The organism is Bradyrhizobium sp. SZCCHNRI1029, assembly GCF_032487555.1.
In the GTDB taxonomy this organism is placed as follows: domain Bacteria; phylum Pseudomonadota; class Alphaproteobacteria; order Rhizobiales; family Xanthobacteraceae; genus Bradyrhizobium.
In genome coordinates this window covers 564459-765182 of sequence record NZ_JAUEUK010000002.1, presented here as the reverse complement: position 1 = coordinate 765182, position 200724 = coordinate 564459, and the positions used below count along the sequence as shown (strand labels likewise).

At 65.8% G+C, this 200724-nt stretch carries 167 protein-coding genes and 2 pseudogenes (1 of these 169 cut by a window edge); 79 read left to right on the top strand and 90 right to left on the bottom strand.

The features are described from left to right. From QW861_RS09225 to QW861_RS09180, 10 genes and pseudogenes are all read right to left on the bottom strand, one after another. Nucleotides 1-203: pseudogene (locus tag QW861_RS09225) on the bottom strand (flagellar protein); the annotation flags it as partial. Between the two features lie 345 nt (nucleotides 204-548). Continuing rightward, entirely contained in the window at nucleotides 549-1985 is a 1437-nt protein-coding gene (locus QW861_RS09220) for an aspartate aminotransferase family protein (protein ID WP_315713620.1), read from the bottom strand. Nucleotides 1986-2053: 68 nt separating this feature from the next. After that, complete coding sequence (locus QW861_RS09215; RefSeq protein ID WP_315753289.1) at nucleotides 2054-3244, bottom strand: hypothetical protein; 1191 nt, start codon at nucleotides 3242-3244, stop codon at nucleotides 2054-2056. Between the two features lie 52 nt (nucleotides 3245-3296). Next, the gene (locus tag QW861_RS09210; protein WP_316192942.1) at nucleotides 3297-4925 is read right to left on the bottom strand and encodes a hypothetical protein; all 1629 of its coding nucleotides are present in this window, start codon (nucleotides 4923-4925) and stop codon (nucleotides 3297-3299) included. A gap of 11 nt (nucleotides 4926-4936) precedes the next feature. Beyond that, the gene (locus QW861_RS09205) at nucleotides 4937-5743 is read right to left on the bottom strand and encodes a hypothetical protein (RefSeq protein WP_315712667.1); all 807 of its coding nucleotides are present in this window, start codon (nucleotides 5741-5743) and stop codon (nucleotides 4937-4939) included. A 92-nt stretch (nucleotides 5744-5835) separates the two neighbouring features. Then, a complete protein-coding gene (locus QW861_RS09200) occupies nucleotides 5836-7707 on the bottom strand; it encodes a flagellar protein (RefSeq protein WP_315753153.1) in 1872 nt (623 codons plus the stop codon). A 15-nt stretch (nucleotides 7708-7722) separates the two neighbouring features. Beyond that, nucleotides 7723-9585: a flagellar hook-associated protein FlgK gene (gene flgK / locus QW861_RS09195; RefSeq protein ID WP_315753154.1), complete on the bottom strand. Its 1863-nt coding sequence runs from the start codon at nucleotides 9583-9585 to the stop codon at nucleotides 7723-7725. 44 nt (nucleotides 9586-9629) lie between these two features. Next, nucleotides 9630-11432, bottom strand: a complete 1803-nt coding sequence (locus QW861_RS09190) for a flagellar hook-basal body complex protein (RefSeq protein ID WP_315712671.1) — start codon at nucleotides 11430-11432, stop codon at nucleotides 9630-9632. A gap of 295 nt (nucleotides 11433-11727) precedes the next feature. Continuing rightward, a complete protein-coding gene (msrB, locus tag QW861_RS09185) occupies nucleotides 11728-12231 on the bottom strand; it encodes a peptide-methionine (R)-S-oxide reductase MsrB (protein WP_315753155.1) in 504 nt (167 codons plus the stop codon). A gap of 97 nt (nucleotides 12232-12328) precedes the next feature. Continuing rightward, nucleotides 12329-13756, bottom strand: coding sequence for an FAD-binding oxidoreductase (locus tag QW861_RS09180; RefSeq protein WP_315753156.1), 1428 nt, complete (start codon nucleotides 13754-13756; stop codon nucleotides 12329-12331). A 105-nt stretch (nucleotides 13757-13861) separates the two neighbouring features. Between QW861_RS09180 and QW861_RS09175 the strand changes: the two genes are divergently transcribed. The 3 genes from QW861_RS09175 to QW861_RS09165 all read left to right on the top strand — a co-directional run bounded on the left by QW861_RS09175 (nucleotide 13862) and on the right by QW861_RS09165 (nucleotide 15359). Next, a complete protein-coding gene (locus QW861_RS09175; protein WP_315753157.1) occupies nucleotides 13862-14404 on the top strand; it encodes a histidine phosphatase family protein in 543 nt (180 codons plus the stop codon). A gap of 53 nt (nucleotides 14405-14457) precedes the next feature. Further along, nucleotides 14458-14883 carry a universal stress protein gene (locus tag QW861_RS09170; protein WP_315712676.1) on the top strand — a complete coding sequence of 142 codons (426 nt, stop codon included), beginning with the start codon at nucleotides 14458-14460 and terminating at the stop codon, nucleotides 14881-14883. A 116-nt stretch (nucleotides 14884-14999) separates the two neighbouring features. Beyond that, nucleotides 15000-15359, top strand: a complete 360-nt coding sequence (locus tag QW861_RS09165; RefSeq protein WP_316167237.1) for a DUF6404 family protein — start codon at nucleotides 15000-15002, stop codon at nucleotides 15357-15359. Nucleotides 15360-15533: 174 nt separating this feature from the next. On the opposite strand, the gene QW861_RS09160 is transcribed toward QW861_RS09165, so the two are convergent. Both QW861_RS09160 and QW861_RS09155 read right to left on the bottom strand, forming a co-directional pair. Next, the gene (locus tag QW861_RS09160) at nucleotides 15534-16121 is read right to left on the bottom strand and encodes a YdcF family protein (protein ID WP_315753158.1); all 588 of its coding nucleotides are present in this window, start codon (nucleotides 16119-16121) and stop codon (nucleotides 15534-15536) included. Nucleotides 16122-16210: 89 nt separating this feature from the next. Further along, nucleotides 16211-16801, bottom strand: coding sequence for a hypothetical protein (locus QW861_RS09155; RefSeq protein ID WP_409999284.1), 591 nt, complete (start codon nucleotides 16799-16801; stop codon nucleotides 16211-16213). A 48-nt stretch (nucleotides 16802-16849) separates the two neighbouring features. Between QW861_RS09155 and QW861_RS09150 the strand changes: the two genes are divergently transcribed. Then, nucleotides 16850-17284: a hypothetical protein gene (locus QW861_RS09150; RefSeq protein WP_315738812.1), complete on the top strand. Its 435-nt coding sequence runs from the start codon at nucleotides 16850-16852 to the stop codon at nucleotides 17282-17284. A gap of 76 nt (nucleotides 17285-17360) precedes the next feature. Here QW861_RS09150 and QW861_RS09145 read toward each other — a convergent pair whose 3' ends face one another. Further along, the gene (locus tag QW861_RS09145; RefSeq protein WP_315753160.1) at nucleotides 17361-17867 is read right to left on the bottom strand and encodes a ferritin-like domain-containing protein; all 507 of its coding nucleotides are present in this window, start codon (nucleotides 17865-17867) and stop codon (nucleotides 17361-17363) included. Between the two features lie 371 nt (nucleotides 17868-18238). On the opposite strand from QW861_RS09145, the gene QW861_RS09140 reads away from it, so the two are divergent. Together QW861_RS09140 and QW861_RS09135 are read left to right on the top strand one after the other, a co-directional pair. Continuing rightward, on the top strand, nucleotides 18239-19330 hold the full coding sequence (locus QW861_RS09140) for a YbhN family protein (protein ID WP_315712684.1): 1092 nt from the start codon (nucleotides 18239-18241) through the stop codon (nucleotides 19328-19330). Between the two features lie 103 nt (nucleotides 19331-19433). Next, a complete protein-coding gene (locus tag QW861_RS09135; protein WP_316192941.1) occupies nucleotides 19434-21380 on the top strand; it encodes a hypothetical protein in 1947 nt (648 codons plus the stop codon). Nucleotides 21381-21583: 203 nt separating this feature from the next. Here the strand turns inward: QW861_RS09135 and QW861_RS09130 are convergent, their stop codons facing one another. The 3 genes from QW861_RS09130 to QW861_RS09120 form a co-directional block, all read right to left on the bottom strand. Beyond that, nucleotides 21584-21964, bottom strand: coding sequence for a DUF3551 domain-containing protein (locus QW861_RS09130; protein ID WP_316167123.1), 381 nt, complete (start codon nucleotides 21962-21964; stop codon nucleotides 21584-21586). Between the two features lie 77 nt (nucleotides 21965-22041). Then, on the bottom strand, nucleotides 22042-22650 hold the full coding sequence (locus QW861_RS09125) for a DUF2147 domain-containing protein (protein ID WP_316167239.1): 609 nt from the start codon (nucleotides 22648-22650) through the stop codon (nucleotides 22042-22044). A gap of 172 nt (nucleotides 22651-22822) precedes the next feature. Continuing rightward, entirely contained in the window at nucleotides 22823-23851 is a 1029-nt protein-coding gene (locus QW861_RS09120; protein ID WP_315712687.1) for an NAD(P)/FAD-dependent oxidoreductase, read from the bottom strand. A gap of 174 nt (nucleotides 23852-24025) precedes the next feature. On the opposite strand from QW861_RS09120, the gene QW861_RS09115 reads away from it, so the two are divergent. Beyond that, entirely contained in the window at nucleotides 24026-24490 is a 465-nt protein-coding gene (locus QW861_RS09115) for an acyl-CoA thioesterase (RefSeq protein WP_316186962.1), read from the top strand. 50 nt (nucleotides 24491-24540) lie between these two features. On the opposite strand, the gene QW861_RS09110 is transcribed toward QW861_RS09115, so the two are convergent. Both QW861_RS09110 and QW861_RS09105 read right to left on the bottom strand, forming a co-directional pair. Next, complete coding sequence (locus tag QW861_RS09110; protein WP_172115065.1) at nucleotides 24541-24861, bottom strand: 2Fe-2S iron-sulfur cluster-binding protein; 321 nt, start codon at nucleotides 24859-24861, stop codon at nucleotides 24541-24543. Nucleotides 24862-24944: 83 nt separating this feature from the next. Continuing rightward, nucleotides 24945-25319 carry an Hpt domain-containing protein gene (locus QW861_RS09105; protein WP_315753165.1) on the bottom strand — a complete coding sequence of 125 codons (375 nt, stop codon included), beginning with the start codon at nucleotides 25317-25319 and terminating at the stop codon, nucleotides 24945-24947. A 381-nt stretch (nucleotides 25320-25700) separates the two neighbouring features. Between QW861_RS09105 and QW861_RS09100 the strand changes: the two genes are divergently transcribed. Further along, the gene (locus tag QW861_RS09100) at nucleotides 25701-31313 is read left to right on the top strand and encodes a methyl-accepting chemotaxis protein (protein ID WP_315753166.1); all 5613 of its coding nucleotides are present in this window, start codon (nucleotides 25701-25703) and stop codon (nucleotides 31311-31313) included. A gap of 283 nt (nucleotides 31314-31596) precedes the next feature. On the opposite strand, the gene QW861_RS09095 is transcribed toward QW861_RS09100, so the two are convergent. The 3 genes from QW861_RS09095 to QW861_RS09085 form a co-directional block, all read right to left on the bottom strand. Next, complete coding sequence (locus QW861_RS09095; RefSeq protein WP_315753167.1) at nucleotides 31597-32469, bottom strand: MlaD family protein; 873 nt, start codon at nucleotides 32467-32469, stop codon at nucleotides 31597-31599. A 151-nt stretch (nucleotides 32470-32620) separates the two neighbouring features. Next, nucleotides 32621-33391, bottom strand: a complete 771-nt coding sequence (locus QW861_RS09090) for an ABC transporter ATP-binding protein (RefSeq protein ID WP_315753168.1) — start codon at nucleotides 33389-33391, stop codon at nucleotides 32621-32623. A gap of 6 nt (nucleotides 33392-33397) precedes the next feature. Next, nucleotides 33398-34531, bottom strand: a complete 1134-nt coding sequence (locus QW861_RS09085) for an ABC transporter permease (RefSeq protein ID WP_315713623.1) — start codon at nucleotides 34529-34531, stop codon at nucleotides 33398-33400. Between the two features lie 158 nt (nucleotides 34532-34689). On the opposite strand from QW861_RS09085, the gene dgcA reads away from it, so the two are divergent. After that, on the top strand, nucleotides 34690-35685 hold the full coding sequence (gene dgcA, locus QW861_RS09080; protein WP_315712693.1) for an N-acetyl-D-Glu racemase DgcA: 996 nt from the start codon (nucleotides 34690-34692) through the stop codon (nucleotides 35683-35685). Here dgcA and QW861_RS09075 read toward each other — a convergent pair. Continuing rightward, nucleotides 35667-36854 (bottom strand): MFS transporter, encoded by a 1188-nt coding sequence (locus tag QW861_RS09075; protein ID WP_315753169.1) that lies wholly within the window; start codon nucleotides 36852-36854, stop codon nucleotides 35667-35669. The genes dgcA and QW861_RS09075 overlap by 19 nt on opposite strands. A 75-nt stretch (nucleotides 36855-36929) precedes the next feature. Here QW861_RS09075 and QW861_RS09070 point away from each other — a divergent pair, with 75 nt between their 5' ends. Both QW861_RS09070 and QW861_RS09065 read left to right on the top strand, forming a co-directional pair. Then, entirely contained in the window at nucleotides 36930-38525 is a 1596-nt protein-coding gene (locus QW861_RS09070) for a hypothetical protein (protein WP_315753170.1), read from the top strand. A 205-nt stretch (nucleotides 38526-38730) separates the two neighbouring features. After that, nucleotides 38731-40410 carry a caspase family protein gene (locus tag QW861_RS09065; protein ID WP_315753171.1) on the top strand — a complete coding sequence of 560 codons (1680 nt, stop codon included), beginning with the start codon at nucleotides 38731-38733 and terminating at the stop codon, nucleotides 40408-40410. Nucleotides 40411-40420: 10 nt separating this feature from the next. Here the strand turns inward: QW861_RS09065 and QW861_RS09060 are convergent, their stop codons facing one another. The 5 genes from QW861_RS09060 to QW861_RS09040 form a co-directional block, all read right to left on the bottom strand. Next, a complete protein-coding gene (locus QW861_RS09060) occupies nucleotides 40421-41410 on the bottom strand; it encodes a threonine/serine dehydratase (RefSeq protein ID WP_315828167.1) in 990 nt (329 codons plus the stop codon). 47 nt (nucleotides 41411-41457) lie between these two features. Continuing rightward, nucleotides 41458-42270 (bottom strand): UDP-2,3-diacylglucosamine diphosphatase, encoded by an 813-nt coding sequence (locus tag QW861_RS09055; RefSeq protein WP_316192940.1) that lies wholly within the window; start codon nucleotides 42268-42270, stop codon nucleotides 41458-41460. Between the two features lie 192 nt (nucleotides 42271-42462). Next, the gene (gene pyk / locus QW861_RS09050) at nucleotides 42463-43881 is read right to left on the bottom strand and encodes a pyruvate kinase (RefSeq protein ID WP_315753174.1); all 1419 of its coding nucleotides are present in this window, start codon (nucleotides 43879-43881) and stop codon (nucleotides 42463-42465) included. 155 nt (nucleotides 43882-44036) lie between these two features. Then, entirely contained in the window at nucleotides 44037-45110 is a 1074-nt protein-coding gene (locus tag QW861_RS09045; protein WP_315753175.1) for a tartrate dehydrogenase, read from the bottom strand. Nucleotides 45111-45131: 21 nt separating this feature from the next. Continuing rightward, the gene (locus QW861_RS09040; protein WP_316192939.1) at nucleotides 45132-46427 is read right to left on the bottom strand and encodes a D-galactonate transporter; all 1296 of its coding nucleotides are present in this window, start codon (nucleotides 46425-46427) and stop codon (nucleotides 45132-45134) included. Between the two features lie 129 nt (nucleotides 46428-46556). On the opposite strand from QW861_RS09040, the gene QW861_RS09035 reads away from it, so the two are divergent. Continuing rightward, nucleotides 46557-47474: a LysR family transcriptional regulator gene (locus QW861_RS09035; protein ID WP_316192938.1), complete on the top strand. Its 918-nt coding sequence runs from the start codon at nucleotides 46557-46559 to the stop codon at nucleotides 47472-47474. 21 nt (nucleotides 47475-47495) lie between these two features. Here QW861_RS09035 and glgX read toward each other — a convergent pair whose 3' ends face one another. From glgX to QW861_RS08995, 8 genes are all read right to left on the bottom strand, one after another. Beyond that, a complete protein-coding gene (glgX, locus tag QW861_RS09030) occupies nucleotides 47496-49730 on the bottom strand; it encodes a glycogen debranching protein GlgX (protein ID WP_316167136.1) in 2235 nt (744 codons plus the stop codon). Between the two features lie 65 nt (nucleotides 49731-49795). After that, nucleotides 49796-50068, bottom strand: a complete 273-nt coding sequence (locus QW861_RS09025) for a DUF3606 domain-containing protein (RefSeq protein WP_315712707.1) — start codon at nucleotides 50066-50068, stop codon at nucleotides 49796-49798. 654 nt (nucleotides 50069-50722) lie between these two features. Continuing rightward, nucleotides 50723-50971 carry a DUF3551 domain-containing protein gene (locus QW861_RS09020; RefSeq protein WP_410052185.1) on the bottom strand — a complete coding sequence of 83 codons (249 nt, stop codon included), beginning with the start codon at nucleotides 50969-50971 and terminating at the stop codon, nucleotides 50723-50725. A gap of 970 nt (nucleotides 50972-51941) precedes the next feature. Continuing rightward, nucleotides 51942-52637 (bottom strand): VIT1/CCC1 transporter family protein, encoded by a 696-nt coding sequence (locus QW861_RS09015; RefSeq protein WP_316192937.1) that lies wholly within the window; start codon nucleotides 52635-52637, stop codon nucleotides 51942-51944. A gap of 60 nt (nucleotides 52638-52697) precedes the next feature. Further along, nucleotides 52698-53246, bottom strand: coding sequence for a cytochrome b (locus tag QW861_RS09010; RefSeq protein WP_316192936.1), 549 nt, complete (start codon nucleotides 53244-53246; stop codon nucleotides 52698-52700). Between the two features lie 108 nt (nucleotides 53247-53354). Next, nucleotides 53355-54773 (bottom strand): HAMP domain-containing sensor histidine kinase, encoded by a 1419-nt coding sequence (locus QW861_RS09005; RefSeq protein WP_316192935.1) that lies wholly within the window; start codon nucleotides 54771-54773, stop codon nucleotides 53355-53357. Then, nucleotides 54770-55435 carry a response regulator transcription factor gene (locus tag QW861_RS09000; RefSeq protein ID WP_315712715.1) on the bottom strand — a complete coding sequence of 222 codons (666 nt, stop codon included), beginning with the start codon at nucleotides 55433-55435 and terminating at the stop codon, nucleotides 54770-54772. The genes QW861_RS09005 and QW861_RS09000 overlap by 4 nt, the downstream gene beginning before the upstream one ends. Continuing rightward, nucleotides 55436-55741: a PepSY domain-containing protein gene (locus QW861_RS08995; protein WP_315712717.1), complete on the bottom strand. Its 306-nt coding sequence runs from the start codon at nucleotides 55739-55741 to the stop codon at nucleotides 55436-55438. It lies immediately after the preceding gene. A gap of 360 nt (nucleotides 55742-56101) precedes the next feature. Here QW861_RS08995 and QW861_RS08990 point away from each other — a divergent pair, with 360 nt between their 5' ends. Further along, nucleotides 56102-56383 carry a hypothetical protein gene (locus QW861_RS08990; protein ID WP_316167143.1) on the top strand — a complete coding sequence of 94 codons (282 nt, stop codon included), beginning with the start codon at nucleotides 56102-56104 and terminating at the stop codon, nucleotides 56381-56383. Between the two features lie 33 nt (nucleotides 56384-56416). Here the strand turns inward: QW861_RS08990 and arsB are convergent, their stop codons facing one another. The 4 genes from arsB to QW861_RS08970 all read right to left on the bottom strand — a co-directional run bounded on the left by arsB (nucleotide 56417) and on the right by QW861_RS08970 (nucleotide 59075). Then, entirely contained in the window at nucleotides 56417-57445 is a 1029-nt protein-coding gene (gene arsB, locus QW861_RS08985) for an ACR3 family arsenite efflux transporter (protein ID WP_315712719.1), read from the bottom strand. Between the two features lie 4 nt (nucleotides 57446-57449). After that, on the bottom strand, nucleotides 57450-57977 hold the full coding sequence (locus QW861_RS08980) for an arsenate reductase ArsC (protein WP_316192934.1): 528 nt from the start codon (nucleotides 57975-57977) through the stop codon (nucleotides 57450-57452). Further along, on the bottom strand, nucleotides 57970-58332 hold the full coding sequence (locus tag QW861_RS08975) for a metalloregulator ArsR/SmtB family transcription factor (RefSeq protein WP_315712722.1): 363 nt from the start codon (nucleotides 58330-58332) through the stop codon (nucleotides 57970-57972). Before QW861_RS08975 ends, QW861_RS08980 begins: the two co-directional genes overlap by 8 nt. Before the next feature lie 92 nt (nucleotides 58333-58424). Then, nucleotides 58425-59075, bottom strand: coding sequence for a Crp/Fnr family transcriptional regulator (locus QW861_RS08970; RefSeq protein ID WP_315828178.1), 651 nt, complete (start codon nucleotides 59073-59075; stop codon nucleotides 58425-58427). A 78-nt stretch (nucleotides 59076-59153) separates the two neighbouring features. On the opposite strand from QW861_RS08970, the gene QW861_RS08965 reads away from it, so the two are divergent. The 5 genes from QW861_RS08965 to QW861_RS08945 all read left to right on the top strand — a co-directional run bounded on the left by QW861_RS08965 (nucleotide 59154) and on the right by QW861_RS08945 (nucleotide 64417). Continuing rightward, the gene (locus QW861_RS08965; protein WP_316192933.1) at nucleotides 59154-59633 is read left to right on the top strand and encodes a hypothetical protein; all 480 of its coding nucleotides are present in this window, start codon (nucleotides 59154-59156) and stop codon (nucleotides 59631-59633) included. 101 nt (nucleotides 59634-59734) lie between these two features. Continuing rightward, the gene (locus QW861_RS08960; RefSeq protein WP_315712726.1) at nucleotides 59735-60052 is read left to right on the top strand and encodes a metalloregulator ArsR/SmtB family transcription factor; all 318 of its coding nucleotides are present in this window, start codon (nucleotides 59735-59737) and stop codon (nucleotides 60050-60052) included. A 48-nt stretch (nucleotides 60053-60100) separates the two neighbouring features. Continuing rightward, on the top strand, nucleotides 60101-61465 hold the full coding sequence (locus tag QW861_RS08955; protein WP_316192932.1) for an NAD(P)-binding domain-containing protein: 1365 nt from the start codon (nucleotides 60101-60103) through the stop codon (nucleotides 61463-61465). A gap of 27 nt (nucleotides 61466-61492) precedes the next feature. Beyond that, complete coding sequence (locus QW861_RS08950; protein WP_316167148.1) at nucleotides 61493-62680, top strand: MFS transporter; 1188 nt, start codon at nucleotides 61493-61495, stop codon at nucleotides 62678-62680. Between the two features lie 162 nt (nucleotides 62681-62842). Beyond that, nucleotides 62843-64417: an EAL domain-containing protein gene (locus QW861_RS08945; protein WP_316192931.1), complete on the top strand. Its 1575-nt coding sequence runs from the start codon at nucleotides 62843-62845 to the stop codon at nucleotides 64415-64417. A gap of 30 nt (nucleotides 64418-64447) precedes the next feature. On the opposite strand, the gene QW861_RS08940 is transcribed toward QW861_RS08945, so the two are convergent. Next, nucleotides 64448-64876, bottom strand: a complete 429-nt coding sequence (locus QW861_RS08940; protein WP_316192930.1) for a CHRD domain-containing protein — start codon at nucleotides 64874-64876, stop codon at nucleotides 64448-64450. Nucleotides 64877-65065: 189 nt separating this feature from the next. On the opposite strand from QW861_RS08940, the gene QW861_RS08935 reads away from it, so the two are divergent. Continuing rightward, nucleotides 65066-65722 carry a TetR/AcrR family transcriptional regulator gene (locus tag QW861_RS08935; protein ID WP_315753189.1) on the top strand — a complete coding sequence of 219 codons (657 nt, stop codon included), beginning with the start codon at nucleotides 65066-65068 and terminating at the stop codon, nucleotides 65720-65722. 2 nt (nucleotides 65723-65724) lie between these two features. Here QW861_RS08935 and QW861_RS08930 read toward each other — a convergent pair whose 3' ends face one another. Further along, nucleotides 65725-66441: a GntR family transcriptional regulator gene (locus tag QW861_RS08930; RefSeq protein WP_315828184.1), complete on the bottom strand. Its 717-nt coding sequence runs from the start codon at nucleotides 66439-66441 to the stop codon at nucleotides 65725-65727. Nucleotides 66442-66615: 174 nt separating this feature from the next. On the opposite strand from QW861_RS08930, the gene QW861_RS08925 reads away from it, so the two are divergent. From QW861_RS08925 to QW861_RS08910, 4 genes are read left to right on the top strand one after another with little or no spacing between them, the layout of a single operon-like run. Continuing rightward, a complete protein-coding gene (locus QW861_RS08925; RefSeq protein WP_316187552.1) occupies nucleotides 66616-67509 on the top strand; it encodes a VOC family protein in 894 nt (297 codons plus the stop codon). Nucleotides 67510-67540: 31 nt separating this feature from the next. Continuing rightward, the gene (locus QW861_RS08920; protein WP_316192929.1) at nucleotides 67541-69097 is read left to right on the top strand and encodes a bifunctional 3-(3-hydroxy-phenyl)propionate/3-hydroxycinnamic acid hydroxylase; all 1557 of its coding nucleotides are present in this window, start codon (nucleotides 67541-67543) and stop codon (nucleotides 69095-69097) included. Between the two features lie 27 nt (nucleotides 69098-69124). Then, nucleotides 69125-70447: an MFS transporter gene (locus QW861_RS08915; protein WP_316192928.1), complete on the top strand. Its 1323-nt coding sequence runs from the start codon at nucleotides 69125-69127 to the stop codon at nucleotides 70445-70447. Nucleotides 70448-70456: 9 nt separating this feature from the next. Next, on the top strand, nucleotides 70457-71308 hold the full coding sequence (locus QW861_RS08910; protein ID WP_316192927.1) for a fumarylacetoacetate hydrolase family protein: 852 nt from the start codon (nucleotides 70457-70459) through the stop codon (nucleotides 71306-71308). Between the two features lie 123 nt (nucleotides 71309-71431). Here the strand turns inward: QW861_RS08910 and QW861_RS08905 are convergent, their stop codons facing one another. From QW861_RS08905 to QW861_RS08855, 11 genes are all read right to left on the bottom strand, one after another. Further along, nucleotides 71432-73015 carry a DHA2 family efflux MFS transporter permease subunit gene (locus QW861_RS08905; protein WP_316192926.1) on the bottom strand — a complete coding sequence of 528 codons (1584 nt, stop codon included), beginning with the start codon at nucleotides 73013-73015 and terminating at the stop codon, nucleotides 71432-71434. Nucleotides 73016-73027: 12 nt separating this feature from the next. Beyond that, nucleotides 73028-74293, bottom strand: coding sequence for an HlyD family secretion protein (locus QW861_RS08900; RefSeq protein ID WP_316192925.1), 1266 nt, complete (start codon nucleotides 74291-74293; stop codon nucleotides 73028-73030). Between the two features lie 312 nt (nucleotides 74294-74605). Further along, complete coding sequence (locus tag QW861_RS08895; RefSeq protein WP_315753197.1) at nucleotides 74606-75298, bottom strand: YoaK family protein; 693 nt, start codon at nucleotides 75296-75298, stop codon at nucleotides 74606-74608. Between the two features lie 19 nt (nucleotides 75299-75317). Beyond that, nucleotides 75318-76721 (bottom strand): alginate export family protein, encoded by a 1404-nt coding sequence (locus tag QW861_RS08890; protein ID WP_316192924.1) that lies wholly within the window; start codon nucleotides 76719-76721, stop codon nucleotides 75318-75320. A gap of 30 nt (nucleotides 76722-76751) precedes the next feature. Continuing rightward, nucleotides 76752-77642, bottom strand: coding sequence for a glyoxalase (locus QW861_RS08885; protein WP_316192923.1), 891 nt, complete (start codon nucleotides 77640-77642; stop codon nucleotides 76752-76754). Nucleotides 77643-77668: 26 nt separating this feature from the next. Next, nucleotides 77669-78094, bottom strand: a complete 426-nt coding sequence (locus QW861_RS08880; RefSeq protein WP_315753200.1) for a DoxX family protein — start codon at nucleotides 78092-78094, stop codon at nucleotides 77669-77671. Between the two features lies 1 nt (nucleotide 78095). Next, on the bottom strand, nucleotides 78096-79973 hold the full coding sequence (locus tag QW861_RS08875; RefSeq protein ID WP_315753201.1) for an amidohydrolase: 1878 nt from the start codon (nucleotides 79971-79973) through the stop codon (nucleotides 78096-78098). Then, the gene (locus QW861_RS08870; RefSeq protein ID WP_315738868.1) at nucleotides 79970-80257 is read right to left on the bottom strand and encodes a XapX domain-containing protein; all 288 of its coding nucleotides are present in this window, start codon (nucleotides 80255-80257) and stop codon (nucleotides 79970-79972) included. The genes QW861_RS08875 and QW861_RS08870 overlap by 4 nt, the downstream gene beginning before the upstream one ends. 14 nt (nucleotides 80258-80271) lie before the next feature. Continuing rightward, nucleotides 80272-80916 carry a hydrolase gene (locus QW861_RS08865; protein WP_315712755.1) on the bottom strand — a complete coding sequence of 215 codons (645 nt, stop codon included), beginning with the start codon at nucleotides 80914-80916 and terminating at the stop codon, nucleotides 80272-80274. Between the two features lie 27 nt (nucleotides 80917-80943). Continuing rightward, nucleotides 80944-81456 carry a hypothetical protein gene (locus QW861_RS08860; RefSeq protein ID WP_315753202.1) on the bottom strand — a complete coding sequence of 171 codons (513 nt, stop codon included), beginning with the start codon at nucleotides 81454-81456 and terminating at the stop codon, nucleotides 80944-80946. 15 nt (nucleotides 81457-81471) lie between these two features. Then, nucleotides 81472-82296 (bottom strand): alpha/beta hydrolase, encoded by an 825-nt coding sequence (locus tag QW861_RS08855; RefSeq protein ID WP_315753203.1) that lies wholly within the window; start codon nucleotides 82294-82296, stop codon nucleotides 81472-81474. A gap of 140 nt (nucleotides 82297-82436) precedes the next feature. Between QW861_RS08855 and QW861_RS08850 the strand changes: the two genes are divergently transcribed. Then, complete coding sequence (locus QW861_RS08850) at nucleotides 82437-83486, top strand: AraC family transcriptional regulator (protein ID WP_315753204.1); 1050 nt, start codon at nucleotides 82437-82439, stop codon at nucleotides 83484-83486. Between the two features lie 33 nt (nucleotides 83487-83519). Here the strand turns inward: QW861_RS08850 and QW861_RS08845 are convergent, their stop codons facing one another. Together QW861_RS08845 and thiD are read right to left on the bottom strand one after the other, a co-directional pair. Further along, complete coding sequence (locus tag QW861_RS08845) at nucleotides 83520-83975, bottom strand: ester cyclase (protein WP_409977945.1); 456 nt, start codon at nucleotides 83973-83975, stop codon at nucleotides 83520-83522. Between the two features lie 114 nt (nucleotides 83976-84089). After that, nucleotides 84090-84890 (bottom strand): bifunctional hydroxymethylpyrimidine kinase/phosphomethylpyrimidine kinase, encoded by an 801-nt coding sequence (thiD, locus tag QW861_RS08840; protein ID WP_315753205.1) that lies wholly within the window; start codon nucleotides 84888-84890, stop codon nucleotides 84090-84092. A gap of 122 nt (nucleotides 84891-85012) precedes the next feature. Between thiD and QW861_RS08835 the strand changes: the two genes are divergently transcribed. Next, complete coding sequence (locus tag QW861_RS08835; RefSeq protein ID WP_315712762.1) at nucleotides 85013-85258, top strand: Lrp/AsnC ligand binding domain-containing protein; 246 nt, start codon at nucleotides 85013-85015, stop codon at nucleotides 85256-85258. A gap of 381 nt (nucleotides 85259-85639) precedes the next feature. Beyond that, entirely contained in the window at nucleotides 85640-86704 is a 1065-nt protein-coding gene (locus QW861_RS08830; RefSeq protein WP_315753295.1) for a helix-turn-helix domain-containing protein, read from the top strand. Here QW861_RS08830 and QW861_RS08825 read toward each other — a convergent pair. Next, complete coding sequence (locus QW861_RS08825) at nucleotides 86658-89180, bottom strand: EAL domain-containing protein (protein ID WP_315753206.1); 2523 nt, start codon at nucleotides 89178-89180, stop codon at nucleotides 86658-86660. The genes QW861_RS08830 and QW861_RS08825 overlap by 47 nt on opposite strands. Nucleotides 89181-89416: 236 nt before the next feature. On the opposite strand from QW861_RS08825, the gene QW861_RS08820 reads away from it, so the two are divergent. Continuing rightward, complete coding sequence (locus tag QW861_RS08820) at nucleotides 89417-90577, top strand: ABC transporter substrate-binding protein (protein WP_315753207.1); 1161 nt, start codon at nucleotides 89417-89419, stop codon at nucleotides 90575-90577. A 27-nt stretch (nucleotides 90578-90604) separates the two neighbouring features. Here the strand turns inward: QW861_RS08820 and QW861_RS08815 are convergent, their stop codons facing one another. From QW861_RS08815 to murJ, 4 genes are all read right to left on the bottom strand, one after another. Further along, complete coding sequence (locus QW861_RS08815) at nucleotides 90605-91525, bottom strand: cytochrome c (protein ID WP_315712767.1); 921 nt, start codon at nucleotides 91523-91525, stop codon at nucleotides 90605-90607. Between the two features lie 148 nt (nucleotides 91526-91673). Next, entirely contained in the window at nucleotides 91674-92123 is a 450-nt protein-coding gene (locus QW861_RS08810; protein ID WP_315753208.1) for a cytochrome c, read from the bottom strand. 129 nt (nucleotides 92124-92252) lie between these two features. Continuing rightward, nucleotides 92253-94562 (bottom strand): xanthine dehydrogenase family protein molybdopterin-binding subunit, encoded by a 2310-nt coding sequence (locus tag QW861_RS08805; RefSeq protein ID WP_315828194.1) that lies wholly within the window; start codon nucleotides 94560-94562, stop codon nucleotides 92253-92255. 152 nt (nucleotides 94563-94714) lie between these two features. Then, nucleotides 94715-96244 carry a murein biosynthesis integral membrane protein MurJ gene (gene murJ / locus QW861_RS08800; protein WP_315753210.1) on the bottom strand — a complete coding sequence of 510 codons (1530 nt, stop codon included), beginning with the start codon at nucleotides 96242-96244 and terminating at the stop codon, nucleotides 94715-94717. A gap of 276 nt (nucleotides 96245-96520) precedes the next feature. Between murJ and QW861_RS08795 the strand changes: the two genes are divergently transcribed. Next, nucleotides 96521-97009, top strand: coding sequence for an HXXEE domain-containing protein (locus QW861_RS08795; RefSeq protein WP_315753211.1), 489 nt, complete (start codon nucleotides 96521-96523; stop codon nucleotides 97007-97009). 524 nt (nucleotides 97010-97533) lie between these two features. Here QW861_RS08795 and QW861_RS08790 read toward each other — a convergent pair. Both QW861_RS08790 and QW861_RS08785 read right to left on the bottom strand, forming a co-directional pair. Next, nucleotides 97534-98685 carry a DegT/DnrJ/EryC1/StrS family aminotransferase gene (locus tag QW861_RS08790; protein ID WP_315768244.1) on the bottom strand — a complete coding sequence of 384 codons (1152 nt, stop codon included), beginning with the start codon at nucleotides 98683-98685 and terminating at the stop codon, nucleotides 97534-97536. Nucleotides 98686-98740: 55 nt separating this feature from the next. Then, entirely contained in the window at nucleotides 98741-99748 is a 1008-nt protein-coding gene (locus tag QW861_RS08785; RefSeq protein ID WP_315712777.1) for a Gfo/Idh/MocA family oxidoreductase, read from the bottom strand. Between the two features lie 360 nt (nucleotides 99749-100108). Between QW861_RS08785 and QW861_RS08780 the strand changes: the two genes are divergently transcribed. Continuing rightward, complete coding sequence (locus QW861_RS08780; protein ID WP_316192922.1) at nucleotides 100109-100819, top strand: DUF1223 domain-containing protein; 711 nt, start codon at nucleotides 100109-100111, stop codon at nucleotides 100817-100819. Between the two features lie 7 nt (nucleotides 100820-100826). On the opposite strand, the gene QW861_RS08775 is transcribed toward QW861_RS08780, so the two are convergent. The 6 genes from QW861_RS08775 to QW861_RS08750 form a co-directional block, all read right to left on the bottom strand. Next, the gene (locus QW861_RS08775) at nucleotides 100827-103046 is read right to left on the bottom strand and encodes a tetratricopeptide repeat protein (RefSeq protein WP_316192921.1); all 2220 of its coding nucleotides are present in this window, start codon (nucleotides 103044-103046) and stop codon (nucleotides 100827-100829) included. A gap of 84 nt (nucleotides 103047-103130) precedes the next feature. After that, nucleotides 103131-105350, bottom strand: a complete 2220-nt coding sequence (locus QW861_RS08770; RefSeq protein ID WP_316192920.1) for a tetratricopeptide repeat protein — start codon at nucleotides 105348-105350, stop codon at nucleotides 103131-103133. A gap of 81 nt (nucleotides 105351-105431) precedes the next feature. Continuing rightward, nucleotides 105432-107654: a tetratricopeptide repeat protein gene (locus QW861_RS08765; protein ID WP_315712781.1), complete on the bottom strand. Its 2223-nt coding sequence runs from the start codon at nucleotides 107652-107654 to the stop codon at nucleotides 105432-105434. Between the two features lie 70 nt (nucleotides 107655-107724). Continuing rightward, complete coding sequence (locus QW861_RS08760; protein WP_315753217.1) at nucleotides 107725-109137, bottom strand: mannose-1-phosphate guanylyltransferase/mannose-6-phosphate isomerase; 1413 nt, start codon at nucleotides 109135-109137, stop codon at nucleotides 107725-107727. An 11-nt stretch (nucleotides 109138-109148) separates the two neighbouring features. Next, nucleotides 109149-110165: an NAD-dependent epimerase gene (locus QW861_RS08755; protein WP_315753218.1), complete on the bottom strand. Its 1017-nt coding sequence runs from the start codon at nucleotides 110163-110165 to the stop codon at nucleotides 109149-109151. Between the two features lie 10 nt (nucleotides 110166-110175). Next, nucleotides 110176-111459, bottom strand: a complete 1284-nt coding sequence (locus QW861_RS08750; protein ID WP_315753219.1) for a nucleotide sugar dehydrogenase — start codon at nucleotides 111457-111459, stop codon at nucleotides 110176-110178. A 187-nt stretch (nucleotides 111460-111646) separates the two neighbouring features. Here QW861_RS08750 and QW861_RS08745 point away from each other — a divergent pair, with 187 nt between their 5' ends. After that, entirely contained in the window at nucleotides 111647-112609 is a 963-nt protein-coding gene (locus QW861_RS08745) for a lysylphosphatidylglycerol synthase transmembrane domain-containing protein (protein WP_315712786.1), read from the top strand. A gap of 105 nt (nucleotides 112610-112714) precedes the next feature. On the opposite strand, the gene asnB is transcribed toward QW861_RS08745, so the two are convergent. The 3 genes from asnB to QW861_RS08730 form a co-directional block, all read right to left on the bottom strand. Continuing rightward, nucleotides 112715-114685 (bottom strand): asparagine synthase (glutamine-hydrolyzing), encoded by a 1971-nt coding sequence (gene asnB, locus QW861_RS08740; RefSeq protein WP_316192919.1) that lies wholly within the window; start codon nucleotides 114683-114685, stop codon nucleotides 112715-112717. A 38-nt stretch (nucleotides 114686-114723) separates the two neighbouring features. Next, entirely contained in the window at nucleotides 114724-116679 is a 1956-nt protein-coding gene (locus tag QW861_RS08735) for a TIGR04372 family glycosyltransferase (RefSeq protein ID WP_316172937.1), read from the bottom strand. Nucleotides 116680-117096: 417 nt separating this feature from the next. After that, nucleotides 117097-118158 (bottom strand): hypothetical protein, encoded by a 1062-nt coding sequence (locus tag QW861_RS08730; protein WP_316172938.1) that lies wholly within the window; start codon nucleotides 118156-118158, stop codon nucleotides 117097-117099. A gap of 453 nt (nucleotides 118159-118611) precedes the next feature. On the opposite strand from QW861_RS08730, the gene QW861_RS08725 reads away from it, so the two are divergent. The 18 genes and pseudogenes from QW861_RS08725 (at nucleotide 118612) to QW861_RS08640 (ending at nucleotide 137845) form a co-directional block, all read left to right on the top strand. Beyond that, complete coding sequence (locus tag QW861_RS08725) at nucleotides 118612-120114, top strand: MBOAT family protein (RefSeq protein WP_315753223.1); 1503 nt, start codon at nucleotides 118612-118614, stop codon at nucleotides 120112-120114. A gap of 67 nt (nucleotides 120115-120181) precedes the next feature. Continuing rightward, nucleotides 120182-121318 (top strand): hydrolase, encoded by a 1137-nt coding sequence (locus tag QW861_RS08720; RefSeq protein WP_315753224.1) that lies wholly within the window; start codon nucleotides 120182-120184, stop codon nucleotides 121316-121318. A gap of 133 nt (nucleotides 121319-121451) precedes the next feature. Continuing rightward, a complete protein-coding gene (locus QW861_RS08715) occupies nucleotides 121452-122585 on the top strand; it encodes a hypothetical protein (protein ID WP_315753225.1) in 1134 nt (377 codons plus the stop codon). 481 nt (nucleotides 122586-123066) lie between these two features. Further along, on the top strand, nucleotides 123067-124554 hold the full coding sequence (locus tag QW861_RS08710; protein WP_409977946.1) for a PfkB family carbohydrate kinase: 1488 nt from the start codon (nucleotides 123067-123069) through the stop codon (nucleotides 124552-124554). 9 nt (nucleotides 124555-124563) lie between these two features. Then, on the top strand, nucleotides 124564-125286 hold the full coding sequence (locus QW861_RS08705) for a nucleotidyltransferase family protein (protein ID WP_315753226.1): 723 nt from the start codon (nucleotides 124564-124566) through the stop codon (nucleotides 125284-125286). Between the two features lie 108 nt (nucleotides 125287-125394). Continuing rightward, nucleotides 125395-126333: an SDR family oxidoreductase gene (locus tag QW861_RS08700; protein ID WP_315712796.1), complete on the top strand. Its 939-nt coding sequence runs from the start codon at nucleotides 125395-125397 to the stop codon at nucleotides 126331-126333. Next, nucleotides 126330-126938 carry an SIS domain-containing protein gene (locus QW861_RS08695; RefSeq protein WP_315712798.1) on the top strand — a complete coding sequence of 203 codons (609 nt, stop codon included), beginning with the start codon at nucleotides 126330-126332 and terminating at the stop codon, nucleotides 126936-126938. Before QW861_RS08700 ends, QW861_RS08695 begins: the two co-directional genes overlap by 4 nt. A 12-nt stretch (nucleotides 126939-126950) precedes the next feature. Continuing rightward, complete coding sequence (locus tag QW861_RS08690) at nucleotides 126951-127949, top strand: NAD-dependent epimerase/dehydratase family protein (protein WP_315753227.1); 999 nt, start codon at nucleotides 126951-126953, stop codon at nucleotides 127947-127949. A 45-nt stretch (nucleotides 127950-127994) separates the two neighbouring features. Beyond that, nucleotides 127995-128843: a transketolase gene (locus tag QW861_RS08685; protein ID WP_315753228.1), complete on the top strand. Its 849-nt coding sequence runs from the start codon at nucleotides 127995-127997 to the stop codon at nucleotides 128841-128843. Continuing rightward, nucleotides 128840-129763: a transketolase family protein gene (locus QW861_RS08680; protein ID WP_315753229.1), complete on the top strand. Its 924-nt coding sequence runs from the start codon at nucleotides 128840-128842 to the stop codon at nucleotides 129761-129763. Before QW861_RS08685 ends, QW861_RS08680 begins: the two co-directional genes overlap by 4 nt. A gap of 8 nt (nucleotides 129764-129771) precedes the next feature. Next, nucleotides 129772-130809 carry a zinc-binding dehydrogenase gene (locus tag QW861_RS08675; protein WP_315753230.1) on the top strand — a complete coding sequence of 346 codons (1038 nt, stop codon included), beginning with the start codon at nucleotides 129772-129774 and terminating at the stop codon, nucleotides 130807-130809. Between the two features lie 9 nt (nucleotides 130810-130818). Beyond that, the gene (locus tag QW861_RS08670; RefSeq protein ID WP_315753231.1) at nucleotides 130819-131436 is read left to right on the top strand and encodes a hypothetical protein; all 618 of its coding nucleotides are present in this window, start codon (nucleotides 130819-130821) and stop codon (nucleotides 131434-131436) included. Next, a complete protein-coding gene (locus QW861_RS08665) occupies nucleotides 131423-132460 on the top strand; it encodes an aminoglycoside phosphotransferase family protein (RefSeq protein ID WP_316192918.1) in 1038 nt (345 codons plus the stop codon). Before QW861_RS08670 ends, QW861_RS08665 begins: the two co-directional genes overlap by 14 nt. A gap of 27 nt (nucleotides 132461-132487) precedes the next feature. Next, on the top strand, nucleotides 132488-133150 hold the full coding sequence (locus QW861_RS08660) for a class I SAM-dependent methyltransferase (RefSeq protein ID WP_315712807.1): 663 nt from the start codon (nucleotides 132488-132490) through the stop codon (nucleotides 133148-133150). A 679-nt stretch (nucleotides 133151-133829) separates the two neighbouring features. After that, nucleotides 133830-134773, top strand: a pseudogene (locus QW861_RS08655) (TylF/MycF/NovP-related O-methyltransferase). Between the two features lie 57 nt (nucleotides 134774-134830). Continuing rightward, complete coding sequence (locus tag QW861_RS08650; RefSeq protein ID WP_315753233.1) at nucleotides 134831-135919, top strand: GSCFA domain-containing protein; 1089 nt, start codon at nucleotides 134831-134833, stop codon at nucleotides 135917-135919. 50 nt (nucleotides 135920-135969) lie between these two features. Beyond that, a complete protein-coding gene (locus tag QW861_RS08645; protein WP_315753234.1) occupies nucleotides 135970-136863 on the top strand; it encodes a hypothetical protein in 894 nt (297 codons plus the stop codon). Between the two features lie 7 nt (nucleotides 136864-136870). Further along, nucleotides 136871-137845 (top strand): hypothetical protein, encoded by a 975-nt coding sequence (locus QW861_RS08640; protein ID WP_315753236.1) that lies wholly within the window; start codon nucleotides 136871-136873, stop codon nucleotides 137843-137845. Nucleotides 137846-137904: 59 nt separating this feature from the next. Here QW861_RS08640 and QW861_RS08635 read toward each other — a convergent pair whose 3' ends face one another. After that, the gene (locus QW861_RS08635; RefSeq protein WP_315753238.1) at nucleotides 137905-138810 is read right to left on the bottom strand and encodes a TylF/MycF/NovP-related O-methyltransferase; all 906 of its coding nucleotides are present in this window, start codon (nucleotides 138808-138810) and stop codon (nucleotides 137905-137907) included. Between the two features lie 538 nt (nucleotides 138811-139348). Here QW861_RS08635 and QW861_RS08630 point away from each other — a divergent pair. Then, a complete protein-coding gene (locus tag QW861_RS08630) occupies nucleotides 139349-140317 on the top strand; it encodes a TylF/MycF/NovP-related O-methyltransferase (protein ID WP_315753240.1) in 969 nt (322 codons plus the stop codon). Between the two features lie 5 nt (nucleotides 140318-140322). Here the strand turns inward: QW861_RS08630 and QW861_RS08625 are convergent, their stop codons facing one another. The 3 genes from QW861_RS08625 to QW861_RS08615 form a co-directional block, all read right to left on the bottom strand. Then, on the bottom strand, nucleotides 140323-142302 hold the full coding sequence (locus QW861_RS08625) for an acyltransferase family protein (protein WP_315753242.1): 1980 nt from the start codon (nucleotides 142300-142302) through the stop codon (nucleotides 140323-140325). Continuing rightward, complete coding sequence (locus tag QW861_RS08620; protein WP_315753244.1) at nucleotides 142280-143323, bottom strand: hypothetical protein; 1044 nt, start codon at nucleotides 143321-143323, stop codon at nucleotides 142280-142282. The genes QW861_RS08625 and QW861_RS08620 overlap by 23 nt, the downstream gene beginning before the upstream one ends. A gap of 71 nt (nucleotides 143324-143394) precedes the next feature. After that, nucleotides 143395-145356, bottom strand: a complete 1962-nt coding sequence (locus QW861_RS08615) for an acyltransferase family protein (RefSeq protein WP_315753246.1) — start codon at nucleotides 145354-145356, stop codon at nucleotides 143395-143397. 540 nt (nucleotides 145357-145896) lie between these two features. On the opposite strand from QW861_RS08615, the gene QW861_RS08610 reads away from it, so the two are divergent. Beyond that, nucleotides 145897-148035 carry a TIGR04372 family glycosyltransferase gene (locus QW861_RS08610; protein WP_316172939.1) on the top strand — a complete coding sequence of 713 codons (2139 nt, stop codon included), beginning with the start codon at nucleotides 145897-145899 and terminating at the stop codon, nucleotides 148033-148035. 150 nt (nucleotides 148036-148185) lie between these two features. On the opposite strand, the gene QW861_RS08605 is transcribed toward QW861_RS08610, so the two are convergent. Together QW861_RS08605 and QW861_RS08600 are read right to left on the bottom strand one after the other, a co-directional pair. After that, nucleotides 148186-150234 carry a TIGR04372 family glycosyltransferase gene (locus QW861_RS08605; protein ID WP_316172940.1) on the bottom strand — a complete coding sequence of 683 codons (2049 nt, stop codon included), beginning with the start codon at nucleotides 150232-150234 and terminating at the stop codon, nucleotides 148186-148188. Between the two features lie 153 nt (nucleotides 150235-150387). Next, nucleotides 150388-150657, bottom strand: coding sequence for a hypothetical protein (locus QW861_RS08600; RefSeq protein WP_316192917.1), 270 nt, complete (start codon nucleotides 150655-150657; stop codon nucleotides 150388-150390). A gap of 380 nt (nucleotides 150658-151037) precedes the next feature. Between QW861_RS08600 and QW861_RS08595 the strand changes: the two genes are divergently transcribed. From QW861_RS08595 to QW861_RS08545, 11 genes are all read left to right on the top strand, one after another. After that, nucleotides 151038-152249 (top strand): methyltransferase domain-containing protein, encoded by a 1212-nt coding sequence (locus tag QW861_RS08595; RefSeq protein WP_315753253.1) that lies wholly within the window; start codon nucleotides 151038-151040, stop codon nucleotides 152247-152249. Further along, nucleotides 152246-152782, top strand: a complete 537-nt coding sequence (locus QW861_RS08590) for a WbuC family cupin fold metalloprotein (protein ID WP_315753255.1) — start codon at nucleotides 152246-152248, stop codon at nucleotides 152780-152782. Before QW861_RS08595 ends, QW861_RS08590 begins: the two co-directional genes overlap by 4 nt. After that, nucleotides 152779-153519 (top strand): SDR family oxidoreductase, encoded by a 741-nt coding sequence (locus tag QW861_RS08585; RefSeq protein ID WP_315712830.1) that lies wholly within the window; start codon nucleotides 152779-152781, stop codon nucleotides 153517-153519. The genes QW861_RS08590 and QW861_RS08585 overlap by 4 nt, the downstream gene beginning before the upstream one ends. 69 nt (nucleotides 153520-153588) lie before the next feature. Next, nucleotides 153589-154854: a class I SAM-dependent methyltransferase gene (locus tag QW861_RS08580; RefSeq protein WP_315753257.1), complete on the top strand. Its 1266-nt coding sequence runs from the start codon at nucleotides 153589-153591 to the stop codon at nucleotides 154852-154854. A gap of 145 nt (nucleotides 154855-154999) precedes the next feature. Then, nucleotides 155000-155842, top strand: a complete 843-nt coding sequence (locus tag QW861_RS08575; protein WP_315712833.1) for an ABC transporter permease — start codon at nucleotides 155000-155002, stop codon at nucleotides 155840-155842. A gap of 32 nt (nucleotides 155843-155874) precedes the next feature. After that, nucleotides 155875-156624, top strand: coding sequence for an ABC transporter ATP-binding protein (locus tag QW861_RS08570; RefSeq protein ID WP_315712834.1), 750 nt, complete (start codon nucleotides 155875-155877; stop codon nucleotides 156622-156624). A gap of 42 nt (nucleotides 156625-156666) precedes the next feature. Further along, nucleotides 156667-157734 (top strand): glycosyltransferase family A protein, encoded by a 1068-nt coding sequence (locus tag QW861_RS08565; protein ID WP_315753259.1) that lies wholly within the window; start codon nucleotides 156667-156669, stop codon nucleotides 157732-157734. Next, the gene (locus QW861_RS08560) at nucleotides 157731-159839 is read left to right on the top strand and encodes a TIGR04372 family glycosyltransferase (RefSeq protein ID WP_315753261.1); all 2109 of its coding nucleotides are present in this window, start codon (nucleotides 157731-157733) and stop codon (nucleotides 159837-159839) included. The genes QW861_RS08565 and QW861_RS08560 overlap by 4 nt, the downstream gene beginning before the upstream one ends. A gap of 192 nt (nucleotides 159840-160031) precedes the next feature. Beyond that, nucleotides 160032-162905: an NF038122 family metalloprotease gene (locus QW861_RS08555; protein ID WP_409998675.1), complete on the top strand. Its 2874-nt coding sequence runs from the start codon at nucleotides 160032-160034 to the stop codon at nucleotides 162903-162905. 150 nt (nucleotides 162906-163055) lie between these two features. Then, nucleotides 163056-164213 carry a glycosyltransferase family 4 protein gene (locus QW861_RS08550; RefSeq protein WP_315753265.1) on the top strand — a complete coding sequence of 386 codons (1158 nt, stop codon included), beginning with the start codon at nucleotides 163056-163058 and terminating at the stop codon, nucleotides 164211-164213. Further along, nucleotides 164210-165211 carry a glycosyl transferase gene (locus tag QW861_RS08545; protein ID WP_315753267.1) on the top strand — a complete coding sequence of 334 codons (1002 nt, stop codon included), beginning with the start codon at nucleotides 164210-164212 and terminating at the stop codon, nucleotides 165209-165211. Before QW861_RS08550 ends, QW861_RS08545 begins: the two co-directional genes overlap by 4 nt. Nucleotides 165212-165215: 4 nt before the next feature. On the opposite strand, the gene QW861_RS08540 is transcribed toward QW861_RS08545, so the two are convergent. Genes QW861_RS08540 through rfaD form a run of 4 tightly spaced genes read right to left on the bottom strand, consistent with a single transcriptional unit; the run spans nucleotide 165216 to nucleotide 170897 of the window. Further along, the gene (locus QW861_RS08540) at nucleotides 165216-167129 is read right to left on the bottom strand and encodes a nucleoside-diphosphate sugar epimerase/dehydratase (protein ID WP_315753268.1); all 1914 of its coding nucleotides are present in this window, start codon (nucleotides 167127-167129) and stop codon (nucleotides 165216-165218) included. After that, complete coding sequence (locus tag QW861_RS08535) at nucleotides 167126-168409, bottom strand: O-antigen ligase family protein (protein WP_315753270.1); 1284 nt, start codon at nucleotides 168407-168409, stop codon at nucleotides 167126-167128. Before QW861_RS08535 ends, QW861_RS08540 begins: the two co-directional genes overlap by 4 nt. Continuing rightward, nucleotides 168406-169878, bottom strand: a complete 1473-nt coding sequence (rfaE1, locus tag QW861_RS08530; RefSeq protein ID WP_315753272.1) for a D-glycero-beta-D-manno-heptose-7-phosphate kinase — start codon at nucleotides 169876-169878, stop codon at nucleotides 168406-168408. Before rfaE1 ends, QW861_RS08535 begins: the two co-directional genes overlap by 4 nt. Before the next feature lie 38 nt (nucleotides 169879-169916). Further along, nucleotides 169917-170897 carry an ADP-glyceromanno-heptose 6-epimerase gene (rfaD, locus tag QW861_RS08525; RefSeq protein WP_315753274.1) on the bottom strand — a complete coding sequence of 327 codons (981 nt, stop codon included), beginning with the start codon at nucleotides 170895-170897 and terminating at the stop codon, nucleotides 169917-169919. Nucleotides 170898-171045: 148 nt separating this feature from the next. Between rfaD and waaF the strand changes: the two genes are divergently transcribed. From waaF to QW861_RS08510, 3 genes are all read left to right on the top strand, one after another. After that, nucleotides 171046-172158: a lipopolysaccharide heptosyltransferase II gene (gene waaF, locus QW861_RS08520; protein WP_315753276.1), complete on the top strand. Its 1113-nt coding sequence runs from the start codon at nucleotides 171046-171048 to the stop codon at nucleotides 172156-172158. A gap of 63 nt (nucleotides 172159-172221) precedes the next feature. Continuing rightward, on the top strand, nucleotides 172222-172761 hold the full coding sequence (locus QW861_RS08515; RefSeq protein WP_409998677.1) for a D-sedoheptulose 7-phosphate isomerase: 540 nt from the start codon (nucleotides 172222-172224) through the stop codon (nucleotides 172759-172761). Further along, on the top strand, nucleotides 172762-173289 hold the full coding sequence (locus tag QW861_RS08510) for an HAD family hydrolase (protein ID WP_315753279.1): 528 nt from the start codon (nucleotides 172762-172764) through the stop codon (nucleotides 173287-173289). It begins immediately after the preceding gene. Here QW861_RS08510 and QW861_RS08505 read toward each other — a convergent pair. Further along, nucleotides 173271-174317 (bottom strand): glycosyltransferase family 4 protein, encoded by a 1047-nt coding sequence (locus QW861_RS08505; RefSeq protein WP_316192916.1) that lies wholly within the window; start codon nucleotides 174315-174317, stop codon nucleotides 173271-173273. The two genes, QW861_RS08510 and QW861_RS08505, sit on opposite strands and share 19 nt — an antisense overlap. 130 nt (nucleotides 174318-174447) lie before the next feature. Between QW861_RS08505 and galE the strand changes: the two genes are divergently transcribed. From galE to QW861_RS08485, 4 genes are all read left to right on the top strand, one after another. Continuing rightward, nucleotides 174448-175461: a UDP-glucose 4-epimerase GalE gene (galE, locus tag QW861_RS08500; protein ID WP_315712853.1), complete on the top strand. Its 1014-nt coding sequence runs from the start codon at nucleotides 174448-174450 to the stop codon at nucleotides 175459-175461. 102 nt (nucleotides 175462-175563) lie between these two features. Then, entirely contained in the window at nucleotides 175564-177369 is a 1806-nt protein-coding gene (locus QW861_RS08495; protein WP_316192915.1) for an ABC transporter ATP-binding protein, read from the top strand. Between the two features lie 33 nt (nucleotides 177370-177402). Beyond that, entirely contained in the window at nucleotides 177403-178104 is a 702-nt protein-coding gene (locus QW861_RS08490) for a fumarylacetoacetate hydrolase family protein (RefSeq protein ID WP_316192914.1), read from the top strand. A 1301-nt stretch (nucleotides 178105-179405) separates the two neighbouring features. Then, nucleotides 179406-180653, top strand: a complete 1248-nt coding sequence (locus tag QW861_RS08485) for an AAA family ATPase (protein ID WP_316192913.1) — start codon at nucleotides 179406-179408, stop codon at nucleotides 180651-180653. A gap of 67 nt (nucleotides 180654-180720) precedes the next feature. On the opposite strand, the gene QW861_RS08480 is transcribed toward QW861_RS08485, so the two are convergent. The 3 genes from QW861_RS08480 to QW861_RS08470 all read right to left on the bottom strand — a co-directional run bounded on the left by QW861_RS08480 (nucleotide 180721) and on the right by QW861_RS08470 (nucleotide 182895). Next, a complete protein-coding gene (locus QW861_RS08480) occupies nucleotides 180721-181650 on the bottom strand; it encodes an aspartyl/asparaginyl beta-hydroxylase domain-containing protein (RefSeq protein WP_316192912.1) in 930 nt (309 codons plus the stop codon). Nucleotides 181651-181870: 220 nt separating this feature from the next. Beyond that, complete coding sequence (locus QW861_RS08475) at nucleotides 181871-182026, bottom strand: hypothetical protein (protein WP_315712861.1); 156 nt, start codon at nucleotides 182024-182026, stop codon at nucleotides 181871-181873. Nucleotides 182027-182202: 176 nt separating this feature from the next. Further along, on the bottom strand, nucleotides 182203-182895 hold the full coding sequence (locus QW861_RS08470; RefSeq protein ID WP_316192911.1) for a PilZ domain-containing protein: 693 nt from the start codon (nucleotides 182893-182895) through the stop codon (nucleotides 182203-182205). 674 nt (nucleotides 182896-183569) lie between these two features. Between QW861_RS08470 and cpaB the strand changes: the two genes are divergently transcribed. The 4 genes from cpaB to QW861_RS08450 are packed head-to-tail and all read left to right on the top strand — an operon-like array spanning nucleotide 183570 to nucleotide 187908. Then, complete coding sequence (gene cpaB, locus QW861_RS08465) at nucleotides 183570-184385, top strand: Flp pilus assembly protein CpaB (protein ID WP_315712864.1); 816 nt, start codon at nucleotides 183570-183572, stop codon at nucleotides 184383-184385. 17 nt (nucleotides 184386-184402) lie between these two features. Then, the gene (locus QW861_RS08460; protein ID WP_410052254.1) at nucleotides 184403-185872 is read left to right on the top strand and encodes a type II and III secretion system protein family protein; all 1470 of its coding nucleotides are present in this window, start codon (nucleotides 184403-184405) and stop codon (nucleotides 185870-185872) included. Nucleotides 185873-185905: 33 nt separating this feature from the next. Further along, entirely contained in the window at nucleotides 185906-186643 is a 738-nt protein-coding gene (locus QW861_RS08455; RefSeq protein ID WP_315753616.1) for a CpaD family pilus assembly protein, read from the top strand. Further along, complete coding sequence (locus QW861_RS08450) at nucleotides 186640-187908, top strand: CpaE family protein (RefSeq protein WP_316192910.1); 1269 nt, start codon at nucleotides 186640-186642, stop codon at nucleotides 187906-187908. Before QW861_RS08455 ends, QW861_RS08450 begins: the two co-directional genes overlap by 4 nt. Nucleotides 187909-188040: 132 nt before the next feature. Here QW861_RS08450 and QW861_RS08445 read toward each other — a convergent pair whose 3' ends face one another. From QW861_RS08445 to QW861_RS08435, 3 genes are all read right to left on the bottom strand, one after another. Further along, nucleotides 188041-188910 carry a tetratricopeptide repeat protein gene (locus QW861_RS08445; protein ID WP_315712870.1) on the bottom strand — a complete coding sequence of 290 codons (870 nt, stop codon included), beginning with the start codon at nucleotides 188908-188910 and terminating at the stop codon, nucleotides 188041-188043. 84 nt (nucleotides 188911-188994) lie between these two features. Next, nucleotides 188995-189240: a PilZ domain-containing protein gene (locus QW861_RS08440; protein ID WP_315712872.1), complete on the bottom strand. Its 246-nt coding sequence runs from the start codon at nucleotides 189238-189240 to the stop codon at nucleotides 188995-188997. A 136-nt stretch (nucleotides 189241-189376) separates the two neighbouring features. After that, complete coding sequence (locus tag QW861_RS08435) at nucleotides 189377-191299, bottom strand: FAD-binding monooxygenase (protein ID WP_316192909.1); 1923 nt, start codon at nucleotides 191297-191299, stop codon at nucleotides 189377-189379. Between the two features lie 100 nt (nucleotides 191300-191399). On the opposite strand from QW861_RS08435, the gene QW861_RS08430 reads away from it, so the two are divergent. Beyond that, nucleotides 191400-191852, top strand: coding sequence for a MarR family winged helix-turn-helix transcriptional regulator (locus QW861_RS08430; protein ID WP_315825457.1), 453 nt, complete (start codon nucleotides 191400-191402; stop codon nucleotides 191850-191852). A 173-nt stretch (nucleotides 191853-192025) separates the two neighbouring features. Here the strand turns inward: QW861_RS08430 and QW861_RS08425 are convergent, their stop codons facing one another. Then, nucleotides 192026-193576 (bottom strand): flavin-containing monooxygenase, encoded by a 1551-nt coding sequence (locus tag QW861_RS08425; protein ID WP_410052253.1) that lies wholly within the window; start codon nucleotides 193574-193576, stop codon nucleotides 192026-192028. Between the two features lie 60 nt (nucleotides 193577-193636). Here QW861_RS08425 and QW861_RS08420 point away from each other — a divergent pair, with 60 nt between their 5' ends. Together QW861_RS08420 and QW861_RS08415 are read left to right on the top strand one after the other, a co-directional pair. Continuing rightward, nucleotides 193637-194362, top strand: a complete 726-nt coding sequence (locus QW861_RS08420; RefSeq protein ID WP_316192908.1) for a hypothetical protein — start codon at nucleotides 193637-193639, stop codon at nucleotides 194360-194362. A 175-nt stretch (nucleotides 194363-194537) separates the two neighbouring features. Beyond that, a complete protein-coding gene (locus QW861_RS08415) occupies nucleotides 194538-195269 on the top strand; it encodes an alanyl-tRNA editing protein (RefSeq protein WP_315712875.1) in 732 nt (243 codons plus the stop codon). Between the two features lie 118 nt (nucleotides 195270-195387). Here QW861_RS08415 and QW861_RS08410 read toward each other — a convergent pair whose 3' ends face one another. Further along, nucleotides 195388-196356 carry an AraC family transcriptional regulator gene (locus QW861_RS08410; RefSeq protein WP_315729313.1) on the bottom strand — a complete coding sequence of 323 codons (969 nt, stop codon included), beginning with the start codon at nucleotides 196354-196356 and terminating at the stop codon, nucleotides 195388-195390. Between the two features lie 494 nt (nucleotides 196357-196850). Between QW861_RS08410 and QW861_RS08405 the strand changes: the two genes are divergently transcribed. Both QW861_RS08405 and QW861_RS08400 read left to right on the top strand, forming a co-directional pair. Next, a complete protein-coding gene (locus QW861_RS08405; RefSeq protein ID WP_315712876.1) occupies nucleotides 196851-198536 on the top strand; it encodes a PAS domain-containing methyl-accepting chemotaxis protein in 1686 nt (561 codons plus the stop codon). 92 nt (nucleotides 198537-198628) lie between these two features. Continuing rightward, nucleotides 198629-198883 carry a hypothetical protein gene (locus QW861_RS08400; RefSeq protein WP_315825097.1) on the top strand — a complete coding sequence of 85 codons (255 nt, stop codon included), beginning with the start codon at nucleotides 198629-198631 and terminating at the stop codon, nucleotides 198881-198883. 111 nt (nucleotides 198884-198994) lie between these two features. On the opposite strand, the gene QW861_RS08395 is transcribed toward QW861_RS08400, so the two are convergent. Beyond that, a complete protein-coding gene (locus QW861_RS08395; RefSeq protein ID WP_316192907.1) occupies nucleotides 198995-199486 on the bottom strand; it encodes an ATP-binding protein in 492 nt (163 codons plus the stop codon). A gap of 466 nt (nucleotides 199487-199952) precedes the next feature. Here QW861_RS08395 and QW861_RS08390 point away from each other — a divergent pair, with 466 nt between their 5' ends. Then, nucleotides 199953-200333, top strand: a complete 381-nt coding sequence (locus QW861_RS08390; RefSeq protein ID WP_315768748.1) for a hypothetical protein — start codon at nucleotides 199953-199955, stop codon at nucleotides 200331-200333. 178 nt (nucleotides 200334-200511) lie between these two features. Next, nucleotides 200512-200724: the 5' portion of a TonB-dependent receptor gene (locus QW861_RS08385; protein ID WP_316192906.1), read on the top strand. It continues 2289 nt past the right edge of the window; the window shows 213 of its 2502 coding nt (coding positions 1-213); it begins with the start codon at nucleotides 200512-200514; its stop codon lies off the right edge, out of view.

The window sequence follows — 200724 nt, the reverse complement described above, 5'->3', positions numbered from 1 at the left end:
CCGATGCCGTCGAGCAGATTGGAGATGTCGGAAGCGCGGTTGTCGAGACCCTGGGCGGTGAAGAAGTTGGTCGGATTATCGAGCGCCGAGTTGACCTTCTTGCCCGTGGAGAGATTGTTCTGGGTGGTGGCGAGGAGCTGAGCTGTCGACTGAAGCGACAGCAGATTCTGGCGCACCGACGCCGAGAGGACGATACCTGACATTTTCATACCCTTCTGGTGTGAAATAAACCCCGATCCCTTCGAGATCAGGGTGCAGCCCAGGTCGATTTGAACGACCCCGGACGACGGGCGTCACGGTGAATGGCAGTGGCTAACAAACGCTGAAGGGTTGTGGTGCGCAGCCGCCTCAATCAGCGGAACAGGCGCATCGGCGCTGCTGATTGCCGCGTCATCGCGCAAGAACGCCCTTTGAAAAGGCTCGTTGATTCAACAAACGCGCCCGTCGTTCACAACGCGTCAACCACCTTTGGAAAGGTTTCGACGCGCGGCGACATTCTGCCGGCGGTCGTCATCGACCAGCGGACGACGCCGAGATGCGGTTTGCGCTCAGAGCGCCAGCGGCGGCGCATCGACCTCGATCAACGGCGTGAGACCGGCCGCGCGCTGGCGGCCGAACATGAGGACCGCCGCAATCAGCCGGCCGATGTCGCTCGTCCCGGTACGATGATTGACGATCGCGGCACGGATCGCCAGCCGTCCGTCGAGCATCGTGGTCGACGGCGCGGCGAGGCCGGATTCGTGGATGTCGGCGACGATCTCGCCGTTGAGCGCATCGGCATCGTCGGCACGATAGCGGAAGCAGACGATGTTGAGATTGACCGGCGCCAGCAGCTCGAGCTCGGGCTCGGCGCGCACCCGCGCCTCGAGATGGCGCGCGAGCTCGCAGCTTCGCGCGATCACGGCGCCGAGCGCATCCGTGCCGAACGTCCTCAGCGTGAACCATGTCTTCAGCGCCCGGAAGCCGCGCGACAGATCAGGACCGAGATCGCAGGGCCACTCGGCGCCCGCCGCGAGACCACGGGTTTCCCGGCGCAGATAGGCGGCCGGCGAGGCGAAGGCGTCGCGATGCTTGGTGCCATCGCGCACCAGCAGGAAGCCCGCATCGTAGGGCACCTGCCCCCATTTGTGAAAATCCAGCGCAATCGAATCCGCCTGCTCGATGCCGGCGAGCTTCGGTGCGAGCTCCGCTGACAGCATCGCGAGCGCACCGAAGGCGCCGTCGACGTGAAACCAGAGCCCCTCGGCACGGCAGAGCTCGGCAATATCAGCGAGGTCGTCGATGGCGCCGATATCGACGGTACCCGCCGAGGCGACGACGAGAAACGGATGCAGTCCCGCGGCGCGATCGCGCGCGATCGCGGTCCGCAGCTCGCCGACGTCGATGCGATGTGCGGCATCCACCGCGATGCAGCCGAGCGCGTCGCTGCCCAGTCCGCAGATGTCCATCGCCTTGGCGATGCAGCCATGCGCCGCCTTCGACGTGTAGGCGCGCAAGCGCCGCCCCTCCTCACCGAGACCCGCCGAGCGAACCGCCGCGCCGAGCGCGTTGCGGCGAGCGACCAGCACCGCCATCAGGTTGGCCATCGAGGTGCCGGTGACGAAGATGCCGCTGGCGCTTGCCGGAAAGCCGAACAACTGACGCGTCCAGTCGACGACCTGCCGCTCGACCTCGATCGGCGCGTGGTCGCGGCCGCCGAGATTGGCGTTCAATCCGGCAGCCAGCATCTCGGCGAGCATGCCGACCACGGTGCCGCCGCCATGCACCCAGCCCATGAATCCAGGATGCACGTTGCCGGTCGCGTAGGGAACGACGAGCTCGCTGAAATCGCGATAGACCTCGGCGAGATCGGTCGGCGCATGCGGCAGCGCGCTGCGGAAGCTCTGACGTGTCGCCGGCGACATCGGCTGCCACACCGGCCGGTCGCGGATATCGGCGACATAGTCGATCATGTCATCGAGCATGCGATGACCGAGCGCGCGCATCTCGTCCCAATGTCGCGGATCGAGCGTCTCCGCCGTCCGCGACGCAGGATCGATGCGCAGCCCGGCGGTCACGCCGCCTGCTCCGCCCGCGACGCGGCGCGCTTCTCGATCATGGCCGCGAAGGCCGCGAAGATCTTCTGCATCTGCGGCGGCTTGTAGGGGAAGACCTCCGGCGAATCCATGTTGTGGACGACGGCCGTATTGTCGGCCTCGAACACCAGCAGCGTGCCGTCCCTGGTCTCGGCGCAGTCGATGATGAAATAGTCGAGACCGACGCGCGCGGCGATCGCATCGAGCACGCTGCGATGACGGCGGCCGAAGCCGATGTCGAAGGTCTGCATGAAGGTCGCCTCTTCGAGGCGCTTGCTCTCGCTGCCGGCCATGTTGGCGTTGAGGTACCAGATGTCCCAGCGTCGCGCGATCGCCATGTGGCAGGCGTAGGCCGTGCCGTCGACGAACACGATGCGGTACTTGCGGAACTGACCGTCCTCGCTGGCATAGTCGACGAAGCGCGAGACGAAGAACTCCTGCTCGCTGCGCTCGTCGAGATAGAGCGACAGCTCGAGCGGCTCGTCGACCTTCTCCAGGCCGACGCCGGCATGCGAACCGCGCGGCCGCACGATGACCGGGAAGACGAGCGAGTGGTCGACGTCCGTGATCCATTCGCGCTCGTCGGCGATCCCGATCAGGCGCTCGCGGTCGACGGGAATGGTCGCCGGAATGGTGAGCCCGTCGATGCCGGCGAGCCGCGCATGCAGCTTGTCGCGGTCGAGATGCCAGATCCGCTCCGGCGGATTCAGCAGCGGACGCGGCCAGCGCGCCGCGACGGCATCGATCTCGCGCAGCGCGTGCTGACAATCCTCGGAATCGGACGCGATGACGATGGCGACGTCATGAGCGGGCAAAGGCGCCAGCAGGTCCGCGCCCGGAACGACATAGAGCAGCAGCAGCTCGAAGTCGGTGTCCTCGAGCAGGAATTCGATCGGCGTGTTGCTGCCCATGTCGGTGGCCGCCGCGAGCGCGAGCACGCGCAGCCGCGGCGTCGCGCTGTTGCAGGCAACGCGGTAGAGCTGCTGCGACTGCAGAACGTCGTGCTGGATCGCGAGCCCGGACGATTTCTCGCCGATGAGCTGCGCGATCAGCGCGAGATCGAGCCCCTCGCCCGGCTCCGCGCGGCCGTCGAGCAGCTTGGCGAGCAAGGCGGCCCACATCGGTTTCAGGTCCTGGCCGTCGAAGGCGGCCTTGGCGAGCTTGGCCATGCCGATCCGGTCGGCACATCCTGCGTCGGTGGCGTCGGCCAGCGCGAGCAAATCAGTCGGCATTGCAGAGGTCCCTGAGATCCTGGCTGCTCAGATCCGATACGAGCAGCTCTGTTTTGGCAACGATGTCGGCGACGCGGTCGATGTCGGATTCGAGATTGACCCGGGCCGCGGTGACGTCGTCGCACCATGCGTCCGTCACCTGGCGCGCGCCGATGCACAGCCGCAGCGCGGCCGACGGCGCCTCGCCCGCGCGTTCAATCCGCACCGGCTGGCCGATCAGGCACTGGCGCGCGGCAATCTCGACTGCGCGTCCGCTGAAGCGGCTGCCGAGATCGCGCTGCAGCGCGCGATACACCGCCTGCGTCTCACCGAGGCCGAGCGGGCCGCCGTCACGCTGGAGCGCGAACGGGAAGATGGTGGGAAAGCCGAACTCGCCATCGCTCCCATCCGGCGCAGGCGCGCGGGCGGCGATCGGACGCAGCACCGGCGACAGCATCAGCAGGCTTTCGATGGACTCGCCGAGCTGCCGGATCGCCATCCGGCGGAACGTCTCGGGCACGGCGTGATACGCGGCGATCTCCTCCAGCGCGGCCTCCCAGCGCAGCCACTGGCCGATATTGGCGCGCGGCGCCGTGCGCGCGCGCAGATCCGTCCAGGCGAGCGGCCAATCGCTGCGATTGACATAGTCGAACAGGCCGGGCGCGATCGGATGTCCGCAGCGCAGCGCAGCCGATGCGGCCGCGGGCACCAGCAGCGCGCCGCTGAAGGCGGGCCCGCCGAAGAACTTCGAGCCCGTGACGAGCACCAGATGGCCGCGTTGGAGATGATCGCGCAGCCGCGCCGCGCCGAGCCGCATCTGGCAGGCATCGACGACGACCTGCACGCGCCCCGGCCAGCGCTGCGCCACCTCGTCCAGGCAGGCCATGTCCGGCGCGCGCCAGCCGAGCTTGGAGGAATCCATGACCTGCAGCAGGACGCCACGGCCCCTTCGCACCAGCGCCTCGACGCTGTCGAGCATCTCGGCATCGATATCAGCGCGCGGCTGCATCGATGCGCCGTCGAGCAGCGGCAGCGACACGGCGTCGCCCGAGAGCCCCTCGATCGGCGTGTTCGTCCGCACCGCCAGACCGTTCGCCGTCCGCGCGCTGAAATGGTGTCCCCGGGCGCTCGCGGCGGTGCCGCTTCCGGTCTGGTCGCTGCCGACGACGATGCTCGTGACGGCCTCGCCCAGCACCGCCCGCACCAGCGCCAGCGCATGCAGTTGCGAGTCGGTGCCGGACGGCGAGAACACGATGTCGATCTCGTCGGCAAGGCCGAGATATCCGCGCAGTTCGCGACGCATCTCCTCGGTGCGCCGGTCGAGCGCGGCGTCGAGGCCGAGCGAGATCGCCGCATGCATCAGCTGCTCGCGCGCCAGCTCGACGCGCGCATAGGCGCGTTCTGAAATCGGCGAAGCCGTGCTCGATGCGAAGCACAGCACATCGGGTTCGGGCGACGGCCCGCAGCCATAGACGTTGCGGCCCCAGGGGCGATCGAGCGCCAGGCGGGTATCGCCGCCATCGATCAGGAGATCGCCGAGCAAGGCAAAGAGATCGCGCAGTCCGGTCGCGGCGCCCTGCTCGCGCCGGTCGATCCGGGATGACTGGGATATCTGCGACCGGGTTACCGCCGGGGTCATCGCGCGGATCGTCAGGCTGCGTCGGCCGCAGCGGCGGTGGGAACCGCCACCGCCGACGCGAATTGCGAGGCGACATTGCCGTGAAACACGGACGGACCGACGTGATCGAGCCGGCTGTCGAGATCGGCCCAGATCTCGCCGCCGAGATCGGTCCATCGCCTGCAGAACGCGAAATCCTCGCTGAGATAGGTCCCGGTCGCCGGGTCGATCATGCATTCGAACAGCGCGAAGCGGTTCGGACTGCCGGCCAGCGCATCCTGCGAATGCTCGCGGAAGAACTGCAGCGGGGCGTAGGCCGGATGCGCGATCATCGTCTCGATGACGCGGCGGCGGACCATCAGGAAGCCGGTGCCGGCATAGCGCACGCGGGTGAAGCCGTTGACCACCGCAACGTGATCCGGATTGTCGATCTCCAGCACGTAGTCGAGCGATGCCGCCGGCACGTCCATGCGGTTGGAATTGATGGCACGGCGCGCCTTGTTCCAGTTGACCTTCTTGACCGGATAGACGCCGGCGACCATGTCGCCGCCGGACGCGATCAGCCGGAACACCTGCTTCGGCGTGAAGCCGATGTCGGCATCGACGAAGAGCAGATGCGTGGCCGAGGGATCGTTGAGGAACAGGGTGACGAGATTGGCCCTGGCACGGGTGATCAGCGCATCGCCGTCGCGCATGTGGACGGTGAGGTCGACGTTGGACGCGGCGCGCAACTCGCGCTGCAGGGCGAAGATCGAGCTCGCATAGATGCTCGACACCTGGCCGCCGAAGCATGGTGTCGCGACCACCAGATGAATGCGCTCGTCGGTTCCGTCACTCACGTCCGCCTCCAGACAAAGAGGCTCTCGCCCCAGATCTGAACAAAAGCTAAAGAGACGTGGTTAACGAAAACCTAACCGCCGCCCCCGGGGCGCTACAGATATTTCACCAGCGTCAACTGGGCCAGCATCGCCGTCGTCTGGTAGGACGCCTGGAGGTTGGTCTGGAGCTGCAGGATCTGGCTCGCAACCTCCTGCTGCGAGATGCCCTCGGTCTGGTCGACCATGGCCTGCATCGCCGCCTTGGCCTGGGTCTGGCGCGCCGTGGCGTCCTTCATCGTGGTCTGGGCGTTGGCGAACTCGGTCTGGATGTCCGAGATCGCCTGCTGGCCGAGCTGCGGCGTCAGGTTGGCGGCGATGCGCTGGCTGAGCGCGCCGATCTGCTGCGGAGCATTCGCTCCCGCTGGCGGCGTGTTGACGGCGGCATAGACCGCGGTCTGCTGCACGAGGTTGCGGATCGCGAACTCGTTGCCCTGGGCGCCGAACTGAATGCTCTGCGCCGTGTCGACCCGGATGGTCGCGCTCGACCGCGCCGAGCCGGGACCGCTGTTGCCGGTGTACCAGGCGACGGTGTTGGCCGAACCGTTGACGAGGCTGGTCGCCGACCCCAGCGGCGAGCCGGAGACGCGCAACGGCGGCGTCGGCGCCGTCACGGTGCCGGAGAAGCCGAGCGCCCCGAACGCACCCGCGTTCGAGCTCGACACCGAGAAGCCGGCGGCGTCGTTGGTGCGCAAGGTGATCACGCCGCCGCTGACCGTCGACGGCGTCGACGTGCCGCTGAGCGTATCGATCTTCGACAGCAGCGTCTGCACGCTGTCGCCGACATTGATCTGGTTGTTGCCGTTGGCGCCGGAGGCGACGAAGGTCAGCGTCTGCCCGTTGACGGTGATGGTGTCGCCGGTCGCAAAGCTGGTCGCGATCGAGTCGGAGCCCGCCCCGCCCGACAGCAGCGTCGCTCCCGTGATCGGCGCCGGCGTTGCGAGCTTGTTGTTGACCACCGTGCCCGACACGGAGCTCGCCGTGTTGAAGAAGTTGTCACCGGCGACGACCGCCGAGGCAGCGGTCAGCGAGGTGTTGGCCAGTGTCGACAGCGCCGTGTTGAGCGCCGCGTTGAGATTGGCGGAGGTGGCCGCCGGCGTGGCGCCGATGGCGAACGTATTGGTCGGCGCCGGCGTCGTGGTGGACGCCGTCAGCTTGATCGATTCCGCGGTGCCGTCGGGCAGCTTGAAGGTGAAGCTGATCTGGTCGCCCGCATTCGGATTGCCGGCGGTGAGATCGACCGAGATGCCCGGGGGCGAGCCGGACGGTCCGGTCACCGTGGCATTGGTCAGCGACGAGGTGACGCCGCTCAGCTTGAAGCCGAACGGCGAGCCGGCGACGTCCTCCGCCAGCGTGATCGGCATCGTGGCCGACGCCGACAGGTTCAGACGCCCGAGACCGTTGAGCCCGAGATCGGCCTGCTGCCGCTCGGCGATGACCTGCTTCAGGCCGGCCTGCGTCGTGGTGCCGTTCAGGATGTCGTCGGCCGATGCGATCGCCGGCCGGTCGGTGGCGCTGCCGGAGAAGATGTAGCGATCGCCGACCTGGGTGTTGAGGATGCCGGTGATGGCCGACAGGTTGGACAGCGCCGTCAATTGTCCCGTGGTCTGGCCGGTGCTGGTCAGGTTCTGCGGCGTCGCCGAGGCGCCACTCTGGACCTGGTCATGAATCTTGGACAGCGACTGCAGCGAGGTATTGACCGCGCCGATCACGGTATTGACGTGGGTCATCGTCAGCGTGAAGGCCGAGATGTTCGAGAGCTGCGCCCGCGCCGCGATCGCGAAGCCTTCGTCGGGGCCCATGCCGGCGTAGTTGTTCGCCTTGACGCCGCTCGAGAGCTGCGTGGAAAGGTCCGCGAGCTGGTTCGAGATGTTCCGCACGGACAGGCCGAGCAGAGAATTTCCGTAGTTGACACTGCTGATCGACATCTTACACGCGCCTCACTAAAATGCCTGGAGCAGGCTCTGCATCATGCTTTGCACGACCGACATGATATGGGCGTTGGCCGCATAGGTGTTCTGGACCTGGATCAGGTTGGACATCTCGCTGTCCATGTTGACCCCCGCCGTGCCCTGGAACTTCTCCTTCAGCGTGCTGACCACGACGGCCTGGCCCTGGCTGAGCTGGGTCGCCAGCGTCGAGGCACTGCCCTGCTGGCTGACGAACTGCTGCAGATAGCCGGACACCGTGCCCTGGAATGGCTGCGCCGCCGAGCCGAGGCCGGTGGTTGGCGAGTAGCTGAAGGTCGCCGAGGTGAGCTGCGCGAACAGGAAGTCCGGTCGCGTCGCGTCGCCGGCCGCGGTCTGCGGCGAGGTCGAATAGGTCGACAGCTTGGTCGGATCGTTCAGCAATGCCGGGTTGACGTTGAGCCGCCCCGCGAGCCCCGTCATCTGCGAGCCGGTCGAGGTGATCGCACCGGTGTAGAGCGCACCGCCGTCAGTGAAAACCGGCAGTTGCGCGTTGCCGCTGGCGAGCGTCTGCACGGTGGTGGTGGCCGAGGCCGCCTTGACCGCCGCCTGGCTGGTGCCGTCATCGGTGATCCGCAGCGTGGTGCCGGAGGGATTGGAAAACTGCAGATGCGCGCCACCGAGCGCGCTGTTGAGCTGCGACACCACCGAGGCCATGCCGAGCGAGAAGTCGACGCCGACATAGGACGGGTTGGCGCCGGAGGCGTTCTTCAGCGGCAGCGCCGCGGGATCGTTGACGTTGACGATCTTGACCTGGCGCTGGACGTTGCTCGAATCCGTGTAGGTCAGGTTGATGGTGTTGCCCGCCAGCAGCCCGCTGGTCGAGACGTCGAAGCCGGCCGGAGGTCCCGCCACCGCGGTACCCGCCGTGGTCTTGTCGGACAGCGCCGAGGCCATCGTCGCCGCGAGCTGGTCGACCTGGGTCTGCGCCTGCACCAGGGTCTGGTCGCGCAGCTTGAGGTCGGCCGCGATCTGACCCGAGTTCAGGAGATTGTTCGACACGACGTCGAGCGACACGCCGTTCGACAGCTTGATGTTGAGCTGCCCGACGCCGGTCTTGGTCGGATCGCTGTTGTAGAGCGAGGTGGCGTCGAGCGTCCCCGGCGACGAGAAGGTGAACTCGGAGCTGAGGCCTGCGCCGACCAGCTGGATGCCCGAATTGGTGAACACGCTCGTGCCGTTGGTCGGATCCGACACGACGCGGATGTCGACATATTTGGCAAGCGTGTTGATCGCGTTGTCGCGCTGGTCCTGCAGGGTCGCCGCCAGCGGGTCGGAGCTGTCGAGGCCCTGCAGCTGCGTGTTGAGCGTCGCGATCTGCTTGATCGCCGCGTTGGCCTGCGTGACCGAATTGCCGATGTCCTGCTCGACATTGGTGCGCAGGGTCTGGATGCCCTTGGTGGTCGCGTTGAGCTGCAGCGCCACGCCCTGCGCCGCCGACAGCGCCACCGACTGCGCCGACTGGTTGCTCGGATTGTTCGACAGCGACTGCAGCGCCGTGGTGAAATTGTTCAGCGCCGTCTCGAGCGTGCCGCTGCCGCCGGGCGTACCGTACACGGTCTGCAGCTGGCTCAGGATGTTGGCCATCTGATTGGCATAGGTCCCACCCGAGGTCTCGGTGCGGAGCTGGTTCTGGACGAACAAGTCGAGCTGACGGTTGACGCCCGTCGTCGTCACCGTCGAGCCGAAGCCGCCGCTGGCGACCTCGATCTGGTTCGGGTTCTGCGCGACGTAGCCGGGCGTGTTCGCGTTGGCGACGTTCGATGAGATGATCGAGAGCGCGGCCTGCGTCGAGCGCAGGCCGGACATCGCGGTGGCGAGGGCAGAACTCAAACCCATGTTCGGTAGCCTTATGTCAATTCAACTGCCACGTCTCAGCGCGATCAGCGCAGCACGTTCAGAAGATCCTGCACCATCGAATTGGCCGTCGTGATCACCTTGGTGTTGGCCGAATAGGCCTGCTGGGTCACGATCAGCTTGGTAAACTCGTCAGCGATGTCGGTGTTGGAGCCTTCCAGCGAGCCGCCCGAGATCTTGCCGGTCGCGCCGATGATGGCCTGGCCGGACTGGTCGGTCGCCTCGTAGGCGCCGCCGTCGAGCGCCTTCAGGTAGTTGGTGCCGTTGAAGTGCGACAGCGTGACCTGCGCCAGGTTGATGGTCTGGCCGTTGGAGAAGGTGCCGGTGACGACGCCGCTGTTGTTGACGGCGACCGACTGCAGCTGGCCGGCGGCGAAGCCGTTCTGATTGATCTGGTTGATCGTCGCCGAGCCGATCGTGCTCGCATATTGCGTCAGCGCGCCCGAGGAGATGTTGAGGCTGACGGTGCCGAGCGTGGTGCCGTCGACCACGACGTTGGGAATGGAGATGTTGGAGGTCGTCGGCGACACGAGCGAGCCGTCGGAGGCGAACGTGAAATTGGTGCCGACGTTCTGCCAGGCCACGGTCGAGCCAGTGGCGCTGGAGTTGGTCTGGTAGAACAGGTTCCAGGTGTCCTTGTGGCCCGTGCCGAGCGTCGAGCTGTCGACCTTGCCCCAGCGCAGCTGCACGTTCACCGGCGTGCCCGACGAGTTGTAGGCCGTGACCGCGCCGCCCGAGATCGTCTCGTTGTTGAAGTTGGTGAGATCGTTGCCGATCACGATGCCGGTGCCGGGACTCGCCGTGCGCGTCAGCGCCACGGGTGACGTGAGGCCGAGCGCGGTGAAACCCGGGGAGGCACTGCTCAAGTTCCAGTCCTCGCCGCTGCCGGAATGCAGCGTGATCTTGCCGGCGGTGATGGTCGGCTGCACGCCGGTGACGGCCGCGATCTTCGCCAGCAGCGTGCCGACGGAGTCGCCGACATTGATCTGGGTACCCGAGGCGCCGGAGGCGACGAAGGTGAAGGTGACGACGTCGCCGGCGCTGCCGGTCATGGTGATGGTGTCGCCGGTGGTGAAATTGCTCGAGATCGAGTCGCCGCTGGCGCCGCTCAACAATGTCGAGGTCGTGATCTGCGCCGGCACCTTGTTCACGGCGGTGGCGCCGGTGACGGTGGAGTCGGCGTAGAAATTGGTGCCGACCGGCAGCGGCACGTTGGAGAGGTCGGCCGAGTTGAGGCCGCCGGCCGCGACCAGCGTGCCGGTCGCAGCGTTGCCGCTGGCGGCGGTCTTCGGCTGCGTCGGCAGGTTGGCGGCGTACTGGATTGCGGTGGTCGCCTGCGCCGGCACGAAATTGTTCGCGAATTGCAGCACGGTCGGCACGTTGCCGGTGGCGTTGCCGGTCTTCGGATCGACCGCGACACCCATCAGGTAATAGCCGGCGCCGTTGATCAGGTTGCCGTTGGCGTTGAGCTGGAAGTCGCCGCGGCGGGTGTAGTTGGTGACGCCAGTGAAGACCGGCACGTTGTCGACGACCGAGGAGGCCTTCTGCACGTTGAAGAAGCCGTCGCCGTTGATCGCCATGTTGGTGGCGACCGAGGACGTCGAGACGGTGCCCTGGGTGGTGATGGTGGCCTTGGCGAAGGCGGTGACGCCGCCGGCATTCTGGCGCGTCGGGTTGGTCGCGTTGGGGATGAGGTCTTCGAAGCTGGTGCCGATTCCCTTGTAGCCGACGGTCGACGCGTTCGCGATGTTACCGGAAATATTCTGCAGCGCGAATGATTGAGCGGACAGACCGCTCACCGAAGTGTTCATCGCGTCGAAGATACCCATACCAATCTCTCCACTGTGATGCCGGTGGCGGGTCGGCCCGCACCGCGTTTCGTGGAGAGCTGTCGCAATCGCTGTGCCAGATGCGAAAATGCTGTGAAATCAGCGGGTTGTAAAACCACAACGTAAAAAAACCGGCGTCAAGACTGGTGAACAATTGCCGAGCCGGCAGTTCTTGCCGGGCCGGGCGCGCCAAATCGCGCTCCGGCACGGCCGCTCGTCACGGCTGCCGGCGCGTCCTGAAGACCCCCATCGAGCCTTGAACGGACGAGCCGGAATATCCGGGCGCAAATTCCTGTCAGGTCGACGACGGATTTGCCGGGTGGAACGTGAGCGAGAGCCCGTCCATGCAGTAGCGCAGGCCGGTCGGCTTGGGGCCGTCGTCGAACACGTGGCCGAGATGGCCGCCGCAGCGGCGGCAATGCACCTCGGTGCGGACCATGCCGTAGGTCTTGTCCTGGCGGGTCGCCACGGCATTGTCGAGCGGCTTGAAGAAGCTCGGCCAGCCGGTGCCGCTGTCGAACTTGGTGTCGGAGGAGAACAGCGGCAGGTCGCAGCCGGCGCAGGCGAAGGTGCCCTTGCGATGCTCCTTCAGCAGCGGGCTGGTCCAGGGCCGCTCGGTGCCCTCCTCGCGCAGGATCTCGTATTGCTGCGGCGTCAATTGCGCGCGCCACTCGGCCTCGGTCTTCTCGATCTCGAACTTCTCGGCGGCGCGGGCCGGCGCGGAACCGCCGAGCCAGCGCAGGGCGGCGAAGCCGAACAGTCCGGCGGCGGTGGTGAACATCATGCGGCGGTCGATCATGGAGGTCTCCGTGCGGCGATGGGTTACCGGATCTACGGACGGGATCCCGCGAAGTTACGTCGGGCGCGGGCGCGACGGCTCACTTTCTTGCGAGGTGTCAGCCCTCCCCGGCGTCGGGACGGCGGTTCAGATCGGACGGCTGTGGCCGCAGCGGCAGCCGCGAGCCGGGCCGTTCGGCCGCCCGGCGCCGCGCTTCGGCCGCCCTGATCTCGCGCACACGCTCCTGCGCGCGGACGCGCTCGCGGTGCCGCGCCAGCGTCCCGGCCGCGGCGGCGCGGCCGCGGATCCAGAGATTGACGACATGGCCGGCGACCCGGCCGCTGACGCCGCCGGCCCAGACCAATTCGAACGGCGAGAACAGCTTCCAGCGATCGTCGCCGGCGAGGATCGCCTGCGCGATCAACTGCCCGGCCATCGCCGAGGTGTTGAGTCCCTGCCGGCCGAAGCCGCTCGCAACCCACAGGCCTTTGCGGAGCTGGCCGATCTGCGGCATGCCGTGCACGGTCTGGCCGGTGACGCCGCCGAAGGTCTCGGCGATCTCGACGCGGCCGAGTTGCGGGAACACCGTGCGGATCCGGCGCTGCAGCGCCGCGGCAAATCCGCTGGGCCGGGCGTCCCAGGTCGTCTCCGGGCTCGCCCACATCAGCCGGTCGCCGTCGACGACGCGGAAATGATCGATGCCGTCGGTGTCGCTGACCGAGCCCCGGAAGGCGATCGCATCAGCCAGCCGCTCGCCGAGCGGCGCGGTGACGCCGCCATAGCGCCACACCGGCAACAGCGTATCGGACAGCTTCTGCAGCGGCGCGCCGAGATGGATGTTGCCGGCGAGCACGATGTGCGAGGCGCGCATCCGCGCCGACGGCGTCACGATGCGCTTGCGCACGCCCGACGCGTCGATGCTGACCACCGGCGTGTCCTCGAAGATCCTTGCCCCGGCCCGGTGCGCGAGCCGCGCCAGCGCGTGAACGTACCTGCGGCCGTCGAGTTGGAACGCCTTGGGGTAATGGACGCCATGGAAGTAGCGGTCGGTCTTGAGCTCGGTCCTGACGCGCTCGACCTGCCAGCCCTCGACCTCGGTGTCGAAATCCTCGTGCAGCATCTGGAGGCGGCGGATCAAGGCGTCGCCGGCGTCGACATTGGAGACTTCGAGCGCGCCTTCGCTGAGCCCGATGCCCGGCATCGCCGCGGTGGCCTGGGCGCGGATGAACTCGGCACCGGACCAGGACAACGCCCATAGCGCCCGGGCATGCGCGAGCCCGACGCGCTCGATCAGATCCGGCAGCGGCAGGTCGAACCCGGGCATGACCGTGCCGATCATGTGACCGGATGCGTTCCATCCGACCTGGCGGCCTTCCAGCACCGCGACGCTCGCCCCCTGCCGGGCCGCGCACAACGCCACCGTCAAGCCGGCCAATCCCGCCCCGACGACGCAGACGTCGACATCGAGGTCGAAATTCAGCCTGGTGCGGCCGTGTGCACCTGCGGCATCCGCGTCATCGTTCACGCTTGTGGAAGTCTCGTTCATGGCGTTTTCTTAGCGAACCCTGCGCCGGACGTCATGACGCTTTTAATGGCGATAAAGAGACGTGGTACAGGCTGACCCAGCCTGAACGATTCGAGACGGAATTCCATGCGCCGATTGATGCTGCTGCGCCACGCCAAGACCGAGACTGACGCGCCGACCGGCCGCGACCAGGACCGCCGTCTCGACGAGCGCGGGCACCAGGATGCCGCCATGATCGGCGATTTCATCGCCAGCCACCCGCCGGTGCCGGAGCTGGTGCTGGTCTCGACCGCGGTTCGGGCGCAGCAGACCTGGGACCTCGCGCTTGCGGCGATGAAGGACCGCGTCCCGCCCCCGCAGGTCGAGACCGTTCCCGAGCTCTACGGCGCCGAGCCGATGCAGATGCTGCATCACATCCGCCTCGCGGCAGCGCGTGATCCGAAGCAGCTCCTGCTCGTCGGGCACAATCCCGGCATGCACGAGCTGGCGCTGGCGCTGACCGGCGAGGGCGATTCCGAGGCCCGCCACGAGCTGATGCGCAACATGCCGACCGCGGGACTCGCGGTGCTCGATTTCGACACCGACGATTGGGGCGACATCAGCTTCACCCGCGGCCATCTCCTGAGGTTCGTCACGCCCAAGCTGCTCAAACACGGCTCGGTCGATTGACAGGCAGGTCGGGGCCGGCGCGTAATGCCGGCGGACAGAGAGGAGGACCTTCGATGTTCAACTCGATTCTGGTGCCGATCGATCTGGCTGACACCGACCTCGCCAAGCCGGCCATCGCCACCGCGGCCACGCTGGCGCAGACCTGGAGCGGCACGGTGCATCTGCTCAACGTGATGCCGATGACGCCGGTGATGCTCGCCGAATACGTCCCGGCCGATTTCGATGCGCAGCAGCGCGAGACCGCCGAGGAAGCGCTGTCGATCGTGGCGCGCGAATCCGGCATCCCGGCCGAGCGCATCAGCTACACGGTACGCCAGGGCGGCATCTATCACGAGATCCTCGAGGAGGCGGCCAAGGTCAACGCCGACCTGATCGTGATGACCTCGCACCGCCCGGCGATGCGCACCTACTTCCTCGGCTCCAACGCCGGCCACGTCGTGCGCTACGCCAAGTGCTCGGTGCTGGTGGTGAGGCCTTGAGCGTCAGCTCCCCTCGATATCAAGACTTGGCTGATATCAAGACTTGGCTGACGCAAACGGGTTCCTTAAGCTCGGCAGATGAAACGGTCGGTTGCGAATTCGAGTGCAGATACCCCATGAGCTCCCCGTCAAGACTGGATTCCGCATTGGCCATCCTGGCTGCAACCGGCATGTGGCGAAGCAGTTACGAGCCTCCGCTTTATCGCTTGCTCTGGCGCCTCGGATTGCCCTTGCCACCACCGCATTTCGCCAGCTTCGGCTTCAACTTCGCCTTTACGGCGGCGTGGTTTGGCACCGCCTGGGGAGCCATCATGTGGATATTCGTTTGGTCCAAGGTGAGCGGGTCCGGTGTCGTGGCGATCACCGGAGCCGTCGTTGCCGGGGTTCTGTTCGGCTTGATCATAGCGGCCTACTATCGTTACGGCGCTCGCAAATATAAGCTCCCTCTTTGGTCTGAAGTGAATGCTGGCCCGTAACGGTGCAGGCGTCCAAACGTTCTGCATGTCGGGTTTAATGGATTCAATTTGGTGCTAACCGTCATTGCGAGCGAAGCGAAGCAATCCAGGGCTCCGCGAAGATTCTGGATTGCTTCGTCGCTTCGCTCCTCGCAATGACGGAGCTTGTTGCTGCCATTCCGGCTTCGTCTGAGATCACGGCCACTCCGCGATGAAGCCCTTCGCCTTATAAGGTTCGATCTTGTCCCATTCGCTGAGCACGCGACGGCGGAATTCGGGATGGGTGTGCCAGAGATGGCGCGGGATGCCGAAGCCGTCGACCGTGAGCAGCATCTTCTCCACCTCGGGCCAGTATCGCTGCAGGGTCATCGCGTAGCGCCGCGCGGTCCAGCTGTTGCCGAGGCAGATCACGCTGCCGACATTGGCGAGGCCGAGCGCGGCGTCGATCACCGGCAGCGCGAGCGCGACGTTCTCGCCGGTATTCGTGGCGTGGTGCTCTTCGAGGATGCGCTCGGCCGGAATGCCGCGCCTCACCATGGCGGCCTTGATCAGCGTACACTCCGAAAGATCAGCGCCCGGCGTGATCCCGCCGCTGACGATGGCGTGGCGGAAGTAGCCCTGCTGCCACAGCTTCACCGCCGTCTCGGCACGCAGCTCCTCGTCGACGCGGGTCCCGAACACGAACAGGAGATCGGCCGGCCGCAGCGGCGTATCGGCGAAATGCCGCGCGTTGACCGCGGCGATCTCGGCGTCATCCGGTCTGCGCAGCGCGCGATCCTGCATCGTCCCACTCCGAAGGCGACTCGCTCACTCTGGCATGGTGCGCGAAATCTGCATGATCACATTCGGTGACCGGCGATGAGGTTGCGTGATCACGGCAGCAGCGCGGCCGGAATCTCCGTGAACGTGTAGCTGCGCGGCCTGTTGCGGGTGATGAAGCCGCCGACATACCAGGCGAACAGCGCGGCGAAGCCGATCAGGAACAACGCGCCCGACCATTCGGCGATGACGAGCGCGCGCACCAGAAGCCCGGCCATCGCCACGGCTAGCAGCGCAATCGCGGCGAGCGCCGCGCCGTAGGTGAAGCGGCCGAGGCCCGCAGTCAGCCGCGCGTTGCTGCCGCTGAAGGCGAGCCGCGCATGCAGGCCGACGATGAAGGCGCGGTAGGCCTCGCTCTGCGGCGCCATCAGGGCCGCCGTCTGCCACGAGACGGAGATGATGCTGAGGCGGCGGCCATCGCGATGGGTGATGTCGGCCCGAAAACGCTTCGCCTGCATCGACACCGGTCGGTAGGACAGCCGGATCGCGGCGATGTCGGCGTACGGCCACAGGCCGGTCCGGCCGGCGAACCGCCACGACAGCCCCTGCCCGGTCAGCTCGAACTGGTGCGCGGCCCCGATCAGCGACGCCTTGTAGGCGTAGCGGATCGCATCATCGCCGGCCGTGGTGGTGCGCTCGGAAATGGATCGGTCCTGTTGCGTGTGGCGCGCGCCTTATCCTACAAGCGGAGCATGAGCGAAACGATCTATTTTCCGCGCCACCTGATCCTGGCCGGGGCGATGGCCGCCGGCGTGCTGCTGGCGCTGGCCGTGCACATGCTCGGCGCCCGCTACGGGCTCGATCTCGGCGGCCTGTGGCAGACCGAGAGCGGCGCCTTCATGCCGGCGGGATCGGCGATCGCCTGGTGGCTGATCGCCACCGTCGGCTTCTCCTCGGGCTATTTCATCGCCAACATCATGCACAGCGCGGTATCGGGCGAGATCCCGCAGCGGATGCGCAACTTCCTGGTCGTGGTCGGCGTGCTGATGCTGGCCGGCATCGGCCAGGCGATCTCCGGCCCGAGCCCGGTGCCGTCGGCCTCGGGTGTGCTGGCCGGCCTCGCCGCGCTCTGCCTCGGCGCCCTGATGGCGTTCTGCGGCGCCAATTTCGCGCTGAGGAAGAGCTGACGCGTGGCATCCGGATGCGACGACGCCGCGCGGGATGTCCGCGCGGCGTTTTGTCTCATCGGCTCTGGTGACGCGATCAGCTCGCAGCACGCAGGTTGACGCCGCTCTCGGCGAGCTTGGTCAGCTTCATGTCGGTCGCCTTCTCCTCGTCGAGCGTCTTCTGCAGCACGGCGGCGCAGTCGCTGCGGCCGAGCTGCTTGGCCCAGGCGATCAGGCTGCCATAGCGCGTGATCTCGTAGTGCTCGGCCGCCTGGGCGGCGTTGATCAGCGCTGCGTCCAGCACCGCCTTGTCGTCGACCTCGCCGGCGACCTCGTCGGCCTCCTCGATGATGCCGTCGATCGCCGGACAGTCGACCGCCTTGGCCGCGATGCCGTGCATCTTGAACACCTGTTCGAGACGCGTCACATGCGTCTTCGTCTCATCGAGATGGGTCAGAAAGCCCTGCTTGAGCTTCTGATCCGTCGCCTTGTCCGCCATCTTCGGCAGCGCTTTGACGAGCTGGTTCTCGGCGTAATAGATGTCCTGCAGCTGATGAACGAACAGATCGTTCATCGTCTTGATGTCCTTGGTGAACAGTCCCATTTGTTTCACGTCCTCTCGGTTCGGAACATGGCAGGTCCCTCCCCTGACCGATCGTCGCCATGTTCGCTGTGCGCTAACCGGCGGCTACGGCGGTTGTTCCGGCGTACCGCCCCTGCCGAACCGGTCGCAGGGACGAGGGTTCTCGTGAACCGCGCGGGCGACCAGTTGGACCGAATTGAGGCGGACGGGCCGCCAGCTATGTGACCGGAGTGTGACAGACCCGCGCCGCATGGGTCGGAGCTGAGCTGTGTCAAGGACTGCACAAGGCGCGCATTTTAGCATAAGGAACAGGCTGTCACGAATTGCCCGCCCCATCGATCAATGGTTTCGCCTCTTTTCCAAGATCTAGTACCGCCCCGCCGGGAGGATGAATGCAGCGCCTGCTGACCACGCTTGGGCGTGGCTTCAAGAAATGGATCGGCTGGAAGCGGCTGGGGATTGCAGCGAGCCTTGCGATCATCGCCTTCGCGATCACGACACTCGTGCGCACGCTGAAGGGCGTCGATGCCGGCGTCATCCTGACCGCGCTCACCGAAATCCCGCCCGGTCACATCGCCCTCGCGGCCTTGTGTGTGGTCGGCGCGTTCTGCACGCTGACCTTCTATGACTATTTTGCACTGCGAACGATTGGCAAGAAACACGTGCCCTATCGCATCGCGGCGATGAGCGCCTTCACCAGCTATTCGATCGGCCACAACATCGGCGCCACCGTGTTCACCGGCGGCGCCATCCGGTTTCGGATCTACTCCGACTACGGCCTGTCCGCGATCGACGTCGCCAAGATCTGCTTCCTGTCAGGCCTGACCTTCTGGCTCGGCAATCTGTTCGTACTCGGCATCGGTATGACCTTGCATCCGGCCGCCGCCACCGCGATGGACCAGTTGCCCCCGGCGGTGAACCAGTTGATCGCGATCGGCATCCTGGGGGCGATCTTCGCCTATCTCGGCTGGCTGACCGCCGGCAAGAACCGGCGCCAGCTCGGCCAGAACGGCTGGAAGGTGGTGCTGCCCTCGGCGCAGCTCACGCTCGTGCAGATCCTGATCGGAGTGGTCGACCTCGGCTTCTGCGCGCTGGCGATGTACCTCCTCGTCCCCGCCGCTCCGCCGATCGATTTCCTGTCGCTGTCGGTGGTGTTCATCCTCGCCACCCTGCTCGGCTTCGCCAGCCACGCGCCCGGCAGCATCGGCGTGTTCGATGCCGCGATGCTCGTGGCGCTGCCGCAGTTCGGGCGCGAGCAGTTGCTGGCCACCCTGCTCGTTTTCCGCGTGCTGTATTTCGTGATCCCGTTCGCGACGGCGATCTCCATCATGGGCATCAGGGAACTCTGGCTGAACGTCGTGAAGCCGTGGCAGGAGCGGCGCCGGCTGAACTCAGCCTGCGAGGACGAGGTCGCCGCCAAGCGCGCCGCGGCCACGGCGCCCGCCGCGGTTCCCCAGCGCATCAAGCGCCACTCCCAGCGCTGAGCAGCAATCGTCTCGCGGATGACGCGACGGTTCGACCCTCGACCGGTTGAACTCGCGTGCGATCCTCTTATTTCCGCCCCATCCCTGACGTGAATCCTTGCGCATGACCCGAATGCCCCTTCGTCCGCTGCTCGCCGCCTGCGTCCTGGCCGGCCTGCTCGCCCCTCTCGCCGCCACCGAGGCGGCCGCGCAGTTCGGCGCAGCGCCGCTGCAGATCAGCTGGGAGGTGCGCAACCGCTTCCGTCTCTTCCGGGAGGAGCGCGACTTCCTGCTGCATACCGAGAGCACGCGCGACCGCTCCATTCTCGCCGCCGAGCAGGCGTTGGCGGTGCAGAGCGACGGCCGCGGCTGGGCCCGGAACGTCGTCAACCGGCTCTGCATCGACCTCGCCGGCCGCATCAACGAGCCGTGCACGCGCGACAACGTCAAGGAAAGCTATCTCACGCCGATCGACCATCCGATCACCGTGCGCCTGACCGGCCCGGTCCCGGTCGGCGCCACCTGCGCGTGGTCGTTCGACGACGGCGACGGGCCGCAGACCTCGACATTCGACTGCGCCGAACCGGTCAACCTGCGCGTCCGCTACGGCCGCCAGACCGTCGCATCCGTCGATGTCGCCAGCCCGGAAGGCACGCAGCAGGTGTCGACCGGAATCCAGGTCCGCGACGTCCTGATCGCCGGCCTCGGCGACAGCATCGCCTCCGGCGAGGGCAACCCGGACCGCCCGATCGCGCTCGCCGACGACGGCTTCTGCTTCCGCTCCTATCTCGGCGGTCCGACGGCGCAATATTATCGGCCGAGCCGGGCCGGCTTCAAAGGCGGCCGCGCCTGCGAGGCGCCGGACACGCTGCAGAACTGGCAGAAGCACAGCGCGGTCTGGCTCAACGCCGCCTGCCACCGCTCGCTCTACAGCTACCAGACCCGCACGGCGCTGGCGCTCGCGGTGCGCTATCCTCATGTCGCGGTCACCTACCTGCCGCTCGCCTGCACGGGCGCCACCATCGCCGATGGCCTGTTCGGCAGCCAGCGCGCACGCGAATGCACGCCGGGCCGCGCCGCGACCACCTGCGCCGGCAGCGTCAACGGCCAGCTCGGCGAGCTGCGCGAGGCGCTGACCGCGGCCAAGCGTCGCCAGCCGGACCGCAAGCTCGATCTGATTCTGCTGTCGATCGGCGCCAACGACATCAACTTCTCCGGTCTCGTCGCCGACGTCATCGTCGATACGCCGACCGAACGCACGCTGTTCAAGCGCTCAGGCGTGATCGGCTCGGTGGAGGAATCGCGCAGCGAGCTGGCACGCGACCTGCCGCAGGGTTTTGCCAAGCTGCGCGAGGCGCTGAAGCCGCTGGTCGGCGACCTCTCGCACGTCATCTACACCTCCTACGGCAACCCGGCACTGAGCGGCCCCGGCACGCCCTGCCCGGGTGGTCCGGCCGGTTTCGAGGTCCACCCATCGTTCAATGCCAATCCGCAGCGGCTCGCCAAGGTCGCGGGCTTCGTCGAGAACGAGTTCCTGCCGTCACTGCGCGGACTGGCGCAATGTACCGCGGGAGTCCTGTGCCGCGATCCGCAGGCCGACCGCATGACCTTCGTCGATGCGCATCAGGCCGCGTTTGCCGATCACGGCTTCTGCGCCCGCTCGACGCAGGATCCGCCGTTCGACCGCGAATGCTTTTCGGCCGACGGCGCCAGCTTCGATCCGAACATCGTCAGCGCCGCCAACGAGCCGCTGCTGTGCGGCCGCGGCGCCAGCGAGTATCGTCCCTATCTGCCGCGCGCGCGCTGGATCCGCGATGCCAACGACAGCTACTTCTCGGCGATGACCTATCCGCAAGGGCTGCCGGCGGCGATGCAGCCGTCCGACATCCACGATGCGAGCTGGGGCGTGCTATCCGCGGTCTATGGCGGCGCCGTGCATCCGACGGCGGAGGGCCATGCCGTGATGGCCGACGCCGCCTTTCCGGCCGCGGCGCAAGTGCTCAACCTCGATGCGGCCGAGCCCAACGTCACCAGCCAGCCGCTGCCGCCGGCGGGCGTGGTGAGGCAGTAGTCGGCCATTCGGGTAGGGATCGCAGAGGAAGAACGGCCTGAAGCGCTCCGCTCCGCTCACCGTCTTTCGGGACGCCCCTCCGTGAGCGGGCGCTCAGGAACAAGGGCTGCGGGGCGGCGAGATCGCGGACCTCATGGTGAGTTGGGAGCGGATGGAGAGCCGGGCCGCCTTGGAAGAACGTGTCGGCCTCGCCGTCCCAACGCTCAGCGCGCAAATCGACGGCGACCACCGCCAAGCGATCCTGATTGTCGTTGTGCCCAATATGGGTTGTTCCCGCACATTGCCGCGAGGCCCCGGCCTGCCCTTCGACACTGATCCCAGGACGTATAGGTGCATTCGACATAGGTGCTACCACCCCATTCCCACCTTTGTAGGCAGACAGGATAATTGGAATCATAGGTTTGAGCAGCGGCGATCGGGATCATGGAGATGGCCGCGCTCCCCGCGATGATCCAACGCAGCATCAGTATCGCTCCCTCGTCGAATTCCAACCGCTGCGGCCAATGGCCTGCACGATCACCGGCAAGCAACGCTCGAATGATCATGGAGACCTTGTCCTCGACCACGCGGTTGATCTGGATCAAGCTTTTCGCCGACGCGGTGTCCGAGATCGCGATCCCTTGTCGGCCAGGAGCGAGGACGGTCGCAGTTCGGAAGCAGTCTACTTGACTGCAGCCGGCTTCTTCATCATCGGAGGCGCCTGCTTGGTGGCGGAGCCGGTTGCCGTCGTCGCCTGCGAGGGCAGATATTTGGCGAGGATCGCAGGATCGATCTGCGCCATGTTGCTGTCCGGCAGGCGGGTCCAGGTCTCGTCCTTGCCAAACAGCGAGATGCCGAGATAGCCGTGCAGGATCAGCGTCTGCCCGTCCGGACTGACCCGCATATTGGCCTTCCAGATGTTGCCGTCGCGCGGATTGAGCACGTTGCCGCCTTCGTATTTCAGGCCCTCGCGCTTCATGTCGCGCACGAAGGAGATGCCGAGCACTGGCGCATTCTTGCGGTCATCGCTGCACTTCGAACAGACCTCGTTCGGATTGTCGCCGGGACGCGGAAACGTCTTGGCGATCACGCCCTCGAACACGCCGTCGTGGTCGATGAAGAGAAACCAGCCGACGGGCCTGCCATCCTCGACCTTCTGCCACAGACCGGCCGCGGTCGGCTCAGCCGCGAGCGCAGGCCGCGTCAGCAGAGCACCGGCAACGACGAGCGCGCCGATCGCGAGCTTCGTCACACCAGGCACCAGCCGAAGTCGGGGAAACGCATTGCGCATCATCATCTCACCTTGACCAAGTCACAAAATGAATGGCCGCACAGTACGGCCGTTTCATGCATCGTTCCAGCCCCATAACAGGTCTGGCGCGCCGGTGAAACCGGCACGCGCAGGAAACATTTCTTCACATTTGAGTTGGTCCGGCGGCGGAAGGTTCCATACCGCCGACAAATTAGTTGACGCCGAGCTTCTTCTGCAGGCTCGACGACGACGTCGTGTACTGGAACACCAGCCGCTTCTCCGGATACACGTAGCGGTGCGCCTTCTGCGCCATCAGCGCGCCCTCGTGGAAGCCGCACAGGATCAGCTTGATCTTGCCGGGATAGGTGTTGATGTCGCCGATCGCGAAGATGCCGGGCACGGAGGTCTCGAAGGCAGAGGTCTCGACCGGAATGAGATTGTGCTCGAGCGCGAGGCCCCACTCGGCAACCGGACCGAGTTTCATCGTCAGTCCGAAGAATGGCAGCATCATCTCGCAGGGGACGGTCTCGACCGCGTTGTCGTTGCCCTTGATCGTCGCAGCCGACAGCTGGCCATTGGCGCCTTCGAGCGCCGTCACCTGGCCGATGCGCAGATCCATCTTGCCGCCGGCGACGAGCGCGCGCATCTGCTCGACGCTGTGGGGCGCGGCACGGAAGTCGTCGCGGCGATGAACGAGCGTGATGCGCTTCGCGATGGGGTGCAGGTTGAGCGTCCAGTCGAGCGCGGAGTCACCGCCGCCAACGATGACGACATTCTTGTCGCGGAACTGCTCCATCTTGCGCACGGCATAGAATACCGAGGTGCCTTCATAGGCCTCGATGCCCGGCACCGGCGGGCGCTTGGGCTGGAACGAGCCGCCCCCGGCCGCGATCACCACGACCTTGCACTCGAACACCTTGCCGGCATCGGTGGTGACGCGAAAACCGGGATCGCCGATCTTTTCGACCTTCTCGACCATCTCGCCGAGATGGAAGGTCGGACTGAACGGCTTGATCTGCTCCATCAATTGATCGGTGAGGCCCTGCCCCGTCACCATCGGCACGCCGGGAATGTCGTAGATCGGCTTCTCCGGATACAGCTCGGCGCATTGGCCGCCGACCTTGTCGAGGATGTCGATCAGATGCGCCTTGATGTCGAGCAGCCCCAGTTCAAAAACGGCAAACAGTCCGCAAGGGCCCGCGCCAATGATCAGCACATCGGTCTTGATCGCTTCGCTCATGTCGCTCTTCTCGTTGGAGGCGCCGCTCGACGGATGGCGGCAGATGGCGGTTCCGAATTTGTAGCCATTGGTGTGGTCGCAGGGAAGGCACAAAAGCCGCCCCTGGCTCGCGCGCGGCTTGCAGCGGTGGCCTTAGCCGGGTTTGAAGGGGACATGAATGATGGAGATCAATCGGTGACAGAGACGGCCCGCCGCGACCACGCGCCACGCCTGGAGGACTTTCCCTACCGCCTCGCGGACAATGTCCGCTTCGGCGACCTCGATCCCAACCAGCACGTCAACAATGCGGTCTACGCGACCTACTTCGAGACCGGCCGGGTGACCTTGATGAAAGACCCGCGCCATGGCCTGACCCAGGACGGGCTGGCCTGGATCATGGTGCGGCTGGACATGCATTTCCGGGCCGAGCTGCGCTGGCCGGGCACGATCGAACTGGGACTGGGGGTCGTGAGGCTGGGGCGCACGTCGGTGACCTGCGAGCAGGTCGTGTTCTCGGACGGGCGCTGCGTGGCGTCGGCCACCGCGGTCATGGTCCTGATCGACGAGGTGACGCGCAAACCGGCGCCGCTGACGCCGAATCTCGTTGCTGCGCTACAGCCCTGGGTCCGCCGCGGCATGGCGATCGCGCCGCCGGCATAGGCCTGGCGGCGATCAGCCGAAGCGCGGCGATGAGGGCGCGAGGCGAACGGTCAGGCCTGACGCTCGGGGGTGGCGACGACGAGGCCGTCGAGTTCGTCGGAGACCTTGATCTGGCAGGAAAGACGGGAATTCGGCCGGACATCGTAGCCGAAATCGAGCATGTCCTCTTCCATCGGGGTCGGCGGGCCGACCTTCTCGCGCCAGGCTTCGTCGACATAGACATGGCAAGTCGCGCAGGCGCACGCGCCGCCACATTCGGCCTCGATGCCGGGAATGGCGTTGCGGATCGCCGCTTCCATCACGGTCGCGCCGTTTTCGATGTCAACGGTTCGGGATTCGCCGGTATGGTCGACAAAGGTGATCTTGGCCATGTGTGCTCGTGCTGCGCAGGAAATGAGGTCGGGCTGTCCTATAACGGACCGCTCCGCTCCGCGCTAGTGCTGCCGCCGGCCGCTCAGGCCGCGCCGAGCATCTCCGAAATCGCCGCGCGGGCCTGCGCGATCGCCGTGCCGAGCCAGGCCAGCGCATCGGCCGGATCGCCCGCCCGCAGCGCCGCTTCGAGCCCTTCCGCCGCGTCGGCGACGTCGAGCGCGCCGACGGCGCGGGCCGAGCCCTTCAGCGTGTGGGCGACGGTGGCGGCATCCTCGGGCATCACCTGCAACCGCTCCAGCAGGCGGACGGCCTGGCTGGAGAACATGGCGAGCACCTCGCGCTCGAGCGCGCTGTCGCCGAGCGTCATCCGGCGCAGCAGGTCCAGGCTGATCGGCCCGTCATCGGGAACCAGCGGGGGCGAGGGCATCCATTCGATCCGTGAAAGGTCGGGAATCATGGCGGCAATCCGGTCCGGGCGCGCCTCGCGCGCCTATGGTAAGCCAAGCACGACAATGGTTAATGCATTGTTACCGGCCCAATTGCCGCGGGTTTGCCGCGATTTGGGCCCGGCTCTGCCCCAATCACGGCAGAAACGGGAATTCGCAGAACTTCTAGAGTGTTAACGGCGGCTGCTGTTAACGATGATTAAGAATCTCTTAACCACGGCCATTTCTTTCAACAGGCACAGCCAATAGGATGATGCCCGGATGGAGTGGGTCACCTGGCGGAATTTGCCACCCCTGGTGCCTGCGAGGGATGACGTCCGGTTCGAGCGTTACGAGAGGGCACTCGTACGCGGCTCGCCGGATCGAAATTAAGACGAGGGCTCGGACTCAACATGGCGAACACTCCGAAAAAGGTCAAAGACCCGACTGAAGTTGCGCTGTCCGCCATTCAGGAGGCTTTGAACATCAGCGATTCGTCCGCGCCCACGGACTCGCAGGGCTCGGTCCACGCTGACGGGGCTCCGCCCGTCATGCCGAACGGCGTGTCCAGTCTGGATTCGTTCGACTCCCGTCCGGGCATCGACCGCAGCAGCCTTGACGAGATCGAGCCGCCGCCGCTCGCCGCGCGCCGCCCGGCCAATGACGACCGCGAGACTATCGGCCAATTGCTGCAGGCGATCCAAAAGGGCCGCCCGTCACGCGGCGTCTACACGCTGGCAACCGCCTTTGCAGGCATCTGGATCGTCGGCTGCGTCCTGCTGACCATCGGCTTCCTGCCCGCTTTGCAGACCTTGATCGGCCAGAGCGGCGGCGTGCTGGTCATGGCAGGCCTCGCCGCAGTGTTCTTTGCCCCGGTTCTGCTGTTCTATTTCCTCGCGAGCCTCGCTTGGCGCGGCCAGGAGCTGCGCATGATCGCGCAGTCGATGGCGCAGGTCGCGATCCGCTTCTCCGAGCCGGAAGGCGCCGTCAGCGATTCGATCGTGACCGTCGGCCAGGCCATCCGCCGCGAGGTCGCGGCGATGGGCGACGGCGTCGAGCGCGCGATCGCTCGCGCAGGCGAGCTCGAGATGCTGGTCGCCAACGAGGTTGCGGCGCTCGAGCGCGCCTACAGCGACAACGAGGTCCGCATCCGCGCCCTGCTCCAGGACATCGCCCATCAGCGCGACAACCTCGTGGGCCAGGCCGAGCAGGTCCGCAGCGCCATCTCGGGCGTCCAGATCGACCTTCGCCACGACATCGCGCTGATCTCGGACGCGATCGCCTCGCGGGTCGACGAGGTCGCCAAGAGCATCACCGGCGCGCTGGAAGAGCGCGGCGCCCACATCACGGCCGCGCTCGGCAACGCCGGCGACAACATGATCCTCGCGCTCGGCGAGCGCGGCGGCGATCTGCTCGACCGGCTCGAAGAGGCCAGCGCCGAGACCACCCGCGCCGTGCTCGACGCCTCGGAGCGGCTCACCACCAGCCTCAATTTCAAGACCGGCCACGTCCACGACGAGTTCGCCGACCTGTCGGACCGAGTCCACGAGATGCTCAACGAGCGCATCGACCGCATCACCAGCGAGTTCGAGCAGCGCACGGCGGCCATCGTCGACGGCATCTCGGTGCGAACCGAGCAGGTTCACGACCAGCTCAAGGCGTCCGGCGAGTCCCTCCTGCTGGAGCTCGAGCTGCGCAGCGGCGATCTCGTCACCAAGATCGACGAGGCGAGCCAGCGCATGTCCGGCCACATCGTCACGTCAGGCGAGAAGGCGAGCGAGTCGCTCGATGCGACCGTCAATTCACTGGTCGCCAAGGTCGTGAGCCAGACCGAGAGCACCCACGACACGCTGTCGATCCAGATCAGCGCCTTCGACGAGCTGGTGAAGAACCAGGGCACCGAGCTCGCCGAGCGCTTCGCACGCGACAGCTCGACGCTGGGCGCGCTGATCACCCGGCACATCACCGAATTCGACCGCACGGTGAAGACCTATGGCGGCGAGATCGTCGAGCGCATGGGCCAGCGGACCCAGGAAATCTCCGACAATCTCAAGTCCTATGTCGATACGTTCGATACGCGGCTGTCGTCCAACAGCGGTGAGATCACGGCGACGCTGGATCAGCGGCTGAACCAGTTCGAGACCAATCTGCAGGCCCGCATCACCACCCTCGACACCTCGCTCGATGCGAAGATCAAGACCTTCGACGACAGCGTCGAGGGCCGCCTCAAGTCGCTCGAGGAGAACTTCGACAACCGCGCGACCTCGGTCACCTCGACGATCGAAGGCCGCCTCGGCACTCTGTCCAACTCGCTGACCGACGGCGCTGCCCAGGTGCTGCACGCGATCGACTCGCGGCTGACCGTGCTGACCTCCTCGCTGACCGATGGCTCGGCGCAGGCGATCCAGTCGATCGATTCCCGCCTCAACATACTGACCTCCTCGCTGACTGACGGCACCGACAAGGCGCTCGAAGCGATCGATCAGCGCATCCACAGCCTGTCGAACATCATCGACGGCCGCAGCTACGAGCTGACCGAAGCCGTCACCGCGCGCTTCCAGGACATCCATCAGGGCATCGAGACCCGCGTCGGCTCGATCGCCAAGGACATCGACCATCGCGTGTCGCAGTTCGAGGACCTGCTCGGCTCGCGCGTCGAGGCCGTGGCCGGCCGCATCGAGAGCAGCGGCCGCCAGGCGAGCGACGAACTGATGACGCGCGCCGAGCTGCTGTCCGCCAGCATCAAGTCGCATGTGGAAGATGCGGAGCGGGCGCTGACCAACCTCGTGGTCAACACCAGCGAGACCATCCAGACCGGGGCCCGCTCGGCACAGCAGGCGCTGCTCAACGTCTCGACCGACGTCGGATCGCAGTTGAAGAACACCTCCGCCGAGGTCGAGCGTGCCCTGTCGAACGCAGGCAGCAGCGCGGCCGAGGCCGTCCTGACCAGTGCACGGGAGGCCCAGGCCACGCTGGTCGCGGCCTCCGGCGAGACCGCCGACCAGATCAAGTCGCTGTCGGCCGACGTCGAGCGCACGCTCACGGCGGCAGGCTCGACCACCGCAGCCTCGATCCTCGCCGGTGCGCGCGAGGCCCAGAACACGCTGGTGTCCGCCTCCTCCGATGCCGCCACCCACGTCAAGTCGCTCGCCGTCGACGTCGAGCAGGCGCTGACGGCCGCCGGCTCGGCCACGGCAGCCTCGATCCTCGCCGGTGCACGCGAGGTCCAGAACACGCTGGTGTCCGCCTCCTCCAACGCGGCCGAGCACGTGAAGTCGCTCGCAGCCGACGTGCAGCGCTCGCTGACCAGTGCCGGGACGGAAACCGCCGAAGCCATCACGGCGGGCGCCCGTGATGCCCAGCATGCCCTGCTCGCGGCATCGAGCGAAGCGGCCGAACAGGTCAAGGCGCTGACCGTCGACGTCCAGCGCTCGCTGTCGATCGCGGGGACGACCACCGCGGAAACGATCACCGGCGGCGCCCGGGAAGCGCAGAGCACGCTGATCAGCGCTTCGTCCGAAGCGGCCAATCACGTCAAGTCGCTGGCGGCCGACGTCGAGCGCACGCTCGCCGCGGTCGGAACCAGCACGGCCGCAGCGATCGTCGACAGCGCCCGCGACGTCCAGTCGAAGCTCGTCACCGCCTCGACGGAAGCAACCGAGCACGTCAAGTCGCTGGCCGTCGACGTCGAGCGGACGCTGTCGTCCGTCGGCGCCGATACCGCGACCTCGATCCTCAACAGCGCGCGCCAGGCGCAGATGTCGCTGACCGCCACGTCGGCCGACACCGCGGCCACCCTGGTCGGCAGCGCACGCGAAGCCCAGGCGGTGCTGACGACGACCACGACCGAGACGGTCGCGGTGATCGTCGGCGGCGCGCGCGAGGCACAGAACCTGCTGACCGCCACCTCCACCGACACCGCGGGCCAGCTCAAGGCGATGTCGTCGGAGATCGAGCGCGTCATCAATTCCGTCGCGGCGAACACCACCGATGCGATCCAGAGCAGCGCGCTCAATGCGCAGAGCGCGCTCGTCGCCGCCTCCAACGAGGTCTCCACGCGGGTCAAGTCGACCTCGACCGAGATCGAGCGCTCGGTGCTCGCCGCCGGCAACTCGTTCGGCTCGGCCATGACCGGCAAGACCGACGAGATCGTCACCTATGTGCAGCAGCAGAGCGAGCGGCTGTCGCAGATGCTCGACGGCAAGCGCGGCACCCTTGTGGAGGCACTCAACTCGAAGACCAACCAGCTCACGATCGAGATCGATCGCGTCACCACCGACGCGCTGAAGGCGATCGAGGTCCGCGGCCAGAACTTCGCCCAGAGCGTCAATGGCAACGGCTCCGAGGTCGCCCGCACCATCACCTCGGCGGGAGAGCTCGCGACCACCGCGATCACCAAGTCGCTCAAGGAGCTGGAGCAGGCCTCGCGCGCGGCGATCGAGCAGTCGCGCCAGGTCTCGGTGGCTGCGGTCACGGAGATGCAGGAGACGAGCAAGATCCTGCGCACCGACACGGTCGCCCTGTTCGAACGTCTGCGCGAGGGCAACATCCTGCTGCAGGAGGTCCTGACCGGCGCCCACGACAACCTCAACTCGCTGGAGCGGGCGCTGGTCACCCGGGTGGCCGACTTCGTCACCGCGATGAACGACGTCACCGCGCGCAACGGCACCGCGACGCAGACGCTCGAGGACCAGCTCAACGTGTTCAACTCCAAGACGTCGCGGGCGCTGGAGGATCTAAACTCGCTGTCCGGCCAGTTCGACGCGCATGGCAAGGCGCTGATCGAGGCGGCGGCCATCGTCGAGCAGAGCAACCGCGATGCGACCGTCTCGATCTCGGATCGCAAGACGACGCTGGAATCGCTGGTCACCACCATCGATCTGCGCACCGCCGATCTCGACCAGCGTCTGACGCGCTTCACCACCCTGCTCGACGAGTCCTTGGCGGCCGCCGAGGAGCGCGCCCGCGACATCGCCCGGGTCGTGGCGGAAACGGCGGGGGCCGGCTCGACCGCGCTCAGCCGCCAGTTCGAGGCCATCCGCGCCAACGCCGAGGAGGAACGCCGCCTCACCACGTCGCAGATGCAGGAGATCTACCAGCAGAGCACGCAGGAAGCCGATGCGATGTTCAAGCAGTCGGCGGAGAAGTTCGCCACGCTGGTGTCGAGCATGAAGCAGATGACCGCCGAGATGCATCGCGAGCTCGAGGCGACGCGCAACGAGCTGCGCCGCGGCGTGCTGGAGATGCCGCAGGAGGCCGCCGAGAGCACGGCGCAGATGCGCAAGGTCATCGTCGACCAGATCGAGGCGCTGGCCGAACTCAACCGGATCGTCGCGCATCACGGCCGCGGTCTCGACGTGGTCAGCGCGTCGCGTCCCGCCGCGGTCGCGGCGCCAGCGGCCGTGATCCGTCAGGAAGAGCCGATCGTCGCCGCAGCCGTCGGCGGCCGGCCGGACATGCGCCTGCGCGAGCCGGCTGCGACCAGCGTCGCCAACCTGCCGCCGCCGGATCTCGGCATGCAGCCGCCGGCCCCGCCGCCGCAGCCACGCCGGGTCGAGGCGCCGCCGATGGGTCCGGTCGCCGATCAGCGCAGCGACAACTGGCTGTCCGACCTGCTCAACCGGGCCGACAACAGCACCGCCGGCCAGCCCCAGCCGCCGCGTGGCCGCGGTCCGGCGCAGCAGTCGGGCAATCCGCTGGAGTCGCTGTCGCTCGACATCGCACGGCTGATGGACCGCAATCTCGCGGCCGAGATGTGGGACCGCTACCAGCGGGGCGAGACCAAGGCGTTCTCCAAGCGTCTCTACACCCCGGCCGGCCAGAAGGCGTTCGACGAGGTCGCCCGCAAGTACCGCGCCGACCGTACCTTCAAGCAGACGGTGGACCGCTACATCACCGAGTTCGAGCGGCTGCTCGACGAGGTCGCACGCGACGACCGCAATCCGCAGGCGCTGCGTGCCCAGCTCACCTCGGAGACCGGGCTGGTCTACACCTTGCTCGCCCACGCCGCCGGAAGGCTGGCGTGACGGGAGCAGCGAACAGCGACTAGCGGATGGCGAGGAGCCGACCGCGATGAGAATAGAGAACGGAGGCCGCGAGGCCTCCGTTTCGCTTATCGGGGTCCAGTGAAGCGTTTTCGGATTTGCCCGTCGCCGGCCCGACCGGCACGGCAGCCGTCGTTGCAGGCGCCCGGGATGCCAGTCAGCATGAGACGGGACAATGCCAAGCCGAGCGTGGAGCAATCGGTGCATCGCCGCGGAGGGCACCGAGGCGCTGCCTCTCGCTACGCCCTGCGCCCGCCCGCCTCCCTCACCGCCGCCCGCTGGTGGGCGCCGCGGGCGCGGGCTGCGAGGCCTGGGCGTTGCTCGGGCTGGCGTTGCTGGCCCCGAACAGGACCCGGGTCGGATTGCGGTCGAAATTGTTCACGGCGCGGCTGATGTCGGACAGCGTGCGCCGTCCATCGGCCATCAGCGCGCCGGAGCGCTTGTCCAGATCCTCGGCGAGCTCCCGGATCGATTTCACCGTCAGGAACAGCTCGCCGCCATCCTTGCCGCCGGCCAGCGTGTTGAGACCGAGCATCAGGGTATCGGCCTTGCCCATGATGCCGTCGACACGGCTCATGACGCCATCGATGCGCTCGGAATTGCGGGCCAGCGACTGGGTGAACACCTCGAGATTCTTGATCGAGTTCTTCACGGCGTCCTGGTTGTCCGCGACCACCTTGTTGATGTTCTGTAAGGTGGCTCGGATCGCTTCGGTCACGTCCTGCAGCCGGGTCGGATCGGCACGCAGCACCGGCACGCCATCCTCGTCGAGCGGCGGCGGCGGCGCAGCCTCCTCGCCGCCCTTCAGCGAGATCGCGGCGACGCCGGTCAGGCCCTGGAACTCGAGCCCGACCAGGGTGTCCTTGCGGATCGGTGCGTTGTTCTCGACCATCGCCAGCGCGACGACGCGGCGCGGATTGTCGAGCTTGACCGAGATGACCTCACCGACCCGGATACCATTGAAGTTGACGCTGCCGCCGTTGCGCAGACCCGCGGCCGGACCCTCGAACACGACCCGCAGCGGGCTGCGCTGCTTGGTCGTGTGCAGGCTCTGAAACCAGAGGACAAATCCGATCGCCGCGGCAATCACAGCCAGCGTGAACGACCCGATCAGGACGTAATTCGCCCGCGTTTCCATTACCAACTCCGGTACCGGCACGTCGCGGTGGTCATCCGGCCCCCGCTTCCGTGCACTGTCGGTTGGCGCCGGACAGCGGCACCCACCCCATCAACTTTGTCGCGGCAGTCCCCACTCCCGCTCACAAAAATCGTCCCTGGGGCGCGTCGCGCTACCCCATCACGGCTCGGGCACGCTTGCCGTGGAAATACTGTCGGAGCCACGGATGTTCCGAGGCCTGCATGTCGGCCATCGATCCCGCGGCGATAATCTTGCCGTCGCCCAGCACGGCGATGCGGTCGCACGCCGTATACAGGCTGTCGAGATCATGGGTTACCATGAAAACCGTCAGTCCCAAAGTGCGCTGCAGGGTCCGGACGAGCTCGTCGAAATCGCCGGCGCCGATCGGGTCGAGCCCCGAGGTCGGCTCATCGAGGAACACCAGCTCCGGATCGAGCGCGAGCGCGCGTGCCAGCGCCACGCGCTTGATCATGCCCCCCGACAGCTCGCTCGGGAAACGATCAGCAACATCGGGCCGCAATCCGACCATCACCAGCTTTGCGATCATGATCTCGTCGAGCAGACGCTGCGAGACCTTGAGATACTCCCGGACCGGGAACTGGATGTTCTGCCGCACGGTGAGCGAGGAGAACAACGCGCCCTGCTGGAACAGCACGCCCCAGCGCCGCTCGACGGCGCGGCGGCCGGCACGATCGGCGGCGTCGAGATCGACGCCGAACACCTCGATGTTGCCCGACAGCTTCGGCACGAGGCCGATGATGGTGCGCGTCAGCACCGACTTGCCGGCGCCGGATGGACCGACGAAGCCCAGGATCTCGCCGCGCTTGACGTCGAGGTCGAGCCCGTCGAGCACGCGCGTCTTGCCGAACTGCACGGTAACGTCACGCACGCGGATGATCGGATCGGAGACCTCCTGCGTCATCTCAGCTCACATCCCGACCGCGGCGAAGAAGATCGCGAACACGCCGTCCATCACGATGACGAAGAAGATGCCCTTCACCACCGACGAAGTGGTGTGGCGCCCCAGCGACTCGGCACTGCCCTGCACTGCCAGTCCTTCGACGCAGGCGACGATCCCGATCACCGCCGCCATCACCGGCGCCTTGAGCAGCCCGACCTTGAAATGATCGATCGAGATCGCATCGCGCAGGCGCAGCAGGAAGGCCTCGGGATCGACGCCGCCATAGAACCAAGCCACCAGCCCACCGCCATAGAGCGCGGCGATGTCGCCGAGGAAGGCCAGGATCGGCAGTGCGATCACCAGCGCGAGCATGCGCGGCAGGATCAGGACCTCGATCGGATCGAAGCCCATTGTGCGCAGCGCGTCGATCTCCTCGCGCATCTTCATCGAGCCGAGCTCGGCCGTGTAGGCGCTACCCGACCGGCCCGCGATCATGATCGCCACCAGCAGCACGCCGATCTCGCGCAGCACCAGCACGCCGAGCATGTCGACGACGAAGATGTCGGCGCCGAACCTTCGGAAATGGAAGATGCCCTGCTGAGCGATGATGCAGCCGATCAGGAAGGTGATCAGCACGATGATCGGCACCGCGCGCCAGCACACCTGCTCGAGATGATGGATGGTCGAGGTCAATCGGAAGCTGCGGGGATGAATGAGGACCCGGCCGCTGGCGACGATCACGGCGCCGAGCATGTCGATCAGCGCGGCGATCGTGCCGAAGATGCCGGCGACACTGAGACCGATCTGGCCGAGCATGCCGGTGATGGTCACCATCGTCGCGTCGCCATTGGGCGCGGTGCTGACGCGTCGAACCTCGTCGACCAGGCTGGCGTAGTTCGCAGAGAGCCCATCGATCCGGACCTCGACGGTTCCGGTCGTGAAGCTGCGGCGCAGCCGCTCGATCAGCCAGGCACCGAACGTGTCGAGCTTGGAGACTTGGGAGACGTCGATGGAGACATCGATCTTCTTGCCGGCGAGCTTTTCGGCATCGGCGACGAGCCGTTCGAGCGACGGCGCAAAGGGCGCAGTCCAGGCGCCGGTCGCGCGCAGCGACAGCGCGTTGCCATCGCCACTGCGCTGCAAATCAGGGCCGCCCTTCACGACGGCCATCCTCGGAGCCTTGGACGTCCGCTCCTTGACGAGAAAAATCCCACCGCGTCGCTACCACCTTGCCGGAGACCACTATCAACAGCCATAGTCGGTCAGATCGCGCAAGTCCCAAGCGCCTCATTCCGGTTCACAAAGCGCCAGACTTTCAAATGACTTCCAACGGTTTTCCAATACTGGACGCCCGGATCGGCCACTGGCCGATCGCCGGCAGCTTCACGATCAGCCGCGGCGCCAAGACCGAAGCCGTGACAGTGATCGCGGAGCTGCGACACGGGACGATGGTTGGCCGCGGCGAATGCGTGCCCTATCCGCGTTATGGCGAAACGCCCGATGCGGCGCTGAGCGCCCTGCTCGGGATGCGCGATGCGGTCGCCTCTGGTCTCGACCGCGCCGCCCTGCAGACGGCGATGCCGCCGGGCGCGGCGCGCAATGCGCTCGACTGCGCGCTGCTCGACCTCGAAGCCAAGCGGAGCGGCCGGCGCATCTGGGACCTGCTCGGACGTCGCGCACCGGCACCGTGCGTCACGGCCTACACGATTTCGCTCGGGAGCCCCGATGTGATGGCCAAAGCTGCAGCCAAGGCCGCGCATCGCCCGCTGCTCAAGATCAAGCTCGGCGGCGACGGCGATCCTGCGCGGATTGCAGCCGTGCGAGCGGCGGCGCCGCAGTCACAACTGATCGTCGACGCCAACGAGGCCTGGACCGAAGCGAATTTGGAATCCAATCTCGCAGCCTGCGCCACCGCCGGCGTCACGCTGGTCGAGCAGCCGCTGCCCGCAGGGAAAGACGAAGCGCTCGGAAAGATCGCGCGCCCGCTCACCGTCTGCGCCGACGAGAGCGTGCATGACCGCGACTCGCTCGAAGCGCTGCGCGGACGCTATGACGCCGTCAACATCAAGCTCGACAAGACCGGAGGACTCACCGAGGCGCTTGCCATGGCCGAAGCCGCGCGCGCTCTCGGCTTCGACATCATGGTCGGCTGCATGGTGGCGACATCGCTGTCGATGGCACCGGCCATGCTGCTGACGCCTTTCGCCCGTTTCGTCGATCTGGACGGTCCGCTGCTGCTCGCCGAGGATTGCGAGCATGGCCTGCACTACGAGGACAGCCTGGTCTATCCGCCCGATCAGGCGTTGTGGGGCTGAAACGACAGGCTTCGGTGCGCGATCCACATCAGGACGCCGCCCGCTCCGGCCATCGCGGCCATCACGTAGTAGACACCGGGTCCATAGGCCGCATAGACCGGCCCAGAGAGGGCCGATGCCGCCGAGCCGACCACTCCGCTCGCAGCCGCATAATAGCCCTGCCCGCGCGCCGTCAGCTGCGCCGGCACTTGGCGGACCAACAGCCCCATGGTTCCAACCAGGGTCAGCCCGAAGGTGAAGCCGTGACTGATCTGGACCGCGGCGAGCCCACCCGCATGGGGCTCCTGGGCCGTGAGGCTCCAGCGCAGCACGGCCGCCATCGCGCCGATCATGACCAGGCTCGCGGGCGCCAGCGTGAACCGGGGCGACAGGGCGAACACGACGATCTCGGCCAGCACGCCCATGGTCCAGAGCCAAGCGATGGTCAGCCCGCTGAAGCCCTGCGCCTTCCACTCGATGGCGGAGAACGTGTAGTAGGCCGCATGGCTTGCCTGGATCAGCGCCGAAGCGGCGATGATGCAGAGGAAGCTCGGATTGCCCAGCAGACTGCGCCCGTCCCGGGCCAGGCCGGCGCCATGCGGCAGCGGCGGCAGCGCCTGCAGCAGCAGGCTGCTTGCCGCACCGCACAGCGCGACCGAGACGATGATCCAGATCAGCTCGGACGACGGCGCGAAGTCGACCAGCCCGCCGCACAGCAGCGTTCCGGCGATGAATGCGGCCGATCCCCACAGCCGCAGGCGACCGTAGTTCAGGCCATAGCTCATCACGCCACGGAGCGCATAAGCGTCCGTCAGCGGGACAACGGGTGTCCAGAGACAGCAGGTTGCCACGTAGACCAGGAATACCAGCCAGGGTTCGCGCTGGAAGGCAAGAGCCACAAAGCCCGATGCCGTTGCGAAGGTGGTCAGCCGCATCGCGGCGCGCAGGGCCTGCCGGCGCTCGGCAACCGCGGTGATCAGCGGCAGGACGGTGAAGCGGGTTACGGCGGGAACCGCAACGATGACCCCAATCCATGCGGCATCCAGGCCGATCGCCCGTAGCCATACGGGAAAGAACGGCAGATGCGTGCCCGAGAGCACGAACACAGCGCCATAGAACAGCCCCAACCTGTCCGCGAATCGGCGCGACAATACCGGCGATGTGGTGGAGATTTGTCGGGACAGTGGCATCAATTCAATTGCGATTCGATCAATATCATGGTGATCGTTATGCCAACGCGCAGCAATGTGCGCGATAGGTTTGCCATGGTCGATGAAGTCTTCGCCCTCTCGCCGATATCCGCCCGTGCGGCTCAGCCGAACGAGGCCGATTACGAGGCGATCCGCGACGCCTTCATGGAGACGTCCCGAGGCCGCTGGTTCCTTGGCGAATACGCCAAGCGCAACCGCAATGCCGACACCAGCATGGTGCTCGACGCGGTGGCCCGCATCGAGCATGCGCTGGCCTCACAGCGTCAGCAGCAGCAGGAGTTCGAGCAGGCCGACAGCAAGGCACTGCCCGAAGCGCTGGCCGCGATCCGCGCCACGGTCGAAGACGCCGCACTCGCCGCCGCCACTGCGGTCGACAGCATGGCCCTCGAGCAGAACCTGGCGCCGGTGCGCAAGGGCATCCGAATCATCAAGGAAATTTCCTGGCGCTGGCGCGAGATCGGTGCGGACTCGCGGATCTGCGACCTGATCGATTCACAGGTCACGTCGATCGAGGCCGCCTGCGACCAGCTTGCGTGCGCCGACCCCAAGGTCGCGCTGCTTGCGGCCTTCGAGATCATCAAGACGCGGCTGAAGGAGTTCGACGCGGAGAAAGCAAGCATTCCGCCCGCGGCTGACGAGATCGAACCGGCGACCGAAGCTGCGGCCCCGCCGACACCCGATGTCGCATCGGGTCCGACTGCGGCGGCGACGGTCTCGGCTGAGCCACAGGTGGCTCCGGAGCCGCAGCCCGTGCCGGAACAGATGGAGGCGGCCCAAGCCGGGCTTGAGATGACCATTCCGCTCGTTGCCGCAGTGGCCGCGATCGAATCGGTCGAGACATCCTCCGGCGCTGATGCTGTGATCATGGCGGCTGCAGCGGTTGAGGCCAGGATGGTCGACACCGCCGCTTCGGCGGTGGTGCAGCCCCCGGAAGCTGCGACCGAGCCGTCGGTGGACGAAGCCCTGCTCGAGATCGAGCAGCACGCCGCGGCGGCCCTGGATGACGCCGTCGCCGCAGAAGCCCACGACGAAGCCATCCTGGAATTGGTCGCGGCGGAGATGGGTGCCCCCGATCCGATCGACGATGAGGAGTTCAGCCGGGCCAGGACGCTCGGCTTCGACATTGAGGAGCCGACCTCGGTCGACGACGACATCGTCGCGAGCTTCAGCGAGACAGCGCCGTCGGAGCCGGATCTCGTGCTGACCACGGCAGAAGCCCCGGTTGCCAGCGCGGCGCCGGCTCCCGCTGCGCCCACGATGTCGGCTCCGCCGATGCCGGCCCCGCCCGCGGCGGCCCCGCGCATGGCCTCGCCTGCAGCCCCGGCGCCGGTCCCCAGCGTGCCCGTATCGCCACCGCTTCCGGAGGCGATCACCATCGAGACCCTGGCCGCCGTGGCGGCTGCGGTCGCAGCTCAATCTCCCGCAGCGGCCCCGAAGGCTGACGTTGCGCCGATCCAGCAGGTCCGCCCGACCGCCGCCGCGGCTCACAGCACCAGCGCGTCCGCGATGCCCAAGCCTGCCTACGAGCCGTCGCTGGGATCGACGCTGCTGTCGAACGGCCTTCTGCAGCGGCCGCAGGCACCCGCCAACGACTCGTTGGCGCCGATCCGTCGCATGACCCAGCCTGAGAAGATCGCATTCTTCTCGTAGGGCGAGTGCATCTCGGCCGCCTCCTGTTGAACCTCGATCGCTGAGCACCGAAAGGTGCCGCGTTGATGGGTGACGCGGATCACGTACGCTGCTGCGTGATCTGCGTAGCCTGATCCTCAAGCCATTCGCTTTGCGCATGCTCGAGGAGAACGCCGTGTCCGTTCCGAAATTTCGCGCTGTAACATCCGCCTGGAAATCCCTGCTCATGTCCGCGCTGCTGGGCCTGATGGCCTGGGTCGGCCCGGACTCGGCGTTCGCCGCCGGCAGTGAGCTCGACAACCTTCACACACCACCGCGCGCGCTGGCAGCTCCCTCACCGGCCAAGGAGAGCAACACGCCCGCCGCGATCCCTCAAGGAGCCGAGCCACGCGTCGCGCTCGTGATCGGCAATGCGAGCTATCAGAACGCGCCGCCGCTGGAGAACCCGGACAACGACGCCCATGCTGTTGCCAAGCTGTTGAACTCGGCCGGCTTCGAGGTGATCACGGCGACCGACCTGACGCAGAACGAGATGCTCAAGGTCGTCGAGGATTTCTCGAGCCGGGTGGCAGCACACGGCCCGAACACCGTGGCAATGGTCTACTACGCCGGCCACGGGGTTCAGCTCGCGGGCGAGAACTATCTGATCCCGATCGATGCCCGTATCTCAGCGCCCTCCGACCTGACGACGGGGACCATCCGTCTGGTGGACCTGATGGCAACGCTCGACGCCATCCCGAGCCGCATGCGGATCGTCGTGCTGGACGCCTGCCGCAACAATCCATTCCCTGCCATCAACGATGCCGGACGCGGACTTGCCATCGTCGACGCGCCGAACGGCTCCATCCTCGGATACTCGACCTCGCCCGGCGCCGAGGCGCTCGACGGGCGTGGCGAGCACAGCCCGTACGCGCAGGCGTTCCTGAACCTGGCGCGGCAGCCGAACCTGCCGATCGAGCAATTGTTCAAGCGCATTCGCCTACAGGTGAACCAGAGCACCGACGGACGACAGACGCCATGGGAAAGCTCCTCGTTGACCAGTGATTTCACCTTCTTCGGGGATACGCTGGTCGCGGCGGCGCGCCCTGCCGAGAATACGCCGGTGATCCAGATGGCGGCCAACCTGCCGAGCCGTTCCGTGCGGCAGGCCTATGACTACGTGCTGTCGGAGAACCGTCCGCAATATTATCGCGAGTTCATCGAGCTGTATCCGCGCGATCCGCTCGCCGACCGCATCCGCGCACTGCTCGCCGGCCTCGTGCAGGCCACGGCCTGGCACCAGGCCGTGCTGGCGAATTCGCCGGCCGCCTATCAGAGCTTCCGTGAATCCTATGCCGACAGCCCATATGCGCCGGTCGCACTGCGGCTGCAGGGACAGCCTCGGCCCATCCCCGTGCTGCAACCGAGCCGTCTCATGATGCCACCGCAACTGGCACCGATCGCGCGACCGTTCAATCCCGGTCCGCAGATCCAGAGCCATCCAGCCCCGCAACCGACGCTGCCGGCCGCCACCGTGCCGCACGGACCGCTGCCGCCAACGGTGGTCACGAAAGGCAATGCCATCAACAACGCGGGTCCCAACAAGGTCGTCGATCCCGGGCCTATCGCTCAGACCAAGTTGCGCGACAGGATCGTGCCGCCGACAAATCCGCCCGTGGCTACGAAAATCCAGCGCGATCCACTGAAGCGCAGTCCTGGGCGGCCATTCGACGCCCGCGAAGTGCGGCGTCCCTTCCCCGGCAATTCCGGACCGTTCAAGCCGAACATCAACGCGTCGCATCCGTCGATGGCGCGTGGCCAAGGCGGGATGCAGGGCGGCCCGGCGCGGAGCACGCCGCACGTCGCGCAGTCCGGACTGCGGATGGGCGGCGGGGGATTTGCAAAAGGCGGCCTCAGCTTTCACTGAGGCTTGATCGTCAGGCGATCAGCCTGGCGTAGAGCTCAGCATCGACATTGCCGCCGGACAAAACGATCACCACCGTCTTGCCCGCCACATCCAGCCGGCCGGCCAGCAATGCTGCAAGCCCGACCGAACCGCCGGGCTCGACCACGAGCTTCAGCTCCCGGAAGGCAAAGCCGACCGCGCGCCCCACCTCCTCATCCGAAGCCTCGACCGCGGCCGACAGCAGTTGGCTGTTGATGGCGAAGGTGATCTCGCCTGGAATCGCCGCCATCAGCGCGTCACAGATGGTCCGGCCCTTTGCGTCGTGCGCCTCGCGGTGGCCGGCCCGTAGCGAGCGCGCATGGTCGTCAAAACCCTTTGGCTCGGCCACGACCATCCGGGTGTTGGGAAAGCGCGCCTTGACCGCGGTCGAGACGCCGGCAAGCAGTCCACCGCCCGAAGCCGGGACGATCACCAGATCCGGCGACAGGCCGAGCGCCGCGAGATCTTCGGCGATTTCACGACCGACGGTGCCCTGCCCTGCGATGACGTAGGGATCGTCATAGGGCGGCACCACCGTCGAGCCGCGCTTTGCTGCGATGTCGCGCGCGATCGCTTCGCGGTCCTCGCGATCGCGATCATAGAGCACGACGTCGGCACCGAACGCCTTGGTGCGCTCGCGCTTGGCCGCCGGCGCATCCGAGGGCATCACAATCGTGGCGTCCATGCCCAGCAATGTGGCGGCATGGGCGACGCCCTGCGCATGATTGCCGGAGGAGAATGCGACGACGCCGTTGCCGCGCGCTGCTTCCGGGATCGACGCCAGCTTGTTGTAGGCGCCGCGGAACTTGAACGAGCCGGTCCGCTGCAGCACCTCCGGCTTCACGAAGACGTTCGCTTTGAACCGCTCGTTGAGCACGGGAGCCGGCAGCAGCGGAGTCCGCACGGCCACGGGCGCGAGGACGCGTGCCGCCGCCTCGATGTCGGCGGCGGTCACGGGCAGGATCGGGGAATGAGCTGTCATACCCCTATTTTACCGCGCCCGATTGCCGAGAGGCAAGGGAACCGGTGTCAGGCGGCGCGGGCGGCCAGCTGCGGAACCGGCGCGGGTTGCCGCTGCGGATCGGTCCAAGTCAGGATCTCGAAACGGCCGTCCTCGTGCTCGACCAGCGCCGTGCAGCTCTCGACCCAGTCGCCGCAATTCATGTAGCGAATGCCGTCCTGGTCGCGGATGACGGCGCAATGGATGTGGCCGCAGATCACGCCATCAGCGCCATGCCGCCGCGCCTCCGAGGCCAGCGCCGTCTCGAACGCGCCGATGTAGTTGACGGCGTTCTTGACCTTCTGCTTGGCCCATTGCGACAGCGACCAATAGGGAACGCCGAACATGCGACGGAAGAAGTTGACCAGACGGTTCATCTGGATGGCGAAGTCATAGGCCTTGTCGCCGAGATGGGCGAGCCAGCGCGCATTCTGCACGACCAGATCGAAGATGTCGCCGTGGATCACCAGATAGCGTTTGCCGTCGGTGCCGGTGTGCACGATGTTCTCGACGACGTCGATGCCGCCGAAATGCGTGCCGTAATAGCCGCGCAGGAACTCGTCGTGATTGCCGGGGACATAGACGATCTTGGCGCCCTTGCGCGCCTTGCGCAGCATCTTCTGCACCAGGTCGTTATGCGACTGCGGCCAATGCCAGCTCGATTTCAGCGCCCAGCCGTCGATGATGTCGCCGACCAGATAGATCGTGTCGGCATCATGGTGACGCAGGAAATCGACGAGGAGATTGGCCTGCGAGCCGCGGGCTCCGAGATGAACGTCCGAGATGAACAACGTCCGAAAGCGCCGAGCCGGGCTTTCTTCACCAGCAGTCTCAAGTCCCATGCGCGCCCACCTAACAGTCCCTGATGACACCGCGATGACGAAACGCCGCACCGGCAGAACCCATCCTGCCGGACCGCGACCGGACACCGCTCGTTTGACGACTCGCGATGTCCCTCGTCACTGCCCCGCGATACCAGCGGGGTGCGACAATCAGGCGACAGGCGGGCAGCGCGAACAGGGAAAATCAGCCTCCTATCTCGGCACGGTGACGACGCGCAGATTGTTGGTGGTGCCGGTCTGCGCGAACGGAATGCCGGCGACGACGACGAGCAGGTCGCCGGCTTCAGCGAACTCCTCCTGCACGGCGAAGAAGGTCGCGCGCTCGACCATCTCCTCGTAGCTCTGCACGTCCTGCGACAGCACGCTGTGCGCGCCCCACAGCAGGCACATCCGCCGCGAGGTGTCCTCATTCGGCGTGATCGCCAGAATCGGCAGGCTCGGCCGCTTGCGCGCAACGCGCGAGGCCGAGGTGCCGCTCGAAGTATAGGCCACGATCGCCTTGGCGTGGATCGCCGAGGCGAGATCGGCCGCCGCGGTCGCCACCGCATGCGGCGGCGTCTGCTCCTCGCCCGGCTGCGTCGCCTCGACGATCGAGCGGTACATCTTGTGGCCTTCGGTGGCCTTGATGATGCTGTCCATCATCGCCACCGCCTCGCGCGGATATTGCCCGCTGGCCGATTCCGCCGACAGCATCACCGCGTCGGCGCCGTCATAGATCGCGGTCGCGACGTCGGAGACCTCGGCGCGCGTCGGCGTCGGCGTCGCGACCATCGAATCCAGCATCTGCGTCGCGACGATCACCGGCTTCACCGCGAGCCGGCAGGCGCGCACCAGCTCCTTCTGCTTGCCCGGCACGTCCTCGTTGGGAATCTCGACGCCGAGATCGCCGCGCGCAACCATGATCGCGTCAGAGAGCTGGATGATGTCGTCGATCCGCTCCAGCGCCGCCGGTTTCTCGATCTTGGACATGATGCCGGCGCGGCCATTGATCAGGCCCCTCGCCTCCAGCACGTCGGACGGCTTCTGCACGAACGACAGCGCCACCCAGTCGACGCCGAGGTCGAGCCCAAAGGCAAGATCAGAACGGTCCTTGGCCGTCAGCGGCGATAGCTCCAGAATGGTGCCGGGCAGATTGACGCCCTTGTGATTGGAGATCGCGCCGCTGACGATCACCTTGGCCTCGATCCAGTCGTCGCCGAGGCCGGTGACGCGGACGCGCACGCGGCCGTCATCGATCAGAAGATCGTGACCGGGCGAGACTGCCGCAAAGATTTCCGGATGCGGCAACGGAATCGATGTCTTGTCGCCCTCGGTGCCGTTGAGAACAAATCGAATCGTCTCGCCGGCTTCGACCTGGATCTTCTTGTCGCGCAGCGTGCCGACGCGAATCTTAGGACCCTGCAGATCCATCAAGATGCCGATCGGCCGCTGCACTTCCTTCTCGAGGGCGCGGACCGCGGCATGGACCTTGGCGTGATCGGCCTGGGTGCCGTGGCTGAAGTTGAGACGAAAGGTGTCCACACCGGCGAGGAACAGCGCTTTCAGCATCTCCGGAGAATTGCTCGCGGGACCGACAGTCGCGACGATCTTGGCTCGACGGTGACGACGCATGATGTGTCCTTTCTCCTTAAGCCGTGTCTCGCGTCTCTATGACACGCATGTGATTGGCATGCGCGGACGCAGCGGAAGCGCTGATATACGCCCCGCAGCGTCCATTGCAAGCGCGACACGGAACACGCCAGAATTGTGCAAGAGAACAGCACGCCTCAGGCGTTGGAGCCGTGGATCGCGTCGATGACGGCGTCGGTCACCTGCTTGGTCGTCGCCGTGCCGCCAACATCGGGGGTCAGGATGCCGGCTGCACAGACTTTCTCGACCGCAGCCATCAGCCGCGCGGCCGCGTCCGTCTCGCCGAGATGCTCGAGCATCTGCGCGCCGGTCCAGAACGTCGCGACCGGGTTGGCGATGCCCTTTCCGGTGATATCGAACGCCGAACCATGGATCGGCTCGAACATCGACGGGAAGCGCCGCTCCGGATCGATGTTGCCGGTCGGCGCCACGCCGAGGCTGCCGGCCAGCGCGCCGGCGAGATCGGACAGGATGTCGGCATGCAGATTGGTCGCGACGATGGTGTCGAGGCTCTTCGGCTGCAGCGTCATGCGCACGGTCATCGCATCGACCAGCATCTTGTCCCAGGTCACGTCGGGGAATTCCCGCGCCACCTCGGCGGCGATCTCGTCCCACATCACCATGCCATGGCGCTGCGCATTCGACTTGGTGACGACGGTGAGGAACTTGCGCGGGCGCGACTGCGCCAGCTTGAACGCGTAGCGCATGATGCGGGTGACGCCGACGCGGGTGAAGACCGCGACCTCGGTGCCGACCTCCTCCGGCAGGCCGCGATGCGCGCGGCCGCCCATGCCGGCATATTCGCCCTCGGAATTCTCGCGGACGATCACCCAGTCGAGATCGCCGACGCCGACATTGCGCAAGGGCGAGGCCACACCGGGCAGGATCTTGGTCGGACGGACGTTGGCGTACTGATCAAATCCCTGGCAGATCGGCAGCCGCAGGCCCCACAGCGTGATGTGGTCGGGCACGTCGGGAGCGCCGACCGCGCCGAAATAGATCGCGTCGAACTTTTTCAGCTCCGCGAGTCCGTCGGCCGGCATCATCACGCCGTGCTTCTTGTAGTAGTCCGAGCCCCAGTCGAAGGTCTTGACGTTGAAGCTGATGTCGCCCGCGCGCTTGGCGAGCGCCTCGAGCACGCGGACGCCTTCGGAGATGACCTCGGGGCCGATGCCGTCGGCGGGAATGGCGGCGATGGAATGGGTGCGCATGAAAGAGCTCCGTTGATGAGGTCAGGACGGCGTGGCTGCTTGGGCCTTCGCACTTTGTGAACGTGACAGCAACAGGGTCAGCACCGCCGATACCACCAGCAGGCCGGCGACAAAATAGAGCCCGCCATTGAAGCTGCCGGTCTGGTCCTTGATCCAGCCGATCATCGCGGGACCGACGAATCCGCCGAGATTGCCGATCGAGTTGATGGTTGCGATGCCCGCCGCGGCGGCCGAGCCGGACAGGAACATGGTCGGCATGCTCCACAGCGGCGGCTTCGAGGAGGAGATGCCGACATTGACGAGCGTGAGCGCAGCGAGGACGGCGGCGACACTGCTCGACAGCCCGGCCAACCAGAGCCCGACGGCTGCGGCCACGCAGGCCAGCACGACGTGCCAGGTGCGCTCGGCGGTACGGTCGGAATGGCGCGCCCACAGGATCATGACGACCACGGCCACGGTCGGTGGCACCGCGTTGAGGAAGCCGACGGTGAAGGACGACAGGCCGAACTGCTTGATGATCTGCGGCGCCCAGACGCCGAGCGTGTAGAGGCCGGCCGAGGTGCCGAAATAGACCAGCGCGAGCGCCAGCACGCGGATGTCGGCCAGCCCGCGCCAGATGCTGTGGCTCGCGGTCGCGGCCTTGCTCGCCAGTTCGGCATTCATCGTGCGCACCAGCCAGTCGCGCTCGTCGTCGGCGAGCCAGCGCGCCTGCTCCGGACGATCGGTCATGTAGGCGAGCACGACGAAGCCGAGCAGCACCGCCGGCAGCGCCTCGATCAGGAACAGCCACTGCCAGCCCTTGAAGCCGAGAATGCCGTCCATCTCCAGCAGCGCGCCGGAAACCGGAGAGCCGAGAACCGTGGAGAGCGGCGCGGCGGCCATGAACAGCGCGGTGACGGCCGCGCGCTGGCGCGCCGGGAACCAGTAGGAGAGATAGAGGATGATGCCGGGGAAGAAGCCTGCTTCCGCAGCACCAAGCAGGAAGCGCAGCACATAGAAGCTCGTCGGTCCCTGCACGAACGCCATCGCGCCGGAGACGAGGCCCCAGGTGATCATGACCCGCGCGATCCAGATGCGCGCGCCGAACTTGTCCAGCGCGAGGTTGGAGGGGATTTCGAACAGGAAATAGCCCCAGAAGAAGATGCCGGCGCCGAACCCATAGGCCGAGGCTGACAGCCCGATGTCCTTGTTCATGGTCAGCGCTGCGAAGCCGACGTTGACGCGGTCGATGAAGGCTACGAAGTAGAGCAGCATGATGAAGGGCACGATGCGCAACGTGATCCTGCGCAGCACGCGCGTTTCCAGCTCTCCGGCCATCGTCACCTCCCTGTCCCGTCTTGTCGTTGATCTGACAAGCGTAGGCGGCGAACCAGGCCGGCTTCAATGCTCGCATCATTATACAAAAAAATGATATAATCCGGCCCATCACCTCTTCAGGACCCCACCATGGAATTGCACCAGCTCCGCTGCTTCGTGGCCGCCGCCGAGGAACTGCATTTCGGCAAGGCGGCGCAGCGGCTGCAGATGCTGCCCTCGGCGCTCGGACGCCAGATCAAGCTGCTGGAAGAAGACCTCGCGACGCCGCTGTTCGCCCGCACGACGCGCGCGGTATCACTCACCGACCAAGGCACGATCTTGCTGCGCGATGCCCGGGCGATCCTGGCCCGTGTCGAGGCGGTCGAAACCGGCTTCCGCCGCCGTACCCGAAGCACGAAGGCGCAGCGGCTGCGCGTCGGCGCCATCGACAGCGCGGCCGCCGGGCTGCTGCCGCAATTGCTGCACGATTTTCGCGCGCGGCATCCCGACATCGCGGTGCAGCTCACGGAAGAGAAGACGATCCGGCTGCTGCCCAGGATCCTGTCGGGCGCGCTCGACCTCGCCTTTGTCAGGCCGCCCGAGCGCCCCGATATCAGGCTCGAATTCCGCGCGCTGCTCAGCGAGAGCGCCGTGGTGGCGCTGCCGCAGCGGCACCGGCTGGCCTCGCGTGCTGTGGTCTCGCTCGCCGACATCGCCGACCAGCCGCTGATCGTCCCGGACCGCCGGTCGCGGCCGCACAGCCACGACCTCACCATGAAGCTGTTCGCACAGGCCGGGCTGTCGCCGGCTATCGCGCAGTTCGCCGATGAGAAGCAGACCATCGTGCATCTCGTCGCCGCGCGGCTCGGCATCGCCATCGTGCCGCGCTGGACCTCGCGGCTCGCGGTCTCCGGCGTCCGCTTCGTGCCGCTGCGGATGACACGCGGCAGCACCGCCGGACGGCTTCCGCTCGCGGCCGTCTGGCTGCGCGGCTCGCGCGATCCGGCGCGCGAGGCCATGCTCGGCGTGCTCGACGCGCGGCTTGCGAAATACGCCCGCGGTGCCTGACCGCAAGATCCGCCGAACATCCTACCCCAGCGGCGCCTCCGCGACGTCGAGCAGCGCGCCGAGGCCATGGCGCAGGCCGCGCATCGGCTGCTGCTCCGACGACAGGCCGAAGGCCAGCAGCGATCGCCCGGTCACCGCGTAGACGTGGCCGAACGGGAACGACTGCGGCTGAGCATCCGGCTGGTTGGTGTCGAGCAGCGCCAGCCAATTGTGGCCTTCGGGCACGGACGGAAGCGTGAAGTTCACGACGTCGAAATGCGCGTTGTAGACCAGCAGGAGCGTCGCATCCGAGCCACGCCGCTTGACGCCGGTCTCCTGGGCGCGGCCGTCGAGCAGCATGCCGAAGCAACGCGCGTGATCGTCGGTCCACTGCTCCGTCGTCATCTCCTCGCCCGACGGGTCGAGCCAGGTCACGTCGTTGACGCCGAGGTCCTCATTGTGCGAGCCGATCAGGAAGCGGCTGCGATAGAGGATCGGAAACGCCTTGCGCATGGCGATCAGCTTGCGCGTGAATTCGCGCAACGCCCGCCCCTGCGGCGTGATGCCCATCCAGTCGAGCCAGGTGGTCTCATTGTCCTGCGCATAGGCGTTGTTGGTGCCGTTCTGGGTATGGCCGAACTCGTCGCCGGCAAGCAGCATCGGCGTGCCGTGCGACAGCAGCATCGTGGCGAGGAGATTGCGCTTCTGCCGCTCCCGCAACGCGGTGATCTCGGGGTCGTCGGTCGGTCCTTCGACGCCGCAATTCCAGGAGTGGTTGTTGCTGTGGCCGTCGCGATTATCCTCGCCGTTGGCCTCGTTGTGCTTGTCGTTGTAGGAGACGAGGTCGTTGAGGTTGAAGCCGTCATGCGCGGTGATGAAGTTCACGCTCGCCCAGGGCCTTCGGCCGCGCTTGTTGAACAGGTCGCCCGAGCCCGAGATGCGCTTGGCGAAATCGGCGAGCGTGCCGCCGTCGCCCTTCCAGAACGCCCGCGCGGTGTCGCGGAACTTGTCGTTCCACTCCGCCCAGCCCGGCGGAAACTGGCCGACCTGATAGCCGCCCGGACCGATGTCCCAGGGCTCTGCGATCAGCTTGACGCTGGACAGCACCGGGTCCTGACGACAGGCATCCAGGAAGCTGCCGCCCTCGTCGAAGCCATAGGGCTCGCGCGCCAGGATGGTGGCGAGGTCGAAGCGGAAGCCGTCCACCCGCATCTCGGTCGCCCAATAGCGCAGCGAGTCCGCGACGAGCTGCAGCACGCGCTGGTGCGACAGGTTCACCGTATTGCCGGTGCCGGTGTCGTTGATGTAGTAGCGTTTCTGGTCCGGCATCAGCCGGTAGTAGCTGGCATTGTCGATGCCTTTGAACGACAAGGTCGGCCCGAGCTCGTTGCCTTCGGCGGTGTGGTTGTAGACCACGTCGAGGATCACCTCGATGCCGTTGGCGTGGAACTGGTTGACCATGGTCTTGAATTCGGTCGCGAACGGCGTCTTCAGATAGCGCGGCTCCGGCGCAAAGAATCCGATCGAATTGTAGCCCCAGTAGTTGCGCAGGCCCTTTTCGACCAGATAGCTGTCATCGATGAAGGCGTGGATCGGCAATAGCTCGGCCGAGGTGATGCCCAGGGAGCGCAGATAGGCCGGAATGTCCTGGTGCGCGAGACCGGCGAAGGTGCCGCGGTCGGCTTCGGGCACCATTGGATGCAGCTTGGTGAACCCCTTGACGTGCATCTCGTAGAAGATCGTCCGCTCCCACGGAATTTCCGGCTTGCGCGAGCCTCCCCAGGTGAAGGCGGGATCGATGACCCGGCACTTCAGCATCAAGGGCGCACTGTCTCGGTCGTCGAACGACAGATCCTTGTCGGCATGATCGAGCCGATAGCCGAACAGCTCCGGCCCCCAGCGCAGGTTGCCGACGAGCTGCTTGGCATAGGGGTCGATCACGAGCTTGTTGGGATTGAACCTGTGACCGGCGTCCGGCTCGTAGGGTCCGTGCACGCGATAGCCATACACCGTGCCGGGCCGCGCGGCCGGCAGGTAGCCGTGCCAGACCTCGTCGGTGTATTCGGGCAGCTCGATGCGCTCGAGCTCGGTCTCGCCGGTGTCGTCGAACAGACACAGCTCGACCTTGGTCGCATGCGCGGAAAAGATCGCAAAGTTGACGCCGAGCCCGTCCCAGGTCGCGCCGAGAGGAAACGGACGGCCTTCGCTGATCCTGGTCTTGCGCAGATTGAACGCCGCCTGCGTCAAAGCGTCACCGAGGTCGGTGCGTTGGTCCATCCTTTGCCCCCTTCGTCCGATTCCCCAGATCGATTGCCGGGGGTCTCGATGATCAGCGTCGATTGCTAGGTTGCCGCTGGCGTCTCGTCCGGCACGATGACTTCCGCCTTGGTCTCGGTCACCGTCACCGAGGCGATCACAGCTCCTTCCGGCGCAGCCTTCGCGGCCCGCTGCTGCGCGACTTCCTTGGTGATGGCTGCGATGGAGTTGCCAATGCGTTCGACCATCTCGGTCAATTCCCCGGGCGACATCTTCAGCCGCTTGGTCACCACGCGGACCTGGGCCTGATCGGTCATGTCGAGCTTGTTGCGGGACGGCTGAATCTTCGGACGGCGCATCGGGAGTCCTCCTGCATGCCAGCTAACCTTGGCTGCGGAATTTGGTTCCCGCGACGGGCTCCCCCCCCCCCTGGGCATCGCCATGAAGACGTGCGTCACTGCTCTCGCGGCGCCATGCGCCCGAGTGATGTCATCGGTGTTGCCCCCCGATCAGGCAGAGGGCGCAGGGAAGGCCGGGAGCTGGCCGCCCCCATGGCCCGCCTGCAGAAAAAAAGCAGGCGGCAGTCACCACAGGTTCAGCCGAGACATCCCGGCATTCCCCGCGCGATGGTTTTCACGCTTACTTCGCGATCTCCCCGGTGTCCGGCTTGGTAGCCACCGTCGCCCTCGGGATCATCGCCCGACGACTTGGCGCCAGCATCGGGGCGCCAGGACCACGCGACTTCGCGTCCGCAAGCTGCCGTTCGTCCGCGCGGGTCGCCCCACGCTGCGGCATCCTGCAGCCATCGCATCCCGCGCCCAACGTTCCGTGACGATCGCGAAGCGCCCCTCTCGAGGAGCACGGGACGGCGACAATCAAGCATGTATTCTGAAAAATAGCAATCGATTTATTTTTCTCAGAACGAAGACCGGATCCAATCAGCCCGAGCAAACATCGGATGGCACGTGCCAGCTCCGTTGAAGCTTGGGGTGTTGTCAGATCGCAATGGGCGCCTACCGGGGAGGCCGACGGCGGCTTGGCTCAGACGGGCGTTGTGCATAGGGGTTCGGCAAGCACATGGCCGAAAGGCCCGCAGCCCCCGCTCTACACGCCTCCCACGACCGATACTGGCACGAGATTGTGCTGGACCCGCCCCATTCCCATGTCTGGAGGCACACCGGATCATTGCCATCGAACCGTTGAGCTGCGGCTGGAGCGGTTGCAAGCACGATGATCGAAGTCATGAGGAGAAGCGCGCGCATCATCACACATCATGGCATGAGGCTGACCAATCCGAAAGGGTGTGCCGCGGCCACGTCCACGCGGGCTTGATCGGCAGGCGCGGCGGGTTTCGGTATTCGCGTCGTCGGGTGACCATCTCTTGCTCCGGTGCACAAGCCCGCCGATGGCCCGAAGCTGATCGGGGGCCTCCGCCGATGTCTGCCACCTGGGTGAAACCGACCGGCCTTCCTCGACCGCTAGAGGGCAGATTTTGGCCCAAAGCAGAAGAAGTCAGGGCTATCGAGATTTCGCCGCTCGTTCGTACCAATATGTCTCCAGCGCTTCGGCAATGCCGCGATTCATGATGGGTCGTGATCTCGTAGTTCTCGATGACTCGCCATTCGAGATCATGAGCGATCGCGAGAGCTTGCTCGTCCCAAAGGCGGCGCGTGCCCACCATCGGTGGCGCTGGGTGCGGGCGGTGGGCACGGCGCGCGCGAAAGCTCGCCCGACAAGGCCGTACGCCGGCGCGCCTTTGCCCACCCTACGGTCCCTCGTTGATCCAGCGCGCCATCAATCGTGACTGTGCGTCGAGCTGGTAAAGCCCACCATCGCCACCGCCCGAATCGCGGTGGGCGCGATGCGACGCGTACGCTTCCTCACCCCCTTTCGACCGACGATCTACGTGGAATGGTGCTTCACGCACGGATGCAAGTGCGCTTCGCAACTCCCTCCTCGTCGTCATTCCGGGGCGCGCGTCTGCGCGAGCCCGGAATCCATACTCAGGATGGCCGTAGGGCCCGAGAAGCTCGTCGCCGCCGTCGCGCACTCCTCAGCAGTTCGTGGTTATGGATTCCGGGCTCATCGCTTCGCGATGCCCCGGATTGACATCGGGAGATATCTCCGCTGCCGTGGGCAAAGCAACGTGCGGAGGCGTTGCGCCGCATGGCAGGCGGAACCACTAAGGCCCGTGACGGGCTCTCGAATGTCGCAGCCGCAATCCTGCCCGCCCTAGCCGAACAGATGCGCCAGCCAGAACGCCGCGCCGGCGGCAAGGCCACCGACGAGCGCCGTCTGCAGTGCGGACTTGATCTTGTTGACACCGGTGAAGTGGCCCTTGATGGCGCCGAAGATCAGGAGCGCGATGCCGGTCGCGATCACGGAGATCCGGAGCGCGGACGAGATGTCAGGCGCCAACATGTAGGGGATCAGCGGGATCAGGCCGCCGATCACGTAGGAGCCGCCGATGGTCACGGCGCTGACCGGCGCGCGCTTGGGATCCGGGCGTTCGAGGCCGAGCTCGAAGCGCATCATGAAATCGACCCACCGCTTGCGATCGGACGCGATCGCGTCGACCACGGTGGTCAAGGCCTGGCCTTCGAGACCATAGCCGCGAAAGATCGCCGCGACCTCCTCGACCTCGCGACCGCGAAGCTTCTCGATCTCGTCGTGCTCCCGCGTCTCCTCGGCGGCATAATGCTCGGCGTCGGAGCGGGCGGCGAGATAGCCGCCGAGCCCCATCGCGATCGCGCCGGCGACGACCTCGGCGAGGCCGGCCGTGACGATCACGTCGGTCTTGGCGACCGCCGCCGAAAGACCAGCGGCGAGCGCGAATGGCACGGTGAGCCCGTCGGCCATGCCGATGACCACGTCGCGGACGACCTCCGACGCGGTGAAGTGCTTTTCAATATGCGGCGTTGCCGGCATGGCGGCCTCCGATGGCGCGATCGACGGAGGCCTTTTAGCAGGCCCGGATGACAGGAGCGATCACCGCAGTCCCGGCACCATCCGCCGCAGGGTGCGATCGTGCAGCCAGTAATGGTGCAGCAAGGCAGCGCCCGCGTGCAGGCCGATCAGGATCATCAGGCCATTGGCCAGCGCCTCGTGCATCTCCTTCATGTCGTGGGCGAAGCCGCGGTCGCCGACCCAGGGTGAGGCGATCTCGAACAGGCCGAACACCGGCAAGCCGTAGCCGCGGGCGAACTGGGTGACGATGCCGAGGACCGGAATGGCGAACATGATGCCGTAGATCAGCAGATGCGTGATCTCGCCGACATGAACCGTCCACGGGCCGAATTTGGTCGCTTCAGGCGCCGGCGGCGGATCGGCCAGACGCCAGGCCAGGCGCGCGAGCGCGAAGCCCAGCATCGCCAGCCCGAGCGAGACGTGCATGAACAGGCCCGTATCATGAGAGGGACGCGGCAGCATGTCGCCGAGATGGCCTGAGATCCAGGCCGCCGGCACCAGCACGGCGACGATCCAGTGCAGTGCGATCGCGACGGAGCCATACGTCTTGGCGGAGTTTCGAATACGCATGATCAGCTTCCTTCGGCCATTTGGCCCCGCTGCCGGCAAGCCGGAGCGCGGGGTGGTAGGACCGGAGGAGATAGCTGACCGGGGGCGTCGCGCCGCTGACGCGGGATGTCAGCCTGCTGTCAGAATGGACGGCGCCGGGGTGGCCTGGGACGTCGCAGGCTGCGGCCAGCGGAGTGCCGAGACGATGGCCGGCGCGATCGTGATCCTGGCGCCGCCGAGCTGGGAACGGCCGATCTGCAGCCGCCAGCCATAGGCTTCGAGCACGTCCTGCACGATCGCGAGCCCCAGCCCGCTGCCCGGCCCCTGCTCGTCGAGGCGGCCGCCGCGCTCGAGCACGCGGCCGATCTTCGCGTCCGGAATGCCCGGACCGTCGTCCTCGACAGTGACGATCAGAGGGGTCGCACTGGCGACGATGCGAACCGTGCTCGCCGCATGACGCGCGGCGTTCTCCAAGAGATTGCCGAGCACCTCGGCGAGATCCGTCCGATCCATGCCGACGCGCAGGCTTGGGGGCACCTGGCCATCGAAGCTGACATGGGCGGCCGCCGGCGTGCGGCCGAGGGTCCCGAGCAGCGCATTCACCAGGGGCGCCAGCTCGGTCGCGGCCTCCGGCCCGCCGCGGGCCTTGCCGCGCAGCCGCGCCAGCGCCAGTTCGCGATCGACCTGCCGGCTCATCGCCTCGGCGACATCCTCGACGTTGCGCGCCAGCTCGAGCTGGCCGAGCTCCTTCAAGCGCGCGGCGTCGGCCGTGAGTGCGGCGAGCGGCGTCTTGAAGCCGTGGGCGAGATCGGCCGCACGGCTGCGCGAGCGCATGATCTCGCGGCTCTGCGCATCGAGCAACGCGTTGACCTCCTCGACCAGCGGCGCCACCTCGGTCGGCACGTCGACCGGAAGATGCTGGCGCCGACCGCTGCGGATCTCGGCGACGCCACGGCGCAGCACGCCGAGCGGACGCAGGCCGAGCGTGACCTGAACCGAGGTGCCGACGGCGAGGATGACGGCCAGCACGGCGAGCGCGATCGACAGATCCTTGGCGAAGGTCCGCACCGCGCTGGTGGCGCCGTCGAGGTCGTAGGCCACGGCCGCGCGCACGCGGATCTGGCTTTCCGGATTCATCAGGATGCCGCGCTCGGCGACCAGCACGTGTTCGCCATCCGGCCCGGCGAGCTCATGCTGATGCACGTCGCTCGGTCCGGGCTCGTCGATCGGCAGCGGCAGGATGGTGTCCCACAGCGAGCGCGAGCGCAGCAACTGGCCGTGATCGTCCGAGATCTGCCAGTACAGCCCCGACAGCGGGACCACGAAGCGCGGATCGGCTGGCGGCCGCGCGACCACGATGCGCCCTTCCGCATCGACCTCGAGGCCGTTCAGCAATTGGCGCAGGTGAATGTCGAGATCGGAGGCGAGCGTCCGCGCGACGTGGCGCTTGAACAGCACGACCATGCCGAAGCCGGCGACGCCGAGCGCGACCAGCAGCGCGATGGTGCCCGCCGCCACCAGCCGCAGCCGCAGCGAGCCGAGTCTCATTCCGCCGTCTCCGGGATCATGTAGCCGAAGCCGCGGCGGGTCTCGATGATCTCGGCGCCGAGCTTCTTGCGGACGCGCCGGATCAGCACCTCGAGCGCGTTGGAGTCGTGCTCGTGGCCGAGGCCGTAGACGTTCTCCTCCAGCTCATGCTGCGGCACGACGCGGCCGCTCTGCCGCAGCAGATAGGCGATCAGCCGGTATTCGAGCTGCGACAGCGTCACCGGCACGCCGGACAGGCTGACCTTCATCTGGCGCTCGTCGAGCGCCAGATCGCCGGACGAGAGCACCGGCGCCGCATGGCCGGCGGAGCGCCTCACGATCGCGCGCAGCCGCGCCAACAGCTCTTCATTGCGAAACGGCTTCGGCAGGTAGTCATCGGCGCCGGCATCGATGCCATCGACCCGCTCCGCCCAGCTCGCGCGCGCGGTCAGGATCAGCACCGGCACGTGCCGCCCGGCGCCGCGCCAGCGCTTCAGCACCGACAACCCGTCCATGCCGGGGAGGCCGAGATCGAGGATCACGGCGCCATAGTCCTCGGTGTCGCCGAGAAACCAGGCCTGCTCGCCGTTGTCGGACGTTTCGACCAGATAGCCCGCCGCCTGAAGCGTCCGGGCCAGGTCGGACGCCAGCCGCGGATCATCCTCGACCAGCAGCACTCGCATCTATTTTTCCTCGATCCGTTCGATCTCGCCGCTGCGCGCATCGACATAGACCTCGCGCACGCGGCCATCGCGGCCGATCACCCGAAACTCATAGCGCCAGCGGCCCCGCTGGCGGTCGACATCGATTCCCATCACGTCGCCGGCGACCCGGCCGCGCAATCGCGGCAGGATCTCCGATAGCGGCAGGACGTCGCCCGCCTCGACGGCGCGGCGCACGGCGTCACGGCGCTCGCGATCGTCCTCGCGCGCCACCGTCGCCGCGGATGCCGCCGTCGAGATCAGCATCGCAAATACCGTGATGCGCATGAACCGTCCGATTTGAGGCAAATGCATGATCTTCCCGGGGCCTGACGCTCTGATCTTCAAAGCTCGTCGTGATTTGTTGCGCTCTCGCCACTGGGTTCGAATTGCGGAGGTCGACTTGCGGGGGTCGACTTGCGGAGCGTTCGCAAATGCTAAGGAGCTGGTGCGGATTTTAGTTTGAACTTCCGATGTCGGAATTGCGCTCAGGCCGATGCGGGGGTGGGAAATTCCAAGGGATCGGCATCCTGCCCGAGACAAGCTGACGTCTCGCTGACTCAACCTGACAGGATGCTGTCACGCTCGTTGCGACATCATCGCGTCCGGACGGAGCGAGCCGGGGGCGCGGTGAGTTCGGAGACGAGAATGCGTAAGACGATGACATTGGCAGCCGTGCTGGCGGGGCTGGGCGGCCTCTTGGCCATGTCACAAGCCAGCCGGAACGCAGCGCCCACGCTGGTGCCGGTGGCCCGTGCCGTTGACGGCGGTCTTGGAGCTGATCTTGGAGTTGGTCTTGGAGCTGGTCTTGGAGCCTACCCGCATCTTGCGGCGCTGCATGCGCGGGCCGAAGGCGAGCCGCTGAGCTACGAGCCGGCCCGCCGGGAGCGCGAAGGCGACGACGACGATCAGGACGAGTCGCGGCGGTGAGGCAAACCGGCTCTGCCGAAGCACTGACCGGAGCTAAGCCGGCAGTCCCGCTTCGTACCAGCGACGCGTCGCCCTGACGATGCGCACGACCGAGAGCATCACGGGGACTTCGACGAGAACCCCGACGACGGTCGCGAGCGCAGCCCCCGAGTCGAGCCCGAACAGGCTGATCGCGGCGGCAACCGCCAGTTCGAAGAAATTGCTGGCGCCGATCAAGGCGGCCGGAGCCGCGACGCACCAGGCCACGCCGAGCCGGCGGCTCAGCCAATAGGCGATCCCCGCGTTCAGATAGACCTGGATCAGGATCGGCACGGCCAGGATCGCGATGACGACCGGCTGCTTCAGGATCTGCTCGCCCTGGAAGCCGAACAGCAGCACGAGCGTACCGAGCAGCGCCACGAGCGAGACCGGTTGCAGTACCCGCAAGGTGCGCTCCAATGCCCCGTCCGTGCTACGCAGCAACGCCCGGCGCCAGAGTTGCGAGACGATGACCGGCACGACGATATAGAGCAGCACCGACAGCAGCAGGGTGGTCCAGGGCACCGAGATCGAGGCGACGCCGAGCAGCAGGCCCACCAGCGGCGCAAACAGGAACACCATGATGACGTCGTTGAGCGCGACCTGGCTCAGCGTGTAGTGCGGTTCGCCGTCGCACAGATTCGACCAGACGAACACCATCGCCGTGCACGGCGCCGCCGCCAGCAGGATCAGACCGGCCACGTAGGACGACAACTGGCCTGCGGGAAGCATCGGCGCGAACACGTGGCCGATGAAAACGCTGCCGAGCAGAGCCATCGAAAACGGCTTTATCGCCCAGTTCACGACCAGGGTGACGCCGATGCCCCGCCAATGCTCCTTCACGTTGCCGAGCGCCGCGAAATCGATCTTCAGCAGCATCGGAATGATCATCAGCCAGATCAGAGCCGCGACCGGCAGATTGACCCGCGCCACCTCCGCCGACGCGACAGCCGCGAACAGCCCCGGCATCAGATGGCCGAGACCGATGCCGACGATGATGCAGAGCAGGACCCAGACCGTCAGATAGCGTTCGAAGATCGTCATCGGATCAGGCCACGTCGGAGCGGAACGACGTTGCGCCCTCGCCCGTCCCGATCTCGCGCAGCCGCGTGCCCAGCGACATCGAATCGATGCGACCGAGCGGCAGATTGATGAAGGCGTCGATCCGGTTCTTCAGATAGCGGAAGGCGGTCGTGAACGCCGCAAGCTTCGCCAGCTCCGTGCCTGCGGCCGCCGCCGGATCCTCGATGCCCCAATGCGCAGTCATCGGCTGCCCCGGCCAGATCGGACACGCCTCGCCGGCGGCGTTGTCGCAGACCGTGAAGACGAAATCCATCGCCGGCGCGCCGGCGGCGGCGAACTCGCTCCAGCTCTTCGAGCGCAGATCGTCGGTCGGATAGTCCATGCGCGCGAGCGTCTCGAGCGCCAACGGATGCACCGCGCCCTTCGGCGTACTGCCGGCGGAAAAAGCGTGGAAGCGGCCCGCGCCGTCCTTGCGCAGGATCGACTCGGCCAGCACCGAGCGTGCCGAATTTCCGGTGCAGAGGAACAATACATTGTAGATGCGGTCAGACACGGCTCTTCTCCTTGCGCTTCGGCGGACAGCACGGGGTGAGACTTGCGATGACGGGCGCGCAGACCTCCGGCCGGCCGCCGCAGCAGTCCTGCAGCAGGAACAGCGCGACCTTCTGAAACTGCGTGAGATCGGCCCGGTAGACGATCGAGCGGCTGTGCCTGATCGAACTGACGAGGCCGGCGCGCGCCAGCACGGACAGATGCGCCGACAGCGTGTTCTGCGGCACCTCCAGCAGACGTGCGAGCTCGCCGGCCGGCAGACCGTCGGGCTCGTGCTGCACCAGGGTGCGAAAGGCCTGCAGGCGCGTCGGCTGCGCCAGCGCCGCCAAGGCCAGAACGGCTTGCTCGTTTTCCATATATCCAGAACTATCGATATGATGATCCGGCGTCAAGGCTGACGAGTTCGAATGGTCCGTGTCGACGATCGGGAGACGCGGCGCCCGAAGGCTCACCGCAAGCGCAGGCGGGTGCCATCGACGGTGAGCTCGCCGTCCCGTTCCATGCGTGCCAGCGCACGATAGAGCGCCTCATGGGTGACGCCGAGCTCGGCGGCCCAGTCCTTCTTCGACCGGCCGAGCTCGACCTCGCCGCCCTCCCCCTCGGTCTCGATGAAATGCACGATCCGCTCGCGCGCCGTCTTCAGGCTGAGCCGCTCCGACTGCGCCCGGACCTTGCGCAACTCGCGGGCGAGATGATCGCACCATCGGTCCCCGATCTCGGGACGACGCAGCGCTTCGGCGAAGGCCTCGCGGTCGATCGCGAGCAGCGCTGAGTCCTGTGTCGCGACGGCGTCGCAATGATACGTTGACTGATCGAGGCTGGCCTCGGCGAGAAAGCCCCGGCGGGCCCGCTGCAGGACGATGTCGTCGCCGGCGCGCGAGCGGCGCACCAGCCTCACCTCGCCGGTCAGCACGAAGAACATCGCCCGCGGCCGATCCCCCCGGCAGAACACCGTGCCCTGGCGCGGCACCTGGATGCGCCGGGTCTGCAACCGCGCGGCCGCGGGCAGCGCGGCGAGCAACGGCGACAGCCGTGCAAGAGCGCGCCAGTCGAGCGACGGGCGCGTGCCCTCGGGCGAGAGATGGCAGGTCCTCGGCATATGATCAGGATCATATGCGCCGCCCGGCCGCGCGGTCTAGGGAAGACGCCACCGCGTTCGCCCGAATGGGAGGTCCTCATGCGCCTGCGTCTCGCCGCCATCACGCTGGCCCTTGTTGCGTCCGCCGGCATCGCCACGGCGCAGCACCACGGCCATCACGACCACGGCAGCCATGGGGCGCTTCCGCCAGACCCGCGCGAGCGGGTGGCGTTTCCGCCCGATCTCGCCGAGCACACCCTCGCCAACATGCGCGACCATCTGCTGGCGCTGCAGCAGATCAACGACGCGCTTGCGGCGGGCGAGCCGGACAAAGCCGGCCAGATCGCCGAGCAACGCCTGGGCATGAGCTCACTGCGCCTGCACGGCGCCGCTGAGGTCGCCGGGTTCATGCCCCAGGGCATGCAGGAGGCCGGCACCGCCATGCACAAAGCGGCGAGCCGCTTCGCCATCGAAGCGCAGAATGCGGGTGTGACCGGCGACCTCAAGCCGGCGCTGAAGGCGCTCGGCGAGACGATGGCGGCCTGCGTCGGCTGCCATGCCGGCTACCGGCTGCGATAGCGCGCCGGACAACCGACCGCGCCGAGCGCGCTCTTGGATATTTCCAATATTCTAGAAATATCGTTTGACTCCGGCGGGCCGCATGCCGCATCCTCCACACCATGAAGCTCGATGACGCCGCTGCCCGCCTGGAAGCCCTCGGCAACACCACGCGCCTGAAGATCTACCGCGCGCTGGTGCGCGCCGGGCATGCCGGGATGCCGGTCGGCCGGCTGCAGGAGCGGCTGAAGGTCCCGGCCTCCACGCTGTCGCACCACGTCAAGACGCTGGTCGCGGTCGGGCTGATCTCGCAAATGCGCGAGGGCACGACGCTGGTCTGCCATGCCGAATACGACGTGATGCGCTCCCTGCTCGGCTTTCTCGTCTCAGAATGCTGCGTCGAGGAGCGCGACTGCGGCACCGCGAGGCCGGCGGCCTGATGATTTCGCCCTTTAATTCGATTATTCTAGAAGTATAGGAGGACGCACATGACGGACGCCAAGACGGTCGCTATCATCGGCGCCGGCCCGGTCGGGCTGGCGGCAGCGGCCCATGCGCTGGCGCGCGGCCTGACCCCGGTCGTGCTGGAAGCGGGTCCGGAAGCCGCGCACGCGGTGCGGCAATGGCAGCACGTCCAGTTGTTCTCGCCGTGGAAGTACAACATCGATAGCGCGGCGGCGCGGCTGCTCGCTGCGACGGGATGGAATTCGCCCGAGCCCGAGGTCTATCCGACCGGGCGCGAGCTGATCGAATCCTATCTCGCGCCGCTGGCGACGCGCACTGCGCTGCGCGACGTCGTCAGGACCTCGCATCGCGTCACCGCGATCAGCCGGGCCGGCTTCGACAAGGCCACGTCGAAGGGACGCGCCGATGCGCCGTTCGAGATCCGCATCCACAACGGCAAGGGCGAGGCGGCGCTGCAGGCCGACGCCGTTATCGATGTCTCCGGTGCCTGGTTCTCGCCCAACCCTGCCGGCCATAGCGGACTGCCCGCGCTCGGCGAAGCCGCGCATGCGGCGCGCATCGCCTACGCGATGCCGGACGTCCGAGGCGCGCAGCGCAGCCGTTATGCTGGCAGGACGGTCGCGGTGCTCGGCGCCGGCCACTCGGCGATCGGCACCCTGATCGACCTGGCCGCATTGGCCGAGGTCGCGCCGGGCACGCAGGCGATCTGGCTGTTGCGCGGCGACGATCCCGCGAAGGCGTTCGGCGGCGGCAGCGCCGACCAGCTCGCCGCGCGCGGCGAACTCGGCCTGGCCTTCGCCGCGCTGGTACGTTCGGGCCGCATCCGGCTCGAGCCCGGCTTCGGCGTCACGGGGATCACCGATGAGGACGGCCGGTTGCGGATCGCCGCGGACGGCGACCGCCGCATCACCGCCGACGAGCTGATCGTCGCCACCGGCTTCCGCCCCGATCTGTCGCTGCTCGCGGAGCTGCGCCTGCGGCTCGATCCCGCGATCGAGGCTCCTGTTGCGCTCGCGCCATTGATCGATCCGAACGAGCATTCCTGCGGCACGGTGCGGCCGCATGGCGCGCGCGAGCTGGCGCAGGCCGACGAGCCCGGGCTCTATCTCGCCGGCATGAAGAGCTACGGCCGCGCGCCGAACTTCCTGATGATGACGGGCTATGAGCAGGTCCGTTCGATCACCGCCGACATCGCCGGGGACAAGGCCGCCGCGCATCGTGTCGAGTTGAAACTGCCGGAGACCGGCGTCTGCACCCGCGGCGGAGTGGAGAGCATTGCAGCCCTGCCCGGCTGCTGTGGCGGACCGGCGCCATCGGGCGTAGACAGTTGCTGTGCCGATGACGCCAAAGCCAAGCTGGCTGGCCGCAGCGGCCGCGGCTGCTCATGACGCCGAGCCAAGGAGAGGTCGACGGGAATGCAGGCAAGACGGCTGGGCGTGGTCATCGCTCTCGGCACCGCCCAGACGCTGGCCTGGGGATCGAGCTACTATCTTCCCGCCATCCTCGCCGACCCGATCGCCAGGGATCTCGGCCTGTCCAACAACTGGTTCTTCGCCGCCTTTTCCGCCTCGCTGATCATCTCCGGCCTGTTGGGTCCGCGCATCGGCCGCCAGATCGACCGCGTCGGCGGCCGCCAGGTGCTGTGCGCCTCCAACATCGTGCTGGCGATCGGGCTCGCACTGCTCGGCCTGTCGCATTCGCTGTGGGTGATGGCGCTGGCGTGGCTGTGGCTCGGCGTCGGCATGGGGCTCGGCCTCTATGACGCCGCGTTCGGCGCGCTCGGGCGCATCTACGGCAAGGACGCGCGCGGCGCGATCACCGGCATCACCCTGATCGCGGGCTTCGCCTCGACCGTCGGCTGGCCGCTGAGCACATGGGGGCTCGCGACGATCGGCTGGCGCGAGACCTGCTTCGCCTGGGCGATCGCGCATCTCGTCATCGGCCTGCCGCTCAATTTGTCGCTGCCGCGGGCGACCGTGATGGCGCCCGGCGATATCCCGACGGGCAAGCCCAACATCCCGCTCGACCGCCCGATGGTGCTGATCGCGTTCGCGATGGCGGCGGCCTGGACCGTGACCGCGGCGATGGCGGTGCATCTGCCGCGGCTGATGCAGGCGTTCGGCGCGACGCCCGCGCAAGCCTTGTTCGCCGGCATGATGATCGGGCCGGCGCAGGTCGCGGCGCGCGTGTTCGAGGCCGGCTTCCTCAGCCGCTTCCATCCGCTCGCCTCGGCGCGGCTCGCCTGCATCACCCATCCGATCGGCGCCGTGACGATCGGGCTGTTCGGCGGGGGCGCCGCGGCGGCGTTCGCGCTGCTGCACGGCTCCGGCAACGGCATCCTGACGATCGCTCGCGGCACCCTGCCGCTCGCCATCTTCGGCCCCGTCAACTACGCCTACCGGCTCGGCCTGATCGGGGCCCCGTCGCGGATCTGCCAGGCCTTCGCGCCGCTGCTGTTCGGCCTGCTGATCGATGGGCTCGGCCGCGGCGTGCTGATCGTGTCAGCGAGCCTCAGCCTGTCGGCGCTCGCCGCCCTGATGCTGCTGCCGGCCGAGCGCGCCGAGACGGCGGTGCCGCTCGACACCACCGACAAGGCGGCTTGAGCCGGTAGCCCTTTCTTAACCAGCTTTCTGCGCCCACCGCTCACCGTGCCGCTGCGGACGGGCATCCATGAGCGCATATACGGAAAGTTGAAGGTTGGATTGAAGGATACCCGTGGTCATACGGGGGTCATTCACGACACGATGGCATTGCAGCGCAAACACATGCTTCGCGTCGGGGCGGTGGCCGCCTGCGTCGGGATCTTCCTGGCCGGCGCCGATTTCGCCGTGACCGCGCTGATCGGCAACCAGACCGCGCGGCAGCTCAGCGAGCTCAGCAAGGTGGCGCTGCGCCGCTCCGAGGCGGCCATCGACTCGGCCGGATCGATCCTGAACCGCCTGATCGCGAAAGGTCCGATGGACTGCAGCGCCGCCGCGCTGCAGGCGCTGCGCCTTCACGTCTATCAAGGCACCATCATCAAGGACATCCGCACCGTCGACCGCGACGGCGCGGTCGAGTGTGCGGCCTATTCCGAAACGCTCGAATTCGACAATGGCTGGGCGCGGCGCGACGAGATGTTCAAGTCCGCCGACGGCGAGCTGCGGCTGTTCCGCGTCGAGCAGTTCACCGGCGCCGCGTTCGGCGTGATGCGCGACATCGACGCGCAACGGTCTCTGGCTGCGATCCTGCGCATCGATGGCAACCTGCTGGACGTGATGCCGGTCGGCCTGCGCGCCGAGAGCAACGTCACCCTGACCCTGCCCGATGGCGAGCAGGTGGCCGGCTATCATCCCGATGCATCCGCCAAGTCTCCGGCGCAGACCGTCGCGTTCACCACCGTGTCCGACCGCTATCCGCTGCAGGCCACGATCCATGTGCGGCCGCAGAGCCTGAGCACCCGCGGCGACCTCGCTTATCTCCTGACCATGCTCGCCGCCGGCACGCTGGGCGGCATGTTCGGCCTGCTGCTGACGAGCTATCTCAGCCGGCCGATGGACCCGGTCGCCGAGCTCGACCGCGCGCTCGCGGCCAACGAGTTCAAGCCCTATGTGCAGCCGACCTTCCGACTGAAGACCGGCGACATCGTCGGCTGCGAGATCCTGGCACGCTGGGAGAAGCCGGACGGCCGGCTGATCCCGCCGATGAGCTTCATCCCGCTCGCCGAGACCACCGGCCGCATCGAGAAGCTGACCTGGCAGCTTCTCAAGACCGCCTTGCGCGAGCTGCAGCCGGAGATGAAGCAGGACAAGCTGTTCAAGCTGTCCGTCAACATCACCCCGCGCCATCTGCTCGGCGACCGCTTCATCGACGATCTGCGCAAGACGGTCGCGTCGTCATCGGTCTCCACCCGCCAGGTCGTGCTCGAGGTCACCGAGCGCGAGGAGCTCGCCGATCTCGCCAAGGCGACTGATGTCGTGAAGGAGCTCAGCGAACTCGGCTTCCGCGTCGCGCTCGACGACGTCGGCATCGGCCATAGTGGCCTGTCCTATATCCAGCGGCTCGGCGCGCGCATCCTGAAGATCGACAAGTTCTTCGTTGACGCGATCACCCGCGACCAGTCCGCCATCGTGGTGGTGCAGATGCTGGTGGCGCTGGCGCGCGAGCTCGACATGTCCGTGGTCGCCGAGGGCATCGAGCATCAGGAGCAGGTCGATGCGCTGATCGCCTGCGGCGTCGAGGAAGGCCAGGGCTACCTGGTCGCGCCGCCGCTGTCGCTCGGCCGGTTCAAGCAGTTCCTCGACGTGCGCCGGGCCTCGGCCGTTCCCGGCCAGGCCGGCGAGCCGGAACTGGCCGCGTGACGGCGAGCCCGCGCGCGTCGGGCACGCGCCTCACTGCCGGGTCATCTGTCCGCGAATCTCGCCGCCCGGGTTCGCCTGGGTGTGGACGTTGGCATACCATTTGCCGGCCAGCAGATCGGCCGCCTGCGCATCGGTGATCACGGCGGAGCCCGTGATCGGCGGCTCCGGGCTCTTGAACGGCAGCACGATGCCGGCATTCTTGCCGGGCTCGCTGGGACCGTGGAAATGCGCGCCGATCGGCGGCCCGCTGAGGCCGGAGAAGGTGACCTTCCAGCTCAGCGTCTTGGTTGCGGTGTCGAAGCTCGCTTCGGCCGCGCCCGACGCGGCGGACGCGTTCGGCGGCACCTCGTTGGCGGCCTTGAGCTCGGACTTCAAGACAACGGTTTCGGCGCGAGCCATCGGCGCGGCCGCGACCCAGGCGACGGCGAGCGACGCCAAATGAACGAATGTCCGTCCCATGGTTTTCCTCCCAAATCGTTTTGTGCAGTCTCGGTGTTCGAGACCCCACGGGCAAGCTGATATTCCGTGGAACGCGTTAACAGCCCAGGCATGAGCGGCGGCCCAGGCCGCGTTGATTGAACAATCCCGACCCCTGTGCCAAACAGGACGGGAACACAAAGGCCTCGAAAGAAAGCCATGGCGGATCGAATGGTTGCTTCCAGGACGGCGCGCGGCAAGGTGGGGCGGCCTCCGCTCGAACGTGCCGGCGAGGTTGAGGAGCGCATTCTCGACGCGGCAAAGACGGTGTTCCTCGCAAACGGCTTCGAAGGCGCGAGCGTCGACGAAATCGCGCAGACCGCGCGCGCCGGCAAGCCGACCATCTACGCGCGATTTCCCAGCAAGGCCGCGCTGTTCGCGGCCGTCATCGGCCGCCAGGCCGCGCGCAACACGCAGTATGAGAACCTGGTGCCGCAGGGCCGCACCTTCCGCGCCCGGCTGATCAGCCTCGGGCTCACCTTGATCGAGCGCGCCTTCGTCGAGGACACGATCGGCCTGATGCGCACCGCGATTGCGGAAAGTCCGCGCTTTCCCGAGCTGACGCTCGAGATCCAGGACACGGCGCGCAAGCGCGCCACCTGCAATGTGAGCCACGCGATCGGCGAGCTCGCGCGCGCCGAAGGTCTCGCCGGCAAGGGCGCGTTCTCGGCCGACCGCATCGAGGACAGCGCACGGATCTTCCTCGATCTCGTCGTGTTCGCCGTGCTGATCCGCAGCCTGCTCGGCGAGGACATGCGCGCCCTGAAGAAGGAAGCCCAGGCGCATGTCGAGAAGCGCGTCGACTTCTTCCTCGCCGCGACGACGTGATCCTAAATCTTTCTGTCCTTGCGCAGCTCCGGAAAGATCGTCTCGTCCTGCAGGATCACGTCCGCGGTGCGCTGATAGTGCGCCGTGAGCAGCGCAACCGCGCGTTCGGTGTCGGCGTCGAGCACGGCGTTCACGATGTCGGCGTGCTCGTCGCCGACGGGGCGTGACGGAAACGCCTTGCGGATCGACAGCCGGCGGTAGCGATAGAGCTGGTCGGCAAGCTGGCCGCAGAACGCGATCAGCGACTGCGAGCCGCAGTTCGAGATCAGGACCCGATGATAGATCCGGTGCAGCCTCTCCCACTCCGGATTGTCCTCGAACGTTGTCGCGCTGAGCGAGCGCGGCGCGCGGCTGAGCCGATGCTGCGCCAGCACCAGTTGCTCTTCCCAATCGGGCGTCGCCGCCGCCATCGACTCGCGCAGCGCCAGCGCCTCGACCCAGCAGCGCGTCTTGGTCAGCTCGGCGAGCTCGGCGCGGCTGATGTCCTTGACGTAGAAGCCGCGCTGCTCGCGCACCTCGACCAGTCCGTCGGCAGTCAGGCGGTTGAGCGCCTCGCGCAGCGGTGTCTGCCCGGTCTGATAGGTCTCGGTCAAAAACCGCATCTGCAGCTTGCGCGACGGCGCCAGCCGGCCGGACAGCAGGTCCTCGCGCAGCCGGTCATAAACATGACTCGCCTGCGTCGACGGGCCCTGCCCCTCGGCCTCCAAAACCGCATCCACGCCCGATCTCCTCTGAATCAGACGACATGTATAGAGCGAGGCCGTAGAACATGAAATTTATAAATTCTGATTGATTTCGATTTTTTATGTAATAAAAGGGGCGAGCCGGTTTCGCCGGCCAGGGACAGAAACGTCGCGCGTCCTCACCCGGGCATCGCGCAGGAGGACACGCTCATGACCCGGTTTCCGGTCGCGGCTCTGCGCAGCGTCGATCTGGGCACGCCAGATCTCGCGCGTTCGGAAGCGTTCTATCGACAGACCTGGGGGCTGGAGCGCGTCGCGGAGGCCCACGGCATCGTCTACCTCAGTGCGACCGGCAGCGATCATCACGTCGTGGCCCTGCACCAGAGCGAGCGCACCGAGCTGCAGGCGGTGACTTTCCGCCTCGCCGAGTCCAGTGATTTCGATGCCATCAGCCGCAACGCCATCCGTGAAGGCGCGACGCTGATCGCAGCGCCGGCGCCGAACCCCGGCCCCGACGGCGGCGTGATCATGAGCCTGCGCGGCCCCGAGGGCGGCGTGCTGCGCTTCGTGCATGGCGACATCAGGCACGACGCCAGGCCGCCGCGGCCCGAGCTCCCGGAGCGGCTCGCCCACGTCAATCTCAACAGCACCGATGTCGATCGTTCGGCGGCCTTCTACGAGAAGGCGCTCGGCTTCCGCCTGACCGACCGCTCCGCGGCGATGGCCTTCGTTCGCTGCAATTCGGACCACCATGCCGTCGTGATCGCTGCGGCGAAGGTCAACGGGCTCAACCATGTCGCCTTCCTGATGCCGACCTGGGAAGGCGTGATGCGCGGTGCGGGCCGCATGATCGATGCCGGCCATCCGATCGCGTGGGGCGTCGGACGCCACGGCCCCGGCGACAATGTCTTCGCCTACTTCATCGATCCCGTCGGGACCGTGATCGAATACACCGCCGAGGTGCTGCAGGTCGACGACGACTACGTCGTGCGCGGGCCGGAGCATTGGGTCTGGCCGCCCGGCCGCACCGATCAATGGGGCATCGCTCCGCCCAAGGCCGAGCACGTCAAGTCCGCGCAGCTCGCGGTCGGCTACGCCGCCTGACTCGTTTTCCAACTCCAGAGTTTCCAGATCCATGTCCGCCACGTCAGATCACAAGCATTTCGAGGCCGTGATCGTCGGCTTCGGTCCGACCGGCGCCATCGCCGCGAGCCTGCTCGGCATGCAGGGCATCAAAACGCTGGCGATCGACCGCGCTGTCGAGATCTACGACAAGCCGCGCGCGATCGCGCTCGATCACGAGATCATGCGGCTGTTCGACAATCTCGGTATCGCCGAACAAGTCAGCCGGTACGTCGCGCCGTTCCCGGCGTCCGAGCATTTCGGCGCCCAAGGGCAGTTGATCCGCCGCATCGACATGGTCGGCGAGCCCTATCCCCTCGGCTACACGCCGAGCATGGTGTTCACCCAGCCGCCGGTCGAGCAGGTGATGCGCGATCGTGCTCGCCGCTGTCCTTCCGTCACGGTCGAGCTCGGCACGACCCTCGTCACGATCCGGCAGGATGCGACGGCGGCGACCGTTGTGCTGCAGCGGGCGGACGGTACAGTTCGCGAGGTCACCGCCGACTACGTGATCGGCTGTGACGGCGCCTCCAGCACCGTGCGCCAGCAGCTCGACATCAGCTTCGACGATCTCGACTTCGACGAGCCGTGGCTGGTGGTCGATCTTCTCGTAAATGACGGCGGTGTCGGCAAGCTTCCGGCCACCGCGGCCCAATTCTGCGATCCCGCGCGTCCGACCACCTACATCATCGGCCCCGGCAACCATCGCCGCTTCGAGATCATGCTGCGAGCGGGGGAAGACCGCCACGCGATGGAGCAGCCGGAGCAGGTCTGGCGTTTGCTCTCACCCTGGCTCAGGCCCGAGGACGCAACGCTGTGGCGCGCGGCCAGCTATCGCTTCCATGCGCTGGTCGCACGCCGCTGGCGCCAGGGGCGCGTCCTGCTCGCCGGCGACGCCGCGCATCAGCAGCCGCCCTTCATCGGCCAGGGCATGTGCCAGGGCCTGCGCGATGCAGCCAATCTGTGCTGGAAGCTCGCGCGCGTGTTGCGCGGCCAATCGACCGCGGCGCTGCTCGACAGCTACGAGATCGAGCGCAGCACGCATGTGCGCGAGCTGACCACGCGCATCAAGGCGATCGGCCGCGTCATCTGCGAGCAGGATCCGGAGGCCGCAGCGGCGCGCGACGCGCGTATCCTTGCCGAAGGCGGCGGCGCGCCGCGCACCATCACCCGGCAGGAGATCGTGCCGCCGCTGACGCAGGGACTGCTCGCGACCAAGGCAAATGCGGCCAACGGCACGCTGTTTCCGCAGCCCTGGATCGTCGGCGACGGTGGGCGGGCCCTGCTCGATACCGTGGCCGGCACCGGATGGCGGCTCGTCCTCGACGGGCGGGGTGCGCTGAACTCGAGCGCGATCGACGCTGCCACCCGCGACGCCGGGATCAGTCTGATCGCCATCGGCGGTCACGGCCTGCACGAGGAGAGCGCCGTCGTTGCACGCTGGTTCGAACGCCACGGCTGCGGCGCCGCGCTGGTGCGACCCGACCATTATGTCTACGGCGTCGCGACGGACGCGCCAGGGCTTGCCGCGCTGCTGAGCGAGCTGAACCAACGACTGCACTCATCATAACAAGAGACTATCAAACGGGGAAACGCCATGACGACAACATCGGACACCGCCAGACCCAATGCGGGAGGACGCGCGATCGCCGTCCTCATCATGCTGTTCCTGTTCCAGACGCTGAACTTCTTCGACAAGCTGGTATTCGGCCTCTCGGCCGTGCCGATGATGAAGGAGCTGGGCTTGAGCCCCAAGGAGTTCGGGCTGATCGGCAGCAGCTTCTTCCTGCTGTTCTCGCTGTCGGGGATGGCGGTCGGCATGTTCGTCGTCGGCCGCTTCCCGGTGAAATGGCTGCTCCTGATCATGGCCGGCGTCTGGTCGGCGACGCAGATCCCGATCTTCTTCTCCGGCTCGATCGCCGTGCTGGTGATCTGCCGCATCATCCTCGGCGCCGGCGAAGGGCCTGGGCTGCCGACCGCGCTGCACGCCTGCTACAACTGGTTTCCCGCCGACCGGCGCAGCGTGCCGAGCGCCGTGGTGCTGCAGGGCATCAGCGTCGGCCTCTTGGCCGGCGGTCCGATCCTGACCTATGTCATCGTGAGCTATGGCTGGCGCACCGGCTTCCTGTTCTGCGGCCTGCTCGGGCTGGCCTGGATGCTCGGCTGGTTCTTCATCGGCGGCGAAGGACCCTACTCCGCCCATGCGCCGGAGGCTGCGGCGGCCAAGGACAAGGCGTTGCCGGCGCGCGTGCTGTGGGCCGATCCGACCGTGATCGGCGTCATCATCATGTCGACCGCGTCGTACTGGATCGTCGGCATGTCCGCGACCTGGCTGCCGCCCTATCTGCAGCTCGGGCTCGGCTACAAGCAGGTCGATGTCGGCTGGATCATCTCAGGGATCTATCTGTTCCAGTCGCCGCTGCTGCTCGGCGGCTCCTGGCTGACGCAAGTTCTGCAGCGCAAAGGCTTCAGCCTGCGTGCCTGCCTCGGCCACGCCTCCGGTCTCGCGCTGCTCGCCGCCGGCTGCGCACTGCTGCTGAGCATCGTCACCTCGGGCCCGCTGCAGCTCGCCTGTATCGCGATCGCCTTCGCCGCACCGAGCCTCACCACGATCTTCGGCCCCGTCGCGCTCGGCGCCGTGGCGCCGGCGATCCAGCGCGGCCGGCTCATCGTCGTGATCTATTCCGGCAACGCGGCATCCGCGCTGGTGTCGAATGCGCTCACCGGCTGGATCGTCGGCGAGGCCGGCGGCAACGCGCCGCTTGGTTACGCCCACGCCATGACCTTCACCGCCGGCGTGCTGATCGTTGGCGCCATCTCGGCCTTCGCGCTGATCTTCCCGGAGCGCACCATCGCGCGCTTCGCGAAATCGGCGCAAGAACCGGCTTCTCCCTCCGCCGTAGCGGCGGTTTCGACCTGAGGACATCGGATGAGATTTGCAAGCTTCACCATCGACAATGCGCCGACCTGGGGACTGGTCGAGGGCACTGACATCGCCGATCTCGGTGCTATCCTGCGCGACCGCTTCCCGGACCTGAAATCGGCGATCGCAGCGGACGCGCTGAAGGAAGCGGCTGCAGCGGCCTCGGGCGCAAGGCGGTATCCGCTCTCGGCCATCAGCTTCCTGCCGGTGATTCCGAACCCGGACAAGATCCTCTGCATCGGCCTGAACTACGAGACGCACCGCAAGGAGACCGGCCGCTCCGAGGTCGAGAACCCCACGGTGTTCGGCCGCTTCGCCAACAGCCAGACCGGGCATCTCACCGACATCATCCGCCCGCGCGTCTCGACCGATCTCGATTTCGAGGGCGAGCTCGCCATCGTCATCGGCAAGCCCGGCCGCTACATCCCGCGCAGCGAGGCTTGGCAGCACATCGCCGGCTATGCCTGTTACAACGAGGGCAGCGTGCGCGACTTTCAGCGCCACACCCACCAATTCACGCCGGGCAAGAATTTTCCCGCAACCGGCGCGTTCGGCCCGTGGCTGGTCACGCCGGACGAGATCGACGATCTCAGTCCGCTGCGGCTGCAGACCCGACTGAACGGCGAGGTGGTGCAGGACGCCACGATCAGCCAGATGATCTTCGATATCCCACGTCAGATCGAATACTGCTCGTCGTTCACCCGGCTCGAGCCGGGCGACGTGATCGCCACGGGGACGCCGGGCGGCGTGGGGTCGCGCCGAACACCGCCATTGTGGATGAAGCCCGGCGACATCGTCGAGGTCGAGATCGACAAGATCGGACTGTTGCGGAACGGCATCGCCGACGAGGCGGTGTGAGCGCCCCTGATGTTCTTGACCGTCATTCCGAGGCAGCCCGCCAGGGCTGAACCCGGAATCTCGAGATTCCGGGTTCGATGCTTGCGCATCGCCCCGGAATGACAGCCGAACAACAGTGCCTACTCAATGCGCCATCGCCGGCCCGCCGCCGAGCTTGACCTTGCGCAAGGTCAGCGCCAGCGGAATCGCCGACAGCGAGATCAGCATCAGCGCCCAGTAGACGTCGACATAAGCGAGCAGCGACGACTGCATCTGCACGGTCTGGCCGATCCAGGCGAGCGCCTGCTGCTGCGCCTGGACCAGCGAGCTGCCATGCGCGGTGAAGTAATTGGTCACCTGGTGCAGCGTGTCCTGATAGGCCGGATTGGATGGAATCGCATTCTCCACCAGCCGGTTCTGGTGGAACTGCCCTCGATGCGCCAGGATGTTGGCGGCCAGCGACACGCCGATCGAGCCGCCGGTGTTGCGCGCGGCGTTGATCAGCGCCGAGGCCTGGTCGGTCTTCTCAGGCGGAATGCCGTTGTAGGACGCGGTCGTGATCGACAGGAAGATCAGCGGCAGGCCAATTCCGATCAGCATGCGGGATTCGGCGAAGAACCAGAAATCCACATTGGCGTAGACCCGGGTGAGGTCGTACATCGCGAACGCCACGACGGCCGCGCCCGTCATGATCATGTATTTCGGCTGCACCTTGCCCGAGAGGCGTCCGACGACGAACATCATCGCCATCGTGACGAGGCCGCCCGGCGACAGCACGAGGCCGGCCCAGGTGGCGGTGTAGCCGAAATCCTGCTGCACCATCTGCGGCAGCATCTGCGTGGTGCCGAGCAGGATCGCGCCGGTCGCCAGCATCACCAGGAAGCTGGCGCCGAACTGGCGCGACGCCAGCATGCGGACATCGACCGTCGGATTTTTCTGGTTCATCTCCCACGGGATCATGGCGATGAAGGCCGCGACGCAGACCGCGGCGGTCACCATGATGAATCGCGAGTCGAACCAGTCGTCCTCAAGGCCCCGGTCCAGCATCAGTTCGAGCGCGCCGAGAAATGTCGCGACCAGCACGAAGCCGACCACGTCAAAGCCATGCGCCTGCTTGCGCCGCTCGGCCGTGACCTCTTCTGGCTCCTTGAGGATGAGCCCGATCAGGATCATCGCGGCGACGCCGACGGGGCCGTTGATCAGGAAGCACCAGTGCCAGGAGACGTTGTCGGAGAGATAGCCGCCGAGCGTCGGACCGACGACGGGCGCGACCACGACGGCGACGCCGAACAGCGCGAACGCCTGGCCGCGCTTTTCCGGCGGGAAGGAGTCGGCGAGGATCGATTGCGCCACCGGCACCATGCCGCCGCCGCCGAGGCCCTGCATGATCCGGAACAGCAGCAGCACCTGCAGATTCCAGGCGAAGCCGCACAGCACCGAGCTCAAGGTGAACAGGCCGAGGCACAGCAGGAAGAAGGTCTTGCGGCCGAAGCGCTTGGCGAGATAGCTCGAGGCGGTCAGGATGATCGCGTTGGACACGAGATAGGTCGTCACCACCCAGGAGGATTCGTCCTGGCTGACGCCCATGCCGCCGGCGATATAGGGCAGTGCGACGTTGGCGATGGTGGTGTCCAGCACCTCCATGAAGGTCGCGAGCGCCACCAGCACCGCGATGATCCACGGACTGCCTGCGGATCGCGACGCGGCGAGAGGAGCAGCCTCACTCATGGCCGACCTCTCTCACAGCACGGCCTTCAGCCGCTCATAGAGCGACGGCTTGGGATCGACGCGAACGGTCGGCACCACCGACATGCCCGGGCCGAGCGCGACGTCCGTCGGCGGATCGTCCATGTCGATCTTGACCGGCACGCGCTGCACGATCTTGACGTAGTTGCCGGTCGCATTCTGCGGCGGCAGCAGCGAGAACGCCGGGCCCGAGCCGGACTGCACGCTCGCGACATGGCCGCGGATCTCGCGCTCCGGATAGGCATCGATCTCGAGGGTCACGGGCTGGCCGGGCCGCATCTCGTCGAGCTGGGTTTCCTTGAAATTGGCGGTCACCCAGACGTCATCGGGCACGAACATCGAAAGCGCCGTCCCTTGTGCCGCGAACTGACCATCGGCGGCGCTGAGATTGACAATGCGGCCGGACTGCGCCGCGGTCACGGTCGTGTACGACAGATTGAGCTGAGCCTGGTCGCGCTGGGCCTGCGCCTGAGCGAGATTGGCGTCGGCGCTCTCGTGCTGCGCCTTCAGCGACTCCAACTGGCGTTGCGCGACCGAGAGGTTGGCCTGCGCCGAGGTCAGCGCCGCCTTCTGCTGCTGGAGCTGCGATGTGTATTGCTGCTCGCTCTGCACCGTGCCGGAGCCGGTGCGGGCGAGGTCCTGATAGCGCTTGGCCTGCTGCTCTGCGAAGGTCAGCCCGGCCTGGGCCTGCTCGACCTGGGCCTGGCCCGCGGTGATCTGCGCCTGCTGCACGTCGATCTGCGCATCGATGTTGCGGATCGCCGCCTGCGCCGACTTCACCTGAGCATCGGCCTGCGCCAGCGCGGTCTTGTAGTCGCGATCGTCGATGCGCGCGATCACGTCGCCGGCCTTGACGTGCTGGTTGTCGGTGACCGGAACGGCGGTGATGTAGCCGGAGACTTTCGGCGCAATAGAGAACTGGCGGGCCGCGATGAAGGCGTCGTCGGTGGTCTCATAGTGACCGGCCGCATCGTAGTAGACGTAGCCGCCGGCGCCGACCGCGAGCAGCAGCACGAGACCCAGCGCTGCCCCGAGCGGATGCCGCCGGATCAGGCTCCTCCGGGACCTCTCCTGGCGCTGCCCGTGCTCCGTCGGCGGCGGGCCGGGCTCCGCAGCCGGCGCCTTGGCCTCGATCTGCTGCCGAGGCTCGCCGGAGGCATCCCCGCGCCATTGCCGCACGGCCCGATCGCGGGCCGAGACCGCCGGATCGTCGTTGGCCGCCGATGGGACCTCGGCCGATGACAGAGCTTGCTGTGTCATCACGTCTCCTTTAATAGAACGGAACCGTTTCGTTTCTAGAATTGGGGGTGAGGCAGGTGGGACGCAATGGCGAGCCGCGATGCGGACGGCTAAACTTTTCGTCATTGAAGGCCGCCGGCGCGCGTTCCGCTGCGCCTTCACCGCAGTCCGCCGTCAGCAACGTCAACTGCGTTCCGCCGCCGCGGTTGCAGTCTCACGTCATCGCGATGGCTCGATGAACTCGGGCAAATACAACACGCGCACACGGCTGCCGCCGGCGGCGCCGGCACCGCACGTCCGGCCGGCGCGCGGCACCGGCCCCTGACGGCGTTCTCAGCGCGCCGGCTCCGGCCCGGCGAGACGCACGGCGAGAGCCAGCGCGCCGATGACCGGCGGCACGACGAAGCACCAGCTGCCCAGCCGCACGAACAGCAGCGCGGCGGCGCCGCAGCCGAGCGCAAAGGCGAGCACGTTGATGGCCATCTGCATGAGCCGCGCCGGCGGCGACGCCTGGCCCTTGTCGCCGACATAGATCCTGTCGGCGAGGTCGATCATCACCTGCGTGGTGGTGCCGGTCATCAGGGTCGAGGGCGGCGAACTCGGCAGATGGATCCGGTGCACGGCATTCTGGATTGCCATCGCCGCGACCAGCACCATGCCGGTGATGATTGCCTCGCGGCTGTCGCCATTGTGGAACGGGCCGAAATGGATGGCGAGCACGGCGCCGAGGACGAGCAGCACCAGCTTGACGCCGATCAGGATCTCGAAGGCGCGTGACCACCGCCGCGACAGCAACGTGCCGGTCAGCCGCGTCGCGATCACGACCACGCAGAACACCGGCAGCGCCAGCAGCTTGGCTATCGCGCCCGAGGTCCCGAGCGCCAGCGCCGCGCCGAACGTCACGAAGTTGCCGGTAACATGCGCCGTGAACAGGCCCTGCAGCGCCAGGAACCCGGCGGTGTCGACATAGCCGGCATTGACGCTGAGCAGCAGCGGCACCACGTTGCGGGACTCGAATTGCGACATGTCGTCCTACTTTCGTTGCTCAGAGCGCGTATTTCAATTCGATGCCGATGTAGTCGGAGTCATGGCCGCCGGCGCGGCGCAGCGTCTGGCCGATCTCATAGTGCACGGCTTCCAACGCTCCGGTGAGGTTGGCGTTGAAGCGATAGTCGGCGCGCAACTGCGCATAGACGCCGGACCACGAGCTGCCCTGCCCCGCGGTGCCGGCGACCGCGACATTGGGCTGGACGTAGATCGCGTCCGCATCGGTCACGCGCCATTGCAGGCCGATCGCGGCCATGAATGACAGCGCGGCGGTCGGCTTCACCGTCAGCGACGGCTTGAGATGGATCAGGTTGGTGTAGCCGGTGAAGCCGGCCAGCGTGAAGTAATAGCCGTTCGGGAACAGCGGATTGAACGTCTCGACCCTGTTGTCGCCGGGATGGCGGTCGCCGGAGGCGCCGTCGAGCTGAAGGCCGATGCGCGGCTGCCAGGCGAGGTCGGCGAAGGTGTAGCCGGCGCGGGCGCCGGCGCCCCAGGCGCGGATCTGCTTCGCCCCGACCGAGCCCGCCTGCCCCATCGCCTCGAGATCCCAGTCGAAGCCCGCGAGCTTGCCGGCGAAGCGGATGTCCAGCACGTGGCGCTGCTCGAGGCCGGCTGCGTCGAGGAAACGCGCATTGTCGCGCTGATAGTAGGAATAATACGACGACAACTCGTTGGTGCCGAGCACCTGGCGCTCGACGCGGAAGGTGTGGAACAGGAACGATCCGTTCGACGTGTCGTCGAACGGACGCACCAGATTATATTGCACCGGCTGGCTGACGAAGCCGATGAAGCGCCATGGGCCGCTTTCCCAGTCGGCCCACAGCGCATCGAAGGACTGGCGCACGTTCGGTCCGTCGCGCGACGACACGAAGCGCTGCAGGTCGAAGTCGAAATCCTGCCGCCCGACCCGGGCCTTGAACGTGCCGCTGTCCGTCGTATTGACATAGGCGAGGAAGGCGAGCCGGAGGTCGAGCGGGTCCTGGTCGACGGACGTGATCTTGGCCTTGCCGAAGGCACGGTCGTCCTCCAGCTGGACGAACAACTGCCAGTTCTCGTTGAGATGTGCGTCGGCATGGATCTGCAGCCGTTGCAGGACATGCTGATCGGGTCGCGTTCCACCGATGCCGAAGCTCGCGGCATCCAGGCTCTCGAACCGCTCGCGCAGGTTCATGCCGAACGAGACGTAGCTCTGCGGATGGTCCTGCTGCAGCGGGATGTACTTGATCGGATCTGATGGCGCCGTGCGCAGCGCCGGATCGGCCAGCACCGACCAGTCCTCCTGCCAGCGGTTGGTGCGGATCGCCGGACGCGAGGCGTTGTCCTCGGCGAAAGCTGGCGTGGCTGCACACAGCGCGCCGAGCAGCGTACTCGCGACCAGGGTCTTTCTCAGGAGCCACGCCATCCATGACCTCTCAGGAATCGCCGCAGCATCCTACTTCAATGGCGCATGAATCTCCGCGACATAGCCGCCGGGAAACCGCACCACCGCCTGCTCGCGCCTGTCCGAGTTGAACGGCTCGACCAGCACGGTGGCGCCCGCTGCTTTTGCCTTGTCCAGGGTCGCCTTGAGATCAGTCACCTCGTAGCCGGTCGTCTCGCGTCCGAACGGATACGGCAGATGGCCGTCGGTGACGAACACGGTCATGCGGCCGAACACCGATGCGATGCGGATGCGCCGATAGTGATCATTCGGGCGGCCGATCTCGACGCCGGGCGCCTTGGCATCGTCGGAGACAACCTTGCCCTTCGAGAAACGCAGGAAGGCGCGGGTGAAGGCCTCGGCGCGATCGGGCGAGACATAGACGCGGTTGTCCGGAACGGTCTGGAACGCAGTGTAGGACGGCTTGGTCGTGTGCCAGTACAGCTGCATGTTGACGCCGCCCGGCCATTGGATCACGGCATCACGTCCGATCGGATCGGGGAATGGCGCGACCAGCACGTCGGCGCCGGCGGCCTTGGCCGCCTTGATCGCCGCGTCCAGATCGGTGACCAGATAGCCGGTGCGTTCGGCCCCGAACGGATACGGAATTCCGGTCTTGAAGCCGAACAGCGAGACCGTGCCGACTGGCGTCTGCAACAGCTGCGAGGTCGTGCTGCTCGGAGCAGGCGTCACCGTCGCAACCACCTGCTTGGTGCTCTGGCCGCCGAAGGTGGCGAGGAAGCTGGTGGCGAACTTCTCGACGTCGTCCGGCGCGACATAGACATGCGTGGTGTCGTATTGCGCGCCCACGCCGATCAGCGGCGCCGCGTCCTTGGCGAACGCGGGCGCGGCGAGCAGCGTGGTGGCGATGACGGCGCCGAGCAGATGACAGGAACGGACCATGACGACCTCGAATGAGCAGATGTGGATCAAGCGCGGTGCGTGCGCCAGGAGATGATCGAGACGAGCACGAGGCCGGCGATCAGGCCGAGATGCTCGAAGAAGGCGTTCAGCGCCATGAACCGGTCATGGCCGGACATGTGCCAGAAATCATTGGCGGCGAGCATCGCAACGAGCGTGAGCACGCCGAGCGCGCCGGCGCCGAGCCAGACGAACCGGTTCGCGATGACGAGCACCGAGCCGATCAGCTCGACGGCGATCGCGGCCGCCGCCCACAGCGCCGCCGGCTCCAGGCCGAAATGCGCCTGCTCGGCAATCGCGCTCGGGAAGTCCATGAACTTCTGGACGCCGCCGATCAGATAGGCTGAAACCAGCGCGACCCGCGCCGCGTGCCACAGCCAGCGCCAGTCGAGCACCGCGGCGATCGGCCGTGGCGTGTCGGACATCCCCGCCATCTCAGACCGCCCAGCAGGCGCAGCCGAGCGCACCCCAGAAGCTCTTGAGATCGGAGACCGGCAGGCTGGAGGACCATGCCCGCGCGTGGTCATGGCCATGCACGCCGCATGCGCTGGCGCAGCCGCACATCTGCATCGCCTGGGCGCGGACGCCGCCGTGATCGTCCTTCTCCAGCCAGGCGCCGTAGCCGCCGAAGCGGCGCACCGGCGACCACTCCGGCATGGCCGGCGGCGGAGCCGCGTCGTCCAGCGGCTTGAACGCGGCGGCGGCGTAGACGATGCGGCCGCCGACCATGGTGAGGTCGCTGGTGATGTCGGCGATCTCGGCCTCCGCACAGGAGAAGAAGTCGCGATCCGGCACGATCAAATCGGCGAACTGCCCGACCGCAATGCGGCCCTTCCTGCCTTCTTCGTTGGAGAACCAGGTGACGTTCTCGGTCCACATCCTGAGCGCGGTCTCGCGATCGAGGCAGTTGCGCTGCGGATACAGCCGCAGGCCACCGACGGTGCGGCCGGTCACCAGCCACGACAGCGACACCCAGGGGTTATAGGAAGCGACGCGGGTCGCGTCGGTGCCGGCGGAGACCTTGACGCCCTTGTCGAGGATCTTCTTCACCGGCGGCGTCGCCTCGGCCGCGCCGAAGCCGTAGCGCTCGACGAAGTACTCGCCCTGATAGGCCATGCGGTGCTGCACGGCGATGCCGCCGCCGAGCGCCGCGATGCGGTCGATCGATTGGTCCGAGATCGTTTCGGCATGGTCGAAGAACCAGTGCAGACCCTCGAGCGGCGTATCCTGGTTGACTTTCTCGAACACGTCGAGCGCGCGCGAGATGGTCTCGTCATAGGTCGCGTGCAGCCGCCACGGCCACTTGTTCTGGACCAGGATGCGCACGACCTCCTCGAGCTCGCCTTCCATCTCGGCCGGCATGTCCGGCCGCGGTACGCGAAAATCCTCGAAATCGGCGGCAGAGAACACCAGCATCTCGCCGGCGCCGTTGTGGCGGAAATAGTCGTTGCCCTGCTTGTAGGTCGAGCTCTGCGTCCAGCGCAGGAAGTCGTCTCTCTCGCCCTTTGGCTTCTGGGTAAACAGATTGTAGGCGAGCCGGATCGTGAGCTGGCCGTCATCGGCCAGCTTCTGGATCACGGCGTAGTCGTCCGGATAGTTCTGGAAGCCGCCGCCGGCATCGATCGCACCGGTGACGCCGAGCCGGTTCAGCTCGCGCATGAAGTGCCGCGTCGAGTTGAGCTGATAGTCGAACGGCAGCTTTGGACCCTTGGCCAGCGTCGCGTAGAGGATCGCGGCGTTCGGCTGGGCGAGCAGCAGGCCGGTCGGATTGCCCTGTGCGTCACGCGCGATCTCGCCGCCTGGCGGCTGCGGCGTATCCTTGTCGTAGCCGACGGCACGCAGCGCGGCGCCGTTCAGGATGGCGCGGTCGTACAGATGCAGCAGGAACACGGGCGTGTCGGGCGCGACGGCGTTGAGCTCGTCAATCGTCGGCAGCCGCTTCTCGGCGAACTGGTGCTCGGTGAAGCCGCCGACCACGCGCACCCATTGCGGCGGCGGCGTGATCGCGACCTGGGCCTTGAGCATCGCCATCGCGTCCGCGAGCGAGCGCACGCCGTCCCAGCGCAGCTCCATGTTGAAGTTGAGCCCGCCGCGGATGATGTGCAGGTGATTGTCGATCAGCCCCGGCAGCACGCGACGGCCCTTGAGATCGATGATCTTCGTTCGGGGACCGGCGAGCTTCATCACGTCCTGCTCGTGGCCGACCGCGGTGAAGGCGCCGTCCTTGATCGCCACCGCGCTCGCCGTGGGATTGGACCGATCGAGCGTCGTGAACAGGCCGTGATGGAGGATGAGATCGGGGTAATCGCTCATGAGGCCTTCTCATTCTGGGCGGTAGAATTGGTCGTCTCTGCCCGGCCGTGGTGGCCGGGCAGCAGGCCGAAGATGTGCGTGGCGCAGGCCGCCTTCTGCCACGCGGCAGCAAGCGTGGTCCCGTTCAGGAGCTGCTTGCCCACGGGGATCACCTGCTCTCCGACGAGGATGCCGAGCAGGCCGACCAGCGCCACCAATGGCGGCGCCGGCGAGCGGACCTGAAGCAGGCTGTAGATCACGCCGACCAGCAGCCCTGCCCCGAGCGAAAACAGATAGATCTTCATCGTTCGTCCCGGGACTACTTGGCCCCGCCCTCCGAGGCGTGCTCTCCAAGCGCCCATTTGGAGAAGCGGATCTGGATGCCGTAGGGCGAATGCGCCTTCAGGATCTCCATCATGCCGTCATAGGTCTCGGCACGCGCCCAGTCCTGCTGCAGCTCGAAGGCGAACTGGCATGAGGTGATCGGCACCGCGCCGGCCTGCACCGCGCGGTCCATCGCCCTGTTGTGCGCTTCGAGCGACAGGTCGCCGCAGGCATCGGCCGGGATGTAGATCTCATAGCCTTCGCGCAGCATGTCGAGCGTCGGGAACAGCACACAGGCCTCGGTCCAGAGTCCCGCGATGATGAACTTCTTGCGACCGGTGGCAGCGACCTGCTTGCGGAAGCCGGCATCGAGCCAGGAGTTCATCGCCGTGCGGTCGACGATGTCGTGCTCTGGAAACAGCTCGGTCACCTCCGGCATGAAGGGACCGGAGAACGAGTCCTTGGCGACTGTGGTGAGCACGGTCGGAATCTTGAACAGCTTGGCCGCCTTGGCGACGATCTGGATGTTGTTGAACACGCCGAGGCGGTCATGAGACTGCACGCCCTGATACATCGCGGGCTGATAGTCGATCAGCGCCACGGCGCAGTTCTGCGGGGTCAGCATTTCGAGCTTGGACACGAGGTTCTCCTTGAAGGGTCGAATCGATCAGGTGAGAGACGCTCGCGGCGCCAGCGTGGTTGGCGCGAAACGCCGCCACGAGAAGACACCGAAAGCAATGAACAGAGCGAGCGTGACGAGCTGAGCTGCGGCGAACGGCGGCTCGCTCTGCGTCGGCGCCAGGACATTGAGCACGCCGATCTTCTGGAACGACTGCACGATCGCGACGAAGACGTTGAGATAGAGCGAGAGCAGCGCGGTGACGACGTAGACCCGTCGCCACCATCCCGACAGCGCGAACGCATAGAGTGCGGCGCTGGCCGCAATCAACAGCGCGAGCAGGATGATGCCGATGATGCGCGGCGGGTCGAGACCGAACGGCGGCAGCGGAAAGCCGGTCACGCCGGTGAGGAAGGTCGTGACCAGGAACAGCGCCGCCCAGGCCGCCAGATGGCGGCCTGCCAGCATGCCGGCGAGCATGACGAGCCCGGTCGCGATTCCGATCAGGCTCAGCACCACGTGGATCTGAAGAAACAGGGCCGTCGGAATTCCCCAGGTCATGCAAGCCTCCTCTGATCAGCCCTTGATGAAGGTCAGTAGGTCGGCGTTGATGGTCTCGGCTTCCGTGGTCGGCATGCCGTGCGGAAAGCCCTTGTAGGTCTTCAGCACGCCGTTCTTCAGCAGCCTGGCCGACAGCGGCGCGGAATCCGCGTAAGGCACGATCTGGTCGTCCTCGCTGTGCATGACCAGCACCGGCAAGGTGATCTTCTTGAGATCCTCGGTGAAATCGGTCTGCGAGAAGGCGACGACGCCGTCGTAGTGCGCCTTGGCGCTGCCCATCATGCCCTGCCGCCACCAGTTCTGGATCACGGCCTCGGACGGCTTGGCGCCAGGCTTGTTGTAGCCGTAGAACGGCCCAGCGGCGACGTCGCGATAGAATTCCGCGCGGCGCGTGGCGACCTGGGTCTGAAAGTCGTCGAACACCGACTTCGGCAGCCCGCCCGGATTGGCCGCGGTCTGCAGCATCAGCGGCGGCACCGCGGCGATGATGGCAGCCTTGGCCGCGCGGCTCTCGCCATGGCGCGCGAGGTAATGCACCACCTCGCCGCCGCCCGTGGAATGGCCGACATGGATCGCGCGCTTGAGATCGAGATGCGCGGTCAAGGCCGCGAGATCGTCGGCATAGTGGTCCATGTCGTGACCGTCGGCGACCTGGGCCGAACGACCATGGCCGCGGCGATCATGGGCGATGACGCGAAAGCCGTGATTGAGGAAAAACAGCATCTGCGCATCCCAATCATCCGCTGACAGCGGCCAGCCATGGCTGAACACGATCGGCTGGCCGGAGCCCCAATCCTTGTAGTAAATCTCTGTGCCGTCATTGGTTTTCAGAACGGGCATGATTTTCTCCTGCGCGCCAGCCATGCGGTCGCACCAACGAATTTCGTGTCGCGATCGCCAATACCCGGTGCTATGCAATCTCATGTGCATCTGCACAATGACCCGAGGAGGCCAAAGCACTGGCCCCAGAAGGCCAAGGGATGGCTCAGCAGATTCGAACCACATCGTCGTCCTGGATGCGCGGCGTCGCGACGACGCTGAACGAGCAAGGTCTGGATGCGGCCGCGCTGTTCGCCGACGTAGGCCTCTCGATCGACGATCTCGACGATTGCGATCGCCGCTGGCCGACCGAGGCGCTGAGCCGGTTGTGGATGCTGGCGGCCGAGCGTTCGGGCAATCCGGACATCGGGCTGGCAAAGCTCGATGCGCCGCGACCTGACAACTATGGCGTCGCCGGCTATGCCATGATGTCGAGCCCCACGCTGCTCGCCGGGCTGACGCGACTGATCCGCTACATGTGCCTGGTGAGCGACGCGGTGACCATCACGCTCGAGCAGGGCAATGGCGGCCGTTGGGTGCGGACCGACGTGTTCGGCGGTGAATGCCCGATTCCGCGGCAGCGCTATGACTACGGCGTCGTCAATCTGCTCAATCTATGCCGGTGGATGCTGGATCGTCCGCTGACGCCGCTCGCCACGCGTTTCTCGCATGCGGTGCCGCTGTCGATCGCGTGCTACAACAGGGCGTTCCAATCCCCACTCGAATTCGATGCGCCATTCAACGGCTTCCTGGTGTCGGATCAGGATCTCGCCTGCAAGCTGACGACCTCTGCGCCCGAGCTTTCGGCAATCCACGATCGGATCGCCGACGAGGCGCTGGAGCGTCTGGTCAAGGCCGACACTGCGTATCGCGCCCGCGCAGCGATCGTCAGGCTGCTGCCCGACGGCAGCCCGCTGCGCTCGGCCATCGCAGCCGAGCTGGGCTTGAGCGACCGAACCTTCCAGCGCCGGCTGGCGGACGAAGGCCTCTCCTTCAGCGATCTCGTCGACGATGTCAGGCGCGAGCTCGCCCAGCGCCATCTCGCCGATTTCCGCATGACGCTCACCGACATCGGCTATCTGCTCGGCTATGCCGACCAGAGCACCTTCTTCCGCGCATCCAATCGCTGGTTCGGCGAATCACCGGGCGAATACCGCTCGCGGCTGATGGAGGGCGTGCGGCGGGAAGTCGCTGTCGCGCGCGGACCATGATCCGCCGGCGGGAGACGGCTTCAGACGCGTTCTTCAGAACATCCCGTTGGGATTGGCCGACTGCTCGGGAACGGGCTGAACCGAATCCCAATGCTCCTCGATCTTGCCGTCCTTGAGACGGAAGATGTCGACGATGGCGTTGCCGCGTGTGCCGGGCTCGCGGACGGCGTGAACGCGCAGCACGACGAAGTCGCCGTCGACATGCACCTGCGTGATCCTGCTGTGCGACTGTGGGAATTTGGCCTTCAGAAATTCGATGAACTTGCGAAATCCCTCCGGGCCGTCCTCGGCGTTCGGATTGTGCTGGATGTAGGTGCCGAGATATTTCGACGCCGCCTCGAAATCCTTGCGATTGAGGCCCTGCTCATAGAAGTCGAGCACGATCGCCTTGTTGCGCTCCTCCTGGGCCGAATAGGCCCGCTGAGCCAGCACCGGTGTTGCGACCGTGGCGAACAGCACCGCGGCCACCGCGGCGAAACGCGTCATCATTCCGTCATCTCCCCCGGGGCGCAGATATGATGCAGCCGTTGCCCACCCCAGCTATTTCGGCTGTCGCCAGCTAAGCGGACTTCCCACGGGAAGTGACCTCAAAGATGAGTGACCTCAATAATAGCGGTGGAGATGATGCACCGGGCCGTGGCCGTGTCCGACCGTGAAGCGATCGGCAGCCGCGATCGCGCCGGAGATGAAGGCCTTGGCGTTGCCTACGGCCGCCTCGAGGCTCTCCCCCTTCGCCAGCCCTGCGGCCACGGCCGACGACAGCGAACACCCCGTGCCGTGGGTGTTCTTCGTGTCGATGCGCGGCGACGGCAATGGGATGCTGGTTGCTGATGTGATCAGGTAATCGGTGCTGTCAGCGCCCTGCCCGTGGCCGCCCTTGATCAGCACCGCCGGACAGCCGAGCGCGAGCAGCCGGCGGCCTTGCGCCGCGATCGCCTCGTCCGAGGTCGCGACCGGCTCGTCGAGCAGCGCGGCCGCCTCGGGCAGGTTCGGCGTGATCAGCGACGCCCGCGGGATCAGCCCGCGGCGCAGCGCGTCGATCGCATCCTCCGGCAACAGCCGCGCGCCCGAGGTTGCGACCATCACCGGATCGAGCACCACGTGCCGCGGCCGCCAGCGCGCGAGGCTTGCCGCAATGGCGTCGGCAATCGGCGCCTGCGCCACCATGCCGATCTTGACCGCGCCGACCGCGAGGTCATCGAACACCGCATCGATCTGCGCGGCGACGAAATCGGGCGGCACCAGATGCACGCCGGTCACGCCCCTGGTGTTCTGGGCGGTCAGCGCCGTCAGCACCGAGGCGCCATAGACGCCGAGCGCCGCGAAGGTCTTGAGGTCGGCCTGGATACCGGCTCCCCCGGAGGAATCCGAACCGGCGATGGTGAGTGCGACGGGGGTGCTCATGCCCCCTTCCTAGCGCGGGCCGGCCGCGCCCGGCAAGCAGGCCGGCCCACCGGAGAAAGCGTATCGACTTCGTCGGAAAACGCTATATTGAGGCGAAAGATGCCTTCCGGAGACAGCCCGCAATGGTTCCCTTCTTCGTCCAGATCAAGTGCAAGCTTGGCCAGTCCTACACGGTCGCCAATGCGCTGGCGGAAGCCGAGATCGCCTCCGAGATCTACTCGACGGCGGGAAATTACGACCTGCTGGTGAAGTTCTACGTCGACAATGCCACCGACATCGGCCACTTCGTGAATGAGAAGGTCCAGATCCTGCCCGGCATTCAGGACACCCACACCATCATCACGTTCAAGGCCTTCGGCGCCACCTGACGAGGCGCTTTCTCACCCGGCGCGGCCTGCCCGTCGGGCGCCTGCCTCAACACCTGCCTCACGACAAAGGCGCCCGTCGTGACCGACGGGCGCCGAGGTCCTGAAAATGGGTCAAGCATGGTTTCGTCATGAAAGACGGTGGCGGCCGGAGACCGTTGTCCGCCAATTCGCACCAGTGGGCCGGAAAGCCGGACCTTTCGATCGTGAGGGGCAATGGGGGGACCGTCGAACGGCCCGGCTTTCCCTTCGGCAACTTGGCGACAGGCGTTCTATAGCGGGTACGCGGAGCACCGGGTCAAGGCGGGCGGCCGATCCGATACGGTCGATCAAGAAGTTGAGACGAAAACTCAAGAATGACTGCGGCGCCGCGTGAAGAGTGAGATCAAAGCCGTTTCGTCCCTGCTGCCGAGCTACGGCTTTTGCGCCGAGCAGATGGACACCGAGGCGAACATTGCGGCGTGGCGCGAGGCCACGTCGACGTTCTTCGAGGTCGACCAGCTCGCGGCCGGCGAGGCCGCTCCGTTCAGAGCGGACGTGCTGTCCTATGCGCTTGGCTCCGTGCTGCTGGGATCGGCCCGTGCGAGCGGCCAGCGGTTCCGGCGATCGGCCGAAACCGTCGCCCGCAGCGGCGTGGATCACATCATCCTGCAGCTCTACGTGAACGGCAGCTATGAGGGCGTCGCGGGCGCCTCGCCGATCCGGGTCGAGGCCGGCGACCTCTGCGTGCTCGATCTCGCCCAGACACTCGAAACGCGCGCGACACCGTTCGAGAACGTCACGTTGGTGGTGCCGCGTCCGATGTTCGATGCGCGCCTGCTGCAGGTCGACGACCTGCACGGCCTGGTGCTGCCGCGCAGCGGCGCGCTGGCGCCGCTGTTGGCGCGGCATTTCGGCGCGCTGCTCGACTGTGCGCCGCGCATGAGTTTCGACGAGTGCCAGGCCGCGGTCGAGGGCACGATCGCGCTGATCTCGGCGTGCCTGCGCGGCGAGCTCGAACGCCGCGATGCCGACCGCAGCGTGACGCCGGACGCCTCGCTGCTCCGCGTCCGCCAATATATCGAAGCGCGGCTGTCGAGCCCTGAACTCAGCGCCGACGCGGTGGCGCTGCATTTCGGGATGTCTCGCGCGTCGCTCTATCGCCTGTTCGCGCCGATCGGCGGCATCGCCGACTACATCCGCAGCCGCCGCCTGCACCGCGCATTCTTCGATCTCGCCGGGACGGGATCGCGGACGCAGCGCATCAGCGAGGTCGCGCGGCGCTGGCAGCTCGGGACCGATGCGCATTTCACGCGGCTGTTCAAGGCCGCCTACGGCATCACGCCGAGCGCCGCGCGCGAGGCCGCCATGCTGGGCTCGCCACGCCTGCCGGTCGACGCGGACGCCGAAACCGCCTCGCCGCTCAGCCGTTGGATGCGAGGGATAGCAGCGCCCCGGACCGGGGAATGAGCGCGACGACGGCCGCCGAGTGCGGGTCGTCGTCCCCGGATGCGTCGTCCTCAGATGCGTCTTCGGCCGGCTGCGGCTCGTCGGCATCGGACGCAGCGCGCGCGATCTCCAGATGCTGCTCGAGCTGCTCGACCGGCATCGGCCGGCCCAGCAGATAGCCCTGCGCAAAGTTGACGCCGAGCGCGCGAAGTTGCACCAGCTGCTCTTCGGTCTCGACGCCTTCGGCGGTGATCTGGATGCCAAGCCCCCGCGCCAGCGTCACGACCGAGGAGATGACGGCGGCACTTTCGTCGCGCACGCTCAGATTGGCGACGAAGGACTTGTCGATCTTGATCTTGTTGAACGGGAACGCCGTCAGCGAACGCAGCGACGAATAGCCGGTGCCGAAATCGTCGAGCGCCAGCGAGATGCCGAGGCCCTTCAGCCGGTCGATGAAGCTCTCGTTCTCGGCCGCGCGCTCCAGCAGCACCGACTCCGTGATCTCGATCTCGAGACGCTTCGGATCGAGGCCGGACCTCGCGAGCGCCGACTGGATGACGTCGAACAGTTCGGCCTGCTTGAACTGGACGGGCGACAGGTTCACGGCGATCTTGACGTCGTCCGGCCATGCGGTGGCGTCGTCGCAGGCGCGCCCGATGATCCATTCGCCGAGCGGCACGATCAGGCCGGTCGACTCCGCAAGCGGGATGAACTTGTCCGGCGGCACCAGCCCCTTGACCGGATGACGCCAGCGCACCAGCGCCTCGACGCCGCGGCGCTCGCGCGTCTCGGCGTCGTAGAACGGCTGATAGTGCACCTCGAACTGGCACTGCGCGATGGCGTCGCGCAGATCACCCTCGAGCGTGTTGCGCGCCTCGAGCTCGGCCGACATCGCATCGTCATAGAGCGTGTAGCAGCTGCGGCCGGCGGATTTCGAGCGATAGAGCGCGAGGTCGGCCTTCTTGAGCAGGTGCTCCTGGTCGCGGCCGTGCTGGGGCGCGAGCGAGATGCCGATGCTGGTGCCGATCTCGACCCGTTGCCCGCCGAGCTGGAACGGCTCGGCGATCAGCTTGGTGATGCGCTGCGCAAGCTCGATCGCGGCGGCGCGCTGGTCGGCGGATCCGGCCTGGATCAGGGCGAACTCGTCGCCGCCGAGCCGGGCCAGCACGTCCTCGTCGCGCAGCTGCGATCTCAGCCGCTGAGCGACCTGCACCAGCAGTTCGTCGCCGGCGCCATGGCCGAGCGAGTCGTTGACGTTCTTGAAGCGGTCGAGGTCGAGCAGGAAGACGGTGAAGCGGCCGCTCTTCTCGTCGTTGATGCGCTCCATTTCCTCGAGGAAGAAGGCGCGGTTCGCAAGGCCCGTCAGCGCGTCGGTCTGCGCCAGCTCGAGCACGCGGCGATTGGCGAGCGCGAGCTGCAGGGCGTTGCGGCTCGACAGCGCGAGATACACGGCGAGGAAGATCGTCGTCGCCATGCCGGCCGCATACAGCGCCAGCGCGCGGTTGTGGCTCGCCATCAGGCTGCCACCGGCGGGCGCCGCCTGGAACACCCAGTCGGCATCGCCGATGCGCAAGGTCGTCGACCAGATGCTGGGGTCCGCGGGCCAGCGCTGCGGGTCCACGCCGGAGGCGTTGATCACGCGCTCGGGCGGCAGAAGGTTGATCGCGAGCGCCGGGCTGTTGGGATTGTTCGCGCGCACCGACTGCAACAGCGTCGGCAGGTCGAACACGCCGATGATGAAGCCGCTGAGATTGCGGCGGCGGTCGGCGACCGTCGTGCGCGACGTCCCCTTGGCGTAGACGGGGATGCCGATCATCACGGCGTTGTTGCGCTCGTTCTGATTGATCAGGTTCTGACGCGTGCGCAATGCGCCGATCACGTCGTAGTCGCGCGACTGCTCCAGCACGGCGCGATGGTCGGGAATGCTCCAATAATCGAGACCGTAGACCGGCGAGGTCTTCGCCTCGGTGGAGAAGTAGACCGGATAATATTCGTCGCTCTCCGGCGCGACCGTGCCGTCGGGATAGGACTTGATGCGAAAGGCGGGAACACCATCGGTGATCGCCGCCGCCTCGTATTCGCCGCGCTCCTTGCGCTTGATCCGCGGCAGCCACGCCAAGCGCAGCATGCCGCGATGCGCCTCGAACAGGCGCGCGCTGAAGGTCTGGTACTCGCTGCGGGTGATGTCGTCGTTGGCGGATTCGAAGCGGGTGCGCAGCGCGGTCAGCCGGCTGACATATTCGTTGACACCGTTCTGGACCAGGATCGCCTGAGCTTCGGCCACGCCTTCGAAATCTGTCCGCGCCAGCCGGTTTTCCCAGCGTCCCACGGCAACCGTCCCGACGACCGACAGCACGACGCCGACGCATGCCGCGATGATCGCAGGACGATAAAGCCGGTATCGCGATAGCGACGCGCGCAGCCTCTCGCGCCCGCTACCGCTGCGAGCATCATCCTTTTCCTGCAGCGTCGGTGCGCTGTACTCTTCAACCTGCAATATGGCCCCCGCCAAACGGCTGCCCCTCACCACGATGCGGCCGATGCTGGCCGCGGTAAGTTAAGGACGGTCAAAGATGATCCGTCGTGGCGTACCAGAAACCGGGCTTGGTTAACGGCTGACTGTTGAGGGCCGCCCAAAACGCGATCAAGCGCGGGCCACGTCTTTAGCGAGGTCTTCATTCAACACGCCTAGACTGAGTTGTCATCAAGCGTACTCGTGCATCGAAGATCGCAATGAACTGGTTTTCAAGCCTTCGGATCTCCATCGTTCTCGCCCTGATCGCCGGCGTGCTCCCGCCCGGGTCTGCGCGCGCCGACGAGCTCGGCGTCACCAACGACTCCATCATGTTCGGCCAGGTGGCGGCGCTGGAGGGCCCGTCGGCCGCACTGGGCCAGGCGGCGCGCCAGGGATTGCTGGCGGCCTTCAACGAGCTCAACGCCAAGGGCGGCGTCTACGGCCGCAGGCTGAAGCTGGCGAGCCGCAATGACGGCTACGACCCCGATCGCTCGGTGGTCGAGACCATCAAGCTGATCTACGAGGACAAGGTGTTCGCGCTGATCGGCGCCGTCGGCACCCCGACCGCGATGGCCACCGCGCCGATCGCGGCGTCGAACGACGTCCCCTTCATCGGGCCGATCTCGGGCGCCGAATTCCTGCGGGCGCCCGAATTCCAGAACGTCGTGAACATCCGCGCAAGCTACGCGGCCGAGGCCGAAGCCACGATCAAGCATCTCACCGAAGAGCTTCACCTCACCCGCATCGCCATCTTCTATCAGGATGACTCGTTCGGCCGCGACGTGCTGGCCGGCGTGAAGACGCATCTCGATCGCCGCGGCCTCGAGCTCGCGGCCGAAGGCACGTTCGAGCGCAACACGCGCGCGGTCGGCGCGGCGCTCAAGGTCATCCGGCGCGCGGAGCCGGAAGCGGTGATCCTGGTCGGCACCTACGGCCCGTGCGCCGAGTTCATCAAGATGGCGCATCGCAGCGGCTTCAACCCGACGTTCTCGGCGGTGTCCTTTGTCGGCGGCAATGCCCTTGCAAAGGAGCTCGGTCCGGAGGGACGCGGCGTCATCGTCTCCGAGGTGGTCCCGTTTCCGTGGGACACCGACCTCCGCGTCGTCGCCGACTACCAGGCCGCGATGAAGACGCTCGATCCGAGCCAGACGCCGGATTTCATCGGGCTCGAGGGCTACATCACCGGCCGCCTGGTGGCCCGCGCCCTGGCGATGACCGGGCCGAACCCGACCCGCGCCGAGCTGCTCCGCATCATCAACGAGGTCGGCCAGTTCGACATCGGCGGACTGGTGGTCAGCTTCGGCAACGCGCGCAAGGAGAATCCACCGCCGGTATCGCTGACGGTGATCCAGAGCGACGGCAGCTTCAAGCCGATCTGACCTGCGTGCGCGGGCTCGCCGAACTGATCAGCTTGCCGGCTTCTTCGGCTTCGGCGGGCCTTCAACCGGCGGCAGCGATTTCAGATAGACCGCCATCGCCTTGCGATCCTCGGGCGTGAGCTGCGAGGTGTTGCGGATCACCCGCGCCATCGAGCCGCCGGCGCTGTCGCCGTCGGGCAGCTGTCCGGTCTCGAGGAAATAGCTGATGTCGCTCTCGCTCCAGTCCGCCAGGCCCTTCTGGGTGATGTTCGGCACGAAGCCCTGACCTTCGGGATCCGGCCCACCCGCCAGACGCTGCGCCGAAACGATGCCGCCGAGCGCGTTGCGCGGGCTGTGGCACTCGGCGCAATGGCCGAGCGTATTGACCAGATAGGCGCCGCGATTCCACTCCGCCGGGCGCGCGGCGTTGGCGGCAAACGGCCTGTCGTCGAAGAACAGTAGCTTCCAGACCCCAACGGTGCGACGGATGTTGAACGGGAATGGCATGTCGTGCGCGCGCGAGGCGCCGGCGACCGGCGGCAGCGTCTTCATGTAGGCGAAGAGATCGCGGACGTCGTCGATCTTCGCCGCCGCGTAGGAGGGATAGGGAAACGCCGGGTAGTAGTGGCTGCCGTCCGGCGACACGCCCCTCACCACCGCATTGACGAACTCGGCCTCGCTCCAGCGCCCGATACCGTCAGTGGGGTCGGGCGAGATGTTGGGCGCATAGAAGGTGCCGAACGGCGAGCTCAGCGGCAGACCGCCGCCGAGCTTCAGTCGATCCGGCTGGTTCGGCACCGCGTGACAGGACGCGCAGCCACCGATGTTGAACATTTCCTGCCCGTTGGCGAGATCCGGCGCGCGCGTCGCCGCTGCGAGCGTGATCGTCGACGGTTGGGTCAGCCACCAGAACACCGCCAGGCCGGCGGCGCCGAGCACGCAGAGAGCAAGCAGGAGGCGGCGTAGCATGGTGGCTCCGTCACAGCAGGAGGATATCGTCGGCCCGGCGATCATCACCGGAGCTCGGCGGCGCCGTGATACGTCAGGACGCCCGCGCGGCGCAAACAAACGGGGGCGGACGCCATGTCGCGTCCGCCCCCGTTGATGGCTGGTCAGATCAACTGTTCTTGAGACGGAAGGTCTCGTGACAACCGCCACATTCCTTGCCGATGCCCGGCGCGGTCGCCTTCAGGCTGTCGAGATCCTTGATCTTGGCCTTGGCCTCGGTGACGACCTTGCCGAAGGTCTCGATCTTGGCCTTGAAGCCGGCCTGGTCTTCCCAGATCTTCGGCGACGGACCGTAGTCGCCTTCGAACTTGGCGCCCTTCAGGCTCGCCGGATACATCGTCGGCAGCTTCTTGGCGGTCTCCTCGAGCTGCGCCAGAGCGGCATTGACGGCGGCCTGATCATACGGCTTCTCGCCCTTGACCATCGCGATCAGGACACCGCCGAGGTTCTTGGCGTTGGCCTTCATCGTGTCCTGGCTATGCTTGACCAGATCCTGCTGTGCCATCACGGCGCCGGCCCCTAGCAGCAAAGCTGCGACAGCCACGACAGTCCGCTTCATCAATTCGCTCCTTTGTTGTCACAATCCCGTCCAGCCCACCTGGACGGGTCGCTTGGTTGGTCAACCCCTCAGCCGGCGGGTTATTCCGGAATTGAGGCGGATATCGGAGGAGATCCGGAGGGAGAGTACTCAGAGACTATGACGGCGATGCTGCTCCCGGATCGCGATCCAGACGCGCTCCGGGGTCGCCGGCATGTCGATGTGATCGATCTTGTACTCGCGCCAGAGGGCTTCGACGATCGCATTGACGACGGCCGGACAGGAGCCAATCGCGCCCGCTTCGCCGGCGCCCTTGACGCCCATCGGATTGGTCTTGCAGGGCACGTTGTGGGTCTCGAAGGTGAAGGACGGCGCGTCGGCGGCGCGCGGCAGCGCGTAGTCCATGAAGCTGCCGGTGACGAGCTGAGCGTCGGAGTTGCTGTAGACCACCTGCTCCATCAGCGCCTGACCGATGCCCTGCACCGCACCGCCATGCACCTGGCCGGCCAGCAGCAGCGGATTCAGCGTCACGCCGAAATCGTCGACGATGACGTAGTTGACGATCTTGATGATGCCGGTCGCCGGATCGATCTCGACCTCGGCCACATGCGTGCCGTTCGGATAGGTGCCATCGGCGCTGGCGAAGGTGGCGCTGCCGTTGAGCTTGGCGGGATCTGTGCCCGGACGCTTGGCGAGATCGGCGAACGAGATCGCGCGGTCGGTGCCGGCGACGCGGATCACGCCGTCGGCGATCTCGAGATCGCCGAGGCCGGCCTCGAGCGCTTCGGCGGCGATCTGCTTGAGCTTGTCGCCGAGCTCATGGGTGGCGCGCTGCACGCTGACGCCGCCGGAGGGAATCGAGGCCGAGCCGCCGGTGCCGAGGCCGGTCGCGATCTCCTGGGTGTCGCCCTGGTGGATGTGGACCCGCTCCGGCGGCAGGCCGAACTGCTCGGCGACGATCTGGGCATAGGCGGTCTGATGGCCCTGCCCGCTCGACTGCGTGCCGATCAGGATGGTGACGTCGCCATTGGGGTCGAGCCGCACATTGGCGGTCTCCTCGCCCATCACGCCGCAGACCTCGACGTAGCTCGCGAGCCCGATGCCGCGGATCAGCCCGTGCTTCTTGGCGGCCTTGGCGCGCTTCGGAAACTCCTTCCACTGCGCGATCTCCATCGCGCGCTTGAGATGCGCATTGAAGTCGCCGGAATCATAGACCTTGCCGGTCGCGGTCTTGTAGGGCAGCGCGCGCGGCGGAATGAAGTTCTTGCGCCTGATCGCATCGACGCTCATGTCGAGCTTGCGCGCGCAGGCATCGACCAGGCGCTCGATGACGTACGCTGCCTCGGGGCGGCCCGCGCCGCGATAGGCGTCGACCGGAACGGTGTGGGTGAAGATCGTGCGCACCCGGCAGTGGAACGCCTGGATGTCGTAGAGGCCCGGCAGCATGCCGGCGCCGCCATGCGGGATGTACGGCGCGAAGGTCGAGAGATAGGCGCCCATGTCGCCCATCAGGTCGACGTCCATGGCGAGGAACTTGCCGTCCTCGGCCAGCGCCATCTTCGCCGTGGTGACGTTGTCGCGGCCCTGCGCGTCGCCCATGAAATGCTCGGAGCGGTCGGCGGCCCAGCGCACCGACTTGCGCAGCCGCTGCGCGGCGACCGCGAGCAGCGCATACTCCCGGTAGGGAAACAATTTTGTGCCGAAGCCGCCGCCGACGTCGGGGCAGATCACCCGCATCTTCTCGGTCGGGATCTTCAGCACGTTCTGGCAGAGGATGTCGCGCAGCCGGTGGCTGCCCTGGCTGCCCGCCGTCAGGGTCAGATGATCGCGCTTGGTGTCGTATTCGCAGACCGCGGCGCGCGTCTCCATGAAGCTCGCCACCACGCGCGGATTGACGATGCGGATCTCGGCCACCGCATGCGCTTTCGCGAAGGCCGCCTCGGTCGCGGACTTGTCACCGATCGAAACGTCGAACAGCACATTGCCCTTGTGTTCGGCCCACACCTGCGGCGCATCCGGCTTGATCGCGTTCACGACGCCGGTCACGGCCGGCAAGGTCGTCCACTCGACCTTGATCGCCTCCAGCGCGTCGCGCGCGTGATCCAGCGTATCGGCGACGACGAAGGCGATGGCGTCACCGACGTGGCGCACCTCGTTCTTGGCGAGGATCGGATAAGGCGGCGCGGTGAAGGGATCGGTCTCGAGATTGAACAGGCAGGGCAGCCCACCGAGCTCCGCGGTGTCGGCGGCGGTCAGGATCAGCGCCACGCCCGGCAAGAGCCGCGCCTGGGTGACATCGATGGTGAACTTGGCATGGGCATGCGGCGAGCGCAGCACCAGCGCATGCAAGGCGGCAGCCGGCGCCAGATCATCGGTATAGCGGCCCTTGCCGCGAATCAGCGCGTCGTCCTCTTTCCGGAGAACGCTTTGTCCGACGCCGAACTTGATAGGAGCTGCCATCTGGTTTCACTTCCCGCTTGCATTGTCGCAAATATTGGACGGCATATTGCAGCGGAACGAAGACTCGCGCAAACGCCATATGGCCGCCCCTGGACCCACGTGCGGTCAACTCTCCGCAGGCATGCCACCAGCTCGATGCTGCAGCGCAAACATCAGCGCCGCACGAGGGCCTTGAGCCAGCGCGGGCCGAACAGCACCAGAATGGCGCCGGCATAAATGACGGCCCCCACCACGATCAACAGGCCGAGAACGGCTTCGTCCTGCAAGCGGCCGAGCGAAGCGAGATGGGCCGATGCCACCAACGCCGTCGCCCACAGCGCCGCCGCGAGCACCACGCCGGTTCCGGCAAATTTCAGCAGCGACATGGTGAGCCGCCGATCGAAGCGCAGATAGCCCTTGTGCACGGCGAAGCCGAGCACGAGCAGCAGGTTGATCCAGGCGCCGACGGCCGTCGCCAGCGCGAGGCCGACCTGGGCCAGCGAGCCCATCAGCAGCACCTTCAGCACGACGTTGGCGGTCAGCCCGGTGAGCGAGGCCTTCACCGGCGTGGCCGTGTCCTTCCGAGCGTAGAAGGTCGAGACCGCGCTGCGGATCATCACGAACGGAATGAGGCCGACGGCATAGGCGGCAAGCGTCGCACCCGCCGCCGCCGCATCGCCCTTGGTGAAGGCGCCGCGCGCGAACATCGCCCGCGTGATGACGTCGGGCACCGCGAGGAAGGCGGCGACGAACGGCACCGAGAACAGCAGCGTGAACTCGAAGGCGCGGCGCTGCTGCTCCATGGCCCCTTCATGATCGTTCGCCGTCAGCCGCCGCGACATTTCCGGCAGCAGCACGGTGCCGATGGCGATGCCGATCACGCCGATCGGCAATTGGTTGAGACGGTCGGCATAATACAGCGCCGAGATCGCGCCCGCGGGGAGGAACGTCGCGATGATGGTGTCGGCGAACATCGCCACCTGCGTGCCCATCGAGCCGAGCGTGGCCGGCCCCAGCGCCTTGAAGAAGGCGCGGATGTCGTCGTCGAGCTTGAGCGGCGCGAAGCGCGGCAGCCCGCCGTGACGGGCGAGATCGCCGGCGAGCAGGAAATATTGCAGGAAGCCCGAGATCAGCACGCCCCAGGCCGCGGCATGACCGACGCCGGGGAAGAACGCCGCCAGCGCCAAGGTCCCCATCATCGCGAGATTGAGGAAGATCGACGCCGCCGCAGCGCTGGCGAAACGCTGCATCACGTTGAGCATGCCGCCATACAGCGTCACCAGCGTGATCAACAGCAGGTACGGAAAGGTGATCCGGGTCAGCGTGATCGCCAGGTCCCGCTGCGCCGGATCGTCGGTGAAGCCGGGCGCCAGGATCGTCATCGCCTGCGGCATGAACACCCAGGCGAGGACCAGCAGCACGATTTGCGAGGCCAGCAGCAGGGTGAAGATGCGGTCGGCAAACAGGCTCGCCGAGGCCGGCCCCTTTTCGCCATGGACATGCGCATAGGCCGGCACGAAGGCCGCGTTGAACGCCCCCTCGGCGAAGATCGCCCGGAAATGATTAGGCAGCCGGAACGCAATGAAGAACGCATCCGCCACCGGCCCAGCGCCGAGAATCGCCGCCAGCATGATGTCGCGGGCAAAGCCGGTGAGGCGCGACAGCAGCGTATAGCCGCCGACGGTGAAGATACGTCCGAGCATGGGGGGCTTCTAGAGCATTGGGGGGCGGGTTTGAAGCGGAGAACGCGGGCGATGCCTGCTTGGGGGTAAATTGTGGCGACCCGGTCGCGGCCCCCTCTCCCGACTTGCGGCCAGCGCCAGCACATATCGTCTCGGATCTTGCGCTCCGCCGGCTGGCAAGCATGCTCGGGCCGATGTCCGACCTCCGGTTCGCGGACACTTGAGACATGTCAAATGGGTCATGTCCCGACCAAGGTAGGCATGCAATGTGGCGTTGTTAGAAGCTTGGTTCCCAGAGTGAGCTACTCAACTCTCGCATGGTTCTTTGTGGCGGCAATTGCCGTTCACAACGTCGAAGAGGCCGTTTGGTTGCCGGGATGGTCGGCAACGGCTGGGAGATGGCACCATACCGTAGGAAGCAGTGAGTTTCGGTTTGCGTTGGCGGTGTTGACGCTGGTGGCAGCGGTCGCGGCCGTTCTCGCGAATTTGCAGGGCAAGCAAAGTCTCGGATCCTACTTGTTGTGTGGCTACGCACTGGCCATGCTGCTGAACGTCGCCGTCCCGCATGTTCTGTCGACACTGGCGATGCGCCGCTATGCGCCGGGGACTGCAACTGCAGTGCTCATCAATTTGCCGGTCACCGCCACGCTGCTGCGAACGGCGTTGGCGGAGGGCTACATTGACAGCGGCACGTTCGTTTGGGCCGGACCGCTGGTCGTGATTGCCATCGTTGCCCTCATCCCTGTTCTCTTCAGAGCTGGCCGAGTGATCAACGGTTCGCAGTAGCCAACGATCTTTCGCTCAGCCCGTAGGGCCGATTAGTACTCCGGATGTCGATGCGCTCATCGGGGCGAGGCTTGCTGCGAGCACGCAACTCACCACCGTCATTGCGAGGAGCGTCAGCGACGAAGCAATCCAGGGCCGCACGCGCAGCGCTGGATTGCTTCCGCCGTCGCCCTTCGGGCTATGGCGGACAAGTCGCTTCGCTCGCAATGACGATGAGTGTGCCGATGCGGCGTCAGCACGAACAACACCGGAGAAGGCGCCAGATGCGTGCCAAGCACTCCGCTGTCATCCCGGACAAGCCGGCCGACGCGAAGCGGCGGCGGGCGCTGATCCGGGATCCATACGCCGTGCGGCCGATGGGGCGCGTGGATCGGGCCGCCTGCCCGTTTCAGAGATCACGCGGTATGGGTCCCGGCGTTCGCCGGGACGACAGTGTGATTTGGGGCTGCCAACGGGGCAGATCGCCCGCCGGCGCTGTGAGCCGCGCCGCAGCAAGCGGCGTGACGTCAAGGATGCGTAAGGCCTCAGGCCCGGACTGCGCCGCGAACGACGTCGATGATGCGCCCTTGCGTCGGCTCGTCGAGATAGGCGTGCATCGGCAGGCTGATGACATCGCTGGACAGCTGCTCGCTGACCGGCAGGCCGCCATCGGCGCTCGGGAAGATGCGGTAGGCGGTCTGCTGATGCATCGATTTCGGATAGTAGATCGCGGTCGGAATGCCCTGCGCCTTCAGCGCGGCAGCGAAGGTGTCGCGGTCGACGCCCTTGGGCAGGCGGATGGTGTATTGCGCCCAGACCGAGGTGCAGCCCTCGGCGAGGCGCGGCACCTTCACGACGTCGGCCAGCGCCGCGGTGTAGCGCTCGGCCACCGCGTTGCGCGCGGCGATCTCGTCCTCGAAGATCTTGAGCTTCTCGATCAGCACCGCAGCCTGGATGGTGTCGAGCCGCGCGGTGAGGCCGAGGCGGACATTGTCGTATTTGTCGCTGCCGCCACCATGGGCGCGCACGCTGCGCAGCCGCTCCAAGAGGCCAGCATCGTCGGTGAGGATGGCGCCGCCGTCGCCGAAGCAGCCGAGCGGCTTGGCCGGATAGAAGCTGGTGGCGGTCGCGAGCCCGAAGGTGCCGATGCGGCGGCCCTTGTAGCTGGCACCAAAACCTTGGGCGGCGTCGTCGAGCACGAACAGGCCTTCGGCTTGCGCGATCGCGGCGACCGAATCGTGGTCGGCGCTCTGCCCGAACAGATCGACCGGGATCACAGCCTTCGGCTTCAGGCCGAGCCGCTTCGCGGTGGCGATGCCGCGGCGGAGCGAGGCCGGATCGATGTTGAAGGTGTCCTCCAGCACGTCGACGAACACCGGCGTGGCGCCGGTCAGTGCCACCGCCTCGCCGGTGGCGCAGAAGGTGAAGGACGGGCACAGCACCGCGTCGCCGGGGCCGATACCCTGGGCCATCAGCACCATCAGCAGCGCGTCGGTGCCGCTGGAGCAGCTCACGGCGTATTTGGCGCCGCAGAATTCAGCCAGCTCCTTCTCGAGCTGGATGATTTCGGGGCCGCCGAGAAACTGGCAATGCGCGAGCACGCGGGCGACGGCGTCATCGAGCGACTTGCCGAGCCGCTGGCGCTGCGCGGCGGTGTCGATGAACGGAATGGGCTGATGACGCAGGTGCTGGTTCATGAGCTCTGACACATGTTCGCAAACGGAAATGAGGATGAAGCGAAGGCCGGGCCGGCTAGCCGGCCGCGCGCAGCTTGGTGGCGGCGGCCTCGGCCGGGCGATGGCTCGAGGTTTCCAGGCACTGCGTGGCGATCGCCAGACTCGCGACGCCCTCGTCGCCGGTGACGGCGGGCGACGTGCCCGAGCGCACCGCATGCAGGAACGCGATCAGCTCGGCGCGGAGAGGCTCGTCATGGCCGACCGGGAGATGCCGCATCGAGTAGCTGCCGTCCGGCTTGAAGCCGAAGCATTCGGTGACCTGGCGGGTGAGCAGGTCGCCCATGATGTACTTGCCGCGCGTCGCCACGGTGACGTTGCGCGCCTTGAACGGCGTCAGCCAGTTGGTGTTGATGTGGGCCAACACGCCCGATGCGGTGCGGAACTGCAGAAGCGCGATGTCCTCGCGCTCGGCGACCGCGCTGGAGAGCTGCGGCTGCACCTCGATGATGTCGGACTCGGTGAACCAGCGGATCAGGTCGATGTCGTGCACGGCGAGGTCGATGACGACGCCGACATTGGACATGCGCGGCGGGAACGGGCCGACGCGGGTGATCGCGATCGACAGGATATCCTCGCCGGCGATCGCCTTCTTGATCGCGGCAACCGCCGGATTGAAGCGCTCGACATGGCCGATCATCAGGGTGACGCCGGCGCGGTGCGCGGCCGAGACGATCTCCTTGCCTTCCTCGACCGTGGAGGCGATCGGCTTCTCGACGAGCAGATGCACCTTGCGGGCGATGCAGGCGAGCGCGAGCTCGTGATGCAGATGGGTCGGCGCGGCGATCGTCACGGCGTCGACGCCCTCGGCGACGAGCTCATCGAGCGTCTCGAAGGTCGGGCAGTTCGCAAGCTCGGTGACGCGGCTGCGATGCGCCGGCAGCGGATCGACGACGCCGACGAGGTGCACGTCGGGCAGACCGGCGAGCACGCGGGCATGATTGCTGCCCATCACGCCGGCTCCGATCACGCCGACTCGCAGCGCCTGCCTCAGCTCGGCCTTGTGGCCCGCCCCCTTGGAACTCATGTCATCGACCCCATCAATGTCCCCGGATTGCGACGTCACGGATTGGCCGCAACGGTTAACGAACGGCAAATCACCGGTCGAAGCTCTCCTAGCATGCCGCTTGAAGCGAGGCGAATGCGGAAACCCTTTTCAGGACACGATTTGATTCAGAAAGTTACATCGGGTGCGGACGAAAAGCGCTGTCTCTTGAACGGCGTGCACGATGCCCTTCACGTGTGGCGAGCGCCCTGCTCACGCGTCACGACAGGCCGCGAAGGTAACCGTCGATGCGTCTTCACGCCTGCGTGTTGGCTACGGCAGGAGGTAACACGGTGGAGCCCGCCGGCGAAGGAGATCACGTCACATCGCGGGAGAACACCCATGACCCTCAGCCTCGCCTCGCTCCGCTACGCCTCATCCTTCGCCGTGCTGCTCGCCTCGCTTGCCCCGTGGTCGCCGTCGGCGGCCGCGGTGGATCGGCCCGTCGTCATCGAGCTCTTCACCTCGCAGGGCTGCTCCTCCTGCCCGCCTGCAAATGCCTATCTGAACGAGCTGGTGCGGCAGCGCCGCGACGTGCTGCCGCTCGCCTTTCACGTCACCTATTGGGACCGGCTGGGCTGGAAGGATCCGTTCTCGTTGCCGGCCGCCACCGATCGTCAGGCCCGCTACGGCAGCCGCTTCGGCGACGGCTCCTACACGCCGGAGATCGTCGTCGACGGGGTGACGGGTCATGTCGGCTCCAACAGGGCCGAGGTGGGAGCCGCGATCGATCGCGCCAGGGGCGCGAGCGCGACGGCGGCGCGGCTCAAGCTCGCGCGCGATGGCGACAGGCTCACGGTCGAGGTCGGCGGCGGTGAAGGACGCGGACGCCTCCTCCTGGTCGGCTTCGATCATCGGCATGAAACGGCGATCCGCCGCGGCGAGAATGGCGGCCGCACGCTGGAGGAGCTCAACGTGGTGCGCTCGGTGCGTCCGCTGGCAGATTGGAGCGGCACCGCGCTGCGCCTCACCGAACCCATGCCGGAGGGCGAGGATGCCGCCGTGATTCTCGAAGCGGCGGACGGGCGCATCGTCGGCGCGGCGCGATTGTAGTATGCGGTCAGGAGGAGGCGCAGTACCGGTGCCAGAACTGGCGGTAGCCCTCCTCCACCTTGCGCGTGTAGGTCTCGACATTGCCGGCGGCCGAGTTGGCAACCATGGCCGGCAGTTCAGCACGCAGCTTCGCCAGCGTCGCGGGTGCGGCAGCATATTTCAGCGCGATGGCGATGTAGCCGTCATCGTCGGAGGCCACGAAGTCGCCGAGCCCGACCGCCGTGTTGATCGCCGCCGCCGCGCGCGCCGCCGCGCCGTGGCCGAGCTTGGCGATGACGGGGACGCCGGCCTGCAGCGACTCCCAGGTGCTGACGCCGCCATTCTGCGGGAACGGGTCGAGCGACATGTCGATGCCTGCGAACTGCGCGATGTGCTGGTCGCGCGTCGACAGGCCGAGGCAGGTGATGCGCTCCTGCGCGATGCCATGCGCCACGAACCGCGCGACGAGGCCGTCGCGCAGCAAGGGCTCATCGAGCGCGCCGTTCTTGATGACGATCCGCGAGCCCGGCAGCGCGCCCATCAGGCGGGACCAGAGCGCGAGCGCAGGCTCGGAGATCTTGTCGATCCGGTTGAAGACGCCGAACGTGACGGTGCCGTTGCGCAGCATCGGCAGTGGCGTCGGCTGCCATCCCGGCAACGGATCGGTGGTGATCACGGCCGGCAGATCATAGACCTGCTCGGCAAACAGCGGACGCACAGCCTCCGGCACCGTCACCGGATCGGCGAAGAAGTAGTCGATGGTCGGAAGCCCCGTGCCGGTGCCGCTGCCCCACGCCGTGACCTGCACCGGCGCCGGCTTGCGCGCGAACACCGGCAGCCGGTTGCCGGCGGAATGGCCGGAGAGGTCGACGAGGATATCGACCTGATCGGCCTCGATGCGATCGCTCAGTTCCTCATCGGACATCTGCCAGGCGTCGACCCAGAGGTCGGCGGCGGAACGGCATCGCTCGGTCATGCCATCCTGCAGCGGCGAGCAGGAATAGCAGACGACCCTGAACGCCTGATGGTCGTGGTGGCGCAGGACCGGCAGGAACACCAGGGCAGCCGAGTGATTCCTGAAATCGGACGAGACGTAGCCGATGGTGAGCCGCCGCTCCGGATCGCGGTCGCGGACCGGCGGCGGCCGGCGCGTGATCTTGCTGCCGATCCTGGTCCACCATTCCCGGCGTACCGCCTGATGCTGAGCGAAATCGGTATCCGGCATGAAGTCGAGCAGGAAGATCTTCGCGGTAATCGCATCACCGAAATCCGGCTTGATCTCGAGCGCACGCTCGAAGTGCTGCAAGGCCGTCGCGAGATCGCCCTGCTTGCAGAAGCATTCTCCGAGCCAGGTCCAGGCAACCTCCGACTGCGGGTTCTGCTCCAGCACCTTGCGGCAGGCATCAATCGCCGGCGCGATATTGTCCTTGATGGCGCTGAGCTGCGCGAAGCCCAGGAGCGCGACGTCCAGCCGCGGATCGAGCGCCAGCGCGGCCTCGAAATCGGGCATCGCCTTGTCGAAACGTCCGGCCTGCTGATGCAGCCGGCCGCGCTGCGCCAGCACCTGCGCGGCGTTGGGTTTGATCGCAAGCGCGGCGTCGAATGCCGCGAGCGCCTCGTCGGAATGGCGCAGATTGATGCTGGCGAGTCCCTTGCCGAACATCGCCTCCATGTGACGCGGGTTGAGCGACAACGCGCGATCGAAGCTCTGATTGGCCTCCGCATTGCGGGCGAGCGGAAGCAGCGCCATGCCGCGATTGCAATAGGCGTCGGCATAGTCGGGCTTGAGCGCGATCGCCCGGTCATGCGCGGCGATCGCCTCCTCGGGCCGGCCCAGGCGCATCAGCGTGTTGCCGAGGCCCGTGAGCGCCACGAGCAGATTCGGTTTCAGCGCGATCGCGCGCTCCTGGCATTTGCGCGCCTCGTCGAAGCGCTTGCGGTTGAACAGCGCGAGACCGAGATTGGAGAGCGCCTCGGCATGCCGCGGCTCGATCTCCACGGCCCTGGTCAGGGCCTGCTCGGCGAGGTCGAGCTGGCCGCCATCGAGCGCCGTGACGCCGAGCAGGTGCAGCGCATCGAAATGGTCGGGAAGCAGCGCCAGAATCTGGCCGCAGATCGCCTGCGTCTCGGCGTGACGGCCGGCACGATACGCCGCCACGGCGCGCGGCATGAGCTCATCGGCCTGCTTGCGATGCTTCTTCTGCAATCTCGCATTCTGGAAGGCGCGAGAGCCGACATTGCTTGCCAAGAGACTTACCTCCACGAGGAGCGTGCAGATCGCGGGAACGCGGTGAACTCACATGCGGCACGAGCGGATGCCGCGACACCAGGACTAGCCGGCGCCGGCGCAATGGCGGCGCCAGAACAGGCGGTAGCCCTCCTCGACCTTGCGCGCGTAGGTCTCGACGTTGCCCGCGGCCGAGCCTGCGACCATCGCCGGCAGCGCGGCCCGCAGCTTGGCGAGCTCCGCCGGCTGAGAGGCCCACTTCGCGGCGAGCGCAACATAGCCCTCGTCGTCCTCGGCCACGAATTCGCCGAGCCCGACCGCCGTGACGATCGCGGCGGCGGCACGCGACGCCGCGCTGCAGCCGAGCTTGGCGATGACCGGCACGCCGGCCTGCAGCGATTCCCAGGTGCTGACCCCGCCGTTCTGCGGGAACGGATCGAGCGAGACGTCGACCTCGGCAAACTGCGCGATCTGCTGCTCGCGCGTCGACCAGCCGAGGCAGACGACCCGCTCCGGCGCGACACCATGGGCGGCGAAGCGCGCCAGGAGACGATCGCGCAACAAGGGATCATCGAGCGAGCTGCTCTTGATCACGATGCGCGAGTCCGGCAGCTGTTGCATGATGCGGGTCCAGACGATCAGCGCAGCGTCGGAGATCTTGTCGAGCCGATTGAACACGCCGAAGCTGACAAAGCCGTTGTTGAGCATCGGCAGCGGTGTCGGCGCGATGTCCGGCAACGCTTCGGTGGTGATCACCGCCGGCAGGTCGTAGACCTGCTCGGCGAACAGATGACGCACGGCGTCGGGCACCGTCACCGGATCGGCCAGGAAGTAGTCGATGGTCGGCAGGCCGGTGCCAGTGCCGCTGCCCCAGGCCGTGACCTGGATAGGTGCGGGCTTGCGGGCAAACAGCGGCAGCCGGTTGCCGGCGGAGTGGCCGGAGAGATCGACCAGGATATCGACGCCATCGGCCGTGATGCGGTCGGCGAGTTCGTCGTCCGACATCTGCACGGCGTCGACCCAGAGATCGGCGCAGGCACGGAACTGCGCGGTCACACTGTCCTGCACCGGCGAGCAGGCGTAGCAGACGATCGCGAAATTCTGCGGGTCGCGATGCCTGAGTACCGGCAGAAATGTCAGCGCGGCCGAATGATTGCGGAAGTCGGACGAGACGTACCCGATCGTCAGGTGTCGTTCCGGGTCGAGATCGCGCTTGGCCGCCGGCCGGCGCGGGATGTGGGCGCCGATCCGCTGCCACCATTCGCGCCGCGCCGCCTGCTGGAGCGCGAAATCGGCCTCCGGCATGAACTCGAGCGTGAAGATCTTGGCGGTCATCGCCTCGGCGAAATCGGGCCTGATCTCGAGGGCGCGATCGAAATGTGCGACGGCCGAGGCGACCTCGCCCTGCTTGCCATAGCAGACGCCGAGCCACAGCCAGGCCTCCTCGGAGCGCGGATTCTGCTCCAGCACCTTGCGGCAGGCGTCGACGGATTGGGCGACGTCCTTGAAATGGCCGAGCTGGGCCTTGCCGAGCAACGCCATCTCCAGCATCGGATCACGCGCCAGCGCCGCCTCGTAGTCCGCCTTCGCCTGGTCGAAACGCCCGGCCATCTGATGCAGCCGGCCGCGCTGGGCGAGCACTTGCGGTGCACCGGGCTTGATGGCGAGCGCCGCATCGAAGGCCGCGAGCGCATCGGTCACGTGACGCAGATTGATGCTGGCCAGCCCCTTGCCGAACATCGCCTCCATGTGACGCGGGTTGAGCGACAACGCGCGATCGAAGCTCGCATTGGCCTCTGCATTGCGGGCGAGCGGAAGCAGCGCCATGCCGCGATTGCAATAGGCGTCGGCATAGTCGGGCTTGAGCGCGATCGCCCGGTCATGCGCGGTGATCGCCTCCTCCGGCCGGCCCAGGCGCATCAGCGTGTTGCCGAGGCCCGTGAGCGCCACGAGCAGATTCGGTTTCAGCGCGACGGCGCGCTCCTGGCACTTGCGCGCCTCCTCGAAGCGCTTGCGGTTGAACAGCGCGAGACCGAGATTGGAGAGCGCCTCGGCATTCCGCGGCTCGATCTCGACGGCCTTGGTCAGCGCCTGCTCGGCGAGATCGATCTGGCCACCGTCGAGCGCCGTCACACCGAGCAGATGCAGGGCATCGAAATGGTCCGGCAGCAACGCCAGGATCTGGCCGCAGATCGCCTGGGCCTCGGCCCGCCGACCACCGCGATAGGCGGCGACGGCCGCGGGCATCAGCGCATCGGCCTGCTTGCGGTGTTTCTTCTGCAGCCTCGCATTCTGAAACGCACGGGAACCGACATCGCTTGCCAAAGACGGCCTCCGAATAACGCGTGGATCTACATATCGGGCTTGTTCACGCGCGACCTTGCTTCAGGCCGCGACGGATGGGCCTCAGCCGCCAGTAGCGCAATAGCGGCGCCAGAACTGGCGATACCCCTCCTCGACCTTGCGCGTGTAGGTCTCGACGTTGCCGGCGGCCGAGTTGGCCACCCGCATCGGCAGCTCCGCACGGAGCTGAGCGAGCTCGGCCGGCCGCGCCGCGTGCTTCAGGGCGATCGCAATGTACCCCTCGTCGTCCTCGGCCACCCAGTCGTCGAGCCCGATCGCCTTGACGATCGCGCCGCCGGCCCGCGACGCTGCACTGTTGCCGAGCTTGGCAACCACGGGAACGCCGGCCTGCAGCGATTCCCAGGTGCTGACGCCGCCATTCTGCGGGAACGGATCGAGCGAGATGTCGATGTTGGCGAACGCCGCGATGTGCTCATGGCGCATCGAAGCGCCGAGACAGGTGAGGCGGCTCTCGCCGACGCCGTGCGCGGCGAAGCGGGCGATCAGCGTGTCGCGCAGGTATGCGTCCTCGAGCGCGCCGTTCTTGATGACGATGCGGGCGTCCGGCAACGCTTGGAGCAGCGCCGACCACACCCTCAGCACCTCGTCGGAGATCTTGTCGACGCGGTTGAAGACACCGAAGTTGACGTAGCCGTTGCGCAGCATCGGCAGCGGCGTCGGCTGCGCGTCCGGCAGCGGATCCGTGGTGATCAGCGCCGGAAGATCGTAGACCTGCTCGGCAAACAGCGGCCGCACCGCCGCCGGCACCGTCACCGGATCGGCAAAGAAGTAGTCCATCGTGGGCAATCCCGTGCCGGTCGCATTGCCCCATGCGGTGACCTGGATCGGCGCGGGCTTGCGGGCGAACACGGTGAGCCGGTTGCCGGCCGAATGACCGGAGAGGTCGACGAGAATGTCGACCTGATCGGCCTGGATGCGATCGGCCAACTCATCGTCGGACAATTGAGATCCGTCGACCCAGCCGTCGGCCGCCGCCTTGCACTGCTCGGTGACCGAATCGACCAGCGGCGAGCACGAGTAGCAGATGACCTTGAACGCCGCGTGGTCGTGATGGCGCAGCACCGGAAGGAAGGTCAGCGCGGCCGAATGGCTGCGGAAGTCGGACGACACGTAACCGACCGTGATGCGGCGATCCGGATCACGGTCGATGGCGGCGAGCTGGCGCTGCGAGATATGCGCGCCGATCCGCTCCCACCATTCGCGGCGGACGGCCTGATGCACGGCGACGTCGGCGCCGGGATAGAAATCGAGCGCGAAGATCTTCTTCATCATTGCATCCTCGAAATCCGGCTTGATCTCGAGGGCGCGGTCGAAGTGCTGGATGGCGCCGGCCGTGTCGCCCTGCTTCGCCAGGCACGTGCCGAGCCAGATCAGCGCGACCTCCGACGCCGGATTCTGCTCCAGCACCCGCTTGCAGGCGAGCATCGCCGGAGCGATCCGCTCGGTGAGCACGCAGACATGCGCCTTGCCGAGCAGCGCCGCCTCGAGCCCGGGGTCGGTCGCCAGCGCGGCATCGAAATCGGCCTCGGCCTCGGCGAACCGTCCCATCTGCACATAGAGACGGCCACGCTGCGCGATGACGGCCGCCGTGCCCGGCTTCATGGCAAGGGCGGCGTTGAAGGCGGCGAGCGCCTGCTCGAGGTGCCGCAGATTGATGCTGACCAACCCCTTGCCGAAGGTCGCCTGCATGTGCCGCGGCGCCAGTGCCAAGGCGCGGTCGAAGCTCTGTCTGGCCTCCTCGTTGCGCAGCAGGAGCAGTTGCGCCATGCCGCGATTGCAGTAGGCGTCGGCGAAGTCGGGCTTCAGCGCGATGGCGCGGTCATGCACCTCGATCGCCTGCGCGAACAGCTGCATGTTCATCAGGGTGTTGCCGAGGCTCGTCAGCGCGGTGGCGAAATTGGGCTTGAGCGCGACGGCGCGCTCCTGCACCGCGCGCGCCTCCTCGTAGCGCTTCATGCTGAACAGCACGAGGCCGAGATTGGCCAGGGCCTCGGCATTGCGCGGCTCCACCGCGACGGCGCGGGTCAGGGCCTGCTCGGCGAGGTCGAGCCGACCGCTGTCGAGCGCGGAGGCGCCGAGAAGGTGAAGGGCGTCGAAATGATCGGGCACGAGGGCCAGCGCCTGACCGCAGATGGCCTGGGCGTCGGCATGCCGGCCCGACCGGTAGGCCTCGACGGCCTTCGGCAGCAGGCCGTCGGCCTGCTTGCGGTTCTTCTTCTGCAGGCGCGCGTTCTGGAACGCGCGCGATCCGATCGTGCTTTGCAAGGAAGCTCTCCGGCGGACGACGTCCGGGGCTATCTAGCACGGCTCGCGTGATTCGCGGCGAGACCCCGCCCTACTCGCGGCGGTAATCGTCCTCGATGCGGATGATGTCGTCCTCGCCGAGATAGGACCCGGTCTGGACCTCGATCAGTTCCAGCAGGATCTTGCCCGGGTTCTCCAGCCGGTGCACCGCGCCCATCGGAATGTAGATCGATTCGTTCTCGTGCACGGTCTTGACCGTCTCGTTGATGGTGACCCGCGCCGCGCCGCGCACTACGATCCAGTGCTCGGAGCGGTGATAGTGCTTCTGCAGCGACAGCCGCTGGCCGGGCTTGACGATGATGCGCTTGACCTGATGACGCTCGCCATTGTCGACCGACTGATAGCTGCCCCAGGGCCGATGCACCTTGATGTGCGCCTCGGTCACTTCGGGCGCGACGGTCTTGAGCTTGGCGACCAGCCGCTTCAACCCGTTGGCATCGCGCTGGCGCGACACCAGCACGGCATCCTGCGCCGCCACCACGACGAGATCGTCGACGCCCTCGAGCGCGACCAGCGCCTTGTCGGTGACCACGTTGCAGTTGCGGGAATCCTCGAACACGGCGGTGCCGCGCGCGGCATTGCCCTGCTCGTCCTTGTCGGACAGTTCCCAGACCGCATGCCAGGAGCCGACATCAGACCAACCGCACGACACCGCCACCACGGCGGCACGTTCGGTCTTTTCCATCACGGCATAGTCGATCGAGATCGGCTTGGCCGCCGCGAAGGCATCGGAGTCCAGGATGATGAAGCCGAGGTCGCGGCCGGCCTTGGAGACAGCGTCGATCACCGTCTGCACGCTGCCCGCATCGAACTTGCGGTATTCATCGAGCAGGACCGACGCGCGGAACATGAAGTTGCCGCTGTTCCAGAGATAGCCTTCGCGAATGTAGCGCTCGGCGGTCGGCTGATCCGGCTTCTCGACGAACTTCGCGACGGCCCGCACTTCCCCGGATACCGATGCACCCGGGCTGATATAGCCATATTCGGTGGCCGCGCGCTCCGGATTGACGCCGAAGGTGACGATGCGGCCGGCCTCGGCGGCCGCGAGCCCCTGCCGGCACGCCGCGAGAAAAGCGGGGGTGTCACGGACGACGTGATCGGCCGCGAGTGCCAGCACGACAGCGTCCTGATGGCGCGACTGGGCGAACGCCGCTCCGGCGGCGATGGCCGGGCCCGAATCGCGCCGCATCGGCTCCAGCAGCACGTCCGCCTCGATGCCGATCTCGGCCAGTTGCTCCAGCACCATGAAGCGATAGGCCAGATTGGTGATGATGATCGGCCGTTCGAACAAGTCGGCATCGGATACGCGCAGCAGCGTGTCCTGGAACGTGGAACGGGCGCCGAACAGCGGCAGGAACTGCTTCGGGCGAACCTCCCGCGAGGCCGGCCAGAGCCGGGTCCCGGCGCCGCCGCACATGATGAGAGGAATGATGCGTCCGGTCATGAATCAACCCGTTAAATTCGGTGATAGTCGCGGTACCATTTCGCAAAACGTCCGATGCCGTCGGCGATCGACGTCGCCGGCCGGAAGCCGATGTCGCGTTCGAGGTCGCTGACATCAGCATAGGTCGCCTCGACGTCGCCGGGCTGCATCGGCAGCATTTCCCTGATGGCCGGCCGCCCAAATTCCTTCTCCAACAACGTTATCACGTCCATCAGCTGTTCGGGATGATTGTTGCCGATATTGTAAATCCGCCATGGCGCCCGGCTGCTCGACGGATCGGGCCTGTTTCCATCCCAATCCGGGTTTCCCTGGGGCGGGCGGCCGATCAGGCGGACGATGGCCTGCACGATGTCGTCGACATAGGTAAAATCACGCCGCATCCGGCCCTGATTGAACAGCTTGACCGGCTGCCCGGCGAGGATGGCCTTCGCAAAGATGAACATCGCCATGTCGGGACGGCCCCAGGGGCCGTAGACGGTGAAGAAGCGCAGCCCGGTGGCCGGCAGGCGGTAGAGATGGCTGTAGGAATGCGCCATCAGTTCGTTGGCCTTCTTGCTCGCCGCATAGAGGCTGATCGGATGATCGACATTGTCCTTGACCGAGAACGGCAGCTTGGTGTTGGCGCCATAGACCGATGAGGACGAGGCGAACAGCAGATGCTCGCAGCCATGATGGCGGCAGCCTTCGAGGACGTTGATGAAGCCTTCGAGATTGGCGTCGACATAGGCGTGCGGATTTTCCAGCGAGTAGCGCACGCCGGCCTGAGCGGCGAGATGCACCACGACCGGAAAGCGATGCTGGGCGAACAGCGCCTTGATGCCGGCGCGGTCGACGAGATCGAGCTTATGAAAAACGAAACCCGGCTGCGCCTTCAGGATCTCGAGGCGCGCCTCCTTCAGCTTCGGATCGTAATAGGCGTTGACGTTATCGATGCCGATGACCCGGCGCCCCTCCGCAAGCAGCCGCTGCGACAGGTGGAATCCGATGAAGCCGGCGGCGCCGGTCACGAGGATGGGATGATCTGCCATGGTCGCTCCGTCAGGGTCGCCACAGTTCGATGGCGGCGGGTTTGCTCGCGCGGTCGAGCTTCATCTTCACGTCGAGCACGAGGCCGCTCTCCTCGCGCAGCAGGCCCTGCACGAGAGCCCAGCCTCCGGCGAGATACTGATCGTGCGACACGGCCAACACCACCGCGTCGGCTGGGCGCAGCGCCTCGATCGCCGTCAGGCCGATGCCATACTCCTCGTGCACCGCCGCTGCATCGGCGAGGGGATCGGCGATCTGCACCTCGACGCCGAACGACTGCAATTCGCTGATGATGTCGATCACCCGCGAATTGCGGATGTCCGGCACGTTCTCCTTGAACGTCATGCCGAGAATGGTGACGACGCCCCCCCGGCCCTTCCGCCGCAGCAATCCGCGGATGCATTCGCGCGCGATGCGCCGGCCCATCTCGTCATTGATGCGGCGGCCCGCCAGGATCACCTCGGGATGGTAGCCCGCCTTCTCGGCGCGGTAGGTGAGGTAATAGGGATCGACGCCGATGCAGTGGCCGCCGACCAGGCCGGGGGTGAACGGCAGGAAGTTCCACTTGGTCGCGGCAGCCGCGAGCACGTCGCCGGTATCGATCTCCAGTGCCTGGAAGATCAGCGACAACTCGTTCATGAAGGCGATGTTGAGATCGCGCTGGGTGTTCTCGATCACCTTGGCCGCCTCGGCGACCTTGATCGATGGCGCGCGATGGATGCCAGCGGTGACGACCGAGCCGTAGACGGCGGCGACGATCGCGAGCGTCTGCGGATTCTGTGCCGAGACCACCTTGGTGATGGTCTCGAAGCGATGCGTCTTGTCGCCGGGATTGATGCGCTCCGGCGAATAGCCGACGTTGAAATCCGTCCCCGCCTTCAGTCCCGAGCAGCTCTCCAGCAACGGGACGCAGTCTTCTTCGACGGCGCCCGGGTACACGGTCGACTCATAGACGACGATGTCGCCGCGTTTCAGAACGGCCCCCACCGTGCGCGTCGCGGCCAGCATGGCGCCGAGATCGGGCCGCCGCGCGCTATCGATCGGGGTCGGAACGGTGACGATGAAAAAATCGGCAGTCGCGATATCATCCGGCTCGCTGGTGAAGCGCAGGCCTGGCCGGCGCAGGTCGGCCGCATCGACCTCGCAGGTCCGGTCCCTTGCATCCTTCAGCTCCGCGACCCGGACCGCATCGATATCGAACCCGATCGTCGGGCAGCCTGTCCGCGCGAACGCAGCCGCGACCGGCAGGCCGACATAGCCAAGGCCTATCACCGCAATCTTCCGGCCATGAGACATAAATTGATATTCCGGTCGTTTCGGAGGCCATTGACGCCACCCCTGCGACTGTTTAGCCACCGGGGCATCAGGACCGCAAGGGGCGGCTAAGGCTCCCCCTCGACCGGGGTCCGGCCTTGCCAGGACGGGAGTTGCGCGTATCGCACTCGGCTTGGACCGTTTCAACCAAGAGCGAAGCCAGCCTGGCATGCGTGCGTTTTTGATTCTTCTCCTCCGGATCGTGGTGTCGCTGGCCCTGCTGTATCTCGCTCTGCGCGGGATCAACTTTGCGGCGATCCGCGAGCGGCTCAGCCAGATCAACATCGGCTGGATCGGGCTGGCGGTAGCCATCACGCTGGTGCAGATCTTCATCGGCGCCCTGCGGTGGCGCGAGATCTCCGCGCTGTGCGGCGCGCCGCTGACGGACCTGCAGGCGTTCCGCTACAACATGATCGGCGCCTTCTTCAACCAGACCCTGCCGTCCTCGATCGGCGGCGATGCCGTGCGTCTCTGGCTGATCGGGCGCACCGGCGCCGGCTGGCGCGCGGCCAGCTACTCGATCCTGACCGACCGCGCCGTCGGCTTCATTGCGCTGGCGCTGATCATCGTCTCGAGCCTGCCGTGGAGCTATGGCATGATCGCCGACGAGCACGGGCGGCTGGCCCTGGTGCTGGTCGACGCCGCCGCGCTGGCGGCCGGCGTCGGCTTCCTCACCATCGGCCATCTGCCGGCGGCGTGGATGAAGGCGTGGTGGCCGACGCGTCACGTCTATGCCTGCTCGGTGATCGCGAACAAGGTGATCTTCGGCCGAACCACGGCTGCGAAGATCGCCGCGCTGTCACTGTCAATTCACGTGCTGGCCGTCGTCATTGCCTGGTGCGCGGTGCGCTCCATCGCGGCGCCAGCCGCATTCGAACAACTGTTCCTGCTGACCCCGCCGATCATGCTGATCACGATGCTGCCGATCTCGATCGCCGGCTGGGGCGTGCGCGAGGCGACGATGATGGTGGCTTTCGGCTATGCCGGCCTGGCGCCGGCGGACGGCACCGTGGTCTCGATCCTGTTCGGCGCGGTCTACTTCATCGTCGGCGGCATGGGCGGGCTGGTGTGGATTCTCAGCGCCGAAAAAGGCGCCGGCCGCCTCGCCGTTCCCGCGACGGTCGAAGACTGACCTGGATCATGATGCGATTCCACGGAATCGCATCATGATCTCATCTCTTTGTTTGAGCATGATCTTTTCGGAAAACCGGTTTCCACTTTTCCGGATCATCATGCTCTAAGCGGCGCGCGCCCATTCGTCGTGCCAGGCCTGCGCCATCAGCACGTTCCACAGCCAGTAGGAATGATTGTGGCGGCGGCTGAGATGCTCGTCGAACATGCGCGTCACCCGCACCGGATCGAACAGGCCCTGCCGCCTCAGCCGCTCCGGCGACAGCAGGTCCGAGGCCCAGGATTTCAACGGCCCACGCAGCCACGCGTCGAGCGGAATGCTGAAGCCCGTCTTCGGCCGATCGATCATCTCGGCCGGTACGTGGCGATACAGCACCTGCCGCACCAGCCATTTGCCGCGGCCGTCCCGCACCTTCATGCCGGCGGGCACCTTGGCGGAGAACTCGACGACGTCCTTGTCGAGGAACGGCACACGCGTCTCCAGCGCAACCGCCATCGCCGCGCGATCGACCTTCTGCAGGATGTCGTCGCTGAGATAGCTGAGGGAATCCGCCAGGGTCATGCGGTCGAGCGGATCGAGCCGCGCCGCGAGCTGCCGCATCTCGCTCCCCGCCCAACTCTCCTGCTCCGTGCCACCCACCACCGTCCCGGCCGGATCCTGATCGATCGAGCACAGCGCCCGGTAGAGGCCATCAAAGCCGTCGGCGGCAATGACGCGGCCGAGCTTGGCCACCTGATCGCCGGCATGCCGAACCTTCAATCGGGCCGGCAACACCGGCTGCAGCGCCCTGAGAACCGTCTCGGCCGGCTCTGGGGCGATCGCGCCGAGAACGGCGCCAATGGCACGCCGCAGCGGCATCGGCACGCGACCAAGACGCGCCTGCAGCGCGCCGCCCCAGACATGCCTGTTGTAGCCGCCGAACAGCTCGTCGCCCGCGTCACCTGACAATGCGACGGTCACATGCCGGCGCGCGAGCTGCGCGACCAGATGCGTGGGGATCTGCGAGGAGTCGGCGAACGGTTCGTCATAGATCCGCGGCAGCTTCGGCACCACGTCCATCGCGGTCCGCGCATCGACGTACAGCTCGGTATGATCCGTGCCGAGATGCTGGGCAACCCTGCGGGCGTCCTCGGCCTCGTTGTAGCCACCTTCGGCAAAGCCGATGCTGAAGGTGCGGACCGGCTGGCTCGCCCCCGCCTGCATCAAGGCCACGATGGTCGATGAGTCGACGCCCCCGGACAGGAACGCGCCGAGCGGCACGTCCGACAGGCACTGCCGCTTCACGGCGACCGACAGCAACTGCTCCAGCCGATCGACGGCCTCGCGCTCGTCGGCGATGCGATCCTCCTGGGCGGCAGCGACGCGATCGCGCAGCGACCAATAGGGTTGCGGCAGTGGCCAGCCGCCGGGAGCCGCATCCAAGGCGAAGCTCACGAACGACGCCGGTGGCAGCTTGCGGATGCCGGTCCAGATCGTGGCAGGCGCAGGCACGTAGGAATAGCGCATGAACGCCGTGAGCGCCGCGCGGTCGAGCGACGGCGCCCAGGAGGGATGCGCCGCCAGCGCCTTGAGCTCGGAGCCGAACACCAGATCGGCGCCGCTCCAGCCGTAGAACAGCGGCTTTTCGCCGAAGCGGTCGCGCGCCAGGATCAACTGCCGAGTTTCGGCGTCCCAGAGCCCGAAGACGAACATGCCGATCAGGCGCTGAAGCGCCGGCTCAACGCCCCATCGGCTGATCGCGGCGAGCAGCGTTTCGGTGTCGGAATGACCGCGCCAATTCGGCGCGGCGCCGGCGGCCTCCAGCTCTGCACGGACATCGAGATGGTTGTAGATCTCGCCGTTGAAGGTGACGGTGTAGCGTCCGCAGGCACTGTGCATCGGCTGCGCCCCGGCCTCGGAGAGATCGAGGATCGCCAGACGGCGATGTCCGAAGGCAAGCCCCTTCGCAGCACTGATCCAACTGCCGGACGCATCGGGGCCGCGATGCGCCAGCGCTGCCGTCATCCGTTCGACGATCCCGGCCAGTTGGGCCTGGTCGGCTCCGCCGAGGCGAAACAGGCCGGCTATGCCGCACATGGTCCCCTCTCCGCCGCTTCGTCCCCCATCTGCATGGCTCAGTGACCCTCACCAGCGTCGTGCAGCAATTCCGTCTCATGATTGGCCAGGAAACCGAGGCTCGGACGGCTGGTGCCGTAGTAATAGGGCAGCCCCAGCGCACGCCTCCAGCGCGACAGCAGTCGTGCGCCATCGTGATCGCCTTCGAATTCAGCCAACCGACCGTCGGCGATGGCCAGGACCTCATCCGCCGTGTGGCGGATGTCGTCCGCCGAGTTGGTCTCCGGATGCGCGCCGCTCCGGCCCAGCACGGCCGCATCGAACACGCGCCAGCGCCAGGGCGACGTCGTCAGTTGGTGCTGCGTCAGCACGGTGCCGTCTGCCAGTCTGACGGGCTTGAGGGCAAAACGGACGTTGCTGTTCCATAGCTGGGCGTCGGTCGTGATCGCATTCACGATCGCACAAGGAATGCCGAAACTGACAGCGACATTCGTCAACCCGGACGTCGTCCCGATGAAGGCGTGGGCGTGGCGGATCAGGTGGATGTCCATCGGCTCCGATCTGAATTCGCTCAGCGCGTAATCGATCGTGCGAGCCATCGGCGGAAGCCTCGGCGAGTTCGGACCACCGAGCTTGATGACCCATCCGCCACGGGAGGCGATCAGACGAATGGCGTCCAAAGACGTCTCGATCGGCGCATTGCGGTGGGTCTGCCCTGTGCCCATGAACTCGAAATAATGCGCTGCGTCCCGGGTGTGCAGGCACACATACCAGTCGTCGGGCTTCATGCCGTACCTGGAACGGAACGCATCGAAGCGAGCCGCAGCGGCGGCCGCACTCCGGTCGTAGGCATCACGCAACGGATGCCCTCTGCCCTCACGCTCCCATTGCTCGATGGCGATCGCACCCGCGTCCTGCCAGGGCACGACCCGCCCATCCGGCAGCCTGAACGCGTTGAAGTTCAACCCGCACCAGCGCTGCAAGGACAGCAGCTCCTCACCCAGTCGCTCCGATACGGTTTCGCCGATCACCACGACCTTGCCGAAACCTTCAAACAGCTTGAAGAAGACCGCGTTGGCGATGCTATCGGGACGGACGACGATCACGGCTTCGCCTGACCACCAGCCCAGCTCTCGCATCCGAAACAGAATGTCGAGCATGCCGAGATGGCCGATCTGCGTCGCCCATTCCTCAGGAACGAGCCGCAGCGTATCGAAGGTGAGGCCGAGCCGGTCGAGCAGACGCTTCAACTCATCAGAAAGCGGTGGCGGCGATGCCCGCAGTTCCCGCTGCGCATCCAAGGCGCGCTCATACAACCGAATTGCAATCTCGCCGCGACCGACATGCATCACGCGCTGGCCCGTGAAGTTGCACAGGTCGAACAGCCGGCCGGGAGCGCCGCAGAGGAAATCGAGGCTGTTGGGAACATAGCGCGGTGAATTCCGAGCTGCGATGTTCTGGTGGGGACGGAAAAAATGCAGGCTGCTCCGACCCGCCCAGAACATCGCGTCGAGCGCCGCCGCCTCATCCCCTTCGATCACGTCGACCATGGCCTTGTAGAAGGCGAGATCGACCATCGCTTCGAGCTGTTCGGGCTTCGCTCCCGCCGCGGCATCGCGCGCTTCCGAAAACTCGCCCAGTTCGAACAAGGATCGAACCAGCGCGTATCTGGTGTCCGCATCATCGAACGCCAAGGTTTCGCGGCCGACAGTCCCGGCCGCCTCGCGATAGGCACCGATGCTGCTCAGGGCTTGAATCGAAGCGCCGGGGAAATATCGGCTGAGAGCCGTCGAAAAACGAAACTCCGGCCGAGCTGCAAGATGCGACGTCGCATAGGGAAAATAGGCCTGAGCAAGGCGCCGCCGGAGTGGAAGTCTCGCGGCGAAAGCGATGACCAGACCAAGGAACACCGCGCGTCGCGGCAGCAGATTGAGGGTCGCTCCGACTATGACGAAGACCTGGTAGACAAACCGTCGGCGGCCGCCGCGCATCGGCCTTTGCTTTTGCAGTTTCATACGACCAAGTTCCACACAACCTTGAAATCCCGGATTCCGCGCGTTCGGATCAAGGCGGAGCCTGGACGACCGGCCATTCAAGTCGCCTGCGCGCCAAGGATCACGTCTCAGGATAAGGACAATACGCTCGCCGGGTCCAATGGGAGAATTCCCCGTGGAGACATCGCCGCCGCAAATGCCAACCAAGGATTGAGCCGATTGGATCGCAGCTATAACAGAGGTCCCGGGAATTTTCCAAGCCGAACATGGGGATGAACGCGAGCAAAACCGGATGAAATGAGGATTCAGAATCTTAAGCCCGGCGCCGATTGGTCTCGGGGAGTCCCACCTGATGAGCGAGGGCTCGGACGAAGCGTGTCGGACGACCCCGCGTGGAGGCGGCGGCTCCTCCTTGGTTGGAATTCAGCAAAATCGGCATCATTTGCCGTCGCCAACTCCAACGGGAAATGCCCGCTTGAAAGCCGCCGTCTTGACGATCTCGCGAGCGAGATAGCTCGTAAAGATCTGCGCTCCGTGCCTGTCCAAATGGCCGCCGCCGTCGATCGTCGTCAGGCCATCGAATGGCGGCGCGATCAGTTCGATGTTCAATTCCTTCGCCAGTTCTGCGGCCTGCTGGACGCAGGACTGGCTATGCGGGACCAATGTGAGCACGGCCTCTCCGCCCACTTCCTGGAGAAATCTCTTCGCATAGTCGACAATCGCGGGGGTCGTATGGCAGTCGGGATCGCGGGCCGACAGCATCGGCTTGTTGCCCAAGGCGACATAGCCCGGATTGTCATCCAGCCCCATGTCACCATCAGCGATGTTGCGATAGAGGCCGGTGGGCGAGAAATGGCCGTTCTGATACGCCGCAATCAAGTCCTCGATACGCCAGTGCAGATTGCGGCCGACCACCGTCAGGTACCCCCGTAGTCGGTTGCGCTGGACGGCGGCAATGGGCTGCTTCTGCGGACCAAGAGTGACGTTGAGGTCGTTGCTGAAGAAGTGCACGAACTGATCGTCGGCATTGATGATCCACAGACGCGGACGGATTTTCCAGCGTTGGATCACGAGCCGCGAGAACTCACCGCCGCGAATGCCCACGAAGGCCATGTTGTAGATCCCCAATCGACCGAGCACCGGCGATTGCGCGAGCGTCTGCCGGTCTACGGCATAGCTGACGAAGGACGGACCGAGAAAGACAATGTCAGACTGCTCGGCGGCTCCGACCGATCCTCCCAGATTGCTGTAGAAGATATCCTGGTCCTGGATCTGCGGAATGCTGCGGCCTCCAAAATCACGATACCAGTTGGTGTCGCTTTGGCGCGGAATCTGCAACAGCCCATCGCGCAACGTCCACGCGTCGAATGAGAAGAGCGACAAGCCGAGCGAAAACGCGAACGCGGCCGCCAGGCCGACAATTCCGACTGCGATGAGATAGCGCCCGAATCCGGCCGGTTCAGCTGACTTTTCCGGTGCAGACCGGCCGACTGTCGACATGACGCAATTTCCGCTCGATAGGTTGTCTCGGTGGGTGTCGTGGCAGCTGCTTTCGGCTCCGACGACGAGAGTCTAGACACGACGTCAGCCGGTGGAACAGAGGGCTTCCCACTCCTCCCAAGTTTGCTTTGCGCGGGAGCGCAGACCTATCGGGATGTCATCTGCATGATCCATCGAGGGGTTTCTTCGCCGCTGCGGTCGTCGGCAAGAGTGATTGCGCGCCCCCCGTCACGGCGGCGTTGGATTGGCGTCGTTGGGTCGAATTTTGAGCTGCCATAGCAGAAGAATCATTGATCGAAAAGGGTCCGCCCTGTTCGAGAGGCCGGCCGCACGTCGCCACCGTCAGCAGGCGGCATCCCCCGAAATTCGCAGTTGGAGAGGCGCACGCAACTTGGCAGCGCCCTCAATCATTGATAAAGCAGCGCAATATGCAGCAACATCAAGAAACTTGTTATGCTCTTCACGCAGTTTGAGTTTCTGTTCCTGTTCCTGCCGGTGACTCTGGTCGGTTATTTTCTGCTGGCTCGCTTTTTCGCCGCCCCTGTCGTGCGCCTCAGCTGGCTCGCCGCGGCGTCGCTCACCTTCTACAGCTATTGGGACATCCACTTCGTCCCGATCATCCTAATCTCCATCGCCTTCAACTATACGATGGGTCTGCTGATTGCCGGACAGACCGGAAAGCTCCGCACCGGCCTGTTTTCCGCTGCCATCACGCTCAACCTGGCCGCGCTCGCGTTCTACAAATATACGAATTTCGGCATCCAGATCCTCAATGCGATCACCGCGTCGAAGCACCCCTCGCTTGCGATCGTTCTCCCGCTTGGCATTTCGTTTTTCACCTTCACCCAGATCGCCTACCTCGCCGACGTCTATGGCGGGTATTCCGATGAACGAAGCTTTGTGAAGTACGGCCTGTTCGTCACGTATTTTCCGCATCTGGTCGCCGGCCCGATTCTCCATCACCGCGAGATGATGCCGCAATTCGGCTCGGAGGAGAGCCGACGGATTTCCATCGAGAAGGTCGCGGTCGGCCTTACGATTCTGACCATCGGACTTTTCAAGAAGTCGTTCATCGCGGACGGGTTCGGCCTGATCGCGAATCCCGTGTTCCACGCCGCCAATTCGAGCCACCTTCACCTGATGGACGCCTGGGGCGGCGCGCTCGCCTACTCGCTGCAGATCTACTTCGATTTCTCGGGCTACTCCGACATGGCGATCGGCATTTCGATCATGTTCGGGATCCGGCTGCCCTTCAACTTCGATTCCCCCTACAAATCGCTGAGCATCGTCGAGTTCTGGCGCCGTTGGCACATCTCGCTGTCGCGCTTCCTCCGCGACTATCTCTACATCCCGCTTGGCGGCAATCGCTACGGCGAGCACCGGAGAAACGCCAACCTCTTCGCCACCATGCTGCTCGGCGGTCTCTGGCACGGAGCAGGCTTCACCTTTATCATATGGGGAGCGCTGCACGGGCTGTTTCTGATCGTCAATCATCGCTGGGGCAAATTCGTCGCACAGCGACCGGCCCTCACCCGCCTGTCGGCGACCGCCTGGTATGCGGTGGCGGCGCTCTTGTTGACACAGTTCGTCGTGGTTCTGGCGTGGGTTTTCTTCCGGGCCGACAATCCGAATGCCGCGGTCAGGCTCATCAAGGGGATGCTCGCCCTGTCCAACCCGGAGAAGATCACGGCAACGAACCTCGTCGATCCGCGCCTCATGATCGCAATCCTGGCAGGCTATGTCGCCTGTTTCACCCTGCCCAACGTGAACACGATGTTCGAGCGCTGGAAGGTCGGACTGGACACCTACCACAACCCTCGTCCCTGGAGCATTCTGAACCTGAAGTGGCGACCGTCCCTGCCGTGGGCCATCGGAACTTCGATCGCGCTGGTGGCGGCGGTTCTGATGAACATCATCGCCGGAGACACCTCCCAGTTCCTCTACTTCCAGTTCTAAGCTATCACCGCGTGCACCGCAGTGCTTTGCGCTGATGTTAATGAGCATGGTTTCAGACGACCGCTGCATGGATGATCAACCGCGGCCACCGCTTTCAGTGCAGTCGATGGATTGCACGCGGCGTTACGTCACGACGGTTCTGGCGACCTCCGCGCTGGCCGGCTACCTGCTTCCCGCGACTCTTTTTCAACTAGCCCGGCCATTCGGCGCTACGAAAACTCTGCAGGATCTGGCTGAGTCCCAGCGAAAGAACCCCGGGCAAATCGTGCTTCCCTTTGATCTGCGCTACAATGCAGCGTTCAAGTTGGCGAGGCTCGAGCAGGAGCGTCCCGAAGTCATCTGGATCAGTTCATCGCGCGCAGGGTCGTTTCGTTCCGCCCATTTTGTTCCATACAGCTTCTACAATCTCTCGTTCACGGCTTGGACGACTGACCAGATGGTCGATCTGTTCGAGCGCGCCACACGGTTCGCGCCTCCCCGGGTCGCCATTCTCTCACTGGATCACTTCTTGTTTGCCGAGCGTTGGGAAGAATGGTTCGCTCTTCCACGAAAGATGCGTTACGATCTCGCGCTCACCTATGTGAGATCAAGCCTTTTGGATTTCGCGCGGACGGCAGCGCGCAATCCGGCGCCATTCCGGAACTACGCCAGCTCGCCGACGGCCTTCGTCGGCACCCAGTCCATCCTTCATGGGGAAGGCTTCCGCAGTGACGGATCCTACCTCTATTCACCGGCACATATTGCCGATGCGCGCTCACGTTACTTGAATGCCGAAACGCTCGCCGGGAGCCTTCCTCGCGCGCCAGGCGTGTCGTCACGGCTGAAACAGCCGATCGCTCGACTCGCGGAAATCGCGAAATCTCGCAAGGTAAAGCTCATTGGCGTTCAGTTGCCGTTCATTCGGGCTGGCGTTGATCTTCTAGATCGCGAACAGGACGGTCCTCAGAGGTTCGGTGCTTGGCGAGAGTTCGCGAGCAAGCAAACTCGGGACTGGATGCAGGAGATGGGAATCCGCTTCTTCGATTTGGCGCGCCTAACGATGGAGCATGAGACGGCCAGTTTCGTGGACGCCTACCATTTGGCGGAGGCCGGCGCCGCCCGAACGATGCTGCATTTGCTGAATGATCCGGATTTTGGAGCTGAGTTTCCGAGGATCGACCCCTCAGAGATCCGGCGATCACTCGCTTCTTCACCGCAAACCTGAGCACCATACAACGCTCTTTGGCCAGCACCTCTGAGTCGTCAGCTCGACACGTGGACAGTCAACGTCCGAATGTTGCTTGTTGGGGGCCAAGATGGCCGAGCTTTGCGGCAGGAGACGGAATGGATACAAGCCCGTGACCCGGTATATCGCGATAGTCATAACGCTGTTCGCTGCCGCGTTCGTGCCGCTGCTGGCGATGTTGGAATGGGCGGGCTGGCAATTGGGCGCCACGGTTCCGCTTTCAGTGATCGCGGCGGAGCAGTCACAAAGCGACCGGCTCGTCTGGCTTGGGACGTTCAAGGACTATGCCGCTTACAAGCTGGAGCGAATTAGGCGAACTCGCCCTGAGATCTTGCTGGTGGGAAGTTCCCGCTGCGGCCAAGCCCGCGAACAGATGTTTCGCCCCTATCGCAGCTATAACGCCTGCCTGACGGCTTGGCCTCTCGCGCACGTCGTAGATTTCGTCGATCGCGCGACCAAAGCTGCGAAACCGCGCGTCGTCGTCGTGGCGCTGGATTACTTCCTGTTCGACGATTCCCTTGCCGATGCCTGGACAAAGGAACGCACGATGGACTTCGCACAGGGGCTCGATGCACACCGGCGAGAGTTGCACAGCGTGGTAGAGTTCGTGATCCGGACTGGGGGAAACATCGAAGCAATCCGGTCCGCGCTCTTGATTCCGCAGTTCGATCCTGTGGACAACAACAAACTGGTCGGTCCAGAGGCGATTCGCGGGAAGTTCGGATTCCGCAAGGACGGCTCGGTCATAGTTGCCCCACCCTATCGAAGCGCATGGGCCGAGACGATGTCTAGAGGCGCTCAATACATCCTGTCGTTCTGGGGTACATCCCACCTCAGCGAAAGGCAGTTCCTGGAAGTCGATCGCTTGGCCCGACTGTCTCGCGAACGAGGCTTTTCGGTGGTTGCGATCCAATATCCGTTCCTGGAAAGCGCGGCAGCCTTCCTCGATACCGATGAAGCCTACCGGCCCTATTCTGGTCACTGGCGCGAGATCAGGAGTCCACAGACCGTCGAAAGATTTGCGCAGCTTGGCATCCAGTTCTTCGATATGAGCCGCACCGAGATATCGCGCGATTCCGGCAACTTCTTCGATCCCGCGCATCCCTCGGAAAGGGGCATGCTCAAGACCTACCTCGCCCTGCTGGACCGGACCGAGTTCAGCAAGCTGTTTCCGCGGATCGACCGCAGCGCCTTGGCAGCCGATCTCGAAAAGGGACAGGGTGAACAGTTCGATCTCTATCACTGAGGCATGCTGCGAGAGACTTGCGTCCTCCGAGGCTTTTCCGATTGGCCCGCCCACCAGCGAAGCAGTTCGTCTCTCGTCGGAGCATCCTCGGATCCATCCTCCGCCTGATTCGTCAGCAAAGATGCTGAGCATCGCGGAGAAAGGATGATGAGCTCTCCGGAAGCCGCATTCCAACGCGACCACACAACCGTAAGCTAACAGGACTGTTTGTGCTGCTGCGCACACCTGATAAAGAGACCGCTGGAAATGACCGCCGCCGGCCCCTCCATCGCTCCGATCGGGGGACCGTGCTTGTTTTTTCGCAACGAAATCAATGTCGAGCATGAAAGATGCAGATCGGAACGGGATTCGCGGTGCAGATGTGCCGGGCGACAGCGACGCTTTGCATCGGAGTTCCTCGGCCCGCGAATGACACGGTGGCCGATTATCCGACCTCAGCCCGATCGAACCGGAGGCGAATTCCTTGGATCAGGTGATCGATATGAGTGAGATGGATCTGGCCTGTCAGACTGTTCGCGCCTCCTGCGACTCCGGGCAGACGATTGCGTTCGTGTCCGGCAACTTCAACGTCGTGCACCCCGGACATTTACGGCTTTTGAAGTTCGCCGCCGAGCAGGCCGACGTGCTGGTCGTGGGCGTCAATCCCGATTCGACGCCTGGCGTGACCCTGGCGCAGGACATGCGCCTCGAAAATGTGCGTTCCATCGCCTTTGTGCACCATGTCGTGCGCTTGGAAACATCGGCGTCCGACTTCATCGCGCATCTGAAGCCGACGGTCGTCGTCAAGGGCAAGGAGTTCGAGGATCGCGCCAATCCCGAGCAGGAGGCCGTGGACGCCTATGGCGGACGGCTGATCTTCTCGTCCGGTGAATTGCGCTTTGCGTCGCTGTCGCTGCTGGAACGCGACGCCAACATCGACATCTCCACGGTCCGCAAGCCGCAGGAATTTCCCAGGCGCCACGGCTTCGAGATCGCGAATCTGAAGGATCTGCTCCGCAAGCTGTCCGGCATGCGGGTCGCCGTCATCGGCGACCTGATCGTCGACGAATATGTCACCTGCGATGCGGTCGGCATGTCCCAGGAGGACCCGACCATCGTCGTGACGCCGCTGATGACCCGCACCTTCGTCGGCGGCGCGGGTGCGGTTGCGGCGCATGCGCACGGGCTCGGCGCCGACGTGAAATTCTTCACCCTGGTCGGCGACGACGAAGCGGCGCGGTTCGCCCGCAACACGCTCGAACAGCATGGCGTCAACTTCAACGCCTTCACCGACCAGAGCCGGCCGACCACGCGCAAGCAGCGTTTTCGCGCGCTCAACAAGACGCTGTTGCGCGTCAATCATCTGCGCCAGCACGCGTCGGATGCCGACCTGCAGCGGCAGATGCTGACCTCGGTCGAGCGCGCCTTGAAGACCTGCGATCTGCTGCTGTTCTCCTGCTTCAACTACGGCTGCCTGCCGCAGGATCTGGTCGACGCGATCGCCGATCGCGCCCGCGCCCAGGGCGTGATGATGGCGGCCGACAGCCAGGTGTCGTCGCAGACCGGCGACGTCTCCCGCTTCAAGGGCATGACCCTGCTGACGCCGACCGAGCGGGAGGCGCGCGTCGCACTGAACGACTTCATTTCGGGTCTCGCCGTGATCAGCGAGCGGCTGGTCGAACGGGCCCGCACCAAGAATCTCGTGATCACGCTCGGCGCCGAGGGCGCGCTGATCAACACCATGGCGGACGGCACCTTCACCTCGGACCGCCTGCCGGCGTTCAATCCATCCCCGAAGGACGTGTCCGGTGCCGGCGACAGCTTCTTCATGGCCTGCTCGATGGGCCTGCGCGCGGGCGCCGATATCTGGCAGGCCTCCTATCTCGGATCGCTGGCGGCTGCCCTCCAGGTTTCCCGCGTCGGCAATCTGCCGTTGACGACGGCGGAATTGGTGCGGGAAATCGACGAGACCGGATTCAGCCAGGAGTAGGATGTCGTCATGCGTGCCCTCCTGCTCGCGGCGGGGATCGGAAGCCGGCTGCGCCCGCTGACCAATACGACGCCGAAATGCCTGGTGCGTGTGCACGACCGTCCATTGCTGGACTACTGGCTCGATCTCGTGTTCGAAGGCGGCATCGAGCGCGCGCTGCTCAACACACACTGGCTCGCCGAACAGGTGCGCGCCCACGTGGCGCAATCGCGCTGGCGGGACCGCATCGATCTTGTTCACGAAGATGAACTGCTCGGGACGGGCGGCACCGTGCTTGCCAACCGCGCCTGGTTCGGCGACCAGCCCTTCCTCGTGGCTCACGCCGACAATCTGACGGATTTCGACGTCGCGGGGCTGCTCGCCGCCCATCGCAACCGCCCGCCCGGCTGCATCATGACGATGCTCGCATTCCGCACCGATGATCCGAGCTCGTGCGGGATTCTCGAGCTCGACGATCAGCACAGGGTCATCGCCTTCCACGAGAAGGTCAAGAATCCGCCCGGGAACCTCGCCAATGGCGCGGTCTATGTATTCGATCCCGCCGTCATCGCCGACATCGCCGCGCTGGGAAAGCCGATCGTCGATCTCTCCACGGAAATCATCCCCAACTATTTGGGACGCATTTTCTGCGTGGAAACCAGCGGTTATCATCGGGACATCGGCAACCCGGAAAGCTTGCGCCGGGCCCATTTGGAGTTTAATCACGAACCACGCCGTGGCGGGGACGCTTGACGGGCGGGTTTCGCCGCCGGGCTGGTCACCTTCTTCTGCCAATTTGTATAAAGGTGCGCGCGACGCGCCAGCCGGCGACACGACAGGCGAGCCACGGGGATTGCTCAGATGAAGATATTCGTGACCGGAGCGTGCGGCTACAAGGGCAGCGTGCTCGTGCCGAAGCTCTTGAAGGCCGGCCATAAGGTCGTTGCATTCGACATCATGTGGTTCGGCAACTTTCTCGAGCCGCATCCGGATCTCACCGTCGTCCAGGGCGACGTCCGCAATCCCGACGCCATCGACCTGACCGGGGTCGACGCCATCATTCATCTCTCCAGCGTCGCCAATGATCCCTGCGGCGATCTCGACCCAAAGCTGACCTGGGAGATCTCCTGCCTCGCCACGATGCAGCTCGCCGATCGCGCCTATCGCCACGGCATCAAGCGCTTCATCTACGCCTCCTCCGGCAGCGTCTACGGCGTCAAGGAAGAGGAGCAGGTCACCGAGGATCTCGAGCTGCTGCCGATCTCCGAGTACAACAAGACCAAGATGTGCGGCGAGCGCATCGTGCTGTCCTACAAGGACGACATGGTGGTGCAGATCGTGCGCCCCGCGACCGTCTGCGGCTACTCTCCGCGCCAGCGGCTCGACGTCTCCGTCAACATGCTGACGATGCAGGCGCTGATGAACGGCCGCATCACCGTGTTCGGCGGCGACCAGACTCGCCCGAACATTCACATCGACGACATCACCGATCTGTATCTCTTCCTGCTCGATCATCCTGAGCACACCGGGATCTACAATGCCGGCTTCGAGAACATCTCGATCCTCGACATCGCCAGGCTCGTCACCAAGCACGTGCCGGCCGAGGTCATCGTGACGCCCTCGAACGACCCGCGCAGCTATCGCGTCAACTCCGATCGCCTGCTCGCGACCGGCTTCCGGCCGAAGAAGACGGTGGAGGACGCGATCAAGGAAATCATCGGCATGTACTCGCAAGGCCAGCTCAAGAACGACGACCGCTGGTACAATCTGAAATGGATGGAGAAGGAGGTCGTGAAATGAACGTCCTGGCCTTCAAGACCCCCGGCAGCCTGTTCGCCGACTACACCAGCCGCTTCAGCACCGTGCTGAAGGATTTCGACTGGAGCCCCGTCGAGAAGCTCGCCTATGATCTGCGCGACTGCTGGCAGACCGGCCGGCAGGTGTTCTTCTGCGGCAATGGCGGCAGCGGCGGCAACGCCAACCACCTCGCCAACGACTTCCTCTACGCGCTGTCGAAGACGCCCGGCTCCGGCCTGCGCGTGCATTCGCTGTCGTCGAACCCGTCCGTGATCACCTGCCTCGCCAATGACGAAGGCTATGACCAGGTGTTCTCGCTGCAGCTCGCGGTGCTCGCGCGCAAGGGCGACGTGCTGATCACCTTCTCCGGCTCCGGCAACTCGCCGAACATCCTGAAGGCGCTGGAAGAAGGCAAGAAGATCGGCATGACCAGCTATGCCGTGCTGGGCTTCTCCGGCGGCAAGGCCAAGGCGCTCGCCGACGTTCCGATCCACTTCGCGGTCGACGACATGCAGATCGCCGAGGACGCGCAGATGGTGATCGGCCACATGATCATGCAGTGGCTGTACGCCCAGCGCGGCGACATCATCACGACGCGCGAGGTCTGACGGGCAAGGACGATGGCTGCGAACGAAAAGTACCTGATCCTCGGCTCGAACTCGTTTTCGGGCGCAACCTTCGTCGACTTCCTGGCTGCGGCCGGTCACGACGTGATCGCGACCAGCCGCTCGGACGAGCCGCATGACGCGTTCCTGCCGTACAAATGGCAGAAGCGGGCCGGCAAGGTCCGCTTCCAGCGCGTCGACCTCAACCACGATCTCGATGCGCTGAAGGCGCTGCTGGCAGCCGAGCGGCCGACCCACGTCGTGAACTTCGCTGCGCAGAGCATGGTCGGCGAGAGCTGGCTGCATCCGGACCACTGGATGATGACCAACGTCGTCTCCGCGGTCCGGCTGCACGACATCCTGCGCAACTATGACGGCCTCGACCGCTACGTCCACGTCACGACGCCCGAGGTCTACGGCTCGACCGAGGGCTGGGTCCGTGAGGACGCGCCGTTCAATCCGTCGACGCCCTACGCGGTGTCGCGCGCGGCTGGCGACATGAGCCTGCGGACCTATTTCGCCAACTACCAGTTCCCGGTGGTCTTCACGCGCGCCGCCAACGTGTACGGTCCGGGTCAGCAGCTCTACCGCATCGTGCCGCGCACCATCGTGGCCGCGATGACCGGGCAGAAGCTCCGGCTCGACGGCGGCGGCAAGTCGATCCGCGTCTTCATCCACATGACCGACGTCTCGGACGCGACGGTGAAGATCGGGCGCAGCGGCAAGCTCGGCGAGACCTATCACATCTCGGGCTATGAGCTGGTCTCGATCCGCACCCTGGTCGAGATGATCCTGGCCAGGCTCGGCAAGTCGTTCGAGGATTGCGTCGAGATCGGACCCGAGCGTCCCGGCAAGGATACCGCCTATACGCTCGACAGCTTCAAGCTGCGCACCGAGCTTGGCTGGCGCGACACCTTCTCGCTGGAACAGGGCATCGACGACGTCATCGCCTGGGCGCGACGTTTCGAGGATGTCATGGCCAAGCTGCCGACCAAGTACGAACATAAACCCTGATCGAGACCCCTGCGCTTCCCCGAGGAAGCGCGACTGGAGAGCACGATGAACGTTGCAGTCCGGAGCACCGCGGCCAAGCCTGACGCCGCCGCCCTGAAGGCGCAGGCCGCAAGGCTGCGCGGCAAGATCATCGAGATGTCGCACAAGGCTCAGGCCGCGCATCTGGCCTCGTCGCTGTCCTGCGCCGATGCGATGACAGCGGCCTATTGGCATGTGCTCAACATCGACCCGAAGAACCCGAGCGATCCGCTGCGCGACCGCTTCATCCTCTCCAAGGGCCACGCCGCCGCAGCGCTGTTCGCGACCTTGGCGATGAAGGGCTACTTCCCGATCGAGGAGCTCGACACCTACTGCCAGGACGGCGGCCGTCTCGCTGAGCATCCGCCGGCCAACCTGCTGCCCGGCGTCGAGGCCGCGACCGGCTCGCTCGGCCACGGCCTGCCGCTCGGCTGCGGCATGGCGCTCGCCGGTCGAATCAAGGGCGAGAGTTTTCGCGTGTTCGCCCTTCTCTCGGACGGCGAGAACAATGAGGGCTCGGTTTGGGAGGCCGCGATGTTCGCCGCCGCCCAGAAGCTGGAGAACGTCTGCGTCGTCGTCGACTACAACAAGTGGCAGGCGACCGCGCGCTCCAACGAAACCCTGATGCTGGCACCGCTGCGCGACAAATGGGCCGCCTTCGGCTGGGACGCGCACGAGATCGACGGCCATGACGTCGGCGCGCTGGCGGAAGCCATGCAGAACATCCCGAACGGCTCGGGCAAGCCGGTGGCGCTGATCGCCCACACCGTAAAGGGCAAGGGCGTGTCGTTCATGGAAGACGACAACAACTGGCATTATCGCGCCCCCACCGCAGACGAAGTGACGAAGGCGTTCAAGGAGCTCGGCCTGTCATGAGAAACGCTTTCGCTGACGAACTGACCAAGCTCGGTAACGAGGACAGCCGCGTCGTCATGCTCTCGGGCGACATCGGCAACCGCCTGTTCGACAAGTTCAAGGACAAGCACCCCAGCCGCTTCTTCAACTGCGGCGTCGCCGAGGCCAACATGATGGGCGTCGCCGCCGGCATGGCCATGAACGGCCTTCGCCCGGTCGCCTACACGATCACGCCGTTCGTGACGACACGCTGCCTGGAGCAGATCCGCACCGACGTCTGCTATCACGAAGTCCCCGTGACCATCGTCGCGGTCGGCGCCGGCCTCGCCTATTCCGGCCTCGGCCCGACCCACCACGCCTGCGAGGACATCTCGTTCCTGCGCTCGATCCCGAACATGGTCGTGATCTGCCCGGGCGATGCCTTCGAGGTGCGCGGCGCGCTGCGCGCTGCGATGCAGCAGGACCGTCCGGTCTACATCCGCATGGGCAAGAAGGGTGAGCCTGTCGTTCACAAAGGCCCCCTCGCGGATTTCAAGATCGGCAAGGCGATCACGATCGAGGAAGGCTCCGACGTCTGCCTGCTCTCGACCGGCAACATGCTGCCGGAAGTCATTGAAGCCGCACACAGATTGAAGGAGAAGGGCATCTCCGCCGAGGTCGTCAGCTTCCACACCGTGAAGCCGCTGGACGAGGATAAGCTCAAGCAGGCCTTCAGCCGCTTCAAGCTGGTCGCGACCATCGAAGAGCATTCGCTGATCGGCGGCTTCGGCTCCGCCGTGTCCGAATGGCTCGCCGATACCGAGACGAAGCACCAGAAGTTCCTGCGCTTCGGCACGCCGGATGCGTTCTTCAAGAAATCAGGCGAACAGGAATATGCCCGCGAGGTGCTGGGACTGACCGGCCACCAGATCGCGGACAAGATCATCCACGCGTTGAGCTGAGACATCACATGAAGACCCAAGCTGCCCTCCTGGTCCAGACCGGCCAGCCGCTCGTGCTGGCCGAGATCGAGACCCCCGCCCTCAAGCCGGGCCAGGTGCTGGTCGAGATCGCCTATTCCGGCGCCTGCGGCACCCAGGTGATGGAGTGGCGCGGCGACAAGGGCGAGGACAAATGGGTGCCGCATTGCCTCGGCCACGAGGGCACCGGCACGGTGATCGAGGCCGGCAGCGCCGTCACCAAGGTCAAGGTCGGCGACAAGGTCGTGCTGTCCTGGATCAAGGGCACGGGCATCGAGGCTGGCGGCGCCGTCTATGACTGGGATGGCAAGAAGGTCAACGCCGGCGGCGTCACCACCTTCCAGCGCCACGCTGTCGTCAGCGAGAACCGCCTGACCCTGCTGCCGCCGGACCTGCCGATGGATGTCGCGGTGCTGCTCGGCTGCGCTGCGCCGACCGGCATGGGCGCGGTCTACAACGTGCTCAAGGTGCAGCCCGGCGACGCAGTCGCCGTGTTCGGCACCGGTGGCATCGGCCTGAACGCGCTGATGGCCGCCGCGCTGGCCGGCGCGATGCCGGTGATCGGCATCGACCCGAACCCGACCCGCCGTGCGCTTGCCCAGATCTACGGCGCAACTCATGTCATCGATGCATCCGGCGACGTGCTGGCCGAGATCAAGAAGATCGTGCCGCAGGGCGTTGATCTCGCGGTCGAATCCTCCGGCATTCCGGCCGTGATGGAGCAGGCGATCAATTCCACCCGTCAGCAGGGCGGCCGCGCGGTCGTGATCGGCAACGCCAAGCATGGCGCGGCGCTCACGCTGAATCCCGGCGTCTTCAACCAGGGCAAGAGCCTGCTCGGCACCTGGGGCGGCGACAGCGTTCCGGATCGCGACTACGGCCGCTACGGCCGGCTGCTGAGCTCCGGCCGCTTCCCGGTGCGGGATCTCTTGTCGAAGCCCTACAGCCTCGCCCAGGCCGACCAGGCGCTGCAGGATCTGGCCGCCGGCAAGGTCGGCCGTCCGCTGATCGACATGTCGCTGCGTTAAGTCCAGGCCATGCGGATCGGGATCGACTTCGACAACACGATCGCCTGCTATGACGGCGTGTTTCATGCGGCCGCGCTCGAGCGCGGCCTGATCCCGGCCGATCTCGGCCGCGACAAGAACAGCGTTCGCGACCATCTCAACGGCTCCGGGCGCAAGGACGACTTCACCGAGCTCCAGGGCTACGTCTACGGTGCCCGGATGGACCTGGTGTCGCCCTACCCTGGCTTCGCGGAGTTCGTGACCGCGGCCCGCGGCGCCGGGCATGACCTGTTCATCGTCAGTCATAAGACCAGACACCCCATTCTCGGTCCGAAGCACGACATGCATGCCGCCGCGCGCGGCTTCCTGACCGACCGCGGGCTGATGGGATCGGCCGCCAGCCAGATCGCGCCGGACCGGGTGTTCTTCGAGCTGACCAAGGACGAGAAGGTCGCCCGTGCGCATGCGCTGGCCTGCGAGGTCTTTGTCGACGACCTGCCGGAGATCCTGGGCATGACCGGATTCCCGCAAGGGATGCGCAAGGTGCTGTTCGACCCGGAGAACCAGTTCGCGACCACGGCCGTCCCTTACGAGCGCCGCGCCTCGTGGGCCGAGATCGCGGCGGATGTCGTCCGTGACCGCGGCTGAGGCCAACGCCGACGCCGCCCTGCTGGCGCTCGCCCAGCGCCTCGCCGCGCAGGCCGGCAAGGCCAGCCCTACGGGACTGACGCGGCTGGCCGGCGGTCGCAACAACCAGGTCTTCCGTCTCGACACGGCCGACGGCCCGCTGGTCCTCAAGCGCTACTTCACCGACGCTCGCGACACCCGCGACCGGCTCGGCGCCGAATGGAGTTTTGTCAGCCATGCCTGGTCGCACGGGGTCCGTGTCGTGCCGGAGCCCCTGGCCTGCGACCGCGCCGAACAGGCTGGCCTGTACAGCTTCGTCGAGGGACGCAAGCTGACGGTCGCGGAGCTGGCGCCCGTTCATGTCGATGCCGCGATCGACTTCGTGCTCGCCGTGAATGCTCCGCCCCGCCCGGCGCTGGCGGCCGGATCCGAGGCCTGCTTCTCCCTCGCCGAGCACCTCGCCACCGTCGAGCGCCGGGTGGCGCGGCTGGCGACGCTCGATGGCGACGTGCCCCATGTGGCCGACGCCCGACAGTTCGTGACCGCACGGCTGCAGCCGGCCTGGGCAGAGGTGAAGGCGACCATTCTGCGCGGCGCCGCGGCCGAAGGGCTCGCCTTCGAGACCGCCATCCCCGCCGATCAGGTCTGCCTGTCGCCGTCCGATTTCGGCTTCCACAACGCACTGATCGACGACCAGGGCAAGCTCACCTTCCTCGACTTCGAATATGCCGGCCGCGACGATCCGGCCAAGCTCGTCTCCGACTTCTTCTGCCAGCCGGAGGTGCCGGTGCCGCTGGCGGTGCACGAGCATTTCATCGACCGGCTCACGGACGGCCTCGGACTGGACGCGGCCAGCGTCGCGCGCTGCCGGCTCCTGCTCGACGCCTACCAGGTCAAGTGGACCTGCATCATCCTGAACGACTTCCTGCCGCTCGGCGCCACCAGGCGCGCCTTCGCCGACACAGGCGCCTGGGCGCAGCGTTGCGCCGCGCAGCTCGCCAAGGCCGACGCCAAGCTCGACCTCATCGGCGCCACATCCGACTAACCGACATCGTAACGCCCGGAGATCTTCATGGCCTATCGCGAGTTCGTCAGTCTCGTCCACAAATCGACCAAGCGCGACTATCTCGCGCGCGTTACCCAGCGCGACAAGGCCGATGTCGCGGAGATGGCGATCAAGTACGACTACGACTACTGGGACGGCAGCCGCGAGACCGGCTATGGCGGCTACAAATATGACGGCCGCTGGCGCAAGGTCGCCGATGCGATGATCGCGACCTACGGCATCAAGCCCGGCATGCGCGTGCTCGACGTCGGTTCCGGCAAGGGCTTCATCCTGCACGATTTCCGCGAAGCCATCCCGGATCTCGAGGTCGCCGGCATCGACGTCTCCTCCTACGGCATCGAGCACACGATGGAGAGCGTGAAGCCGTTCTGCCAGGTCGGCACCGCGGCCAAGCTGCCCTACCCCGACAAGCACTTCGATCTGGTCATCTCGATCAACACGCTGCACAACCTCTACAACTACGATCTCGATGCCGCCCTGCGCGAGATGGAGCGCGTCAGCCGCGGCGCCAAGTATCTCTGCGTCGAGGGCTACCGCAACGAGCGCGAGAAGGTGAACCTGATGTACTGGCAGCTCACCTGCCGCATCTTCCACACCCCCGAGGAATGGGCCTTCGAATTCAAGCGCTCCGGCTACACCGGCGACCACGAATTCATCTTCTTCGAATGAGTGTGAGCTGAGAGCGTCGACAGGCGCTCTCGCGACGCATTGGCATCCGAGCTATCAGTCGACGATCGCTCTCTCGAACGAGAGGGCGCGGGGAAGGCCGGGAGCCTGCCGCCCCCATGGCCCGCCTGCAGAAAGAAGTGCAGGCGGCAGGTACCACAGGTTCGGCTGGGACATCCCGGCCTTCCCCGCGCGACTGGTTTTAACGGTGTCCTCCGTGCTCTCCCTGGGGATCGGCGTTCTTGCCCCCATTTTGCGACAACGCGCCTTTGGCGCGTTGCGCAGACCTCAGCGTCGAGAGGCCAGGACCACACGACTTCGCCGTCCGCGCCGATTGCGCTCGTCTGGCGCAGCCGTCACGTCCATCGCAGCCCACCTCCACGTATCGTGACGACGCGTACGTCCCTCTGCATGAGGCGGGATGACGCGAGAGAACCATATTTTCCGATAAAACGAAAGAAGAATATCTTTCCCGGCAGGACTGGACAGGGGTGATGCACCTGAAGATGCGGACCAATTCGTCTTTGACGCGCACGCCGGACCGGTTCGACCATCAGCGGCGCCTCGCCGGCCGACACCCACGCAAAACGAGTGCAGAGCCCGCATGCCGCTTTTGCGATCTTTGCAAAATGTATCTACAAATTGGCGGCGGACATCGCGAACGGCGGGGAACGGGGCTGTCATGACCAAGTCATTGAAGGTGGCGATTGCCGAAGGCCTCCCCCCCAGACGCTGTTCAAGCTGCGCTCGATCAAGCGCGCGCTGATGGGGCAGCCGCCCCCGGAACGGCCGCAGGCTGCTCCGGAGCCAGAGCCCCAGCCCGAGCCTCAACCGGCCCCCGCGCCGGTCGTCGAAGCGGTGTCGGAGCCGCGGACGCGGCAGACCGAAGCCCTGGAACGGCTCGACGCCCACAAAATCAGCGCACCGTACCTGTTCTTCGACATCGACGACGTCCTTATCCTCCCCGCCAAGGAGATCGCGCGCACGCTGACCTTGAGCGTGATGTACATCAACAGCGCCGACGTCAAAGGCGATATCGCCGAATTCGGCACCATGGGCGGTTTCACCGCACGCACCCTGGCGAACGCGATGGTGTTCGACCCGCGCTATCAGCCGAACCAGCCGCTGCGCAAACTGCGCCTGTTCGACAGCTTCGAGGGCCTGCCGGAAATCACGGCGCAGGTCGACCTCGAGTCGCAGCACGTGAAATCGGGCACCTGGTCGAAGGGCGGCTGCCGGATTCTCAGCGCCGCGGATCTGCGGACCATGGTCGAGGCCATCATCCCGCCCAGCCGGGTCGAGATCTATGAGGGCTGGTTCGCCGACACGGTGAAGCTGCTCCCGGACGACACGCGCTTTGCGCTGATCCATTTCGACGGCGACCTGTATTCGTCAACCATGGACGCGCTGGTGCCGTGCTTCGAACGCGGCTTCATCTCGAAGGGCGCCGTGCTCTGCTTCGACGACTGGAACTGCAACGAGGCCGACCCCGAGGCCGGCGAGCGCAAGGCCTGGGCCGACCTCGTCAGCCGCTTCAATATCGTCGCCAGCCATTCCGGCGACTACTCGATCCAGGGTACCAAGTTCATCATTCATTCCTATCTCGGAATGAAGCCGAGGGCTTGAGCAGCATGCGCTTCGCTTTCATTGCGTCGCGGCCCCGTGCGGTCAGAGGGTGAATGCATGAGTTGTCCCTACACCACGCTGCCCGCGAGCAGCTTCTGGCGTCAGGCCGTTGCCGAGCGCAGCCCATCCGATCTCGATCCTCATCTGACCGCGCGGCTCCGCTTCGGTCCAGATCAGCGCGTCGCCTCGGCCGGCAGTTGCTTCGCGCAGCACATCTCGCGCGCCCTGAAGGAGCGGGGCTACAATTACCATGTCACCGAGCCCGCACCGCCGCATCTCACGCCCGAGCAGGAGGAGCGCTTCGGCTATGGCGTGTTCTCCGCGCGCTACGGCAACGTCTACAGCACCTTGCAACTGCTGCAACTGCTGCAGCGGGCGTTCGGAGCTTTCCAACCGGCCGATCAGTTCTGGACCGACAGCGACGGCTGGGTGTTCGATCTGCTGCGCCCCCGCATCACGCCGCGCGGCTACGTCTCGATGGTCGAGGCCGAAGTCGATCTGAAGCAGCATTTGCAGGCGGTGCGGCGGCTCTTCGAAACCACCGACATCTTCATCTTCACGCTCGGTCTGACCGAGAGCTGGGTGTCCAAGCTCGACGGCACGGTGTATCCGACCTGTCCGGGGTGCGGCAGCGCCGGCGACTTCGACGATGCCAAATACGCGTTCCACAATCTCTCGGTCATGGAGACCACCGGCTATCTTGCCGAGGCGATCAACCTGATGTCGGCAGCCAATCCGCGCCTGCAGATCATCCTGACGGTCTCGCCGGTCCCGCTTGCGGCCACCATGGAGCCGCGCCACGTGCTGCAGGCCACGGCCTATTCCAAGAGCGTGCTGCGCGTCGCCGCGGAGGAGATGGTCCGGCGCTACGACAACGTGCATTACTTCGCATCCTACGAGATCATCACCAATGCGAAGAACGCGGGAGCGTATTTCGCCGACGATGCGCGCTCGGTCACGTCCGAGGGCGTCGCGCGCGCGATGAAGCTGTTCTTCGCGCAGTTCACCGGCGAGGACGCTGGCGCAGAGGTGCGATCCGCACGTGATGACGAACGAATGCAACCGGCGGCTCCTCCGACCGCGCCGCAGATCATCTGCGACGAGGACGAGTTCTACCGCGCACTGGCCGCGAGCCGTAACAACTGAGGACGAGCGGCGGCTGCGGCCGAGCCTGTGATGTGAGGGGAAGTATCAGCGTGGACACCGAGCTCGAAGCGGTTCTGCCGGTCTATATCGTCGGCGACAGCCATTCCCTGCCGTATCGGAACATGGTGTTCCGCGAGCGTTGGACCGGCGCCTGGGTGATGGCCCGCACCAAGTACATCCCCGGCGCCACGGCGCGGGAGTTCTACGATCCCGCCACCGGCGAGTTTCATCCCGACTTCATCGCCTTCCTCGAATATGAAGGCCTGGTGCGCAACGGACGCGCGACGCATCTGTCGATGGACGAGGTCGATTTCGCCATTGCCAAAGCGGTCGGCCAGGCCGTGCGGCCGCCGCTGATCATGATCACCGTCGGCGAGATCGACGTTCGCGGTCCGCTCCTGCAACTCCTCAAGGACACCCACGACTTCGTTCCGCCGTTCGCCACGACGCTGCCTCTGCTCGACAAGCCGCTGGTGCCGTGGGATCTCATCGACGAGGCGATCGAAGCCCGGCTCGGGCCGCTCGTCGCCGGGCTCGATCAGCTGGTCAAAGCCGGCTTCAAGCGCGTCTACGTGCAGAGCGTGGTTCCTCCGACCCGGCAGGAAGCGCGCATCCGCGAACTGCAGAACTACGACTGCCCGGTGTCGGTGCGCACCAAGCTGGTCCAGGCGTTCAACTGGAAGCTGGCGCAGAAGGTGCGTTCGGTGAACCTGTTCATGATCGACCGCTGGTCAGACCTGACGGACGGCGATCTGTTGCGTCCGGAGTTCGATTTCGACGGGGTGCATCTGCCGCCGAAGGGCGCCCGTCTCCTGCTCGAGGCGCTCATCGATCACGCGATCGACAGCCGCGGCCTCGTCGCCAATCATCCGCGATACGAACTGTATTATCGAATGGCGTGCGGCCTGGACCCGTTCCAGCCGACCAAGCCGAACGCAGCATGAGGACAGCATGGCCTTGGGATCGATGATCAGCACCGCCAAGCAGCGGCTCAAGGGCGGCGTCAACCAGGCGCTCGGCGCTCTCGGCTACCGCCTGGTGCGGGCCGACACGCTCGACCGCCTGAATGGACATCTCAGTCCTGACGCAGCCCCCGCAGACAAGAACGGCACGGCGCAGCCGCGCCGGCTGACGCTGCTCCCGGCCGCGAACAGCGCCCCGCCGCTGTGCACGGCCCATGCGCCGAAGTTCGATCCGCACAAGACGCCGAGCCAGCTCGCCGACAAGATCGTCGCGTTCCAGCAGAACGGCGTCACGGTGATCAGCACGAATCCGGAAAAGGCGACCATGTTCCGGGAAACGGAGAGCTTCGATCGCGACGTCAGCAATCGCCACTCGGCGTGGGACTGGGCCGGCAACAGCGTCGCCTCCTACACGCAGGATCTGCAGACCGGGATGCCGTCGGCCGCCCTCGTCGACTATCTGCACGCGCTGTTCAGCGGCGGCGATTTCGATTCCTTCTTCCGCGGTGTGCTCGGCTGCCCGGCCAAGGTCGCCAATGTCCGGCTGGTGCGCTCGAAGCCGCATGTGACCGAGGGCGTCGGCCCCCAGGAATGGCATAGCGACCACTGTCCCGCCGGCGTCATTCGCGGCGTGCTCTATCTCTGCGATGTCGACGAGCAGACCGGTCCCTTCCAGTATCGCGACGCCAATTACCGGGAGCACACGGTTCTGGGCAAGACCGGTGATCTGCTGGTGTTCGACGCAACCCGCCTCATGCATCGCGGCAGCCCGCCGTCGCACAAGACACGCTCCGCGATTGATCTGGTATTCATGCCCCGCATGCCCGACGAGGAGATGACGATCATGGTCGCCGGCATGAACCACTGGCCGGCGGACCCGTTCTTCGTCAAGCTGCCGAAGGAGCGGACCGCAGACGTCCACGACGCGCTGGCCGACGGACGCCGGGCTGCCAGCCTCTATTGACGCATGGCCGCCCGCTTGCACCAGGAATGGAGGCAGGGGCTGGGATGCGCTCGCGCCTCTCATAAGGCGTCAGGCTTGATCATCAGGCCCTGTCCGGTGGGCAGTGCCAGGATCGCAACGCCGCGCTCGGCCGCGAAGGCGTCGAACGCTGCCTTCTGGGCCTCGTAGCGGACAAAGCCGTAATCATCGAGCAGGATCGGAGCGCCAGGCGACAGCTTGTCCCAGAAGTAGTTCGCGGCGGCGATCTCGGGGGCCGCATTGTTCATGTCGATCGAGAGGTAGGCAACCTTGCCGATGTCGACGCTGGTCAGCGTCTCCGGAACGCTGCCGCGGGTGATCACGACATCCTTGAACTCCGCGAAGTTCCTGACGACGTGGTCGTAGATATCCTCCCCGTAGCCGATCCGGAAATGCGGAATGTTGATCAGCTCCTCGTCCGCCAACTGCGTTTCGTCGACCCCTCGGAACGTATCGAACAGGAAGAATTTCCTGCCGACGCTGTTCCAATCGAAATAGGAGGCGATGGCCGTGCTCAACAGACCCTTCCAGACACCGCATTCGACGAAGTCCCCCTCGAGCCGCAGGGCGAGGCTGGCACACCACAGCGCGACGTGAACACGCCAGTAATAGCGATGGTCGATGACCGTCGATTGCACCGCGCGCTTGTAGGCGGCAACGAAGCGCGGCTCGCGCATGAAGTCGTGATTGTGGATCACGTGGGGATCATTGCGCAGTCCATCGAAATCGTAGATCGGAACATAGATGCCGTCGCCCGCCGGCGCCTCCTGTCCGGACTGCGGCGGTGACTGCTGCACGGCCGCTCCCCCGGCCGACAGCAATTCGACGGTGCGGCGTAGCTGCACCAGCTCGTCTCCCTGGACCCGGAGCGCAGCCGATTCACGCTGCAGCGTCGTGAGATAGGCCCGGCTGACCGTCTCTACCGGCTCACCATCGCGTGGCACCATGCGAAACTTGTTGGCTTCAACGCTGCTCCGAAAAGCGGCCTCCACCTGCTTGGCAACAGGGTCCGCAACGGCCGGCACCTCAGCGGGGACCGGGTCCGGTCCCCGGGCAGGAGGCGCTGCGGACGCTGCCGCGCGCTGAGCCGCCACCAACCGATCGATCGTCTCAGTTCGCACCAACTGCAAACCAACCGAGCGTAACATCTGGTTGGTGATACCTTTCCCAGCCGTGACCAGTCCCATCTGCCATCCCCAGCATCTACGCACAGAACCTGTAAGTTGTGGCAGGTCTCCGACACGTTGTCCAACGCTCGGACCGTGTAGCAGCCGATCGTGACCGCTGATAGATCGACGTCCAACGCTGTTCCCCGTGGAGATGATGCGCTCGCCTTCACGGAACTGCTCGGCGTCGCCGACCGACCTTTTCCTTGCACAGCCATCGCGGGAACGTTAAGCGGGATAGCCGGGCCGAAACGGTCTTGATGACCGCTTCTTTCGAGGTCGCATGGCGCCTGGGCTGCACCGCGTCGGAGATATTCGAATGCTTACCCCGTTGAAGAATGGGCTTGCAAATGCACTCTCGCCGGCGGCGCTCTACTGGCTGCGCTCGGTCAAGCGCGCAATCATGTCCGAGCCCCCATTGCCCTGGCCGGGTGGCCCCCATCAGGAGCCTGGAACGAACACGTCGTCCCCGCCTGTGATCGCTGCCCCCGCTCCGAGCGAGGATGGTCGGCCGATACAGGACATCGCACTCGAGAGATACAAGCTTCACCAGCTTCCTTCGCCAGACTCCTACTATACCTACGAAGACGTTCTCATCGTTGCGGCACAGGAAATAGCAAAGATGCTGACGCTTTCCGTGCAGTACATCAATGGGTCACACGTCTATGGCGACGTCGCCGAGTTCGGCACCATGGGAGGCTTCACCGCGAAGGCTCTTGCCACATCGATGGTCTTCGACCTGCAACGTCAGCCGCTGAGCAAGAGCGCATCCGGCGAGAATCCCTTTCGCGTTCTGAGATTGTTCGACAGTTTCGAGGGACTGCCGGAAATCACGTCTCCTGTGGACCTGTCATCTCCCCATGTGGTCTCCGGGGCGTGGGCGAAGGGCGGATGCAAAGTGCTGGCCGCACCGGAGCTGCGCGAGCGGATCGGCAGGATCATCCCGCCCCATCGTTTCGAGATCTATGACGGCTGGTTTGCAGACACGGTCAAGACACTGCCGCCGGAGACGCGTTTTGCGCTGATCCATTTCGACGGCGATCTCTATCAGTCGACGATGGACGCCCTGGTGCCGCTGTTCCAGCGCGGGATGGTCTCGACGGGGGCGGCGCTTCTGTTCGACGATTGGAATGCCAATCGCGCGCTTCCAAGCACCGGCGAACGCCGAGCCTGGCGCGAATTGGTCGCAGAGTTCGACATTGAAGCCAGTGACTGCGGCGACTACTCCATCGCCGGAAAGCGCTTCATCATCCACTCCTATCGCGGCATCCCGGCGGACCCGGAATAGCCGGCTCAACGAGACCGCTGCCGGGACGGACCGAGCAGGCGGTCGAGGGTGTCGCTCGCCAGGAAGATGGAACCGGGCACCGTAAGATGCCCGGCATCAAATGCCGTCAGTTGAGAGCCGCCGGGGCCGATGCGGCTGAGACATCCCTCGTCGTTGCAGAAGACATCACGCACCGAGATGTAATCGATCCCGAGCTCGCGGGTGAGCGCGCGAAGCAGCGCGTCGCGCCCGCGCGTCCATTCATCGTTGGAACGAAACCATGTTCGTTCCGGCAATATCTTCCCGGTCTGCCGATAGTACTCCAGCACGTTGTGCGACAGACCAACGCCTTGCCAGCCGGGCGGCGGACCCATCACGACGATACGACCGACCCCTTGCGCCCGGAGCTGCTCGACCGTGCGCGGTAGATCCTCGCGCAGCTCGGCTTCACCGTGGCCCCACGTCGCATCGAGGATGACAACATCGGGACGCAAGCGACCAATCCGCTGCACGACGTCAACGTTGATGCTCTTGCAGAATGGGCGCGCTGCGAGCGTGTAGCCGATCAGCGGCGGGCAGGCGGAGGCCGTGTACTGGGCGACGTCGTAGCCGCGCTCCGGCGAGAAGTGCAGCAGCCCCGGATACAGCGCGGCCCCGTAGGAGTCGCCCCAGATCAGCAACAGCGGCCGGCCTCCCTGCCCCGCGCAGTCGGCGCCGAACTCGGATGCGGGTTGCAGGATCAGCAGACAGCGGCCACGGCGCCAGTGCGACGTCGTCTCGCTGCCCGAGAGCATGAATCCCCTGATCTCCGGGGCGAACCGAACCGGCAATCCGCGCGTGGTGGTCGCAGTGATGCCGACCGCCCCCACCATGGTCATGGCGGCCAGCAACGGCCCGACCCGCCATGCGACCGGGGCCGCTCCGAACCTGAGCGGCCGCTCGATGGAACGCCACGTGACCCAGGCCAGCACGGCGCTGAGCCCAAGCACAGCGAACAGCGCCCATTCCGGGGCCGCGCCGGCGAAATGCAGCCTGGTGAAGACGAGGAGTGGATAGTGCCAGAGATAGAGCGGGTAGCTGATGAGACCGACGAAGACCAGCGGAGGCCAGCGCAACATCCGGTGAACCAGCGTGTCGCCGGTTGCGATCAAGAGCATGGCGGAAATCACGACAATGATGGTCCGGACGCCCGGCCAGGGCGAGGCTGCGCTGAAGCTGAAGAATGCCGCGAAAAGACCTGCCGCCGCGATCGCGGCGAGCAGGCTTCCGCTCGCCGCCGTCGTTCGAAGGATGGGACGCTGCGGCAACCACACCGCCAGGAGCGATCCGGCCAACAGCTCCCAGCCTCGCGTGGTTGGCGCGTAGAAGGCCCAGGCCGCCTGCTCGGCGGGGGTCGCCAGGCAGACCGCAAGCGAGCCAAGGCCCAGCGCTGCAACGATGGCCACCTTGTGCGACGGCCTGCGGGCGATCAGCACGAAGGCAGCCGGCCACAGGATGTAGTATTGCTCCTCGATGCCGAGCGACCAAAGATGCAGTAGCGGAAGACGCTCGGCGCCCGGATCGAAATATCCGACGATCTGCTCGTGCAGCATGAAATTCTCAATGAACGCTGCAGCACCCGTGATGTTGGACCCGAGTGCTTCCATCTGGGCCACCGGGAACACAAACCACGCGATCAGGAAGGTCGCCAGTACCACCGTGATCAGGGCCGGGAAGATCCGCAGGATGCGGCGGGCGTAGAACGTCGCGAAGCTGAAGCTCTTGTCCGCGCGCTGTTGGTCGATCATGCCCGTGATCAGATAGCCCGAGATCACGAAGAAGACGTCGACGCCGGCAAAGCCGCCGGGCAGCAGCTGCGGGAAGGCGTGATAGATGAGCACGACGATCACCGCGATCGCACGCAGCCCGTCGATGTCTGGCCAGTACTTCAACGCATGCGCCGTGGTCGCCTGCGGCGACGAGACGCTGCCGTCGGTTCGGTGGTCAACGCTGCCGACGATCGTCATTCTCGCGCATCCGTTGAAACGCACTGGTCGTCTCCAGAGCGCTGATAAGATCGCGGGTGAAGTCGCCGGCGCCCCTGCGATCGAGATGGCCACCGCCGTCCCAGCTCGAATAGTCGGTGCGCGCCGGCATCGCCGTTTCGATGCCGACGGCGTCAGCGATTTCGCGCACCTGAGTCCGACAGCCGTGGAAATTCGGCACCAGGGTGAGCACGACGGGCGCTCCGAGCGACTGCACCAGATCGCGCGCATTGGCAACGAGATCCGGCGTGGCGTGGCAGTCCGGATCGCGCGTCATCTTCACGCCGGGATTTCCATCGGCGAGAAAACGCGGAAACCCGCGCATGTCGGCCGCACCGGTCCGGTCGTCGCGCTCGAACGCCGGAATCGCGTTTGCCCTTGGCGCCGCAAAGGCGCGGCGGACATCGCGCGTCGCGTCTTCGAACCGCCAGCGCAGATTGCGCCGGACCACCTCGTAACGTGCGCCGAAGCGGCTGAGCGTCGTACTCGGGATCGGACGGACGTCGGCACCGAAGGAGCGGGTCAGGTTGCGGTGGAAGAAGCTGCCGCCGCCGCCACCGTCATCGGCATTCACGATCCAGAGGCGCGGATGAAGATGATGCTTGAGGGCGACCTGCCGCGCGAACTCGCCGCTGGCGACACCGACGAAGGCCATGTTGTAGAATTTCAGGCCATAGGTCCATTCGAGGCGGTCGCGAATGACGTTGCCATCGATCGCGAACGACACCAGCGAGGAGCCGAGGATGATGATGTCCGCCTGCCGCGCATGCTCGATCGAGCGGCCGATATTGTGGAAGAACAGATCCTGGTCCTGGATCTCGGTGACGCCGTCGCCACCGAAGTCGCGATACCACGCGGCGTCGCCCGGCCTGCTGATCGCGCTGAAATGGTCGCCGCCCTTGACGGCGAACCAAAGCGACAGGCCGCCCAGCATCGCGACGGTCAGTCCGAGCAGGCAACCCAGATAGCGCCGGCCGGCGCGGCCCGGTTCGCCTTGGCCCACATCCCCGCTTGGAAGACCCGCTTCCTCTGTCCGACGATTCATCGAGTGACCCGGGCGATCGGCCAACATGCCTATTTTTCAAAACCGGGCACAGCGTCCAGCGCCCGTCCGGCCACGAAGATCGCGCCGGGATAAGTCAGATGGCCGATGTCATAGCTCGTGAGTTCTGATCCATCCTTCCCGATGCGGGCGAGACACCCGTCATTGTTGCACATGATCTGGCGGGTCGAGACGTACTGGATCTCCAGTGTCTTTGCTTCGCTCTCGAGAAACGCCTCCTGAGCGCGTGTCCAGTTATCGTTGGAGCGATACCACGTCCGCGCCGGCAGCAGGTCATGAGTTCGGAAGTAATACTCAAGAAGATTGGTCGGCAAGCCGTCGCCTAACCAAGAGGCCGGAGGCCCCAGCAGAACGATCTTGGGAACGCCGACGGCTTTCAATCGCAACACCGTTCGTTGGAGCCCGTCACGAACCGATTCAGTTGGCCCATAACTCCAGGTGGAATACAGAAGCACCAGCTCGGGCTTGAGCTCAGCGAGCCGGTCGGCGACGAAATCATTCGCTCCCTTGCAGCCCGGTCTGTCCGTCTGAACAAAGCCAATCAGCGGTGGACAGGAAGAAGCGGTGTATTCCGCCACGTCGAACCGTCGCTCGTCACCAAGATATCTGAGCCCAGGATAGAGAGACGCGCCGAACGAATCACCCCAAACAAGCACGAGCGGATGACGCCCCTCCCCCGCGCATTCGGCGGCGAAATCGGCCGCGCTCTGGTCTGGTAGCAGCAGGCACTTGCCCTGACGCCAGTGGATCGATGTCTCCCCACCGGTCAGCATGTAGCTGCGAATGCTCTCTGGGATCCGACCGGGGAAGCCATTGGTACGATCGACGGACAGTCCGACCAATCCGAGCGCAGCCATGCCGCCCACAAGAGCTCCAATCTTGAGCAGCACCAGCCGCCGCCCGAACCGGATCGGCCGCTCGATATAGCGATAGGTCAGCCAGGCCAGCACGACGCTGGCGATCATGATGGCCCACATCACCGAAGGTGCGACCCCATCGACGAAATGGGTCCGCGCATAGGCCATCAGCGGATAGTGCCAGAGATAGAGCGGATAGCTGATCAGGCCGACGAAGACGCTGGCGCCCGCGCCCAGCACAAGGCGATGGACGAGTGTGCCGCTGGTCCCGATCAGCACGGCGGCGGCCAGCACCGGAACCAGCGTGAGGAAGCCGGGGTGCGGCAGCTTGCGATCATAGAGCCAGAACGCCGCGCCGATCGCCAGCAACGCAGCCCAGGCGGCGATTTCGCGACCGATGAGCACCGCCGGTCCCGGCGCATTGGCCGCGCCCCTGCCGCCGACCCACAACGCGAGCGCCGAGCCGACCAGCAGCTCCCAGGCGCGGGTGACCGGAAGATAGAACGCGTAATCGGGCGCCCGCGGCTGCACGACAACGCAGGCGACGAACGAGGCCGCGGCGAGCGCCATTGTGATCGCAAAGCTCCTGCGCCGCCACGCGCCGATCAGCATCAGCAACAGCGGCCAGGCCACGTAGTACTGCTCCTCGATCGCCAGCGACCAGAGATGCAGCAGCGGCTTCTTGTCCGCGGCGAGGTCGAAATAGCCGACCTGGCCGAGCAGGATGAAGTTCTGGATGAAGATCGCGCCGCCCGCGATATTGGTGCCGAGCGACTTCATCTCACGTGGCGGCAGCACGAACCATGCGATCAGGAAGGTGACGAGCACGACGATGATCAGCGCGGGAAAGATGCGGCGGATGCGGCGTGCATAGAAGTCGGCGACGCTGAACCTGCCCGACAGCATCTGCTTGTGGATGATGCCGGTGATCAGGTAGCCGGAGATGACGAAGAAGATGTCGACGCCGTAGAAGCCGCCGGGAACGGTGGTCGGAAATGCGTGATAGAGCAGAACGGGCAGCACGGCGACCGCGCGCAGGCCGTCGATATCCTTGCGATAACCGAGGGGCGTCGCGCGGGCCTCGTCGCGGGCAAGGTTCGGCTGGACAAAGTTCATCGGCTCGGGGCGCTCCAGGACAGCTTCGGCAGAAAAGCTGAATCCGTCCAAAGGACGTAGCAGTAAGGCCGCCGGCTGCCGACAAATTCGGAGATATTCACAAGTTTTTCCCGGACCTCACCGGCCGTCCGATGGCACGCAACGCGCTGACAACGGGACCAGCCTCGCGTTGGTGGTCTACAGGACGTCGACGGTCTTCAAGGCGCCCTCGCCATCCCCTTCGCTTACGATCGGCTCGCATGGGTGGCGGCCTCGCCATTGCGAAGGTCCACGATCTGCGTCACACCTCCAGATCGACAATCACGCACGAAAATGCGGACAAAGGCTATCTGTCGTCCAGTTCGTTGACAAGAGCGACGACATCGAACGAACCGAGATCACAACCTCGGGTCAGTCGGCTGTTCTACATGCCGCCCGCCTCTCGCACCCCTCCGGAGCGCCGCTCGCTCAACGGCTTGCGGCCGGCTGAATAGAACTATATTCGAAGAGCAGTATAGTCATGAGCTGCGCAGCCGTCGCGGTCGGGCATGGGGCTCCAGAATGTCCTTCGAGTCCATCCATCCAGATCCGGCCGGCCAACCCGCGCCACGCCGGCAGGGCATGATCCGATCACTGAAATCGAGCCTGGCTGAGCGTGGCGTAAAGGCGATCAGCTGGTACCTGAACGTCGTCGGCGAGCGGGCCGAATCCCTCAAGGACCTGATCTTTGCGCTGTTGCCGTTCCGCCAGGCATTCATGGTCGCACTCGTTTTTCACCGCTATGCACATCGAAATGAGTTCGACCGGCAGTTTCGCTATTTCTGCGGACCCGATCTGGACAAGGAAATGGGATGGGTGCTCGCCAGTCCCCGTTCGGATCAATACTGCAATGAGCTGATCCTCTTCCTTCTGATGTGCGAAAAGGACAAGCATGCTCTCCAACTGTTTCCCAACATCGACTGGGGACGGGTTGACGATGAGTTCATGGAGGCGATTGGCAGGCTGACGAACAAGCTGACGTCCGGCTATTTCATGGAGTTGCTGGCGCAGGCCCACACGATCGATTGGATCGCCCTTCGCCCCCGGGACCTGCGTCGGTTTGCCGAACTGATCAACGTCATGCTGGAGCATCGGAACTTCCGTTATGAACAGAGGTCCTTCGAAGGACGACAATACGATGCTCGCAGAGACGGCGATCCCGTGCCGCTCGAGGCCCCTCTCGACCGTTACGTCCACGAATATTTCTGCGACAAGGAACTGATCGAGACCCTGGTCACTGAGCTGAACCTTGCCCGCTACGACGATATCCTCGCCGCACGCGAGGACCGCGGCCAATATTGGGAACGGTTTCCCGCCGACCATCCGCAGCGCAAGGTGCTGTCCGAGATCAACCTGTTCTACGCCTATCGCAACCTTCTGCTGACGACATACCACAGCGGCGAGGGGTTCCACGTCCCCCAGGTCTACACCAAGCTGACGGAGACACAGAAGCGCCTGCGCCGCCACCTTCCCGCTCCCAGCCCTCAGCTCAAGGCCCTTCTCAAGAAGCTCGACACCGATCTGTCGGACGTCAAGCTGCTCTCTCCGGACTGGAGCGCGTTGATCGGCCATAATGGCCACCTCAACGTTCATCTGATGATGCGCGAGATGGGGTGGTGGCAGGGCCAGCCGCTGCTGCTGGCCTACAAGGACCGGATAGCCAACAAGCCGTTCCTGTCGCTGTTCTCGGACATCTGTCCGACGCTCACGCTGGGCGAGAACGTCAGCACCGGCGTGTGGCACGAGCTCGCCAGCCTCACGCCCTTCATCGGCGATTCCCACCAGGCATTCCGCTTCGAGGACGGACGTGCGGTGTACTGGAACGATGCGGGGTCACTGGCGCTCAAGCAGTGGGAAAGCCGGCAGCGAACCTTTCCGCTGCGCGACATCTACGACCGCCGGCTGCTCGCCGACAACCGCATCGAGCTGACCTACCAGGACTACCGTCGCAGATGGGGCATGGCGGACGGCGACTGGTTCGTCTGCCTGCACGTGCGGGACGCCCAGACCCGGAATGATACCGACGGGGTCGGCGAATCCATCCGCAACGCATCGCTGGCGAGCTATCTCGATGCGGTCCGTCACATCACCGGATGCGGCGGCTGGGTTATCCGGATGGGCGGTGGCAAGGTGCCCCCGTTCCCGCAAATGGAACGTGTGGTGGACTATGCCCGCAGCGACGATGCATTTCCGGAGATGGACATTCATTTGATGCGCCGTGCGCGCATGTTCATCGGGACCACCTCCGGCTTTGCCTATGTGGCAAGCAGCTTCGGCATTCCGACCGCCATGGTGAATGCGTTGAGTTCGATCGGGCTGTTGTGGTCGAGGGACACCCGCTTTGCGCTGAAGCCCGTGCACAGGGCCGATGGCCGGATGCTGTCATTGAGCGAATGGACCTCGGAACGGTATCGTTGGGCCTATCCGACCCATGAATCCGTGGCGCGCGCCGAGCTCGTCGTGAGCGAGAGCAGTTCCGACGAAATTCTGGAAACCGTGCGCGAGGTGCTCGAAATCTCCGATCCCCTGCGGAAAGGACCCGCTCCTGGCGTGGACGGCAGCTGGGAACCTCACGTCCAGGTGCCGGGCTTCTTCGGCAGTTCGCGGCCAAGCCGGTATTTTCTGGAGAAGTACGCGAGCGACCTGCTGAGGGGCGAATGAGTTCGACGTGATCGACATCTCGCGACGGCCAGCACCTTGCTACGACCATGAGTGGGCCTGAGAGCTCGATATCGGCGTCTGTATGAGAGCGCGCGGCCTGATTCCGCAAGGGATCGAAGATATCGATGCGAGAGCGCTCGCGGAAATCCGTCAGTTCGAGACCTTGTCCGGCGCCAGAAATTCATTCTCGTACTTGGCAAGGTAGTAGGCGCTGATGCTGCCCGCGCCATAATAGTGTGATACTGAAAGCTGTCTCTTCCAGCGCGCCAGAAGTTGTGGCTCGGGACTCCTCGGGCATCGGGAGGCAAGATCGAGCACTTCTTCTGCGACGGCCTGGATCTCGTCCGACGTGTTGTTCTGCGGCTGAGCTCCGCTGCGGCTCAGAACACCGGCATCGAACAGGCGCCAGCGCCACGGACTGGAGGTGAGCTGCGCCTGGGTCAGGATGGTTCCGTTGGCAAGACGCACCGGCTTCAGTGCGAAGCGGACGTCACTGCTCCACAACTGCTGGTCCGTCGTGATGCAGTTCAGCAGCGCGGTTGGAATGCCCAGACTGATCGCGGCGTTCGTCAGCCCGGAGGTGGTGCCGATGAACATCCGGGCGTTCCGAATGAGACAAATGTCCATCAGTTCGGAGCGGAATGGGCTGAGCGGATAGTCGATCGCGCGCTCGAGGCATGGCAGCGCCGGCGAGTTCGGACCGCCGAGCCTGATGACCCAGCCGCCCCTGGACGTGATCGCGCGGATTGCGTCGAGATACGTTCCGATCGGCGAATTGCGATGGGTCTGGCCGGTGCCGTCCGTCTCTGAATAGTGGGAAGCATCACGCGTATGCAGGCATACATACCAATCGTCCGGCTTCATCCCCCAGGCTTTGCGCATCCGCCAGAAATCGTGCTGCACCTGCAGCTTTGCCCCATAGATCCGATCATACTCGTCTCGCAACGGATGGCCCCGGCCTTCCAGCTCCCACTGCGTGATTGCAAGCGCGCCGGCCTCCTGCCACGGCACCACCTCACCGTTCGGCAGCCGAAAGACGTTGAAGTTCATGCCGTACCAGCGCTGCAGGGATAGCAATTCTTCGCCCACGGCTTCGGAGACCGTCTCCCCGATGACGACGATATCGGCAAATCTCTCGAACAGCCGGATGAACGGCTTGTTGGCGACAAGGTTCAAACGCACGACCATCAGTGGCTTTCCGGACCACCACCCCAGCTCGCGCATTCGAAACAGGATGTCGAGCATCCCGAGATGACCGATCTGGGTCGACCACTCCTCGGGTAGGATCCGCAATTGATCCAGGGGAATGTTCAGCCTGCCAAGCAGATGGCTGACCTCTGCCGAGACGGCCGGGGATCCTTGGCCGCGCAAATCTTCCTGCGCGGCGAGCGCGCGAGTGAACAATCCAATCCCGAGATCACCCCGGCCGACGTGAGTGACTCGCTGGCCGGCGAAATTACAGAGATCATGTAGCCTGCCCGCCGCACCGCAGGCGAAGTCGAGCGGGTTGGGCTGGTAACTCAGCGCCGGGCGCGAAGCCATGTTTTGATGCGGACGCATGTAGCCGGGGAAGCCGCGGCATGCAATCGACATGCTTTCAATCGCGCCGGCCTCATCCCCCGCGATGATATCGAGCACCCCCTTGAAGAAAGCGAGATGACACTCCGCTTCCGATTCCGCTCGCAGAGGCCGCCGCGATGCCAGCCAATGCGCCTTGTCGAACTCGCCGACTTCGAACAGCGACCGGATCATCATGTTGGTCAGCGCGGGCGAATATTTGACGAGCCCATCCTGAACGATGAGATCATAGGCTTCGCGATCAGCACCGATCCGAAGCAGAAGTTCCGCGACCTCGACCGGAAAGTACCACCCGAGCCGTCCAGAGAATTGCTGGCCCGGATTCTTCGCCCGCAATGCAGCCACATGGACCTGATAGGCCCTTTCGAGCAGACGCCGCCCGCGAAGTTGCCCGATCTCCGAAAACAGCAGGATCAAAAAGGCCAGGCGAGGCGGCAGCAAACCCAGAATCCGGCCTGCCGCTGCGATGAGGGCGCGCGCCGCACGCTGCGGCTGGAGCAAAGTCAATTCTCGAAGGCGTGCAATTCCGGCCAGCAGGTCGCGTTGCCTGGGCGGCGGCTGGAACATACCGGATCTGCGCATCGGACTCAGCACACTTAGTGAAGCCTTGAAACGCTGCATCGGCCAACCGTCCTCCGCCTCCTTGAACCCCTCAAACCCATTCGCGGTTCCACGGATGCATGGGAACAATCCAGATCGAGGAAGGCGATCACGCAGGACGTCCAAGACGCCCGAATCATAGCCACACGCGTAGGCGGCATCTCGGTCTGACCGTCAAGTCAACCCGCGACTGATGCTCGCAATGATCCCATGCAGCCACTGGGTGATCGGCAACAACCCCGACTTATCGACAACGAACAGAATTGTGGACCACAGCGCCAGCTGCTCAAGCACAATCCGTCCCAGTCCGACCGCAAGGAAAACGAAAGCCGTCAGCCCCGCCAGTAAGGAGTAGAGGAATCCGGCGCCGAGCGCGAGAAAAATACAGAAGTAGACCGTGCTCACACAGACGATCCGCAGGATCGTCCGGAGCGTCAGAAACATGTTTTTCACGCACGTGCCCCCTCTTGCCAATCCCAAATCGCATGGCGGAGCAACAGCCGCCAAGAGCCCCTGAGCATCGCATGTAGCATCTCGCCGTGACGACCAGGCAAATTGATCAGGAAGGTTCGCAGCTTTCTGACCAGTTCGACGATGAATACATCCGGGCGCGATTCCGAATCTGGTATCCAGAAAACGACCGCAATAGCAAGCTCCGGCACGGAGTTTGCCAATAGCTAAGCATCCGCGAGCCAGGCATCCGCGACCGTTGGCCCCTCGCGCATCTGTTGCAAGCTGAACATTTTACGTTGTATTGTTCGCAACTGCACTGCTATTGCGGCTCCTTCCGAATGGCAATATCCCTTCGCGGTCCAGCCGAACCAATGCCCACCAGATCCTCGTTCGGCTGCCGGTTATGCGGCCAGCCGATCACGACGCAGCCTCTCACGCTCGGCGTCCTCCCCGTCTGCAACCGCTTCACGCGTGACGGCCGCGTCGATCACTCGTCGGCGCTCGACGTCGTCGAATGCGAAGCTTGCCAACTTGTTCAGCTCCGTGAGTCTCCGCCTCCCGAGATCGTTGCTCCGGCGGTGCCGTGGATCAGATATCGCGAACCGGAAGGCCACCTCGATGCGTTGGTCGAACGACTCGTCTCGTTCAGACCCCTTGCGGGGCGCGCGCTGGGCACAGGCCCCTTCGAGCAGCCGCTTCTCACCCGCCTGGCTCGGCGAGGTCTGCAGATCGAGTCGCTCGATCTGGAGGAGAAGGGTTGCGGAGGGCGCTATCCCTATCTTGAAACCTGGCAGGCCCGCCTCAACGCGGCGGATCTCGCAGCTCCAGCCGCCTCGCTCGGAACATTCGACATCGTCTCCTGCCGCTATCTCATCGAGCACACGTCAGCCCCTGTCGATGCCTTGCAGGCTCTCAAGACCCTGCTTTCGCCCCAAGGCCTTCTGCTGATCGAGGTCCCCGACAGCAGCAAATTCCTCGCGGCGCGCGACTACTGTTTCCTATGGGAAGAGCACAGCTGCTATTTCGTCGAGGAAACGCTGCGCCGTCTGGCCGAGGAGAGCGGCTATCGCGTGCTGGCCCTGCTACGCTATCCGGGGGCCCTGGAGGATGCGCTGGCGGCCGTCCTGACCCCCGCGGGCAGTCCTCCGGCAGCGGTCTCACCGCGGCGGGGATCTTCCAGCCTGTTCCAAGCCTATCGTGACGATTTTGCTCCCACCCGGGCGCGGTTGCGCGGGAAACTGACGACCCTCGCCGGGCCGGACGGGGATCGAATCGCTCTGTTCGGCATCGGACATCACGCCATCATGTTCGCCAACGCCTTCGGCGTGGCCGACATGTTCGCGCTTGCCGTCGATGACGACCCCGACAAAGCGGGCTTTTTTCCACCGGGTTTCGCCGTCCCCGTGGTAGGATCGGATCGCCTGCTGGCTGATGGGCAGATCACCACCTGCCTGTTTGCCGTGGCACCTCACATCGAAGGCAAGGTGCGCGAGAAGCTCGCTCCCCTCGCTGCGCGGGGCGTGGAATTCCGCTCGATCTACGCCGCGCTCGACAACGCAATCACGAAGGACCTCGCTCCATGAGCCTCGTTCAAAAATCACCCGAGGTATTCCTGGCCGAGGGCCCCATTTCATCGGTGGGCGCGGCCGAGATCAACACCCTGAAGGCCGCGGTGAAGGCCAGCCCGAAGCGGCGGGCCCGCATCAACGCCCATCCGGACGGCGATGACAGCCTGCATGAAATGATCATCGCGATCGATTCCAGCTCCTACATCCGTCCGCACAAGCACCCCGGCAAGAGCGAGGCGTTCCACATCATCGAGGGCGAGGTCGATATCGTGGTGTTCGACGATGACGGCCAGATCGAGCGTGTCGTCGAATTGGGGCCGCCGGGCGGTGCGCGCCCCTTCTACTATCGCATGTCGAATGCATTCTTTCACACCCTGATCATCCGCAGCGACCTGCTGATCGTGCACGAGATCACCAACGGCCCGTTCCGCCCCGGCGCCAGCGTGTTCGCCAACTTCGCGCCCGAGGACAGCGACGCCGCCGGGGCCGAGGCCTATCAGGCCGATCTCGTCCGGCGTGTCGCCGCACGGCAGGGCGTTGCCGCATGACCAGCCATGCCGTCGTGGTCGGCGGCACCCGCGGCCTCGGCCGCGTGGTCGTCGAACGCTTCCTGGCGCGCGGCTGCGCCGTCAGCGTCGTGTCGCGGCAGCGCCCGGCCGATTTTCCCGATCAGCCCGGCTTGAAGCATTTTTCCGCCGATCTCGAGCGCAGCGAGAGCTTTGCCGGGCTCTGGGGTGAGATCGCCGAGGCCAACGGCCCGGTCCGCTACCTCGTCCTGAGCCAGCGCTTTCGCGGCCAGGGCGATCCCTGGGCCGGGGAAATCCAGGTCGGCCTGACCGCCTCGCGCGACCTGATCGAGGGCTTTTCCGGCCATTTCGCTGACGATGGCGACCGCGCCATCGGCGTGGTCAGCTCGGTCTATGCCGAATTCGTCGGCAGTTCGCAGCCGGTCGGCTACCATGTCGTGAAGGGCGGCCTCAACGCCATGGTCCGGCATTACGCCGCGACGCTCGGCCGGCGCGGCATCCGCGTCAACGCGATCATGCCGCTGACCTATCTGAAGCGCGAATCGCGCATCTTCTATGAGCAGAACGAGAAGCTGATGGAGACCTACCGCAAGCTGGTCCCGCTGGGCCGGCTCGGGACGGCCGAGGAATGCGCCGACGCCCTCGACTTCCTCTGCAGCCCGCGCGCTTCGTTCATCAACGGGCAGAGCCTGTTTCTGGATGGCGGAGTGTCCACAGTCTGGCAAGAAGAGGTCGCCAAGAGCTTCGCCGGCCTGTAAAACCCGCCGCAAATTCCTCTTCGGCCGACCGTCCCGCCTGCGGGATCGCCAACCCAGGATCGACACCTCATGCAGCACGTCAAGCACAAGACCGATTGCCGCCTTTGCGGCTCGACCTCGCTCGATCACGTGCTGCCGATCAGGCCTTCGGCGATCGGCGACGCGTTCGTGACGGCGGACCGGCTGGGCGAGAAGCAGGACCTCTACCCGCTCGACTGCTATCTTTGCCTCGACTGCGGCCATCTGCAGAATCTCGACGTCGTCGATCCCGACATCCTGTTCCGCGACTACACCTACCGCACCTCGGTCTCGCTCGGCCTCGTCGAGCATTTCAAGCGCTATGCGCAATCGGTGGTGTCCTCGCTCGCCATCCCCAAGGGCAGCCTGGTCGCCGAGATGGGCAGCAATGACGGCTCGCTGCTCAAGGCGTTCAAGAACGAGGGCATGCGCGTGCAGGGCATCGACCCCGCCCGCGACATCGCGGCGACCGCCACCAAGGAAGGCGTGCCGACGATCCCGGATTTCTTCACCAGCGCGCTGGCGGCCCGCATCAAGTCGGAGCAGGGCGAAGCCAAGCTGTTCTGCGCCAACAACGTGTTTGCGCATATCGACAACATGTCCGACGTCGTGAAGGGCATCCGCCTCCTGCTCGCCGACGACGGCGCCTTCGTGTTCGAGGTCTCCTACATCGTCGACATGATCGACAACATGGTGTTCGACACGATCTACCACGAGCACGTCTCGCATCACGCGCTGATCCCGCTCGAGACCTTCCTGAACCGGCACGACATGACGCTGTTCCACGTCGAACGCACCGGCACCAAGGGCGGCTCGATCCGCGCCTTTGCGCAGCCGAAATCGACCGGCAAGCGCCCGCGCTCGGCGGAGCTGTCGACGCTGATCGCCGAGGAGGAACGGCGCGGCGTCACCAAGCCGCAGATCTACCGTGACTGGTTCGTCGCCATCGAGAACTGCAAGCGCCGGGTGCTCGCTACTCTCGACGAGGCCATCGCCGCGGGCAAGCTGGTCGCGGCCTACGGCGCCTCGACCACCACCACCACCCTGCTCTACCATTTCGAGCTGGAGAACCGGATCAAGTTCATCGTCGACGACAACCAGCTCAAGCACGGCCGCTTCAGCCCGGGCGCCCACATCCCCGTGCTGCCCTCCAGCGAGCTCGCGACGCGAAAGCCCGACATCGTCGTCGTCCTCGCCTGGATCTATGCGGACCCGATCCTGAAGCGCAACCAGGCCTACCTGGACGCAGGCGGTCGATTCCTGGTGCCGCTGCCGGAGCCGCGGATCGTCGACGCCTCGGGCTCGGTCGCGATCTGAGCCGCGGCGGCGGCCTGAGCTGACCGGTTGACAGTGCCCTCGTAACATGGTCCAGCAAGCCCCGGCGATGGGCCGCCGGCGTGGCGGGGGTCCAACCGCATTCAGCTGGTAAGACAAACACTTACGGCTCTCGCGAGGTACAAGGATGACCACCCTGACCGATGGACAGGTCGAGCGGTTCGTGGTTGCGGATCGGCGTCGCATCTCCTGGGCGCGCTGCCGCGAGGACATCGCGCCTTTCATCACCCGTCACGTCACCTGGCGCGCGCTCGCTGCCGGTGACATCCGATCGAAATACCGCCGCACCATGCTGGGCCCGTGGTGGATCACGGCCACCAACGCGATCACCGCCCTGATCATGGGCACGGTGGCTGGCCGCTTCCTCGGCGCCGACATGAAGACCTACCTGCCCCACTTCATGGTCAGCATGACCATCTGGAGCTTCATCTCGTCCTCGCTCAGCGAGGCCTGCTACACGATGATCAATGCAGGCGGCATGATCAAAGCCGTCGACATGCCGATCCTGATCCATGTCATGCGCATGGTTCAGCGCAACCTGATCATCTTCCTGCACAACATCGCGGTGATCCCGTTCATCTGGCTCGTCTATCCATGGTCGGTCGGGTTCGGAATGGTCCTCGCCATCCTCGGCCTGATGATCGTCTACGTCTTCGTCGTCAGCGCCTCGGTGATCGTCTCGATGATCTGCGTGCGCTATCGCGACGTGCCGCCCGTCATGGCGGCGGTGCTGCAGCTCCTGTTCTTCATCTCTCCGATCATCTGGGAACCGTCGAGTATCCGCGGCGGCGAGCTCATCGTCACGCTCAATCCGATCGCCTATCTCTTGTCGGTCACGCGCGGTCCGCTGATGGGCGACGTTCCCGGCCTTGCGACCTGGGCCGGTGCCATTGGATCGGTCGCGGTCCTGACCGCCGCCATGATCTATATCTACACGCGCTATCGGTCGCGCGTCGTGTATTGGGCCTGACATCATGGCCGGGAGCTCTGGATCCGCCTCGAATGACTCTCATTGAAGCCAAGCAAATCGGCATCGAATTTCCGGTCGCGCCGCCGAACGCACGATCATTCCGGCATCTGGCCATCAAGGCGGCCTCGCGCGTCGGCGGCCGGGTCTCGAAGAGCGACGGCTCGTTCCAGTTCGTCCAGGCGCTCGATGACATCAGCTTCACCCTGAAGCAGGGCGACCGGCTCGGCCTGATCGGCCACAACGGCGCCGGCAAGACCACGCTGATCCGCGTGCTCGCCGGCATCTACGAGCCGACGCGCGGCTCGCTGCGGACCGTAGGGCGTAACGTTCCGATGTTCGACATCGGTCTCGGCATGGACGAAGAGGCCTCGGGCTACGAGAACATTCGCACCCGCGGCCTCATCCTCGGGCTCTCGCCCGAGGAGATCGAGCAGCGCGTGCCCGAGATCGCCGAATTTGCCGAGCTCGGCGACTATCTGGAACTGCCGATCCGGACCTATTCCTCGGGCATGCTGCTGCGTCTCGTGTTCTCGATCGCAGCCTCGATTCACGGCGACATCATCCTGATGGACGAGTGGATCGCGGTCGGTGACGCGCAGTTCCGCAAGAAGACTCACGGCCGGCTGCAGGACATCACGATGCGCTCGGGAATCGTCGTGCTCGCCACCCATGATCATGGCCTGCTGCGCGACACCTGCAATCTCGGGCTCTATCTCGATGGCGGCCGCGTGCGGGCCTTCGGCGCCCTGGACGACGTTCTGAAAGAGCTGCCCAAGGTTTGAGCGGCCGGGCTCGACAGCATGCGGCAGGAAGCTCGCTGAACCATGACCACGACGCCCGCCCGCGCTGCCTCCCCGACCGTCACGCTGGTCGTCCCGAACTTCAACCACGCCCACTACCTGCCCGAGTCGCTCGGCAGCATCGCGAACCAAACCCGCGCCCCCGACCGCGTCATCATCATCGATGACTGCTCGACGGATGACAGCATCGCGGTCATTTCACGCTTCGTGGCGGAACGGCCGAGCTGGCGACTGATCCGCCACGAGACCAACCAGGGTGTCGTGCGCGGTCAGAACGAGGCCCTGGCGATCGCGGACACCGAATGGATCGGTTTTCTCGGGGCCGACGATGCGCTGCATCCGGCTTATCTCGAAAAGGCGATGGCGCAGGCGACCACCCATCCCGAAGCCGGTCTGGTCTTCGCCTGCTGCGAGATCATCGGCCCTCAGGGACCGTCCGCAAAACGGATGCTGCGGCCGGTGATGCTGCCGGCTTCCGCATCGGCGATGCTGACGCCGGCCGACGTTCGCCACGCGCTGCGTTTTGGCGACAACTACTTTTCGGGCACCACCTCGCTCTACCGCCGCACGGCCTTGCAGGCGCTCGGCGGATTCGACGTCAAGCTCGGCTCGTTCTCGGACGCGTTTCTCGCCCGGCGGCTGGCATTGACCTATGGCTGCTGCTTCATCGCCGAGGCGCTCGGCTACTGGCGCATTCACGGCCAGAACTATTCGACGGCGACCGCAACCGATCCGGCTTCGCTCAACGCCAAGCTCGCGGAGATCGGCGCGCTGATTGCGCAAAGCAGGCTGTTCCCAAAGGGGTATGAGGATGTGTTCGCCCGGCGCAATCGCTTCGGCGCCGCGCGGATGGTACTGGGCGGCGATACGGCAGCGTCGGCCAAGGCTGCGCGCGTATCCGCCTTGCTCGACGGCAATGCGCTCGATACGCACCTGCTTGGGCTGATGTTGAGCCTCGGCTCAAGCGGCCGCCTTGCTGCGCTGGCTTGGATCACCTTGCGGACGCGGCCGATGTCGCTGTCTCGCCTGCTCGCCCAGACCGCCACCCGGCGGGCGATCTTGTCCGCCACGCACGGCTATCGCGCGTCATGACGGTCCGCGCCCCCTTCGGCTCTCTCCGGCGCCGCCTCGGTGCGAAGGCGGCGCCTGCGCCGATCCGCGCGACGCCGACGGCGCAACCATCGCCGCAGGCGCCGCGCAGCCGCTGGTCGCCGCGGACGTGGCTGACGGCATCCGCATTTCGTCTCTATGCGTTCCTGAGCGCGCGGCGCCGGCAATTGCTGCCGCTGACCACTCGCGCCGCGAACATCGTCGACAGCAGGCTCATCGTTGCGCCGGCCGGGGCGACGCTGCTCCGGCTGATGGACCGGCAACTGGCAAGGGGATCGCGCCTTGGCCGTTTGCTGGCGCTGACGACCTCGACCACGTTGGCCGCCGCCGCGCAGGTTCATCTGGCCGCCAGCCGCAAGCCGAGCGCGCTGCGTGCGGTGCGGATCTTGAACCTGATCTTCCGCAGCAACGTGCGTGCGCGAGCCGGTGTGGGCGCGCAGGCCTATTTCACCACGCTGGCGCTGTGCAGCGCCTATGACCGGATCGTGCGCGACGTGCCACGGCCCGAGACGATCGACAGCTTCGCGATCAATTTCGCGGTCGGCGTCGCCCACATGTATCGCGGCAATCTGCCGGTCGCGGCCCATTTCCTGACAGCGGCTGCGGCCTCCGGCGACGGCAACGCGCTGCGCAAGCTCGGCGCCGTCCACGCCTTGGCCGGCGACCACGTCCAGGCCGCCGCTTGCTTCGAGGCGTCGGTCGCACGCGATCCCCGCTCGGTGATGGCGCACCAGAACTATGCCGGCGGCTATGATCCGTCGACCTACACGCCGAGCGCCTGGGAGCTGGAGCATGCCGGCGAGCTCCTGATCTACGACAATCTGATCCAGCTCGGCGAGAACTTCTATCACCAGGGCCGTTACGACGACACGTTCCGCTGCTATCAGGCCGCGCTCGACCATCAGGACGCCTTGGCGGCCAAATGGTCGATTCCCGGCGCGCTGATCGATCGGATTGCCGGCGCCAGCAGCATCTTCGATCCCGCGCTCCCGGTCCGGCTGCTCGGCTACGAATGGGTGACGCTGATCGGCCACATCGGCTTCATCGACTGCCATTTGCGCATGGCCGCGCTCGGCATGCTGCCGCGCGCCAACTACGTCCTGCTTGCTCCGGCGAGCAAGGTGGTCAACCAACCGTTCCTCAGGCTGTTCGCGCCGCATGTCACGATCGTCGAGGACCCTGCTCTCGTCGACGACCTGCTGCCCTATCAGCGGCTGGTCGGCGACCAGTTCATCGCCGTCCGCGGCCAGGACGGTCTGGCCGAGCCATGGGCCCACGCGGCGTCGCGCGCGCAGGTCGCCTGGGCCGAACAGCGGCGGCTGCCGATCGTGAAGGTCCCATCGGAGCTGATGGACACCGGGGCTGCCAGGCTGCGCGCCGCAGGTGTCACCGCGGACTGGTTCGTCGCGATGCACATCCGCGAGGGCGGCTATCATGGCGACGGACCAGGCACCACGCGCCAGCATCGCTCCGCCAATGTCGGCGACTACCTGGACGCCATCGCCGCAATCACCTCACGCGGCGGCGCCGTGGTCAGGCTCGGCGATCGCAGCATGACGCCGCTGCGCGGCATGGCCGGCGTGTTCGACTACGCGCACAGCGACATCAAATCGGCGGAGATGGACCTCTATCTCTGCGCCGCAGCTCGTCTATTCGTCGGCACGACATCGGGCCTGACCACGGCCGTGCAGGCGCTGGGAACGCCGATGCTGCTGGTCAACTGCATCTCCAACGACTGCCAGTTCTGGCATGACCGCACCGACTTCACCGTGCGGCCGGTCTATGACCGGCGTGGACGGCGCTACCTCTCGCTGCGAGAGACCTACCGCCAGCCGCTGCAGGCGCTGCTGATCGACACCGCCGTGCTGGCCCGTCACGGGCTCGAAATCCACCCCAATACCGCACAGGACATCACGGCAGCCGTCCGCTACAAGCTCGATTGCCTGGACGGAACCGGCAGATCCCTGCGTGAGGGCGGCCCGCAGCTTGATCGCTATCGCGCAGCGCTCAGCAGCAACCCCTACAATTTTGGTGCTGCGCTACCGGTCCCCGCGTTCCTGGACCGTCTGCCCGAGCTGCTGCACTGAACGCGTAACCCGGCCTCGGTTCGATCAACGCCCGCGACGGCCATAGCGGGTCGTTTTCCAGTGCTTCGGGGCTCCCGTTAACCTCCGAGCAAGATCGATGCCCTGTAACTTGGGATGGTCGCGATTCGGCTCGGCAGCGCGTCGATACGGTCGAGCCATGCGCCGCTCATGCGATTAGCCGGAACTGAGGCAATGCCCGGAGTGTCCACCTTACAGTCGGTCACGACCTCACCTCCGTACGACGCGGGGGTCCCTCCGCCGTCGAATCCCGTGGAGCTGCCCGACGAGGCGGTCCAGGCCCAGCTCGCGCAGGGCGACTTCGGCGGGATCGGCGCGGTCACCGCGGTGAGCGCCGGCGGACTGACAATCAATCTGCTGTTCGACACGGCGGCGATGAATGCACCGGCGAGCTTTCGCGCCGGCATTCAGCAGGCCGCCGCGATCCTCACCTCGATGATCTCGGATCATATCACCGTCAACATCAAGATCGACTATAGCGGCGTCGGCGGCGGCGCGGCGGCCGGTCCTGACGGCGGCCAGTGGATGAGCTATTCGAGCGTCAGGTCCAACCTGATCAACTATGCCAGCCCAGGCGATACCACCTTCAATGCCCTGCCGGCGGGATCCAGCATCCAGGGACAGTCCTACGTCGCGGTGTGGAATTCGCAGCTGAAGCTGTGGGGCGGCCTCGGCGCCAACGATGCCACCACCGACGACGGCAGCGCGACGTTCGCCACCGATATCAATTCGAGCCTGCTGGTCGGCGTGGCCCTGCATGAGCTCACGCATGCGTTCGGCCGCGTCCCCTACGGTCCGCAGCCGGACATTTTCGACTTCTATCGTTTTTCGAGCCCAGGCGCGCGCCTGATGACCGGCGGCGCCACGGCGTCGACCGCGTATTTCTCCCTCGACGGCGGCTATACCAAGCTCGCCGATTACGGCCAGTCGTCCGACCCGAGCGATTTCCTGAACAGCGGCGTGCAGGGCGGCAACGATCCGTTCAACGAGTTCTACACCTACAGCACGCTGCAGACGCTGACGGCGGTGGATCTCAAGCAGCTCGATGCACTCGGGTTTCACCTGACCGGCTCGTCCGGCACGGTGATCCAGACGAACGGCGACACCAGCCTGACGTTGGTGGGAAACCGCTATTATCTCATCAGCAGGACGACCGGAACCGGCCCTGAAATGAAGTACGGGGGCACGCCCGTCACGGTCGGTGAATTCGGCAGCGTCGCGCCGGTAGGCGCCATCAAGACGGGCTCCGGATACAACATCGCTTGGCAGGTCGCAGGTACGAATCAGTTCACCTTCACGACCGCCGACAATAACGGGAACTACACGTCGAACATTTCCGGCATCGTCTCGGGAAATAGTTTGACTTCTGAACTCCAGGAAACAACCTTCGGGCAGGATTTCAACCACGACGGGTCCGTCGGAGTCACTGCGTCGCTTGTCCACGCCAACGGCGACACGAGTCTGCTCCAGATCGCCGACCAATATTTCATGTACGTCAACGGCTCGGGTCCATCGATCAAGATTGGCGGTGCCCCCGTCGTTGTTGGCCAGTTGGGAAATGCCGCCCCGATCGGCGCGATTCACACCTCGTCCGGCTACGACATCGTCTGGAAGGATTCGACCACCGGCCAGTTCACCTTCACTGCTGCTGACGGCAACGGCAACTACACGTCCAATCTCAGCGGATGGGTGTCCGGGAGTAGCGCGACGGCGATGTCCGAAGAAATCGTCTTCGGTCAGGATTTCAGCGGCGACGGCACGATCGGGCCGGTCGCTACGGTCATCCAGGTCGACGGATCGACCAGCCTGGTCCAGGTCGGCAACAACTACGGACTCTACACTGCCGGCTCTGGCCCGACGATCAAGATCGGCGGCGCGCCGGTGGTCGTCGGCCAGCTCGGCAACACGACCCCGATCGGCGCCATCCAGGTCGGGTCCGGTTACGATATTGCCTGGAAGGATGCGACGACCGGCGAGTTCACCTTCACTGCTGCCGACGGCAACGGCAACTACACATCCAACCTCAGCGGATGGGTGTCGGGAACGAGCGCGACGGCCAAAACATTCGAAACGACCTTTCACCAGGACTTCAATAGCGACGGTGTGATCGGCATATCCGCACCAATCGTCATTCAGACCGATGGATCGACCAGCTTGGTCCAGATCGACAACAATTATGGTCTCTACACCGGTGGGTCCGGCCCGACGATCAAGATCGGCGGCGCGCCGGTGGTCGTCGGCCAACTCGGCAACACGATTCCGATCGGCGCTATTCAGATCGGATCGGGCTACGACATTGCCTGGAAAGATCCGACCACCGGTCAATTCACCTTCACAACCGCAGATGGAGATGGTAATTACAAGGCGAACCTCAGCGGGTGGGTATCAGGGACAAGTACGACGGCTGAGAACCTCGAAACGTTATTCCATCAGGACTTCAACGGCGACGGCACGATCGGTGTTCCCTCCTCCAACAGCCCGCTGCTGGCAGCTCCACAATCGGCAACGCCTGCCGGCGGTCAGAACCTGACAGCGTCGGCGGATTTCAGCGGCAATCTCATCGGATTCGGTAGCACCGCCGCTCAGATCGATCTCAAGAGCATCGCATTCACATCGCTTCAGATGCATTTCGACGAGACGAGCGGAATGCTGTCGCTGGGCGACGGGTCCAACAGCGCGTCGCTGCACTTCGTCGGCCCATTGTCGCAGGACAGCTTTCACTTCGCAGCGGACGGCCAGGGCGGCACTCTGATCTCCGGGACCTCGATCTCCGGCGCGGCATCCTCATCGGTGTCGCTGCAGGGACACGACACCTTCGTGTTCGCCGAGCATTTCGGTCAGGTGAACATCGCCGACTTTGCGGTCGGCACCGACAAGATCGTGTTCAGCCAGAGCATCTTCGCGGACCCGTCCACGCTGCAGGCCGCCATCCATGACGACGCCGCGGGCAACGCCGTCATCACCGATCCGGCACTCGACACCATCACGATTCAGCACGTGTCGACGGCCGAGCTGCTGTCTCATCTGTCGAGCTTCCATCTGGTCTGAGACCGGCGGCATTCGAGGCGTCGTCTCCGCCGTTCGGGGGGCGAAGGGTGCCCGGCGGGCGGTTTCCGCCCGCCGCAGGACAGATAACGGCTCGCGCGAGGGCCGCTCTTGCCCTATACGGCGCTTCGACCATCCTACACCGTGAGTTTGATGCCCCCGCCCCGCTCCGCTTCGCCGCGCCGCCTGCTCTACGTGGCCAACGAGGATTATGCCTTCCTGATGCATCGCCTGCCGATGGCGCGCGCGGCGCGCGAGGCCGGCTACGAGGTGCATGTCGCCACCAACGTCAATGCCGGCGCCGCCGCGATCGCCGCCGAGCGGTTCGTGCTGCATCCGATCCCATTCCAACGCGGCGGGCTGTCGCCGTCATCAGCCCTGCCCACGATCCGCGCGATCCGCGCCGTCGAGGCTGCGATCAGCCCCGACGTGGTGCATCATTCCGGATTGCAGTCGAGCGTGCTCGGCTCGCTCGCCGCGCTTGGACGCACCACTCCGGTCGTCAACGCCATGACCGGCCTCGGCTATGTGTTCACATCGGCGAGCTGGCGCTCGCGTCTGCTCAAGCAGGGCCTGCTGTGGCTGCTGCCGCAGCTCATGAACCGGACACCGAGCTGCGTGCTGGTCCAGAATCCCGACGATCGCGAGGCGCTTCAAGCCATGGGCGTCCGGGGCGACAAGATCACGCTGATCCCGGGCTCGGGCGTCGACACCGACCGCTTCCAGCCGCTGCCAGAACCGGACGGGCCGATCACCTTCGGCTTCGCAGGACGGCTGCTGACCGACAAGGGCGTCCGCGCCCTGGTCGCTGCGCACCGCATGCTGCGCCAGCAGGGCCGCGACGACCAGTTGCTGATCGCCGGCTCGCCTGATCCGGCCAATCCTGCCTCGGTCTCGGCCGAGGAGGTCGAGGCCTGGCGGAAGGAACCCGGCATCACCCTGCTCGGCCAGATCAAGGACATCACCGAGCTCTGGCGCCGCTGCCACGTGGCCGTGCTGCCGTCGCATCGCGAAGGACTTCCGGTCAGCCTGCTGGAGGCCGCCGCCTGCGCCCGGCCGCTGATCTCCACCAATGCACCCGGCTGCCGCGAGATTGCGATCCACGACCAGACCGGACTCGCCGTGCCGGTCGAGGATGCGGCGGCGCTCGCGCAGGCGATGGCGCAGCTGGCGGCGTCGCCCGAGATGCGCGCACGTTATGGCGCGGCGGCCCGTCAACTGGTCGAGGACAAGCTCTCGGCCAGGATCATTGGCCGTTCGGTGGTGGCGCTCTATGATCGCCTCACCTCGGCCGCAGAGGTCCGCGGATGATCGCCGATCCCACCGCGGTCCTTGCCGCCATCGCCGTGCTCGCGGCCGCGATGTGCGCCATCCTGATCGTGCTGTTGCGTCCAGTGCTCCAACGCTACGCGCTGGCGCGGCCAAATGCGCGCTCGTCGCACAAGATCCCGACGCCGCAGGGGGCCGGCATTGCCGTGATCGGCGCCACGATCGTTGTCGGCGGCGCGTTCGCCTCCGTGGCCGGTTTCGCGCCGCTGCTGATGCTGTTCATCGCCGTGCCGATGCTGGCGCTGGTCGGCCTGATCGACGACATCAGGCCGATCCCGGTACTGCCGCGCCTGGTCCTGCAGGGATTGGCCGTCGGCCTCGTCGTATTCACCGCGCCTGACGATCTCAGGCTGTTTCCGATCCCGCTGGCGGTCGAGCGCACGCTGCTGCTGATCGCCGGCCTGTGGTTCGTCAACCTCGTCAACTTCATGGACGGGCTCGATTTGATGACCGTGGCCGAGGCGGTGCCGATCACGGCGACGCTCGTCCTGTTTGGCCTCTCCGGTGAACTGCCCTGGCCGGCGACCGCCATCGCTGCGGCGCTGGGTGGCGCCATGCTCGGCTTTGCGCCCTTCAACCGTCCCGTCGCAAAGGTCTTTCTCGGTGATGTCGGCAGCCTGCCGATCGGGCTGCTGCTCGGCTGGGGCCTGCTCCATCTTGCCTGGCAGGGCTACGTCGCAGCGGCGCTGCTGCTGCCGCTGTATTATCTGATCGATGCCACTTTCACCCTGTTGCGGCGGATGGCACGGCGCGAGCCGTTCTGGGCGGCGCACCGCACGCATTTCTATCAACAGGCCACCGATAACGGCTTCACCGTCTCGCGCGTCGTCAGCGAGGTGTTCATCCTCAATGTCGTGCTTGCGACGCTCGCAGCCATCTCGGTCGCGCAGCGTTCCATGACGGCCGACGCCATCCTGCTCGTCTTCGGTCTCGGCGCCGTCACCTGGGTGCTGAGCCGCTTCTCGCGGCGGCGCCATTGAAGACTCAGGCCGCGCTCGAGCCGAATTCCGGCACCGCATCCTTCAGCACCGACTTGATGGTCACCGGATCATTGCGCGCGATCGCCTGATCGAGCGCCGCGATCCAGGCCTTCAGCGTCGGCATCGGCGGCTCGTTCGGGTTGGCGGCCATGATGCCGGCGACACCGATCTCGACCGGCGGCTCCTCGCTCGCAAACAGGATCTCGTTGAGGCGCTCGCCGGGCCGGATGCCCGTGAACACGATCTCGACGTCGTAGCCCGGCTGCAGGCCGGACAGGCGAATCATGCGTTCGGCCAGTTCGACGATACGGACCGGCTGGCCCATGTTCAGCACATAGACCGAGACGTCCGGGCGCTGCGGCGCCAGCGCATGCGAGGCCGCAGTGATCACGAGATCGCAGGCCTCGCGGATGGTCATGAAATAGCGCACCATGTCCGGGTGTGTCACCGTGACAGGACCGCCCGCCTCGATCTGGGCCTTGAACTTCGGCACCACCGAGCCGTTCGACGCCAAAACGTTGCCGAAGCGCACCGAGATCAGCCGCATCGGCGGCCGTCCCGTCGGCCGGTCGGCGAGCTGGCGATCGAGCGCCTGGCAGTACATTTCGGCGAAGCGCTTGGTGAGGCCGAGCATCGACACCGGCTCGATCGCCTTGTCGGTCGAGATCATCACCATGGCCTCGGCCCCTGAGGCCACCGCGGCATCGGCCACGTTGATCGAGCCGAAGATGTTGGTCTTGACGCCCTCGCTCCAGTCGCGCTCGAGGATCGGCACATGCTTCAGGGCGGCGGCATGGAAGACCAGATCCGGCTTGAACTCGCCGATCAGCGCGAACACCCGGTCGCGATCGCGGATGTCGGCGATGCGCCCCTCGACGGCGACGGCAGCCTCGGGATCGGCCGCGAGCACCTCGGTGATCGCGTAGAGCGCCGGCTCGGAATTCTCCAGAATGAGCAGCCGCGCCGCGCCGAATGCCACGACGCGCTGGCAGATCTCGGCCCCGATCGAGCCGCCGCCGCCGGTGACGACCACCGCCTTGCCACGCACCAGCGCTTCGAGACGTCCGTAATCGATCTTCTCGCTCGGCCGCAGCAGGAGGTCCTCGACCGCGACCGGCGCGAGCCTCGGCGCATCGCCGCTCTCCAGCGACGGCAGGCGGCTCACGATCAGGCGCAACCGGCGCGCCCGCATCAGGAAGGTTTCCGGATGACAGTCCGGATCGAACGCCGTCGGCATCATCAGGGCGCGCGCGATCGGCCGGTCGCGGCGGGCGAAGTCGGCCGCGACATCCTCGACATCGTCGATGCCGCCCAGCACCGGCACGCCGCGGATCAACTGCCCCCGGTCGGCGGCCGATGGCGAGAGAATGCCGATCGGCCAGATCCGCTTGACCGCGCCGCTCTCGATGCCGCGCAGCACGACCTCGGCGTCGGCAGCACGGCCGATCAGGAGCGCGGGGGCAGCGTCCTCGGACCGCGCGTGCCGTCGCACCCGCGTGTAGCGGAAGTAGCGATAGGCGAAACGCAGCGCGCTCAGCGCAAAGATCTCCAGGAACCAGTAGAGAATGATCGTGAGCTTGCCGAAGAAGAAGGTGCCGCGGACGTTCGGCGCAACGATGATGTAGTCGAGAACCAGCAGCGCCAGCGTCAGCACGGTCGCGACTCGGACGATGTTCAGCGCGTCCGGCAGCGAGATGAACCGCCACTTCGTCGTCAGAAGGCTCGAGAAGTAGAAGACGACGAAGCTGAAGGCGATGAAGTACGGCAGGATCTGCAAGAGCAGCGGCACCCGCTCCCAGAAGGTGCTGGCGCCTTCGAAGCGGATATAGAACGCCGCGAACAGCGCGACGACGCTGACCAGGAGGTCATGCGCGGCGATCAGCATATTCCGGTAGGTCAGTTGAGACGGACGCGTCATGGTTCGAGCGTCCCCTGCCCAGCATCAGGCGGCGTCCGCGATCGCCACACCATTCCGCCGGCCACGCCGACGCCGATCACGTACATCCACCCCTCGTGGAAATCGAAGATGTGGGAATTGAACAGCGAGGTGAAGATGTTCTGCACGACGACGAGCAGCCCGATCCAGGGCACCAGCCCGTCGCCGCGGAACAACAGAAGGTGCACGGCCCACATCGCGTAGAGAATCACGATCCCGAGCGCCCCCCATTGGACCGCCACGTAGAGCGTCTGATTGTGCGGATTGCTGACGACCTGGCTCGAGGAGAGGTCGCGCGACCCGCTCGCGGCCAGCTCGAACAGATGACGCGTCGAGCCCGAGCCGTGCCCGATCAGCGGCGCGTCGGCCAGGAACCGCAACGACTTGCGCCAGAACTCGAGCCGCTCGCCGATCGACGTCACCGCGCGATCGTTCCTGTAGTCCTGATATTGGCTCGTGAACGTCGCCACCTTGCCCTGCAATTGCGGGGACACGGTCCATGCCGCGAGGCCCAGCGCAAGGGCAACGGCCGCGATCAGCAGGTTGGCACGCCATTTCAGGTGGATCAGCCCGAACACCGCAAGCAGGATCGGGATCGTCACCAGCGCGGTACGCGAGACAACGATGAAGATCATGTTGGCGAGGAACGCGATCATGATCGCAGTGAGCAGGCCGGCCGGAAGGAAGCGGCGGGCGCGCAGCAACTGGGCGATCGGATAGGCCAGCGCCACGGCGCAGAGCGAGAACTCCTGGCCCTGGTCGATGTAGTTCTTCACGAAGATGCCGCGATCGGCATTGGCCTTGAGCGCGAGCGCAGGATTGAACGCGACCGCGGTCGACACCACGACCATCAGCACGCAGGAGGCGAGAAACGCGGTGAAGACCCACAGGCCGCGCTCCGACCGCTGGAAATGGTAGAGCAGCGCGGGCAGCACCAGAAGCTTGGCCGCAGGTCCCACCGCGTAGAACCGCGCGCCCCATGCGACGTCCGACCACAGCGTTCCCACCAGCGCCAGCAGGAACAGCGCGATCGGCGCCAGCGCGATCGGCCGCTTCAGGACCTGCAGCAGACGCTCGACATCGAGAAACGGCACCATCGTGATCAGCATGACGACGCCGAGGATCGACACCAGCGAGGTCGACCACGGCAGCGAGGCCGCCAGCAGAATCGCCACGACATCGACCGTCGTCCGCCACGCCGCCGGATCGCGCCAGCGGCGCGCCAGCAGCGCCGGGCCGGGATGACCTGCCAGCGCGCTCATCGCGCCTCGCTCCGGGCGCGATCGACCAGCGCGGTCGTGCTGTGCCCTTTCAGGATGTCGATCAGGATCACCTCGCCGCCGCCGGCCTCGACGACCTCATGCCCCACCACCTGCTCGCGCGTATAGTCGCCGCCCTTGACCAGGACGCTCGGCCGGACCAGCTCGATCAAGCGGAGCGGCGTGTCCTCGGCGAAGATGGCGACGAGGTCCACCGCCTCGAGCGCGGCCAGGACCTCGGCGCGCGCGCGCTCGTCCTGCACGGGCCGGCTTTCGCCCTTCAGCCGCTTGACGGAGGCATCGCTGTTCAGCCCGACCACGAGCCGGTCGCAGGCGGCGCGCGCCGCGGTCAGCACCTTGACGTGGCCGGGATGCAGAATGTCGAAGCAGCCATTGGTAAAGCCCACGCGCAGGCCCTCTCCCCGCCAGACCTCGACGCGGGCGGCGAGCTCGTCATCGCTCTCGATGATCTTCTCCTCAGCGGCACGATAGGCATGCGGCAGGATCTTTCGGCGCAGCTCGGCCGATGTCACGCTGGCGGTGCCGTGCTTGCTGACGGCCACCGCCGCCGCGGCGCTCGCCATCCGCAACGCATCCGCCCAGGCGGCGCCGGCCGCGAGCGTCGCGGCAAGCACCGCAACAACCGTGTCGCCGGCGCCGGAGACGTCGCGCACCTTCACGGGATAGGCCGGCACGTGAATCGGATCGCCCTCGCGCGGGACCAGCGTCATGCCGCGCTCGCTCTGCGTCACCAGGATCGCCTCGCAGTCCGCGAGATAGATCGCGTCCTGCGCGGCCGCGGCGATCTCCTGTTCGGTCTCGGCGCGGCTGCGGGTCGCTTCCGAAAACTCCTTGCGGTTCGGCGTCAGCACGCTCGCGCCGCGATAGATCGCGAGATTCGCGCTCTTGGGATCGACGATGACGCGCTTGCCGGCCTTGCGCGTCGCGTCGATCACGTTGCGCAACACGCGCGCCGTGAGCACGCCCTTGGCGTAGTCCGACAGCAGCACGATATCGGCCCGCGCGATCAGCGGCAGGATGGCCTCGATCAGCTTCTGCTCGATCTCGCCGGCCGCCGGTGCGGCGCGCTCCCAGTCGGCGCGGAGCATGTGGGTGGAGAAATGCTCGGAGACGAAGCGCACCTTGCGCGTCGTCGGCCGCGAAGGATCACGGACAAGCACGCTCTCGATGCCGCCCTCCTTGGCGAGCTCGGCCTCCAGCTGGTCGCCGACCGCATCCTGCCCGACGAGACCGACGAAGATGCAGCGGGCGCCGAGCGCGGCGATGTTGCGCGCGACGTTGCCGGCACCGCCGATATTGGTCTCGCTTCGCTGGACCGCGATGACCGGCGCCGGCGCCTCGGGGGAAATCCGCGACACCTCGCCATAGACGAACTCGTCCAGCATCAGGTCGCCGATGCACAGCACCGTCTGGCGGGCGATCGCTTGCGAGAGATCGTCAAAGTCGAACATCAGCGGCAGTCTCGGTGCAATGGTCGGAACCAGATCGTCTAGCGGAAGCGGTCGGCGGAATCGAGATAGTTCCGGATATAGCCAGCGACCGCATCCTCGAGCGACGTGAAGCCGCCGTTGTAGCCGGCCGCCAACAGCCGGTCGACCTTGCTCTGGGTGAAATACTGGTAGCTGCCGCGAATCGCTTCGGGCATGTCGATGTACTCGATCCGCGGCGTCGCACCGAGCGTAGCATAGGCCGCCAGCATCATGTCCTTGAAGCTGCGCGCCTGGCCCGTGCCGACGTTGAACAGGCCCGAGACGGAGGGAGAGGCCAACAGCCACAGCATCACGCGGACGACGTCGTCGACATGGATGAAGTCGCGGCGCTGGTCGCCGTCGGCGATGCCTTCGCGGTGCGACTTGAACAGTTGCAGGGTGTGTCCGGCCTTGATGTCGTCGAAGCGGCGGGTCAGCACGCTCATCATCGATCCCTTGTGGTACTCGTTGGGACCGAACACGTTGAAGAACTTCAACCCGGCATATTGCGGCGGCAGCCTCTCGCCGCGCTCGGCGCGCGCAGCCACCGCCATGTCGAACAGATGCTTGCTCCATCCATAGAGATTCATCGGCCGCAACGTCTTCAGCGCCGCCAGCGACGGCTCATCGACGAAGCCCTGCGCGCCGTCGCCATAGGTCGCCGCCGACGAGGCGTAGATGAACGGCGTGGTGTTGGCCGTACACCAGTCGAGCAGGCGCAAGGAACTGCGGAAGTTGCGCTCCATCACGAGATCGCCGTCGACCACCGTGGTCGCGGAGATCGCGCCCATGTGCAGGACGGCCTCGAGCCGGCGACCCTTCAGCCAGGCGTCCAGATCGGAAGGCGGCACGACGTCGGCCAGCTGCCGCTTGGCCAGGTTGCGCCACTTGCCCTCGCTGCCGAGCGTGTCACAGACCACGACATCGGTCCGGCCGGCGTCGTTCAGCGCCGCGACCAGATTCGATCCGATAAACCCGGCGCCGCCGGTCACCAGCAACATTCCGCAACCCGTCCTGATCCCGAAAACCCCGGCCCTCGCGTAGCGCATGCGGCGGCAAAGTGTAAGCGCTTTGGTGACGGCCCGCTCGGCCCACTTTACCTGCGGCGGCCGAGCGGCTACCAGCGCGCCTGAGCTAGGCAGACAAAGAATGAATTCGAATTCGGCCAAGGTCGAGGTGGACGCGGCGGACACCAGCCCGATCCTGATCATTCCCTATATGTGGATCGGCGATTTCGTGCGCGGCCACACCGTGGTGCGGGTGCTCAAGGAGCGCTGGCCGAATCGGCCGGTCGACCTGCTGGTGACGTCGCTGTGCGCGCCGCTGGTCGATTACATGCCCGGGGTCCGCTCCGGCATCGTCTGGGACCTGCCGCGCAGCCGGCTGGCGCTCGGCCGACAATGGCAGCTCGCCGCGATGTTGCGCGAACGTCGCTATCGGACCGCCCTGGTGATGCCGCGGACCTGGAAATCGGCGCTGGCACCGGCGCTGGCCGGCATCCCCGAGCGGGTGGGCTTCGTCGGCGAGATCCGCTTCGGCCTGCTCAACCGCTGGCGCTGGGGCGAGAAGGCGCTGCCCCGCTTCATCGACAAGAATGCCGCGCTGGCGCTGCCCGACGGGGCGCCGCTGCCGCCGGAATGGCCGCTCCCGCAGCTGCGGGTGCCGCCTGAGGACGTCGCGCACTGGCGCGAGGCCAATGGCCTGGGGAACCGCCCGGCCGTGGCGCTGGCACCGGGATCGGTGGGTGCCGCCAAGCGCTGGCCCTATTACGGCGAGGCGGCCCGGCTGCTGCGCGAGGCCGGCCTCGACGTCTGGGTGGTCGGCGGCCCCGGCGAGAAGGCGCTCGCCGCCGAGATCGTCACCGCTGGCGGCCCGGACGTCCGCGACCTCACCGGAACCGACCTGCGCAACGGCATCCTGGCCATGGCGGCGGCCAGCGTCGCCATCTCCAATGATTCGGGGCTCATGCACATCGCCGCGGCGCTGGGGACGCCGACCATGGGCATCTTCGGTCCGACCAGCCCATACCATTGGGCGCCGCTGAACGGCCTCGCGGCGACGGTCCAGACCAGGACACAGGTCCCCTGCCAGCCCTGCCACCGGCCGGTCTGCCGGATGAACGACCACCGCTGCATGCGCGACATTCCGGCGACCGATGTCGCCGCCATCGCCCAGCAGGTCCTTGCCGACGCGGCAATACCGGTCGTGCACCAGCTTGCGAAGCGACACCGCGCCCCATACACCGGCCCTGACGTAACCTGAGCCGCCCGCGTGACCCGCGCCCTCAACCCGATCGCCAACCATCTCACCCGCTCCCGCGCCGCCATGGAACGCGCGGCCGACGATGCCGCGATGCTCGCCAGCGCCGGGCGGATCGCAACGAAAATCATCTCTGCGCTGCGTCGCGGCCACAAGCTGCTGATCGTCGGCAATGGCGGCAGCGCGGCGGACGCGCAGCACATCGCCGCCGAGATCGTCGGCCGCTACAGGCAGGAGCGGCCCGCCTATGCCGCGATCGCGCTGACGACCGATACCTCGGCGCTGACGGCGATCGGCAACGACTACGGCTTCGATCACGTCTTCGCCCGCCAGGTCGAAGGGCTCGGTACACCGGGCGACGTGCTGCTGGCGATCTCGACCTCCGGCCGCTCGCCGAGCATCCTCAACGCGCTGCGCAAGGCGCGCGAGCGCGGACTGGTCACGGTCGGCTTCACCGGCGCCAAGGGCCTCCCGATGGGCGAATTGTGCGACGAGCTGCTGGTGGCGCCGAGCGACGACACGCCGCTGATCCAGCAGATCCATCTCGCGACGGCGCATGGCATCTGCGAGATGATCGAGGCGGCGCTGATGCAGGACGAGGGCTAGATGACGACCGCTCAGCTCAAGCCGGCGGCGTTTCTCGACCGCGACGGCGTCATCAATCACGACGACAACTACATCGGCTCACCGGAGCGCATCCGCTGGATGCCGAACGTGGCGCAGGCGATCCGGCGGCTCAATGACTCCGGCTATCACGTCTTCCTGTTCACCAACCAGTCCGGCGTGGCGCGCGGGCTGTTCTCGGAGGATGACGTCACGGACCTGCACGACTGGATGCGGGCCGAGCTCGCGGCGCAGGGGGCTGTGATCGACGACGTCCGCTATTGCCCCTACCACACCGAAGGCTCGGTCGAGCGCTATCTGCGCGAGCATCCCTGGCGCAAGCCGGCGCCCGGCATGATCCTCGACCTGATGCAGCACTGGCCCATCAGGCGCGAGGGCAGCTTCGTGATCGGCGACCGCGCCTCGGACATCGCGGCGGCCGAAGCCGCCGGCCTGCCCGGCTTCCTGTTCGCCGGCGGCGATCTCGATGCGTTCGTCGCCGACATCATCGCTCAGACCAGTTCGCGATAGACGGCTGCGATCTTGTCGGCCTCGGCCTCGAGGCTGAACCTCTCCACCACCCGCTGCCGCGCCCGCGCGCCCATCGCCAGTGCGGCATCCGGATCCCGCATCAACGGCTCGAGCGCTGCGACCAGCGCATCGACGTCGCCGGGCGGGACCAGCACGCCTGTGACGCCATCCTCGACCACGATCTCCGCCGCGCCGGCGCGCGCCGCGACCAGCGCCGCTCCTGCCGCCATCGCCTCGATCAGCGTGAGACCAAAACCTTCGTTGCGCGAGGTGAAGGCGTAGATCGTGAGACGCTGGTACCAGCGCTGCACGTCGGCGATGTCGAGCTCGCCGGTGATGATGATGCGCTGCTCCAGGCCCGCGGCGGCGATCTGCTTCTTCAACTCGCTCGCGAACGGCATCTGCTCGGGCGTCACGGCGCCGACCAGCACCGCGGAAAAATCCGGAAAACGCGGCAGCAGCCGGCACATCGCCGCGACGAACACGTCGCTGCCCTTCTGCGCGCGGACGCGGCCGAAGCAGCCGATGGCATATTTGCCCGGCAGTCCGCTCTCGGCGAAGGCCGCGGCGCGATCCGCCGGCGGGGAGTACACTTCGGTGTCGACGCCATGCGTCACCACCGTCGCTTCGCGCTTCAGATAGGACGCCGAGATGTCGCTGGTCGCGATGATCGCATCCATGCGGCGGATCAGCCAGCGCGTGATCCAGCTGTGATGGCGCTGCGCGGCCGAGGTGAACACCAGCTTCAACGGCCAGCCGAGCGCCCGCATGATCACGCCGACGATCATCTCGTCGTTGCGGCGGGCATGCCAGATCAGCGGCCGCCGCCGGCCCCACAATTTGAACAGATCGCTCGCGCGCATCCGCGCGATCCCTTCGGGCGCGTAGGAGCCGAGCCACGCCGCGCGCACCAGCCTCGCCAGCTTCGGCGCCACCATCCGGTTGGTCGCGGTCACGCCGGAATAGCGCCGGTGCAGGTTGGGCACGATCACGTCGAGATCTGCGGCGGAAAACGGCTCGGCTTGCACACTCAACTCCAATTGCAGCGGTTCCCTATACGCAACATTAAGCATCGCCGCCAGTTCGCTATGCACGCAACAGGTCGTTCATTTCGCGGGCGTTAGTCTGCAGCAAAACAAACAGGGATCGCGTCAAACAATGACCGTGCTCGTGACCGGCGGCGCCGGCTATATCGGCAGCCACATGGTGCTCGCGCTGGCGGAAGCCGGCGAAAGCGTCGTGGTGATCGACAACCTTTCGAGCGGCTTTTCCGCCTTCGTGCCCGACGGCGTGCCGCTGTTCATCGGCGATGCCGGCGATGAAAATCTCGTCGACGGCGTCATCGGCCAGCACGGCGTCGACAGCATCATCCATCTGGCGGGCTCGGTCGTGGTGCCGGAATCGGTGCGCGATCCGCTGCTCTACTACCGCAACAACACCATGACCACGCGCAGCCTGTTGAATGCGGCGGTCAAGCGCGGCGTCAGCCGCTTCGTGTTCTCCTCGACCGCGGCCGTCTACGGCAATCCGGACGAGGTGCCGGTGCCCGAGAGCGCGCCGACCCGTCCGACCTCGCCCTACGGCACCTCGAAGCTGATGGCCGAGATCATACTGCACGACGTGGCCTCGGCACATGACCTCAACTACGTGGTGCTGCGCTACTTCAACGTCGCCGGCGCCGATCCGTTCGGACGAGCCGGGCTTGCCACCGTCGGGGCGACGCACCTGATGAAGATCGCGATGGAAGTCGCCACCGGCCAGCGCGCCAAGATCGACGTCTACGGCACCGATTATCCGACCCCCGACGGCACCTGCATCCGCGATTTCATCCATGTCTGCGATCTCGCCCAGGTGCACCGCTCCGCGCTGGCCTATCTGCGCGCCGGCGGCAGCTCGGTCACGCTGAATTGTGGGTACGGCCGCGGCTATTCCGTGCTCGAGACCATCGAGGCCGTCCGGCGCGTCTCCGGCCGCGCCATTCCCGTCCAATACGCACCGCGGCGCCCCGGCGACATCATGAGCATGGTCGCCGACACCAGCCGTCTGAAGGCGCTGCTCGACTGGACGCCGATCTATGACGATCTGGAAACGATCGCCGCCCATGCGCTGGCCTGGGAGGAGAAACTGTTCCTGGAACGCCACAGCGGCACGCTGCAGCGGGCCTCGGCCTAGAATCAACGACTTAGCCGGACGCCGGGGGGCTTGAAAAAGCCGCCCCGAGCGGGCAAGCACTGCTGTCCGCCCGGCGATTTGTCCCGGCGGCCAGGGACCAGAATGGCCGAATTTCCGAAGAAGATCACCGACGATCCCTATGGCGCCGCGATCCTGATCCGCCGCCTCGTGATGGAACAGGGCATCCTCTACTGGCGTCGCTATCTCACCGCCTTCGCGCTGATGGCGGTCTCGGCCGGCGCCAGCGCCGGCGCCGCCTACATCCTCGGCCAGGTCATCAACAAGGCCTATGTCGACAAGAGCATCCCCGGCATCGCGGTGCTCTCCGGCGTCACCGTGCTGCTGCTGTTCGTCAAGGGCGTCTCGACCTACGGCTACGCGGTGATCCTGTCGAAGATCTCGAACGCGATCCTCGCCAACAACCAGCGCGCGCTGTTCGCGAAGCTGATGAGCGAGAGCATCGGCTTCTTCTCCGAGCGGCATTCGTCGGAGTTCCTGGCACGCCTCACCGCCGGCGCCAAGTCCATCACCGACGTCCTGACCATGCTGATCAACGCGATCGGCCGCGACCTGCTGCTCTTGATCAGCATGATCGCCGTGATGGTCGCGCAGGACCCCTGGATGTCGCTGCTCGGCCTCGTCGTCGTGCCGCCGGCCATGCTGGTGCTGCGCAAGCTGGTCAAGCGCATCAAGGGCCTCGCCCACAGCCAGTTCACCGGCAATGCCGACATCCTGGAGACCATGCAGGAATCGCTGCAGGGCATCCGCACCGTCAAGGCGTTCACGCTCGAGGACGCGATGCGCGCGCGCATCGACGAGAACATCGCGGTGGTCGAGCGCAACGCCAACAAGATGGCCCGCGTCTCCAACCGCTCCAACCCGCTGATGGAGATGCTCGGCGGCTTCGCGGTCGCCGGCTGCCTGATGTATGGCGGCTATGCCGTGGTCGCGCTCAACGCCACGCCCGGCCAGTTCTTCTCCTTCATGACCGCCTTCCTGATGGCGACCGAGCCGGCCAAACGGCTGGCGCGGCTCAACATCGATCTCAACAGCCAGCTCGTCGGCGCGCGCATGCTGCTCGAAGTGGTCGACAGCCCCGCCAGCGAGCAGCCTGACGACGACAAGCCGGCGCTGAAGCTGACGCAAGCCAAGATCGAGCTGCGCGACGTCTCCTTCGCCTATCGCGACAACGAGCCGGTGCTCAACCGCATGAGCTTCATTGCCGAGCCCGGCAAGGTCACCGCGCTGGTCGGCCCGTCCGGCGGCGGCAAGTCGACGGTGCTGGCGCTGCTGCTGCGGTTCTACGAGGCGACCGCGGGCGACATCCTGATCGACGGCCAGTCGATCGCGCAGGTGTCGCGCCGCAGCTTGCGCGAGCAGGCCGCCTATGTCGGCCAGGACGTCTACCTGTTCCGCGATAGCATCCGCGCCAACATCGCCTTCGGCAAGCCCGGCGCGACCGAGGCCGAGATCATCGAGGCGGCGAAGGCGGCTTGCGCGCACGACTTCATCATGAGCTTCCCGCTTAGCTACGACACGCCGGTCGGCGAGCACGGCACCCAGCTCTCCGGCGGCCAGCGCCAGCGCATCGCGGTCGCCCGCGCGCTGATCCGCAACGCGCCGATCATCCTGCTCGACGAGGCCACCGCGGCGCTGGACTCCGAATCCGAGCGCCAGGTGCAGGAGGCGATCGAGCATCTCTGCCAGAACCGCACCACCATCGTCATCGCGCATCGCCTGCACACCATCATGAACGCCGACGCCATCCTGGTGGTCGAGGCCGGCGAGATCGTCGAGCGCGGCCGGCATGACGATCTGTTGCGCCGTGGCGGCCGCTATGCTTCGTTCTTCCGCCTGCAACAGCGCGACATGGGGCCGAACGTCATCCCCATGACCGCGACGTCCTGACCCGCTTATTTCACCGCACCCGAGATCCATTTCATGAGCGCCTCCACCGTCATCCCGGCCTTCCCGCAGCCTTCGCTTCCCGTTGTCGGCGAAGCCGGCGTCTTTCCGGTCCGCCGCATCTGGTGCGTCGGCCGCAACTATCTCGAGCACATCCGCGAGATGGGCAATGACGAGCGCGATCCGCCGTTCTTCTTCGCCAAGCATGCCGACATGCTGGCGCCGGACGGCGCCGTGATCCCCTACCCGCCGCTGACCCAGGACATGCATCACGAGGTCGAGCTGGTGGTCGCGCTGAAGAGCGGCGGCCTGAACATTCCGACCGACAAGGCGCTCGACCACGTCTACGGCTACGCCGTCGGCATCGACCTTACCCGCCGCGACCTGCAGCTCGCCTCCCGCAAGATGCAGCGCCCCTGGGAGGTCGGCAAGTCGTTCGACCATTCCGCGCCCTGCTCGGCCATCCAGCCCGCGGCCAAGATCGGCCACCCCGCGAAGGGCAAGATCTGGCTGTCGGTCAACGGCACCGAGCGCCAGACCGGCGACCTCTCGGAGCTGATCTGGAACGTGCCGGAGATCATCTGGAAGCTGTCCCAGCAGGTCGAGCTCGCCGCCGGCGACATCATCATGACCGGCACGCCCGCGGGCGTCGCGGCGGTCGTTCCGGGCGACACCATCGAATGCGGCGTCGACGGCGTGGGCACGCTGAAGGTCTCGATCGGGCCGGCGGCGGCGTAAGCCGACGCGCCCACGGTCCTCGCAACACTTCCAAAAAGCCGCGCTCTGCGCGGCTTTTTTTGGTCTGGCGCCCAATCGCAGCCAAGCACCGGGATCCCCCTCCCCTGGAGGGGGAGGGTCGCCTCACGAGGAGCGCAGCGACACGTGAGGCGGGGTGGGGTGATCTCTCCGCTCGCACCGGCGCCCGCTGAGAGATCACCCCACCCCGCTCGCCCGCTTCGCGCGCGAGCGACCCTCCCCCTCCAGGGGAGGGTAAGACCTGCTTTGCGACATTATCTGATCCACAATCTCAACGGCTGCATAGCTGATTCAGGAACGAGCACCCACGCTCTCGCGACGCATTCCGCGCCCTGCACGGCTTTCCTCATTGAAGCCCAATCGCAGCCAAGCACCGGATCACCCTCCCCTGGAGGGGGAGGGTCGCCTCACGAGGAGCGCAGCGACACGTGAGGCGGGGTGGGGTGATCTCTCCTCTGGCACCGGTGCGCGTGGAGAGATCACCCCACCCCGCTCGCCCGCTTCGCGCGCGAGCGACCCTCCCCCTCCAGGGGAGGGTGGGCACCGCCCTTGCGGCTACACTGATCCACAATCTCAAACAGCGTTCAGGCTGAGACGAGCACCCACCTTCTCGCGACGCATTCCGCGCCCGAGTGATGCTCTAACTCTCGCCCTCTCCAGATGGAGGGCGCAGGGAAGGCCGGGCGCTGGCCGCGCCCGTGGCCCGCCTGCAGAAAAAAAGCAGGCGGCAGTCACCACAGGTCTGGCCGAACACACCCGGCCTTCCCCGCGCGATGGTTTTAACAGGCTATAGCGCGCTCTTCCTGGTGCACCGGGCTTTCTGGCCACCATCCGCTGCGCAAAGCGAAGCTTTGTCGCAACGTTGATACTAGCGTCGGAGTATCAGAACCACACGCCTTCACCGTCCACGAGGCCAGCGTTCGTCCGTGCCAACAGCACTGCGCCCGCCCGCGTCCACCGCCTCCCGCTGCCAACGTCCGTGACGACCGCGAACCGTCCCCTACCGTGCAACGGGATGGCAGGGACTGTAATGCTGATTTTACGAAGCTGTCAATAAAAATTATGTTTTACAGAATTCTTGATGCACTTGACCGCGGATAGACGAGTTATCGATTGGCCGCGACATCAGCCAATGGAAGGTATCAAAACACCATTATCCTCTTGCCCTTCTTCGGCCCAAGCACCTCTCGACTTCGTGAACGCAGCGAAACTGCAATTACTTGACGAGATAGATCATTTATTAGACAAGATTGGCACCAAACTTGATGCTATTTGAGGCGATCATGACGGATAAGATCCAGCTGGCGTTCGATGCCGGAGACGTTTTCACGCCGGGCTCCCCCATAAACGCCTTGGACCTTTTTGCCGGGCGGAGCGACCAGATTGAAGCGATTTTGAATGCGATATCGCAGCGCGGCTATCACGCTATTCTCTATGGCGAGCGGGGGGTTGGGAAAACCTCACTCTCCAATGTTCTTTCTCAGCTGCTGCACGGCAGAAAGAATTCTAAGTTTCTTCTTCCGCGCATTAACTGCGACGCGTCGGATACGTACACGTCACTTTGGAGAAAGCAGTTCAACGACATCATCGTCACTGAGACAAGAATGGGCATTGGCTTTAATGCCGATCAGATCGAGGTATCTCGTCGTCTTGTCGACACTCTGCCCGAGCAAATCACTCCCGATGACGTGAGACGAACACTTGAGCAACTTTCAAAAGGGCTAATTCTAGTTCCGATATTCGATGAGTTCGATCGCGTACGCCAGAACTATGTAAGCACATTGATGGCTGATACCATCAAAATGCTCTCAGACTATAGCGTGCCCGCAACCATCATTCTGATTGGGGTCGCAGACTCGGTCGACGGACTGATCGGCGAACATCAATCGATTGAGCGCGCACTCATTCAAATTCCGATGCCTCGAATGTCCGGCAGCGAAACTGGACAGATCGTTACGAATGGGCTCACACGTCTGCAAATGACGATCAATAATGAGGCACTAGAAGAAATAATAGGCCTATCACAAGGATTACCCTACATTACTCACTTGCTCGCTCTCTACAGCACTAAAGCTGCGATTGCGAGAGATAGCAAAGTCGTAGAGAGCTCCGACGTCGACATTGGAATTAAAGCCTCTCTTGGCCAGTGGCAGCAATCGGTAAAGTCCGCTTATTATCATGCAACTAAGAGCCAACAACCGGGCCACATCTACAAAGAGGTTCTCCTGGCGTGCGCTGTAGCAGCAACCGATGATTTGGGTTATTTTGCAGCAGCTGACGTTCGAGAGCCACTGAGACACATAACAGGAAAACCCTACGACATCCCGAATTTTGCGCGTCATTTGAAAGAACTGAGCCAACCCGGCCGAGGCGAGATGCTGTCACGAACCGGCGAAAAGCGCAGGATAAGATATCGCTTCGAAAGCCCTCTACTTCGACCCTACATCATTATGCGCGGCTTCTCTGATCACCTATTGAATAAGGACGACATGAAGGTGTTAACCTTGACCGCACCGTACAAAAAGGTTTAGCAGGCGACCGGTCACCGCTAATAACAGCGGCGGATTACGCTCCGCTAATCCGCCCTACTCTGCATCCTCACCGAAACGCCGACACCACGATCGCACCCACGATGGCGACGGTCAGCGTGTACTTCGCCGCATAGTACACCGTCCTGTTCCACGCCTTCACCTTGCGCGTGGCGAGGTGAAACTCGTACAGCTTGCCGAACACCTTGTTGAGCACGCCGACATGCTCGCCCTCGACGTTCTGCGTCGCCGAGGCCTTGACGATGTGGTGGCTGACCCAGCGGTTGATGGCGGCGATGAAGCCGAGCTTCATCGGGCGCTCGACGTCGCAGAACAGGATGATGCGGTTGACGTCGGTTGCGTTCTCGGCGCTGTGGATGAAGGTCTCGTCGAACATGAAGGCCTCGCCGTCGCGCCAGACGCAGGGCACGCCGTCGACCAGGATACGGCACTTGTCGGAGTTCGGGGTGACGAGCCCCAGATGATAGCGCAGCGAGCCGGCGAAGGGATCGCGGTGGGCGCCGAGCTTGCCGCCGGGCGGCAGCATCGCGAACATCGCGCCGTGCACGTTCGGGAGGGAGTCGAGCAGCTCGACCGTCTTCGGACACAGCGTGCGCGCCGACGGCAGGAAGTCGTCGTACCATTTCAGATAGAAGCGCTTCCAGCCGCTCTTGAAGAACGAATAGAAGCCCCAGTCGTTGTTGGCGGCGGCGGCGCGGATGAAGCCCTCGTCGAACAGGCGTACCGCCTCCTCGCGGATGGTCTGCCAGTTATCGGTGAGCTTCTTCAACTCGGGAAACTGCTCCACCGGGATCACCGGCGTGTTGGGCACAGCCGAGCCGGCATACATCAGCACATTGTAGGGGGCGAGATAGGTGGAGTGGTCGCCGAGCTGGCGGGCGAAGCGCAGCCGCTGCTTGCCGCGGAAGTGGACGTAGATGGTGGCCCCGATCAGGATGTAGAGGCCGATGAGCTGTGGCGCGAAGAGCTGTCTGAGCATGTCCGGGACCCATGATCCGGCCGCTCAGAGCGTGTTGCGCAGATGTGTCGCCTTCTGGGCGAGATCGAAGGGGTGCTCTGATGCCGGCCAAGGGCCTCAATTTAGCCGCAAGCGCGACCGGCCGCATCCCTTCGCACGAGGGTTGTGAACGGGAATCGGGGTTGAAAGTTCTGCGGCGTGACCCGGCTGCAACAGCCGCCGGCCCCGGCTCGCGATCCCGCTAAGCCCGCGTCAGCTCCTGCAGGCCCTTGAAGGTCAGCCGCTTGGGGTCCCGGACGCCGGCCAGATACATGCGGCGGATGAAGGCGGCCACCGCGTCGCGGTCGCAGCCGGTCAGGACGACGATGGCATCCACCGCGGTCTTCTGGGCCTCCATGGGACTGGTCCTCCTGGCAATGCACCCGGCACGCGCAAGCTGTCACGATGCCGATTAACATCGCGTTAACCGTGCGGACGGCCGCCGGTTCCCATGCCGCGATTCCTGCCGCCGCTCCATACGCGAAACCGCGCAGGCCGGAGCGGCCGCCGTCGAGCGCCGCAGGAGCGCCGCCGTCACACCAGGAAGAAGTCCTCCGGCGCCCCGATCAGGCGGTCATCGCCGTGGACCACGAGCTTCCGCCGCATCGGGCGCGCCGGCGGCGTGATGACCCGCCGTTCGAGCTCGTTGGCGCCTGGCAACTGGTCGACGAAGCGGACGGCGAAGCCATCGGGGAAATGCCTGATGACACGGCCGATGCAACTGCCCACCGCCAGCGGCGTGCCGATCTCCGGCTGGATCTCCGCCGAGACCGCGGCGCCCGACATCGAGGCATCGATCACGAAGCACGGGATGCAGCTGCCGTCGGCGAGCGTCAGCGCCGAATGCGGCGAGTTCGGCACGAAGCGCGCGTCGCGGCGGGAATCGCGGATCGACGGATCCTTCTGCTTCTTCTCCAGCCAGACCAGCTTCTCGGCGAGCTTGGCGCGCTCGGCGCGCGTCATCTCCAGCTCGAGCAGAAAGCCGCCATGCACGGTGTCGCTGATCTCGCCTTCGAACTTGCCGAAGTCGCGGAAATACGAGGTCAGGCGATCGCCGACCTTGCCGACCACGGGCACCTCGAGCAGCGCGCGGAACGGCGACACCCGCGTGGTGCGGCATGCGAAAGACCGCAGCCGTCCTTCAGGGGAATACCAGTTCGGAAGCGTGTAGGACCCGACCGTCTGAATCCTGACCGCGCGCTGCTTCAGGAATCGAGCAACCGACATTGCACGTCTCCCCCCGACCCCATGCTGTCCCCGACGATGGCCCGGCCGACGCCGCGGCACGATATGCCTGTTACAATTTCTGCGTGCATTTTCGGTCGAACTAAATCGAATTGGGCAAAGCCGCCATGCCCCGGACCGTGCGCGCAAATTGTTGAGGAAATCTGAATCCGAGACGGAAATCCCGCTCAACGGAATCGTATGTCCAACCCGTTTCTGCTTTCTAAAAATGCCGGCCCGTCGGACTACGGTGCGGCGCGGCACTTGTTCGTCGCGGGCACGAGCGGCTGATCGCATCAGCCGCGGCGCCATCGCGCCACGACGCACACCGTCTCACGATGAGCGTGCGTTCGCGTCCAACGTGATTAGTCAATGATTCACTCTGACGCGCGACCACCGAGGCGCGGCTGCAACTCACAATTTCATTCAATCTGGTGAGCAACTATCAGCGCGCGCAACCGCGCTGCGAGCAAACAGCTAACACATTCGCGTCGTTTCGCTATTTGCTTGCTAACAACCTGTTCACCACTTGCGCAATCGGTCCGCACGGCAGCTGCTGCAGCCCATGCCGTTCAATTTCGCTTATACTATTGCCGCTTAGTCGTAAGTGAGGGGGACGGCTGTCAGTCGGCTCGCGCGTCGCCCCGGGCGTATGAGTAAGCAGAGTAGTCACGCGTATGATGACCGCACGCATCGTGGTGTTAACCATCGCTCTCGGCGCGGGCGGCGTTGCGGCCTATCTGGTCAGCAATTCCGACGGCCAGCGGCAGGCGCCCGTGGCGCCGGTCGTGCAGTTGCCGACGGTCGAGGTGCTGGTCGCCAAGACCGACATCGGGCTCGGACAGGCGATCAAGCCCGGCGACCTGATCTGGCAGACCTGGCCCGAGGCCGCGAGCAACATCTTCATCCGGCGCGGCGACCGTCCCGAGGCGGCCAATCAGCTGGTCGGCACCATCGCCCGTTCGCCGTTCGTGATCGGCGAGCCGATCCGCGAGCAGAAGCTGGTGAAGGCGGACGGCTCCGGCTTCATGGCGGCGATCCTGCCCGCGGGCATGCGCGCGATCTCCACCGAGATCTCGCCCGAGACCGGCGCCGGCGGCTTCATCCTGCCGAACGACCGCGTCGACGTCATCCTGTCGAAGCGCGACAAGAACCCTGACAAGCCCGGCGCCGCCGACTTCGTCAGCTCCGAGATCATTCTCTCCAACGTCCGCGTGCTCGCGATCGATCAGGCGCCGAAGGAGAAGGAAGGCCAGAACACCGTCGTCGGCAAGACGGTGACGCTCGAGCTCAGGCCCGAGCAGGCCGAGACCCTGGCGCGCGCGCGACAGGCCGGCTCGCTGGCGCTGGCGCTGCGCAGCATCGCCGACGTGAACGCCGCCGACGGCAACAAGACCGAGGCGCAGCAACAGCAGCAGCAGATGGCGCGACGGGGCAGCGCCATCGAGATCATTCGCTATGGGATCACGAGCTCGCTGACGGCGCAGAAGTGACCGAAAGGACGAGGAAGATGATGGGTGGGCATCAACGCGCAAAGTTCGGGACGTGGGTCGTCCGCGCGCTATCGACATCGGCCGTGATCGGGCTTGCGCTCAATCCGGCGCTGACGCCGGTGAAGGCGGCCGACGACAGGCCGGAGACGCCGGTGGTTTCGGTCGGCTCGTCGAAGGTGCGCTTCCTCTCGCTCGGCATCGGCAAGTCGGTGGTCGTCGACTTCCCGCAGGACGTCAAGGACGTGCTGGTCGCCGATCCCAAGGTCGCCAACGCGGTCGTCCGTTCGGCCCGGCGCGCCTACATCATCGGCGCCGCAGTCGGCCAGACCAACGTCGTGTTCTTCGACGGCGAGGGACAGCAGGTCGCCGCCTATGACATCGCGATCAAGCGCGATCTCAACGGCGTGCGCCAGGCGCTGAGCCAGAGCATTCCCGGCGTCAAGATCGACGGCGTCGGCGAAGGCGTGATCCTGACCGGATCGGTGTCGAGCCCGGTCGAGGCGCAGCAGGCCGGCGAGATCGCCGCACGCCTCGTCGGCGGTGCCGACAAGGTGGTCAACTCGATCGTCGTGCGCGGCCGCGATCAGGTGATGCTGAAGGTCAACGTGTCGGAGGTCCGGCGCGAGATCGTCAAGCAGCTCGGCATCGATCTCAGCGCCAGCCTGAACTACGGCACCGCGGTGGTGAACTTCAACAACACCAACCCGTTCACCGCCTATGGCAAGTCGCTGGTCGGCCCCAACGGCCTTTCCGCCACCGGCGGCGGCTTGTCGTCGGTCTCGGCGACGCTGCGCGCCATGGAGACGGCCGGTGTCGTCAAGACGCTCGCCGAGCCAAACCTGACCGCGATCTCCGGCGAATCCGCGACCTTCATCGCGGGCGGCGAATTCCCGATTCCCGGCGGCTATTCCTGCGATCCCACCACGCGGGTCTGCAGCACGTCGATCACCTACAAGAAGTTCGGCATCTCGCTCAACTTCACGCCCGTCGTGCTCGGCGAAGGCCGCATCAGCCTCCGGGTGATGACGGAGGTGTCGGAGCTGTCGAACGACAACGCGATCACGGTCTCCTATGCGCTGACCTCGGCCTCGACCTCGTCGGTGACGATCCCCGCGATCCGCACCCGCCGCGCCGAGACGACGGTCGAGATCCCCTCCGGTGGCTCGATGGCGATGGCCGGCCTGATCCAGAACCAGACCAAGCAGGCGATCAACGGCCTGCCCGGGCTCAACCAGCTGCCGGTGCTCGGCCAGCTGTTCCGCAGCCAGGACTACGTCAACAACGAGACCGAGCTGATGGTGCTGGTGACGCCCTATGTCGTGCGCGCCGTCGCCCAGAAGGAGCTGTCGCGTCCGGACGACGGCTTCGCGCCGGCCACCGACTCAGAGTCGGCGCTGCTCGGCCGCATGAACCGGCTGTACGGCATCGCCGCCAGGGTCGACGCGGCCACGGGGCAGCCGGCCGGCTTCGGCTTCATCATCGACTGAGATTGCGGGACGACGGGGCACGGGGGAACGATCATGTCGGCAACATCCATACCAGACGGCAGGCGCGCGCTGCGCCGGATCGTCGCCATCGCGGGGCTGGCGCTCACGCTCGGCGCCTGCAACACCACCACCGGTGAGGTCGTCGCGACGATCCCGGACGACTACAAGATCCGCCATCCGATCGCGATCGAGGAAGGCCGGCAGTCGACCGTCGTCTTCATCGGCAGCGGCCGCGGCGGCCTGACCTACCAGCAGCGCGTGGATGTCGCGGGGCTCGCGCGCTCATGGCTGCGCGAAGGCACCGGCGGGATCATGGCGGAGGTGCCGACGGGCACGTCGAATGCGCGCGCCGCGGCCGACGCCTACCGCGAGATCCGCGCCGTGCTGACCGCCGGCGGCGTTCCCTCGCACGCGATCACCCTGCGCAACACCATGCCCGACGATCCGCGGCAGCTCGCCGTCATCCGGCTGAGCTATCCGAAGATCGCCGCCGTCGCCGGTCCCTGCGGGCTGTGGCCCGACGACCTCGGGCCGAACATCAGCAATCCCGGCTACAGCAGCAACCAGCACTATCAGAATTTCGGCTGCGCCACGCAGCGCAACCTCGCTGCGATGATCGACAACCCGGCCGATCTCGAGCAGCCGCGCTCGGAGATGGCCGCCTACACGCCGCGCCGCTCCGCCCTGTTCGAGAAGTACCGCAAGGGCGAGTCGACGGCGGTGGCGTATCCGGAGTCCGACAAGGCCAAGCTCAGCGATACAGGCAAATGATCAACGCGTCCCGTCAGAGCCAGGATGAGCAGCCCGGCCCCACCGGCCCGGCCCTCGACGATCACATCGCGCCGGTCCCGCGCGTCTCGGTGCAGGCATTCTGCGAAACCGACCAGACCTCGGCCGCGATCCTCGCCGCGAGCCAGGACCGCCGGCTCGGCAAGGCGCACATCACGATCAAGGCGGGCGGCATGCCGCGCGCCATCGAGACCTATCATTCGCAGCCGACGCCGAACGTCATCGTGATCGAGACCAGGCCCGGCGGCGACATTCTCGGCGGCCTCGACGATCTCGCCAGCGTCTGCGATCCCGGCACCCGCGTGGTGCTGATCGGCAGCCCGTCCGACGGCGTCGCCTATCGCGAGCTGGTCCGGCGCGGCGTCAACGACTACGTGCTCGGCCCGATCGAGACCATCGACGTGATCCGCTCGGTCTGCAGCCTGTTCTCGGCCTCAGAGGCCGTCATCACCGGCCGCATCATCGCCGTGGTCGGCGCCAAGGGCGGCGTCGGCGCCTCCACCGTCGCCCACAACGTCGCCTGGAGCATGGCGCGCGACCTGACGCTGGATTCGGTCGTGATCGATCTCGACATGGCGTTCGGCACCGCGGGGCTGGACTACAACCAGGATCCGCTGCAGGGCATCGCCAACGCCGTGTTCCAGCCGGACCGGCCGGATACGGCGCTGATGGAGCGCCTGCTCGCCAAATGCACCGAAAATCTCAACCTGCTCGCCGCGCCCGCGACGCTCGACCGCGTCTATGATTTCGGCGCCGACGCGTTCGACGCGATCTTCGACACCCTGCGCATGACCCAGCAATGCATCGTGCTCGACGTGCCGCACCAATGGTCGGCCTGGACGCGGCATGCGCTGATCAATGCCGACGACATCCTGGTGGTCGCCGAGCCCGATCTGGCGAACCTGCGCAACGCCAAGAACCTGCTCGGCGTGCTCAAGGCCTCGCGTCCCAACGACCGGCCGCCGCTGTACTGCCTGAACCAGGTCGGCATGCCCAAGCGGCCGGAGATCGACCTGAAGCGCTTCGCCAAGACCGTCGAGGCCGAGCCGGTCGCGGTCATCCCGTTCGACTGCAAGCTGTTCGGCACCGCCGCCAACAACGGCCAGATGATCGCGGAGATATCGGGGCTGAGCCGCACGCCAAAACTGTTCCAGGACATCGCGAACCGGCTCACCGGCCGGATCGACCACAAGCCGCAGCGCGGCTCGCTGCTGGCGCCGATCGCGAAACTGCTCGGCGCGAAATAGCGCCTGAGATCATGATGCGATTCCAGGGACTCGCATCATGATCTCATCTCCTTGTTTGAGCATGATCTCCGCGCAAACGCCTTTGGCGTTTGTCACGAGGGAAAACCGGTTTCAACCTTTCCGGATCATGCTCTAGTCGTCGGACCGGCTGAGTGCCCGCGCCAGCGCCTTGTCGGGCTCGCCGGCCACCGGACGGTCGCGGCGCGGCGACAGCTCGCGCTGCGCGATCTTGCGGCGCTCCAAGATGCGCTTGACATAGGCGACGCTGGCGCTGGCCTGCTCCGGCGGCAGCCCCGAACGCGCGATGCTCTCGGCCTCGCTCATCCGGCCCTGCAGGCCGACGATGACGGCGAGATTGGTCCGGACCCGCGGGCTGGCGTCGGGGTGTGCGCTGGCCTTGCGCAACTGCTCCTCGGCCTTCGGCAGTTCGTTCGAGAGCGCATAGGAGAGACCGAGATTGGACAGCACGGAAGGATCGTCAGGGGCGATCTTCAGCGCCGTCATGTAGTATTGCCGGGCCTCCTCGTTGCGCCCCATCTGGTCGAGCGTGGCGCCCTGCGCCGACAGGATGCGCCAGTCGGGATCCTCGGGCGAATGCGCGCGGCTGAGCACGTCGAACGCCTGCTGGAAATTGCCGTTGTCGGCAAGCGCGCGGCCAAAGGCCGCCAGCAGCGCCTTGTTGCCGGGATTGGCGATCGTCGCCTGCTCGAGCACGGCGACCGCCTGCGAGCGCTGGCCGGTGCCGCGCAGGGCGCTGCCATAGCGCAGCGCCACCTCGGGATCGTTGGGATTGGCGCGGAAGCGCTCGCGGAGCTGGTCGATCTCGGCGCGCGGGTCGGCGGCGGCCGCGCGGCTCTTTTCGGGATTGCCGCCCAGTGCCCCCGTGACCTCGCTGAGATCGGTGGTCTGGCAGGCGCCGAGACCGAGCAGCACGGCCGTGAACGACAGCGCGAACGCGGCCGGCCGGAGCAGAGGGAGAGAGCGAAGGGGCCGCGTACGCATGCAACTGAACTACTTCGGGACCAGATGATCTGCACGCTGGCAGATTAACCCTAAGGTCCCGTTAAGCGGGCGCGGCCGGCCCGCTCAATCGATGAATTCGGCGCCGAACTCGCAGCCGATGCGCCAGGCCAGCCGGCACTTGCGCTGGTGGTCGGGCGCGAAGACGATGGTGAACTGCGGGGGAATCTCGACGAATTCGGCGATCACCTTGACGCCGCCGTCGGAAATATCCGTGACCGTGCAGTCCCGCGGCAGGCTGCCGTTGCCATAGTGAATCTTCGCGATCCTCCTGCACAGCCGACGTTCACTCTTGCGACGGTTCGCCAACATCAACATTTCGACGTCTCACCCACTCAATCGTCCAATCCGGAGACCTCGTTTGTAGCGAGGAAACCTTGGGATCTGGCTAGCGCCAAGCCCGGAAATCCGGCGACCGGATTTGGGTTTCGTTTACCCTCTGCATCCCTCAGCGAACCGGCAGCAGCACACGATCGAAATACGCCGACAGCCTCCCGACGTCGTCGAGCGGCAGGACGTCGGCGACATACTGATCGGGCCGCACGATCACGATGCAGCCCGCGGCGCGATCGATGCCGCGCATCGCAAAGATGTCCTGGCCGCTCTTCAGATCGGCACAGAACATCTTCTCGTAGTCGATAAGACCGTAACGGCCCTTCCGCGGCAGCAGCAGCTCCGGCATTCGTTCGAGCGCGAGTTCGCGATGCCCCTGCTGGAACACCGCGCGCAGATCGATCACGGAGTCGATGTCGGCGCCCACCTGGGTGTGGCGGCGCACGGGCGAGGCCGAATCCTCGCTGAGGAATGTGCACAGGCGGCGGATCGCGGACCCCGGCGCGGCCGGATCCTCCGCGGCCGCGAAAGCGAAGATGCGGAAGCGGCCGTCGGCTTGCACGACATGTCCGAGCTGCGCCGGCTTGGCGTCGCCGAGCCGGATGACCGGCGCCGAGTGAAAGCGCTTGCCGATGACGAAGCCGGTGGCGAGCGGCTGGAAAGTGTCGTCGCCGGTGAGGACGGAGGGCCGATAGTGCGTGGCGGTGCCCGCCGTGTAGCGGCCGTGACGGACGAAATAGTCCTGCGTCCTGGCCGCATCGGCGCCGCCCTGCTTGGCGGCGGAGGCAAGAATTCCCGACCATTCGCGATCGAAATCGATCAGCTCCTGGGCGATGGCCCGCCGTTCGGCCGAATAGCTGTGCAGGAGCTGCGGCGCGCAACGCCTGCCCAGCACGGCGGCGAGCTTCCAGCCGAGATTGAACGTGTCCTGCATCGACACGTTCATGCCCTGCCCCGCCTTCGGGCTGTGGGTGTGGCAGGCGTCACCGGCGATGAAGACGCGCGGCAGCCGCGTTGCGACCTCGGCCTCCGGCACGTCGTCGAACTTGTCGGTGATGCGCTGGCCGATCTCGTAGACCGACCACCACGCGACCTCCTTCACCTCAAGCGTATAGGGCGCGAGAATGCGCTGCGCCTTGGCGATCACCTCGTCGACGGTGATGTTGCGCCCGGCCACGCGCTCGCCGACCTCGAGCTTGGCGAGCTCGACATACAGCCGGACGAGATAGCCGCCCTCGCGCGGGATCACCAGCAGGCTGCCGTCCTTGGCGGACTGGATCAGCGACTTGAAGCGGATGTCGGGAAAGTCGGTCACGGCGAGCACGTCCATGACGCCCCAGGCGTGGTTGGCGGAATCCCCGTGCAGCTCGCGGCCGATCGCCTTGCGCACGACGCTGCGCGCGCCATCACAGCCGACGACGTAGCGCGCGCGCACCGTCTCCACCTGGCCTTCATGCTCCGGATCAATGCGATCGAAGCTGACTGTCACGCCGTGCGCGTCGATGCCCGCGGCCGGATCGATCCGCAGATCACGCAGTCGCCGCGCGTAGTGCGGCTCGAGCTTCGCGGCCGAACGGCGCATCACGTCCAGGAAGAAATCGTGGACCCGAGCCTGGTTGAGCACGACATGCGGCATCTCCGACAGGCCGTCCTCGACGTCCTGCACGCGACCGCTGCGCGCGATATGCTTGCTGTCTTGGTCGCTCGGCTTCCAGAACGTGGTCTCGTTGATCCAGCACGCTTCCCTCAGCACTTTCTCGGCAAAACCATAGGCCTGGAACATCTCCATGGTGCGGCAGGCGATGCCGTCGGCCTGGCCGAGCAGCAGCCGGCCCGGCTTCTGCTCGACGATGCAGGTCCTGATGTCCGGAAAAGCGGAAAGCTGGGCAGCGAGGTTCAACCCGGCGGGGCCACAGCCGACGATGAGGACATCGGCCTCGGGCGGCAGCGGGCCGGTCGCGCCGGCGCTCGCGACACGTTCGGCCGCGTCGAAGATCTCGGGATCGCCCGGCTGGAAGCCGTTGAGATGAAACTGCACGTGACCACCCTCCCTCGCCATTCTTATTGATCAGTATGCTGATCATCAGTATGCTTGTCAAGCTGGTGACAGGAGATTCGAATTGACCGAGATGCGGGACATGCCGGGGCACCTGGCGCGCCGGTTTCAGCAGATCGCCGTGGCGGTGTTCCTGGCGGAGGTGGAAGCGGCCGGCTTCGACCTGACGCCGGTGCAATATGCGGCGCTGGCGGCGATCGCGGCCAACCCGGCCATCGACCAGATCACGCTCGCTGGCCTGATCGCCTATGACCGCACCACGATCACCGGAGTGATCGACCGGCTCGCACAGAAGGGCCTCGTCGTCCGCCGTGCGAGCGCGCGCGACCGCCGGTCACGGGAGCTGTTGATCACCGATGAGGGGAGAAGGACGCTGGAGGCGATCACGCCGGCGGTCGAGGCAGCGCAGCGGCTGATGGTGCGCGGCCTCAGCGAGGCCGAGGCGAAGGAGTTGGTCCGCCTCATGCAGAAGGCGATCGCCGCCGGCAACGATCTCAGCCGCGCGCCGCTGCGGGAGGGGGCGGCGGAGCGGTAAGCCCAAGCAAAACTGCTGGTTGCTTACCCGTCATGCCCCGGACCGGTTCCGGGCATCCGCGTTCTTCCAAGCCCAACGACATCGATGGCCGGATCCAGCCCGGCCATGACGATGTGGAGAGAGCCGCCCCAAGCTGACGTCATAGAGGCGAGCGCCGCTCGTGCCCCCTGCCCTCACGAATACCGCATCACGCCGTCGTCGACCTTGCCGAAGCGCAGCGAGACGATATCCAGCGCGTAGTTCTGGTACAGCCGCCACGGCCGCTTGGAGCCCTGTTTCGGCAGGTCGGCGACCGCGCGCTGCACATAGCCGGAGCTGAAGCTCAGCGACGGCAGCGGCGTAACGGTGGAATCGTCATTGTGCGGCACGCATTGGCGATAGCCGTGCCGGTCCATGTAGTTCAGGAGCCGGCAGACATATTCGCAGGTGAGATCGCATTTCAGCGTCCACGACGCGTTGGTGTAACCGAGCGTCGCCGCCAGATTCGGCACGTCGGAATACATCATGCCCTTGTAGTTGAGCGTCTTGGCGAAATCGACAGTGCGGCCATCCACGACGACCTCGATGCCGCCGAGCACCTGCAGCACCAGCCCGGTCGCGGTGACCACGATATCGGCCTCGATTTCGCGGCCGTCGGTAAGGCGCAAGCCGCGCTCGGTGAAGGTCTCGATCCCGGCCGTCACCACCGAGGCGCGCTGCTCGCGAATGGTCTTGAACAGGTCGCCATCCGGCACCAGGCACAACCGCTGGTCCCACGGGTTGTAGCGCGGCGTGAAATGGGTGGCGACGTCGTAATCGGGGCCCAGCGCGGCGCGCACCCCTCCCAGGATCAGCTGCTTGACCCGCTGCGGCTTGCGCCGGCTGAGCTGGAAGAAATACATCCCGAACAGCACGTTGCGCCAGCGGATCAGGTGATAGGCGAGGCCAGCGGGCAGATGCCGGCGCAGCTTGTTGGCGAGCGCGTCCTGCGCCGGGCGCGACACCACATAGGTCGGTGAGCGCTGCAGCATCGTCACATGCGCGGCGGACTTGGCCATCGCCGGCACCAATGTGACCGCGGTCGCGCCGGAGCCGATCACGACGACGCGCTTGCCGGCATAGTCGAGATCCTCAGGCCAGGCTTGCGGATGCACGATGCGGCCCTTGAAATCGGCCATGCCCTTGAAGTCCGGCAGATAGCCCGACTCGTAGCGGTAGTAGCCGGAGCACATGAACAGGAAGCCGCAGGTCATCCGCACGGTCTCGACCGTGCCCTGCTCCGTCCGGCGCTCGGCCTCGACGGTCCAGCGTGCGTCCGCGCTCGACCACGACGCGCGCCGGACCCGATGGTTGAACCGGATGTGGCGGTCGATGCCGTTCTCGGTCGCGGTGTCCTGGACGTATTTCAGGATCTGCGGCCCGTCGGCGATCGCCTTCGGATCGGTCCACGGCTTGAACGAATAGCCGAGCGTGTACATGTCGCTGTCGGAGCGGATGCCGGGATAGCGGAACAGGTCCCATGTGCCGCCGATCGCGCCTCGCCCCTCCAGGATCGCGAAGCGCTTGCCCGGGCACTTGTGCTGCAGATGATAGGCGGCGGCGATGCCGGACAGCCCGGCGCCGACGATCAGCACGTCGACATGCTCTGTTGACATGAGGTGTTCCTGGCGTTTCCTGGTGCGGCTTTCTTGCTCTGGCTGCGGACAGTCGCAACCCGGCTCGTCGCTGTCAAATCGCCGGCGCATTCGTCGTCGGTCAACCCTCCTCCGCTATCAGCGGGAAACACCCTCGATACGGATCCGGTGATGAACGCTCCCCACCCGCGCGACGACAGGCCCGGCGACAGCGACAGCCGGGACGGCATTGGCGCGCCGTCGCAGCGCATCGCCCTGGGCTTTTCGCTGTTCGCAATCGGGCTCGCAGCCTGGTCGCTCTTCCCGAGCTTTCCGGCCGGCCAGCTGATCGCGGTCGTCACCGTCATCCCGCTGCTGGCGCTCATCCTCACCTTGCGCTTTCCCGGGCGGTTCCGCATCGGCCTCGGCTCCGGCTACGGCGCCAATCTCGGCACCGGTTGCATCGTGGCGGCCGGCACGCTCGCCGCGCGCACGCTGTCGGACATCAACCTCGTCGACTGGCTGCCGCTGACGGCCTTCGCGACCGCGGTCGCGATCATTTTCCTCATCGTCGCGGCGCGGTTCGAAACCCAGCTCCGCCGCCGCGGCTGGCGGTTGCTGCTCGCCGCTCTGTTCGTCGCCGCCTATGCGTTCGGGACGCTTGGCCAGTTCAACACCGCACTCGACCGCTCGGCGCCGGCGCTGCTGCGCAGCCGTGTGCTCGCCAAGCATCTCGGCCACAGCCGGCTCGCCACGCATCAGGTGACGCTCGAGCCGTGGGGCCCGTTCGCGAGAGCCACCGATGCACATGTTGCGCAGGCGCTGTACGAAAGGTTGCAGCCGGGCGACACCGTGTGCCTGCGCCTCGGCGATGGCGCGTTTCGCATGGCGTGGTTCACGGTGGCCGCATGCCGTTGAGACCCGGCGCTGCGGCCGAGACAGGAACGGCCATTTGCGCAGCGCGGCGATGCTGCGTATCGTCGTAGCTTCGTGGCCCGCATGAGCGCAGCCATATCCGGGGCCTCACGCGCCGTCTCGATGAACCCGGATGTTGCTCCGCTCATCCGGGCGATGCGATTGCGAGCCGTTCTGCATGACCGACTTCCTGCCCCGCCCTTTCGCTGTCGATCGTCCCGACGTGCTGGATCTCGACATCACCGCGCTCGACGCGCGCCCCGGCGCGGTGCTGGTGGCGCGCTCGCCGTTCTATCCCGGCGGCGGCGGCCAGTTGCCGGATCGCGGCACGATCGCGTGGAACGGGATCGTCCGCGTCGTCACCGGGTTCGAGCCGACCGCCGACGGCATCTGGCACCTGATCGGTGATGACGCCATCCCGGACGGGGCGATCGAGCTGCACGTCGATCCGGCGTTCCGGCAGCGCATGAGCGAGCAGCACACGGTGGCGCATCTCGTCAACAGCGCCGTCTACACGCTGTTCGACGGCGCGCTGCTGACCGGCGTCCGCATGACCGAGACCGACGAGTTCAGCGTCGATTTCGATCTGCCCAAGGTGGCGCCGGAGCAGCTGCGCGCGGTGGAGGATGCGGTGAATGCCGCGATTTCGGACGATCGTCCGGTGCGTGCCTTCGACATGCCCTATGACGACGCGCAGGCGACCGCGGGCCTGTTTCGCGCCAAGTCGGTCGCCCCGCCACGCCAGGCCGACGGCCTGATCCGCATCGTCGACATCGACGGCCTCGACCGCCAGGCCTGCGGCGGCACGCACCTGGTCTCGACGGCGCAAGCGCGGCGCATCCGCATTCTCAAGGTCGACAACAAGGGCCGGCAGAATCGGCGGTTGAGGATCGGATTCGTCACGGCTTGAGAATCGCGCGGCTCGCGATGAAACGGCCAGCGTCGCAATGCACATTGTCAAACGCGTATATCATCGCTCGACGTCCGATACGATTGTAGCGCAGGCGCGTCCGTGATCCCATGGAAGCTCACGTCTTCCTTGCGTTCCGCAACGTCTCCGAGGGCAACTCACCCATCATCTGGCGGTACTCGCTGGCAAAGCGGCCCAGATTGCCAAAGCCGCATTTGAAGGCGACCGACACGACGCTTGTGTTGGCATCGGGCCGTCGCAGAAGTTCAGATGCCCGCTGAAGTCGGACGCGCTTGGCAAACTGGCCGGGTGATCCGCGTCCCGACTCCGAGAACTCGCGGAAAATCGACCGGACGCTGACCCCCGCGATCGCGGCGATCTTCTCAAGGTCCAGAGGCTCGTCCCAATGTGCCTCGATATAGGACTCGACGGTATCGACAACCATACGGTTGACTCGCTGGGGCGCATTCAGCAGGCGGCTGCTAAAGCTGTGCCGATTTGCAAGCAGGAGCCGGATCATCAAGCTCCGCTCGAGCTCTGCGATGGCTATCGGCGAGTAGTCCGCTCCGAACATCTGCAACTCACCGGCAAGCCTGAAAACGTCCTGGCGGACGAGAGCCATGACAGCAGGATCGGTTGGGCCTTCGTCAAAGGTCAGATTCGTATCTCTGTCATCGCCGATCATGGCTCTCAACAGCTGGTGCAAAGGTGCGCTTTCGACCCTGACCACCAGTTGGCAGTAGCCGGCAGGAAATTCGAGATCCAGTCTTGAATCCCCGGATATCAGGGGACTCCAGGCGACGATCGCCTGGTGGCCTCGCGCAGTCCTGTATCCGGCAGTGCCCTGGATCGAGAAGAACTGTCTGTAGATCGTCGATTCCGGAAACGACACCGACGCCGCGCCCGCATATGAGCAGAACGCCAGCCCCGCGGTGCTGAGCCGCGCAAGATTGGCCTCGATGCCGAAGCTGGAGTCGGAGCTGTCGAAACGATCGACGGCGTAGATGCTGAACAAGCGATCGCGCGCGAACTCGCGATCACGCGAGCGAAACAGCGGATATCGATCGAGATATGAGATTTGACCCAAACAGCTCCTCCGCCCGATCGGCATCACCACCTGGTCAACCCTTGTGCAATCGTCAGGCGCGTGAGCACAAGGCCGTGCGTTAGGACACGTGGCAAGCACGAATTTCATTCAGTTCCACAGTTCGGACAACGTCCCGGCGCGAGGGGGCGTACGATTTTCGCGGTGATAACCGAACACCCCGTATTGTTACGGACAGAATGCTGCCTCGCGGGGCTGGCCGTGGTCTGCGCCGGGTCGTCCAATGGCTCGCTCGGAACAACGGCGTACCAAGCGGCCAAATGCGATGGGTATCGGGGTCATCGGAGCGGCAGCATACGGCCGATCTGTCGGGGATCGGACAAATACTTGGATAATTCGATTCGACTACGATCCGCTCACTCTGGACCAGAGTCGGGCCTCGCGGCGGCGTTTGGCCCCAGCGAACCAAGGTCCTGGAAATCGACAGACGTGCATGTGCCGAAACCCCGGCAGAGCAGACCTAGAGAGGAAAGAGAATGTTCGGCCGCAGACACGCCAAAGGTGACGCACAGGCCATGCTCGACGCGATCAGCCGCTCGCAGGCCGTGATCGAGTTCAACATGGACGGCACGATCATCACGGCAAACAAGAACTTCCTCGATACGCTCGGATACCGGCTGGATGAGATCCAGGGCAAGCATCACAGCATGTTCGTGGCGCCGGCCGAGCGGGACAGCGCGGCCTATCGCGAATTCTGGGCGGCTCTCAACCGCGGCGAATTCCAGGCCGCAGAATTCAAGCGGATCACCAAAGGCGGCGGCGAGGTCTGGATCGAGGCGTCCTACAATCCGGTTCTCGACGGCAACCGCCGACCGGTGAAGGTGGTGAAGTTCGCGACCGACATTACCGCGAAAAAGCTGCGCAGCATGGCGGACGGCTCCAAGATCGCTGCCATCGATCGCGCCCAGGCCGTGATCGAGTTCAAGCTGGACGGAACGGTCGTGACGGCGAACCAGAACTTTTGCGACGTTCTGGGTTATCGGCTCGACGAGATCCAGGGCCGGCATCACAGCATGTTCGTCGAGCCGTCACAGCGCGACAGCGCGGCGTATCGCGAGTTCTGGACGGCCCTCAATCGCGGCGAATATCAAGGCGGCGAATACAAGCGCATCGGCAAGGGAGGCAAGGAGGTCTGGATTCTCGCCACCTACAATCCCATGCTCGATACCGCCGGCAAGCCGTTCGGCGTGGTCAAGTTCGCGACCGACGTCACCGCGCAGAAGCTCAGGAACGCGGATCTGGCCGGCCAGATCGATGCGATCGGCAAGTCGCAGGCTGTGATCGAGTTCAACATGGACGGCACGATCATCACCGCCAATGACAATTTCCTGCATGTGCTCGGCTACACCCTGGCCGAGGTCAAAGGCAAACATCATAGCATGTTCGTGGAGCCTTCGGAGCGCGATGGTGCCGCCTATCGCGAGTTTTGGGCCGACCTGAACCGGGGGCAGTATCAGGCGGCGGAATACAAACGCATCGGCAAGGGCGGCAAGGAGGTCTACATTCAGGCCTCGTACAATCCGATCCTCGATCTCAACGGCAAGCCGTTCAAGGTCGTGAAGTATGCGACCGACGTCACCAGGCAGGTGCTGGTGCGCATAGGCAACGAGCGCGTCCGTGCGATGATGGAATCCGTCGCAGCGGGCTCCGAGGAGTTGAACGCGTCTGTGCGGGAGATTTCCGAAGCCATGACCAAGTCCCGCGAGACGGCGATGGGCGCCGTCGGTCAGGTAGCATCCGCCGACGGCCAGGCGCAGCGGCTGTCCGAAGCCACGCAGGCGATGAGCGGCATCGTCGAGATGATCAACAACATCACCGGGCAGATCAACCTGCTCGCGCTCAACGCCACCATCGAATCCGCCCGCGCCGGCGAAGCCGGGCGTGGCTTTGCGGTCGTCGCCGCCGAGGTCAAGAACCTCGCCAACCAGGCCAAGCAGGCCACCGACAAGATCGCCCAGGAAATCGAGAACCTCAACGGCATCTCGGGCGACGTCGTGACGGCGCTCAACTCGATCAAGCAGGCGATCAACAGCGTCAGCGAATACGTCACCTCGACGGCGGCGGCGGTGGAAGAGCAGAGCACGGTGACGAACGAGATGTCGTCCAGCATGGCCCGCGCCGCAGCCGAAGCTCAGGCCTTGGCCGCCCGGACCGCGGCTTAGCTGCGCGCGACCAGGGCGGCGGAGCCCGGCGGGCCGCCGCCCCATTAGCGATCGAATGCGGGCGTTCACAAGAAGGCGCTGACGAGAAGACCGTGGCCGACATCATTCATTTTCCTGCTCCCGATTCCTCGCGATTCGTCGAACAGCACGCCGTGGCGGCTTGTCGGGCGCTCCTGCGTCCCCAGACCGAACGCCTCCAGCAAGAGTTGCAGCAGTGGCGCAACGCCTTGGATGAGTTGGATCAGCACATCGGCGCGGCCCCGTCATTCGCCGCGCTACTGTCTGAAAGCGCAAAGGTGCGCGAGCTCATCTCCGCTGCCGAAAGCGCGCTGGACGCAATCTTCTGAGACCAGGCGGTGATCGCCGCGGCACGGCTGAGGTTGCGCGGCGACGCGCACCGCCAGGATTGCCGCCAACAAGCCAGCGGGACGACAGCAGTCCCAGTCGCCGCCGCAAGGTCACGGCCGATGCAAGATCACGTCGAATCCTTCCTCCGGGGTCGGCGCCACGAAGTATGAAGTGAACAGGTCGAACTCCTCGTCGGTCACGGTGAAGGCGTGGCGGCCTTCTGCGTTGCGCGCGCGCAGCCGTGCCTTGCAGACCTCGTCGGGGACGTCGAGGTGATGCAGCTGGTGCGGCACGCCCGCGGCTTCGAACAGGCCGCGCATCCAGGCCCGGCTCGCCGGCGTGTTGGCGGGGAAGTCGAGCACGACCGAAACGCCGGCCCGCAACAGCGCGATGACGTGCGGCCCCATCACGCTGCGCAGCCGTGACGAATTGCGCACGTAGTCCGCCAGGCTGCTCTGCTCGCCAGGATAGAGCCGCGACAGCCAGTCGTCCTCGGCGACCACGACGGTGGCCGGGCGATGGCCGAGCTCCGCGGTGAGCGTCGATTTGCCGGCAGCGATCTTGCCGCACACGAGGTGCAGCGTCGGTTGGTTGGGAGACACGGATACAGACCTCGCATACGGCGCCGCTTCGGGCGCCAAGAGCATTCACAGGCAATTCTCGCAGGCGGAAGCGCCCGGCCCGACGGATCAGGCCGGGTCGGTAATTCGGCTGCTGACGGCAGCGCCTGCGATGCGAATGCGGAAGGTCATGAAGATACATTTGACAGATGTCGCTGACGGCGTCCAGGCCCGGCCGTCATCCGTCGCGAGACCGCGCCGCGATTGAGTTCGACTCGCAAGAATGGCCCGCGCGCATTTCAGTCGCACCGGCCGCTCGCGAATGAGTTGAAGTCACTTCACTGTGGCTGAATTGATCCACTGCGACGGGAGTCGAGCCGGCCGCGTGTCGTCCATTGCCAACCGGATGTCCGCTCCTGTAGGTAGTTGCGAGGGACGGGGGCGTTAGTCGGTGGCTCGTCAAGGGCGTCAACTACAAGGCATCGCATCAGGACGACGTGAGGCGCGCATGCGCTCGGCGCGGCGGCGCGCAGCGCTGTCGCGGCTCGGCGGCGCTCTCGTCTGGTTTGCGGCATGGGCCCTGATCTTCCAGTCCGCGCTGGCGCTCTCCGCGATGAGCGCTGCGGTTGCGGCCCCCGATGCCGTCGCCATCATCTGTCAGAGCTCCGTCGACGGTCCGACGTCGGACGACATCGGCACTGCGGCCAAGCAATGCGCGAGTTGTCCGTTCTGTGCGCTCGGGCGCGGCGTCACTGTCCCGCACGTCCCCGCCGTGGCGCGGCCGATGCCGGTGGTCGTGGCGATCCTGATCGAGCGGACAGACCTCGTTGCGGCGCCTCGGCCTACGCTCGAACTGCCGGTCGCTCGCGGACCACCGGCGGCCCTCTAGGCCGATACTCCAGACATCTCATCCCGTCACGATGCGGCCGGTCTCGTCCGCGCGCGCTGTGGGCTGCCGTCCGGCGGTCGCCGCAGCCGTGCCCGCAGCCGCCTCGTCGCGACATGTTCACGAGGCCACGGCGCGCTCGCAGCCGGGCGCCTCTCCCATTCCTATTCCGAGATCCATCATGGACCATTGTTCGACACCCGTCCGGCGGCGGTTGCTCCGCTCAACCACCGTGCTCACATCGCCGGCGCTGCTGGCATTCGCCCTTTCGAGTCCCGTGCTCGCGCAGGACCCATCGCAGGCTCGCTCCGCCGCCACGCTGCCGCAGGTGACGGTCGCTGTCCCGAAGCCCCGCCCGGCCGCGCGAACGACAGTCCGCCGCAGGGGCGCGCAT

Coding starts and splice junctions, on each gene's coding strand:
- QW861_RS09220 (WP_315713620.1), bottom strand. CDS start 1,985: ATGCGCGCGCTCGGTCATCGCATGCTCGATGACATGATCGACTATGTC.
- QW861_RS09215 (WP_315753289.1), bottom strand. CDS start 3,244: ATGGCCAAGCTCGCCAAGGCCGCCTTCGACGGCCAGGACCTGAAACCG.
- QW861_RS09210 (WP_316192942.1), bottom strand. CDS start 4,925: ATGACCCCGGCGGTAACCCGGTCGCAGATATCCCAGTCATCCCGGATC.
- QW861_RS09200 (WP_315753153.1), bottom strand. CDS start 7,707: ATGTCGATCAGCAGTGTCAACTACGGAAATTCTCTGCTCGGCCTGTCC.
- flgK (WP_315753154.1), bottom strand. CDS start 9,585: ATGGGTTTGAGTTCTGCCCTCGCCACCGCGATGTCCGGCCTGCGCTCG.
- QW861_RS09190 (WP_315712671.1), bottom strand. CDS start 11,432: ATGGGTATCTTCGACGCGATGAACACTTCGGTGAGCGGTCTGTCCGCT.
- msrB (WP_315753155.1), bottom strand. CDS start 12,231: ATGATCGACCGCCGCATGATGTTCACCACCGCCGCCGGACTGTTCGGC.
- QW861_RS09180 (WP_315753156.1), bottom strand. CDS start 13,756: ATGAACGAGACTTCCACAAGCGTGAACGATGACGCGGATGCCGCAGGT.
- QW861_RS09175 (WP_315753157.1), top strand. CDS start 13,862: ATGCGCCGATTGATGCTGCTGCGCCACGCCAAGACCGAGACTGACGCG.
- QW861_RS09170 (WP_315712676.1), top strand. CDS start 14,458: ATGTTCAACTCGATTCTGGTGCCGATCGATCTGGCTGACACCGACCTC.
- QW861_RS09165 (WP_316167237.1), top strand. CDS start 15,000: ATGAGCTCCCCGTCAAGACTGGATTCCGCATTGGCCATCCTGGCTGCA.
- QW861_RS09160 (WP_315753158.1), bottom strand. CDS start 16,121: ATGCAGGATCGCGCGCTGCGCAGACCGGATGACGCCGAGATCGCCGCG.
- QW861_RS09150 (WP_315738812.1), top strand. CDS start 16,850: ATGAGCGAAACGATCTATTTTCCGCGCCACCTGATCCTGGCCGGGGCG.
- QW861_RS09145 (WP_315753160.1), bottom strand. CDS start 17,867: ATGGGACTGTTCACCAAGGACATCAAGACGATGAACGATCTGTTCGTT.
- QW861_RS09140 (WP_315712684.1), top strand. CDS start 18,239: ATGCAGCGCCTGCTGACCACGCTTGGGCGTGGCTTCAAGAAATGGATC.
- QW861_RS09135 (WP_316192941.1), top strand. CDS start 19,434: ATGACCCGAATGCCCCTTCGTCCGCTGCTCGCCGCCTGCGTCCTGGCC.
- QW861_RS09125 (WP_316167239.1), bottom strand. CDS start 22,650: ATGCGCAATGCGTTTCCCCGACTTCGGCTGGTGCCTGGTGTGACGAAG.
- QW861_RS09120 (WP_315712687.1), bottom strand. CDS start 23,851: ATGAGCGAAGCGATCAAGACCGATGTGCTGATCATTGGCGCGGGCCCT.
- QW861_RS09110 (WP_172115065.1), bottom strand. CDS start 24,861: ATGGCCAAGATCACCTTTGTCGACCATACCGGCGAATCCCGAACCGTT.
- QW861_RS09105 (WP_315753165.1), bottom strand. CDS start 25,319: ATGATTCCCGACCTTTCACGGATCGAATGGATGCCCTCGCCCCCGCTG.
- QW861_RS09100 (WP_315753166.1), top strand. CDS start 25,701: ATGGCGAACACTCCGAAAAAGGTCAAAGACCCGACTGAAGTTGCGCTG.
- QW861_RS09095 (WP_315753167.1), bottom strand. CDS start 32,469: ATGGAAACGCGGGCGAATTACGTCCTGATCGGGTCGTTCACGCTGGCT.
- QW861_RS09090 (WP_315753168.1), bottom strand. CDS start 33,391: ATGACGCAGGAGGTCTCCGATCCGATCATCCGCGTGCGTGACGTTACC.
- dgcA (WP_315712693.1), top strand. CDS start 34,690: ATGACTTCCAACGGTTTTCCAATACTGGACGCCCGGATCGGCCACTGG.
- QW861_RS09075 (WP_315753169.1), bottom strand. CDS start 36,854: ATGCCACTGTCCCGACAAATCTCCACCACATCGCCGGTATTGTCGCGC.
- QW861_RS09070 (WP_315753170.1), top strand. CDS start 36,930: ATGGTCGATGAAGTCTTCGCCCTCTCGCCGATATCCGCCCGTGCGGCT.
- QW861_RS09065 (WP_315753171.1), top strand. CDS start 38,731: ATGTCCGCGCTGCTGGGCCTGATGGCCTGGGTCGGCCCGGACTCGGCG.
- QW861_RS09060 (WP_315828167.1), bottom strand. CDS start 41,410: ATGACAGCTCATTCCCCGATCCTGCCCGTGACCGCCGCCGACATCGAG.
- QW861_RS09055 (WP_316192940.1), bottom strand. CDS start 42,270: ATGGGACTTGAGACTGCTGGTGAAGAAAGCCCGGCTCGGCGCTTTCGG.
- pyk (WP_315753174.1), bottom strand. CDS start 43,881: ATGCGTCGTCACCGTCGAGCCAAGATCGTCGCGACTGTCGGTCCCGCG.
- QW861_RS09045 (WP_315753175.1), bottom strand. CDS start 45,110: ATGCGCACCCATTCCATCGCCGCCATTCCCGCCGACGGCATCGGCCCC.
- QW861_RS09040 (WP_316192939.1), bottom strand. CDS start 46,427: ATGGCCGGAGAGCTGGAAACGCGCGTGCTGCGCAGGATCACGTTGCGC.
- QW861_RS09035 (WP_316192938.1), top strand. CDS start 46,557: ATGGAATTGCACCAGCTCCGCTGCTTCGTGGCCGCCGCCGAGGAACTG.
- glgX (WP_316167136.1), bottom strand. CDS start 49,730: ATGGACCAACGCACCGACCTCGGTGACGCTTTGACGCAGGCGGCGTTC.
- QW861_RS09025 (WP_315712707.1), bottom strand. CDS start 50,068: ATGCGCCGTCCGAAGATTCAGCCGTCCCGCAACAAGCTCGACATGACC.
- QW861_RS09020 (WP_410052185.1), bottom strand. CDS start 50,971: ATGCGCGCGCTTCTCCTCATGACTTCGATCATCGTGCTTGCAACCGCT.
- QW861_RS09015 (WP_316192937.1), bottom strand. CDS start 52,637: ATGCCGGCAACGCCGCATATTGAAAAGCACTTCACCGCGTCGGAGGTC.
- QW861_RS09010 (WP_316192936.1), bottom strand. CDS start 53,246: ATGCGTATTCGAAACTCCGCCAAGACGTATGGCTCCGTCGCGATCGCA.
- QW861_RS09005 (WP_316192935.1), bottom strand. CDS start 54,773: ATGAGACTCGGCTCGCTGCGGCTGCGGCTGGTGGCGGCGGGCACCATC.
- QW861_RS09000 (WP_315712715.1), bottom strand. CDS start 55,435: ATGCGAGTGCTGCTGGTCGAGGATGATCCGCGGCTGGCGTCCGACCTG.
- QW861_RS08995 (WP_315712717.1), bottom strand. CDS start 55,741: ATGCGCATCACGGTATTTGCGATGCTGATCTCGACGGCGGCATCCGCG.
- QW861_RS08990 (WP_316167143.1), top strand. CDS start 56,102: ATGCGTAAGACGATGACATTGGCAGCCGTGCTGGCGGGGCTGGGCGGC.
- arsB (WP_315712719.1), bottom strand. CDS start 57,445: ATGACGATCTTCGAACGCTATCTGACGGTCTGGGTCCTGCTCTGCATC.
- QW861_RS08975 (WP_315712722.1), bottom strand. CDS start 58,332: ATGGAAAACGAGCAAGCCGTTCTGGCCTTGGCGGCGCTGGCGCAGCCG.
- QW861_RS08970 (WP_315828178.1), bottom strand. CDS start 59,075: ATGCCGAGGACCTGCCATCTCTCGCCCGAGGGCACGCGCCCGTCGCTC.
- QW861_RS08965 (WP_316192933.1), top strand. CDS start 59,154: ATGCGCCTGCGTCTCGCCGCCATCACGCTGGCCCTTGTTGCGTCCGCC.
- QW861_RS08960 (WP_315712726.1), top strand. CDS start 59,735: ATGAAGCTCGATGACGCCGCTGCCCGCCTGGAAGCCCTCGGCAACACC.
- QW861_RS08955 (WP_316192932.1), top strand. CDS start 60,101: ATGACGGACGCCAAGACGGTCGCTATCATCGGCGCCGGCCCGGTCGGG.
- QW861_RS08950 (WP_316167148.1), top strand. CDS start 61,493: ATGCAGGCAAGACGGCTGGGCGTGGTCATCGCTCTCGGCACCGCCCAG.
- QW861_RS08945 (WP_316192931.1), top strand. CDS start 62,843: ATGCTTCGCGTCGGGGCGGTGGCCGCCTGCGTCGGGATCTTCCTGGCC.
- QW861_RS08940 (WP_316192930.1), bottom strand. CDS start 64,876: ATGGGACGGACATTCGTTCATTTGGCGTCGCTCGCCGTCGCCTGGGTC.
- QW861_RS08935 (WP_315753189.1), top strand. CDS start 65,066: ATGGTTGCTTCCAGGACGGCGCGCGGCAAGGTGGGGCGGCCTCCGCTC.
- QW861_RS08925 (WP_316187552.1), top strand. CDS start 66,616: ATGACCCGGTTTCCGGTCGCGGCTCTGCGCAGCGTCGATCTGGGCACG.
- QW861_RS08920 (WP_316192929.1), top strand. CDS start 67,541: ATGTCCGCCACGTCAGATCACAAGCATTTCGAGGCCGTGATCGTCGGC.
- QW861_RS08915 (WP_316192928.1), top strand. CDS start 69,125: ATGACGACAACATCGGACACCGCCAGACCCAATGCGGGAGGACGCGCG.
- QW861_RS08910 (WP_316192927.1), top strand. CDS start 70,457: ATGAGATTTGCAAGCTTCACCATCGACAATGCGCCGACCTGGGGACTG.
- QW861_RS08905 (WP_316192926.1), bottom strand. CDS start 73,015: ATGAGTGAGGCTGCTCCTCTCGCCGCGTCGCGATCCGCAGGCAGTCCG.
- QW861_RS08900 (WP_316192925.1), bottom strand. CDS start 74,293: ATGACACAGCAAGCTCTGTCATCGGCCGAGGTCCCATCGGCGGCCAAC.
- QW861_RS08895 (WP_315753197.1), bottom strand. CDS start 75,298: ATGTCGCAATTCGAGTCCCGCAACGTGGTGCCGCTGCTGCTCAGCGTC.
- QW861_RS08890 (WP_316192924.1), bottom strand. CDS start 76,721: ATGGCGTGGCTCCTGAGAAAGACCCTGGTCGCGAGTACGCTGCTCGGC.
- QW861_RS08885 (WP_316192923.1), bottom strand. CDS start 77,642: ATGGTCCGTTCCTGTCATCTGCTCGGCGCCGTCATCGCCACCACGCTG.
- QW861_RS08880 (WP_315753200.1), bottom strand. CDS start 78,094: ATGGCGGGGATGTCCGACACGCCACGGCCGATCGCCGCGGTGCTCGAC.
- QW861_RS08875 (WP_315753201.1), bottom strand. CDS start 79,973: ATGAGCGATTACCCCGATCTCATCCTCCATCACGGCCTGTTCACGACG.
- QW861_RS08870 (WP_315738868.1), bottom strand. CDS start 80,257: ATGAAGATCTATCTGTTTTCGCTCGGGGCAGGGCTGCTGGTCGGCGTG.
- QW861_RS08860 (WP_315753202.1), bottom strand. CDS start 81,456: ATGACCTGGGGAATTCCGACGGCCCTGTTTCTTCAGATCCACGTGGTG.
- QW861_RS08855 (WP_315753203.1), bottom strand. CDS start 82,296: ATGCCCGTTCTGAAAACCAATGACGGCACAGAGATTTACTACAAGGAT.
- QW861_RS08850 (WP_315753204.1), top strand. CDS start 82,437: ATGGCTCAGCAGATTCGAACCACATCGTCGTCCTGGATGCGCGGCGTC.
- QW861_RS08845 (WP_409977945.1), bottom strand. CDS start 83,975: ATGATGACGCGTTTCGCCGCGGTGGCCGCGGTGCTGTTCGCCACGGTC.
- thiD (WP_315753205.1), bottom strand. CDS start 84,890: ATGAGCACCCCCGTCGCACTCACCATCGCCGGTTCGGATTCCTCCGGG.
- QW861_RS08835 (WP_315712762.1), top strand. CDS start 85,013: ATGGTTCCCTTCTTCGTCCAGATCAAGTGCAAGCTTGGCCAGTCCTAC.
- QW861_RS08820 (WP_315753207.1), top strand. CDS start 89,417: ATGAACTGGTTTTCAAGCCTTCGGATCTCCATCGTTCTCGCCCTGATC.
- QW861_RS08815 (WP_315712767.1), bottom strand. CDS start 91,525: ATGCTACGCCGCCTCCTGCTTGCTCTCTGCGTGCTCGGCGCCGCCGGC.
- QW861_RS08810 (WP_315753208.1), bottom strand. CDS start 92,123: ATGAAGCGGACTGTCGTGGCTGTCGCAGCTTTGCTGCTAGGGGCCGGC.
- QW861_RS08805 (WP_315828194.1), bottom strand. CDS start 94,562: ATGGCAGCTCCTATCAAGTTCGGCGTCGGACAAAGCGTTCTCCGGAAA.
- murJ (WP_315753210.1), bottom strand. CDS start 96,244: ATGCTCGGACGTATCTTCACCGTCGGCGGCTATACGCTGCTGTCGCGC.
- QW861_RS08790 (WP_315768244.1), bottom strand. CDS start 98,685: ATGAACCAGCACCTGCGTCATCAGCCCATTCCGTTCATCGACACCGCC.
- QW861_RS08785 (WP_315712777.1), bottom strand. CDS start 99,748: ATGAGTTCCAAGGGGGCGGGCCACAAGGCCGAGCTGAGGCAGGCGCTG.
- QW861_RS08780 (WP_316192922.1), top strand. CDS start 100,109: ATGACCCTCAGCCTCGCCTCGCTCCGCTACGCCTCATCCTTCGCCGTG.
- QW861_RS08760 (WP_315753217.1), bottom strand. CDS start 109,137: ATGACCGGACGCATCATTCCTCTCATCATGTGCGGCGGCGCCGGGACC.
- QW861_RS08755 (WP_315753218.1), bottom strand. CDS start 110,165: ATGGCAGATCATCCCATCCTCGTGACCGGCGCCGCCGGCTTCATCGGA.
- QW861_RS08750 (WP_315753219.1), bottom strand. CDS start 111,459: ATGTCTCATGGCCGGAAGATTGCGGTGATAGGCCTTGGCTATGTCGGC.
- QW861_RS08745 (WP_315712786.1), top strand. CDS start 111,647: ATGCGTGCGTTTTTGATTCTTCTCCTCCGGATCGTGGTGTCGCTGGCC.
- asnB (WP_316192919.1), bottom strand. CDS start 114,685: ATGTGCGGCATAGCCGGCCTGTTTCGCCTCGGCGGAGCCGACCAGGCC.
- QW861_RS08735 (WP_316172937.1), bottom strand. CDS start 116,679: ATGAAACTGCAAAAGCAAAGGCCGATGCGCGGCGGCCGCCGACGGTTT.
- QW861_RS08730 (WP_316172938.1), bottom strand. CDS start 118,158: ATGTCGACAGTCGGCCGGTCTGCACCGGAAAAGTCAGCTGAACCGGCC.
- QW861_RS08725 (WP_315753223.1), top strand. CDS start 118,612: ATGCTCTTCACGCAGTTTGAGTTTCTGTTCCTGTTCCTGCCGGTGACT.
- QW861_RS08720 (WP_315753224.1), top strand. CDS start 120,182: ATGGATGATCAACCGCGGCCACCGCTTTCAGTGCAGTCGATGGATTGC.
- QW861_RS08710 (WP_409977946.1), top strand. CDS start 123,067: ATGAGTGAGATGGATCTGGCCTGTCAGACTGTTCGCGCCTCCTGCGAC.
- QW861_RS08705 (WP_315753226.1), top strand. CDS start 124,564: ATGCGTGCCCTCCTGCTCGCGGCGGGGATCGGAAGCCGGCTGCGCCCG.
- QW861_RS08700 (WP_315712796.1), top strand. CDS start 125,395: ATGAAGATATTCGTGACCGGAGCGTGCGGCTACAAGGGCAGCGTGCTC.
- QW861_RS08695 (WP_315712798.1), top strand. CDS start 126,330: ATGAACGTCCTGGCCTTCAAGACCCCCGGCAGCCTGTTCGCCGACTAC.
- QW861_RS08690 (WP_315753227.1), top strand. CDS start 126,951: ATGGCTGCGAACGAAAAGTACCTGATCCTCGGCTCGAACTCGTTTTCG.
- QW861_RS08685 (WP_315753228.1), top strand. CDS start 127,995: ATGAACGTTGCAGTCCGGAGCACCGCGGCCAAGCCTGACGCCGCCGCC.
- QW861_RS08680 (WP_315753229.1), top strand. CDS start 128,840: ATGAGAAACGCTTTCGCTGACGAACTGACCAAGCTCGGTAACGAGGAC.
- QW861_RS08675 (WP_315753230.1), top strand. CDS start 129,772: ATGAAGACCCAAGCTGCCCTCCTGGTCCAGACCGGCCAGCCGCTCGTG.
- QW861_RS08670 (WP_315753231.1), top strand. CDS start 130,819: ATGCGGATCGGGATCGACTTCGACAACACGATCGCCTGCTATGACGGC.
- QW861_RS08660 (WP_315712807.1), top strand. CDS start 132,488: ATGGCCTATCGCGAGTTCGTCAGTCTCGTCCACAAATCGACCAAGCGC.
- QW861_RS08650 (WP_315753233.1), top strand. CDS start 134,831: ATGAGTTGTCCCTACACCACGCTGCCCGCGAGCAGCTTCTGGCGTCAG.
- QW861_RS08640 (WP_315753236.1), top strand. CDS start 136,871: ATGGCCTTGGGATCGATGATCAGCACCGCCAAGCAGCGGCTCAAGGGC.
- QW861_RS08635 (WP_315753238.1), bottom strand. CDS start 138,810: ATGGTGCCACGCGATGGTGAGCCGGTAGAGACGGTCAGCCGGGCCTAT.
- QW861_RS08630 (WP_315753240.1), top strand. CDS start 139,349: ATGCTTACCCCGTTGAAGAATGGGCTTGCAAATGCACTCTCGCCGGCG.
- QW861_RS08625 (WP_315753242.1), bottom strand. CDS start 142,302: ATGACGATCGTCGGCAGCGTTGACCACCGAACCGACGGCAGCGTCTCG.
- QW861_RS08615 (WP_315753246.1), bottom strand. CDS start 145,356: ATGAACTTTGTCCAGCCGAACCTTGCCCGCGACGAGGCCCGCGCGACG.
- QW861_RS08610 (WP_316172939.1), top strand. CDS start 145,897: ATGTCCTTCGAGTCCATCCATCCAGATCCGGCCGGCCAACCCGCGCCA.
- QW861_RS08605 (WP_316172940.1), bottom strand. CDS start 150,234: ATGCAGCGTTTCAAGGCTTCACTAAGTGTGCTGAGTCCGATGCGCAGA.
- QW861_RS08600 (WP_316192917.1), bottom strand. CDS start 150,657: ATGTTTCTGACGCTCCGGACGATCCTGCGGATCGTCTGTGTGAGCACG.
- QW861_RS08595 (WP_315753253.1), top strand. CDS start 151,038: ATGCCCACCAGATCCTCGTTCGGCTGCCGGTTATGCGGCCAGCCGATC.
- QW861_RS08590 (WP_315753255.1), top strand. CDS start 152,246: ATGAGCCTCGTTCAAAAATCACCCGAGGTATTCCTGGCCGAGGGCCCC.
- QW861_RS08585 (WP_315712830.1), top strand. CDS start 152,779: ATGACCAGCCATGCCGTCGTGGTCGGCGGCACCCGCGGCCTCGGCCGC.
- QW861_RS08580 (WP_315753257.1), top strand. CDS start 153,589: ATGCAGCACGTCAAGCACAAGACCGATTGCCGCCTTTGCGGCTCGACC.
- QW861_RS08575 (WP_315712833.1), top strand. CDS start 155,000: ATGACCACCCTGACCGATGGACAGGTCGAGCGGTTCGTGGTTGCGGAT.
- QW861_RS08570 (WP_315712834.1), top strand. CDS start 155,875: ATGACTCTCATTGAAGCCAAGCAAATCGGCATCGAATTTCCGGTCGCG.
- QW861_RS08565 (WP_315753259.1), top strand. CDS start 156,667: ATGACCACGACGCCCGCCCGCGCTGCCTCCCCGACCGTCACGCTGGTC.
- QW861_RS08560 (WP_315753261.1), top strand. CDS start 157,731: ATGACGGTCCGCGCCCCCTTCGGCTCTCTCCGGCGCCGCCTCGGTGCG.
- QW861_RS08555 (WP_409998675.1), top strand. CDS start 160,032: ATGCCCGGAGTGTCCACCTTACAGTCGGTCACGACCTCACCTCCGTAC.
- QW861_RS08550 (WP_315753265.1), top strand. CDS start 163,056: ATGCCCCCGCCCCGCTCCGCTTCGCCGCGCCGCCTGCTCTACGTGGCC.
- QW861_RS08545 (WP_315753267.1), top strand. CDS start 164,210: ATGATCGCCGATCCCACCGCGGTCCTTGCCGCCATCGCCGTGCTCGCG.
- QW861_RS08540 (WP_315753268.1), bottom strand. CDS start 167,129: ATGACGCGTCCGTCTCAACTGACCTACCGGAATATGCTGATCGCCGCG.
- QW861_RS08535 (WP_315753270.1), bottom strand. CDS start 168,409: ATGAGCGCGCTGGCAGGTCATCCCGGCCCGGCGCTGCTGGCGCGCCGC.
- rfaE1 (WP_315753272.1), bottom strand. CDS start 169,878: ATGTTCGACTTTGACGATCTCTCGCAAGCGATCGCCCGCCAGACGGTG.
- rfaD (WP_315753274.1), bottom strand. CDS start 170,897: ATGTTGCTGGTGACCGGCGGCGCCGGGTTTATCGGATCGAATCTGGTC.
- waaF (WP_315753276.1), top strand. CDS start 171,046: ATGAATTCGAATTCGGCCAAGGTCGAGGTGGACGCGGCGGACACCAGC.
- QW861_RS08515 (WP_409998677.1), top strand. CDS start 172,222: ATGGAACGCGCGGCCGACGATGCCGCGATGCTCGCCAGCGCCGGGCGG.
- QW861_RS08510 (WP_315753279.1), top strand. CDS start 172,762: ATGACGACCGCTCAGCTCAAGCCGGCGGCGTTTCTCGACCGCGACGGC.
- galE (WP_315712853.1), top strand. CDS start 174,448: ATGACCGTGCTCGTGACCGGCGGCGCCGGCTATATCGGCAGCCACATG.
- QW861_RS08495 (WP_316192915.1), top strand. CDS start 175,564: ATGGCCGAATTTCCGAAGAAGATCACCGACGATCCCTATGGCGCCGCG.
- QW861_RS08490 (WP_316192914.1), top strand. CDS start 177,403: ATGAGCGCCTCCACCGTCATCCCGGCCTTCCCGCAGCCTTCGCTTCCC.
- QW861_RS08485 (WP_316192913.1), top strand. CDS start 179,406: ATGACGGATAAGATCCAGCTGGCGTTCGATGCCGGAGACGTTTTCACG.
- QW861_RS08480 (WP_316192912.1), bottom strand. CDS start 181,650: ATGCTCAGACAGCTCTTCGCGCCACAGCTCATCGGCCTCTACATCCTG.
- QW861_RS08475 (WP_315712861.1), bottom strand. CDS start 182,026: ATGGAGGCCCAGAAGACCGCGGTGGATGCCATCGTCGTCCTGACCGGC.
- QW861_RS08470 (WP_316192911.1), bottom strand. CDS start 182,895: ATGTCGGTTGCTCGATTCCTGAAGCAGCGCGCGGTCAGGATTCAGACG.
- cpaB (WP_315712864.1), top strand. CDS start 183,570: ATGATGACCGCACGCATCGTGGTGTTAACCATCGCTCTCGGCGCGGGC.
- QW861_RS08460 (WP_410052254.1), top strand. CDS start 184,403: ATGATGGGTGGGCATCAACGCGCAAAGTTCGGGACGTGGGTCGTCCGC.
- QW861_RS08455 (WP_315753616.1), top strand. CDS start 185,906: ATGTCGGCAACATCCATACCAGACGGCAGGCGCGCGCTGCGCCGGATC.
- QW861_RS08450 (WP_316192910.1), top strand. CDS start 186,640: ATGATCAACGCGTCCCGTCAGAGCCAGGATGAGCAGCCCGGCCCCACC.
- QW861_RS08445 (WP_315712870.1), bottom strand. CDS start 188,910: ATGCGTACGCGGCCCCTTCGCTCTCTCCCTCTGCTCCGGCCGGCCGCG.
- QW861_RS08440 (WP_315712872.1), bottom strand. CDS start 189,240: ATGTTGGCGAACCGTCGCAAGAGTGAACGTCGGCTGTGCAGGAGGATC.
- QW861_RS08430 (WP_315825457.1), top strand. CDS start 191,400: ATGCCGGGGCACCTGGCGCGCCGGTTTCAGCAGATCGCCGTGGCGGTG.
- QW861_RS08425 (WP_410052253.1), bottom strand. CDS start 193,576: ATGCGCCGGCGATTTGACAGCGACGAGCCGGGTTGCGACTGTCCGCAG.
- QW861_RS08420 (WP_316192908.1), top strand. CDS start 193,637: ATGAACGCTCCCCACCCGCGCGACGACAGGCCCGGCGACAGCGACAGC.
- QW861_RS08415 (WP_315712875.1), top strand. CDS start 194,538: ATGACCGACTTCCTGCCCCGCCCTTTCGCTGTCGATCGTCCCGACGTG.
- QW861_RS08405 (WP_315712876.1), top strand. CDS start 196,851: ATGTTCGGCCGCAGACACGCCAAAGGTGACGCACAGGCCATGCTCGAC.
- QW861_RS08390 (WP_315768748.1), top strand. CDS start 199,953: ATGCGCTCGGCGCGGCGGCGCGCAGCGCTGTCGCGGCTCGGCGGCGCT.